The organism is Streptacidiphilus sp. PB12-B1b, from assembly GCF_014084125.1.
GTDB lineage: Bacteria > Actinomycetota > Actinomycetes > Streptomycetales > Streptomycetaceae > Streptacidiphilus.
The window spans coordinates 5,470,712-5,701,397 of sequence record NZ_CP048405.1 but is presented as its reverse complement, the minus strand read 5'-3'; the positions used below and the strand labels follow the sequence as shown (position 1 = coordinate 5,701,397).

General features: G+C 70.3%; 179 protein-coding genes, 1 tRNA gene and 10 pseudogenes (2 of these 190 cut by a window edge). 91 read left to right on the top strand and 99 right to left on the bottom strand.

Annotation, left to right across the window (positions count from 1 at the left end; translation table 11 throughout):
* Together GXW83_RS24660 and GXW83_RS24655 are read left to right on the top strand one after the other, a co-directional pair.
* A protein-coding gene (locus tag GXW83_RS24660; protein ID WP_034090783.1) for a lactate utilization protein B crosses the window boundary here: on the top strand, positions 1 to 1,115 show its 3' portion. The gene continues 325 nt to the left of window position 1, outside the view; 1,115 of the gene's 1,440 nt are visible here — the last part of the coding sequence; its start codon lies off the left edge, out of view; the stop codon is at positions 1,113 to 1,115.
* Positions 1,112 to 1,780, top strand: coding sequence for a lactate utilization protein C (locus tag GXW83_RS24655; protein WP_042439977.1), 669 nt, complete (start codon positions 1,112 to 1,114; stop codon positions 1,778 to 1,780). The genes GXW83_RS24660 and GXW83_RS24655 overlap by 4 nt, the downstream gene beginning before the upstream one ends.
* A 282-nt stretch (positions 1,781 to 2,062) precedes the next feature.
* Here the strand turns inward: GXW83_RS24655 and GXW83_RS24650 are convergent, their stop codons facing one another.
* From GXW83_RS24650 to GXW83_RS24640, 3 genes are all read right to left on the bottom strand, one after another.
* Positions 2,063 to 3,160: a three-Cys-motif partner protein TcmP gene (locus tag GXW83_RS24650; RefSeq protein ID WP_034090784.1), complete on the bottom strand. Its 1,098-nt coding sequence runs from the start codon at positions 3,158 to 3,160 to the stop codon at positions 2,063 to 2,065.
* An 85-nt stretch (positions 3,161 to 3,245) separates the two neighbouring features.
* The gene (locus GXW83_RS24645; protein ID WP_034090785.1) at positions 3,246 to 4,001 is read right to left on the bottom strand and encodes a DUF5131 family protein; all 756 of its coding nucleotides are present in this window, start codon (positions 3,999 to 4,001) and stop codon (positions 3,246 to 3,248) included.
* Positions 4,002 to 4,234: 233 nt separating this feature from the next.
* Positions 4,235 to 4,801: a site-specific integrase gene (locus tag GXW83_RS24640; protein ID WP_052069919.1), complete on the bottom strand. Its 567-nt coding sequence runs from the start codon at positions 4,799 to 4,801 to the stop codon at positions 4,235 to 4,237.
* 388 nt (positions 4,802 to 5,189) lie between these two features.
* Between GXW83_RS24640 and GXW83_RS24635 the strand changes: the two genes are divergently transcribed.
* Positions 5,190 to 5,265 (top strand) — tRNA-Pro (locus GXW83_RS24635).
* 545 nt (positions 5,266 to 5,810) lie between these two features.
* Here the strand turns inward: GXW83_RS24635 and GXW83_RS24630 are convergent.
* From GXW83_RS24630 to GXW83_RS24590, 10 genes and pseudogenes are all read right to left on the bottom strand, one after another.
* The gene (locus GXW83_RS24630) at positions 5,811 to 6,197 is read right to left on the bottom strand and encodes a hypothetical protein (protein WP_182445269.1); all 387 of its coding nucleotides are present in this window, start codon (positions 6,195 to 6,197) and stop codon (positions 5,811 to 5,813) included.
* 8 nt (positions 6,198 to 6,205) lie between these two features.
* Positions 6,206 to 7,669, bottom strand: coding sequence for a hypothetical protein (locus GXW83_RS24625; protein ID WP_182445267.1), 1,464 nt, complete (start codon positions 7,667 to 7,669; stop codon positions 6,206 to 6,208).
* A complete protein-coding gene (locus GXW83_RS24620) occupies positions 7,666 to 7,962 on the bottom strand; it encodes a WXG100 family type VII secretion target (RefSeq protein WP_182445265.1) in 297 nt (98 codons plus the stop codon). The genes GXW83_RS24625 and GXW83_RS24620 overlap by 4 nt, the downstream gene beginning before the upstream one ends.
* Before the next feature lie 144 nt (positions 7,963 to 8,106).
* Positions 8,107 to 8,820 (bottom strand): DUF6000 family protein, encoded by a 714-nt coding sequence (locus tag GXW83_RS24615; protein WP_182445263.1) that lies wholly within the window; start codon positions 8,818 to 8,820, stop codon positions 8,107 to 8,109.
* 49 nt (positions 8,821 to 8,869) lie between these two features.
* Positions 8,870 to 9,424: a tyrosine-type recombinase/integrase gene (locus tag GXW83_RS24610; protein ID WP_225447230.1), complete on the bottom strand. Its 555-nt coding sequence runs from the start codon at positions 9,422 to 9,424 to the stop codon at positions 8,870 to 8,872.
* 18 nt (positions 9,425 to 9,442) lie between these two features.
* Positions 9,443 to 9,886: pseudogene (locus tag GXW83_RS24605) on the bottom strand (integrase core domain-containing protein); the annotation flags it as partial.
* Positions 9,887 to 9,905: 19 nt separating this feature from the next.
* The gene (locus GXW83_RS24600) at positions 9,906 to 12,257 is read right to left on the bottom strand and encodes a site-specific integrase (protein WP_225446702.1); all 2,352 of its coding nucleotides are present in this window, start codon (positions 12,255 to 12,257) and stop codon (positions 9,906 to 9,908) included.
* Positions 12,254 to 13,024 carry a site-specific integrase gene (locus GXW83_RS24595; protein WP_225447229.1) on the bottom strand — a complete coding sequence of 257 codons (771 nt, stop codon included), beginning with the start codon at positions 13,022 to 13,024 and terminating at the stop codon, positions 12,254 to 12,256. Before GXW83_RS24595 ends, GXW83_RS24600 begins: the two co-directional genes overlap by 4 nt.
* The gene (locus GXW83_RS34445; protein WP_225447540.1) at positions 13,000 to 13,311 is read right to left on the bottom strand and encodes a site-specific integrase; all 312 of its coding nucleotides are present in this window, start codon (positions 13,309 to 13,311) and stop codon (positions 13,000 to 13,002) included. The genes GXW83_RS24595 and GXW83_RS34445 overlap by 25 nt, the downstream gene beginning before the upstream one ends.
* Before the next feature lie 72 nt (positions 13,312 to 13,383).
* Entirely contained in the window at positions 13,384 to 14,001 is a 618-nt protein-coding gene (locus GXW83_RS24590) for an IS3 family transposase (RefSeq protein WP_182445259.1), read from the bottom strand.
* A 69-nt stretch (positions 14,002 to 14,070) separates the two neighbouring features.
* Here GXW83_RS24590 and GXW83_RS24585 point away from each other — a divergent pair, with 69 nt between their 5' ends.
* Positions 14,071 to 14,646 carry an RHS repeat-associated core domain-containing protein gene (locus GXW83_RS24585; protein ID WP_182447534.1) on the top strand — a complete coding sequence of 192 codons (576 nt, stop codon included), beginning with the start codon at positions 14,071 to 14,073 and terminating at the stop codon, positions 14,644 to 14,646.
* Between the two features lie 279 nt (positions 14,647 to 14,925).
* Here the strand turns inward: GXW83_RS24585 and GXW83_RS34945 are convergent, their stop codons facing one another.
* Positions 14,926 to 16,368, bottom strand: coding sequence for a transposase (locus tag GXW83_RS34945; protein WP_255431365.1), 1,443 nt, complete (start codon positions 16,366 to 16,368; stop codon positions 14,926 to 14,928).
* A pseudogene (locus GXW83_RS34435) lies at positions 16,308 to 16,532 on the bottom strand (transposase); the annotation flags it as partial. The pseudogene GXW83_RS34435 and the gene GXW83_RS34945, both read right to left, overlap by 61 nt.
* 143 nt (positions 16,533 to 16,675) lie before the next feature.
* On the opposite strand from GXW83_RS34435, the gene GXW83_RS34430 reads away from it, so the two are divergent.
* Entirely contained in the window at positions 16,676 to 17,800 is a 1,125-nt protein-coding gene (locus tag GXW83_RS34430) for a MarR family transcriptional regulator (protein ID WP_225447228.1), read from the top strand.
* A 95-nt stretch (positions 17,801 to 17,895) separates the two neighbouring features.
* Positions 17,896 to 18,507 (top strand): hypothetical protein, encoded by a 612-nt coding sequence (locus GXW83_RS24570; RefSeq protein ID WP_182445257.1) that lies wholly within the window; start codon positions 17,896 to 17,898, stop codon positions 18,505 to 18,507.
* 299 nt (positions 18,508 to 18,806) lie between these two features.
* Here GXW83_RS24570 and GXW83_RS24565 read toward each other — a convergent pair whose 3' ends face one another.
* Positions 18,807 to 19,040: a hypothetical protein gene (locus tag GXW83_RS24565; RefSeq protein ID WP_182445255.1), complete on the bottom strand. Its 234-nt coding sequence runs from the start codon at positions 19,038 to 19,040 to the stop codon at positions 18,807 to 18,809.
* Between the two features lie 194 nt (positions 19,041 to 19,234).
* On the opposite strand from GXW83_RS24565, the gene GXW83_RS24560 reads away from it, so the two are divergent.
* Positions 19,235 to 20,518 (top strand): hypothetical protein, encoded by a 1,284-nt coding sequence (locus GXW83_RS24560; protein ID WP_182445254.1) that lies wholly within the window; start codon positions 19,235 to 19,237, stop codon positions 20,516 to 20,518.
* A 224-nt stretch (positions 20,519 to 20,742) separates the two neighbouring features.
* Positions 20,743 to 20,943 carry a hypothetical protein gene (locus tag GXW83_RS24555; RefSeq protein WP_182445252.1) on the top strand — a complete coding sequence of 67 codons (201 nt, stop codon included), beginning with the start codon at positions 20,743 to 20,745 and terminating at the stop codon, positions 20,941 to 20,943.
* A 139-nt stretch (positions 20,944 to 21,082) separates the two neighbouring features.
* Here GXW83_RS24555 and GXW83_RS24550 read toward each other — a convergent pair whose 3' ends face one another.
* A complete protein-coding gene (locus GXW83_RS24550; RefSeq protein WP_182445250.1) occupies positions 21,083 to 21,469 on the bottom strand; it encodes a hypothetical protein in 387 nt (128 codons plus the stop codon).
* On the bottom strand, positions 21,466 to 21,726 hold the full coding sequence (locus GXW83_RS24545) for a hypothetical protein (protein WP_182445248.1): 261 nt from the start codon (positions 21,724 to 21,726) through the stop codon (positions 21,466 to 21,468). The genes GXW83_RS24550 and GXW83_RS24545 overlap by 4 nt, the downstream gene beginning before the upstream one ends.
* A 651-nt stretch (positions 21,727 to 22,377) precedes the next feature.
* On the opposite strand from GXW83_RS24545, the gene GXW83_RS35435 reads away from it, so the two are divergent.
* Complete coding sequence (locus GXW83_RS35435; protein ID WP_182445247.1) at positions 22,378 to 22,722, top strand: transposase; 345 nt, start codon at positions 22,378 to 22,380, stop codon at positions 22,720 to 22,722.
* Positions 22,723 to 23,177: 455 nt separating this feature from the next.
* Here GXW83_RS35435 and GXW83_RS24535 read toward each other — a convergent pair whose 3' ends face one another.
* Positions 23,178 to 23,489, bottom strand: a complete 312-nt coding sequence (locus GXW83_RS24535; protein WP_182445245.1) for a hypothetical protein — start codon at positions 23,487 to 23,489, stop codon at positions 23,178 to 23,180.
* 689 nt (positions 23,490 to 24,178) lie between these two features.
* Between GXW83_RS24535 and GXW83_RS34940 the strand changes: the two genes are divergently transcribed.
* Positions 24,179 to 24,544: a hypothetical protein gene (locus GXW83_RS34940; RefSeq protein WP_255431326.1), complete on the top strand. Its 366-nt coding sequence runs from the start codon at positions 24,179 to 24,181 to the stop codon at positions 24,542 to 24,544.
* A gap of 100 nt (positions 24,545 to 24,644) precedes the next feature.
* Here GXW83_RS34940 and GXW83_RS35430 read toward each other — a convergent pair.
* A pseudogene (locus tag GXW83_RS35430) lies at positions 24,645 to 24,803 on the bottom strand (RNA polymerase sigma factor); the annotation flags it as partial.
* A gap of 37 nt (positions 24,804 to 24,840) precedes the next feature.
* Between GXW83_RS35430 and GXW83_RS34935 the strand changes: the two are divergent.
* Together GXW83_RS34935 and GXW83_RS24525 are read left to right on the top strand one after the other, a co-directional pair.
* Complete coding sequence (locus GXW83_RS34935) at positions 24,841 to 24,972, top strand: hypothetical protein (RefSeq protein ID WP_255431325.1); 132 nt, start codon at positions 24,841 to 24,843, stop codon at positions 24,970 to 24,972.
* Positions 24,969 to 25,151 carry a hypothetical protein gene (locus GXW83_RS24525; protein ID WP_182445241.1) on the top strand — a complete coding sequence of 61 codons (183 nt, stop codon included), beginning with the start codon at positions 24,969 to 24,971 and terminating at the stop codon, positions 25,149 to 25,151. Before GXW83_RS34935 ends, GXW83_RS24525 begins: the two co-directional genes overlap by 4 nt.
* A 472-nt stretch (positions 25,152 to 25,623) precedes the next feature.
* Here the strand turns inward: GXW83_RS24525 and GXW83_RS24520 are convergent, their stop codons facing one another.
* Positions 25,624 to 26,391 carry a hypothetical protein gene (locus GXW83_RS24520; RefSeq protein WP_182445239.1) on the bottom strand — a complete coding sequence of 256 codons (768 nt, stop codon included), beginning with the start codon at positions 26,389 to 26,391 and terminating at the stop codon, positions 25,624 to 25,626.
* Positions 26,392 to 27,072: 681 nt separating this feature from the next.
* On the opposite strand from GXW83_RS24520, the gene GXW83_RS24515 reads away from it, so the two are divergent.
* The 4 genes from GXW83_RS24515 to GXW83_RS24500 all read left to right on the top strand — a co-directional run bounded on the left by GXW83_RS24515 (position 27,073) and on the right by GXW83_RS24500 (position 33,199).
* Complete coding sequence (locus GXW83_RS24515) at positions 27,073 to 27,972, top strand: hypothetical protein (RefSeq protein WP_182445238.1); 900 nt, start codon at positions 27,073 to 27,075, stop codon at positions 27,970 to 27,972.
* A 141-nt stretch (positions 27,973 to 28,113) separates the two neighbouring features.
* Positions 28,114 to 30,633, top strand: coding sequence for a hypothetical protein (locus GXW83_RS24510; protein ID WP_182445236.1), 2,520 nt, complete (start codon positions 28,114 to 28,116; stop codon positions 30,631 to 30,633).
* Between the two features lie 185 nt (positions 30,634 to 30,818).
* The gene (locus GXW83_RS24505; RefSeq protein ID WP_182445234.1) at positions 30,819 to 32,624 is read left to right on the top strand and encodes a hypothetical protein; all 1,806 of its coding nucleotides are present in this window, start codon (positions 30,819 to 30,821) and stop codon (positions 32,622 to 32,624) included.
* Positions 32,625 to 32,743: 119 nt separating this feature from the next.
* Positions 32,744 to 33,199, top strand: a complete 456-nt coding sequence (locus tag GXW83_RS24500; protein ID WP_182445232.1) for a hypothetical protein — start codon at positions 32,744 to 32,746, stop codon at positions 33,197 to 33,199.
* Positions 33,200 to 33,535: 336 nt separating this feature from the next.
* Here the strand turns inward: GXW83_RS24500 and GXW83_RS34410 are convergent.
* A pseudogene (locus GXW83_RS34410) lies at positions 33,536 to 33,796 on the bottom strand (IS5/IS1182 family transposase); the annotation flags it as partial.
* Positions 33,797 to 34,256: 460 nt separating this feature from the next.
* On the opposite strand from GXW83_RS34410, the gene GXW83_RS24495 reads away from it, so the two are divergent.
* The gene (locus tag GXW83_RS24495) at positions 34,257 to 34,838 is read left to right on the top strand and encodes a sensor domain-containing protein (protein WP_182445230.1); all 582 of its coding nucleotides are present in this window, start codon (positions 34,257 to 34,259) and stop codon (positions 34,836 to 34,838) included.
* A gap of 171 nt (positions 34,839 to 35,009) precedes the next feature.
* Here GXW83_RS24495 and GXW83_RS24490 read toward each other — a convergent pair whose 3' ends face one another.
* Together GXW83_RS24490 and GXW83_RS24485 are read right to left on the bottom strand one after the other, a co-directional pair.
* Positions 35,010 to 35,444, bottom strand: coding sequence for a hypothetical protein (locus tag GXW83_RS24490; protein WP_182445228.1), 435 nt, complete (start codon positions 35,442 to 35,444; stop codon positions 35,010 to 35,012).
* A gap of 31 nt (positions 35,445 to 35,475) precedes the next feature.
* Positions 35,476 to 36,564: an integrase core domain-containing protein gene (locus GXW83_RS24485; RefSeq protein WP_182447533.1), complete on the bottom strand. Its 1,089-nt coding sequence runs from the start codon at positions 36,562 to 36,564 to the stop codon at positions 35,476 to 35,478.
* A 561-nt stretch (positions 36,565 to 37,125) separates the two neighbouring features.
* Between GXW83_RS24485 and GXW83_RS24480 the strand changes: the two genes are divergently transcribed.
* The 3 genes from GXW83_RS24480 (at position 37,126) to GXW83_RS24470 (ending at position 40,025) form a co-directional block, all read left to right on the top strand.
* A complete protein-coding gene (locus GXW83_RS24480; protein ID WP_225447227.1) occupies positions 37,126 to 38,412 on the top strand; it encodes a glycoside hydrolase family 28 protein in 1,287 nt (428 codons plus the stop codon).
* Positions 38,413 to 38,527: 115 nt separating this feature from the next.
* Entirely contained in the window at positions 38,528 to 39,220 is a 693-nt protein-coding gene (locus GXW83_RS24475) for a hypothetical protein (RefSeq protein ID WP_182445225.1), read from the top strand.
* Between the two features lie 136 nt (positions 39,221 to 39,356).
* Complete coding sequence (locus GXW83_RS24470; RefSeq protein ID WP_182445223.1) at positions 39,357 to 40,025, top strand: hypothetical protein; 669 nt, start codon at positions 39,357 to 39,359, stop codon at positions 40,023 to 40,025.
* On the opposite strand, the gene GXW83_RS24465 is transcribed toward GXW83_RS24470, so the two are convergent.
* Together GXW83_RS24465 and GXW83_RS24460 are read right to left on the bottom strand one after the other, a co-directional pair.
* Complete coding sequence (locus GXW83_RS24465) at positions 39,972 to 41,057, bottom strand: integrase core domain-containing protein (RefSeq protein ID WP_182447532.1); 1,086 nt, start codon at positions 41,055 to 41,057, stop codon at positions 39,972 to 39,974. The two genes, GXW83_RS24470 and GXW83_RS24465, sit on opposite strands and share 54 nt — an antisense overlap.
* 142 nt (positions 41,058 to 41,199) lie before the next feature.
* On the bottom strand, positions 41,200 to 41,586 hold the full coding sequence (locus tag GXW83_RS24460) for a MerR family transcriptional regulator (RefSeq protein WP_225447226.1): 387 nt from the start codon (positions 41,584 to 41,586) through the stop codon (positions 41,200 to 41,202).
* Positions 41,587 to 41,647: 61 nt separating this feature from the next.
* Between GXW83_RS24460 and GXW83_RS24455 the strand changes: the two genes are divergently transcribed.
* The gene (locus GXW83_RS24455) at positions 41,648 to 42,931 is read left to right on the top strand and encodes an MFS transporter (RefSeq protein ID WP_182445219.1); all 1,284 of its coding nucleotides are present in this window, start codon (positions 41,648 to 41,650) and stop codon (positions 42,929 to 42,931) included.
* Here GXW83_RS24455 and GXW83_RS24450 read toward each other — a convergent pair.
* Positions 42,860 to 43,291 carry a hypothetical protein gene (locus GXW83_RS24450; protein WP_370466762.1) on the bottom strand — a complete coding sequence of 144 codons (432 nt, stop codon included), beginning with the start codon at positions 43,289 to 43,291 and terminating at the stop codon, positions 42,860 to 42,862. The two genes, GXW83_RS24455 and GXW83_RS24450, sit on opposite strands and share 72 nt — an antisense overlap.
* A gap of 703 nt (positions 43,292 to 43,994) precedes the next feature.
* On the opposite strand from GXW83_RS24450, the gene GXW83_RS24445 reads away from it, so the two are divergent.
* The 10 genes and pseudogenes from GXW83_RS24445 to GXW83_RS24400 form a co-directional block, all read left to right on the top strand.
* Entirely contained in the window at positions 43,995 to 48,782 is a 4,788-nt protein-coding gene (locus GXW83_RS24445) for a DUF6603 domain-containing protein (protein WP_182445217.1), read from the top strand.
* 5 nt (positions 48,783 to 48,787) lie between these two features.
* Complete coding sequence (locus tag GXW83_RS24440) at positions 48,788 to 50,998, top strand: hypothetical protein (protein ID WP_182445215.1); 2,211 nt, start codon at positions 48,788 to 48,790, stop codon at positions 50,996 to 50,998.
* 9 nt (positions 50,999 to 51,007) lie between these two features.
* Positions 51,008 to 55,567, top strand: coding sequence for a discoidin domain-containing protein (locus GXW83_RS24435; protein WP_182445213.1), 4,560 nt, complete (start codon positions 51,008 to 51,010; stop codon positions 55,565 to 55,567).
* On the top strand, positions 55,564 to 56,067 hold the full coding sequence (locus GXW83_RS24430) for a hypothetical protein (protein ID WP_182445212.1): 504 nt from the start codon (positions 55,564 to 55,566) through the stop codon (positions 56,065 to 56,067). The genes GXW83_RS24435 and GXW83_RS24430 overlap by 4 nt, the downstream gene beginning before the upstream one ends.
* 54 nt (positions 56,068 to 56,121) lie before the next feature.
* A complete protein-coding gene (locus GXW83_RS24425; protein WP_182445210.1) occupies positions 56,122 to 57,408 on the top strand; it encodes a discoidin domain-containing protein in 1,287 nt (428 codons plus the stop codon).
* 69 nt (positions 57,409 to 57,477) lie between these two features.
* The gene (locus tag GXW83_RS24420; RefSeq protein ID WP_182445209.1) at positions 57,478 to 59,103 is read left to right on the top strand and encodes a hypothetical protein; all 1,626 of its coding nucleotides are present in this window, start codon (positions 57,478 to 57,480) and stop codon (positions 59,101 to 59,103) included.
* Positions 59,104 to 59,136: 33 nt separating this feature from the next.
* On the top strand, positions 59,137 to 60,423 hold the full coding sequence (locus tag GXW83_RS24415) for an IS256 family transposase (RefSeq protein ID WP_370466893.1): 1,287 nt from the start codon (positions 59,137 to 59,139) through the stop codon (positions 60,421 to 60,423).
* Positions 60,424 to 60,799: 376 nt separating this feature from the next.
* The gene (locus GXW83_RS24410; RefSeq protein ID WP_370466761.1) at positions 60,800 to 61,180 is read left to right on the top strand and encodes a type II toxin-antitoxin system RelE/ParE family toxin; all 381 of its coding nucleotides are present in this window, start codon (positions 60,800 to 60,802) and stop codon (positions 61,178 to 61,180) included.
* The gene (locus GXW83_RS24405; protein ID WP_182445207.1) at positions 61,177 to 61,506 is read left to right on the top strand and encodes a helix-turn-helix transcriptional regulator; all 330 of its coding nucleotides are present in this window, start codon (positions 61,177 to 61,179) and stop codon (positions 61,504 to 61,506) included. The genes GXW83_RS24410 and GXW83_RS24405 overlap by 4 nt, the downstream gene beginning before the upstream one ends.
* A 1,147-nt stretch (positions 61,507 to 62,653) precedes the next feature.
* Positions 62,654 to 63,148: pseudogene (locus tag GXW83_RS24400) on the top strand (tetracycline resistance MFS efflux pump); the annotation flags it as partial.
* Between the two features lie 112 nt (positions 63,149 to 63,260).
* Here the strand turns inward: GXW83_RS24400 and GXW83_RS24395 are convergent.
* The 9 genes from GXW83_RS24395 to dnaK all read right to left on the bottom strand — a co-directional run bounded on the left by GXW83_RS24395 (position 63,261) and on the right by dnaK (position 72,785).
* Positions 63,261 to 63,701 (bottom strand): DUF1931 family protein, encoded by a 441-nt coding sequence (locus tag GXW83_RS24395; RefSeq protein ID WP_225447225.1) that lies wholly within the window; start codon positions 63,699 to 63,701, stop codon positions 63,261 to 63,263.
* 45 nt (positions 63,702 to 63,746) lie between these two features.
* Entirely contained in the window at positions 63,747 to 65,429 is a 1,683-nt protein-coding gene (locus GXW83_RS24390; RefSeq protein WP_225447224.1) for an FAD-dependent oxidoreductase, read from the bottom strand.
* An 84-nt stretch (positions 65,430 to 65,513) separates the two neighbouring features.
* Entirely contained in the window at positions 65,514 to 65,777 is a 264-nt protein-coding gene (locus tag GXW83_RS24385) for a UBP-type zinc finger domain-containing protein (RefSeq protein WP_182445203.1), read from the bottom strand.
* Positions 65,777 to 66,307, bottom strand: a complete 531-nt coding sequence (gene trxA, locus GXW83_RS24380) for a thioredoxin (protein ID WP_182445201.1) — start codon at positions 66,305 to 66,307, stop codon at positions 65,777 to 65,779. The genes GXW83_RS24385 and trxA overlap by 1 nt, the downstream gene beginning before the upstream one ends.
* Entirely contained in the window at positions 66,307 to 68,931 is a 2,625-nt protein-coding gene (clpB, locus tag GXW83_RS24375; RefSeq protein WP_182445199.1) for an ATP-dependent chaperone ClpB, read from the bottom strand. Before clpB ends, trxA begins: the two co-directional genes overlap by 1 nt.
* On the bottom strand, positions 68,922 to 69,311 hold the full coding sequence (locus tag GXW83_RS24370; protein WP_182445197.1) for a chaperone modulator CbpM: 390 nt from the start codon (positions 69,309 to 69,311) through the stop codon (positions 68,922 to 68,924). Before GXW83_RS24370 ends, clpB begins: the two co-directional genes overlap by 10 nt.
* Positions 69,308 to 70,285, bottom strand: coding sequence for a DnaJ C-terminal domain-containing protein (locus tag GXW83_RS24365; protein ID WP_182445195.1), 978 nt, complete (start codon positions 70,283 to 70,285; stop codon positions 69,308 to 69,310). The genes GXW83_RS24370 and GXW83_RS24365 overlap by 4 nt, the downstream gene beginning before the upstream one ends.
* Positions 70,286 to 70,292: 7 nt before the next feature.
* Positions 70,293 to 70,865 carry a nucleotide exchange factor GrpE gene (locus GXW83_RS24360; protein ID WP_182445193.1) on the bottom strand — a complete coding sequence of 191 codons (573 nt, stop codon included), beginning with the start codon at positions 70,863 to 70,865 and terminating at the stop codon, positions 70,293 to 70,295.
* Positions 70,866 to 70,874: 9 nt separating this feature from the next.
* Positions 70,875 to 72,785, bottom strand: coding sequence for a molecular chaperone DnaK (dnaK, locus tag GXW83_RS24355; protein WP_182445191.1), 1,911 nt, complete (start codon positions 72,783 to 72,785; stop codon positions 70,875 to 70,877).
* A 338-nt stretch (positions 72,786 to 73,123) separates the two neighbouring features.
* On the opposite strand from dnaK, the gene GXW83_RS24350 reads away from it, so the two are divergent.
* Positions 73,124 to 74,899: a CdaR family transcriptional regulator gene (locus GXW83_RS24350; protein WP_225447538.1), complete on the top strand. Its 1,776-nt coding sequence runs from the start codon at positions 73,124 to 73,126 to the stop codon at positions 74,897 to 74,899.
* Positions 74,900 to 74,971: 72 nt separating this feature from the next.
* Here GXW83_RS24350 and GXW83_RS24345 read toward each other — a convergent pair whose 3' ends face one another.
* The 12 genes from GXW83_RS24345 to GXW83_RS24290 all read right to left on the bottom strand — a co-directional run bounded on the left by GXW83_RS24345 (position 74,972) and on the right by GXW83_RS24290 (position 89,890).
* Positions 74,972 to 76,612: an MFS transporter gene (locus GXW83_RS24345; RefSeq protein WP_225447223.1), complete on the bottom strand. Its 1,641-nt coding sequence runs from the start codon at positions 76,610 to 76,612 to the stop codon at positions 74,972 to 74,974.
* Between the two features lie 20 nt (positions 76,613 to 76,632).
* A complete protein-coding gene (locus GXW83_RS24340; RefSeq protein WP_182445186.1) occupies positions 76,633 to 77,088 on the bottom strand; it encodes an STAS domain-containing protein in 456 nt (151 codons plus the stop codon).
* Complete coding sequence (locus GXW83_RS24335; protein ID WP_225447222.1) at positions 77,085 to 77,351, bottom strand: WhiB family transcriptional regulator; 267 nt, start codon at positions 77,349 to 77,351, stop codon at positions 77,085 to 77,087. The genes GXW83_RS24340 and GXW83_RS24335 overlap by 4 nt, the downstream gene beginning before the upstream one ends.
* Positions 77,352 to 77,464: 113 nt before the next feature.
* Positions 77,465 to 78,019 carry a Dps family protein gene (locus tag GXW83_RS24330; RefSeq protein WP_182445185.1) on the bottom strand — a complete coding sequence of 185 codons (555 nt, stop codon included), beginning with the start codon at positions 78,017 to 78,019 and terminating at the stop codon, positions 77,465 to 77,467.
* Positions 78,020 to 78,107: 88 nt separating this feature from the next.
* Positions 78,108 to 78,833, bottom strand: a complete 726-nt coding sequence (locus GXW83_RS24325) for an alpha/beta fold hydrolase (RefSeq protein ID WP_225447221.1) — start codon at positions 78,831 to 78,833, stop codon at positions 78,108 to 78,110.
* Positions 78,834 to 78,884: 51 nt separating this feature from the next.
* Positions 78,885 to 79,856: an alpha/beta hydrolase gene (locus GXW83_RS24320; RefSeq protein ID WP_182445183.1), complete on the bottom strand. Its 972-nt coding sequence runs from the start codon at positions 79,854 to 79,856 to the stop codon at positions 78,885 to 78,887.
* A 199-nt stretch (positions 79,857 to 80,055) separates the two neighbouring features.
* The gene (locus GXW83_RS24315; RefSeq protein WP_182445182.1) at positions 80,056 to 80,898 is read right to left on the bottom strand and encodes an alpha/beta hydrolase; all 843 of its coding nucleotides are present in this window, start codon (positions 80,896 to 80,898) and stop codon (positions 80,056 to 80,058) included.
* Positions 80,899 to 80,948: 50 nt separating this feature from the next.
* Complete coding sequence (locus tag GXW83_RS24310; protein WP_182445181.1) at positions 80,949 to 81,671, bottom strand: alpha/beta fold hydrolase; 723 nt, start codon at positions 81,669 to 81,671, stop codon at positions 80,949 to 80,951.
* A 162-nt stretch (positions 81,672 to 81,833) separates the two neighbouring features.
* Positions 81,834 to 82,781, bottom strand: coding sequence for a helix-turn-helix domain-containing protein (locus GXW83_RS24305; protein WP_182445180.1), 948 nt, complete (start codon positions 82,779 to 82,781; stop codon positions 81,834 to 81,836).
* 291 nt (positions 82,782 to 83,072) lie between these two features.
* The gene (locus GXW83_RS34405) at positions 83,073 to 86,009 is read right to left on the bottom strand and encodes a LuxR family transcriptional regulator (protein ID WP_225447220.1); all 2,937 of its coding nucleotides are present in this window, start codon (positions 86,007 to 86,009) and stop codon (positions 83,073 to 83,075) included.
* A 262-nt stretch (positions 86,010 to 86,271) separates the two neighbouring features.
* Complete coding sequence (locus GXW83_RS24295) at positions 86,272 to 88,995, bottom strand: BREX system ATP-binding domain-containing protein (protein WP_182445179.1); 2,724 nt, start codon at positions 88,993 to 88,995, stop codon at positions 86,272 to 86,274.
* Between the two features lie 184 nt (positions 88,996 to 89,179).
* Positions 89,180 to 89,890, bottom strand: a complete 711-nt coding sequence (locus GXW83_RS24290) for a TetR/AcrR family transcriptional regulator (protein WP_182445178.1) — start codon at positions 89,888 to 89,890, stop codon at positions 89,180 to 89,182.
* 164 nt (positions 89,891 to 90,054) lie between these two features.
* On the opposite strand from GXW83_RS24290, the gene GXW83_RS24285 reads away from it, so the two are divergent.
* Entirely contained in the window at positions 90,055 to 91,050 is a 996-nt protein-coding gene (locus GXW83_RS24285) for a 4,5-dihydroxyphthalate decarboxylase (protein ID WP_182445177.1), read from the top strand.
* Positions 91,051 to 91,066: 16 nt separating this feature from the next.
* Here the strand turns inward: GXW83_RS24285 and GXW83_RS24280 are convergent, their stop codons facing one another.
* A complete protein-coding gene (locus GXW83_RS24280) occupies positions 91,067 to 92,080 on the bottom strand; it encodes a GlxA family transcriptional regulator (RefSeq protein ID WP_182445176.1) in 1,014 nt (337 codons plus the stop codon).
* 116 nt (positions 92,081 to 92,196) lie between these two features.
* Here GXW83_RS24280 and GXW83_RS24275 point away from each other — a divergent pair, with 116 nt between their 5' ends.
* Positions 92,197 to 92,496, top strand: a complete 300-nt coding sequence (locus GXW83_RS24275) for a putative quinol monooxygenase (protein ID WP_182445175.1) — start codon at positions 92,197 to 92,199, stop codon at positions 92,494 to 92,496.
* A gap of 332 nt (positions 92,497 to 92,828) precedes the next feature.
* On the top strand, positions 92,829 to 93,740 hold the full coding sequence (locus GXW83_RS24270) for a glyoxalase (protein ID WP_182445174.1): 912 nt from the start codon (positions 92,829 to 92,831) through the stop codon (positions 93,738 to 93,740).
* Positions 93,741 to 93,890: 150 nt separating this feature from the next.
* On the opposite strand, the gene GXW83_RS24265 is transcribed toward GXW83_RS24270, so the two are convergent.
* Positions 93,891 to 95,408, bottom strand: a complete 1,518-nt coding sequence (locus GXW83_RS24265; RefSeq protein ID WP_182445173.1) for a DUF11 domain-containing protein — start codon at positions 95,406 to 95,408, stop codon at positions 93,891 to 93,893.
* A 385-nt stretch (positions 95,409 to 95,793) separates the two neighbouring features.
* On the opposite strand from GXW83_RS24265, the gene GXW83_RS24260 reads away from it, so the two are divergent.
* The 5 genes from GXW83_RS24260 (at position 95,794) to GXW83_RS24240 (ending at position 100,609) form a co-directional block, all read left to right on the top strand.
* Positions 95,794 to 96,738 carry an ABC transporter ATP-binding protein gene (locus GXW83_RS24260; RefSeq protein WP_182445172.1) on the top strand — a complete coding sequence of 315 codons (945 nt, stop codon included), beginning with the start codon at positions 95,794 to 95,796 and terminating at the stop codon, positions 96,736 to 96,738.
* Positions 96,735 to 97,571: an ABC transporter permease gene (locus tag GXW83_RS24255; RefSeq protein ID WP_182445171.1), complete on the top strand. Its 837-nt coding sequence runs from the start codon at positions 96,735 to 96,737 to the stop codon at positions 97,569 to 97,571. Before GXW83_RS24260 ends, GXW83_RS24255 begins: the two co-directional genes overlap by 4 nt.
* A gap of 52 nt (positions 97,572 to 97,623) precedes the next feature.
* A complete protein-coding gene (locus GXW83_RS24250; RefSeq protein WP_225447219.1) occupies positions 97,624 to 98,970 on the top strand; it encodes a sensor histidine kinase in 1,347 nt (448 codons plus the stop codon).
* Complete coding sequence (locus GXW83_RS24245; protein ID WP_182445170.1) at positions 98,967 to 99,650, top strand: response regulator transcription factor; 684 nt, start codon at positions 98,967 to 98,969, stop codon at positions 99,648 to 99,650. The genes GXW83_RS24250 and GXW83_RS24245 overlap by 4 nt, the downstream gene beginning before the upstream one ends.
* Positions 99,651 to 99,784: 134 nt before the next feature.
* A complete protein-coding gene (locus tag GXW83_RS24240; protein ID WP_182445169.1) occupies positions 99,785 to 100,609 on the top strand; it encodes a hypothetical protein in 825 nt (274 codons plus the stop codon).
* 47 nt (positions 100,610 to 100,656) lie between these two features.
* Here GXW83_RS24240 and GXW83_RS24235 read toward each other — a convergent pair whose 3' ends face one another.
* From GXW83_RS24235 to GXW83_RS24225, 3 genes are all read right to left on the bottom strand, one after another.
* Complete coding sequence (locus tag GXW83_RS24235) at positions 100,657 to 102,693, bottom strand: hypothetical protein (RefSeq protein WP_182445168.1); 2,037 nt, start codon at positions 102,691 to 102,693, stop codon at positions 100,657 to 100,659.
* 216 nt (positions 102,694 to 102,909) lie between these two features.
* On the bottom strand, positions 102,910 to 104,091 hold the full coding sequence (gene chrA, locus GXW83_RS24230; protein WP_182445167.1) for a chromate efflux transporter: 1,182 nt from the start codon (positions 104,089 to 104,091) through the stop codon (positions 102,910 to 102,912).
* Between the two features lie 343 nt (positions 104,092 to 104,434).
* Positions 104,435 to 106,501, bottom strand: coding sequence for an alkaline phosphatase family protein (locus GXW83_RS24225; protein ID WP_182445166.1), 2,067 nt, complete (start codon positions 106,499 to 106,501; stop codon positions 104,435 to 104,437).
* Between the two features lie 410 nt (positions 106,502 to 106,911).
* Here GXW83_RS24225 and GXW83_RS24220 point away from each other — a divergent pair, with 410 nt between their 5' ends.
* Complete coding sequence (locus tag GXW83_RS24220; RefSeq protein ID WP_182445165.1) at positions 106,912 to 107,208, top strand: hypothetical protein; 297 nt, start codon at positions 106,912 to 106,914, stop codon at positions 107,206 to 107,208.
* A gap of 270 nt (positions 107,209 to 107,478) precedes the next feature.
* Here GXW83_RS24220 and GXW83_RS24215 read toward each other — a convergent pair whose 3' ends face one another.
* Positions 107,479 to 108,315: an alpha/beta fold hydrolase gene (locus tag GXW83_RS24215; RefSeq protein WP_182445164.1), complete on the bottom strand. Its 837-nt coding sequence runs from the start codon at positions 108,313 to 108,315 to the stop codon at positions 107,479 to 107,481.
* A 164-nt stretch (positions 108,316 to 108,479) separates the two neighbouring features.
* Here GXW83_RS24215 and GXW83_RS24210 point away from each other — a divergent pair, with 164 nt between their 5' ends.
* The gene (locus GXW83_RS24210; protein WP_182445163.1) at positions 108,480 to 109,100 is read left to right on the top strand and encodes a TetR/AcrR family transcriptional regulator; all 621 of its coding nucleotides are present in this window, start codon (positions 108,480 to 108,482) and stop codon (positions 109,098 to 109,100) included.
* Positions 109,101 to 109,826: 726 nt separating this feature from the next.
* Here GXW83_RS24210 and GXW83_RS24205 read toward each other — a convergent pair.
* The 7 genes from GXW83_RS24205 to GXW83_RS24175 all read right to left on the bottom strand — a co-directional run bounded on the left by GXW83_RS24205 (position 109,827) and on the right by GXW83_RS24175 (position 115,399).
* A complete protein-coding gene (locus GXW83_RS24205) occupies positions 109,827 to 109,970 on the bottom strand; it encodes a hypothetical protein (RefSeq protein WP_182445162.1) in 144 nt (47 codons plus the stop codon).
* Positions 109,971 to 110,412: 442 nt separating this feature from the next.
* Positions 110,413 to 110,814, bottom strand: a complete 402-nt coding sequence (locus GXW83_RS24200; protein WP_182445161.1) for a hypothetical protein — start codon at positions 110,812 to 110,814, stop codon at positions 110,413 to 110,415.
* A gap of 627 nt (positions 110,815 to 111,441) precedes the next feature.
* Complete coding sequence (locus tag GXW83_RS24195; protein WP_182445160.1) at positions 111,442 to 111,846, bottom strand: hypothetical protein; 405 nt, start codon at positions 111,844 to 111,846, stop codon at positions 111,442 to 111,444.
* 67 nt (positions 111,847 to 111,913) lie between these two features.
* Complete coding sequence (locus GXW83_RS24190) at positions 111,914 to 112,378, bottom strand: hypothetical protein (protein ID WP_182445159.1); 465 nt, start codon at positions 112,376 to 112,378, stop codon at positions 111,914 to 111,916.
* Between the two features lie 192 nt (positions 112,379 to 112,570).
* On the bottom strand, positions 112,571 to 112,873 hold the full coding sequence (locus tag GXW83_RS24185; RefSeq protein ID WP_182445158.1) for a hypothetical protein: 303 nt from the start codon (positions 112,871 to 112,873) through the stop codon (positions 112,571 to 112,573).
* Between the two features lie 204 nt (positions 112,874 to 113,077).
* On the bottom strand, positions 113,078 to 113,578 hold the full coding sequence (locus tag GXW83_RS24180) for a hypothetical protein (RefSeq protein ID WP_182445157.1): 501 nt from the start codon (positions 113,576 to 113,578) through the stop codon (positions 113,078 to 113,080).
* 534 nt (positions 113,579 to 114,112) lie between these two features.
* Positions 114,113 to 115,399 (bottom strand): IS256 family transposase, encoded by a 1,287-nt coding sequence (locus GXW83_RS24175; protein WP_370466893.1) that lies wholly within the window; start codon positions 115,397 to 115,399, stop codon positions 114,113 to 114,115.
* 237 nt (positions 115,400 to 115,636) lie between these two features.
* Between GXW83_RS24175 and GXW83_RS24170 the strand changes: the two genes are divergently transcribed.
* Positions 115,637 to 116,029 (top strand): hypothetical protein, encoded by a 393-nt coding sequence (locus tag GXW83_RS24170; protein WP_182445155.1) that lies wholly within the window; start codon positions 115,637 to 115,639, stop codon positions 116,027 to 116,029.
* Between the two features lie 310 nt (positions 116,030 to 116,339).
* Here the strand turns inward: GXW83_RS24170 and GXW83_RS24165 are convergent, their stop codons facing one another.
* Positions 116,340 to 116,606, bottom strand: coding sequence for a hypothetical protein (locus GXW83_RS24165; protein WP_182445154.1), 267 nt, complete (start codon positions 116,604 to 116,606; stop codon positions 116,340 to 116,342).
* Positions 116,607 to 116,789: 183 nt separating this feature from the next.
* Here GXW83_RS24165 and GXW83_RS24160 point away from each other — a divergent pair.
* Positions 116,790 to 117,807, top strand: a pseudogene (locus tag GXW83_RS24160) (IS5 family transposase).
* Positions 117,808 to 117,887: 80 nt separating this feature from the next.
* On the opposite strand, the pseudogene GXW83_RS24155 reads toward GXW83_RS24160, so the two are convergent.
* From GXW83_RS24155 to GXW83_RS24140, 5 genes and pseudogenes are all read right to left on the bottom strand, one after another.
* Positions 117,888 to 119,467: pseudogene (locus GXW83_RS24155) on the bottom strand (IS1182 family transposase).
* A 69-nt stretch (positions 119,468 to 119,536) separates the two neighbouring features.
* On the bottom strand, positions 119,537 to 120,619 hold the full coding sequence (locus tag GXW83_RS24150; protein WP_182447527.1) for an IS630 family transposase: 1,083 nt from the start codon (positions 120,617 to 120,619) through the stop codon (positions 119,537 to 119,539).
* Between the two features lie 52 nt (positions 120,620 to 120,671).
* Entirely contained in the window at positions 120,672 to 120,803 is a 132-nt protein-coding gene (locus GXW83_RS34930; protein WP_255431324.1) for a hypothetical protein, read from the bottom strand.
* 501 nt (positions 120,804 to 121,304) lie between these two features.
* Complete coding sequence (locus GXW83_RS24145) at positions 121,305 to 122,768, bottom strand: metallopeptidase TldD-related protein (protein ID WP_182445153.1); 1,464 nt, start codon at positions 122,766 to 122,768, stop codon at positions 121,305 to 121,307.
* The gene (locus GXW83_RS24140) at positions 122,705 to 124,216 is read right to left on the bottom strand and encodes a TldD/PmbA family protein (protein WP_182445152.1); all 1,512 of its coding nucleotides are present in this window, start codon (positions 124,214 to 124,216) and stop codon (positions 122,705 to 122,707) included. The genes GXW83_RS24145 and GXW83_RS24140 overlap by 64 nt, the downstream gene beginning before the upstream one ends.
* Positions 124,217 to 124,296: 80 nt before the next feature.
* Between GXW83_RS24140 and GXW83_RS24135 the strand changes: the two genes are divergently transcribed.
* From GXW83_RS24135 to GXW83_RS24090, 10 genes are all read left to right on the top strand, one after another.
* On the top strand, positions 124,297 to 125,769 hold the full coding sequence (locus GXW83_RS24135) for a hypothetical protein (RefSeq protein WP_182445151.1): 1,473 nt from the start codon (positions 124,297 to 124,299) through the stop codon (positions 125,767 to 125,769).
* 49 nt (positions 125,770 to 125,818) lie between these two features.
* On the top strand, positions 125,819 to 125,983 hold the full coding sequence (locus GXW83_RS24130; RefSeq protein ID WP_182445150.1) for a hypothetical protein: 165 nt from the start codon (positions 125,819 to 125,821) through the stop codon (positions 125,981 to 125,983).
* 111 nt (positions 125,984 to 126,094) lie between these two features.
* A complete protein-coding gene (locus tag GXW83_RS24125) occupies positions 126,095 to 126,571 on the top strand; it encodes a hypothetical protein (protein WP_182445149.1) in 477 nt (158 codons plus the stop codon).
* On the top strand, positions 126,568 to 127,605 hold the full coding sequence (locus tag GXW83_RS24120; RefSeq protein ID WP_182445148.1) for an aminotransferase class I/II-fold pyridoxal phosphate-dependent enzyme: 1,038 nt from the start codon (positions 126,568 to 126,570) through the stop codon (positions 127,603 to 127,605). Before GXW83_RS24125 ends, GXW83_RS24120 begins: the two co-directional genes overlap by 4 nt.
* A complete protein-coding gene (locus GXW83_RS24115) occupies positions 127,595 to 129,253 on the top strand; it encodes an FAD-dependent oxidoreductase (RefSeq protein WP_182445147.1) in 1,659 nt (552 codons plus the stop codon). The genes GXW83_RS24120 and GXW83_RS24115 overlap by 11 nt, the downstream gene beginning before the upstream one ends.
* Positions 129,250 to 132,987, top strand: coding sequence for an ABC transporter ATP-binding protein (locus GXW83_RS24110; RefSeq protein WP_182445146.1), 3,738 nt, complete (start codon positions 129,250 to 129,252; stop codon positions 132,985 to 132,987). The genes GXW83_RS24115 and GXW83_RS24110 overlap by 4 nt, the downstream gene beginning before the upstream one ends.
* A complete protein-coding gene (locus tag GXW83_RS24105; protein WP_182445145.1) occupies positions 132,926 to 133,882 on the top strand; it encodes a phytanoyl-CoA dioxygenase family protein in 957 nt (318 codons plus the stop codon). The genes GXW83_RS24110 and GXW83_RS24105 overlap by 62 nt, the downstream gene beginning before the upstream one ends.
* A gap of 69 nt (positions 133,883 to 133,951) precedes the next feature.
* On the top strand, positions 133,952 to 135,214 hold the full coding sequence (locus GXW83_RS24100; RefSeq protein ID WP_182445144.1) for a hypothetical protein: 1,263 nt from the start codon (positions 133,952 to 133,954) through the stop codon (positions 135,212 to 135,214).
* Positions 135,202 to 136,452, top strand: coding sequence for an ATP-grasp domain-containing protein (locus tag GXW83_RS24095; protein ID WP_182445143.1), 1,251 nt, complete (start codon positions 135,202 to 135,204; stop codon positions 136,450 to 136,452). Before GXW83_RS24100 ends, GXW83_RS24095 begins: the two co-directional genes overlap by 13 nt.
* Entirely contained in the window at positions 136,449 to 137,792 is a 1,344-nt protein-coding gene (locus GXW83_RS24090) for a hypothetical protein (RefSeq protein ID WP_182445142.1), read from the top strand. The genes GXW83_RS24095 and GXW83_RS24090 overlap by 4 nt, the downstream gene beginning before the upstream one ends.
* Before the next feature lie 175 nt (positions 137,793 to 137,967).
* On the opposite strand, the gene GXW83_RS24085 is transcribed toward GXW83_RS24090, so the two are convergent.
* Together GXW83_RS24085 and GXW83_RS24080 are read right to left on the bottom strand one after the other, a co-directional pair.
* Positions 137,968 to 140,049 (bottom strand): ATP-binding domain-containing protein, encoded by a 2,082-nt coding sequence (locus GXW83_RS24085; RefSeq protein WP_182445141.1) that lies wholly within the window; start codon positions 140,047 to 140,049, stop codon positions 137,968 to 137,970.
* Between the two features lie 459 nt (positions 140,050 to 140,508).
* Positions 140,509 to 140,880, bottom strand: coding sequence for a hypothetical protein (locus tag GXW83_RS24080; protein ID WP_182447750.1), 372 nt, complete (start codon positions 140,878 to 140,880; stop codon positions 140,509 to 140,511).
* Between GXW83_RS24080 and GXW83_RS24075 the strand changes: the two genes are divergently transcribed.
* The 3 genes and pseudogenes from GXW83_RS24075 to GXW83_RS34395 form a co-directional block, all read left to right on the top strand.
* Positions 140,808 to 141,419, top strand: coding sequence for an ice-binding family protein (locus tag GXW83_RS24075; protein ID WP_182445140.1), 612 nt, complete (start codon positions 140,808 to 140,810; stop codon positions 141,417 to 141,419). The two genes, GXW83_RS24080 and GXW83_RS24075, sit on opposite strands and share 73 nt — an antisense overlap.
* 502 nt (positions 141,420 to 141,921) lie before the next feature.
* Positions 141,922 to 142,722, top strand: coding sequence for an FkbM family methyltransferase (locus tag GXW83_RS24070; RefSeq protein WP_182445139.1), 801 nt, complete (start codon positions 141,922 to 141,924; stop codon positions 142,720 to 142,722).
* A gap of 37 nt (positions 142,723 to 142,759) precedes the next feature.
* Positions 142,760 to 142,987 (top strand): annotated as a pseudogene (locus GXW83_RS34395) (hypothetical protein); the annotation flags it as partial.
* Between the two features lie 728 nt (positions 142,988 to 143,715).
* Here the strand turns inward: GXW83_RS34395 and GXW83_RS34390 are convergent.
* The 10 genes from GXW83_RS34390 to GXW83_RS35425 form a co-directional block, all read right to left on the bottom strand.
* Entirely contained in the window at positions 143,716 to 145,344 is a 1,629-nt protein-coding gene (locus tag GXW83_RS34390) for a hypothetical protein (protein WP_225447218.1), read from the bottom strand.
* Between the two features lie 13 nt (positions 145,345 to 145,357).
* Positions 145,358 to 147,334 (bottom strand): TOMM precursor leader peptide-binding protein, encoded by a 1,977-nt coding sequence (locus GXW83_RS24060; protein WP_182445137.1) that lies wholly within the window; start codon positions 147,332 to 147,334, stop codon positions 145,358 to 145,360.
* Positions 147,331 to 149,139 carry a hypothetical protein gene (locus tag GXW83_RS24055; protein ID WP_182445136.1) on the bottom strand — a complete coding sequence of 603 codons (1,809 nt, stop codon included), beginning with the start codon at positions 149,137 to 149,139 and terminating at the stop codon, positions 147,331 to 147,333. Before GXW83_RS24055 ends, GXW83_RS24060 begins: the two co-directional genes overlap by 4 nt.
* On the bottom strand, positions 149,130 to 151,637 hold the full coding sequence (locus GXW83_RS24050; RefSeq protein ID WP_225447217.1) for a lantibiotic dehydratase family protein: 2,508 nt from the start codon (positions 151,635 to 151,637) through the stop codon (positions 149,130 to 149,132). The genes GXW83_RS24055 and GXW83_RS24050 overlap by 10 nt, the downstream gene beginning before the upstream one ends.
* Positions 151,638 to 151,858: 221 nt before the next feature.
* Positions 151,859 to 152,056, bottom strand: coding sequence for a hypothetical protein (locus GXW83_RS24045; RefSeq protein ID WP_182445134.1), 198 nt, complete (start codon positions 152,054 to 152,056; stop codon positions 151,859 to 151,861).
* A gap of 336 nt (positions 152,057 to 152,392) precedes the next feature.
* The gene (locus GXW83_RS24040; protein ID WP_182445133.1) at positions 152,393 to 153,433 is read right to left on the bottom strand and encodes an alpha/beta fold hydrolase; all 1,041 of its coding nucleotides are present in this window, start codon (positions 153,431 to 153,433) and stop codon (positions 152,393 to 152,395) included.
* Between the two features lie 101 nt (positions 153,434 to 153,534).
* On the bottom strand, positions 153,535 to 154,077 hold the full coding sequence (locus tag GXW83_RS24035) for a hypothetical protein (RefSeq protein ID WP_182445132.1): 543 nt from the start codon (positions 154,075 to 154,077) through the stop codon (positions 153,535 to 153,537).
* A 73-nt stretch (positions 154,078 to 154,150) separates the two neighbouring features.
* Complete coding sequence (locus GXW83_RS24030; protein WP_182445131.1) at positions 154,151 to 154,837, bottom strand: response regulator transcription factor; 687 nt, start codon at positions 154,835 to 154,837, stop codon at positions 154,151 to 154,153.
* Entirely contained in the window at positions 154,834 to 156,069 is a 1,236-nt protein-coding gene (locus GXW83_RS24025; RefSeq protein ID WP_182445130.1) for a sensor histidine kinase, read from the bottom strand. The genes GXW83_RS24030 and GXW83_RS24025 overlap by 4 nt, the downstream gene beginning before the upstream one ends.
* Positions 156,070 to 156,338: 269 nt before the next feature.
* Positions 156,339 to 156,650, bottom strand: a complete 312-nt coding sequence (locus GXW83_RS35425; protein ID WP_225447216.1) for a DUF6479 family protein — start codon at positions 156,648 to 156,650, stop codon at positions 156,339 to 156,341.
* A 232-nt stretch (positions 156,651 to 156,882) separates the two neighbouring features.
* On the opposite strand from GXW83_RS35425, the gene GXW83_RS24020 reads away from it, so the two are divergent.
* Complete coding sequence (locus GXW83_RS24020) at positions 156,883 to 157,041, top strand: hydrophobic protein (protein WP_182445129.1); 159 nt, start codon at positions 156,883 to 156,885, stop codon at positions 157,039 to 157,041.
* A gap of 96 nt (positions 157,042 to 157,137) precedes the next feature.
* Here the strand turns inward: GXW83_RS24020 and GXW83_RS24015 are convergent, their stop codons facing one another.
* Complete coding sequence (locus tag GXW83_RS24015; RefSeq protein ID WP_182445128.1) at positions 157,138 to 158,019, bottom strand: helix-turn-helix transcriptional regulator; 882 nt, start codon at positions 158,017 to 158,019, stop codon at positions 157,138 to 157,140.
* A gap of 450 nt (positions 158,020 to 158,469) precedes the next feature.
* Here GXW83_RS24015 and GXW83_RS24010 point away from each other — a divergent pair, with 450 nt between their 5' ends.
* Genes GXW83_RS24010 through GXW83_RS23955 form a run of 12 tightly spaced genes read left to right on the top strand, consistent with a single transcriptional unit; the run spans position 158,470 to position 170,624 of the window.
* Positions 158,470 to 158,748 carry an acyl carrier protein gene (locus GXW83_RS24010; protein ID WP_182445127.1) on the top strand — a complete coding sequence of 93 codons (279 nt, stop codon included), beginning with the start codon at positions 158,470 to 158,472 and terminating at the stop codon, positions 158,746 to 158,748.
* A gap of 55 nt (positions 158,749 to 158,803) precedes the next feature.
* Positions 158,804 to 160,201: an aminotransferase class III-fold pyridoxal phosphate-dependent enzyme gene (locus GXW83_RS24005; RefSeq protein WP_182445126.1), complete on the top strand. Its 1,398-nt coding sequence runs from the start codon at positions 158,804 to 158,806 to the stop codon at positions 160,199 to 160,201.
* Positions 160,198 to 160,743 carry a thioesterase family protein gene (locus tag GXW83_RS24000; protein ID WP_182445125.1) on the top strand — a complete coding sequence of 182 codons (546 nt, stop codon included), beginning with the start codon at positions 160,198 to 160,200 and terminating at the stop codon, positions 160,741 to 160,743. Before GXW83_RS24005 ends, GXW83_RS24000 begins: the two co-directional genes overlap by 4 nt.
* Before the next feature lie 22 nt (positions 160,744 to 160,765).
* Positions 160,766 to 161,203, top strand: coding sequence for a 3-hydroxyacyl-ACP dehydratase FabZ family protein (locus GXW83_RS23995; protein WP_225447215.1), 438 nt, complete (start codon positions 160,766 to 160,768; stop codon positions 161,201 to 161,203).
* Positions 161,197 to 162,978: a beta-ketoacyl synthase N-terminal-like domain-containing protein gene (locus GXW83_RS23990; RefSeq protein ID WP_370466760.1), complete on the top strand. Its 1,782-nt coding sequence runs from the start codon at positions 161,197 to 161,199 to the stop codon at positions 162,976 to 162,978. Before GXW83_RS23995 ends, GXW83_RS23990 begins: the two co-directional genes overlap by 7 nt.
* A 3-nt stretch (positions 162,979 to 162,981) precedes the next feature.
* On the top strand, positions 162,982 to 164,421 hold the full coding sequence (locus tag GXW83_RS23985) for a class I adenylate-forming enzyme family protein (protein WP_182445123.1): 1,440 nt from the start codon (positions 162,982 to 162,984) through the stop codon (positions 164,419 to 164,421).
* Positions 164,418 to 165,188 (top strand): thioesterase II family protein, encoded by a 771-nt coding sequence (locus tag GXW83_RS23980; RefSeq protein WP_182445122.1) that lies wholly within the window; start codon positions 164,418 to 164,420, stop codon positions 165,186 to 165,188. Before GXW83_RS23985 ends, GXW83_RS23980 begins: the two co-directional genes overlap by 4 nt.
* Positions 165,185 to 166,168: a DMT family transporter gene (locus tag GXW83_RS23975; protein ID WP_182445121.1), complete on the top strand. Its 984-nt coding sequence runs from the start codon at positions 165,185 to 165,187 to the stop codon at positions 166,166 to 166,168. The genes GXW83_RS23980 and GXW83_RS23975 overlap by 4 nt, the downstream gene beginning before the upstream one ends.
* On the top strand, positions 166,165 to 167,166 hold the full coding sequence (locus GXW83_RS23970; RefSeq protein ID WP_182445120.1) for an ornithine cyclodeaminase family protein: 1,002 nt from the start codon (positions 166,165 to 166,167) through the stop codon (positions 167,164 to 167,166). Before GXW83_RS23975 ends, GXW83_RS23970 begins: the two co-directional genes overlap by 4 nt.
* Entirely contained in the window at positions 167,163 to 168,338 is a 1,176-nt protein-coding gene (locus GXW83_RS23965) for an FAD-binding oxidoreductase (RefSeq protein ID WP_182445119.1), read from the top strand. Before GXW83_RS23970 ends, GXW83_RS23965 begins: the two co-directional genes overlap by 4 nt.
* On the top strand, positions 168,335 to 169,468 hold the full coding sequence (locus GXW83_RS23960; RefSeq protein ID WP_182445118.1) for a saccharopine dehydrogenase: 1,134 nt from the start codon (positions 168,335 to 168,337) through the stop codon (positions 169,466 to 169,468). The genes GXW83_RS23965 and GXW83_RS23960 overlap by 4 nt, the downstream gene beginning before the upstream one ends.
* Positions 169,461 to 170,624, top strand: coding sequence for a saccharopine dehydrogenase family protein (locus GXW83_RS23955; protein ID WP_182445117.1), 1,164 nt, complete (start codon positions 169,461 to 169,463; stop codon positions 170,622 to 170,624). The genes GXW83_RS23960 and GXW83_RS23955 overlap by 8 nt, the downstream gene beginning before the upstream one ends.
* A gap of 42 nt (positions 170,625 to 170,666) precedes the next feature.
* Here the strand turns inward: GXW83_RS23955 and GXW83_RS23950 are convergent, their stop codons facing one another.
* From GXW83_RS23950 to GXW83_RS35420, 4 genes are all read right to left on the bottom strand, one after another.
* Positions 170,667 to 171,143, bottom strand: coding sequence for a YbaK/EbsC family protein (locus tag GXW83_RS23950; RefSeq protein ID WP_182445116.1), 477 nt, complete (start codon positions 171,141 to 171,143; stop codon positions 170,667 to 170,669).
* A gap of 161 nt (positions 171,144 to 171,304) precedes the next feature.
* Positions 171,305 to 171,730: a hypothetical protein gene (locus GXW83_RS23945; RefSeq protein ID WP_182445115.1), complete on the bottom strand. Its 426-nt coding sequence runs from the start codon at positions 171,728 to 171,730 to the stop codon at positions 171,305 to 171,307.
* A gap of 41 nt (positions 171,731 to 171,771) precedes the next feature.
* A complete protein-coding gene (locus GXW83_RS23940) occupies positions 171,772 to 172,092 on the bottom strand; it encodes a TNT domain-containing protein (protein WP_182445114.1) in 321 nt (106 codons plus the stop codon).
* Between the two features lie 408 nt (positions 172,093 to 172,500).
* Positions 172,501 to 172,698, bottom strand: a complete 198-nt coding sequence (locus tag GXW83_RS35420) for a hypothetical protein (RefSeq protein ID WP_370466759.1) — start codon at positions 172,696 to 172,698, stop codon at positions 172,501 to 172,503.
* A 172-nt stretch (positions 172,699 to 172,870) separates the two neighbouring features.
* Between GXW83_RS35420 and GXW83_RS34380 the strand changes: the two are divergent.
* Positions 172,871 to 173,054 (top strand): annotated as a pseudogene (locus GXW83_RS34380) (cytidine deaminase); the annotation flags it as partial.
* 97 nt (positions 173,055 to 173,151) lie between these two features.
* On the opposite strand, the gene GXW83_RS23925 reads toward GXW83_RS34380, so the two are convergent.
* Genes GXW83_RS23925 through GXW83_RS23905 form a run of 5 tightly spaced genes read right to left on the bottom strand, consistent with a single transcriptional unit; the run spans position 173,152 to position 176,488 of the window.
* Entirely contained in the window at positions 173,152 to 174,045 is an 894-nt protein-coding gene (locus GXW83_RS23925) for a transglutaminase domain-containing protein (RefSeq protein ID WP_182445112.1), read from the bottom strand.
* The gene (locus GXW83_RS23920) at positions 174,042 to 174,767 is read right to left on the bottom strand and encodes an SDR family NAD(P)-dependent oxidoreductase (RefSeq protein ID WP_182445111.1); all 726 of its coding nucleotides are present in this window, start codon (positions 174,765 to 174,767) and stop codon (positions 174,042 to 174,044) included. The genes GXW83_RS23925 and GXW83_RS23920 overlap by 4 nt, the downstream gene beginning before the upstream one ends.
* Positions 174,760 to 175,434: a class I adenylate-forming enzyme family protein gene (locus GXW83_RS23915; protein ID WP_182445110.1), complete on the bottom strand. Its 675-nt coding sequence runs from the start codon at positions 175,432 to 175,434 to the stop codon at positions 174,760 to 174,762. The genes GXW83_RS23920 and GXW83_RS23915 overlap by 8 nt, the downstream gene beginning before the upstream one ends.
* On the bottom strand, positions 175,401 to 176,042 hold the full coding sequence (locus tag GXW83_RS23910; RefSeq protein WP_182445109.1) for a hypothetical protein: 642 nt from the start codon (positions 176,040 to 176,042) through the stop codon (positions 175,401 to 175,403). The genes GXW83_RS23915 and GXW83_RS23910 overlap by 34 nt, the downstream gene beginning before the upstream one ends.
* The gene (locus tag GXW83_RS23905; protein WP_182445108.1) at positions 176,039 to 176,488 is read right to left on the bottom strand and encodes a phosphopantetheine-binding protein; all 450 of its coding nucleotides are present in this window, start codon (positions 176,486 to 176,488) and stop codon (positions 176,039 to 176,041) included. The genes GXW83_RS23910 and GXW83_RS23905 overlap by 4 nt, the downstream gene beginning before the upstream one ends.
* A 106-nt stretch (positions 176,489 to 176,594) precedes the next feature.
* Here GXW83_RS23905 and GXW83_RS23900 point away from each other — a divergent pair, with 106 nt between their 5' ends.
* The gene (locus tag GXW83_RS23900) at positions 176,595 to 177,845 is read left to right on the top strand and encodes a class I SAM-dependent methyltransferase (RefSeq protein WP_182445107.1); all 1,251 of its coding nucleotides are present in this window, start codon (positions 176,595 to 176,597) and stop codon (positions 177,843 to 177,845) included.
* A gap of 19 nt (positions 177,846 to 177,864) precedes the next feature.
* On the opposite strand, the gene GXW83_RS23895 is transcribed toward GXW83_RS23900, so the two are convergent.
* Both GXW83_RS23895 and GXW83_RS23890 read right to left on the bottom strand, forming a co-directional pair.
* Complete coding sequence (locus GXW83_RS23895) at positions 177,865 to 179,028, bottom strand: acyl-CoA dehydrogenase family protein (RefSeq protein WP_182445106.1); 1,164 nt, start codon at positions 179,026 to 179,028, stop codon at positions 177,865 to 177,867.
* The gene (locus tag GXW83_RS23890) at positions 179,009 to 180,247 is read right to left on the bottom strand and encodes a type III PLP-dependent enzyme (protein WP_182445105.1); all 1,239 of its coding nucleotides are present in this window, start codon (positions 180,245 to 180,247) and stop codon (positions 179,009 to 179,011) included. The genes GXW83_RS23895 and GXW83_RS23890 overlap by 20 nt, the downstream gene beginning before the upstream one ends.
* Positions 180,248 to 180,425: 178 nt before the next feature.
* On the opposite strand from GXW83_RS23890, the gene GXW83_RS23885 reads away from it, so the two are divergent.
* On the top strand, positions 180,426 to 181,388 hold the full coding sequence (locus GXW83_RS23885) for an NAD-dependent epimerase/dehydratase family protein (RefSeq protein WP_225447213.1): 963 nt from the start codon (positions 180,426 to 180,428) through the stop codon (positions 181,386 to 181,388).
* A gap of 34 nt (positions 181,389 to 181,422) precedes the next feature.
* Here GXW83_RS23885 and GXW83_RS23880 read toward each other — a convergent pair whose 3' ends face one another.
* Entirely contained in the window at positions 181,423 to 182,646 is a 1,224-nt protein-coding gene (locus GXW83_RS23880; RefSeq protein ID WP_182445104.1) for a glycosyltransferase, read from the bottom strand.
* 166 nt (positions 182,647 to 182,812) lie between these two features.
* On the opposite strand from GXW83_RS23880, the gene GXW83_RS23875 reads away from it, so the two are divergent.
* Genes GXW83_RS23875 through GXW83_RS23820 form a run of 12 tightly spaced genes read left to right on the top strand, consistent with a single transcriptional unit; the run spans position 182,813 to position 193,804 of the window.
* The gene (locus GXW83_RS23875; protein ID WP_182445103.1) at positions 182,813 to 183,844 is read left to right on the top strand and encodes an isopenicillin N synthase family oxygenase; all 1,032 of its coding nucleotides are present in this window, start codon (positions 182,813 to 182,815) and stop codon (positions 183,842 to 183,844) included.
* Positions 183,841 to 184,545, top strand: coding sequence for a PIG-L deacetylase family protein (locus tag GXW83_RS23870; RefSeq protein WP_182445102.1), 705 nt, complete (start codon positions 183,841 to 183,843; stop codon positions 184,543 to 184,545). The genes GXW83_RS23875 and GXW83_RS23870 overlap by 4 nt, the downstream gene beginning before the upstream one ends.
* Positions 184,545 to 186,041 carry a hypothetical protein gene (locus tag GXW83_RS23865; protein WP_182445101.1) on the top strand — a complete coding sequence of 499 codons (1,497 nt, stop codon included), beginning with the start codon at positions 184,545 to 184,547 and terminating at the stop codon, positions 186,039 to 186,041. The genes GXW83_RS23870 and GXW83_RS23865 overlap by 1 nt, the downstream gene beginning before the upstream one ends.
* On the top strand, positions 186,031 to 186,279 hold the full coding sequence (locus GXW83_RS23860; RefSeq protein WP_182445100.1) for a phosphopantetheine-binding protein: 249 nt from the start codon (positions 186,031 to 186,033) through the stop codon (positions 186,277 to 186,279). The genes GXW83_RS23865 and GXW83_RS23860 overlap by 11 nt, the downstream gene beginning before the upstream one ends.
* 30 nt (positions 186,280 to 186,309) lie before the next feature.
* A complete protein-coding gene (locus GXW83_RS23855; protein WP_182445099.1) occupies positions 186,310 to 187,293 on the top strand; it encodes a phytanoyl-CoA dioxygenase family protein in 984 nt (327 codons plus the stop codon).
* Positions 187,290 to 188,405, top strand: coding sequence for a nucleotidyltransferase family protein (locus GXW83_RS23850; RefSeq protein WP_182445098.1), 1,116 nt, complete (start codon positions 187,290 to 187,292; stop codon positions 188,403 to 188,405). Before GXW83_RS23855 ends, GXW83_RS23850 begins: the two co-directional genes overlap by 4 nt.
* 60 nt (positions 188,406 to 188,465) lie before the next feature.
* Entirely contained in the window at positions 188,466 to 189,467 is a 1,002-nt protein-coding gene (gene pseB / locus GXW83_RS23845) for a UDP-N-acetylglucosamine 4,6-dehydratase (inverting) (protein ID WP_225447212.1), read from the top strand.
* A 29-nt stretch (positions 189,468 to 189,496) separates the two neighbouring features.
* A complete protein-coding gene (locus tag GXW83_RS23840) occupies positions 189,497 to 189,688 on the top strand; it encodes a hypothetical protein (protein WP_182445097.1) in 192 nt (63 codons plus the stop codon).
* Positions 189,685 to 190,455, top strand: coding sequence for a phytanoyl-CoA dioxygenase (locus GXW83_RS23835; protein ID WP_182445096.1), 771 nt, complete (start codon positions 189,685 to 189,687; stop codon positions 190,453 to 190,455). The genes GXW83_RS23840 and GXW83_RS23835 overlap by 4 nt, the downstream gene beginning before the upstream one ends.
* A complete protein-coding gene (locus GXW83_RS23830; RefSeq protein WP_182445095.1) occupies positions 190,452 to 191,324 on the top strand; it encodes a WbqC family protein in 873 nt (290 codons plus the stop codon). Before GXW83_RS23835 ends, GXW83_RS23830 begins: the two co-directional genes overlap by 4 nt.
* Positions 191,317 to 192,354 carry a glycosyltransferase family 2 protein gene (locus GXW83_RS23825; RefSeq protein WP_182445094.1) on the top strand — a complete coding sequence of 346 codons (1,038 nt, stop codon included), beginning with the start codon at positions 191,317 to 191,319 and terminating at the stop codon, positions 192,352 to 192,354. The genes GXW83_RS23830 and GXW83_RS23825 overlap by 8 nt, the downstream gene beginning before the upstream one ends.
* Positions 192,341 to 193,804 carry a class I adenylate-forming enzyme family protein gene (locus GXW83_RS23820; RefSeq protein WP_182445093.1) on the top strand — a complete coding sequence of 488 codons (1,464 nt, stop codon included), beginning with the start codon at positions 192,341 to 192,343 and terminating at the stop codon, positions 193,802 to 193,804. Before GXW83_RS23825 ends, GXW83_RS23820 begins: the two co-directional genes overlap by 14 nt.
* Before the next feature lie 85 nt (positions 193,805 to 193,889).
* Here the strand turns inward: GXW83_RS23820 and GXW83_RS23815 are convergent, their stop codons facing one another.
* Positions 193,890 to 195,668: an ABC transporter ATP-binding protein gene (locus GXW83_RS23815; protein WP_182445092.1), complete on the bottom strand. Its 1,779-nt coding sequence runs from the start codon at positions 195,666 to 195,668 to the stop codon at positions 193,890 to 193,892.
* The gene (locus tag GXW83_RS23810; RefSeq protein WP_182445091.1) at positions 195,665 to 197,521 is read right to left on the bottom strand and encodes an ABC transporter ATP-binding protein; all 1,857 of its coding nucleotides are present in this window, start codon (positions 197,519 to 197,521) and stop codon (positions 195,665 to 195,667) included. Before GXW83_RS23810 ends, GXW83_RS23815 begins: the two co-directional genes overlap by 4 nt.
* 235 nt (positions 197,522 to 197,756) lie before the next feature.
* Between GXW83_RS23810 and GXW83_RS23805 the strand changes: the two genes are divergently transcribed.
* Positions 197,757 to 198,476 (top strand): hypothetical protein, encoded by a 720-nt coding sequence (locus GXW83_RS23805; RefSeq protein WP_182445090.1) that lies wholly within the window; start codon positions 197,757 to 197,759, stop codon positions 198,474 to 198,476.
* An 18-nt stretch (positions 198,477 to 198,494) separates the two neighbouring features.
* On the opposite strand, the gene GXW83_RS23800 is transcribed toward GXW83_RS23805, so the two are convergent.
* Both GXW83_RS23800 and GXW83_RS23795 read right to left on the bottom strand, forming a co-directional pair.
* Positions 198,495 to 199,568, bottom strand: a complete 1,074-nt coding sequence (locus tag GXW83_RS23800) for a ParB N-terminal domain-containing protein (RefSeq protein ID WP_182445089.1) — start codon at positions 199,566 to 199,568, stop codon at positions 198,495 to 198,497.
* A gap of 199 nt (positions 199,569 to 199,767) precedes the next feature.
* Positions 199,768 to 202,137, bottom strand: coding sequence for a peptidase domain-containing ABC transporter (locus GXW83_RS23795; protein ID WP_182445088.1), 2,370 nt, complete (start codon positions 202,135 to 202,137; stop codon positions 199,768 to 199,770).
* 285 nt (positions 202,138 to 202,422) lie between these two features.
* Here GXW83_RS23795 and GXW83_RS34925 point away from each other — a divergent pair, with 285 nt between their 5' ends.
* The 3 genes and pseudogenes from GXW83_RS34925 to GXW83_RS23785 all read left to right on the top strand — a co-directional run.
* Complete coding sequence (locus GXW83_RS34925) at positions 202,423 to 202,551, top strand: hypothetical protein (protein ID WP_255431322.1); 129 nt, start codon at positions 202,423 to 202,425, stop codon at positions 202,549 to 202,551.
* A 146-nt stretch (positions 202,552 to 202,697) separates the two neighbouring features.
* A complete protein-coding gene (locus tag GXW83_RS23790) occupies positions 202,698 to 203,660 on the top strand; it encodes an NAD(P)/FAD-dependent oxidoreductase (protein WP_225447537.1) in 963 nt (320 codons plus the stop codon).
* Positions 203,657 to 204,682: pseudogene (locus tag GXW83_RS23785) on the top strand (condensation domain-containing protein); the annotation flags it as partial. The gene GXW83_RS23790 and the pseudogene GXW83_RS23785, both read left to right, overlap by 4 nt.
* Before the next feature lie 137 nt (positions 204,683 to 204,819).
* On the opposite strand, the gene GXW83_RS35415 reads toward GXW83_RS23785, so the two are convergent.
* From GXW83_RS35415 to GXW83_RS23770, 3 genes are all read right to left on the bottom strand, one after another.
* The gene (locus tag GXW83_RS35415; RefSeq protein ID WP_370466758.1) at positions 204,820 to 205,740 is read right to left on the bottom strand and encodes a 4'-phosphopantetheinyl transferase; all 921 of its coding nucleotides are present in this window, start codon (positions 205,738 to 205,740) and stop codon (positions 204,820 to 204,822) included.
* Positions 205,741 to 205,764: 24 nt separating this feature from the next.
* Positions 205,765 to 206,457, bottom strand: coding sequence for an SUMF1/EgtB/PvdO family nonheme iron enzyme (locus GXW83_RS23775; RefSeq protein ID WP_225447211.1), 693 nt, complete (start codon positions 206,455 to 206,457; stop codon positions 205,765 to 205,767).
* A gap of 350 nt (positions 206,458 to 206,807) precedes the next feature.
* The gene (locus GXW83_RS23770) at positions 206,808 to 208,037 is read right to left on the bottom strand and encodes a cytochrome P450 (RefSeq protein WP_182445085.1); all 1,230 of its coding nucleotides are present in this window, start codon (positions 208,035 to 208,037) and stop codon (positions 206,808 to 206,810) included.
* Positions 208,038 to 208,777: 740 nt separating this feature from the next.
* Here GXW83_RS23770 and GXW83_RS23765 point away from each other — a divergent pair.
* Both GXW83_RS23765 and GXW83_RS23760 read left to right on the top strand, forming a co-directional pair.
* Complete coding sequence (locus tag GXW83_RS23765) at positions 208,778 to 209,170, top strand: DUF4180 domain-containing protein (protein ID WP_182445084.1); 393 nt, start codon at positions 208,778 to 208,780, stop codon at positions 209,168 to 209,170.
* Between the two features lie 537 nt (positions 209,171 to 209,707).
* Positions 209,708 to 230,686, top strand: the 5' portion of a protein-coding gene (locus GXW83_RS23760; protein WP_182445083.1) for an SDR family NAD(P)-dependent oxidoreductase. 2,142 nt of this gene lie beyond the right edge of the window; only the first 20,979 of its 23,121 coding nucleotides appear in the window; the start codon lies at positions 209,708 to 209,710; the stop codon falls past the right edge of the window.

Here is a 230,686-nt window from a genome sequence, read left to right as displayed (position 1 = left end):
AGGTCGTCAAGGTCAAGTCGATGGCCACCCAGGAGATCGGCCTCAATGAGGCGTTGGCAGCTGAGGGCATCACCGCCTACGAGACCGACCTGGCCGAGTTGATCGTCCAACTCGGCGACGACCTGCCTTCCCACATCTTGGTACCGGCGATTCACAAGAACCGCAGTGAGATCCGCGACATCTTCATCGAGGCCATGGGCCGCTGGGGCCGCCCCGCCCCCGACGGCCTGTCCGACAATCCCGCCGATCTGGCCGAGGCAGCCCGCCTGCACCTGCGCGAGAAGTTCCTGCGCGCCAAGGTCGCCGTCTCCGGAGCCAACTTCATGGTCGCCGAGACCGGCACCCTGGTCGTCGTCGAATCCGAGGGCAACGGCCGCATGTGCCTCACCCTCCCGGAGACCCTCATCTCTGTCGTCGGCATCGAGAAGGTCATCCCCACCTGGCAGGACCTCGGAGTCTTCCTCCAACTCCTGCCCCGCTCCTCCACCGCCGAGCGGATGAACCCCTACACCTCCACCTGGACCGGTACGACTGGCGGCGACGGCCCCGCCGAGTTCCACCTGGTCCTGCTCGACAACGGCCGGACCGCAACCCTGGCCGACGAGGTCGGCCGCCAGGCACTGCGGTGCATCCGTTGTTCGGCGTGCCTGAACGTCTGTCCCGTCTACGAGCGCGCCGGCGGCCACGCCTACGGCTCGCCCTATCCAGGCCCCATCGGCGCGATCCTCACACCCCAGCTCCGCGGCATCCAAAGCGAGGTCGACGCCTCCCTGCCCTACGCCTCATCCCTCTGTGGAGCCTGCTACGAGGTCTGCCCGGTCGCCATCGACATCCCCGAAGTCCTGGTCCACCTACGTGAACAGGTCGCCGACCAGGGCGGTAAAGGCCACCGCCTGGAGGCGGCTGCTATCCGGGCGGCCGGGTGGATCCTGGGCCACCCCGCCGTCCTCGCCGCCGGCGAACGCGCCGCCTCCAAGACCCGCAAACTGCACCCCCAGAAGAGCCCCGGTCCCGGCATCGGCCCCTGGACCGAGACTCGCGACCTACCCGAGATGCCCGCAGAACCCTTCCGCGACTGGTGGAAGAAGAACCGCAGCCCCAAGGAGGGCCGATGAACTCCCGCGAAACGACCCTCGCGCGGGTCCGCGCAGCACTTCGCGACGTCCCGGCACGCGAGTCGGCCAACCCGCGCGACTACCGCAGCTGTCACGTCGCGGACGAACCGACCGTGCTGCTCGATCTACTCCACGAGAACCTCGTCGATTACCGAGCCCACGTCCACCGCACCACGCCCGCCGAGCTCCCGGCCACCCTCGCCCGACTGCTGGCCGCCAGAAACGCCCGCAGCGTGGTCGTCCCCGCCGGGCTGGACCGGAGCTGGCTCCGCGATGTGGACAGCGCGTTGGTTTCGGACAACGCCACGCTCACCGCGGAACACCTCGACGACATCGACGCCGTGGTCACCGGGTGTGCGCTTGCCATCGCCGAGACCGGCACCATTGTGCTCGACGCCGGCCCCAACCAGGGGCGCCGTGCTCTCACCCTCGTTCCCGATCACCACATCTGTGTCGTGGCGGCGGATCAGATCGTCGCCTCCGTGCCCCGGGCCCTGCCTCGCCTCGACCCGCTCCGGCCCCAGACCTGGATTTCCGGCCCCTCCGCGACCAGCGACATCGAACTGGACCGCGTGGAAGGCGTCCATGGCCCCCGCACCCTCGACGTGGTCGTGGTCATCGCGCCGGCTCTTGGGGAAAGCGGTCATCACGCGACCACGACGTGATGGCGCATGAGTGACACATCCGGTTAACCAGGCCGACTGATAGCGCTGTGAGCTGGGACTATTTGCGGAGACCGGCAGCCGAGGCGTACCTGCTTTGCCGTTGTTACTCGACGTTTATCGGGTGCCATGTGATGGCTCACAAGTTGGACCCCGTTCCCTCGGTCGGAACGGTGATGGGCTACGGGATTTCGGACGACACAGCGGCCCGGGGTGCCTGACTGCGTTCACGTGAGCCGTTCCGAGGTGGGCAGAGCCCCAGTCCTCGAACTGATCGGATGAGTGTCAGAAGAGAGCGTCGCTGCGGACGGGTGTGATCAGTGAGGCCTTTAGGATCCTTCCCGGGGAGGTGGTGATCCACTCGTCGGTGCGCATCCTGGTGAGGGAGGCGATGACCTGGCCGGGCCGGTAGACCGTCTCCAGCAGGGCGAAGCGCTGAAGTGAGGTCACGCTCATCGGGGCAGCTGCGGCCTGCAGGTGGTCGATGAGGATGCGCCGCAGGGGGGCGGTGTCGGGCTCGAATTCGAGATCTAGGAGCTGCTGGCCGGTGTCCTTGGGGTCGCGGTAGCGGACGCCGGTGGTGGGGTCGACCTTCCACATGGCGTCCTTCATCTTCTCCACGCCGCGCTCGTGGCGGGTGCCGAAGATGAGGTACAGCAGGTGACTCTTCTCGTCGACCATCTCGAAGGACAGGCTGTGGTCGAAGCCGGCGCGGCGCAAGGTCAGACGGTACTGGTCGCGCAGGAAGGCCGCTTTGTCGCTGCTGTGCTGGCTGAACACGCCCTGCCAGTCCGAGCCGCCGAAGAAGGTGTTGCCGGCCTCGCGGTGGATCCCGTCGGCGGTGGCGAAGCGGACGAGGAACTGGGGCTGGAAGGTGATCAACACCTCGCTGCTGCGATGGCGTGCGATCTGCCGCAGGAGAGCGAAGGGCACCTCGGGGCCGCCAAAGCCGTCGAGGAGCACGAACATCGGGTGCAGGTGGCTGCCCGTGTTCACCAGGTGCGCCAGCAGGTCAGGATGGCAGCCTCCCCGCTCGATACGGGTCTGCAGCCGCGCCAGCTCGGGGCCGCCGGTACTGCGCGCGCGGGCGATCTGCTGCTCCAGCATCGCCTTGCGCCGGGCGTCTTCCTCGACGAGCACCATCTTGACGGTCTTACCCGGCCGTTGGCGCAGAGCGGCAGCCAGGACGTTGTGGGCGATCACCGGTGAACCGGGCTCGCCGTGCTTGTAGATTCCCGGGCCGGCGAAGCCCTCGGCGTAGCTGACGGCTTCGTTTCTGGAGAGCAGGATCGGTGCCCATGCCTGGAGGTACCGGCGCAGCACGTCGTGCTTGGCGGCGGTGTGCGGGTCCCGGTCCCAGACAGGTTCTTTTGGTACCGCCATGTGTCCCCCCATGCGGTGTTGTGAACACGCCTGGAACGAGGATCACACAGCCGCTCGGGCGGCACCAGGGTGCGTGCACGGCCGACTAGGACACGGCCAGGCCTGCACGGGCGGGGAGTTGGTCCCACGTGCGGCCCTGAAGGTCGCGTCCGCCGGCCTTCGGCTTGTGGCCGCCCCACTGCTTGAAGAAGAACGGGATCCCGGCCTCCCCGCAGGAGTCGCGGATGTCGAGCACCCATTGCTGCTCCATGGGGCGATGGCCCGGGCCGGACTCACCACCGGCGATGACCCAGCCGATGCCGTCGAGGTCCAGGGCGGGAAGCGGGCCGAGCAAGGGTTCGAGGGAAAGGAAACGCACTGCTGCCGGCACAGTGCGCAGGTCCTCGATTCGGCTGAGCTGGGAGGCGTTCTCGACCGATACGCCCATCCATAGGTTCGACGGCCAGTCGAGTTGCCCGGCGACGCGTCGAAGGCGCACCGATCGTTTGGTCAGCAGCTGGTAGGTGTGCTGGGGGGTGTCCGCCATGACGTCGAACACCTGGCGGACGAACGGCAGCGGGACCCGGGCGTGGAAGAGGTCGCTCATGGAGTTCACGAACACCGTGCGCGGGGTGCGCCAGCGTCGTGGGATATCGAGAGCGTCTGGATGCACCGCCAGGCCGAAGCCGGGACCGGAGGTACGGGAGTCGCCGTCGTGCTGGTACTTGGCTGCTCCCATCGACTTCAGGCGCTTGGCCAGGGTGAGCGCGTAGCAGTTGTCGCACCCGGCTGAGACCTGGTCGCACCCGGTGGTGGGATTCCAGGTCGCTTCGGTCCACTCGATGGCGCTGCGATCGCTCATGACGGTCCCCCTAACGGGCCCGGGAGAACTCGCGAGCCCCTGTCTGCCGTGCCCAACGAGCGTTAGCCCGAACGGACACGCGATCAGGCCATCATGGCAATCGAACGAATGTTCCGCTAGGGCCGGGTCGGCCCTAGCGGACACTGCGCGGGTCTCCCCGCGGCCGCTGTAGGCAAAGAGACCCGCCGGCACCTGCTGTGGCTCGCGTCGGAGGTTGCTGATCCGCCGGTGCCTCAGGCGGCGAAGCGCAAGGCGGTGGCGGGGCGGTCGGGAATGTGCTGGGCGTCGGCGCGGTCCAGAGCGCTGGCGAGTGCGGCGCCGGTGTCGTGGGCGGCGTACTTGAGGAGGTGCCCGTAGAGGTTGAGGGTGGTGGCCAGGGTGGAGTGGCGCAGGGTCTTGGAGACCAGGGCGATGGGCATGCCCTCGCTGATCATGATAGTCGCGGCGGTGCGGCGCAGGTCGTGCATGCCGATCTCCTCGGTGCGGCGCCGCAGCTGGTCCAGGACCCACTGCGGGCGCAGCGGTGACCGGCCGTCGTGGCACAAGACCAGTCCCTCCAGTGGGGCGCCCGGGGGCATCAGGGCCTGCTGGATGTGGGCCTGGCGCAGCAGGGCGGCGTGGACGCGTGGCGACATCGCGACCCAGCTCATGCTGGCCCTCGTCTTGGGCGGGCCCAGGTGGTAGGTGCTGTTGTTGACCGCCGACAGGGAGTAGCGCACGTAGAAGCTGCGCTCCATGAGGTGGACGTCGCTCCAGTGCAGGCCCAGGACTTCGCCGCGGCGCAGGCCGGTGCCGATCACGTAGGGCGACCGGTGCCCGCTCGGCTCGCTGTTCCTACAGGTGGGGGAAGACCGCCCCGGAGCGCGGGCGATCTGGAGCTGATGTGCCAGTGTCAGGGGAACCCGGGGCCTTCATTGCGGAACAGGCGTCGATTCCAGACTCGACTGGACTGGAATTAAATAACCAATTCCGCTAACAATGGAAGTCTCTGCCATATTTAGCGCTGCATCTTTCGGGATGTCTTGGGGCGGTCCCCATTTCAATGTTCCGGCAATTTCCTGGGGACCAGCTGGGGACCAGGTGCGGGGCGAAGGCGCAGATCGGAGCCCTGGGGACCAGTTGGGGACCAGCTGAACGACCCCCTCGGGAACGCTATGGGCCGTTTTGCACGTCTGGAACGTTCCTGACGTGACTGATGTGCTGTAGTTCGTGCCCATACCTGACTGGGGGTCAGGGGGTCGCAGGTTCAAATCCTGTCGTCCCGACTGGACGCGTGTCCATAGTCGCAGCTTAGGGGCCGTATCTGATGGATCAGATACGGCCCCTGAGTCGTTTCCGGCCCGCAGAGGCCCGTTCAGCCTGGGAGCGGATTGGGAGCGAATCGCTCCCAATCCGCTCCCAGCGTCAATTTCGGTTGATTTCGCATCACCCGATCGGGTCGAGTCGCGGAGTTTTCCGCGGACGATCATGGTGTCGGGTCGTCTGAGCTGCCAGTGACCGGTGCGCAGATGGGTAATGCCTGGAGCGCGAAGGGGGTCGTCGGGTCAGGTGCTCTTGGCGCTGTTGCTGCTCGCCTGACTTGACGTCAAAAGGCGCAAGTGCTGTTCGCTGTCTCTTCGCCGCTTCTGCGGCTGGGAGTGGGCGGGCGCGCGTGGTGAGGCGTTCACCTGCGTTCGGCCGCTGTTGGGCTCCACTGACGGGTGGTTGGGCGCTTTGCCGGACTGTTCGTCGGTCTTGTTGCCGGGGTGTCCCCGTGACTGGCGGTGATGGTGGTGTCCGCGGTGGTGCGATGGTTGAATGCGCGGGCGGTCAGGCCTCCACGGCTTGGCCGGCGGTGATGCCGGCGGGGGTGCTGCGGAACCAGCAGGGTTCGAAGTGGTCCAGGGAGGTGAGGTTGTCCCAGTCGCGGTTGATGCGGTTGAGGATCTCGTCGGGGCCACCGGGCCAGTCGAGGAAGTCGCCGGAGTCGTCGGTGGAGTTGGACAGTTCTCCGGCGTGCATGAGGTCGTGTGACAGGAGGAAGGCGCACACGGCCAGGGCTTCGGTCTTGATGTCCTGGGGGCTGGGTGCTGTGTGGGCTTTCCACCAGGCGGCGGTCTCGCTTTCCACCAGCCGCTGGATGACGGTGAGGCCGACCCAGTCGTCGAGTCCTTGGTAGAGGACTTCTTCGACGACGGGGTGGTTGAGCGTGATCATTGTGTCTGTCATCCCTTGGGGAGGTGGATCTTCCAGGTTTTGCCGTTTGCGGAGGTGGCGTCGATGTCGATGGTCTCGCCGCCGGAGCTGGAGGTGATGCGGTATTGGATGCGGGTGCCGTCGGAGCGCAGGTAAGAGGCGAGTTTCTGTCCGGGGCCCGGTTGCGGGGCGTCGTCGGTGAGTTTGGACCAGATCGCGTCGAGGTCGTCCACCGAGCGTACGGTCCGCACGGGCATTTTACGTCCGGAGTTCTTACCCAGGACGGAGCCGTTGTCTTTGAGGATGTCGTCGGCGGTCAGGTCGTCGATGGCATCGGAGTCGATCATTCCGTCGGGGCCCAGGACCCCGGCGTCGGCGCCTCCAAAGCCGGCGGGCGTTCCACCCCCGCCCCCAGTGCCGCCGCCGCGGCCTGCGACGCTGGCGAGTTCGCGGCTCTCGGTCTGGGACATCTCACTGTCGAGGGTGGTGCTGACCTGGGTGGTCTCGGCGTCGACGGCCTCTATCTCGGGGACGCCGTCGGCCGCGGCGGACAGCATGGCCTCCAGCGCGGCGATTCCCTCGGCCGCCAGGTTGGACAGGGCCACATCCAGGATGGTCTCCACCGAGCCGAAGATCCCCGCAGCCTCCGCGGCGTCGAACCCGAGCGCTCCGGCGTCGGAGCCTCCGCCGGTGAACAGCGTGCCGATGGCACCCAGGGCCGTGGTCAGGCCCAGCGAGATGCCGGCCTCGGCCAGCTTGTGCTCGAACTCGCTGTGCGCATTGTCGATCGCACCAGCGAAGTCGTCACAGTATTTCGCCAGTTGGGTACACGCGAGGTAGGCGCTGGACAGCGGCGCTGCGCCTCCGGCGTCGCAGTAGCTCCAGATCTTGCCCCAGAAGGCGGCCATGGCATTCACCGAGGCGCTGGAGTTGTTGTCGGTCAGCGACTGGACGCCGGCGTCCATATCGCGGGCCGCGTTGTCCAGGCCGGTGGCTGCGGTGCGGAACGCACTGGCGGCGGCGCGCAGCCGGTCCTGGTGGCCGTCCGGCCAGTACTTGTCGATCGGCGGCGGCCAGTGGTTGCTGCCCCCGCCCACCGCGGTGAGCGGGACCGGATACATCACATCCGTGATCACGAAAGGCAGGGAATACAGACGCGGTCCCGCACTGCCCGCCGCGGCATTGGAATGGCCGTCAGCTTTGAGGTAGTTGTTCGCGGTCGTCGATAGACCCGTCGACGCCTGCCCGACCGCCCGCACACACGCCGACAGCGTAACGAAAAGAGCCTTCGCCGCCGGATCGTACTGCGCGGCGAACTGCTTCCCGTACTTGTCGTCCCCGGCCATCCCGGCCGCCGCCTGCAAAGCACTGCTCAACGTCCCCGCGATGCTGTCGATGGTGCTCTGGCCACCGGCGAAAGTCAGCGCGACGCTCTGGAGGTCCTCAGGGGACACATCGATCGGCTGCGCCCCGGCCACCGCAGGGCTGCTCATTTGACGCCCCACATGACCAGGTTGGCGCTCTCGGCGGCGGTGTAGTTGCCGTGGGCGGTGGTGGTCAGCTGGTGCAGGCGCGCCAGCGACTGGTGCAGGTCGCTTGAGGTGGCGCGCCACTCGCTGAAGCACTGGTGGAAGCGGTCGTGGGCGTCGCCACTCCACGATGCGGCTATCCGGGCCAGGGCTTCGTCGAGGTCGTCCAGGTGCGCTTGCAGTTGGCCGGCTGTCGATTCCAGTTGCTGTGTCAGCTCGCTGAGCGAGCCGAAGACCACCTTCAGCCGCTGTGTCATCCGCTCTGCCCCCCGTGTCCGGTATGCCAGGGAGCTACGCTATCCGACCCGACCATATGGTCAAACTATCGCCATAATGGACGTATGGCCGTCGCGGGGCCACGTGGGCAGGCGAGCAGTACCTGGCAATGCCGGGGCAGTTGGTCAGTTCGCGGTCGGCTTACCTCGTCGCCGACGGAGTCGGCGGCGCAGGCCGGGGTTGCCCCCGGCAGCGACCGTGACGTCGTCGCGCAGGGCCTGCCGGAGTTCGTCGAGCGGGGCGTTCAGGGAACCGCGCCAGCGTTGCCATGGTCCGTCGGGGGCGAGCAGATGCCGACTGTGGCTGGTGCCGAGTTCCTGGTCGAGGTAGAGCAGTGCTCCCATTGCCTGCGCCTGGCACTGGCTGGGATCGTCCGTGTCGGGGTCGGGCGGCAGGGACAGGGCGCGGTCCAGGTAGGCGCGCAGGATCTCGGCGTCCCGTTCGGTGCCCGGCCGGGCCAGGGCCGTGCAGTAGTCCCACCGGTAGCCGCACGGGGTCTCGCCCATGAGCCCGTGTTCGAGGCGGTCCCGCAGATCGGCGCGGCGACCGGCGGCGATGAGCCAGGTGACGGCCAGCCACTCACGCCAGCCGCCGTTGTCCAGGAGGAAGACGAGGTCCTCGGCAGGCGCACGCCGACCGGCCCGCTGGAGCCGCCACTGCAACCACCGCTGCCGCGGCCGCGACATGACGAACGCCCCGCCGAGCAGCCTGAAGTAGCGCCGCCCCGGCGTGACCCAGCGTCCGACCAGGCGAAGCCGCCGCATCCCGCTGGGGTCGCCCGGCGTCCCCCACAGAGCTGGCTTGACCGACCGATCCTCGCGGCGGGACCTGGCAGCCATCGCTCTCGCTTCCTGTCCGGTGGGTCGGGCTGGACCGGAATGGTAGCGGTCAGTGTCGTCGATGCGGCCGGATGGATTGTGCTGGGGGCGGGGCGGTGAAGTGTCCTGGGGCCGCTTTTGACAGCGGCCCCAGAACAGGTGATGGGTACTCAGGCGGGGAGCGGTCCGGAGTCGCCGTCGTGCTCGCCGTTGTCCTTGGGATCCGTCTGGGGAGGGAGCGTTGCCAGCGGGTTTGGAGGGCGTTGAGGAGGTTGTGTTCGACTTGGGGGGCGACGTGGCTGTAGATGTCGTTGATTTTGTGGTCCATGCGGTGGCCGAGGCGGCGGGCTTGGGCTACGTCGGGGATGCCGTCTTCGATGAGCCAGGTTTTGTGGCTGTGGCGGAGGCTGTGGAAGGTGAGTTTGGGGTTGATCTCGGTCCAGTGGGTGCCGTCGGGGCGGGTGGTGCCGTGGACGGCGGGGGCCCAGATGCGGCGTTGGAAGGTGGAGCGGCGCAGGTGTTTGTCGCGGACGGTGCGGAAGACGGTGTTGCTGCGGTGTCGGTGGAGTTCGTCGGCGAGGAGGGTGGTGAGGAAGGGGGTAGGGCGATGGTGTGGAGTCGACACGGTTTTCAACCCCTGCGGCTATGCGGCCATGGTCATTCGATCTTGCCAAGCGGTTCGTGCTGCCGTCGGTGTCTGGAAGCCGGTGGCGGAGTGGAGTCTTCGCTCGTTGTAGTCCTTGATCCAGTTTTGGATGTCGTGTCGGGCGGTGGCGCGGTCGGGCCAGCTGTCGCGGCCGATCTCGGATTTGAGGGTGGCGAAGAACGATTCCGCTGCCGCGCCGTCGAGGCATGAGCCGGTGCGGCTGGTGCTGGACCGGATGCCGAGGCGGCGGAGCGTGTTGCGGTAGGCGCGCGAGTGGTATTGGCTGCCCCTGTCGGTGTGCATGATGGCGTTGCCAGCGACGAGTCCGGTGCGGTGGGCCATGGTGATCGCGTCGACGGCGAGACCCGTGCGCATGTGCGGCGCGATCGCGTACCCGATCAGTTCCTTGGTGCTGAGGTCGAGGACGGTCGCGATTCTGTGGAATCTGTGACCTGTGGTTTCATCGTTGGGTGCCTTGTCGGACTTCGATGATGGGTAGCAGTCGGGAGGCGGTCGGTCGGTTCAGCTCGAGAGGGCTGGGGCCGGCGGGGGTAGGGGTCTCGGCGAGGCGGTCGAGGAGTGCGTCCAGAGCGGCCTGTCCGTCGTCGACGGCGGCGCGTTCGTCGTCGGTCAGCGGGATAGAGACGAGCATCCGCTGCAGGTTGGCCTTGGCTTCCAGGAGTTGGGCCTGGGTGGAGTCCTTGGGGGTGTAGAAGTCACAGCGTGCGCAGGCCATGCGGTGCTGGCACTGCTCGAAGAAGCTGTAGGTGCAGTAGCCGTGGCCGAGGTCGTAGTGCTGCCAGGGCACCCCGCCCGCGGCGGCGCCGGAGGCGACGGCGTCGCGGTCGACCAGGACCTCGATGGTCCGCAGGTTGCGGGAGAAGTACCCGGCTTCGGTGTAGGCCCTGGTCAGCGTGTTCGGGGTGATCTTCGCGTAGTGCTGGGTGCTGACCGGGCTGCGGTGGCCGAGCCATGCCTGCAGCTCGAAGAGGGTCATCGGCTCCTTGGCGTTGTAGAGCTGGCTGGCGATGGTGGATCGGGCCCGGTGGCTGGTGATGTTGCCGCGGACGTCGGCGGTGGGCACTCCGGCCTTCTCGCAGAGCGAGGGGATCAGGGTGCGGTTGATGTAGTTCTTCGCGACCGGGTGGGCTCGGATGGAGAAGAGCAGGTCGACGTGTTCGCTGGTCTTGGCATCGAGGCGCTTCGGCTGGGCGGGCCGCAGGGCCTGCCAGGCTTCGATGGCCTGGCCGACGATCGGGTCGACGGGCTTGGTGAAAGCGGTGTTGGTCTTGTTGACCGGGACGTCGAGCAGGCAGACGGCCTGGTCGGCCAGGACCTCGCGGGAGGCACCGTCGATGGGCTGTCCCTCGTGCTGCCAGCGGACGCAGCCGACCCGCAACCGGGAGATCTCATCGCTCCTCAGACCGGAGAACAGCCAGGTCAGTGCGAGCGAGCGGATCAATTCGAGGGGGTAGTAGCTGCCGGCGGAGGTGCCCGGCAGGTCCGGGGCCTGGAGGTTGAGCCCGGCCCACAACAGCTTGGCCCAGATCTCGTCGGCGATGACGCGGGGATCGGTGGCGATCAGCGCGGCGATGGTGCGGGGCACCGCCAGTGCCCGGGCGGTGTCGAACCGGCGGGGCATCCATTCCCATTCCTGCAGGTCACGCAGGAATGTGCGGGTGCCCATGAGGATGTGGGCCTTGGTGCGCGGGGCGATCGGATCGCCGAGGCGGTCGTGGAGGTGGTCACTGCGCTGGACGTAGTCGCCGACGGCCATCCTGTCGACCGCGGCGACCCAGTCCGCGCAGGTCGCCCGGGTCCAGTGGGCCGGATCGACGGCCTCGGGATGCTCGGCGGCCAGCCAGCGGCCGGCCTTGGCCATGTTCGTGCGGATGTTGTTGCGGACGTTCGCGGTCAGGACGGAGGTGTCGTACCAACGCTGCAGATAGCCCGACCACGGCTCGGGGACCCCGGCCAGGGTCGGGGCGTGGTTGAAGCCGGGGCGGACGGGGGCATGGCAGTGCCCCAGGTCGGCCAGGATCTTCTGCAGGGCAAAGAACCCGGACGCATACCGGGTGCCGGTGGCCGGGTGCGCCTGCAGGCGGGCGAACACCTCGGTGGTCAGGTCCTCCAGGCGAGGGCTGCGGTTGATCAGCAGGGCCTGGGCCAGGACCCCGGGCAGCCGGTAGCGGCCGTCGTCACGATTGTGGCTGCGGTATCCCCAGCGGTCCGCGACCACGGCGACCTCGCCCATCGCCGCCTCGATGGCTTCGGGGCCGAAGAGGAGCTGGGCCAGGTGGAGCCGGTTGAAGTGGCCCAGGTGCTGGAAATCGGTGAAGCCGCCGAGGAGATAGCCCAGGGAGATCAGGAACGGGCGGGTCGCAGTGTCTGTCGGGAGTTCCTGTGCTGTGCGGAACGCGGTGCTGCCGGTGGAGCACAACCGTGCCCAGTCCCAGGGTGTCCAGCCCCACCACGAGCGGTTCATTGCACGGCAGTTGGCCAAGACGACGGCCGCAGCCTGTGCCCCGGCCCGGCGAAGATTGACCTCATCGTCGTGGTGCAGGGCGTGAAGGGCCTGGTCGAGGGGGTCGACCAGGCGGGTCAGTGCTCTCCAGTGCACAGCGGTCCGTCGCGGGATGCCGCCGTGGGCCCGCTGACGACGCAGGGCCCGCAGGTCCAGCGCTGCCAGGGCGGCAGCCTCCTGGTCCAGCAGCCCCGGGCGCTGGTCGAAACGGTCCAGGGCGAACAACTGCGGCCGGCCGTCTGCGGCGACCGGGCCGGCGGCAAGCGGGCCGATCTTCGGCAGGGTCACCTCGCGTTCCTCTCCGTGCCGGTGAGCATCTCGATTCGCCAGGCGTGCAGATGCGACATCGAGGCGTTCAGCCGAGCCGACAGTTCACGGCCGGACAGATGGATGTAGCGCAGGGTCGACTCGGGGCTGCGGTGTCCGGCGAAGGTCGCGATCGCGTGCAGTTCCCAGCCCATCCGGGCCAGGTCCGTCAGGCACAGATGCCGGGTGGTGTGGGTGGAAAAGCGCGGCACCTCGGCGTCCAGCGCGATCCGGCGCACGACCTTCGACCAGGTCCACAAGGTCAGCGGCTGTGCCGCATTGCGGCGCGACTCCGAGAGGAACAGCGGTCCCCGGGCCCGCGACAGCGTGGCACGGTGGCGCAGGTACTCGCCCAGCAACACCCCGGTGGACGCCGAATAGGGCACCATCCGCTCCTGGCGGGTCTTGGTGGTCTCCGCCCGCACCCGCAGCATGCGGTGGGCCGGATCGATGTCGTCCGTCCGCAGCGAGCACAGCTCCTCCCGCCGAAGCGCCGCATCGTAGGCCACCGCCAGCATCAGCCGGTTGCGGATCGGCTCGGCCCGGAAGACGTCCAGGACCTGCAGCCACTCGGCCTCGGCCGGGATCCACGGCAGCTTGACCATGCGCGGCACCAGCCCCCGCGCGACCCCGGTGCCGCCTGCCCGCCCCGGTGTGTAGCGGCCACGGCCCACCGGATTCGACTCGCGCACCCCTTCCTCGACCAGGAAGTCGAAGAACAGCCTCACCGGCACCAGCCGCTGCTGCAAAGTGGCATTGGACAGACCCGCCCCGAGTCCAGGGCCAGGACATTCGATCCGCCGCGACTTGGCCTGGTCCTCAACTCCCGTACAAAAGCAGCGATATGGCTCCGATTGACTCTCTCCGGATCGTTCCCGTCCCGCTCGCACGCCAGCAGGAACTCGCCCAGACCACGGGCGTACGCATCGATCGTCCGGGGCGCCCGGCCCAGGTCCGACCAGATCTGCAGCCACTCGGCCGCCCGCGCATGCCGGTCCAAGACCGGCCACTTCTCCGACAACACCGTCACGAACATGCTCAACGCGACAGCAGGCCCGCCGTGCCGCCCCAGACGGCAGATCCATCCGTCAGCGTGATTCCACGTAACTTATAGGTACAGCCAGCCCTCGCCGGTCGGGAAGCAGGTGATGTCACCTGTGAGTTTGAGGCTGGGCATGGGCGCGGTGAACTGGCGCTGGATCAGGTCGGTGATGGTGGCTGCGGCCTGGTCGGGCTTGGTGAGGTTCCGCCGTTTGCGTCTGGTGATCCCGGACAGGCCGTTGTGGCGCATAAGTCGGGCGATGCGGCGTCGTCCGACTTCGACTCCTTCGCGCTTGAGTTCGCGGGTGACGCGTTCGGCACCGTAGGCCGGGTGGGCGGTATGGACTTCTCGGATCCGCTCCAGGAGTTCGGCTTCCTGGCGGGCTCGTTCCTCGCGGATGGCTTGGGCGCGGACCCAGGCGCGGTAGTTGCTGCGGTCGGTGATCAGTACGCGGCACAGTCGCCTCAGGCTGAACTGGCTGCGGTGGGCGTGAATGAACGCGAAGCGTTCACGGGCCGGCGCCAGGTGGATCAGCGGCCCCGCGGCCTCCCGCAGTAACTCGTTGTCAGCCCGAACATGCTCGAGTTCCCTCCTGAGCCAGCGGAGTTCAGCGAGTAACTGGGATTCTGTGACTGGGGGTTCTGGGCGACCTGATCGGCGAGACACGACCGGGAACCCTGCCACAGTGATCCTCTACCGGCTCGTGCTGTTGCTGAACCGTGTCCGGCAGCAGAGAGGCCGGGCCCGGGAGCGATCACCGCGCGAGGCCCCGACCAGCCCGGATACTGCAAGGGGGTCGAAAACCGCGTCGACTCCAGACCCGCCGGAACCCTCCGCGGCACCCCCACCGTCACCGTCCCCAATCCACTGGGCTACGACGGTGCCTACCTCAACACCAGCGGCCTCTACACCATGGGCGACCGCACCTACGACCCCACCATCGCCCGCTTCACCCAACCCGACCCCAAGGGCCAAGGCCCCGACCCCTACGCCTACGCCGGCGACAATCCCGTCAACAACACCGACCCCACCGGAACCTCGTTCCTCAATATCTCCATCAGCGGTTGCCTGGGCATCTGCGTCGACCTGGGGGTTGACATCGGAGCGGACGGGGTCAACGGAACTGCCGGTCTGGGAGTAGGACCTGACGCTGGGGTGGACGCCAGCGCTACCGAGAACAGCGGTGAGGCGGAGGACGGCGTGGACGGCGAACTTGAGTGCACCGCTGGCGGCGCCGTGGTTGGCGCAGGTACCGGGGGCGGTGTGGAAGCCGGAGCCACTACGGCGACGGAAGCAGGTTGCGAAGCCGGCGTGGTGGCAACTTACTGAACAGACAGAGAGGATCGGATATGTACCTGGCACTCGGTGGAGGCGGCGGCAACGGCGGCAACTCCAGCTCCTGGATACTTTGGATAGTGATCATCGTTGCCGTCGTCCTGCTGGGCGGCCTGGCTGCGTCGCGGTTCAGGAAATAGCAGTTGCGTGGCAGTCGTACCGGAACCACGGACTGACACGTTGTCTCCCTAATCTTGTGGCGCCCAACCAGCAGGCTGGTTGGGCGCCACAAAGGTGACGGGTGACTCTGTCGGTGATCTTGGGTGGTTGAGGTTATGTGCCGAGGGTGCGCCAGGACTTGGATCGGGGAATCGCCTGCTGGTCCAGGAAGGTCTGGAAGGCGGTGGGCGGTCTCGGTGAAGAGGTTTTCTCGGCCTCTGGCCTGCTGCTGAGCCGCTCGAGGTTCACGGCGATGGCTGTGAGTACGTGTTGCAGGTGGGCTTTCGGCTGTCCTCGGTAGCGGCAGCTGCGCATGCCGTGGCCGTGGGCGAACTCGTTGATGGTGCCCTCCACTCCGGAGCGGACCGCGTAGCGGGACTTCCACTCAGGTGTCTGCTGCTCGGCGCGGACGCGGACTTGCAGGTCACGGAGTTCCTGCGGGGGAAAGCCCACGTTGCGGGCGTCACTGGAGCTGGTGCACTGAGGCCGGTCTGGGCACGGCTGGCACTGGCTCCTGGTGAACCGCGCACGATCAGTGGTGCGGCGGTGGGTGAGGAGGTCGGGTAGGGGCCGTGCCAGCCCGCGCTGACCTGGCCCTGGGGGCAGGTCACTTGGCGGCGGTCGAAGTCGATGTGGAAGTCGTCGCGATCGAAGCCTTCGTTCTTGCGGTGCTGGCTGGTGGGGTTGCCCGGGAGTGGACCGGTGACGGTGACCTGGTGTTCGCGGGCGGCTCGTTCCAGGTGGACCAGGGAGGTGTAGCCGCCGTCGACCAGGTGCTCGGCGGGCAGCAGTCCGCGACGGGCCAGGCGGGTGTGGATGCCGGGCAGGGCCTGGCCGTCGTTGGTGGCGGCCGAGGTGGTGGCCACGTCCGTGATCACGTTGACGCTGTCGGCGGCACAGGTCTCGGTGAGGTGGGCAGCGTAGCCCTTCCAGCGGATGATGTGCCCGTGCCGGACGTAGCGCGCCGTGGTGTCGTAGGGAGAGACGACTGCCGAGGCGGAGGGCGGCAGGCCGCCGTCCTCGGCGGTGCGCCAGCGCAGCCGGCCCGTCGCATCGCGGTAGTAGTTCTGCACCACGATCTGCCGCAGGGCCTCGGCCTGCGGACCGGAACCGTAAGCGGCCCCGCTGCCGTGCAGGGCCTCCAGCAGCCGACAGGCATCGTCGCCGGCGGCCAGGATCCGGGTCTTGGGCCGGGTGGGGTTCTTGCCCAACCGGGCCGGGCGGCCGTAGCGGCGCCCCCAGTCCTCGTCGACCAGGTCGACCAGCAAGTCCCCGGCGGTGCGGGCGACTTCTTCGAGCGCGGCGCGGACCGCCTCGGTGACGAGCTCGAGTCGGGTCAGGTCGCGCACCGCGGCCAGGACGTGGGTGGAGTCGGTGCGCTGCGTGGTGCGCTCGCCCACGAGGCCGGCCTTCTTCAGTCGGGCGAGCGCCAGATCCAGGAGACGGTCGGCCCGGTCGTCCTGGGCCAGGCGCTCGCGGAAGTCGGCCAGCACGCTGTGGTGGAAGCCGGGATCGTCCAGCTCTATGGCCATCGCGTACTTGAAGTCGATGCGGCACCGGACTGCCTCTGCTGCCTGCCGGTCCGACAAGCCGAGCAGGAACTGCAGCACGCAGACCGTGGCAAGTTGGGCGGGCGAGAGCCCAGGACGCCCGTCACGCGGATACCAGCCCGCGAAGTCCTCATCGCACCACAGCCCGTCCAGCCGGTCTCTGACCCACATCGCCGTCGTGCCACCCGGATTGCTCGCCCGGGCGATCTGCGCGGTCAGAGACGGGACTTGTCCACCGGAGCGGGGGTGAAGCGACAACGGACACCTCGGCAGCTGAATCGGTCGACGAGACAGGCCGAGCATGCCCACCGATCATGCTCGCACACCAGGAAGCACCAAGATCACCGACAGAGTCAAGCACCTGGAGCGACGCCGACTTCGAGGCGATGGGATGGCACGACGTCACCATCCACGGACTCTGCGTGCAGCCAGGCTCCGCCGACAACTCACTACCGCGCTTGTTGCTGGACATCGACTACATCGTTCGTTGGGTCCATCCGGTCGCGCCGGAGACGCGCTTCAGCTTCTGGATCGCGCCGTCCACGGTCGTGTTCGAGGACGTCTGGGAGGTTGAGGGCGATCTCGACTTCAAGGGCACGGCCATGAGTCTCAAGATCGACAACCTGCGACGATCGACGCCAGAGGACAGTCGCGGAGGCCCGCAGTGGCACCTTGAGGGCCACTCGCTGGCGCTGACGCGCGGGGAGCTGGCGACGCTGCTGCGGCTGGTAGAGGCGTGCTTCGCGCCAGGGTGGCGGACGAAGGGGGAGGACTGGTCGACGGCGCCGGGGCTGCTGGGCACGGGTAGCGGTCCGACAGCGGCGTCGGACCGGCTGGCGTTGCTGCTGTTGGTGCTGGAGTGCGGCAGCCGGGGTCGGGTGCGGCTGTGCGGTGGCCGTGCGGATGAGCGGCACGGGCGGTCGGCGACGACGTTGGCGCGGCTGATGTCGTGCACGCCGTCGCGGGCTGCCCGGATCCTGGCCCGGCTGGAGGAGCAGGGGCTGGTGGACCGGCGCCGGGTGAAGACCGCGTCCGGGCTGCACCACCGTGCCCGGCTGCTGGTGCCGGCGGTGGCGGCCGCGCACGGGGCCTCGGTCCCCGCCGACGTGGAGGATCAGGCCCAGGAGCAGGCTGTGGAGGCAGCCGAAGCCGGAATTGCAGACCCCGCACCGGCGGCAGGGGTGGGAGAGCCGCCCGCTGATGATGTATCAGTGCAGGCCCCGGTCCTGGATGTGGCGGGTGGTGTGTGGAAGTTGCAGACCCCGCACCAGCGGCACACCTTCACACTGATCACTCTCCTGTGGCTGATGTGGTTGGTGATGCTTGCCCTGTGGATGGTTTTTCCGGCGAAGCCGTCGTCGGGGCGGGCCGTCTACGGCCGGAGCGCGCAGACGTGCGCGAGGACGCCGCCATCCAGGCCGGAGACCGCCCCCGGCTGACCGTGGTCGAGGGCGGCCCGCTGCGCGGGGAACAGCCAAAGACGGAGCGCCGCGGTGGAACTTCTAGGTGGAAAGCCGCTGGCCAGGAGCGCGACGTGGCGCAGGTCCCGGCGGACCTGGTCGTGGCCCTGTCGCCGGTGATCGGGCTGTGGTGGCGGGTGAAGCGCCGGGGGGAGCGGGCCGTGATCGTGGCCGCTGCCCGGGCGGAGCTGGCGGCCGTGGCCGAGCGGACCGACCCGACCTCGGCTCCCGGATTGCTGGCCGAGCGGCTGGCGTACCGGCTGGGCCGCCAGGGCTCGGTCGGCTCGGTCCGCGACCCCGTGGGCTGGCTGCTGCGGCGCGGCCTGCCCCAGGGCCGTCAGTGCGGTGACGTGCGCTGTGACGACGGCACCCTGCTCACCGACGGGTCCGCCTGCCCGCGCTGCGAGGACAACCGGACCTGCCGCCGCCGGGAGCGGCAGCAGGTCACCGAGGACGTCGCCCGGAGGCTGCCGCACGCCACCGCGGGCGAGCGGCGGGACGCGGTCGAGCAGCGCATGCGGCAGCTGGCGGGGATCGAGGCGGAGCTCCAGCAGATCCGTAGGGAGCGTGCGGCCGCGGCTCCGGCGTGGTGGACGTGCTCGCAGTGCGAGCGGTCCGCGCCCAGCACCCCGCCGCCGTCGGGGGTGTGCCGGGACTGCCGGGCCGAGGCCGGGGAGGTGCAGTGATGGCTGTGAAGCAGCGGGCCCCGGACGCGGGGGACCGCGGGCCGCAGGGTGCGGCGGTGCCCCGGGTGTCGGGGGCGGACCTGGCCAAGATGGCGTTGCAGGCCGCGGTCGATCCCTCCGATGCCCAACGAGCCGCCTTGTATCCCGGCGCCGGAATAAGCGGTCCTGGACGGCCCGCACGCCGTCCGCGCGACATCGTTGGGCGTCAGCGAAACCGGCCGTGCGCCGCGGCCCGGTGCCCGGTGGTTGCAGGGACTTGTGACAGTCCTGCTGCCACGACGGTCGGCTGCGGCCCGGTGTCAGGAGCCCGTCGGGGGGTCGGGTGGTGCTGTCCGTCCTGGTGGCTGGCTGTCGTGTGGGGTTGGTGGTGCGGCAGGGCCGGTTCCCTTCCAGACGCCGTAGAGGCTGGACAGGGCGACGGCGATGGTTGCCAGCGTGCCGGCCGAGATGCCCATGGCGGTGAGCAGGACGCCGGTGGCCAGGACCGCGAGGAAGGCAATCAGGTCCAGGCGGTGACGAGTGGTCGGCTTCATCGTGGTCCTTTGTGAGTGGCCTGATGCGGTCAGGACCACAGTGCACAAGTGAGCGGTTGTCCGTGCTGTCCGATCGTGTTCAGGCAGGGCAGAGCCGGGAATGTTGCGGACAGGAGTGGGCGGGGCAGGACGGGACGGGGGCGGTGGGAATGCCACGGGTAGATCATGGCCGGACGGGGCAGCGGCTGGGGCCGTTGGACGGGCCGAGCACGCAGGCCGACGAACTGGCCCAATGGCTGCGTCAGATCGTCCAAAGGCTGACCCAGCGCGAGCTTGCGCAGAAGTTCCCCGCCTACCAGCGCACGCAGTGGGGCGAGTTCCTCAAGGGACGCAAGCCGATCCCGAAGTGGCTTCTGCAGGACCTGGTCACCACCTTGATCACATCACCCCAGCAACGTCAGCTCCAGCTCGCGCGGGGACTGGAACTGTGGGAGGCGGCGCAGAAGGCGGCACTGGCCAAACAGGCGCCGACGGTCATGGCGCCGTCCGGTGAGTCGCTTTCGCAGCTCCACATCAGGCTCGACCGGGCGCGGCAGGCAGAGATGGCAGCGCAGTCGACGCTGCTGGGTACGACACAGATTGTCCACATGCTCCTGACCATGGTGGCCTCGCTGCGCGAGCGGTGCTCGTTGCTGCAGAGCGAGCGAGATGAGGCCCTGGCCCAGGTCCGGCCCGACGCAGCCGCACTGCAGCAGCACCTCGCCGAGTCCCGCCGGCGCCTGGCCGAGACCCAGGCCCAGCTGACCAGGGCCCGGCAGGAGCGAGAGCAGGCCGAGGAACTGCGGGCCCAGGCCCAGCAGATCGCCGAACACAGGCGCCGCGAGCTGGAGGAACTCCACCAGGAAACGGCCCCGCGCCCCACAGGGCAGGACCACGACGGCATCACCCCGCCCGCAGGGGACCCGTCAGCCGCGCTCGGACTGCCGGAACTGCTCGAATACGACCGCGTCCTCGCCGCCACCGAGGAGCGGCTGGAAGCCCATGGCGCACAGATGGCCGTACTGCGCCAGCAGATGAAAATCCCCGATCCCTGCAGGGGCGAGCAGGCGCGGGTCGTGGCGGGCGACGTTGTCCGCGCCGCCGCCGCGGACAGCGCGGACAGGCCTGCGGCTGCGTTCGGTGGACCCTCGGCTCTCGTAGAGCGTGATTCGCCGGCCAAGTTCCTCAGTGACCTGAAGGACCTGTGCAGCACCAGGGGCCGGGACTACATCACCGTGCTCGGACAGGACCTACGCGAAAGCGAGCTGCTGAAGAGCAACATGGACGGCGCTTTCCCTAGCACACTGCCAACCACTACGAGGCTTTCCCGGGAGACAGTGGCGCATCAACAGGCGGACAGGATGCCATCCGGGCAGCGACTGCTGCGGATACTGAACAGCCTGGGAGTCGAGGAAGCGGAGACCTTGGCGTGGGTTGCGCGGCATCGCGCGCTGCGGAACTGGTTCGCACGCCTGCGTGATGCGCGCAGTGAGACGTGACCATCGGGCTCAGCCACTGGGCAGCTTGCGCGACGCGGCGGGACCGTGCACCTGGGCACCCTCAAGACGCTGGAAGCAGCCGGCCTGGTCGTGATCGGTGAAGAGGAAGAAGGAGCCGGACAAGCGCGGCCGGCAGTGGCAGGCCCAGCTCACCAAGGACGGCCACCAGGCCCTCACCGATACCGTCGACCCGCAGGACGGCTGACCAGGTATCCGCACCCACTTTGGCCACCGATCCGGCGTTCGCCGAGACGCTGCTGCTGGTCATCGACTTCGAGGCCACCACCCCGGCCGGGCACCGCCCGCAGCCGGTCGAGGTCGCCGCCCTGGCCGTCCAGCACGTTCCCGGCCGGGGCCCGCAGCCCACCGGCTGGAGCTACCAGTCGCTGATTCGGCCGCCCGACTTCGCCCCGGTCACCCCATGATGACCCGCACCACCGGCATCCAGCCCGAAGACGTTGCCGATGGCCGCCTGGTCGACCAAGTCCTCGACGAGTTGGACGGCACCGTCCCGGACGGGCCGCCGCTCCTGGTTGCCCCCGTACGCCTGGTCGGGTCCTCGCTTCAGGCGGGTGGTTGCAAGGGGAAGGTTCTGATGGGCAGGTCCTGGTAGGTGGTCCCGTCGCCGGTGAGGAGCGGTAGGCCGTGTGGCCAGTCGACGTTGGGGGAGGCGGCGTGTGCGGCATGGGCGTGGGGCCATGGAAGGGTGGCGCGGCCGACGGCGCTGGCGGCTGCCAGGTCCAGATCCAGGAAGGTGAGTGCTTCGAGGGAGGCGAAGTAGTCGGCGGAGCCGGGGCGGTCGCGTTCGGACTGGGTCAGGCAGCTGGTGGGAACCAGGATGCGGCGGTCGGGCGAGTGGTGGGTGGTGTCGTAGATGTAGGACAGGAAGCGGTTGCCGGCGGCGAGGGCGGCCAGGGCTGTGTGGTCCAGGACGACGGTGCCTGGATTCAAGGCTTGTCGCCTTCCAGGCCCGCCCAGAAGGCTTCGGCAGCTCGACGGTCGGGGTCGGCGGGGTCGTCGTCGACGACTACGCCGTTGGTCGCCATGGCGGCGCGGCCGCGGGCCTGGCGCTCGGCGAGTTCGGCGGGCGTCATCGTCTGAGCGGCCATGCGGGCCACGACCTGTTTGATGGAGGTGTTGGAGGCATCCGCGATGGCCTTGAGCCGGTCGCGCACCTCGACATCGACCTGGATGCTGGTGAGGGTCATATCGTTACCCTACGCGCAGACTATAGAAATTCTCCAGATTCAGTTTCGTCTCATCTGGAATGGCAAGCCGCGAGGAGCGGGACTTGCTAGCCCACCTCAGACGCTGCAGGACCACCCCCGCAGGCGCGGGGAGCAGAGGCTGCCGGAGAAGCGGATCGCATACATCGCGGGACCATTCCCGCGGGCGCGGGGAGCAGAGGCCTGCGACGCCACAGTCCCCGTACTGGTCGGGACCATCCCCGCGGGCGCGGGGAGTAGGGAGGGACGGCATAGGGACGATTGCCGTTCACGGGACCATCCCCACAGGCGCGGAGAGCAGAGGCTGCCGGAGAAGCGGATCGCATAAATTGCGGGACCATCCCCGCGCCCGTGGGGATGGTCCCAGGGTGTCTTGTCCGTATCTGGCACGCTTTGCCTGCTCCCCGCGCCCGCGGGGATGGTCCCCTGCCCAACGTGGTCGGGAAAATGTCGAGATACTGCTCCCCGCGCCCGCGGGGATGGTCCTGGCGCGTTGAGACCGAAGAACAGGTTCATGAGCTGCTCCCTGCGCCCGCGGGGATGGTCCCCAGTTCAGCACCCGCGAGAGCCGGGCCTCGCGCTGCTCCCCGCGCCCGCGGGGATGGTCCCCGGTCACCCGCCAGCAAGCCGGTCATGCCGGTGGCGGAAGACCACAGCCACAGCGCGCCGCCGGGCAGGCGGTCGACCTGCAGTCGGATCAGCGTCCCCCTCGACTGGGCCCGCAAGTACCTGAGCCTGACGGTGAAGACGGTCAAACGCCCGCCCGGCCAGGTCGGCTTCAAGGTCCTGCCCAAGCGTTGGGTGGTCGAGCGCACCTTGAGCTGGCTGATCCGGGCCCGCCGCAACGTCCGCGACTACGAACGCCTGTCGGCCCACAGTGAGGCTAGCCTCAACTGGGCCTCGATCACACTGATGACCCGGCGTATCGCCCGCCAGCAGGCGCACACTGCATCATCCCTCGAACTGGCCGCGGCCTGACCCGAAGGCCTGGCAGGAAGTGGTATGCCCTGTCATTCCGAGAACGGCAGAGGGTGCTGGCCGCGCTCGATAATGGCGCCGGCAGTAGAACGACCGCGCGCTCCGTGACTCTGACTCCCGGCTGGAGACGAGGGAGTGCCCGGTCTGCGGGGTCACCTGGCTGGCGGGGTTGGAGCGTTGTGCCGATGCTCGCTTCTGCTCGGGAGGCTGCCGACAGGCCGATCACTGCCGCCGGTCAGCGCCCTATGACCGCTGGCCGACAACATCAACTGAGACAAGCTCACCGAAGTGCTGCGGGGAGGCAACGTCAACTGAGACTCCACCGAAGATCCGTCTCACCCGACCATGCATCACCGCTGGTCACAGCTTCGGCTACCGACAAATTCAAATGAGACGGGACAGTTACCTCTCCAGCACCCACTGGCGCGAGGTGCCCGGGCCAGCTGCTGGGTGGGTCAGCAGTCGACCCCGGCGCTGCGCCAGGCGGTCAGGACCTCGTTGAACGCTGCCCGGTTGTCGGCGGTGAGGTCTTGGCGCAGCAGGGCCCGGGTGACCAGCTCGTAGGTGCCGGGCAGGTCGAGGGTGAGCACCGCGAGGACTCTCTCCAGCGAGGCGATCACACCGCGCAGGTCGGTGCCGTGGACGACCTGGAGGTAGTCGGGCAGCAGGTTGGCCAGGTGTGCACCGTCGTCGCCGGGACTGCTGTCGACGGCTCCGGCCAGGGCCGCGTGGCAGGCCCAGACCGCGTCCAGGGCGTGATGGGGCACGGCTGCGGCCCGCAGGTTGTCGGGCGGTGGTCGTCGGTGGCCGGGTCGCTCACCGTTTCGGCGGCGATTTGCCAGGTCAGGGTGGGTACCAGGTAGCGGGTGTCATTAGGAGTGGACGCCGCAGCTGATCCGGCGGCTTCCATTACCTCGCCGATCAGGCGGGCGTCGGCGCTGAAGGCGTAGCTGGAGGGGAGCAGGACGGGGTGCTCGCCGCGGGCGGGGGAGTTGTTCATTGGGCGAGTCTGCCCGTGGCGGACTGTTGGCGACAGCGCTTCGAGGGTGGGCCTCTGCCGACGATGGTGAGATGGCAGAGGGGCTGTCCTCGTTGCCGGGGCTCGGCACCGGGGACGAGCGTGCTGGCGCATCCGCATGCGCTCTGCTCGTTGTGTCAGTGGGGTTCGCCGACCAGGTGGAGGAGTTCTTGTTCGATGAGGGTGGTGGGCTGGGGTACTTCGCCGTAGTCGGGGTCGTCTGTGAGGACGGGGAGGCGGTTGATGACGGCTTCGATGGCGGGGGGCAGGCGCAGGTCGAGTCCGAGGTTGGAGCGGGCCAGGATGTCGGTGCGGATGTCGGCCGGCAGCAGGGGGCGGGTGGCGGTCAGGGGGCGGCTGCGGAGGGGGCCTCGGGAGACGAGGTGCTGGGTACCAGCCGATCCAGTAGTCGGCGTCGTCGGGCTCGCCCTGGGCGAGGTGGTGCAGGTGCAGGCAGTAGGCGGCGGTGCGGCTGCCGGATCCGCCGGCGAAGCGCCACCAGAACTCGGCGGCGTCGGTGCGGCCGCTGGCGTAGAGCAGGGCGCCGAAGACTTCGGCGCCCTCGGGCTGGATGTGGCCGGCGTTGACCAGGGCGTGCAGTCCGGCGGATGCCTCGGGGGCGTCCATGATCAGGGCGACCAGGGTGCGCAGCTCCTGTTCGGCCTGTTCGTGGCGGGAGGGGGCGTTGACGGGGGCGGTGGTGATGCGGGCCTGGCGGGCGGTGGTGATGTGCTCGGCGTGGGCGCGGACGGGCCGCTGGACGCGGACGGCCTGCGCCGGGCCCTCGTTCGGGGTGTCGCCTGACTGCGGTGCGGGCGTGGGGAGGTGGCGGGAGGAGAGGTGCTTCACCGGGTGGTGCCCCTTTCGGGGAGGTAGCGCCCAGGGGCTTGGCCAGGCGCTCGCGGGCGTGGCGCAGGTTGGAGCGTACGGTCGCCGTCGGCCGTTCCAGGTACTGGGCGATGTCTTCGACGTCCAGGTCCAGGACGTAGTGGAGGATTGTGACGGTGCGCTGGCGGTCGGGCAGGGCCAGGATCGCGGAGTACAGGCCGATCTGCTCGGGCATCTCGGCCAGTGTCTGCTCGTGGCGGCGGAGCGCGTCGATGACGGTGGTGAACGTGGTCGCCTCGACCTGTGCTTCCGGCTGGTCGGCGATCCATTCGTGGCAAGGCATGCGCTACCTGGACCGCACCCTGAACCCCAGCCACCACGACCCGGAGAGCACCACCCCATGACCACCGAGGACATCCTCAAAGACGCCGCCCGCCACCTCGACCAGCACTGCCCGCCCCCCGACACCGACGACTTCCTCGACACCCTCGCTCGGATCACCAACCCCACCTCCGACATCCCACCACCCGACCGATCAGCAACCGGGACGCGCGTCGCTGCTCGCACCCAGTCGGAGCTCTGACGCTGCCCGGCTGCCGGCCGGGGCGAGAGGTAGGCGGCCGGGCGCCGCGCCGGGGGCCTCTTGATCGGTGCCTCCGCGAGCGTCCGCTGAACTCACTGCTGGTCAGCAGGTCCTGGGACGAGCCGGAGCCGGAATCCGTTCGCTGACAGTCCAGCCGGACCCAACCCGGGCCAAGCGCCAGCCTGCATGAAGCAGCAGACCCCCGGTCGAACACCTGGACGACATACTGCGCAACGGGGCTTTCTTCCGGCAGCGTTGGGGACGTTGGGCCATGCAGGGCTGGCTCCGGGAGATGGAACAGCTCCACCTCGTCCGCCACGACCGCACCACGGACACCTGGCTGAAGGCGTGGCCGCCGGGGCGGCGCAAGGGGAACCGTCGTGGTGAGCGCAGGGGCCGATGCCGGAGGTTCTCGGGCGGAACCCGGCCGAGAAACGTCCCGGCGGCGCCTGGGACGGCTCCCGGCCCTCTCTCAGGCAGCGACGCGCTTGAGGAGTGCGGGTAGATACGCCCTGAGCCGGCCGCGTTCCCGGGCATTGAGGCGGATCTTCTCCGAGGGCCCGTGAAGCATGGTGGTCAGCTGGTGCGCGAGAGGCCTGGGCAGGTCCTGTTCTATCCACGAACGCACGCCTTGGCAGGTGACCGAACGGATGGCGGTGGTTTCCGGAGTGTCCGACGGGTCCGCCAGGGAGGCCTGCAACACGGCGTCGCCCTGCAGACTGGTGACGATGCTCCGGCCGGTCATCACGGGAATGACCGACTCGCGTGCTCCCAAGGCCTCGGCCAAGGAAAGCAGCTCACTGCTGGTCAGCTGACGGCCCAAGAGGTGCGTGCGCGTCTCCGTGCACTTCAGGTACTGGTTGCGGGCGCGGCGCTGTCCACGTGTCAGTGGATCGTCCGTCCTTCCCGCCGCTGTGAAGCCGCCACGCATACGGGCCTTGAGGAGAGCCGGCCAGACCTGGTAACGAGGCCACTCGATGCGCCTGGTCGCCTGGAACACCTCCCACAGCACGTCGCTCTTCACCGCGTCACGGTCGGCTCCGGGGGGAACCAGGCGGGCCCAGCGTTCCGCCGTGCGCAGCGCCCACGGCCAGATCGACTCGAACAACTGGTCCGACAACAGGCTGGAAGGTTCGCCGGCGGCGGCGCGGGCGGCCATCGGCGCCAGCTGCTCCGCGATCCAACAGGGGTCGAATGGGTTGGCACTGCTGCCAGGACGGTATTTCGAGCTGACGTCCATGATGGTCCTCGCTCTGACGTGCGGTTGCTTAAGACGTCTTCGAAGCATTCGACGACTCGCTCATGCAGCCGTTTCGGCTCGGAGGAACGCCCTGTCGACTTTGCTCTTCCTGTTGCGTGCCCGGCAGCAGGTCGCCGGGCACGCAGAATTCGACGGGATTACGCCCATCCGCACAGGCGCGTTCGGGTGATCGCACCGTACATCTCCAGGAAATTGACCGAGCATGGACAGACGGTCCCTGTGATGCTGAAGTGGAGGGCGATTCCCTACGGTCTAGCATCCGCATCCGACTCTGACTAGTGCCCGTAGCGAGATTCTCGCGGCACGCCCGGTCCTGCCTACCCGGCGAAGCCAAACTGAACGAATCAACGATGCCAACCACCTGGATCGTTAGGTGGGGCCCCGCCCCGAAGGGGGCGCACGTGAAATCTCGTGCGCCCCCAGCTGGCTCGATGGCCGGTCACAACAGGGGCGCTCGCCCTCCGAGCCGGTCACGACGAGATCAGCGGAGTGACCCCCGGGGCATCCCGGCTGGGTGCCTGAAAATTCTGCTCAGAGCGCGCCGGTTCCACCGGAGCTGCCCACTGAAACAGGACACGGGCCTACCGGGTGATCCAGAACCGCTCTGACCATTCAGCTACCGGCCCGCTCTCCGAACCGCTACCGAAACGGAGGAACACCGTGACTCATCCTGGTCGTGGGGGGGACGCGAAGATCCCGGAGAAAAGGGTTACCGATACCGACCGACGGGAGATCGACGAATCCCTCGTCAACGGGCTGGACAAGATGAGCAGGAACCTGGCCCAGATGAACATCGCCTTGAATCAGCAGTCCGCGTTCATCACGCAGGCAATCCTCAAGACCGACACACACGACACCATGGAAAGGCTCGTCGAGCTGGCCGATGACTTCAAGGACGAGAGCTCGCAGAACCAGAAAAAGGAGACGGCGGCTCTCAAAGATCTGATCACCGTCGCGAAGAAGCTCACCAAGCACATCGAGGATGCTGACGCCGCCGACCGGGGAACGGAGTTCAGCAAGAAGGAACTCAAGTGCGCGATCGCCATGGGTCTGCTCACAGGCGTCATCGCGCTCTCCAACTTCGGGAGCTGGATCGTCGCGATCGTGCAGACGGTCAACGCCGCCCAAGCGGGCGATGCGCCTCCGGAGACGGGTGACCCGACGGTCGATCAGAAACTGGAGGAGCTGTACTCGTACATCAAGAGCACCAGCGACGACGAGTTCTGGTCCCAGCTCTCCATCTGGGTGGGCATGAAGCGGGACTGGACCCTCTACCTCACCGACCAGATGGCGATGATGAATTACGTCATCGACTGGTTCCCCAACCTCGGCGTCTGGACGTGGGCCAACGGTGCGGACAAGGTGGCCTTCGTCAACGAGCTGGTCGACGCCTACTGGAACGGGACCGCGGCTTCCATCTACGTCACGGTCAATTCGTTCCAGTACGCAGGAGACGACTCGCAGCCCGGCACGGTGGTGAAGCTGCCGCGTGCCGTGGCCGGTGACCTCGTGCGACTGGCTCTGGCCCAGATCATCGCCCAGGTCAACGACATCAAGTAGCGCGTGGTACGGCCGGGCACGGGCCTGCCTCGAGCCTGGCCACAGGAGCAGTCCCAGACGCGGGTCGCCGGCGCCCCTTCCGGGGGGCGCCGAGCCGCCCTTAACCGCTATCGCTGACGAGTGACCCGGAAGGCCGACACCATGAGCACACCGCCGGAACACGAAGGACTCTCGCCCGAGCCGGCGACCGACGAGGAGCGCGAGCGGGAGCAGGAGACGATCGAGGACAACGCCGTCCAAGTCGTGGAGGAGAACGAAAAAACCCTCGTCGCAGAAGCGACTCAGACCGTGCTCAGCGTCGCTGACCAGGTGAACGAGACAGCCATCGCCACCACGACGCCGGCGAACAACATCGCTCCCCCGGGTAGCGACGGGCCACCGCAGGTCGCCGTCGCGGACCAGACCCCGTCGTCGCAGCTGGAGGCGTTCCAGAAGTCGGCGGAAAACGCCGACGAACTGACGAAGCAGCAGCCGGAAAGGGCCAAGGAATGGGGCACGGCCCGCTGGATCGGCCTATGCATCGGTCTGACCGCCGTGGGGGGCGGGATCTACCTGCTGGTGGAGTACCTCAAGCGCCTCTCCGCGAAGCAGCCCGTGGACGACCTGCCCACCGTTCCGACGCAGACCACGGACACCCTCAAGGCCCTGGTCCAGGCGTGGCAGGACCTGCCGGACGCGAAGTACTGGACAACACTGGCCGACTACGTCGACAAGTACCCCGGTTCGCTCACGCCGATCGACCAGGCGCTGTTCATGCGGTGCACCGAGGAGATGTGCCCGGACGACGTCACCTTCATCTGGGACACCGAGCAGGACAAGGCCGACTACGTCACCGACCTGGTGAACCTGGTCAACCAGAACAACGGCAACACCTCGGTCATATACCGCAGTGTGATCACCAAGGCATACGAAGGCGACATCCTTCCCCGCATCGCCGCCGCGGACGTCCTCCTGCTGGCGCTGTGCTGGATCTTCCACATGAAGACCGGCACCGCCCCGCGCGCCGACCTGGCGGCACCGTCCGCGTCGCCTCGGCCCGTGGTCGCACTCGTCGCACTCGAACCGGGCCGCCATCCCGACGCCTACCTGCGGGCCTGGGCACGCGGCTTCCGGGAACTCCACGGTGTGCGGCCCCTGGAGTGGCCCGGCCTGCCGTTCGGCACCCGGACCGGCCCCCTCGGCCCTGCAATGGGACGGTCGGCCGCCATGTCGTCACCCGGTGCCGACCTGCCGCTGCTACCCGGCGAATCGGTCACCCGCACGGTGTCCGCAACCCTGCAGGAGCCCTTCGGGGCGATAGCAGTCGGCACGTCGGTCATCCTGCGGCAGACCAACATGGCCACCCTCGCCCTGCTGTATCCGCAGCTTAGGACCCTCGGCCAGGACGCTCCGGCCGCACCGGCCCCCCTGGCGCTGTCGACAGGCAGCGTCGACTGGAGCGACGGCCTCCATGCCGCACTGTCACTGGCCGGAAACCTGGCCTGGATCATGCCGCCCCCGTGGGGCGCCATCGGGTCAGCGGCGATCAGCCTGATCGACATGCTCCTGCCGAACAACGCAGAGGACCCCTTCCAGCAGGCCATGGACGGGCTGCGGACCTTCCTGACGCTCGAACAGGTCCAGGAATCAGCGGAGTACCTGCAGACGTACGCCACCTGGCTCCAGCAGCTCCAGGCGAAACTGCAACTGCTGACCCACCCCGGCGCGGCCTACATCACCGAGCAGCTCAACTACCTAGCGGAAGCCACCAGCCCGAACGGGCAGCTCTTCGTGCAGATCGCGAAGTTGGACTTCCTGCGCACCCAGACCGACAACGCGTTCCCGGTGAGCATGCTGGCCGAGTCCCTGGCGGTCCTGTCCCTGAAAATGATCGTCCAACTCCAGGCCACCTTGGCGGATATCGCCCAAGACGCCGGCGACGACGCCGGGTTCGCCCAGCAGGCGGACGCCTGGATGGGCACCTACGTCGACCTGCTCGTCCACACCCGAGGCGGTGCCGGCGCCCCCGGATGCATCGAACAGATCGCGGACTACATCGAAGGCCGGTGCACCCAGCGCCTGTCCGAGATCAAGACTCCCTTCCAGACCACCAGGATCATCCAGGGACAGAGCGTCGCCGGGTGGACCTTCACGGACGAGGACCCCGGCGTGGGAGACGACACCTACACGCACTTCGTGACGGGCAGCGACCCCACCACCGTCAACCAGAACTTCCATGACTACGTGATCCAGATCACCACGGCGCTCGACACCCTCTACCTTCCCGCACGCAAGACCCTCCGCGAATGGCAGAACGCCATCCTGGACTGGGAACACCACATGCCTCCCCAGGCGCCTCAGGCCCCTCCGCAGGTCCAGGACACCGGGTGGGGCGCAGCCGCCCCGACCGGCTCCCCCTGGACGGTCTACACCCAGGTGCGCTACGCCGCGATGAACGTCAACAGCGGCGGCCCCTCCGCACTCAGCGCCTGGTCCGACTACACGCTGCTGCAGGGCCGGGCCCACCCCACCCTCGCCCTGGCGCCGGACCCGACACACATGACCTCCGGCATCCGTGTCTACCGGCAGTTCGCAGACGACGACGGCGGCACCAGCCCCATGCGGCTGGTGGGCGTCTCCACCGGTACGGCCATGACGACCTACCAGGACACCAAGAACTGACGCCGGGCCCGACCGCCCCATCCGCTGCCCCAACCCCTGCGGCACCACCCGGGACCGGACACGACGGTACGGATCACGAAGGGCCGGTCCACGCCCTCGCTCGGCATGCCGACCCCGCGACCAGGGGCGCGGAAGGCCCCCGCCTCAACACAGCGCGCCCCATCGGACCAAGAAAGCCGAACGCCATGACCGACACCACGACGATACCCGGCGAGCTTCTGCCCCTGGTGCACGTCCGTTCAGTGAACCCCGGCTTCGACCAGACCGCCTACCTTGCCGGCACGGTCGCAGCCCTGCTCGCCACTGCCGGCGGGGAGGGCAGCATCGGTCTGCCGCCCCCGGTGCCTCCCGTAGCGGCCGTCGACGAGGACGATCCGGTCCTGGCGGCGGACCAACAGCTCCGACTCACCCTCCCGAAAGCAGAGCAGGACCGGATCACCGCCGCACGCGACCGTCTCGTGGCGACACTGCGCGTGCTCTACCGCCTGCCGGACGGGGACCTCCTCGTCGACGACACCTTGAGCGTCCTCGCTCAGCCGTTCGGCTCCTATCCGCCCGGCACAGTCGTCTACGAGCGCACGACCAGCATGGGCGTCACCGACTTCATCCTGTCCCACATCGTCCTGGACACCTCGTCGGGCATCTTCCGACTGGCCGACCTGCCCGCGCCGACCCCCCTCACCACACGGGCGCAGCTCGGCGACACCGCGGACACCGTACTGACGGCCGCTCTGTCCGTCGCTCAGAACCTCGCGTTCGCCCTCCCTCCGCCCTGGGGCCCCGTCGCCGCAGCCGCGATCAGCCTGCTGGACCTGCTCATCCCGACCAACCAGGACAACCCCTTCGATGCGGCAGTGCGGAGCATCACGACCTACCTGGAGGACCAGCTCTTCGCCAATGTAGCCAGCTACATCAACCAGTATGCGGGATCCCTGCAGTCCATGCAGGCCGAGCAGGGCATGCTCGGCGTCGACCCCGTGTTCATGACGGAGACCATCAGCCAGCTGCAGTTCGCAGCGTCCGTCAACAGTCCGCTCTATGTGGGTATCGCCCAGATGAACGGGATGATGGACAACAACGACGACGCACTGCGGATCCTCGTGCTCGCCGAGTCGATGTACACCGTCACCCTGAAGATGATCATCCAGCTCTATGCGAAACTCGCCGAGGTCGCTTCGAACGACAGCAACGACGGGGACTTCGCTACCTACACCGACGCCTGGTACGCAGCCTACGCAACCCTGCTCATCCACGTTCAAGGAGGCGGCGGCGTCACAGGGTGCGCCGAGCGCATCGCAGTCCTGGCGCAGACACGCACGACCGACAGACTCTCCCAGATCAGCACCGTGTTCCGAGCCTCCGTCAGCCACACCGTCTGGACGGGCCGGACCGCCAACGTGGAGACGAGCTGGGGCTGGACCTACACCGACGCCGCCGACGGCGGTGCCATCACCACCCACATGCACTGGGACACCACCGAGGGCAGCGCCTGCCACACCTACCAGGCGCAACACCAGTCCGATGCGCAGAACGACCACGACCAGCACGTCCTGGCCGTGACCACCGATCTGCAGAACCGCTACGGCGGAGCCGCGCAGACCGCGAAGCAGTGGGCCGACAGCCTCACCACCTGGAACCAGAACATGCCGCCCAGGAGACCCCAGGCCGCTCCCACACTCCCCGACTCCGCGTCCTGGCCCGACAAGGCCCCCGCGGACAGCGTGTGGAGTTCCCAGGCGCAGGTGGCCTACGCCGTCGGTTACGCCAACGGCAGCGGCCCCTCCCCCATCAGCGGCTGGTCGGAAACCGTCGACATCGACGGCAAGGCCCATCCCTCCCTCGCACTGCCGCCCGACCCCCTCCAAATGGCCACCGAGTGGTACGTCTTCCGCCGCTTCTTCAACGACGCAGGAACCCCCACGCCGGTGAAGCTCATCGCGATCGTCCCCGTCGCCGGCTCCGTAGGGACCTACCAGGACACACACAACTAGTAACAGGCGCACGGGCGCCGGCCGAAGGCCCCATCCGCCGGAGCAGCTCCACGCTCCAAAGAAAACCCACATCGCGCCGCCCCCTGTCCGGCTGCGCGGAATCAACGAAGGAGACGCACATGCTCACCTTTGAGCAACTGAAGGCACAGGCATTCAAGAAGGTCCTCGCGGGATACCCTGGAGCCGAGCTCCTGGAGGCCGACGGAACCTCACCCGTGTTCTCCCCCTCGACCATCACCCCGGCCCCCGAGCACATGCTCACCTGGAGGTTCGTCTTCCACGCCGCAGGCGGCGGAACCGTCTTCGCTCCGGCGACGGCCGGCACCCTCGGTGAACTCCAGTACGTCGACCAGCCCTGGCTGGAAGACCGGACTCTCGCCCCGGACTACGAACTCACACTCGCCGGGGCCACGAAGCTCCTGGAACAGCACGGCTGCATGGAGCCCTACCAGAACGTCACCCTGCGCTGGCCGCTCGGCCCCCAACTCGGCGAGCCGCTCTTCATCTTCGGTTTCCCGCCCCAGGCATACGTCGCGGTCGGCATCAACTCGCGCACCGTCAGTCCACTTGAGTAGACCGACCGCGGCCGGACCCCGGCCCCGGCCCCGGGCCGGGCTGGGCCGGGCCGACGGAGCCTGCGCGGGTCGGGTCGGCTGGTGGTTGGCACTGCCCAGGCACGTCGATGCCACTCTTCCCAGTGCGCGGTCGTTGGCCGGTGTCTCGTGGGCGTCGGCGGCTGCGGTCAGTGCGCCCGTGTCTCATGGATGTGCGCAGACCTCGCAGAGGATCCCGCTCTGCGCTGCTACACCCGCTGGGTCCAATCTCAGCTCGCCTACTGGCAAGGGCGATTCCGGGAGGCCGCCGAACTCGCTTTCGACATGGGCAGCAGTTCGCTGCCAGCACGGTGTTGCGCTGCTGTACGTCTCGCGGTCGAAGGCCGGTGGGCGGCCTCCGCGGCTTGCCGCGGCGCCTACGGTGACCCGCCTGGCCGGCGCGGGTAGGGATCACGGCACGGATGCCGCGTCGGCGCAGGTGGGCGCGGATCGCCGGAAGGAGTAGGCCTTATCGGCCAGCACCACGGACGGCCCGGTCCGGGGCCGTCCTCGGAGCCGGGGTACGCGCAGGGCGGCCATGACGGACTCGAAGGCTGGCGCGTCCCCGGCCGGCCCGGGGTCGGTACAGCCGGAGGGGGCGTCGCGTTGCCCGGGCTGGCGAGACCAAGGCAGGACGGATTCACCGGCGCAGCCGGGCGACGCGATCCTGGACGGGGAGATCGTCGCCCTGGACGAGCACGGCCGCCCCTCCTTCACCCGGCTGCAGGAACGGACGGCGAAAGGAGGCCGGAGCCGGCGGCGCTGCTACCATCCGGTCGGCATTCGATCTTCGGGATCAGGGGGACAGATGAAGGCAATCAGGAGTGCGGCCCGAGCTGCAGCGCTTTGTGTACTCATCAGCTCGGCGGCGGGTTGCTCCGACTCATCGGCCACGGCCCCGGCGGGCGCGCGCCCCGTCGGCGCGACGACGAAGGCGACCCAGAGCGCGGTACCGGTCGTGTCCCAGAGCGCCCAGAATTTCCCGAGCATCCCCATTGCGGGCGGTGGAGGCGCGGCGGCGGGTCCGGTGAGCCAGAGGGTGCTCCAATCGGTCCTGCTGACGGCCGGTTCGCTGATCCCGGGACTGCAGCGGGCCCCTGCCAGCGACCATCTGGGCGTGGACACCCTGAAGTACGCGGCCTCCACCGGTGGCCCTGCGTGCACCGTCTTCCTCAATGCCCTCAACGGCACCGCCGACGCCTACCACTCGCTGGCGGAGGCGGACCGGGGCTATCAGGTCGGCGGCTCCTCGGGCGGGATCCAACTGGAGACCATGCTGATCGGCTACGCGTCCGCGGCGCAGGCCCAGCGGGTCCTCACCGACCTGCGCAACCGCACGCCGCAATGTCCCAAGGTGGACTACACACTCAACGGCAACGCCCTCGCCTACACCGGTATATCCAATCTGCCGCTGCAAAAGGCCGGCGACGACTCGGTAGGCGTCCAGGCGTCCTCCGCCTGGAATGGCGGGGAGCCCTCGCCGGTCACCATGGACACCGTGCGGGAGGGCTCAGTCGTGATCAGTATCTGGGTCTCCAACGACCCCGCGCCGGCCCCGCTGCTGCAGCTGGCCTCGACGGCGGCCGTGGTCGACCTGCTCCAGGCCGAAGGGGCGAGCTGAGGTTCGGGCCGGCCCAGCACTTCGGGCTGATGCCCCAATCCCGGGCCGGGGCTGCCGTCCAGCTGCCCGCCGATCTCGTAGCCCGGGTACGGGCAGCGTGGACGATGGGTGAGGGGGGAGGCCGACCGCAAGGACGCGGGCGGCCGGCAGGAACGCAGTGGCAGGGGTGGTTCATGCCCGGTGCTGGTACTTCCGTACCCGGCTGCGGGCCGCGTCCGCGCTGACGCCGAGGGCTTCACCCATGGTCTGCCAGGACATGTCGGCTTCAAGGTTGAACGCGGCGTCCAAGCCCGCCTGTTCGGCCAGGCGCTCCAGTGCGGCTACGACCCGCAGGGCGGCGACGGGTGCGTCGGCGGCGAGGTTGGTGAGCGTGTCCTGCAGGCGCTGCAGCAACTCGTTCACGTCGTCGGGCATCGGGACGGTGCGGGCCTGGACCTGGCGGGTGTGCGCGGCCCAGTCCTCGGTCGGCCCGGGGGTGTCGGCGAAGCAGGGCTGCTCGCCCATCTCGGCCCAGTCCAGGGGGTGTACCGTCTCGCCGCGCCAGCCGCAGGAGCAGCCTGCGCGCAGACCCGTGGCCCGCGGGGTGCGCAGGGTGCCGTCGTACACCCTGTAGGGCTCCTTTATTCGTCGCTGCTGGTCAGGCGGCATAGCGGTACCCGTTGATCGCTCCTCCGAGTACGCGGGTGCGCAGCAGCAGCTGGCGGTTGCGGATGTCGATGGTGGGGGGTGTCTGCTGTGATGCGTCGGGTGGCAGTTGACCTCGGGATCGGTGCGGTCTGTGCCGGTTGTAGTGGTCGGCGAACTCGGCGAGGACCTTGGTGGCGTGGGATGCGTTCATGATGAGGATGTGGTCGAGGGCTTCGCGGCGGATGGTGCCGATCACGCGTTCGCAGTGGGCGTTCATCTTGGGTGCGCGTGGGGCGGTGAGCAGGATTTCTGTGTTCTCGGCGGTGAAGACGGCGTCGAAGGAGGTGGTGTACTTCGTGTCCCGGTCGCGGAGCAGGAACCTGATCCGTTCGCCGCGATCGGCCAGTGCCGTGGTGAACTCGCGGGCCTGCTGGACCGCCCACTGCCCGGATGGGTGCGCGGTGACGGGGGTGAGGTGGAGTCGGCGTGTGCCGTGTTCCAGGAAGGCCATGGCGTAGAGGCGTTGGCCCAGCGCGGTGTCGAGGTGGAAGAAGTCTGCTGCGACGATGACCTGGGCCTGGGCGGTCAGGAACTCTGTCCAGCTCGGTCCGTGACGTCTTGGTGCCGGGTTGATGCCGGCCGCGTGGAGGATGTTCCACACGGTGCCCGACGCCATCGGATGCCCCAGCCGCGCCATCTCCCCTTGGATGCGCCGGTGGCCCCAGCGTGGGTTCTCGTCGGCCAGGCACAGGACCAGCTTCTTCAGGGCCGCGGACGAGGGCGGACGGCCGACGCGGGTGCGGCGCGCGCTGTAGTCCCACTTGCGGGCGATCAGCTTGCGGTGCCAGGCCAGCAGCGTGCCCGGGGCGACGGGGAAGACGCGGGCCCAGTGGGGCCGGGGTATCAGCGAGGACAGGGCGGAGAACCAGAGCCGGTTCGCGGGTTCGTAGCGCACGGGCGACGCCAACTGTCGCCGCAGCACCGCGTTCTCGTGCCGCAGGCCCAGCACCTCGGCCTCCACCGACGCCTCCCGTTGGAGCAGCAGCTCCGACAGCGACAGCAGTCCCCGGACAGCGCGGTACACCAGCGACACGATCATCGACACAGCCTCGCAGAGTATCGAACCTCACGTACCCCACCTGCAGCGATGACTTCTTGAGCCCCTCAGGGTCGACCTGGCAGCCCTCGACTTCGCCGAGCATCTTGCGGCCCTGGGCGAGCTGCCCGGCAGCGGCAAGCCCGTCGGTGTCCGGCACCAGGTCCAGAGCGAGCCGGACCCGGACTGGCTGGCCCGATCGGAGGTTCCGCACGGCCTGGAGGAACTGGCCGATGCGGGCCTCGTCTACGACCTGGTCGTCACCTCTCGCCAACCGGACGTCGACGCGCAGACCCGCTGCCACGGTCCCTGGGCTGGTCCAGGAGATTCCCCGAACTTGGCAGCAACCTTTCGCCTGCCTACGCCGACTGTACGGACATGAGATCCCGAAAAAGATCCCGAACCAAGGTCACCGGCTTCACGGTGCTCGGCGCACTGGCCGCTCTGGGTGCGGGTACCGCGTTGTTCGCGAGCGCGAACGCCGCCGGTGGAGCGAGTACCCTGCCCGCCACTGCCACCGGTGATGCGCTCACGGTCAGTCAGCCCTCGATCCCCGAAAGCTGTGTGAGCCTGACGGCGAAGCTGTCGGCCAACGCTCGGACCTTCACGGCCAAGGCCGAGGAGACAAGCCCGGACACCGGCCGTCTGCAGGCGGCCCTGGACGCGTGTGCGGGCACCGGCAGGGCGGTGCTGCTGGTCGCGGGCAGACACGCGGACTTCCTCAGCGGTCCCCTGACCGTCCACGCTGACGAGACGCTCGTGATCGGGGAGGGCGTCACCCTCTACGCCTCACGTCGCGCCTCGGCCTACCAGAACCCGTCCACCTCCGTCAGCTGCGGTTCGCTCTCCGCGCATGAGGGCGGCTGCAAGGCGTTCATCACCGTCTCCGGCGCGCACGCGGGGGTCATGGGTGAGCGCGGCAGCGCCGGGCAGGGCTCCATCGACGGCCGCGGCGACCTGGCCATGCTCGGCACCCCGACCAGCTGGTGGAAGCTCGCGAGCCAGGCGCAGACCGCCGGCGACGACCAGAACGCCCCGCGCCTCATCGAAGCCGACAAGGCGGACGACTTCACGGCGTACGACGTCAACCTCCTCAACGCCGCCATGTTCCACCTCTACTACCAGTCCGGCACCGGTCTGACCGTGTGGGGCGTGGACATCAAAACCCCTGCCACCGCTCGCAACACCGACGGCATCGACATCGACTCGGCCACCGACGCGACCGTCTACGACTCCTACATCGAGGACGGCGACGACGGCATCGCGATCAAGACGAACGACTCCGCCACCGCCAACGTCACCGTCGCCGACTCGCACTTCTACGGCACCCACGGCATCTCCATCGGCAGCGAAACCACCTACGGCGTGTCCAACGTGCTGGTCGCGAACGACACCGTGGACGGACAGGACAGCTACGGCAACGTCTCCGGCTCGGACAACGGCCTGCGCATCAAGTCCGACTCGGCTGCCGGCGGCCCCGTACGCGACGTTGAGTACCTCGACGACTGCCTGCAGCACATGAAGGCACCGCTGGTCTTCGACACCCGCTACGCTTCTGCCTCGGGGTCGCACATCCCGGACTTCACGTCGATCACGCTCGAGGGCGTCGTGGCGCAGAACTCGCTCTCCGGCGCCAAGAGCGACCTGACCGGCTACAGCTCGAGCGACCCGCTCGGCCTCTACCTGTCCTACGTGAAACTGGACGCAGCCTCGTCGACCAGCGAGTACGCCGACGTCACGCAGTACGACTCGAACCTCTCCGCCTCGGGCAGCGGTGTGGGCATCAACAACCTGACCTCCGGTGCCGGCTCGTACCCGAGCTGCAGCTTCCCGAGCTATCCGACACTCTGACACCCCCAGCGACGGCGTCACCGAAAGCAAGGAATCACAGAGCGAGCAAGAAGAAGCTCACCGCCCCGACCACTGCGTCCGAGGACGCCTCGGCCTGGCAGGACTCCCGGCGGGCGTGGCCATGGCAACGATCGGCACCGCCGCCGCAGTCGCCGTAGGCGCAACCGCCACGATCGCCGTCACCTACCACCACGACAACCACCAGTCGGTGACAGCCACCGCGCCGAGCTCGTCCCCCGGCGGCTCCGCGGTACGGCCGTCCGGCACCGGCACCGGCACCGGCACGCCAAGCGCCTCGCCCACAGCCACCGGCGCCCAGAGCCCGCCGCCCGCAGCCGTCGGCGGCTCCACCCACCCCGCCACCTCGACCGGCGCCAGTGCCTCCCTCACACCGTCCGCGCAGGCGACGGATACCGCGTCCTCCGCCCTCGTCGGCGCCGCCGCCTCGATCGACGCCGGCAGCAATTCCGGCTGGGCGCAACTGGATCTGAACGTGGCCGTCAGGCAGCCGCTCACCGCGCTGGACGTCACAGTGAAGGTCTCGGACTGCACCGGTCTGGCCGGAACGGGTGCGTGGGATTCGGGCGCGACCGGCCAATTCACCGAGACCACGAGCAGGGGCTCGGACGGCTCGATCACCTACGAGTTCCAGCTCACCCCCGGGGATGAGGTCTCCCCGGGCACCGTGGTGTTCGCCGTTCAGTTCAACCACGCGAGCACCAGCTGGAACGCGGCGGACGACACATATTACGTCTCCGCCCGTACCGCGACGTCCAGCAGCGCGCACTCGGTCGACGGCGCCTACTGAACGACCGGGAAGCAACCGGCAACCTTTTCGCCGCCCCGACCGACAGTGAGAATGCGCAGCGCGACCACTCCCGTGTCCCTTCCTGTCGCGCTGCGCGGCCCCATGGGCCCCATTTCGGACGGAAGGCTCAGCTCCCATGCACCGCAGATCCCGGCGCCGCTTTGTCGTCGCCACCACCGGACCCGCCGTCCTGGCGTTGGCCGCAGGCGGATTCCTCCTCGCCCAAGGCGCGAAGGCGAGCAACACCATCGCGCTCGAAGTCAACGCCGGCAGCAGCCTCGGCACGGTTCCGAGTACCGCGAACGGCGTCAACACGGCGGTCTTCGACGGCCACCTGAACGACAGCGCGGCCGCCTCGGCGCTTCAGAGCGCCGGAGCAGACGCGCTCCGCTACCCGGGCGGATCTGTGTCGGACGTCTACAACTGGCAGACGAACACCGTGGTCCCCGGCCAGAGCTACGCGAATCCGAGCGACGACTTCGACGACTTCATGGGCATCGCGCACAAGGTCGGAGCGAGCCCGATCATCACCGTGAACTACGGCTCCGGCACCGCAGCGCAGGCCGCCGCATGGGTCACCTACGCGAACGTCACCAAGGGATACGGCGTCCGGTATTGGGAGCTCGGCAATGAGGTCTACGGCGACGGCACGTACGGCTCCAGTTGGGAGTACAACACCAAGTCCAAGGGTGCGACGGCCTACGCGGACAATATCGGGGACTTGTACCGCTCGAAAAGTCATCGCTGCAGGTCATGCCACGTATCGGTACTCGTTGATGGTGCCGCTGAGGCGGCGGGTGCGTAGGAGTCTGCGGCCGTTGAGGCCGTCGATGGTGGTGGGGTGTGCGGCGGTGTCGGGCGGGCGCTGTGCTCGGGCTTGGTGTGGCCGGTGCCGGTTGTAGTGGTCTTGGTATGCGGCGAGGACTCGGCGGGCGTGGGCTTGGTTGACGATCGGGATGTGGTCGAGGGCTTCGCGTCGGATGGTTCTGATGACCCGTTCGCAGTGGGCGTTCATGCGGGGTGCGCGTGGGGCGCTGAGGAGGATGTCCACGTCCTCGGCGTGGAAGACGGCGTCGAAGGACTCGGTGTACTTGGTGTCGCGGTCGCGTAGGACGAACCGTAGGGAGTCCATGCGGCTCCCGAGGTCTGCGGTGAGGTTGCGTGCCTGCTGGGTGGCCCAATCTCCGGTGGGGTGGGCGGTGATGCCGGTGATGTGCAGTCTGCGGGTGCCGTGTTCGAGGAACGCCATGGCGTACAGGCGGGTGCTGAGGACGGTGTCGATGTGGAAGAAGTCGGCGGCGATGGTGCCCTCGGCTTGGGCGGTGAGGAACTCTCGCCAGCTGGGTCCGGTGCGGCGCGGGGCGGGGTCGAGGCCGGCGGCGGTGAGGATCTCCCAGACCGTGGACGGTGCGATCGGATGCCCCAGGCGGGCGAGTTCGCCCTGGATGCGGCGGTGGCCCCATTGCGGGTTCTCGTTCGCCAGGCGCAGCACCAGGCGTTTGAGCGCGGCGGCCGTCGGTGGGCGACCGGTGGGACGGCGGCGGGTGGAGTAGTCCCACTTTTTCGCGATCAGTCTACGGTGCCGGGCCAGGAGGGTGCCGGGGGTGACGGGGAAGATGTTCGCCCAACGGTGGCGGGGGATGAGCGACGATAGGGCGGAGAACCAGAACCGGTCCGCGGGTTCGTAGCGGACCGGTGTCTTGAGTTGGCGGCGCAGCACGGTGTTCTCGTGTCGCAGCACGAGCAGTTCGGCGTCCTTGGCGGTGTCCCGGCGCAGTAGGACCGCCGGTATGGACAGCAGGGTGCGGGCGGCACGGTACAGCAGCGAAACGATCACCACGTCAGGATCCCAGTCACCACCGACGGCCACGGGCAGCGGTGTCCAGATGCAGCGATGACTTTTCGAGCGGCACAGGGTCTGTGACGTGGGTGAAGCGCAGGAAACGGGCGGTCTGCTCCTCGGTACTGGGAGGAGCCGATCAGGTATCCGTGACGGGGGCGCCGGCCAGGAGTTCGCAGTCGGCGAAGTTCATGCAGCCGCAGGCAAGGCAGGCCGCGACCGCTTCGCGCAGCTGCTGAGTCTGCTGGACGACGCGGTCGAGTTCGGGGAGCTTGCGCTCGGCCAGAGCCCGCCACTGGCGGGTGGCGCCCTGGCTGGTGTCACTGTCCAGCAGTCGGCGGATCTCAGCCAGGGTGAACCCCGCGCGCTGCGACATCCGGATCAGCGCGATCCGCCGCAGGGTGGCGGCAGGCCACAGTCTGCGTCCGCCTTCACGGCGCGCAGCGGGCAGGAGCCCCAGGCTCTCGTAGTAGCGCAGGGCCGAGGCCCGCATGCCCGACTGGCGCGCCAGCTCCCCGATGCCCACGTATCGCACCGCACCACCCGTCGTTTGACTTCAAGCGCGCTTGAACCGCTTGCCTGGCCACATGATCTCAACACGCCCGCCCCGTCGGCTGCCCCAAGGGTACCGACCGCTCTTCGCCCACCGCCCGTTCCGGCGCCTGCTACCCGCACTGGCGATATCCGACCTCGGCGACGGGATGAGCATGGTCGCGGTGGCATGGCTGGCGGTACAGATCTCCCCGCCCGGCGCGCACGGCCCGCTGATCGGAGCTGCAGTCGCCGCCTACATCCTGCCGGGCACCGTCGGCGCACTGCTGCTGGGCCGATGGCTGCGCCCCCTTCCCGCGCAGCGGCTGATCCGGGCGAACGCCTGGACGCGCGCTCTCTTCCTCGGCTGCGTCCCCCTCGCGTGGGCGCTCGGCGTACTCCACCCCGCCCTCTACCTCACGCTGCTCGCTGGCTCATCCCTCCTGTACGCCTGGGGCGGCAGCGCCAAGTACGCCCTGGCCGCCCAGGCCCTCCCCACCGAGCAGCACCTGGCGGCCAACGCGCTGCTCAGCACCAGCGCCTGGGTGTCCACGATCGTCGGCCCAGCGCTCGCCGGAGTCCTCGCGGCGGCAATCTCCCCGGCCTGGATCATCGGCCTGGACGCCCTGTCCTTCGCCGCGCTGGCCCTCCAGAACGTGCGCCTGGGCGAGCCGGATACTCCGGTGCCCGCCGGGCCGGCCCCCGACACCCGACCGGGCGAAGGCCTGCGCCTCCTACGCGCCCGGCCCGAACTGCTCGGCCTACTCGCGGTGACCTGGCTGTTCAACCTGTTCTACGGCCCCGTCGAAGTTGCCCTGCCCCTGTTCGTCGCCCAAGACCTCCACGCCGGCGCGGGGGCCCTCGGCCTGTACTGGGCCGCATTCGGCATCGGAGCGGTCACCGGCGCCCTGGCCGTCGGCACCCTGCGAAACCTGCCGCTATGGTCGGTCCTGCTGTGCATCATCGCCGGTCACGGCCTGGCCTTGCTGCCCTTCGCGCTCCACGCACCAGCAGTGTTCTCCCTCGGGGGTTTCGCCCTGGCCGGTGTGATCTACGGCCCCTACAGCGCTCTGACCTTCAATCTGTTCCAGGACCGCACCCCGGCAGCCCTCCTCACCACCGTCCTTGCCGTGCGCGCGTCCGTCCTACTGACAGCGTCACCCGTCGGCGCGGCACTGGGCGGACCCCTCACCACCGCCCTGGGCGCCCGCCAAGTGCTGACCGGCACAGGCATCGCCATGATCATCGTTGCCGCCTGCGCTGCAGCACTACGGATCCGCAGCACGAAACGGCACCAGATCCGCACCCACGCACTTCCAGTTAGCGACCCACGCTCCTAGGCGCAGGATGAGGGCGCGGATCGAGTGCACGGTGCGGGGCCGGCCTCCGCGCTTGGGCCTGGACCGCGCGGCGTGTCGGCGGGCGACCAGGTCGCGGTGCCAGCGCAGTACGGTATCGGGTCGCACCAGCAGCCGCATCCGGCGTAGTGCTTCCCGTGGAAGGCCCTGGAGCAGCGATGCGAGCAAGGCCCGGTCGATGGCGTGGAACCGGACCTGTTGTCCGTTCAGCTGCCTTTCCAGGACGGTGATCTGATGGCGCAGGGCCAGGATCTCGATGTCCTTCTCGCGGTCGCTCATCGGCAGCAGCCGCAGCAGCGCGAACGTGTTCGTCATGCCCTGGTACGCCAGTTTCAGCAGCACGACCGATCATCATGCCGCCCTTGCCGCCACCGTGCGACGGCGCCTACTTGAGCACCCCTGCACTCGACATCGAAGGGCCATCCCACCTGCATGGATGAGGTAATCGGCAAGGGCAGGGCCGAGCCGGGCGGGGGCGTGCAGCTGTTTTCGTGGGGGCGCATGGAGTGGCAGTGGGGCGCGCGAATTTTGTTGCACGCCTTTTGCCATGTGCGGTCTTCGCTACACGTCCTGAAGGGACCGGGATGGATCCGTGCACGTCCTTCGGATGCGGTGGAACGGCGGCCGTTCGCGTGCGTTCAGGGCCGAAGCAGTTCGGCGGGTGCGCGCCCGCCCGGCCCGGCCGGGGTGCCGGCGGGTGCCGACGCGTCGGCGTGGGCTCGGCACGACGAGCCGGGTGCGGGCACCGTAGCAGCCGCCACAGGTCAGCGCCCGGACCACGGGGGACTGACCGGTACGCACTCGGCCTGCGCTCTGCGCGTGGAGCGCACACGCGGGGCACACGCGCCGGGCGGGTTTGCCGTGCGCCGGGGTGCAGGTGTGCGTTCAACGCTTGCAGCGTGGCTGCCGGGCGTCAGGGTTGGGCCCGTGCTTGGCTGGGGACTGTGCTGTATGGCATATGCGGCCTGCAATCCCCAAAGTGTCCTGCGGCGGGGGAGACCAGGTGTCCCGGTGTTCCGCTGGAGTCCAGGAAGGACGACCTGCCATGCCCTTGTCCGTCGAACAGTTACTCGCCCGGTTTCCGGAGCAGGACGGTCAGTTCGTGCTGACCACCGAGGACTGGGATGTCTCCGAGCTTTGCACGGTCCTGGGCCTGCCGGCGGGTGAGCTCGTCCTGGCCGGATGCACGCCGGACAGCTCTCGGTTGACGATCAGCGGGACGGTGGAGACGCCGGCGGGCCCGGTCGCCCTGGAGCTGAGGTTCCGGGCCAGTGCCGACGGCCGGAGCGTGGCCGGGCTCGCCGCCCGGATCCCGATGGACGTGGGCGTCGTGGACCTGGGCGGGCGGCTGGGGGCGGACCTGTCGGGGCTGCCGCAGGCGTTCCTCGGGGAACTGACCGAGCTGGTAGTGCACTACGACTTCGGCACCGGCTCGGTGGTGCTGCTGGCGCAGACCGGCCGGCTCCGGCTGGTGCTGGCCCCCGCGTCCGCTGGCCGCGGCCTGGTCGCGCTGGCCGGCCTGACCGGCGCACACGGCCTGCTGTCGGACCTGCCCCACATCGGGGAGGTGCTGTCGGCGGCCGGTGACGCCGGGGTGCGCGGAGTCGAAGTGCTGTCGGTTGGCACCGCCGGGGTAGGCGAGGCGGAGGCCCGGGCGCTGAACGCGGCCGTGGCCGACGCGGCGCCGGAGGCCGGGCAGTGGTGGCCGCAGCTGCCTGACCGCGCGCTGACACCGGGTCTGTGGCTGGGCGTGGCCTGGGCCCTGCTGGAGCAGCAGGGGGTGTGGGTGACGCAGCCGGGCCCGCCCGACGAGTTCTCCTGGGCTCCGTCCTTCCCCGGCCTCACGCTGCCCCTGGCCTTCGGCGAACTGCACTGGCCGAAGCTGGGACTGTCATGGACCAGCACCGGTGGCGGCGGTGGCGGCGGTGGGGGCGACTGGGCGCTGCGGGTGTCCTTCGACCTGTCCCTGGACCTCGGCTGGCTGCGCCTGGACCTTCCCGGTGCGGGCTTCGACTTCTGTCTGCCGCACCTGGGGGAGTGGGGCTCGGTGCTGCGGCTGCCGAGCCTGTCCCTGGACATCGGCGGGCTCCCGATCACCTTCACAGTCCCCGATGTTCCGGTGGACCTGCCCGGGTTCCCGGGACTGCCCGGCCCGGGCGTGCTGACCGGCTGGTTCGACGGTGCCGGCGTGCGGCTGCCGGACCTGCTGGCCTGGCTGGACATCGGCCTGCCGAGCCTGCCGGACGTCTTCTACCCCACGCTTCCCAGGCTCGGGCTGCGGTTCGACCTGCGGCGCGGAGACCTCGAACTCACCGCGGTGTCCGACTGGCTGCGGATCGTGCTGGGGGCGCTGGCGTCCGGCCCGGACTGGGGCAGGATCGCGCTGCTCGGCATCAGCGGCCTGAAAGCCCTGCTGCCGGACCTGCCGTTCATCGGAGACCTGCTGCCCGACCTGCCGGACTTCGCCCTGGAGGGCATCAGCCTGGCGTTCCTGGACGGCGTCCGGATCCCCTGGCCCGCGGTCGAAGGCCTGAACTCCTGGATCGGGTCGTTGGACCCGGGATCCTGGTGGCCGACCTGGCTGAGCGGCTCCGGCGGCGGCAGCAGCGGCCAGGGCAGCAGCGACTGGGCCCTGCCGGGGTTCTCGCTGGACCTCGACTGGAAGTTCCCGCAGCTCGACCGGGGCTGGAGTATCCCGTGGCCGCCGACCGGGACGCCACCGGACCTGAGCTGGCTGGAAATCCCGCCGGTGGACCTGCGGCCGCTGGTACTCAGCGGATTCGCCCTGACCTGGCCCACCGCCGGCGAGACCGACTGGCCGGCGCCCTCCGCCGACTGGGTGCTGCGCCTGGAGTTCGACGCCTCACTCGACCTCGGCGGCGGCTTCCAGATCGGCCTGCCCCACCTGGGCTTCGACGTCGACCTCAGCGACTTCACCGTCCACCCGCGGCTGCCGAACCTGTCGTTTACCCTGGACTTCCCGCCGCTGCCCGCTCTGACGGTGGACTTCTCCGTCCCCAAGCCCAGCCTTCCGCCCGGCCAGTGGCCGTTCGCCCTGACCGCGTCCTGGAGCGACGAGGACGGCGTCTCCGCCGCGGACCTGGCCTCCTTCCTCGGACTGTCCGGCCTCGCCGAGGGAATCCCCGAGGTCCTGCTGGCCCGGCTGTACTCGGTCGACGTGCACCTGGACTTCACCGACTGGTTCCTGGTCGTCACCGGAACCACCGGCGTCGGCGCAGTGCAGTCCGCGGCGTGGCTGTTCGCCACCCATCCGGCCGACAACCCCAACCGGCGCAAGCTGATGGCGGTGCGGGGCGCCGTGGAGCTACGCGGGTCGGACCTGCCGGCCAGTAGCGAAACCGTGCAGCGCGAGTTCGACCTGGTCATGTCGGGCATCCACGCCTCCTACGCCGACCAGCACTGGAACCGCGACGAGATCCTGCGCCTCAACGCCTACCTGGGCACGCTGGATCCGCCCGGCTCGGTGCCGCTGCCCGCGTTCCTGCCGGTGGACCTGCCCAGGGGGATCCAGGTCTGGGGTGAGCTCAAGGCCGGTGAACTGCTCGAGGTGACCCTGGTCTACCCCGACCGCGACGACCTGCCCGGCGTACTGGGCGTGCCCGGGGTGCTGGGCGGCCCGCCCGGGGCCTCGTCCGAGACCTCGCTGCTGGGCCTCGCCCTGGGCGCGGTGCGCTTCGAACACGCCCGCCTCGGTCTCGGCTACGGCACGGTCTACCTGGCCGTCGACGCCTCGCTGGCGCTCGGGCCGTTGACGCTGCAACTGCTGGGCCTGGGCTTCGGCATCGACAAGGACTTCGACGCCCGCCCGATCCTGGAGGGCGCTGCCTTGGGATGGCAGCGCAAGGCCCCGCCACCGGCCATCACCATCGCCGGAGCCCTCAGCAACCTCGACCTGGGGCCCGCCTACGGCCTGTCCCTGGCCGGCCTGGGCCGTATCGAGATCGAGAAGCTCTGGGCCTTCCAGGTGGCCGGCAGCTGGGCGGCCAACCGCGCGGGCTGGACCTCGCTGTTCGCCTACGCCGAGCTGACCAGCCTCAAACAGGGCATGTTCCAGGGGCTGTTCAGCATCGGCCCGGTCCTGTTCACCGGCGTCGCGCTGGGCTTCGGCATCAACAGCACGGTACGGATCCCCACCGCCGCCGACATCGGCCGCTTTCCCCTGGTCAAACGCCTGGAGCTGAACCCCGGCGGGGGGAGCGGGAAGGAGCCGCTGACACCGGGCGAGGCACTGAACGAGCTGTCGGGACCAGGCGGCTGGGTCACCCCGGCCCAGGGACAGTACTGGGGGGCCGGCGGCGCCCAGTTCACCGTCTACCAGTTCATCAACGCCCGCGCCCTGGTCCTGATCGAGGCGGGCGGCGCGGGCTGGAAGGCCATGCTCGCCGGCTCGACCACGTTGGACCTGCCACCCACGGCCCTGGAACCGCTGGGCCGGGTCACCGTCGACTTCGTCTTCGCCTACGACTCCGCCCTGGGCCGGCTGTCCATGGACTCGGTCATCGCCAAGGGCTCCTACCTACTGGACAAGGCACTCGCGCTGACCGGCGGCGTCTCCCTGTACGTGTGGGGCAAGGCGCAGCCCGGCATCCCCAAGGGCTTCGCCCTGACCGCGGGCGGCTACCACCCGCAGTTCCGCGCCCCGGTCCACTACCCCAACCCGGCCCGGCTCGGGCTGCTGTGGGAACGCGGGCCGATCGTCATCAAGGGCCAGGTCTACGCTGCGCTCACCGACGGCGCGTTCATGATCGGCGCGGGGATGGCCGCGGTCTACGAGGCCAAGCACAGCGGGATCAGCGTGCGAGCCTGGTTCTCCTCGCACTTCGACGCCCTGGTGCAGTGGAAGCCCTTCTACGCCGACATCTCCTGGGGCATGAGCATCGGCGTCTCGGCCAGCGTCAAGGTCGCGTTCGTCCGCGTCAAGGTCTCGATCGAGGTCGGCGTGGACCTCCAGCTGTGGCTGCCGCCCATGGGCGGCCGGGCCCGGATCAAGGTCTGGTTCGTCTCCTTCACCCTCGGCTTCGGAGCCGACCGCAAGGGCGCCCCGCCCGTGCCCTGGGAGGACTTCCGCATCCAGCTGCCGCCCACCCGCACGGCACCGGACCGCATCGCCCTGCCCGACGCCACCACCGGCTCCTCCGACGCCCGCAACGCCGAGCCGGCCGGGGCACCGCACCTGGTGCCCATCGACGGCTGCGCCATCACCGTCAGCTCGGGACTGCCCGCCTCGAAGATCACCGTGAACGGCAAGGTGATCGCCGGCAGCGACCGGGCCGCCGTCAGCATCAGGCCGATGCGGCTGACCGGCGTCACCAGCGTGCAGCGGGTCAGCATCAGCTACCGGGGCCGGCCCTACGACTGGCAGGCCGCCGACTGGACCGTGACCGAGGTGTCCGAGGGCATGCCGCGCGCCCTGTGGGGCGCTCCACTGGCCCGCCCCGAACAGGCCCTGACCGATGCCGGCCTGGTCCCGGACTGCCTGACCGGCGTGCTGATCGAGATCCCCGAACCCGACCGGGGCGGCTTCGTCGGACCGGTCACCTCCGCCGCACTGGACGTGGAGGGCCTGCCCGACGGCAGCATGCCGCTCAGGGACGAGACCACCGCCGGCACCTCCCCGGTACCCGACGAGGACAGCGTCGAGGTGATCACCAGCACCCTCGCCGCGACCGCGAGCACCCGCACCTCGGTGCACCAGGCACTACGGGCACTGGGCTGCGCCCCGCACAGTGACGGTCCGCTGGACCGCTACGCCGTCCTGGCCGGCACCACCTTGACCGACCCCCCGATGCTCGCCACCACCGCCGCGAGGTGACCGCCGTGACCACCGCCCCCGACCTGGACGTCACCTTCTACGACCGCCTCCAGCCGCACGCGGTCGCCGGCGTCTACACCATCACCGTCGAGCAGGAACTGACCGTCGACGGCGTACCCGTCGACGACGGCGAACCCCTGCCCGTCGTCGTGGACCGCTACCAGATCCACGCCGCGCAGTTCACCCTCGACCCCTCGTCCGTCCAGGCCGTTTTCCCCTCCGCCGGCGCCGCCGGCCGCTACACCCAGGTCCTGCCGCACATCACCTTCAACCGGGCCGTCCTGCCGTGGGAGCGCAAACTGCTGGGCACCCGCCAGGAGGCGCTCCAGCCGTGGCTGGCGCTGCTGGTGTTCGCTGCCGGTGAGGTCGACGACGACCCGGCCGCCTTGGGGCAGTTCACCACCCGCACCGTCGGCGAACTGCGCTCCCCGGCGGAAACCGGCACCATCGGCCCGGTGCTGTACGACGGCGACGAGGACCTTGCGATCGACGACACCGGCGAATGCCGCACCATCGACGTGCCCGCCGCCGTCTTCACCGCCGTCGTACCCCGCGAGGACGAGATGTTCTACCTCGCCCACATGCGCGACGTGGGCACCGCGGCGCAGCGCCGGGACAACGGCGAGATCCTGACCGAGGGCCAGTTCGCGGTTCTGGCCGCGAACCGCTTCCCGCGCACCCCCGGCAGCTACGGGGTGCACCTGGTCTCGCTGGAGGGCTACCAGGGCCGCCTGGGCCCCGGCGGCCTGCCGGAGAACACCCGGCGGGTACGCCTGTGCAGCCTGTGGTCCTGGTCGTTCACCAACGACCCCGACGGCTCGCTGAACCCGGCCGCGCTGCTGCGGAACCTGGCCGCCCCCAGCCGCACCGACCCGGAAGACCTCGCGCTGCGGCTGAACCCGGCCCCCGCCGGACAGGCAGCCCCCCAGTCGGCGGGCTCCGAGGCGCAGTACGCCGCCCGGCAACTGCACCACGGCTACACCGCCGTGCCCTTCCGCACCTTGTCCGGAGAGGACACCTACGCCTGGTACCGCGGCCCGTTCACCCCGCTGACCGCGCCCGAAGTCCCCACCGGACCGCCCACCGGCCCGCACACCACCGCCGACCACGCCCTCATCTACGACCCCCAGCACGGCCTGTTCGACGTCTCCTACGCCGCCGCCTGGACCCTGGGCCGGACCCTGGCCCTGGCCGACCCCGACTACACCGGCGAGGCGACCGCCGCGCGCCGCGAACTGTCCAACCGCGCCGCCACCCTCGCCGCCCTGGCCGCCGACCCCATGCGCGCCCTGGCCGATCCCGAGGCGCTCCCGGCCACCAACGCGCTGCGCACCGTGGCCGGCCACGGGTTCCGCGGCCTGGTCCGGGCCCTCAAGGAAGACCTGCGGGCCGAGGACCCGCCGCCGCCGGCGATCCGCAGCGTCCGGCCCAGCACCCGCGACCTGCTCGGCGACGACCGCGCCCGCCGGCTGCTGGCCGTCCTCGCCGAGGAAAGCACGCCCACCATGTCGCAGTGGCTGGAGCGCCTCGGCCTGCTGCGCGGCGTGCCCTTCAACCACCTGGTGCCCGACCCGCGGATGCTGCCCGCCGAGAGCCTGCGGGCGTTCCGGGTCGACCCGGCCTGGATCCGGGCACTGGTCCAGGGCGCCACCGACGTGGGCGCCCACACCTCGGCCGACCGCGTGCTCGACCCGCTGCTCGTCGCCGGCGCCACCCGTACCCTGGCCGACCACCAGCCGGCCGCCGGAATGCTGATGAACTCGGAACTGGTGGCCGCCTGGCCCGACTTCGACATCCTGGCCACCCGGGCCGGACAGCCCGTCGGCGAACTGCGCCGCGACCACCTGGCCCCCACCGTGCTGCTGGTGCTCTGGGACGGCGTCCCGGACCGTCTCAGCATCCGCGAGCCGGGCCAGGGCATCCACTTCGGCATCAACGACCAGAACCGGATCAGCCTGCGCCACCTGACCGGCAGCCAGCTCGGCTACCCCAGCAACGAGGAGTTCCCCGCCCCGGGCACCCGGGACATCTTCGCCGGCCACCTGCGCCCCGGCCAGGGCGGCCGCGACCCCGACGTGCTGGACCTGCGCGGTCCGGCCGGCCTGGTCCCCGCCCTCGCCGGAGCCTTCGGCCTCCAGGACCTGACCCCCGCCCAGTTCGCCCTGGAACTGGTCAACGCCCCCCTGGAGCAGATCCTCCAGCCCGAGACCGTCTAGGAGCCGACCGTGAGCGACACCGAGCTGATCGTGCCCGTCGAGATCCACGCCCTGCTCGTCAACGAGACCGTCCGCAAGGACGACCCCTTCTACCGGGCCCAGCCCAGCTTCCGGCGCATGCTGGGCACGAACACCGCGAGGGCCGCGGCCGAACCCGAACCCTTCCAGGAGGCCAAGGCGGTCACCGCCGCCTTCGAGGGGGTCCACGTCCACTGGCAGCTGCCGGAGGCGCTGACCAACGGATTCCTCGACGAGGCCGAGGGGGAGACCAGGTTCCCGCTGGTGCCCAACCGCTGGCTGGTCGTGCGCTACGCCCAGGTGGACGGCGAGCACCGGCCACCGGTGGGCTGGATCGTGCAGAGCGACTGCACCGAGAGCGCCGGCGACGAGGCCCCCGGAACGGAGTTCCCGGCCGACAACAGCTTCCTGAACCCGCGTGCGGACACGCCCGAAGAGGACTGGATCGGCGGCCTCTACCCGCTCTCGCGCGGCCCGTGGCGCGAACCCGCCAACGCGCAGGAGCTGTTCCTGACGGCCGTCGGCGCCGGACTGCCGACCTTCGCCGCCTACGAGCCCTACCACGAGACCGTGTTCTCGATGCACGACAAGCTCACCGACCTCAAGCAGGGCGGCGTGTACCTAGACGCGACGCTCAGCTACCTGGTGGTGGGCTGGTACAGCGACCCGGCCAAGGACATCCTGCGCACCGCCGCCGGCATCCCCGGACTGCTGCCCGAAGGCAGCGACGGCTCGCCCGCCGACGTCATCGCCGCCCTCGGCTGGGCCCCGGCCTCGCCGATTCCCACCGCCACCTGCACCATCCCCGGACACGGCGACAGCACCCCGGGACACTGCGGCCCGGTCGAGGCGATCCTGGACGGCAGCGACGACACCTGGTTCGAGACCGCCGCCGCCCCCACCGCCGCCGACCACGTCACCGTCGACCTCGGTGCCCTGCACCGGGTCACCACCGTCACCGCGACGTTCGGCACAGGCCGCGGCGGCGAGCAGCGGCCACCGGCGAAGAAGCTACAGGCGTCCGCCGACGGCAGCACCTGGACCGACCTGGCCACCGCCGCGGCCGACGACGAACAGGTCACCTGGCCGATGCCGGACACTGCCGCGGAACCCGTCACCGCCCGCTACCTGCGCCTCCAGACGACAGCCGCCGCGCAGGCCCCCACGGTCATCCGCAACCTCGGCTACACCGCCACCGCCGTCGCCCCCGACGCCGAGCGCTGCCTGTTCAGCGGGACCGCACTGGGCCTGGTGTGGGAACACAAGGGCGACGCGCCCAGGGACGACCGGCCCACCCGGGACCCGCTCAAGGTCGCCCTCGGCCACAGCACCGGCGAAGCCGCCGCCGCCCTGGTCGGCCGGCAGACCCGCTCCGCGGACACCGCGCAGCTGTTCAGCGCCCTCTACCACGGCACCCTGGACACCTTCGACGGAGCCCAGGGTAGCCAGGACCTGGACGAGACCACCCGGCACAGCTGGTTCTCCGGCAGCGAGAGCGGCGCGGGCTGGCACATCCAGGCCCGCCCCGGCGCCGCCACCGGTGACACCCCCGCCCGCAGCGCCGAGGAGCTCACCCCGGCCTGGCTGGCGCAGCTGAACACCGACCAGGCCGCATACGACGCCGTCCTGCCGGTCCTGGCCGACCAGCGGTGGCGGCTGTGGGCCCTGTACTGGCTGAAGAACCTGCCCACGGCCCTGCGCCCGCCGACCCTGGACCCGGACTTCGACACGGACGCCGCCCGGGAACTCGACCCCGCCAACAGCACCGGCCTGGCCGCCACCGTGCGGGCGCAACGCGACCGCGCCGAAGCGCTGCGCGAGAAACTCCCGCAGACCAGGCCCGACCCCGACGACCCCGCCGAAGACTTTGACCCCCAGGACGCCATCGACGCCTTCGCCGCCGCCCACGGCCTGCCCGCGCACCTCCAGCTCACCCGCACCCCCGGCGACAGCTTCTACAAACCCGCCGACCCGGTCCTGCTCATCGAAGGAAGCGCCGGCACCCCCAGGCCGCTGACCCGCGACGAGGACAACCCGCTGCCCTGCCGCACCACCGCCACCCTGCTCAGCCAGGTCCGCATCGGCGACCAGTGGACCAGGCCGCCCGGGAACCCGCCGGACCCGGGCACCGCCGACCTGCCGGACCCCTGCGCCCGGCTGCTGGCCGAGTTCGCCCTGCTGGAACAGGCCGCCACCACCACGGACAGCACCGGGAACAGCGCCCTGTGGGCGATCACGTCGGCCCCGCTCACCCACGCGCGCGGGGCCCTGGCCGAGTACACGGCCCCCTGGCGCCAGCCGTGGCTGCCGATGCTCCTGCAATGGAAGCTCAACTACTTCCCCACCCCCTACCGCACGGGAGACGACGACTACCACTGGACCTTCCAGGCCCCGCCGGACGGGACAGCGGACGCCTACAGCTACACCTGGAACGGCACCGGCGCACCCGAGGCGGACACCGAGAGCGAGGGCGACCGGCTGAGCCGGATGTTCGTCGGCCGCGCCTTTCTCGCCCCCACCACCGCGTTCGTCGCCCGCGCGCAACTGGCCCGCTACCTGGCCACCTACCCAAGCGCGGACGTCGCCGCACTGGGCGAACTGCGCGAGGAGTTCGAGGGCCTGGACGTCCTGTCGCAGAGCCTGGACGGCTTCAACGACTGGCTGCTGCAACTGGACGGCGGCGCCCAGGTAGCCACCGAAGCCGCCGTCGCGAGCCTCGCCGGAGACCAGAACCACGTCCCCGACGGCGCCGCGGTCGCCAGGAACCAGCGCTTCGCACCCGTGCGGGCCGGCCAGTTCGCTTTCACCGACCTGCGCATCGTGGACCGCTTCGGCCGGGTCCTGGACATCGTCACCTCGGGCGACGGCGGCACCTCGCACGACCAGTACCCGGTCCTCGCCAGGTCGGTGACGCCCAACCGGGAGCTGTACGACAGGCCGGTCAACCCCGAGCGCTTCGTCCAGCTGCCGCCGCGGCTGCTCCAGGACACCCGCCTGGCCTTCACCCCGCAGAACGGCGCCACCGTCCGCACCTCGGCCACGCCGGTCACCGGCTGGCTGCTGGTCAACTACCTGGACCAGACCCTGGCCGTCTACGCACCCGACGGCCTGGCCCTGGGCGAGCTGCGGGTCACCACGACCACCGCGGGCCCGCGGACCACCTTCACCCCGCTGCCGCACTCCGCCTACACCGGCAACGAGGACCCCCGGTTCACCGAGGACCACCCCGACCTCGCCGAGTTCCTCCAGGACCTCCTGGCGCACGACGCGGACGCCTTCGAGGACCTGACGGCCACCATCGACAGGAGCCTGAGCAGCATCGTGGACCCGGTGCCCAGCGACGACCAGCTGCCGAGCCGGCTCATCGGCCGACCGGTCGCCCTGATCCGCGCCGACCTGGCACTGCAACTCCAGGGCCCGCCACTGGCCGACCCGTCCTGGATCAGGATCCTCGACCCGCTCGACCCGGACTACACAGACCCGGACTACACCGACTACACCTGGGCGATCCGGCTCGGCGACCCGCACGACCTGGACGACGGCCTGGTCGGCTACTTCGCGGCCGACCCCGACCGGCCCGTCGACTACCGCCGGCTGCACGCCGTGGACCCCGCAACGCCCACCACCTCCACCGGATACGTCCAGCCCATCGGCAACGGCGACGACCTCGCGCTGGCCGCCCGGCCCGCCACCCGGCCCACCGTCCGCCACCTCACCCTGCTGGCCCACCCGCACCTGCCCGTGCACGCCACCACCGGCATCCTGCCGGTCCAGCAGTTGCGGCTGGACGCGGACCTCGTCCACCACGCCCTCGCCAACATCCGCGCCTCGTTCCGGCTCAACCCCGTCCTCGCCACCACCCGCAGCAACCGCACGGCCACCAGCAGTATCCCCGGCCACGGCGGCAACACCCCGCAGGCCGGACCAGTCGACCGGATCCTGGACGGCAGGGACGACACCTGGTACCAGACCGCTGACGGCCTGCCCCCGAAGGTCAGGGCCGGGGACTGGGTCCAGGTGGACCTGGGGGCCGAGCGGGAGGTCAGCCACGTCCACGTGCAACTGGGCGAGATCCCCAAGGCACGCACCGCCCCCGCCAAGAAACTCCAGGCATCCGCCGACGCCACGGACTGGACCGACCTGGCCAGCGCCGGCGCAAACGACCAGGACCTCAGCTGGCACCCGGCCGGCCCCGGCCCGCGGCCGCTCAACGCCCGCTACCTGCGCCTGTACTTCACCGCCAACAGCGACACCACCACCGTGGTGCGGAACTTCCACGTCACCTGCACCCCCGACGACGCCTCCCTGGTGCTGCCGCCGCTCTCCGCCCGCTATGGCACCTGGTCCTGGGCACAACCCGTGGCCGGCGACACCGCACTGCTGGACTGGGACACCCGCCCGCTGGTCCCCGCGGACCAGCTCACCCACCCTGACGACGACATCCCCACCGCCCGGGCCGGCTACCTGCAACTCGAACCCGCGACCGCCGCCGCGCAGGACGAACCGCAGACTCCGGCCCGGACGCGCCACCGCCCAGGAGCGCACACGTGACCGAGCCCGCCGCCACCGCCAACCTCAGGTACACCCTGACCACCACCCCCGAAGGCCTGCTGCCGGCCACCGCCGACCACGCGCGGCAAGGACGCCTGGAAATCACCGCCGGCAACCCCGACAGCCGGTCCCCGGCCACCTGCCGCAGCATCACCCTCACCGTGCCCACCGACCCGTCCGGCGCCGCGCTGACCCACTACCCCGAACGCATCAACACCGGCTACAGCGGACCGGGCACCTGGTACATCGAAAGGAACTTCGCGGACCCCGGCAGCGCCGTCTTCACCTTCCGCCCCTCCAACCGCCGACACGAGGCCCGCTTCGACGGCAGCGCCGGCCTCGTCCTGATCCTCGACGCGATCCCGCTGACCACACGGTCCGGGGACGTCGAACTGAAGATCAGCGACGAGACCCGCAGCGAGTCCGGCGCGTACGGCTTCACCTCCGGCGAAGCCACCGTGACCGTGACCATCAGCCCGGCCCCCGCACAGCAGAACTGAACCCCGCGCCAACCCTCCCCGCCGCCCGCAGCGGCCACCCGCCCCGGAGGCCCCGTGCACCGCGCCACCGAATCCACCGCCCCGCTCCAGGTCACCAGCCAGACCACACCCCCGCTGCTGGTCGCTGACAAGCCCGGCAGCCTGTTCCTCACCTTCCGCAAACCCGCCGGCGCCCCCGAGGTGACCTGCACCGGGATCACCGTCAGCCTCCCCATCGGCGAACTGCCCGAGGACCTCGTCGCGGACGCCACCGACAGCGCCGACCAGATCGACGACTACCCCAAGGACAGCACCGGCGCCCAGTGGGACATCCGGCGCGATCCGCCGGCCGCCACGCCCACCGAGGCCTGGCCCAGCACGCCGGGTAACGGCGTCGAGAACATCTTCGACCCCGACGACTCGCGCTACTACCAGACCAGCGGCCGTATCCTCGCGGACACCTCACTGACCGTCGACTACGGTTCGACCCAGAACATCAGCACCATCGACATCGTCACCGGAACGGTCGACACCGGCTACCTCCGGATGCCCCCGTTCTACCTGCAAGCCTCCACCGACGGCGCCCGGTTCGTCGACGTCGGCCAGGGCTACTACGACAACACCTTCTCCCTGCACGTCGCCTTCGACAGCCCGCTCCGGGTCCGCTACCTGCGCATGCTCGTGCCACGGGACGCACCGGAGCCCACCACGGTGGTGCGGCAGTTCCTGATCAACAAGACCGCGACCCTGGACGCGCCGACCGCGGTCAAGTTCATGTGCACCCCGCCCGGCGGAGCAGCGGTGTTCGACGACGACCGCTGGTTCAAGCTCATCCTCGCCGACATCCCGGTCAACAGCGCGGCCGGCCTCGCCCAGCTCGCCGTCACCGCGAGCACCGCCACGGCCGAGGACCAGCCGCTCACCCTGGACCCCATCGCGAAGGACAGCACCGACTTCGTCTTCGCGACCTTCTCCTGCCAGACCCCCCGGGTCGAGAACGGCCACGCCACCACCCTGCACTGGAACGGCAGCCCGGGCACCAGGTACACCCTGTCCTGGGACGACGGAGGCGACGCCGACTCCGTCGACCTGCACAACGTCACCTGCTTCGACACCCACGAACTGCACCACACCACCACCTTCGTGCTGCACGCGCAGCCCCAGGTCAGCGGCCGAACCATCCACCACTACCTGTCCACCACCGTCACCGTCGAAGACCCGGACATCCAAGCCAGGAGCGTCACCGCGTCCAGCGAACTCGCCCTCGCCGACGACGAGGGCGACACCTTCCGCGCACGGTCCGAAGACAAGCAGACCTGGATCCGCGACGCCGAGTTCAAAGGCGCCGTGACCGTCACCTGAGCCCCTGGTCATCCGGCCTCCCCGCACCCCAGCAGGAAGACCCACACCCCCGGAACTGCGAGGCTCCCGATGTCCCTGACCCGAACCACCACCTCCGACGTACTGCTCCAGGTCGCCCCCACCACGCTGCCTTTGCCGCTGGCGGTCTCCACGGCCAGCAAGGCCAAGCTGGGCGACATCGACCTCTTCTTCACTAAACCGCCGGCGCAGCCCGAGGTGAAGTGCCGGTGGATCACCGTCACCGTCCCGGTGGGTACCGCCCACGACGACCTGACCAGCAACCCCGGCATCCAGACCGAGTACGAGACCAGCACCGGGAGCTGGGCCATCGACACCCTTGAGGCCGACGACCACACGACGTTCACCTGCACCAAGAGCGGGCGCGGCGACAAATGGTTCAGCTTCGAGGACGAGTCGTACTTCACGCTCACCCTCCAACGCATCTCGGTGAGCCGCACCCCGGGCGAGGTCGCGTTCACCGTAACCGCCCAGGTCACCACAGACGACGACCCGGACTTCGACAACGACGACGACTGGACCGAACAGGACATCGCCATGCCCAACGTCACCAAGTCCCTCGACGACTTCTTCTTCTTCTTCCGCAGCTTCTCCTGCGAGAAGCCCCAGGTCACCAACACCACCGGGGACGCGGGCACGGTGATCCTGCGCTGGGAGGGCAGCGAGAACGACACCGCGTACTACCTGTCCGGGGGACCGTTCGACGAAGAGCTGGTCACCGGCCAGAGCCACCCGGTCAGCGGCCTCACCGACACCACCACCTTCGTCCTCGACGCCCGCACCACCGGCCCCGACGGCGAACCCGTGCACCACTACCTGTCCACCACGGTCACCGTCAAAGACGCCGACATCAGGGCGAAAACCCTCACCGCCAGCAACAGCATCACCGTCCCCGCCACCTTCACCGCCGACAGCACGGACCACAGCGTCACCGCGTTCGGCCCCACCACCTTCGAAGGAGACGTCATGGCCAGGAACACCCTCACCGTCGGTGGCAAGCTGGACGCGAAGGCGGGGGTCGACGTGTCGGGCGGGAAACTGGACGCGAAGGCGGGTCTGGACGTCTCGGGCGGAAAGCTGGACGCGAAGGCGGGGCTCGACGTCTCCGGCGGGAAACTGGATGCCAAGGCGGGATTGGACGTGTCCGCCGGGAAGCTGGACGCGAAGGCGGGGCTCGACGTGTCGGGCGGAAAGCTGAACGCGAAGGCGGGCCTGGAGGTTTCCGGCGCGAAGCTGGATGCGAAGGCCGGCTTGGGGGTGTCCGGCGCGCTCGATGTCACCGGTGCGAACGTCAAGGCCCTCGGCACGATGACGACGATCCAGTCCAGCACGACGGCGGTGAGCACGTACAGCAAGACCGGGCAGCCCACCACCGACGGGTTTCTGCTGGTCCGCCTGGCAAGCAACACCTACGCGAACTTGAACCCGTCAACGGACGAGCGGCTCTACCGGTTCACCGTGGCGACGGTGACGGTGGGTTCCATGACGGCCAACGTCTCCTGCCCGGGGATCTCGATCAGGAACTTCTACGGAGCCTGGTCCACGCCCATCCCCGTCAAGGCGAACCAGACCTACAAGGTGGAGATCACGTCCGCCGGCCAGGAGTACGAGCCCCAGATCTCCATCTACTGGCTCCCGCTGGGCGTGGCTGCCGGGTCTGTACGGTCTTCGGTGTAACTCCCGATCATGGAAGTAGCACTGATGAGCGACGTGACTGCCAAGGTTGAGGCGGTTGAAGAGGTCCGTTCGGTCGAGTCGCCGGCGGACGTGCTGGACGAGCAGTTGATCAGCCAGCTGGTGGACCGGGCCCGCGCGGGCGGGCTCCAGCTGACCGGTGAGGGAGGGCTGCTGCAGCAGCTGACCAAGCGGGTGCTGGAGTCCGCGCTGGAGGGCGAGATCACCGATCACCTCGGCTACGAGAAGCACGATCCGGCCGGTTCGGGCAGCGGCAACAGCCGCAACGGTGTCCGCTCGAAGACCGTGCTGACAGATGTCGGTCCGGTGGAGATCACCGTTCCGCGGGACCGTGATGGCAGCTTCGAGCCGCAGATCGTCAAGAAGCGCCAGCGCCGGCTGACCGGCATCGATGAGATGGTACTGTCGCTGTCCGCGCGGGGTCTGACGCACGGTGACATATCCGCCCACCTGGCCGAGGTCTACGGCGCGAGTGTGTCCAAGCAGACCATCTCGACCATCACCGACAAGGTCATGGACGGCATGGCCGAGTGGCAGAACCGGCCCTTGGACCCGGTCTACCCGGTGATCTTCATTGACTGCATTCACGTGAAAGTCCGCGACGGCCAGGTGGCCAACCGGCCGATCTACGTGGCTCTGGCCGTGACCGTCGAGGGCACCCGCGACATCCTCGGCCTGTGGGCCGGCGACGGCGGCGAAGGTGCCAAGTACTGGCTCCAGGTGCTGACCGAGATCAAGAACCGCGGCGTCCAGGACGTCTGCATGGTCGTCTGCGACGGACTCAAGGGCCTGCCCGACGCGATCGGCACCGTCTGGCCCCAGGCAGTGACGCAGACCTGCGTCGTTCACCTTCTGCGGGCCTCGTTCCGCTACGCGGGACGCCAGGACTGGGACAAGATCTCCCGCTCGCTCAAGCCCGTCTACACCGCGCCGACCGCGCAGGCCGCCGAGGACCGGTTCCTGGAGTTCCAGGAGGAATGGGACGACAAGTACCCGGCGATCGTGCGGCTTTGGGAGAACGCCTGGGCCGAGTTCGTTCCGTTCCTCCAGTTCGACGTCGAGATCCGTCGGATCGTCTGCACGACCAACGCGATCGAAAGCGTCAACGCGCGCATCCGCAAGGCCGTCCGCGCCCGCGGGCACTTCCCCAACGAGGCCGCCGCGCTGAAGTGCGTCTACATGGCCGTCATGAGCCTGGACCCCACCGGGCAGGGCCGCAAACGCTGGACCATGCGATGGAAGCCCGCACTGCAGGCCTTCGACATCGCCTTCGACGGCCGACTCTCCATCGGCCGCCGCTAACTCACACCAACGAGTTACACCGTTGACTGGACAGGCCCTGGCTGCCTGACCGCACCCGCCCGGTGGCCCCCGCGCCCAGCCTCGCGGGGGCGCGGGCGCGAAGAGGGCCAGCGGTGCTGTAGGGCTCATATGTTCATCGCTGCAGGTATAGGGCGGCTTTGTTCCTGTCGGATGTGCCGTCCGTGCAGGTCATCGCGCGTGGGGGTCTCCTTGGGTCGGCCCGGGTGGGAGATGGAGCTGTCCTGTCGGTGACGTCGGTGCGGACGTTCGGACGTGAGGCGTGTGAGGGGGAGTGCGGCTGGTTGGGTGAATTTTGGTGGTGGCCTGGTCCTGATATGAGCTGTGGGTTATATTGGTAGGCGTGTCGTAGGAGATCGTGCTTCTGGAGCCGGTAGAGCTGTGGTTCCTGGGGCTGTGTGAGTCTGAACCGGAGACGGCGGTGCTGGTAGAGCGTGCTCTGGACCGCCTGTCCGAGGTGGGACCGGCGCTGGGTCGGCCGTTGGTCGACACGCTGGCCGGAAGCAGCTTGCCCAAGCTGAAGGAGCTGAGGCCCGGTTCGCGCGGTCGTAGTGAGTTGCGGCTGTTGTTCGTGTTCGACCCGGATCGGGAGGCGGTCTTCCTGGTGGCGGGCGACAAGGCCGGGCGTTGGTCGCGGTGGTATCCGGAGGCGATGGCGCTGGCGGAGCAGCGCTACACGGCCTATCGGGACGAGAAGAAGGCCGAACGGGATCAGCAGGTGAAGGAGGAGAGGCGATGAGTCCGGCACGGCGTTGGCAGGATGTGAAGGCGGAGGCGCACCGGCGTCATCCGGAACTGGCCGATCCGCAGCTGCGGGCACGGGCGGATGCCCAGCTTGATGCGCAGGTGGCCGGCTTCCACTTGGCGGAGCTGCGCAAGCTGGTGGGCAAGACCCAGGCTGAGGTCGCCGCACTCGTGGGAGTTTCGCAGTCGCGGATCTCCCAGATTGAGCACGGCGACATCGAAGCCATGGAATTGGAGACTTTGCGCGCCTATGCAGCCGCGCTCGGCGGCCACGTCGACGTCACGGTCAGCATCGGCCCGCATGCCGTCAAAGTCGCCTGAATGCCGGGCTCCAGCAGTATGGTGGGTTGCACTGGGACGGCCGTGCGCGTTGCGTTGGAGTCGACACGGTTTTCAACCCCTGCGGCTATGCGGCCATGGCCATTCGATCTTGCCAAGCGGTTCGTGCTGCCGTCGGTGTTTGGAAGCCGGTGGCGGAGTGGAGTCTTCGTTCGTTGTAGTCCTTGATCCAGCGCGAACGTGTTCGTCATGCCCAGGTACGCCAGTTTCAGCAGCACGACCGATCATCATGCCGCACTTGCCGCCACCGTGCGACGGCGCCTACTTGAGCACCCCTGCACTCGACATCGAAGGGCCATCCCACCTGCATGGATGAGGTAATCGGCAAGGGCCGGGCCACGCGACCCCGGCGCTCGTCGACGTGCTCAAGCGCTATCCGGTGGCACCGGCCGGCGGCAGACGCATCGGCGAACTGACTCGCCTGTTGGACGCTGCCCTCCGCCGCTGAGCGTCGTGCTGGAGTCCTGGGCGATCAGCCCGCAACCGCCGTAACCCGGCCGATCAGGCGCATCCCATCGCACCTGCGAAAACGTCGAATGTCGAGGTGTCATCCACCTGGCACAAGGGCAGACACAGCATCAACTCGGCCGACGTACTCTGGCTGGACGCGCAGCTCCAACGCTTCGGGGGCACGGCCCTCCCACGCCCCTGGCCGTCCCCGGACCAGCCGACGCTGCGAAACCGGCGGATGTCACAGGGATACTCACACCCACGCGCCGAGGAACTGATGGCCCTAACCCTTACGGTCGCCGTCACCGGGTACCTGGACCTGGTCCAGACGAACTTCCCCGCATTCGGATCCGCCCTGGGCCTGTACAGCATCCTCCCCGTAGAGATCCGCGGCACGATCACCCAGCCGCCGGACGGCGAGGACGGGCACCCCGGCCGCTTGAACTTCGCGTGGTACCCGATCCCGAACCAGCCACAAGGTACAACGCCCACAATCGAGTTGCGAACCGAGACCCATCCAGGCCAAGGGCCCACTGGCACAGGCCGACCGCCGGCCCGCCCGAGTCACCCACGGCCTACCACCTCCCCATGCTGGAGGACGGGATCCTGCCGCTCGGCGGCCACCGCCCGGCGACCAATCTCGCGTACGAATGGCTCGCCCGAGACCTCCATGCGCTGGGTCATCATGACCATGATCGCGGCGACCCCGCTGTCCGAGTGGCTCACAAAAAGGTTCGGCCACCGCATCGCCTGCCTGGTGGGCGCCGCCTGCCTGGGCGGCTCGCTGGCCGGTCTCGCCTGGGGCGTCCGCCACGGGTGCCTCGTCATCGCGGTCTGCATGGTGGTGATGACCATCGGTCTGCGCACCGTGATGACGATCTGCGCCATCGCGCTCGTCGGTGCGATGCCGGAGAACCGCACGTCGATGGGCACCGCACTCAACGACACCGCCCAGGAGGTCGGCACCAGCGTCGGCACCGCCGTGACCGGCACCATGATCGCCCTGCTGGTCACCACCCGGCTGCCCGCAGGCACCTGGAGCGACGCCCCGGTGCAGTCCTTCTTCCACGGCGAGCGGATCGCCTACGCCGTCCTGGCGGTCGTCGTCGGTGCGATCGCGGCAGCCGGCGCCCCCACCCTCACCGACTCCCACGCCACGGAGGAACACGCTTGAGGCGTCGGCCCAGCCGCGACCCGATGGACGCGGTCCACCGCCGAGGGCAGCATCGCCGCGCAGGCGCGGATCAGCTCGGCTGGATGCTCTCTTCCCAGCGTCGACCGGTGGATCAGATCAGCAGGTCGAAGAGTTCGAAAGCCTCGTCCCACTGGTCCGCGGAGGGGCGGCGGGTGTCGCCGGCGAGGGCGTGGACGGCGCGGGCGAGGGCGACGCTGAGGCCGCCGGCCAGGTCGGGCAGCCGCTGCCGGGTGTCCTCGGTGGCGTCCATGCCGAGGTCGGGGCGGGCGGCGAGCTGGTCGAGCAGGGGGCGCAGTTCGATGCTCTCCTCCAGCTTCTGGAAGGCGTGGATGCTCTCCTGCAGGCCTTTCGTGACCGGGAGGTCCTGTGGCTCGATGATGTCCCGGTCGTTGGCCTTGGCATGGGCCGTGCCGATGAGGAAGAGGTCGTAGAGCTTGGCGTCCACGAAGTCGTTGTAGCGCTTGAGGTCATTCTTGTTGACGTCGAGGCCGGCGGCTGCGCGGAAGAAGCGCTCGAACTTGGTAACTCCCATGACAGGCATCTCATTTCCCTTCTCGCGTTGGTGGATGGGCTGAGGTCACCGGATGGCGGGTGGTCCCACCTCCCCGAGGTGCTCGTGCACCAAGCGGACGGCCATAGCGCCCTCGCCGACTGCGGAGGCCACCCGCTTGACCGAGCCGCTGCGGACGTCGCCGACGGCGAAGACTCCCGGCAGACTGGTCTCCAGGGCGAGCGGGGTACGGGCCAGGGGTTTCCAGAGGTCCGCTGTTGCCCGGGCCACGTCCTGCCCGGTCGGAATGAAGCCGCGCCGGTCCAGGGTGACGGCGTCGGCGAGCCAGGAGGTGGCGGGGCGCGCGCCGATGAAGACGAACAGGGCACGGGCCGCCAGCACCCCCTGCTCGCGAGTGCGGTTGTCCTCGACGACGAGGGATTCGACCCGGTCCTCGCCGACGACCTCCCGGACCTCGGTGTGCAGCCGGACGTGGATCCGCGGGTGCCGCTCGATCCGGTCGATCAGATAGCGCGACATGCTGTGGCCCAGGTCTCCGCCGCGGACCAGCAGATGTACGGCAGGCGACTCGCGCGCCATGAACAGTGCTGCCTGGCCGGCGGAGTTGCCGCCGCCGACGACGGCGACCGTGTCAAGACGGCAGGTCCGTGCCTCCCAGAGGGTGGCGGCGTAGTGGATCCCCAGCCCTTCGAACCGCTCGACGCCGCGGACGGCGAGCCGCCGGTAGCGGGCGCCGGTGGCCACCACCACGTTGCCGGCGGTGACAGTGCTGCCGTCGGCGAACCGCACCACGTTGGTCCCGTCGCGCTGTTCGAGTCCGGCGGCCTCGGCGGGGACGGCGATACGGGCGCCGAACCGGGTGGCCTGCACGACGGCGCGTTCGGCGAGCTCCATGCCGGAGATCCCCGCGGGGAAACCGAGGTAGTTCTCGATCCGGGACGACGTACCGGCCTGGCCGCCGGTCGCCACCGCGTCCAGGACGACGGTGGAGAGCCCCTCGGAGGCTCCGTACACCGCTGCGGCCAGGCCCCCGGGCCCGGCGCCGACCACCAGCAGTTCGCAGACGGTCCGCGCGACGGTCTCGGTCCGCAGCCCGATCACCTGGGCGAGTTCGACGTCGGAGGGATTGCGCAGCACCCGGTAGTCGTGCCAGACGACGATCGGGGTGTCCTCCGGAGCGATGCCAAGACGCGTGAGCAGCGCCTCCGCCTCGGTGTCCTTCTCCAGGTCGGCCCAGCGGTGCGGGAGGCGGTTGCGGGCGGCGAACTCCAGCAGCCGGCGGGTGTCGGGGGAGAAGGCGGAGCCGATGATGCGGAAGCCCGTGCCCGCGCCGGCCAGCATCGTACGGCGCAGCAGGTAGGCCCGCACGATCACGTCGCCGAGCGCGGGTTCGCCGCTGAGCAGGTCGCGCAGGGCGGCCGAACCCACCGCCAGAACCTCGCCAGGTGTTCTCACCACCGCGCTGAGGAAGGCGGTCTGGCCCTCCAGTACGCCGAGTTCGCCGAGGAAGCTGTGCGGACCGTGCAACTGGACGACCTGCTCGTGGTCGCCGTGGCCTTCGACCACGGCCACCGTGCCGCTGAGGACGACGAAGAACTCCTCGCTGGGTTCGCCCGCCCGGAAGAGCTGTTCCCCTTCGCGGACCGGCCGTACCTGTCCGCAGGATCTCAGGATCGCGATCTGGTCGTCCGTCAGCGGCGGATAGGCGCCATGGACGTCGGCTGTCGGCGTGGGCGTGGGCGTCGGCACGATTCGCTCCCTTCGACGGAAAGCAGTGGCGGAGGCGGAAGGCAGTGGCGGAGGCGGAAGAAGCACCGGGCGGGCTCGCCGGGCTCAGACCATCGCCTCGTGCACGAAACACCACCGCCAGTCCTCGCCGGGTTCGAACGACCGAACGATGGGGTGCCCGTCGCTCGCCGAGTGAGCACGGGCGTGCCGCATCGGCGAGGAGTCGCAGCAGCCGACGTGGCCGCAGGTCAGGCACAGGCGCAGGTGCAGCCAGGGAGTCCCCATGCGCAGGCAGTCTTCGCAGCCCTGCGGTGTTCTGGGCACCACGGGCTGGACCATGGACAGGTGCGGGTCGGGAAGTCCGGTCATCACAGCCTCCCAGAGGTGGGATCGGCCGGTGCGTGGGACGCCGGCAGCGACTTGTCCAGCCAGTGGCGCAGCGCGTTCGCGGGTGCGGCACCGGTCTGGCGGGCGATGGGCCTGCCGTGGTCGAGAAGCAGCAGGGTGGGTACGGCTTGGACCTCGAACCGCCGTGCCAGGAGCGGGGACTTGTCGATGTCGACCTTCACCAGCTTGATCCGGCCAGCCAGGTCCTCGGCGACCCGTTCGAGCGCTGGGCTCACCTGGCGGCAGGGGCCGCACCAGGTGGCCCAGAGGTCGACCAGCACGGGCAGGCTCGCCTGCTCGGCGACCACCCCGAAGTCGGCGTCGCCCGCTTCGGTGATCCACGGCAGCGGGGCCCGACAGTTTCCGCAGCGCGGGCTGCCCTGCGCCGCGGCGGGTACGCGGTTGGTCCGGCCGCAGTTGGCGCAGGCGACCGTCCGCACCGAGGTCTCGGCGCCGTCGTTACCGCCGCCGCGGTCGGCACGGTCGGCACGGTTTTCCGGAGAAGTAGTCATCACGGCTCCTGCGACGTGTCCTGGAGAGTGACGGTCAGTTCGCCGCCCGTGGCGTCGACCAGGATGGTCACGCCTTCGCGTGCCTCGCCGCTGAGCAACGCGCGGCCGATCCTGGTCTCGACCTCGTGCGAGATGAAGCGGCGCAGCGGCCTGGCCCCGTAGACCGGGTCGTAGCCCTCGGCGGCGATCAGGTGCCGGGCCGGCTCGGTGAGGACGAGCGTGATGCGCTGCTCGGAGAGGCGGTTGCGCAACTCGTCGAGGAGCAGGTCGACGATGCGCTCGATCTGCGCGATGCCGAGGGGGTGGAAGAGAACGATGTCGTCCACGCGGTTGAGGAACTCGGGGCGGAAATGGCCGTTGAGCTCGGTCATCACCAGCGCTTGCGCCTCGGGCTTGATCTCGCCGGCCTGGGTGGCGTCCTGGAGCAGGTACTGCGACCCGAGGTTGGAGGTCATGATGATCACGGTGTTGCGGAAGTCGACGGTACGTCCCTGGGCGTCGGTGATCCTGCCGTCGTCCAGTACCTGGAGCAGCGTGTTGAAGACGTCGGCGTGCGCCTTCTCGATCTCGTCGAACAGGACGACGGAGTACGGTTTGCGGCGCACGGCCTCGGTGAGCTGGCCGCCCTCCTCGTAGCCCACGTATCCGGGGGGCGCTCCGACCAGGCGGCTGACGGTGTGGCGTTCCTGGTACTCGCTCATGTCGAGGCGGATCATGTTGCTCTCGCTGTCGAACAAGGCGGCGGCCAGCGTTTTGGCCAGCTCGGTCTTCCCGACGCCGGTCGGGCCGAGGAAGATGAACGAGCCGATCGGCCGGCGCGGGTCGCGTACCCCGGAACGGGCCCGGATCACCGCGTCGGCGACGAGCCGGACGGCCTCGTCCTGGCCCACGACCCGCTCGCGCAGGATCTCGTCCAACTTGAGCAGCTTCTGCCGCTCGCCCTCCTGGAGGCGGGTGACGGGGATGCCGGTCCACGCGGAGACGATCTCAGCGATCTCCTCGGCGGTCACCACCTCGCGCAGCAGCCGGCTCTCGCCCTGCTTGCCGGCGAGCCGCTCCTCCTCGGCGGCCAGCCGGCGCTCCAGCTCGCTGACGGTTCCGTAGCGCAGCTGAGCGGCCCGGTTGAGGTCGTAGGCGCGTTCGGCCTGCTCGGCCTCCTGCCGGGCGCGTTCCAGTTCCTGGCGCAGTTCCTGGACCTTGCGGATGGCCTGGCGCTCGGCCTCCCACTGGGCGTGCTTGGCGTCCACCTCGCCCCGCAGGTCGGCCAGTTCGCGCCGCAGGTGCTCCAGGCGGGCGCGGCTGGCCGGGTCGGTCTCCTGGTCCAGCGCGGCCTCCTCGATCTCCAACCGGGTGGCCCGGCGGGTGAGTTCGTCGAGTTCGGCGGGCATGGAGTCGATCTCGGTCCGCAACCGCGCACAGGCCTCGTCGACCAGGTCGATGGCCTTGTCCGGGAGGAAGCGGTCGCTGATGTAGCGGTGGCTGAGGGTGGCGGCGGCGACCAGCGCGTTGTCCTGGATCTTGACGCCGTGGAAGATCTCCAGCCGCTCGCGGATGCCGCGCAGGATGGAGATGGCGTCCTCGACGGTCGGCTCGTCAACCAGGACGGTCTGGAAGCGGCGCTCCAGGGCGGCGTCGGACTCGACGTGCTTGCGGTACTCGTCCAGCGTGGTGGCGCCGATCATGTGCAGCTCGCCGCGGGCCAGCATCGGCTTGAGCATGTTGCCCGCGTCCATCGCGCCCTCGGCGGCGCCGGCCCCGACGACGGTGTGCAGCTCGTCCACGAACAGCAGGATCCGGCCCTCGGCGCCCTTGACCTCCGACAGGACGGCCTTGAGGCGCTCCTCGAACTCGCCGCGGTACTTGGCCCCGGCCACCAGCGAGCCCATGTCGAGCGAGAACACCGTCTTGTCCCGCAGCCCTTCCGGCACGTCGCCGCGCACGATCCGCTGGGCCAGGCCCTCCACGATGGCGGTCTTGCCGACGCCCGGTTCGCCGATCAGCACCGGGTTGTTCTTGCTCTTGCGGCTGAGGATCTGGATCACCCGGCGGATCTCGGCGTCCCGGCCGATCACCGGGTCGAGCCGGCCGGTGCGGGCCTCGACGACGAGGTCACGCCCGTACTTCTCCAGGGCCTCGTACGCCTCCTCAGGGTTGGCGGAGGTGACCCGCTGATTCCCGCGCACCGTGGTGAGGGCAGCGAGGAAGGAGTCCTTACTGACGCCCTGTTCGCCGAGCCGCCGGCCGGCCGCGGTGGTCGAACCCTCGTCCACCAGTGCCAGTACCAGGTGCTCGGTGGAGACGTACTCGTCCTTGAGCCGCTTGGCCTCCTGCTCGGCGTTGTCGAGCAGCCGGGCCAGGCGCTGGGTCACCGTCACCTGGCCGGGGGCGGCGCCCGGACCGGTCGTGCGGGGGCGCTTGGCGACATCGGCCTCGACGGCGGCCCGCAGGGCGGCCGGGTCGGCGCCGGCGCCGGCCAGCAGACGGGTGGTCAGGCCGTCCTGCTGATCGAGCAGGGCCAGCAGCAGGTGCTCCCCGTCGACCTCGGTCTGGCCCATCCGTACCGCGAGACTCTGCGCTTCCCGCAGCGCCTCCTGGGACTTCTGGGTGAGGCGATTCATGTCCATGGTGTGGGCTCCTTGGCGGCTCGTTCGCTGCGCCGCAGTGCGTTTTCCAGGCGTTCGACGCGGCCGAGCAGGTCCAGGACGACGCCGATGGCCGCGTAGTTGAGGCCCAGTCCGGCCCGCAGCCGCTGCACCCGGGCGATGGCCGACGGCGCGCTCGGCCGGAACCACAGTCGACCCCGGGCGTCACGCTCGGCGTCCACCAGCCCGAGGGCGACGAAGCGGCTGACGAGTTCGGGCGGCAGCCCACTCCTGCTGGCCGCTCCGGCGAGGGGGAGCTGGTAGGGGCTGGGGCTGGTCCGGTAGACCCGCACCAGGGGGTAGACAGCCCTGGTGCGGGGCTGTCCGGCGCCTTCGGCGGGAGAACGGTGTTCGGCTCTCATGTCTGTCTCCTCGGGTCGAAGGAGGAGACGGCGGCCAGCTCCTCGAACAACTCGCGCTCGCGCGGGCTGGGCGAGGGCGGCACCATCACCTGGATCTCGGCGTAGAGGTGACCGGGGGAACCTGTGGGGTGGGGCATCCCTTCGCCGCGCAACCGCAGTCGGCGGCCGGTGGAGGTACCGGGCGGCACATGCACCTTGACCGTTCCGCCCGGACCGGAGACCGGCACCGTCGCCCCCAGTGCGGCCTCCCAGGCGGTGACCGGCAGATCGACGTGGATGTCGCGCCCGACGAGCCGATAGCGGGGATGGGGGGCGATGCGGACCACCAGATAGAGGTCCCCGGCGGCGCCCGGGCCGCGGCCCCGGCCGCCCTCCCCTGCGAGCCGAATGCGCTGCCCGTCGACGACGCCGGCCGGGACGGTGACGTCGTAGCTGCGCTCCCCGCCGGGTCCGCCGAGGGTGATCTTCCGCCGGCCGCCCCGGTACGCCTCCTCCACACTGAGCGTGAGTTCGGCTTCCTGGTCCGCGCCGGGGATCGGGCTGCCCCGCCCTGCGCCGCCCGCCCGGCCGCCGAACATGCCCCCGAAGAGGTCCTCGAAGTCGACGCCAGAGCCGTCGAAGCCGGTCTGCGTCCAGCTCCGGGTACCTGCCCGGTCGTCGCCACGGGCGCCTCCGAAGGGACTGCCGCGGTACGCGCCGGCTCCGCCGCCGAAACCCCGGCCGGCCGCGACACGCTCGTCGTAGTCCTCCGGAACCTGCCGGAAGTCGGGGCCGAAGCGGTCGTAGCGGGCCCGGGTGCCGGGATCCGACAGCACGCTGTACGCCTCATTGATCTGCTTGAAGCGCTCCTCTGCGGCCGGGTCGCGGTTGACGTCCGGGTGGTAGCGACGGGCCAGCGTACGGAACGCCTGCTGGATCTCGGCGGCGTCGGCGGTGCGGGGGACGCCCAGCACCTCGTAGAAGTCGTCTGCCATGGCGGCCTCACTCCGGCTTGCGGCTGACCGCTACCGCGGCCGGGCGCAGCTGGTGGCCGGGTTCGCCGTAGCCGGGCCGCAGCACCTGGACGACGGTGCCCGCAGTGGTGTCCGCTTCATCCACCACGGACACCACCTCGTGCTGCTCGGGGTCGAAGGGGACGCCGGTCTCCTCGTAGCGGGGGTAGCCGAGGCTTCGCAGCACCTCGACGGCCTGGTCGCGTACCGCCCGGACTCCGCTGACGATCGCGCCGGGGTCGTCGGCGCCCGCGTGGGCGAGGGCCAGTTCGAGGTTGTCGACGACCGGGAGGAACGCCGCGGCCACCTTGGCCCGCTCGGCCTCCCTTTCCCGGGGGAGCTCACGGCCGTAGCGCTTGCGGAGATTGTCGAGGTCAGCGAGGGCTCGCCGCCACCGGTCCTCCAACTCCTCCACCTCGGGGCTGCAGGCCGCCTGCTCCTGCTCCCCGGCTTCGGGGGGCCGCGGGGTCGTCTGCGGTGCGGGCGTGTGCTCGAGCGGCGTCTGCGGGGGCGGGGGCGGGGAGCGGTCCTCGGCAGCACGCGTCTGTTCCTGATCCGACATGTCGCCGCCTCAGCTCTTGTCGAAATCGGCGTCGATGACGTCGTCGTCGCCGCTCGGGGAGCCGCCCTCGGAACCCTGGCCGGGCGCCGGGCCGGGCCGGGCTCCGCCCGCGGCTCCGCCGGGGGCGGCGGCGTGGGCGGCCAGCGCCGCGTGGACCTGTTGGAGCTCGGAGGTCAGGCTCCGGGACCGTTCCGCGGACGCCTCCTCCTTGACGGCGGTACGCGCCTCGTCGATGAGCAGGTGGGCGCGGGCGCGCTCGTGCTCCGGTGCGGCGCCGCCGAGGTCGTCCAGTCGGCGCTCCACCTGGTACGCGGCGGCGTCGAGCTCGTTGCGGGCGTCGATGGCCTCGCGCAGGGCCAGGTCGCTGGTGCGGTTGCTCTCGGCCTCGTTGATCATCCGCTCGACCTCGGACGGGTCGAGGTTGGAGCCCTCACTGATGGTGATCGACTGCTCGGCACCGGTGTCCCGGTCCTTGGCGCTGACCTTGAGGATGCCGTTGGCGTCGATGTCGAAGGTGACCTCGATCTGGGTCTCCCCGCGCCGGGCCGGCCGCAGGTTCTCCAGCCGGAAGCGGCCCAGCACCCTGTTGTCGGCGGCCAGTTCGCGTTCGCCCTGGAGCACCACGATGTCCACAGCCGGCTGGTTGTCCTCAGCCGTGGAGAAGGTCTCGGACCGGCGGGCGGGGATGGTGGTGTTCCGGTCGATGATCTTGGTCATCACGCCGCCGGCCGTCTCGACACCCAGCGACAGCGGAGTGACATCCAGCAGCAGGACGTCCTTGACCTCGCCCTTGAGCACCCCGGCCTGGATGGCGGCGCCCAGCGCCACGACCTCGTCGGGGTTGACGCTCATGTTCGGGTCCTTGCCGCCGGTCATCCGGCGGACCAGGTTCTGCACAGCCGGGATACGGGTCGAGCCGCCCACGAGGATGACCTCGTCGATGTCGTTGTCAGTGACCTTGGCGTCGCTCATCGCCGTCCTGACCGGTTCGAGGCAGCGCTCCACCAGGTCCGAGGTGATCTGCTCGAAGGTGGAGCGGCGGACCGTCTCGGTGAGGTGCTTCGGCCCGGAGGCGTCCGCCGTGATGAACGGCAGGCTCACCTGGGTCTGGCTGACCGAACTCAGCTCGGTCTTCGCCTTCTCGGCCGCCTCGAACAGGCGCTGCAGAGCCTGCGGGTCCTTGCGCAGGTCGATGCCCTCGGCCTTCTGGAAGCCGTCCGCCAAGTGGTCCACCAGCCGGCGGTCGAAGTCGTCGCCGCCCAGGTGGGAGTCGCCTGCCGTGGCGCGGACCTCCACGACGCCGTCGCCGACGTCCAGCAGGCTGACGTCGAACGTGCCGCCGCCGAGGTCGAAGACCATGACCGTCTCATGGCCCTTCTTGTCCAACCCGTAGGCCAGCGCCGCGGCCGTCGGTTCGTTGATGATCCGCAGGACTTCAAGGCCGGCGATCCTCCCGGCGTCCTTGGTGGCCTGACGCTGCGCGTCGTTGAAGTACGCCGGTATGGTGATGACCGCCTCGGTCACCTTCTCGCCGAGCGACTTCCCGGCGTCGTCGGCGAGCTTGCGCAGGACCTGCGCGCTGATCTCCTCCGGCGCGTACTGCTTTCCTCTCACTTCGAAGCGGGCCACCCCGCCGGGCCCCTCGACCACGTCGAAGGAGACCGCCTTGGCCTCGTCGGAGATCTCGTCGTAGCGACGGCCGATGAACCGCTTCGCGGAGGTGATGGTGCCTTTGGGGTTGAGGATCGACTGCCGGCGCGCGAGCTGTCCGACCAGCCGCTGGCCGTCATCGGAGAAGGCGACCACCGACGGGGTCGTCCTGGCCCCCTCCGCATTCGGGACGACAGCGGGCTCACCGCCCTCCCAGACCGCGATGACCGAGTTGGTGGTGCCGAGATCGATGCCTACTGCCTTCGCCATGGGAATCTCCTCCGTCGCGACGCGGGACCGATCGGCGGGCTGCCAGGCTTACGGAGCCCGGGAACACCGCACCTACTCGCAGCCTGGCACGGTACGCGGCGCGCTTCCTCGCCCCGGCAGGACCAATCCGCGCCGGCGTTCCGGTCCGCGAGGACGGACGGGACACGGTTCGCAGGTGAGTCCCCCTGCCGAACGGCGTAGCGTGAAAGGCGGGAAGCCGCTGTCGACCCGCGAATGGACCTGCGATGCACGCTGTTCCCTTTCCGGCCGCCGGCCCCCTCCACCCCATCCCGCAGGCGGAGGCCGCGCAACACGCAGTGCTACGGCTGGTGACGGTCATGCTCGACGGCAAGGACGAGCGCGAGGTGCTGTGGGGGGCCCTGGCGGCGATCGCCGCCACCGGCCCTTTCACCGCCGAAGCGGCCTATGCCGTGCACGACGGTCTGGTGCGGCGCTGCCCACCGCGCCGGGTGGGCGCCTCCGCCGCCGCCCGACCGGGAAGTGCGGCGGCGCGGGAACCGGCGGCGGACTGCACCGGCCGAGCCCCGGCTGAAGCAGCCGCCGCCGGCGTGGCGGCCGCCGAACGGCTCGACCGGCGGATCGACGCCCTGGACGGCCGCAGCCGTCGCCTGCACGAGCCGGGTGGGTTGTGGGTCCGGGCCATCGCGCTGCGGTACCGGAACCACTGCCTCGGTTATCTCGTCGTCCGGTCCCTGACCACGCCCTCGGCCGAGGAGACCGCCCTTACCGATCTGCTCGCACAGCAGACCGGGATCGTCCTCGCGCACCTCGCCGGGCACCCGGGAGCGTCGGCCCGCGTCGGGTCCGGGAGCATGCCGGGGACAGGGGACCTGCCAGAGACGGGCAGCCTGCTGGGGACCGAGGGCGGCTCACCCACCGCAGGACTCGGCGCGACCGTTTCGGCCCTCACCTCTCGGCTCGCCATCCGCGAGGCGCTCTCCCGCGCCGCCGTCTCCGGCACGGGCGAGCAGGGAGTCCTGCAGGCACTGTACGACCACACGGGATTCGCGGCCCTCACCGAGGACCGCTTCGGCAACACGCGGGCCTGGGCCGGTCCCGGCCAGGACGACCCCCGGAGGGGACCCAGCAGTGGGCCGCCCCCGGGCGCGGACAACCGGCGCCGGGACGTCCTGATACAAGGCGCGCAACGCCGGCCCGGCACCGTCCGGGACCGGGAACGGCTGATCGTCCCCATCGAGATGGCCGGTGATCTGCTCGGCATCGTCGCGCTGGTGGACCCGGACCGGCGGGCGGCGGAAACGGACACCTCGGCGCTCGAACAGGCCGCGCTGGTGCTGGCTCCCCAGCTCGCGTACGAGCGCAGGCTGGCCGAGCTGGAGCCCCAACTGAGACGCGACCTGGTCAACCGGCTGATCTCAGGCGAGGCGACCGACGACGTCTTCACCCAGGCGGCAGCCCTGGGCCACGACCTGCACCGGCCGCACAAGGTCGCCGTACTGGAATGGCCCGGGACGGCCGAGAGGGCCGCGCTCGGGGACGCGGTGGTGCGGGCGGCCGAACGGCTGCACCGGGACGTACTGGTCGGCTCTCGTGGCGCGACCACGGTCGTCCTGGTGGCCGGTGAGGACCGGCGCGACCCGGGAGACGAGCTGTACCGGGCCGTCTCGGAGGAACTCGGCACCGGGGCCGGTGCGATCGGGGTCGGCGGCCACTGCGACGTCTTCACCGACCTGCCGCACTCCTACAACGAGGCGGTCCGCTCCCTCACCGTCCGCCGCCGGTCCCAGGACCCGTACGGCAGCACGGCCTTCGAGGAGCTGGGCCTGTGCCGCATGATGGGCACCGGCGACGGCGAACGGGAAGCCGACCGCTTCGTCCGCCAGTGGCTGGGCCGGCTACTGGACTACGACGCCCGCCACCACACCGAGCTGGTGATGACTCTCTCGCGCTATCTGGAGAGCGGCGGCAGCTACGACACGACCTCGGAGACGCTGCTCATCCACCGCAGCACCGTCCGCTACCGCCTCCGGCGCATCCGCGAGATCACCGGGCACGACCTCGGTGACGTCGAGGACCGCCTCAACCTGCACGTCGCCACCCGCATCCTCAACGTGCTCGACGCACCCCGCTGAGTCGCGTGTCATGGGCGCCCGCCCCGGAAGCGCGAGGCGGAGCGGGAGGACGTCCAGCTGCGGGTGGTGCTGTCAGGCTTGAGCTACCGGTGTCGCCCGTGGTCCATCGTCCCTGCCGGCGGGCGTTGCGGGCGCCGGCGGCAGCAGATGGCGGACGCCGGGGGGCTGCGCGGTGAGCGCGGTGGCGGCGCCGATGAAGTCGGTGTCGGTGGCGGTGGTACGGCTGTTGTGCTGGCGAAGGTGTTCGGCCCACGAGGGGACCTGGAAGACCTCGATGTAGTGGTCGGGTTGTGCGGCGTCGCGGAACATGGTCCAGCGTTCGGCGCCGGTGCGGCGGCGGGAGACTCCGACGGGGCGCATGGCGGCCAGAAACGCTTCGGCGTTCTCGGGGGTGACGGTGTAGGTCACCTCGACCAGGACGGGTCCGTCGTCGGGGTCGGGGTCCAGGTCGAGCGCGGGTTCGGGCCAGGTCGAGGTGATGGTGCGGTCCAGGCCTGCGGGGTGGGAGTGCATCGGCCACAGGGGCAGCGTCGCGGTACCGGTGGCCAACAGGGCCACCGAGGCCAGGAGCGCTGTGGTCAGGCCGGCGGCGCCCGCGGCAAGGCCCCAGAACAGGGCACCGATGCCCTGGCCACCCATGAAGACCACCAGGTAGAGGGCGAGTCCGCGGGCGCGTACCCAGGCGGGGAGCAGGAGTTGGAGGGCGGTGTTGAACGAGGAGAGGTTGACCAGCCAGGCCGCCCCGGTGGGCACCAGCACGACGGCGGCCAGGGCAGCGCTGTGGGTGAGGGCGCAGGCAGCGGTGCCTGCAGCGAACACCAGGGTGGCACCGGCCAGCAGGAAGGTGTCGGTGGCACGGGTGCGCAGCGGGCGGAGGAGCAGCGCGCCGGCGACCGCTCCGGCGCCCAGGGCGGCGAGCAGCAGGCCGTAGCCTCCGGCGCCGAGGTGCAGCGTGCGGCTGGCCGTGACCGGCAGGAGGGCCCACAGGGCCGAGGCGGGGACGACGAACAGCGCCGAGCGCAGCAGGATGCGTCGTACGCCTGGGGCGTTGCGGACGTAACGGGTTCCCGAGCGTAGGGCGGGGAGCAGGTGTTCGGTGGTGGTCCGGTCACCCGGGGGGCGGTGCCAGGCCAGGACGGCGAGGGTGATCACGGCGAAGCTGGCTGCGTTGACGCTGAAGACCGCGAAGGGTCCGCTGGCGGCGATGAGCAGTCCGGCCAGGGCCGGCCCCACCGCGCGGGCGATGTTGACGTTGAGGCTGTTGAGCGCTGCGGCGGCCGGGATCAACTCGCGGGGTACCAGTTCGGGCTGGATGGCCTGCCAGGCGGGGTTGACCACGGCTTGGCCGCAGCCCAGGAGGAAGGTGAGGGCGAGCAGGACGGCGGGGGTGGTCAGTCCGGCCCGGGTCAGGGCAGCCAGGGCCCCGGCGAGGGCCGTCATCAGCAGGGAGAGCACGATCAGGATCCGGCGGCGGTCCAGGACGTCGGCCAGGACGCCCGCCGGCAGGGAGACGAACAGCACCGGCAGCAGGCTTGCGGCCTGCACGGCCGAGGTCAGCGCGGTCGCGTCGGGCTGGTGCACCAGCATCCACTGCGCGCCGACGGTCTGCATCCAGGTGCCGATGTTCGAGGCCATCTGTGCGCACCACAGGATCCTGAAGACCGGGATCGCCATCGGTGCCCAGGCGGTGGCCGTACGGGGTTCGGTGCTCACTGTCTCTCCATGTGTCATGCCTAAGCGTCCCGGATGCGGCTGGTGCGCCGCAGCGGCTTGCCCGGGGGCCCCGGGATGAAGCTCAATGTGGGAGGGGAAACGCTGCCGACGGAGCGGGTTGCGCGATGCGGTCTGGCGAGAAGATCAAGATTGTCGGTCAGTGTGAGAAGCCGGGTCACCGGTCTGCTGATGGGGTCCAGGTGCAGGTCCGTCTGGCTGCGCCGGGCGTGGACCCGGGCGCGCAGGAGGACGTTGAGGCCCGCGCAGTCGATGAATGTCACCGCGCTCAGGTCGATGGTCAGGGTCTGTGGCCGATTGCGCAGGTGGGCTGCCAGTGCTGCCTCGAAGTGCGGTGCGGTGGCCAGGTCGAGCTCCCCGCGCGCGACCACGACCACACCGTTCCACGCATGTCGGGCGGTGCTCTCGAACGGCAGAAGGGCCGGAAGGCGCGTCAGAGGTACCTGGGCGGCGCTCACGGTGTGGCCCGGGCATGGCGTTGCCGTTCGGTCAGTCCGCCCCAGACGCCGAACGGCTGGTCGGTGCCCTGGGCGAAGGCAGCGCACTGGTCCAGTACCGGGCACGTGCCACAGACCCGCTGGGCGCGTTGCTCGCGGGAGCGGCGGGCACTTCCGCGTTCACCGGGGGGCGAGAAGAACACGGCGGAGGCCATGCCCCGGCAGGCGGCGCCGGCCTGCCATTGCCAGGAGTCCAGGAGGGGGACGAGGGAACTGCTGCGCATCATCTGCTCCATAGGGTCGGGGATGTCGGGGGGTGGGCCGGGGAGCCGAAGCGGTTCCCCGGCCCGGTCATGCGAGAGGTGTGCCCGGACAGGGCGACGCCGCTGGGTGGACGTCAGCTGCGGACGAGCGGGGTGTCCACGAGGTGCTCGGCCAGGAACCAGGCCTGGGCCTCTCCAGTGCGGATGACCTGGGAGACGAGCAGGTCGTTGGTGCCGTCGTCACCGAGCGCGGCGACACGGGCGGCCGCGTCGTGTGCGTCGACGAGGATCGTCTCGTGTGCCTCCAACAGCCGTGACAGCATGGCGGGGACGTCCTCGACTCCGTCCGGCGGACGCGGTATGGCGGTGATCTCGGCGGCGTGGCGGGGATCGCCCACGGCGACGCCGCCCAGGCTCTGGACCCGCTCGGCCAGGGTGTCGACCAGGGCGAGTTGCTGCTCCGCGTGGCTGTCCAGGAGCAGGTGGAGCTGGTAGAAGGTGGCGCCGCGCATCAGCCAGTGGTGCTTCTTGTAGAGCGCGTAGAGGAACTGGGTGTCCGCCAGGGCCTGGTTCAGGCGCTGGCAGGAGTACATCCGGGCGTCGTGGCCCAGGCCGAGCGGGAACTGGTGGAGAGTTCCGAACCCCCGTACCTGGTGTGCTTTTTGGTGCAGCAGCGGCTGATCGCTCATGGGGGCTCCTGGAAGGGGTGGCGCTCCTGGCGGCTGCCGCCGGTCCTGTCGTGGTGGCCGGACGGCAGCAGCGTGTGGGCGGTCGTGGTCAGTGGACCGTGGCGTGGACGGCCTCGCGGATCAGCTCGGCGACCTTCTTGGGGTGGGCGAGCATGACCAGGTGCGAGGAGTGGACCTCGATGGTGGTCATTCCGGCGCGCTGGTACCCGAAGCGCTCGACCTCGGGGTTGATGGCGCGGTCCGCGGTGGAGACCAGACCCCAGGAGGGCTTGGTCTTCCAGGCCGCGGCGGGAGCCGCGTCGGCGAACGCCTGGGCAGCCAGCGGGCGCTGGGAAACGGCCAGGACAGCGGCGAGTTCGGGCTCGACGTCGGCGGCGAATACTGCGGGGAACCTGGCGGCGTCCACGGACACGTCGGTGCCGGACCCGGTGGAGCCCTCGATCGGAAACGGGGTGTAGACCAGGGCCTGGGCCAGGTCCGAGTCGGCGAAGCGGCCTTGCAGTTCGCCCAGGCTCTCGCCCTGCTCGAGGGCATAGCCGGCCAGGTAGACCAAGGCTTTGACATTGTCCTCGACGCCGGCGACGGTGATCACCGCGCCGCCGTACGAGTGGCCGACCAGCACCACGGGGCCGGGGATCTGCCGGACGAACGAGGCGATGTAGGCCGCATCGCCGATCAGACTGCGGTTGGGCACGGCCGGGGCCACGACGTCGAAGCCGTCGGCGAGCAACTCGGGGATGACCCGGGCGTAGCTCGAGGCGTCAGCGAATGCCCCGTGCACGAGGACGACGGTCGGAGAGGTCGGCTGGGTCACGGAGACCCTCCTTCGCATGAGGACGGGGTTGCTGTGGGTCTGCCGGGCCGGTCAGGCCTGGTGCAGGGCGCTGTGAAGGGCGTCGGTGGCCAGGGTGATGGCCACCTGGGCGCCGTGGGTGGGGCGCAGGGCGTTGAGCATGACGAAGTCGTGGATGACGCCCTGAATGCGGACGGCGGTCACGGCCACGCCCGCGGCGCGGAGCTTGGCGGCGTAGGCCTCGCCCTCGTCGCGGAGCACGTCGGCCTCGCCGGTGATGACCAGGGCCGGGGGCAGGCCGGTCAGTTGCTCCGTGGTGGCGCGCAGCGGGGAGGCGGTGATCTGGGCGCGGTCGCTCTCGCTGGTGGTGTACTGGTCCCAGAACCACTGCATGCCGTCGCGGCGCAGGAAGTAGCCCTCGGCGAACTGGTGGTAGGAGCCGGTGTCGAAGCCGGCGTCGGTGACCGGGTAGAACAGGACCTGCTGGACCAGGGAGACGTCGCCGCGCTCCTTGGCCATCAGGGTCAGGGCGGCGCTCATGTTGCCGCCGACCGAGTCCCCGACCACGGCCAGGCGGGTGCCGTCCAGGGCCTTGGACGCGCCTTCGGCCACGATCCACCGGGCGACGGCGTAGTTCTGCTCGATGGCCACCGGGTAGCGGGCCTCGGGCGACAGGTCGTACTCGGGGAACACCACTGCGGCCCCGGATCCCACGGCCAGTTCCCGCACCAGCCGGTCGTGGGTGTGGGCGTTGCCGAACACCCAGCCGGCGCCGTGGATGTACAGGATCACCGGGAGCACCCCGGCGGCCCCTGCCGGGCGAACGATGCGGACCCGCACGCTGCCGGTGGGCCCGCCGGCGACCGTGGTCCACTCCTCGTCGATCGCGGGCAGTCGGACCTCGCCCGACTGGACCTCGTCCACGGCCTTGCGCCCGTCGGCCGGGGCCAGATCGAACAGGTACGGGGGGTTGGCGGTCGCCTCGGCGAAAGCGAGGGCCTCGGGCTCCAGAACGGGCTGAACCGGAACGGTGGCGTCGGACATCTGTGACTCCTTGTGTAGGGGGAACTCCTGGCCACCACGCTATGAGCCGCCGCCACCTCTGCTTTGTCATCCCGTGCACCGCAGCTGGTCTCTCCATGCGCGCCCTGTCGTCGGCCTGGACCACGGAACCGGCTGGTCCGGCGCATCCTGGCGTGAGCGCCCGCCCGTTCCGGCGGCGAGGAAGGGGCGGGCGTGCTGCTCAGTGGACGGAGCGGGCTGCGCCCAGGATGAGGTTGGTCACGGCGCCCGGGTCGGTCACCGAGGCGGCTTGCGGTGCTCGGACGCCGACAGTGCGGGCGCGTGCTCGCTGGGCCATCCACCGCTCGGCCGCCGGGGGGATGTTGCGGTCCTCGGTGGCCACCAGGTACCAGCTGGGAATGGTCTTCCACGCGGCGGCCCTGGTGGGTTCCTGTAGAGCGCTCAGAGTGATCGGCCGCTGCCCGATGGCCATGACCCGCGCGGTCTCGGTGGGGACGCCGGCCGCGAACTGCTGGTGGAACAGGTCCTGCCTGATGAGCAGCTCCTCGCCCGTTCCTCCGCCGGGCAGGGGGTAGGTCAGGGTCGAGGTGGCCTGGGCCAGGGTCGAGCCGGGGAACTTCCCGGTCAGTTCCAGTGCGCTCTCCCCGATGTCGGGAACGAAGGCAGCGATGTAGACGAGTGCCTTGACCTGCGGCAGCCCTGCTGCGGCCTGGGTGATGACAGAACCGCCGTAGGAGTGGCCGACCAGAACGACGGGTCCGGCAATGCTCTGCAGCAGGCTGCGGATGTACGTTGCGTCGCTCGCCAGGCCGCGCAGCGGGAGCGCGGCTGCCAGGACCCGGTGGCCCCGGGTCTGCAGGCGTTCAACGACGCCCTTCCAGCTCGATGCGTCGGCGAAGGCGCCGTGGATGAGCACCACGGTGGGTTCGGGCCGCGGCCGATGCGGAGCAGCGGCGGCTCCGCTCGGCTGCGGGGCGGCGACAGCCAGTCGGCTGGTCCCCAGCGTGGCCGCTCCGGCCAGGAGCGTCGTGGTGACGGTGCGGCGGGAGATGTCGGAACTCATGATGGTGCGTTCTCCTTCGGTTGAACGGTGTTGGACGTGGATGTGGTCTGTCAGCTGATTTCGTCCACTGCGTCGCGGATGAGGGCGGCGACCACTGCCGGCCGGGACAGCGCGACCGCGTGGGAGGCGCCGTCGGCCTCGACCGTGGCGGAGGCCGCACGGTCGGCCCCGAATCGCTCGACTTCAGGATTGATGACCTGGTCGGCGCCCGCGATCAGGGCCCAGGACGGCTTGCACCGCCATGCGGGTGCGGTGGCTTTCTCCGCCAGGGCCGCTTCGGCCACAGGGCGCTGGGCAACGGCGAGGACTGCGGTGACCTGCTGGGGCAGGTCGGCAGCGAACACCGCCCGGAAGGCGTCCGGACGTATGGAGAAGTCGGTGCCCGGTTCGGAGCCGTCAATCGGACGGGGCGCGGCAGACAGGTGCGCGGCCAGCAGCGAGTCCCGGAAGCGCCCCTGCAGTTCGGCGACGCTTTCCCCTTCATCGGGGATGAAGGCGGCGACATAGACCAGGGCGACCACGTTGTCCGCCATGCCGGCAACGCTGATGACCGCGCCGCCGTACGCGTGCCCGACCAGGATCACCGGACCCCGGATCCGTTCCGCGACCGACGCGATGTACGCCGAATCCGCCGCGAGTCCTCGCAACGGATTGGGTGGCGCGTACACCGGAATGTCGTGCTTCCGGAGTTCGGTGATGACACGGGCCCAGCTGCCGGCATCGGTGAAGCCGCCGTGCACCAGGACGACAGTGGGGCAGGAGCTGCCGTTCAAGGCCGTTCCCCGCCCCCGGGAAAGGGCGGGACGTGAGTTGTCGGGTCGGACATCTGCGATTCCTTGCGTCGTGGGAATTCTCCTCACCACCACGCTATGGGCGGAAGCCACCGGTTACTTGTCCCCGGGTGCACCGCGGGTGTTCCCGAACTGCGCTCCGCCCTATCCTTGGACCCGCCATTCACTGGGCGTGGTGCCGTAGGCCGCGCGAAAGGCCCGGCTGAAATGGCTGTGGCTTGCGAAACCCCAGCGGTGGGCGATGGCCGCCACCCCCCGCTCCCTGCCCATGGGACGCAGCAGTTCCCGGCGGCACCGCTCCAGTCGCTGCATCCGAATCCACGCGCTCACCGTCGTGTCATCGCACTGGAACAGCTTGTGCAAGTAGCGCACAGACATGAAGTGCGCCTCGGCGATCCTGGATGGTGACAGGTCGGGGTCGTCGAGGTTGCGCATGATGTAATCCTTCACGCGCTCGAGTGTGGCTGCGGCAACCTGTGGGCCCTCGGAAGCGAAGCGGCCGCGCCGCTCGTCGATGAGGAGCACCATCAGATCCAGCGCGGTAGCGGCGAGTCGACGGCCGACGGCGTCGTCGAAGCACTCGACTTCGCGCGCCATGCGCGCAAGGTAGGTGGCCACCAGCGCGGCGCTGCCCTGCTCGCTGGTGAAGGTGGTGGCGGTCAGCGCCTGCAGGTCCTCGTCCCGAACGTGGAGGTCTTCACGAGGGAAATGAAAGGAGGTGAAAGTGAACTCTCCTTCGAGTTTCTTCCGGAACAGCCGGGACGAATCACTGATGGAGAATTCACCCGGCTTGATCAGGGTTTCCCGCCCGTCCTGCTCCTTTATTGCGGTGCCCCGCTGCTGAAGGCTGACGATAAGGGACTCGCTGTCTGCCCGGGAGATATGGTGCTTGTTGCGCGTCACCACTTGTGGTCCGGCCTGGACGCGGGAGATCTGCAGGGAGCCGAGTCGACTGCTGACGATCGTTCCGGGCGAGGGCTCCCTCTCGAGCAGGTTCACCTCCATGGGCACAAAGGTGCCGGAAACCGCTTCGTGCCAGATCTCCGCCCGGTCGGTGGCGGACAGCGGCGCTGTGGAGAGGACAGTGGGCACAGGCGCCTCCCTGGACGTTGGATCTGCCTGCAATCCAGCCTGCCGTAAGCCCGTGGCTGACGCGTGAGTCAGTCGACTGATCTGCATACGTCAGTCGACTGGTCCGCATGCCAGCCCCCGTGGTCGCGGTGCGCTCAGGCGAGCATCCTTCACAGGAAGGTGGCCCCCCTGCCGCGCGGCGGTCCGGGCGGGTGGCTGTCCCGCACCGCGGACAGTGACGCGAAATCGTGCACTGTGCCCCAGTACCCGTGCAGCGCCTCTGCAGTCAGCAGGGATCCGGCGGCGTCCCGCTCATTCCTCGCTTGTCCCTTCCCATCGCGGGCGCCTCTCGATCACGTCCCGCAACTGACGGCGACTGCTGATCCCGAGCTTGGGATAGACGTTGTACAGGTGCGTGCCAATGGTACGGGGGGACAGGAACAGCAGTTCTCCGATCTCGCGATTCGAGAGACCGCTCGCGGCCAGCTCGACGATCTGCTGCTGCTGAGCGGTCAGCTGCGCGAGCGGGGCGGTGACCTCGACAACGGTGGCCGCGCCGCTCGCGCGCAGTTCAGCGCCGGCCTCGGCGGCGAGTCGGGTCGCGCCGAGCCGGGTCGCGGCCTCGATGACAGTCGCCAGTTGCTCGCGCGCTTCGAGAGGTCGCCGCTTCCTGCGCAGCCAGACCGCATAGCTCATCCGGGCCAGTGCGCGTTCCATCGGCCACTGCTCCGCTCCCGGATCGACTACAGCGAGGCGGAAATGCTGTTCCGTGTCGGCATCCTGGTCGACCAGGGCCGCCGCGTGGTGCATCAACAGCGTCATCCGGGTGGTCGGCCTGCGGCCCTCGGCCTGTCGTACCGCCGCCAGGACCTGTGCTGCCTCGCTCTGCCGACCGAGCCTCTGGGCGGCGGCGGCAAGGACGGCGATGGAACGGCTGGACAGGAAGTTGTGCACCGGGGTGCCGTCGTCCGCGAACAGGGATCTCAGGTGGCGGAAGCCGCTCTCGTGGTCCCCCAGGGCCAGGGCTGCGAGCCCCCGGGCCCGTAGCATCCGGGCGAGCGTGGCGCGGTTCTCGTCGAGGCTGACGAAGTGCCGACCCGGTCCGATGAGGCCGGCCCCCGGCTCGCCGTCCCCGCGCAGCGCGTGCAGGGTCACGCGGAGGGCGTCGAGATCCAGCTCGGCATACGTCAGCCTGTGGACCGCCGCGAGGGCCTGCGCCTCCTCGATCAGTTCCTGAGCCTCCGTCCATCGTCCGGTGGCCAGCAGCACGTCCACCTGCACGGCGAGCAGATGCGCGACCGGGCCCATCGCCCCCGCCGCCCGCAGCGGCACGAACACCTGCCGAAACAGGTCCACGCACACATCGGACTCGTCCGCGTAGTAGGCGATCGTGCCGACCGCGACCATCCGGTGCACGGTTGCCGAATCGTGCGGATCGGATGGTCGCGGCAGCGAGGCCAGGGTCTCCGACAAGCGGGTGGCGTGGGCCGCCGGGTCGCTGGTGGCCCGTACGACGCCCAGGACGGCGGTGGCGATGTCGTCGCGGGTGAGGTGGGGGTAGTGCGGTTCCGTGGTCCCGGGGCCGAGCTCCCCGGCCCGGTTGGTCCGGGTGACCCGGTCGAGCATCCCCGGCAGGACGCGCAGGTGCTGCTCGAGCCCGGACTGGTGGGCGATGCCGCCGGCGATCGTGACCATGGCGGTGGCGGTGGTCCTGTCGAGCGGGGGGTTGCGCTCCCACGCGTCGAACAGCAGGGAGAATGCCTCACGCTGGAACGAGAACAACGACAGCGCCCAACTGGTGGCACAGAGGGCGACGGCCAGCAGTTCCGGGTCGCGGTTCACGGCGGCGAAGCCGGCGTACAGCTCACGGACCCAGGCCGGGTCGCCGAAGTCGTTCGCGGCGGTCAGGGCCTTCGCGAGGCGGCGCGCCCGGTCACGGTCCAGGGGGCTGAAGCGCGCGGCCTGCTCCAAGGCCTTGGCAGTGGCGTAGAGCCCTCCTCGGCGCTGGGCCAGGAGGGCGGTGGCCTCCAGGGCCGCGGCAACCGACTCGTCCGGGCCGATCGCCGCACCGGCCAGGTGCCAGGCCTGACGAGAGGGTTGGTCTCCGAGCACAGCTGCCAGGTCCTGGTGTGCCTGCTGTCTGGCTTGCACGGGTTCGCGATGGAAGGCAGCGGTGCGGATCAGCGGATGCCGGAAGACCACGCGTCCGTCGGCGACGGTGATCAGGCCCGCCGCCTCCGCCGGTGCCCACACGGACAGTTCGCTCCCGGCCCCCAGAGCGGCCATGAGTGTCGTGAGTTCCTCGTGCGTCGACGCGGCGGCCGAATAGAGCAGTGCGCGCCGCGTCGCCGCAGGCAGTGCGCCCAGCTGGGCGGCGAACATCTGCTGAATGCGCGAGGTCTGCGGCGTGCCGTCGTTCCTCAGCGCGTGCGCGCCACCACTGCGCAGAGCCCGGCACAGTTCGATGATCGCCAGCGGATTGCCCTCCGCCTGCTGGAGCAGCTCCAGCCGGGCGCCTCCGGTGGGCGCACCCGGCTGCGCGTCCAGCAGCTGGGCCGCTGCCCTGGGTGCCAGCGGACCGAGCAGCAGCACCTCGAGCTCGGCGGAGACGCCCGGCGGCGGGACTTCACCGCGCCCCGCGAGCAGCACCGTCACGGACTCGCTGGTGAGGCGCCGGGTCACGAAGAAGAGGACATCCAGGGAGTCCCGATCGCAGCTCTGGATGTCGTCGACGGCCAGCAGGACCGGGCCTGCCTGCGCGGCCAGCCCGAGCAGCGTCAGGACGGCGACACGGAACACCATGGGCTCAGCCGGCCCCGTGGCCGGTACGACCCCGAAGGCTTTGCGGAGTGCATCACGCTGATGCTCCGGCAGCCCCGCGAGATCGCCCAGCAGTGGAAGCAGCAGCTGATGCAGCGCCGCGAACGACTGCCGCATCTCCGTCTCACAACCCTGGGCAGCCAAGACGCGCGTACCGGATCGGCTCGCCCGCTCCGTCGCGATGTTCAGCAGCTCGGTCCTGCCGCTACCGGCCTCGCCCAGCACAAGGAGGAACCGGGGCCGGTCGCGACCGGCCTCGACGCACTCCAGAATGCGTCCGACCTCCGCCTCCCGACCGATCAGCGGCGCGCCACCCGGCCCGGAGCCGGCTCGGGCAGACCCGCCGGGGCCCGCAGCAGGCGCGGCGACAGCGGCTCCCTGCATCATCGGACTCCCAACCTGTCGCGGCCGATAGGCCTGCTTCACCATGGCGTCCGGCCTGCTCCATGCCCACCACGTATCGGTAGCCTACCGGCTGTCCAGGACGAGCCCGCGCTCGATGCACAGGGCTCTCACCTGCGCTTCTTTTGACATTCCAGCGTTCGGAACGCCGACGGTGCTCCTGGTGCGCACCGTCGGCCCCGGAAGGCGGTGACGAACCGCTGGACGGAGGGCAGTTGGAGGGCAGCCTCGTGTCGGACCGGCTGTGCCCGGTCGGCGCAGGCGACGACGGCGGTCTCCGAGTCGGGTCTCAGCGGGTGGCGAGGGCATGGGCGAGCGCTGCCCGGGAGGTGATGCCGAGCTTGGGAAAGATCTTGTAGAGGTGCGACCCGACCGTGCGCGGCGACAGACTGAGCACCTCCCCGATCTCCCTGTTGCTCAGACCCGTCGCCGCGAGCCGGGCGATGCGCAGTTCCTGGCCGGTCAGCTCTGCGACCGAGATGCTCCGCACCGCTGCCGGCGTGTCGCCTGCGGCCCGGAGCTCCTCCTCGGTGCGCTTCACCCAGGGATCGGCCTGGAGCCTGCGGAAGGCGTGCTGTGCCACGCGCAGGAGTTCCCGGGCCTCGGCGCGGTGGCGGCGGCGCAGCCACGAGCCGTGTGCCAGTTGCAGGCGGGCGAGTTCGAAGACCCATCGCTCGCATCCCGGCACGGCGTACGCCGTGCGGTAGGCCGCGTCGGCCTCGTCGTCGTCCGCGGCCAGGGCGGCTGCCGCGGCCAGCAGGAAGGCCTGGCGTCCGGATATCTCCGCGGCCCGCTCCGCATGCCCGGCCGAGATGTGCGCCAGTGCCTCGTCGCGTCGGCCGGTGTGCACGGCGGCGTCCACGAGGTCGAAGGCAAGGGTGGGCAGCCAGGGCAGGCTCTTGGGCAGCCGTCCGGGCGGGGCTATCCCGGCGAAATGTGCGTATGCCTGCTCGTAGCGACCGTAGGCCAGCGCCACCAGGCCCTGCAGATGGGTCAACCGGTCCAGCACGAAACCCATCCGGGCGCGAGCAGCCGTCGGTCTGATGAGCCGTTCGATCTCCCGAAGCCCTGCCTCGTCGCCGCGGCCGGCCAGGAAGTGGGCGTAGTAGTGCCGGAAGATCAACGCGTTGCAGTGGTAGCCGAGCTCCTCCGCCGCCTCGGCCTCGCGCAGGCAGACGGGGGCCAGGTCCCAGCGGCCCCGCAGATAGTCCTGGTAGCACTTGGCCTTCGCCACGGAGCCCTGCGTCGCATAGACGTGCAGCCCGGTGAAGCGCCGCCACAGGTCACCGTCGGCACTGTCGACCGCCGAAGCGGTCCACAACAGGAGCCAGGCCGCCCCCGCCTCCTGCTCCGCGTTCATTGCGTCGACCACCTCCCGCAGTTCCTCGGCCACGCCCCGCGCCGGATCGGTCCAGGCCCGGAGGCAGAGTCGGCCCGCCTCGGAAACGCTTCCCCGGTGCCTTTCCAGGGCCTCCCACGCTCTGGGGTCGTCCGTGCAGGTCGCGGCGAGCAACAGTTTGAAGTAGACCTGCTCGGCCAGCCCGCCGAAGGACTCGGCGCCCGGGGCGGTGAGGGCGTCCAGGGCGGCGGGCAGCAGGGCGGAGGAGGACTCGAAGTCGATCAGGTGGCTCTGGTCGACGTACACCACCGCGTAGGCGAACAGCGGGGCAATGTCCGACGGCACCGAGCCGCGCTTCAACTCCTGCACCAGGGCGGCGGTGTGGCGCAGCTGCCCGCCACGGGCCGCCATCACTGCGGCCCAGGTGAGCCTGCGGGCCCGCTCGGCGGGGTCGGCGCTGAGTGCGGCCGCCCGGTTGAGCAGCAGCGCCCCTTCCGCGTCGCCGCCGCGCCGGGCGAGCCGGCTGCCCGCCGCCTGCAGGCGGGCCGCCAGAGCTTCGTCCGGGACCAGCGCCGCCGATGCCTCGTGGACCAGCCGCCGGGGGTCGTCGGGCGGGAGGAACGCGGCGAGGATGCGGTGGGCCTCGCGTTGCGCGGACTCCGACGCGTTGGAGATCACGGCCGTACGTACCAGCGGGTGCCGGAAGACCAGCCGCCCGACCGGATCGAGCCGGGCGAGTCCGCCGGCTTCGATCCGCTCCAGTGCTTCTCCCCCGTCTTTCCCCGCCATCGCGCACACCAGCGCTCCGCTTCCGCACTCCGTGCCCGTGGCAAGCGCCGCCAGCAGGAGAACGCGGTCGGCCGCAGGGGACAACGCCCCCAGACGCTCGGCGAACATGCGCTCCAAGCGCCTCCCCAGCGGCAGGCGGTCGGGCAGCGGAGCGACACCCCGCTGCTGCGCGACCCGCAGCTGCCGCGGCAGCTCCACCAGCGCCAGCGGGTTGCCCGCCGCCTCCTCGAGGAGCCGGCCTGCCGTGCCGGCGGCCAGCTCCGGGTAGCACTGCCGCAGCAGTGAGGCCGCGTCCGGGCCGGACAGCGCCCCTATCTCGAGCGGCTCCGTGGGCCACGCCTCGACTGCAGCGGCGTCCGGGCGGCTCGCCCCCAGGATCACCAGCGGCAGCTCCGCGCAGCGCCGCCGCAGGAAGGCGAACACGGTCGCGCTCGACGAGTCGATCCAGTGCAGGTCGTCGAGGACCAGCAGCAGCGGGCTGTGCTGCGCCGCCTCGGCGAGCAGCGCGAGCGCGGACGCCCCGACCGCGAAGCCCCCCGGCGGGGTCTCCGTCCGGCCGCCGAGCGCGCCCTCCAGCGCATCCCGATGATGGGAGGACAAGGCACGGGAGTGCTGCAGCAACGGCCAGGCGGCTTGGTGCAGGGCGCCGAAGGACAGCTCCCGCTCCGCCTCGACGCCGACCACCCGCAGCACACAGAAGCCGCGCTCGCGCGCCCGGTGAGCGACCCACTCCAGTAGCGCGCTCTTGCCGATGCCGGCCTCGCCACGCAGCAGAGCGGCCGAGCCGCCGCCCTCGCTGCCCGCGGCCCGCTCCAGGGCTGCCTCCAACAGCTCCGTCTCCCGCTGTCGCCCGACCAGAGCCTGGCATGGCGTGTCGCGCCGCATACGTGTTCCCTGTGTCGGCCGGCCTCCCGGAGGCGATCCTCTGTCGCTCCCCGGACGCTGGGACGCGGTGCTCGCGCGTCCAGCGGGTGCCCGTCGTCGGGGCATCTGAAGGCTAACCCGCCGCGGCGGCGGTCGCTGCCATGGCACCTGGTCGTCGGCCCGGGCGCGGTGCGGTCCGTCACGGCTACGGCTGCCGCGGACTCTCCGCGCTCGACCCCGGCGGTACGGTCCTGACCGAGGTCCGAGTCGTGGTGCGGGGCGAGGGATGGAGGACGCCTGCGTCAGTCAGGACTGCCCGCACGTCGCGGGTGAATCCGTCGGTGTCGTCGAGCCCGAACGCGACGCGTTGCAGGACGAAGCCGTGCAGGAGGGCCATCACGACCCGGGTGCCCCGGTCGGGGTCGAGATCGGCCGGGACCGTGCCGACGGCCTGGCCGTGGCGGAGCACGTCGGCCATGCGTCGGCGGACCTGCTCGAAGCCGTCGGCGGCGCGTTGGCGCAGCCCGTCGTGCCGCAGCAGTTCCCCCCAGGCCTGGACGGCGCAGCGCAGGAGTTCGTCGACGGGCACAGGCTGTCCGGCCGCGTCGGTGGTCACCTCGCCGGCGACGCGGGCGACCGAGGCGGCGACGAGGTCGGCGACGGTGGGGGCCTCGGTGCCCTCGACCAGTCGTTCTACTGGCGCGAAGATCAAGCGGAAGGCGTCGCCGGCGATTTCCAGGATGATGTCCTCCTTGCCGGCGAAGTAGCGGTAGGAGGCCCCGACGGAGACCCCTGCCTCCTGGGCGATGTCCGGCATCGAGGTCTGGTGGAAGCCGTCGCGCGAGAAGCAGCGGCGCGCGGCGGCCACGATCTCGGCACGCTTCGCCTCACGTCGAGCCTCGGTGATCCGTGGCATCGCTCCCCTCTCCCTACCGTGCCAAGGCCAACAAAATGAACGTCCATTCGCGTTGACCTGCCGTTCACTCCAGGCTAGCTTAATAGTGAACGATCATTCGCGGAAGTCGTGCGGTGTCACGTGTGCCCGCATCGCTTCCACCAAGGCACCGAAGGTGGGAAAGCATGCCCGACCTCGACCTGACCATCGGCACCTACCTGTACGAGCACACCGCGGCATTGATCGACGGGACCGTGGCCATCGAAGGGGTGGACGCGACCTTCGAGACTGCACCTCTGATATCCGACACCTTCCGGCGCATGGTGCAGGGCGACTTCGACGTCGCGGAGCTGGGGCTGACGTACTTCCTTCGCACGTTCGACCTGGACGACGCACCGTTCCTGGCGCTGCCGATCTTCCCCAACCGGAACTTCCGGCACTCGGCGCTCTTCGTCAACACCGCCGCCGGCATCGAGAAGCCGCAGGACCTGGCCGGCCGCACCATCGGAGAGTTCGCCCTCTTCGGCCACGACCCGGGCGTGTGGATGAAGGGCATCCTCGCCGAGGACTACGGCGTCAGCCCGGACCAGTGCCGCTGGGTCATCGGCGGTACCGACCACCCGATCCCCTCCTTCGACTGGATCCCCCAGCCCGTGCCCGCAGGCGTGGACATCCGCCACGCGGCCGACGGCCAGACCCTGGGGGCCATGCTCGAAGCCGGCGCAATCGATGCACTCCTGTCGGTTGACGTCCCCCGGGCGTTCCTCGACGGCTCCCGGAGGATCACGCGCCTGTTCCCCGACTACGAGCCGGTGGAGCGCGCGTACTACCGACGTACCGGCATCTTCCCGATGATGCACCTGGTCGCGATCCGCAAGGAACTCGCGCAGCGCCCCGGCCTGGTCCAGGCGATCTATCGGGCCTTCGCGCAGGCCAAGGACGTCACTGCGCAGAAGTACCGCGCGGGTGCCGCGAAGCAGCACATGGCCGTCATGACCCCCTGGTTCAGTGAACTCTTCGCCGAGAACCGCAACCTGCTCGGAGAGGACTGGTGGCCCTACGGCCTGGCGGCGAACCGCAAGGCGGTCGACACCTTCCTGCGCTACCACCACGAGCAGGGACTCTCGAAGCATCTCCTGACCAGCCAGGACATCTTCGTGCCAGGACTGCTGGACTCCTGACAGGTCGGGCTGCGCGTCAGCCTGCGACACCGGTGGTGCGTCCGGTGCTGCCGGCCCCGGAGGCGCTGTCCCCGCCGCGGCGGTGGTGTCCGGCGGTGGTACCGGTGCGTTCGCGCAGCAGAATGCGCAGGGTGTTGGCGTTCTCGTAGCCGACGCGTCGGGAGATGGCCTCGATCGAGTGGTTGGTACTGCGCAGCAGGTGGGTGGCCTGCTCGATGCGCAGGTCCTGAACGAAGCGGACCGGCGAGGTGCCCAGGACAGCCCGGGTGGTGCGCTGCAGGGTGCGTTCGCTGATGCCGAGGGCCCCGGCGGCGTCCTTGACACTGAGCGGCTCGTGCAGGTGCTCGCGCGCCCAGCGCTCGAACGCGGCGACGGTCGGATCGCTGGCCGCCAGGGTACCGGTCATGGTGTGGGCGGCCTGGGAGGGGCGTTCGTCGATCACCAGGTAATTGCCGACCAGATCGCTCAGGGCGGGGCTGCGGCGGCGCACGATGCTCAGCGCCAGGTCGACGTGGCCGAAGGCCGCTCCGGCGGTGGTGACACCCTCGCAGCTGGTGACCATCCGGCTCTGATCGAGTGCCACCTGCGGATAGCGGCTCCGGAACAGCGGGGAGAGCCACCAGGTGGTGGTGGCCCGCAGACCGTTCAGGATTCCCGCTTCGGCGAACAGGAACGTTCCCGCACAGGCGGAGGCGACCTGTGTGCCCTTGGCCCGGGCGTCGACGAGCAGTTCCCGCGCGGGGGCCGCAGCGGGCCCGGACACGTAGCCCACCAGCGCCTCGGGGCGCCGCTCGGCCACTGCAGGCACCAGCAGCAGATCGCACTGCGCGGCCCGGTCGACCGGAGCGGCTTCGACCGCGTGACCCGCGCCGGTGCGCACGGTGCTGCTGAAGCCGACCATGGTGACCTGCCAGGCGGGCGGCGGCTGGGGCACCTGCTCCCGCAGCTCGTTGGCCCACTGCAGGACGTCCAGGACCGAGGCCAGCCCCGAGTCGAAGACCCCGTCAAGAACGAGCACAGCTATCCGCATGGCGGGAACGGTATCGGATGTGCCGGGTGCGCCACTGCTCCGGGGCGCGGGCCTGGCCGTAGGTTCGTGGTTACCGGCAGGACGCCGGTAACCACGAACCGAGGATGGAGCGCGAAATGTCGAAGATCGGTCTGCTGGCCCGCATCGAGGCCAAGCCCGAGTTCGCCGACCAGGTGGAGGCCCTGCTGCGGGGAGCACTGGAGCTGGCCCGAGCGGAGGACCTCACCCTGACCTGGTTCGCCTTCAAGGAGAGCCCCACCGTGTTCGGGATCTTCGACACCTTCGAGGACGAGGAGGGTCGCACCGCACACCTCAACGGCAAGATCGCCGCAGCGCTGATGGAGATCGCCCCCACCATGCTCGCGGTCGCCCCCGACATCCGCACCGTCGACCTGCTGGCGGCCAAACTGCCCTGAGCGCGGCGGCGCCGCAGGGAGCGGGCCACGCAGGTGCGTGGCCCGCTCCCCGCACGTGCGCCTACGGGCTGACCGGCCACCAGGGCGACGGGCAGCGTGCCGCGGGGTCCTCGATGCCCGATGCCTTCCCAGAAGAAACGGCCGGCCCCGCCGGCACGGCCTGGTCCTCTCGGCCCGCTGCTGGGCACTCGGCGCACACGCCGTGTGCACTGAGGGGCGACCGCCCTCACCCCGCCGACCCTACGGTGCAAGCTCCAGTCCACCCTTTCTCCGGAAGGAGGGAGTGGTGCGGGTCCCGCGTTCTACCGCCGGGCAGCCGCGCCGCGCACCCTATGAAGCGCACGCTCCTCCTCAACCTGATCATCCCGGTTGCCGCCGTCGCCGTGCTCGCAGTCCCGACAGCGTCCTCGGCACAGACCCCGGCCGCCCGTGCGCGGCTGGCGGTCGGCACGCAGTACGACTCCACCCACGTCTACGTGACCCCGGGATCAGTCAACGCCTTCGTCACCAGCTGGGAGGCGACCTTCGGCGGCACCAACACCAAGCAGGTGGTCACCGACGTCACCCCGACACCCAGCAGCACCGTCTCGGAGCTGGTGCTCTCCCCGGTCGGCACCCTGTCGGTCTTCGACTACCAGACCCCCGCCCCCTACCCGTTCGGCGCCGAACGGACCGGCTGGCTGGTCACCGACCTCGACCAGGGCGTCCGCGCCGCCGAGGCCGACGGCGCGGACCTGGTGGTCTCCCCCTTCGACGACCCCATCGGCAAGGACGCGGTGATCCAGTTCCCCGGCGGCATCGACGCCCAGCTGTACGTCCACAACACCCCACCGTCCTACGCCCCGCTGGCCAGCGTCCCGCAGAACCGCATCTACCTCTCACCGGACGCGGTCCACGCCTTCCTGCACACCTACCTCCGGTTCACCGACGGCCGCACCACCTCCGACAACCGGCACGCCGACGGCGCGCAAATCGGCCTGCCCGGCACCCAGTACCGCCGGATCACCATCAGCTCACCCTTCGGCGACACGGTGGTCACCGTCACCGACGGCCACCTGCCCTACCCCTTCGGCCGCGAGACCACCGGCTACTCGGTCACCGACCTCGACGCCACCATCGCCAAGGCCCAGACCGCCGGAGCGAAGGTGCTCTGGGGCCCCTACACCTCCAAGACCCTGGACAGCGCCATCCTCCAGTTCCCCGGCGGCTACACCGCCGAGATCCACGCCACACCGTCCCACTGACACCGCACGGCGGTGCGCCGAGCCGGGAGACAGCCACAGCCCGGTGCACCGCATCGCCCTCCTGCACGTGCACTGGGGCCTCCGCCGGATCGGTCCCGCGGCTGAAGCGATGCGCGGGACCCATCCGGTCCGGGTGCCGCCTGTGCGGCGTCAGGGGTTGGCGACCTCGACGGCGTACAGGCCGCGGAGCTCACCGTTGCCGGCGGCGGACTGGGAGGGGTAGAGGAGCTGGACGTCGACGGGCAGCGGGGTGCCGGGGTCGATGGTGTGGGAGCCCCCGCCGGGGGAGCCGATGACGACGATTCCCTCCAGGCCGTCCTTGATGACCCGGTACCACTGGGTCTGCTGGGGGTTGATGCGGGTGCGCTCGGGGACGTCGAAGGAGATCTCCCAGGCCGTCACACGGTGCTCGTTGGCCGCCAGCGTGAGGTTGTAGCTGACGAGCCAGCCCTTGGCGTCCTCGGGCCAGGTCTGGTCCCACTGGCCGGCGATCTTCTGGCCGACGGTGATCAGGGGCAGTTCGGCGGTGGTGGTGACCTGTCCGGACTGCTGGGCGGCGGTGTTGGCCCGGGTGGCCGAGGTGATGCGGCTGGTGGTGGTGAGGGTGCCTTCGTAGTGGGGGTCGACGGTGCCCCTCAGAGTGATCACCGCCTTGCTGCCCCTGGGCAGGCTGACCGGCTGTTCGAGGCCGCCGTCGGTGGATCCGGCGCCGCACACCGCGCCGTTCTCCCCGCGGCAGGTCACCTCCGTATCGACCAGTTGGGCAGGCACCTCGCCGCGCACGACGGCGTCGGGGGCGTCGTTGGGCCCCTGGTTCTGGACGCCGATGGTGTACGAGATCCGGTGGCCGGCCTTGGCGGTCAGCGGGCCGGTCATCTCCAGCGGCATGAGGACGGGCAGGGCGACGTTCAGGTTGCGGATGCGGTGGGCGGCGGTGGCCCCGCCGGTTCCGGCCGCGAACCCGAGCTTGAACGTCGCCGGCATCTGCGTCTGGCCGGGGCCGGCGGCGAGGTCGAGGTCCTGGATCAGCACGGTGCCGTCGGGGTCCGAGGTGCTGGAGCACCGCACGGTCAGGCGCCCGCCGATGATGGTCACCTGCAGGTGCGCGCCCGCCTGCCATCCGGCCCGGAAGCCGCCGGGCACCTCCGCGCCGGCCAGCCAGGCGAAGCCGGTGAGCAAGTCGCCGGAGCCACGAACGCCAAGGGTGTCCTGGCGTCGACCGGGACCGCCGGGGCCACTGGAGGGCGCGGCGAAGTTCCCGAAGTTGTCGAAGCCGACGCCGACGTAGCCGGCGCTGACACCAGGGAGGTTGACCGAGCCGTCCTTGATGTAGGAGTAGCCCAGTGCGCCGCCGCGGGCCCCGGGCTCGGTCGTGCGGCTCCCGTCGATCAGGTAGAGGCTGAACCCGTCGCCGAGGCCCTGGCCGCTGCCGCCCTCGCAGGAGTAGTCGAAGTCGATGCTCACCCCCAGCGAGGAGGAGAACGGCTGGTCGAGGAAGGCCGTGCCCGCCTTCGACTGGGTGTCCGGCGTCAGCTCCAGGGCGCCCTCGCTCAGCCGCGCGGTACCCAGGAGCCGCCAGTGCGGATTCTCGGGGGCTGCGCCGGTGAACGATTCGGTGATCGGGAACTGCACCGGCTGCTGCGCGGTGTCGGGCATCTGACCGGTCATGAAGGGCTCCTCTGCGCTGGCCTGGTACGTTCTCGCGGCCCGCACACGCGAACCGCGGGGACCGTGTGACGGCCCCCGCGCTGACCATGCCCACCCGACAGGGATAGTACGCACAGAAACTATACCCCGAAGTGATGACCCGTCACCCCCGGCTCCCATGCGGGCAGGGGCCGAAGGCACGCCGCCGCAATCCCCTGCCGCCCGGCCCGGCGAACCGCCCTCCCTGCCCCCTGAGCGTTCCGCCCCGCTCCCGGGTAGTACCGGAGTACCACTCCGGCGACCAAGATCGGCCCTCGGTACTACGGCTCGCCGGGTGCGGCGCTTCTAGCGTGGGGACGACGCCGCCGGGACGCTCCGACGGCCGGGACCGAGGGACGACATCCGAATGATCGTGGCGCAGCAGCTGACCAAGCGGTACGGCGAGAAGACGGCGGTGGACCGGCTGGACTTCACGGTCAAGCCGGGTACGGTGACCGGGTTCCTGGGGCCGAACGGCGCGGGAAAGTCCACCACGATGCGGATGATCGTCGGCCTGGACGCGCCGAGCAGCGGATCGGTCACCGTCAACGGCCGCCGCTACGCGGCGCACACCGCTCCGTTGCAGGAGGTCGGCGCACTGCTGGAGGCCAAGTCGATCCACCCCGGGCGCTCGGCGTTCAACCACCTCAACTCACTCGCGCTGACCCACGGCATCCCTCGCCGCCGGGTGGAGGAGGTCATCGAGCTGACCGGCCTGCAGTCGGTGGCGCGCCGCCGGGCCGGAGCGTTCTCGCTCGGCATGGGCCAGCGGCTGGGTATCGCGGCCGCGCTGCTGGGTGACCCGGCCACGGTCATGCTGGACGAGCCGGTCAACGGGCTGGATCCGGAGGGCGTGCTGTGGATCCGCAACCTGCTGACCGGTCTGGCGGCCGAGGGCCGCACGGTCTTCGTGTCCTCGCACCTGATGAGCGAGATGGCGCTGACCGCCGACCACCTGATCGTCGTCGGCCGGGGACGGCTGCTGGCCGACACCACCGTCAAGGACCTGATCCGGCAGTCCGGCGGTGACACCGTCAAGGTCGCCAGCTCCGACCCGGCCCGGCTGCGTGAGCTGCTGGCCGGTCCCGGTGTGGAGATCACCGGCCGGTCCGGCTCCGAGGAACTGGAGGTCACCGGCCTGGCCGCGCGCACGATCGGACTGAAGGCGGCAGAGCACAGCATCGCCCTGTTCGAGCTCAGCACCAAGGGCGTCTCGCTCGAGCAGGCCTTCATGGAGCTCACCCGCGACGACGTGGAGTACCACGGCAGCACCACCGTCCCGACCGCCGAGCTCGCAGGGAGCGCAGCATGAGCACCACCACGGTTCCTGAGGCCCCGGCTCGCGCCGAGCGCCCGGCCTACAAGGTCACCACCACCCGGGTGGTACGGGCGGAGTGGGCCAAGTTCTGGTCGCTGCGGTCCAGTTGGATCACGCTCGGTGTGGCCCTGGTCTTCATCCTCGCATTCGGTCTGATCCGGGACTGGCGCTACACGGTGATGATGAACGCCGGCCATGTGCACGATCCGGAGGTGCTGGGCGCGAACGCGGTCGGCCTTTCGCTGTTCGGGTTGAACTTCGGGCAACTCGCCGTGGGCGTGCTCGGCGTCCTGGTCACCGCCGGCGAGTACTCGACCGGGATGATCCGCTCGACGCTGGCGGCCGTGCCGCGCCGGCTGCCGGTGCTCTGGTCCAAGGCGCTGATCTTCGGCGTGGTCGCGTTCCTGCTGGGCGTCGTCGCCGCGTTCACGGCCTTCGGCATCGGTACCGGCATCCTCTCCGGGACCAGGGCCGCGCTCGGCTTCGGTGACGCCGGGGTGGTGCGGGCGCTGATCATGGCGGGGGCGTATCTGGCGCTGATCGGCATCTGCGGCGTCGCCCTGGGCTCGCTGCTGCGCTCGGTCGCGGGTGGAATCGCCGTGCTGCTGGGCACCCTGCTGCTGGTCCCCGGGCTGATGGAACTGCTGCCGACGAGCTGGCAGAACAACGTCAGCCAGTTCCTGCCGGACCACGCGGGCGACTCGATGTACGCGCTGCACCAGGATGTGCACACGCTTTCCGCCACCGCCGGGTTGCTGGTGCTCGCGGGCTGGACCGCCTTGGCGCTGGCGGGCGCGGCTTACCGGCTCAAGCGCAGCGACGCCTGAGCGACGGGCACGGGGCCCGGGGTCCTGCACGGCGGGCTGAGACGATGGGCGTATGGACGACGACGGGCGGGTGACTGTGATGACGGGCTTGAGCGCCGAGGAGGCGATCTGGAGCCATCCCCTGGTGGCCCGTCTGCTCCGGTTGTGCCGACGCCTCCAGCGGAGCGACCGGCTGCGGCCCTGGCTGGCGGACGCCTTCCTGGTGGTCGCCGTGCTGCTGGTCTTCGGCCTGCCGGACCTGCTGCAGCACGGCGACCACCAGCCGAGCGGCGACCGGGTCAACGCGCTGCCGCTGGGCCTGGCCGTCTCCGTGCAACTCGGACTGGCGCTGCCACTGCTGTGGCGGCGGCGCTACCCGGTCCCGGTCTTCGCCGTGGTGGCCGCCGTCTTCACCGCGCAGTGGAGCGCGGACGTGTGGCTGCACACCGATGTCACCCTCTTCCTGGCCCTGTACAGCGTGGTTCGGAACGGCCCGCTTCGCCGACTCCCCTGGGTCGGCGCGGCCACCGCGGCGGCGCTGGTGCCCGCGGTCGTACAGGTGTCGGTGGTGGTCTCGCCGCTGGTCGCGCTGTTCTTCCTGTGCAGCGCGGCCACGGCCGCCGCCGCGCTGGGCCTGGCCGTGCGGATCGGCACGGCCTACCTGGGCGCGCTGCGCGAGCGCGCCGCCCGGCTGGAGGTCGAGCGCGACCAGCGCAGCCGCTTGGCCGCAGCTGCCGAGCGCACCCGGGTCGCCCGCGAGATGCACGACATCATCGGCCACAACCTGGCCGTGATCATCGGGCTCGCCGACGGAGGCAGCTATGCCGCCGCCGCCTCGCCGCAGCGCGGCCAGGAGGCGCTGCGATTGATCGCCGGGACGGGTCGGCAGGCCCTTGACGAGTTGCGCCGGATGCTGGGCGTGCTACGCGAGGAGCCGTCCCGGATCGGGGAGCTCTCACCCCAGGGCCCGGAACTGAGCCCGCAGCCCGGGGTCGCCGACCTGGACGCGCTGTGCGCGCGGGTCCGCGCCGCCGGACCGACGGTCACCTACCGGACCGTCGGCGACCTGGACGCGCTCGATCGGAGCCATCAGCTGACGGTGTACCGGATCGCACAGGAGGCGCTCACCAACTCCCTCAAGCACGCGGGTACCGACACCAGGGCGCAGTTGACCGTCGCCGTGGCGGGAACCGGGGAAGCCCCGCAGGTCAGGATCCGGGTTGAGGACAGCGGCCGCCCCGACGACACGACCGGCCGTGTCGGAACGGAGCCCCGGAACAACGAGGGGCAGGGCATCGCCGGGATGCGGGAGCGGGCCGCCCTGTACGACGGGTGGGTGACCGCCGCCGGTCGCCCGGGCGGTGGCTGGGTGGTGGAGGCCGTGCTCAACCCGGCGCAGATGGCCGTAGCGGCGTCATGACCACCGTGCTCATCGTGGACGACCAGCCGTTGCAGCGCTTCGGGTTCCGCATGCTGTTGGAGAGCGCCGCGGGTACGCAGGTGCTCGGCGAGGCATGGAACGGCGCCGAAGCTGTACGCCAGACCGCGGCCCTGCGTCCGGACGTGGTGCTGATGGACGTGCGGATGCCCGGGATGGACGGTATCGAGGCCACCCGCCGGATCGTCGCCTCCGGCGGCCGGTCCCGGGTCCTGGTGCTGACCACCTTTGACGTGGATGACTACGCGTACGCGGCGCTGCGTGCCGGGGCCAGCGGGTTCCTGCTCAAGGACGCTCTGCCGGAGGAACTGCTGGCGGGCATCCGGGCCGTGGCCGCAGGGGATGCCGTGATCGCTCCCGGCCTCACCCGCAGGCTCCTCGACGCCTACGCCGACCGCCTCCCCGGCGCGCCGCGGCCGTCGGATCCGCAGACCCACCCCCGACTGCGGGCGCTGACCGAGCGGGAGTACGAGATCCTGCACGCCATCGGTCAGGGCTGGAGCAACGCCGAGATCGCCGAGCGCCTGGTGCTCTCGGAGAGCACGGTCAAGACTCATGTCGGCCGGGTGCTGGCGAAGATCGGGGCCCGTGACCGCATCCAGGCCGTGATCCTCGCCTACGACCTCGGCCTGGTCCGCCCGCTCCCGCCGGACGGGCGCTGAGCGATGCCTCTGCGCTGCTGCCGGGGTCCGTCACGGCCGGGAGTCGTGTCCGGTTCCTCGAAATGACCATCCAGCCAACCCCGGACCGCCGACGGCTCCGGGTACGACGCACGAACGAGGCGAGAGGGAAGTCCATGCGAGGTACCGCGAAGGCGGCAGGATCCGGTCGGGAGCCGCTGGCGGCGAAGGTGCCCGAGATCACCGCACTGTTCTGGGTGGTCAAGATCCTGACCACCGGGATGGGCGAGGCAACCTCGGACTTCCTGGCGAACGGCAACCCCGCCGTGGCCGGGATCGTGGGCGTGGGCGGGTTCTGCCTCGCGCTGTGGCTCCAGTTCCACGTGCGCCGCTATCACGCGGCCGTGTACTGGCTGGCCGCGGTGTCGGTGGCGGTCTTCGGCACCATGGCCGCCGACGGTGTGCACATCGCCCTGGGCATCCCCTACACCGGGACGGTGACGCTGTACGCCGTGCTGCTGGCCGCCGTGCTGGTCACCTGGTACCGCAGCGAGGGGACTCTGTCGATCCACAGCATCACCACCCGCCGCCGCGAGGTCTACTACTGGTGCACAGTGCTGGCGACATTCGCGCTGGGCACCGCGTTGGGCGACTTCAGTGCCACCACGCTGAACCTGGGTTTCCGGGACGCCGGGATCGCGTTCACGGTGCTGATCGCGGTGCCGCTGATCGCCTGGTGGAAGTTCCGGATGAACGCGATCCTGGCGTTCTGGTTCGCCTACGTGGTCACCCGGCCGCTCGGTGCCTCCTTCGCCGACTACCTCGGCAAGCCGAAGAACATCGGCGGACTCGACTTCGGTGACGGAACCGTGGCTGCGGTGGCATCCGTGCTGATCGTGGCCCTGGTGGCCTACGCGGTCGTCACCCGCAACGACGTCCAGCGCCCGAGCGCCCCCGATGCGGAGCACCTCACGCAGCAGGACCCGGCAGCCGTGCGCTGACGCGTGGGCGGCACCCGGGCCGGTCAGGCCCGGGTGCCGCCACGGGGTCACCTGCTCCAGTGCGGGTGCAGCGTGACGCTGAGGATGGTGCGGTAGTCCGCGGCGGAGGCCGCCGGGACGGTGTACAGCGCGGCCGGGTCGGTGCCGATGGTGGAGCCGGTCACCGGCAGCGGCTTCGGGGTGCCGTATCCCGCGAAGAGCAGGGTCAGCGTGCCGTTGCCGTTGGGCACCACGGTCGGGTCGTAGACGCGGCCCGAGTAGTAGCCGCTGACGCCGAGCGCGCCGCCGTCGGCGGCCTGCTGGGCGAGCGCGGAGAAGGTGTAGTCGGTGCCGAGCAGCTTCTGCGGTGCGCTCCAGTCCACCCCGTCCCGGGAGGAGGAGTAGAAGATCTGGTTGAAGGCGTCGCTGTCGCCGTCGGCGGCGTAGGCGCCGGACAGGAACAGGCCGTAGCTGCCGTCGGGATTCCGGATGACGGTGCCGCGCGAGCCGACCCAGCGCAGCTCGGTGCTGCTGCCGCTGGTCGGGTCGTTCAGGCCGGAGACCTGGCCGAGGTCGGTGAAGTGCAGGCCGTCGTAGGTGTAGGCGGCGCGGACCACGGAGTAGTCCTCGTTGTTGCCGAACAGCGACTTGGGCTTGTTCTTGCCCTCGCCGGTCAGCGCCAGGGTGGAGTAGGGCACGGTCGCCGCGCCCGGGGCACCGACATCGCTGCCCTTGGCCACGGCGCCGGCGCCGCCGGTGCAGCCGGTGAGGCTGGTGGCGGTCTCACCGGTGCAGGTGGTCTGCACGATGCCGGCCACGGTGCCGAGGCTGACCGTGATCGAGCCGTTGCTGAGCGGCAGCGCCGCGGTGGAGGCCACCGGCACGGTCGCGGCGGGCAGGGTCACCGCGGCGGTGGTGGTGGTCGGGATGTAGTAGTCGACGATCTTCTCGGTGTAGAGCACCGCGACACTGCCCTGGGGGGCGCCCGGGTAGTGCGCCAGGGTGCTGATGATGCCGTCCGGGGCGATCAGGCCCGAGGTCTGGTCGGCGGTCGCCGGGATCACCGGGTCGGCGGTGACCGCGTCACCGGCGGCGATGGTCACCCCGGCGGCGTCGCGGGTGGTGCAGCCGGTGAAGGCAGTGGCGGTGGCGGTGGCGTCGTTGCAGTCCACCACGTGGCCGTCCACGGTGAAGTGGCCCGGCTGCTCGAAGTTGTCGGTCGAACCGACGTCGACGGTCACCCCGGCGCCGGTGGGACCGGCCGGGACGGACACGGCAGCGGTGGCGGTGGTGCTGCCGCCCTCGCCGACCGGCTCGCCGGCGGGCAGCCCGGCCAGCGGGTCACCGTTCTTCGGGGTGAGCTTGTGGACGATCAGGTTGACGCCGAGCGCGTCGCCGAGCGGGCGGCTCAGCGTGTAGAGCACCTGGGCCGGGCGGCCGCTGTGGGCCTGGCCGCTACCGCCGAAACCGGGCACGGTCATCACGAAGGCGTGGCCCTGGCCGTCGTCGTCGGTGTTGCCGTCGGCGCACAGGCCGGGGTTCTGCTCCAGCGCCTCGCCGGTGTACTTCCAGGTCTTGCCGTGGTCGGTGGAGGTCGCCGAGACGACCGCCTCGTCGGTGTCCTTCGGCCGGTAGTCGAAGTAGCCGGTGAGCACCTTCCCGTTGTCGCTGCTGGTCACGAACGGGAAGTAGTACGGCTGCATGGCCAGCGAGGTGTTCTTCGGCTGGCGCAGCACGGTGCCGGTGGCCGGCCCGGTGCCGTTGCTGACCGAGCAGTAGCCGGTGAGCGGGCTGGGCGTGCCGGTGGTGCCGCTCTGCGCGGGGACGGCGCCGGTGCCGGAGGGGTTGACCGCCGCGTTGGGGTAGGTGACCCCGTCCACGGTGATGGTGGATCCGCCGACCGAGGCGTCGCCCTGGGACAGGGTCCACGGGCCACCGCTGATCTTGTCGACCACCGGGGTGCCGACGGTGTAGCTCAGGGTGCTGCGGCCGTGTCCTCGGTGCTGCGGCAGGGACGCGCCGAGCGCCGTGGAGGTGGCGGCCGCGACGGAGGCCAGCGCGACCACGCCGACCGCCGTTGCCGTCGCGATACGACGACGAGACATGGGGAGCCCTTCGATGGGAGAGGCAGAGGGAGGGATCGGCCCGGATCCTGCCCCACCCCGCCCCCTTGCGGGAGAGCCTGTCGCGCTTGTTCACCGACCGTTCCGCTGCCGCTACCCCTTCGTCGCCGGGATGTTCCGCCAGCCCGAGACGGAGGCCCTCGCGCCGGCGGACGAGGTCGGCGTGCTGGAGGGCGGCAACCGGTCCGACTCCTCGGCTCAGGAGACGGGCCAGCCGATGAGGGCCGCGCCGACGCCGAGGGCTGCGGCTCCCAGCAGGGTGCCGACCACGCCCCGGCGCGCGGCGAGCAGCCATACCGCCGCCGCGGCCAGGACGCCGTCCTGCCAGGGGTGCTGCAGGGCGAGGGCGAGGGGGACCGCGGAGCCGGTGATGGCGCCGATCACGGCGGGGCCGGCTCCGGTGAGGAACGCCTGTACGCGGGCGTCGGCCCGTAGGCGGTCGAAGCGGGGTGCGCCGAGGATGACGAACAGGAAGGAGGGGGTGAAGGCGACGGCAGCGGCCAGGAGTCCGCCGGGGACTCCGGCGGCGGCGTAACCGACGACGGCGACGGTCTGGACGACGGGTCCGGGGGTGATCTGGCCGAGCGCGACGGCATTGAGGAATTGGCTGTCGGTCATCCAGTGGTAGGTGTGGACAGCGTTGGCCTGCATCAGCGGGATGATCACGAACCCGCCGCCGTAGGACAGTGCGCCGACCTTGAAGGCGACCCAGGCCACGGCGAGCAGTCCGCCTGCCGCGGGGGCTGCGGCGGCCAGCGGCAGCGGCCAGGCCGTCCGCCGCCCCTGGTGCGGCTGGGTGCGGCGGGTGCGGACGGCGACCTCGGCGGCACCGGCGGCGAGCAGCACCAGGACCATCCACGGGCCGATCAGCATGGCGGCGAGGGCGCCCGCGAGGGCGTAGGCCGCCCAGCGGGCCCGGGCGGCCCGCAGGGCCCCGGCCCGCTTCCAGCTCGCGGGGGCCAGCGAGGCGGCGGCCTGGACGGCGACGGCCGCGACGGCCGCCCCGGCTCCGGCAGCGGCACCCTTGACCCACAGCGGCGGGCTATCCGCGAGGAACAGGGCCGCCAGGGCGAGGATCATCGCCAGGCCGGGCACGATGAACGCGATCCCGCCGACCAGCGCCCCGGGAACGCCCCGCAGACGCCAGGCCGTGAAGATCGCCAGCTGCGTGGAGGCGGGGCCCGGCAGCAGATTCGTCGCCGCGATGCCGTCCTCGAAATCGCCCTCGGTGATCCAGCCGCGCTGCTCGACGCAGAGCTTGCGCAGCAGGGCGATGTGGGCCGGTGGGCCACCGAAGCCGGTGCAGCCGATCCGGCCCCACTCGCGCAGGACGGCCCCCAGAGCGACCGGGCGCCGTTCAGTCTGCTCCTTGCTGTCCACCGGACTCCTTCTCTGCCAACCGTGTCGCCTGCTGGCGGCGCGACCCTACCTGCCGCAGGTAGCAGCCGGGCGGACGGCACAGGCCGCGCCGGTCCCGGCGGACCGGGCCTCAGCTGCCGCAGGCGCATCCGGCTGCGCCTCGGCACGGGCCGGTGTCCGCTCGCGGCCGGTCGGTGGTCTCGCCCTCGCAGCCGCAGACCAGCACGCCGGTGGCCGGCCCGTCGCGGCCCTGACGGCGGCCGGTGCGGTCCGCCCGGTCGGCGGCCGCACCGGCTCCCCGCGGCCGGGGCGGGCAACCCGTCTCCGGGGCGGGCAACCCGTCTTGTTCCAGCCCGCGTGGGTTTCAGCCCGCGTGGGTGAAGAAGTCGTTGAGCGGGGCTGCGTACGCGTCGTTCAGGGTCATCGGCGGCAGGCCGAGCGCGCCCTCGACGGTACGGGTGAGGCTGTAACCGGTGTAGCGGTTCTGCGAGGTGAAGCCGCCGGTCTTCACCGGGGCGTTCGGCGAGCCGATGACCAGGGTGGGGATGTGCTGCTCGGGGGTCTGGTCGTTGGCCTTGTCGTCCTCGTCCCAGGTGATGATGATGACGTCCTTCTGGGTCTGCCAGGAGGGCGAGTTGAGGATGGTCGGCAGGGTCTGGCTGAGCCAGGTGTCCCCGGAGGTGATGCCGCAGCCCTCCATGTCGTAGCAGTCGTCGGCCGACAGCCAGGCGAAGTCGGGAGTGGTCGCGGTGCTGGAGAGGTCACCGGCCATGCTGGTCAGCGGCAGGATGTGGGCGTCGCAGCGGGCGGTGTTGCCGGCGATGTCGCTGAACCAGGTGAAGGGCGTGTCGTCGGCCTCGTACTCGCCGCTGCTGGAGGTGTAGCAGGGGCTGGGCATGGTCTGGTTGTAGAACTTCCAGGTCTTGCCGGCCGCCTCGATCTCGTCTGCGAGATTGTTCACGTTCAGCGCGGTACTGGTCGAGTCCTCGTCGTAGCCCCAGGTGCTGCCGCTGAAGAAGCCGACGTAGTTGGGGTCGCTCGGATGGGCGAGGGCGATCTCGTTGCCGGAGACGGCGTACTTCGTGGCCAGGCTGTTGAGGTAGGGGGCCTGGCTGGTGTTGCCGATGATCTGGGAGTTGTCCTCGTTCTCCATCATCACGAAGAAGACGTGGTCCAGCACCGGCACGGTCGACACCGGCGGCACCGGCGCGGGGGCGGCGGGCAGCGGGGTGGACAGGGTCAGCGCCAGGTCGTCGGCGTAGCCGTCGTCGTAGGGGCCGGTGGACACGGTGAACTGGACCACCACGCTGATGCTGCGGGTGCCGACGGGCACCGCCACGGTGCTGGACCGCTGCAGCATGCCGGTCGCCAGCCCGCGGTCGGTGGCCGAGACCGGGCCGATCGAGCCGGTGCCGAGCGAGGCCCCGGCGGCGTTCAGGAAGGTGGCGGTGACCTGCGCGCTGTCGCCCTGGGTCGCGTAGCCGCCGAGCCAGCCGGACAGGTTCGCGGTGACCGTGCCGGTGTCGATGGCGGAGGCGGCGGCGGAGACGTTCACCGACTGGGTGAGCGAGGAGTTGCCCTCGGCGCCACCGGAGAAGAAGTTGGCACCCCGGTTCGGCGAGCCGGGGGAGGAGGCGGTCGGGAAGCCGCCGCCGGCGGCGTACTTGACGGCGGTGACCATCCCGTACTCCTGCCAGCCCGGGATGGTGGTCTGGTCGTACCCCGTGCCCGAGCCCTCGCCCGCCTCCGCGCCGGGGTTGGCCAGCAGGTTGCCGCTGGTGCTGCTTTGGCTCAGGACCAGCGACAGGTCGTCGGCGTAGCCGTCGTTGTAGCCGTAGGAGTCGACGGCGCTGAGCACGATCTGCACACTGCGGGTGCCCACGGGCAGGTTGCCGGTGGCGGCGCGCTGGAGGAACTCGGTGGTCTCGCCGCGGTCGGAGGCGGTGACCGGGCCGATGGTGCTGCTGCCGAGCGCGGCTCCGGCGGAGTTCAGGAAGGTGGCGGTGACCTGGGCGGCGTCGCCCTGGGTGCTGTAGCCCCCGAGCCAGCCGGACAGGTTGTAGCCGATGGTCCCGGTGTCGATCCGGGCGGCCAGCGCGGAGACGTCCTCGGTCTGGGTGGCGGTGGCGGTGCCGCTGCCGTTGCCGCCGGCGAAGAAGTAGCTGCCCCGGGTCGGCGAGCCGGGGCTGCTCGCGGTCGGGAAGCCGCCCCCGGCGGTGTACGGGACGGCGGTGAGGCTGCCGGTGACGGTCCAGCCCGGGATCGGGACCTGGGTGTACCCGGTCGGGTCGCCGGTGGCCTGCTCCGCGCCGCCGTCGGTGACCAGATTGCTGCCCAGGACGGCCCCGGTGGCAACGGAGATCCCGGTGGCGGCGGCGGGGACGGCCCCCAGCGGGCCGAGGCCGGTGACCCCGAGGGCTGTGCACAGCAATGCGGCCGGTATCGCACGTCGGGCGGCCGAAGAACGCCATGATCGCATGGGCATGAGCCGATTACTTCCCTTCGATGACGGATGCACCCCGGACTGACTTGTCCGGACAGGTACAGCGGATCGCAAGGAAACCTAGGGGACACGACAAGGCTCATGGGGGGATACCGCTGGAACGTCGCATGAATTGTGCCCAAGCACCGGCACTCCGGTCGGCCTTCCAGCGAGCTCCTGCGAGCAGGTGCCGCAGGAGGTGCGGGGGCCGAAGGGCCTGCGTGCTGCGCCGGTGGGTGAGATCGGTCCGGGGCGCCCTGCCGATGCCCCTTGGACACCTCGACGGTATACACATGACGCCCCGTGAGACAGGTGACCCGCGAGCTGGACGGCCTGGACACCACGGAGGTGATCCGGTGATGGTCGGCCGCGAGCTGGCGCGGGCCACGATCGTACAGTCGATCGACATCCCGAGGTTCTGGAACGAGTACATCGCCGGGATCGCACCAGGCACTCGGAACCGGCTGCGGTGCGCTGTGGACCTGTTGGGGATCGCGCCCGTGGGGCTGTCCGGTATCAGCTCGCCGAGCCTGACCGCGCACCTGTGCGGGTGGACCGAGCCGGCGAGTGCCCAGGCCTGCGGCCTCATGGCAGGTTCGCCGCCCGGGTCAGCTGATCTTGCCGGGGTCGATCGGGTCGACACCGCGCCGGCGTAGAGCTCGGACTGGACGGTCAGGACGATTCGTCCGGCGGGACGGTCGGCGGTCGGCCGACAGGCGTGGACGGCGTGGGCGACGCGCCAGTCGGTCCCGGCCGCGATCAGGGCGCCGATGTGTTCGGCGACGCCGCTGCGCCGGGCTTCGGCCGCTGCCCACCGAAACCCTGCCCCCGCCCGGACGGAACAGCGCGTGGCGTTCTCGCCGGCCGCTGCTGCCCTGCAACGACATCCAGCCGACGGCCGTCCGGGGCGGGGTGTGCGTGCCGGATCAGCGGTCGAGGAACGTGGCGACGTCGGCAGCAAACTCCTCGTGGTGCTGGAACAGGAAGCCGTGCGCGGCGTCGGGGTAGATCTTGATGGTGGCGTCGGGCAGGAGTCCGGCGAGGAGGTGGGAGTAGCGGGGCAGGATCATCGGGTCGCTGTCGCCGTTGGCGACGAAGACGGGCTGAGTGATGGCCTGCAGGCGCTGCAGGAGGGCGTGATTGGGGATGCCCCAGCGGGTGACGGCGTCGTACTGGGCGAGTCGGGTGGCCCAGGTGGTGGGGGCGTCGTGGCCCTCGGTGCGGGTGCCGAAGACCCGGCCGGCGGCGGCGGCGTTGTGGGGGGCGGTGAAGAACACGCTGACGTAGTCCTCGGCGGAGGGGGTCTCGCGGCCGACGGCGTCGATGACCTCGGGCGCCCAGCCGTGCATGCCGGTGGCGCCCTGTGGGGCGGAGGAGGCGAGGACGATGCGCCGGGCCAGGTCGGGGCGGATCAGGGCGACCTCCTGGGCGACGAAGCTGCCCAGGGAGAAGCCGAGCAGGTCCACGCTGGTCAGGCCGAGGGCGGTGATGAAGGCGACGGCGTCTTCGGCCATGGCGGCGACGGTGTCGGGGGTGGTGCCGGTGGTGGCGCCCACGCCGCGGTTGTCGAAGGCGATGACCCGGCGTCCGGTGGCGAGGGCGTCGAGCAGGGCGGGGTCCCAGTTGTCGAGGTTGCCGCGGAAGTGCTGGAGGAGCACGAGCGTCGGCCGGTGGCCGGTGTCGTCGCCCAGGCTGCGGTAGGCGTACTCGACGCCGTCGGCGGCTTCGACGGTCTGGGTCGTGAGGGTGGCGTACGTGCTCATGGCGGGCTCCTGTAGACAGCGAGGGCGGAACGTGCGGTGCATGTGCATGGGTGTGTCGTCGACGGCGGGATCCCGTGCGTCGACGGGGCACCGTTTAGATTACGACCATAATCTATTAGAGTGGTGCCTGGCACACAAGCAACATCCGGGCGCGGGAGAAGAGCATGAGGCGATCCAAGGGAGACAAGGACGAGACCCGGCAGCGGATCCTCGACTCGGCCGGCCGGCTGTTCAAAGCCGACGGCATCGACGGCACCGGCATCGCCGGACTCATGGCGGACGCCGGACTGACCAACGGGGGCTTCTACAAGCACTTCAGCTCCAAGGACGACCTGGTCGCCCACACCGTCGCCGATCAGCTCGCGCTCCAGCAGCGCATCGTCGACGCCCTGCCTCCCGGCCGCGCCGGAGTCGAGGAGTTCGTCCGGTACTACCTGTCCGCCCAACACCGCGACGGCCAATCCGACGGATGCGTCTCCGCCGCGCTGCTCGACGAGATCGGCCGCTGCTCCGATGGCGTCAGGCAGTCATACACCCAGGGACTGACCCTCCTCATGGAGGAGATCGCCCGCCGACTGACCCCGGCCGACCCCGCCGCCTCCCGCACCGCCGTCACCACCGCCTTCGCCATGATGGCCGGCAGCATCCAGATCTCACGTGCCCTCGCCGACCGAGCCATGGCAGACGAACTTCTCGACAACGCCGCCACGACCGCCCTCGCACTCTTCGAGACCGCCGCGTCAGCCGTCCCGGCCCCGGCGGCCTCGGACACCCCCGCCCGCTGAAACGGCGGCCGGCGCCGGGGTCAACTTCACCGTGCAACACGTGCGGGCCGGCTGGCGCCTACGCTGATCGCGGTCTGATTCTCGGGGAGCCAGCGGGCGAGTGCAGTGACGAAGGTGGTCAGTGCCAGCTTGCGGTGCAGACCGGAACTCAGGGCCACGGTCCCGCTGTTCGTGCCACGCGCCGGCGGACGCTCCAGGAGACGGGTGAGCAGGGGGCCAGGTGGTTGACCTGGAAGCACAGTTCGTTGCCCTCGCTGGTGAGGGTGCGGCGCCCGGGTCCGGCGATCCGGCGTTGAGCACCAGCAGATCCAGCCGCTGGTGCCGGTCGGCCAGGGATCACGGCTTCGGGGCGGCCCGGGAGAGCAAGCCGGCGAACCGCAGCCCCCGGGTTCTGTCCAGTGCTGGCCCGAAACGGGCTCTGCCGGGCTGATGGAGCACGACGAGCCCCGTGCGACAACTACGGCACAAGCCTGCGAATGGCTGGAGCAGCGTGTCACCTTTCACGGCAACTGAGTCCTGCACGACAACGACGATTCCTCATCTGACCTGGCCAACAGCTTCCGGTTGGCGAGAGATGAGCTGTCGCACCACTATGACGTCGTCCTCTTCGAGAACCCGATACCGCAGCGCCTCGATATCACCGAATAGCTGCGCCGTGGCGCAGCCGCTCTGCAGCACTGCATTCCTTGGGCGATTGCCCGTGCGACAGGCAGGATGGTTCCGCCGTCAGCCAATCAATGCGGCAAAGAACTCGCGAAGCGGCGCCGGTGCGGTTCTCAGTCCGAGTTCGTAGCCGCCGAATCGGTAGACCTGATATCCCTTAAGCCGCAGGGCCCGGTCTTCGGCGACCGGTACGCGCAGCTGGGCCAAGAGCTGGTCGTCCTGGTCGAGGACCGCGGCCAGGTGTGCGGCCGGCCGTACCCCGAGCCCGCCGCGGGCGGGGGAGCCCAGGCGGGCCGGGGTGTGCTGAGGCGCTCGGCACAGCCGCTGGCCGATCGCCGTGTTACGAGCGTGCCCCGGCCGCCACCGCGCACCCTGCGGCCCGCACCACCGCCAGCAGCGGATGGCGCCGACCCCGCCTTGTCCGCGGATCCAACGGCTCGACCGCGTCCCCTGAACCGGCGACAGCACAGGACAGCACGCGGACAGGCGTGGCGGACTCACACAACACCGAAGCTCCGTTGCTGGCAGGCGGCTTGGGATGTCACCCGCCTCAACGGAGCTTCGGCCTATCCGCTCACACGCCAGACCTGACCAGGCCTCTCACAAGATCACGCCGACCTTGCAACAGCCCTGGGGGTGAAACGCCCAGTTAGATCGGCCCGTACTCAAGGAATAGCAGAATGCAGATGACAGCCATCAGCAGTCCGCCGAGCTTGTAGCCGAGCTTTTGAGCCTTTTCTTGATCGACGGGGACACCCGGAGTGATTTTACGGGCGAGGGAGGAGATCAGCAGGCCGCCTATGATTCCGGTGACCATCACATCGCAGTAGAGCACTATGATTCCGCTGACCGAGTTTCCCCTGAGCAGTCCGAGCCCGGCGGTCACTGCGAATCCTGCGAGGGAGGCCCCCAGCAGCCTCAGTCGGACCCCTGCCCTGTCAGCGGCGCTTATCGAGTAGAAGCTGAACGGGAAAGCTAGAGCCAGCGCCATGGCAATCGCTACCAGCCAGGAAATTCCGACGCCCTGGATAGGACTCGCGTACGTGTTCATCTGCCCCTCGGCGGTCCGGATGTAGAAAGAACTCCTAGGGCATAGCGCAAGGAGTTTTGGCTTACCGCGTTGGATACGCTGGGGTCCAGAGGCCCAGGCTGTCATCACACTGGGTGCCGAGGCACGCTGACGGCACCAGACGGGACGGCCGTCTGCGGTGATCGTTCTCTGGCGCTGCCGCCGGCCAAAGGACCCTTCGCTCGACGACGGCCCGGTCAAGGGCCTGGCGAGAACGGTGAGCGAGCCACATAGTACCTTGATGCCTGAGTGTGCAGGTGCCCTGGTCGGAGACCTCAGGGCACCTGAGCGTATGTCCGATGCGGACTACCAAGTCCACCTGAGACCTGAGACAGATGCGTGCTCGTTGAGGCCGAGTTGGCCACGTTATGACTGCGGGGGGGGTGACAAGCACTGGCTAGCAGCGTGGCGTGAGGAGTTTGTCATGCGGGGCGCCGAGGCATGCCGACCGGAAGCTGACGAAGCGTCGAGATTCCGCATAAAGATCAATTCCAGAATCTGGCACGCGGAGCCACATGAGACACGTTTCAGTCATCTCAGGATGGCAAATGTTCGGCGACGTATCTTTAGCCTCAATCCAGTGAGCGCAGTGGGCAACCCCAAAGGAAATCAAAACAGGATGTAGTCGAGGACTAGAAGCACGACGATCGACGCCATGATCTGCCACAGCATTCTGCGTGAAGTTGATGCAGAAATTTGACGCTTAAGATCTCCCCCGGCCCTCGCCTTATAGAACTCCCTCAGATCGGCCCCCACTCCGAGGGTGCCAAAGGCAAACGAAATCATGGCTATGCCGAAGAGTGTGATCGCATGCAGTGCCGTCTGATGCTTGACAATGCCCAGGGCGCCGGCAGTCACAAGCATGACGCCGCAGGACACGACGACCGTCAGCCGCTGCTTGGGTATCGCACACAAAGATGTCATGCGCGCGGCAAAAATCACGACGGCAGCTGCACAGAGGGGGATGATCCAGTCCGCATTCGCCGCCATGACCGCAGAAGCAGTGATGATCACGGGGAACTCCTTCTGGGATCCATCGCGGGCTTTGCCCAACCAATGGAGAGCCGTCCGACCAACGGTCTCAGTGGGTGTGCTCAACTCCATGGGCCTTCCACGCCTGCCTAATCTCCTCGAGCTTGGCCTTCAGCTCGGGATCGCTGCGGCGGGGACTGTCCTCGAGACCGGCCACCCTGTGCCTCCGCCCCGCTTTTGTTCGCAGCTCCAGGCTGCGTGTAGCACCGAAGAGGCCCGTTCCGGAATCTTTCAACACAATGGCACTGATTTCTTCCCAGGAATACAAGCGGGAAGGTAGGGGGCTCCATCGGATACGGATTCCCGCCGACTCCAGGACGGTTGAGCCCGATCCGGTGAGCCACGTGCCGATCAGAAGCGCGATCATCACTGCCCCTGCGGCCCAGGAGGCCACCGGGGGGAAATGGGTGATAATCGAGGCTTCGATTGCGGCGAAAATGACGACGATCAGGAGAAATAGCTTCAAAAAGTGCTGAGGTTGTTCTCGGTTCAAGGAATATCTGATATCGGACATGAAGCGATTCTAGCACTCAGGGGATCAACCCGATATGTGCTCCCTTGTGATCAGCGCAACAGGTATGCACCCCTCTGGTTCGTACATGCTTAACTCCGGCCCCACCCATTCACCTGTTCCCCGGCATGCCGGTGAGTGAGGGTGGAGCCGGCGCGCATGTCACCGTAAGCGGACGATCTCTTGTGATGCGGGCTAGAACCAGCGAGAAACCGCATCATTGAAGGCACTGCTGCTGAAGTAGGCGATACCTAGGCCGACGACCGCGCCCACTCCTGCGCCAACGGGACCTCCCACCATCGTGCCGATCAGTGCGCCATTGGCTGCGGCGCCCAGGCCGATCACCGTGTCGCCGACTCCCTCGGCTGTGCCGACGCCAGCGGAATCAGCAGCTGAGTGGCTGCCGTCCCTGGCGCCAAGATAGCCAGAGGTCGCCGAGCCGACACCGCCGAGGAGGGTCAGGCCGGTGCCGAACTTCCCGATCGCCTCGCCCGCCATGGAAATTTTTTATGACGAATACGTCATGCCGAGCGGATAACGCTCCCCATTCTGCGCAACATTCACCACTGCGGGTTCGAACCTTGCTGGCACAACAACACTGTCGCTGTACGCGCTAGCCGAAGTCTGTACCGTGCCCGCGCCCCAGGCAACACCATTGATGGCATTGCAGACACGCCATCCAGCCATAATCATCCTGAGAATTTAATGGATCGTGGCGAAGGCGGTCACCATGAGAATGATCCATGCAACGACGAAGCCCAGCCAGAAATCATATGCTTTTGGAATTACTCGCCCAGGGAGGCCGGCAGCCCGTTCTCTCTTTGATCTGCGGGTTGCATCGATGTGATTCGACAGCATCCGGGCCCTGAGAGTGCAAATGATGTACTCCACGACGGAGAAGGCCAGGACCGCTGCCATGCTCACAGGAAGAAGCAGCCACGGGCTGCAGAGGAAGCCCTCCCCAACGATGATTCTACAAACCACAAGGAAAATGAAGGAGAGACCCAGTGAGACGAAGGACAAGGTCAGCCAAAATATTGAAGCGAACATCTCAGATCGCAATAGCCCGTTGGCGTCGAGGCTACTCTTCTTTGGGGACCTGATCGGAAGATCCAGCTCGGCTCCCGTCAAACCAAAGATCCTCTTGGCCCACTTGGGAACGATAAACCCGAGCTCTGAGACGATCCAGTAGTCGAAGCTCAATTCCACTCCTATCGTTCGGTAATTTCCGGCGCAATCGCTAGCGGTTCCAGCGGAAGGAGGCTATGCCTCCGCAGGCGCCCGTACAGCTAGCCCTGCGGGGCGTATCCGGCGTTACCGAACATGGTGATCGTGTCCCCAATACTAGCCGCACCGAGGTTGATGCCCAATCCGACACTCTGAGCGTTGATGGCGTTACCCAGGCCAACCTGTGCAGCCGTCAATGTCCCAGCTGCCTTAAATGACCATGGGCGTTTGGCTGCATCCGACGCAGCATCTTCCAGGGCACCGCCAGCTGTCGTAACGTTTCGGTCGAGCATTGCGCCTACTCCCAGCTTGCCGAACCCCGCCGTTCCCAATCCCGCGAGTCCAGCGACGGCGCCGAAGGCGTCAAGCGCAGTCTTTCCGGCAGAAGCACCGCCGCTTATGTCCTCCGCCGTGTTCACGAGCGAATCACCTGTCGCCACGGCGTCAGCCCCCAGGGCAACTCCGGCTGTCAGGGCCTGTCCAGTCAACGGTGTAACTCGTTGGTGTGAGTTAGCGGCGGCCGATGGAGAGTCGGCCGTCGAAGGCGATGTCGAAGGCCTGCAGTGCGGGCTTCCATCGCATGGTCCAGCGTTTGCGGCCCTGCCCGGTGGGGTCCAGGCTCATGACGGCCATGTAGACGCACTTCAGCGCGGCGGCCTCGTTGGGGAAGTGCCCGCGGGCGCGGACGGCCTTGCGGATGCGCGCGTTGACGCTTTCGATCGCGTTGGTCGTGCAGACGATCCGACGGATCTCGACGTCGAACTGGAGGAACGGAACGAACTCGGCCCAGGCGTTCTCCCAAAGCCGCACGATCGCCGGGTACTTGTCGTCCCATTCCTCCTGGAACTCCAGGAACCGGTCCTCGGCGGCCTGCGCGGTCGGCGCGGTGTAGACGGGCTTGAGCGAGCGGGAGATCTTGTCCCAGTCCTGGCGTCCCGCGTAGCGGAACGAGGCCCGCAGAAGGTGAACGACGCAGGTCTGCGTCACTGCCTGGGGCCAGACGGTGCCGATCGCGTCGGGCAGGCCCTTGAGTCCGTCGCAGACGACCATGCAGACGTCCTGGACGCCGCGGTTCTTGATCTCGGTCAGCACCTGGAGCCAGTACTTGGCACCTTCGCCGCCGTCGCCGGCCCACAGGCCGAGGATGTCGCGGGTGCCCTCGACGGTCACGGCCAGAGCCACGTAGATCGGCCGGTTGGCCACCTGGCCGTCGCGGACTTTCACGTGAATGCAGTCAATGAAGATCACCGGGTAGACCGGGTCCAAGGGCCGGTTCTGCCACTCGGCCATGCCGTCCATGACCTTGTCGGTGATGGTCGAGATGGTCTGCTTGGACACACTCGCGCCGTAGACCTCGGCCAGGTGGGCGGATATGTCACCGTGCGTCAGACCCCGCGCGGACAGCGACAGTACCATCTCATCGATGCCGGTCAGCCGGCGCTGGCGCTTCTTGACGATCTGCGGCTCGAAGCTGCCATCACGGTCCCGCGGAACGGTGATCTCCACCGGACCGACATCTGTCAGCACGGTCTTCGAGCGGACACCGTTGCGGCTGTTGCCGCTGCCCGAACCGGCCGGATCGTGCTTCTCGTAGCCGAGGTGATCGGTGATCTCGCCCTCCAGCGCGGACTCCAGCACCCGCTTGGTCAGCTGCTGCAGCAGCCCTCCCTCACCGGTCAGCTGGAGCCCGCCCGCGCGGGCCCGGTCCACCAGCTGGCTGATCAACTGCTCGTCCAGCACGTCCGCCGGCGACTCGACCGAACGGACCTCTTCAACCGCCTCAACCTTGGCAGTCACGTCGCTCATCAGTGCTACTTCCATGATCGGGAGTTACACCGAAGACCGTACAGACCCTGCCGCGGCTGCCGCCGCCTACGCCGGCGACTGGAGCCAGGTCCAGCAGGTCGTCGCCCTGTCGAGCCTGAACGCTAACAACGTCCTGACCACCACCGACCTGGTCACCCTCGAACTCTCGGGCGGCACCGAATACCTGTGGGAGTTCCCCATGAACGGCCCCAACCCCGGTCCCCCACCTTGCTGGCCAGCGGTGCCGCCTGGTCCGGCGTCACCCTCATCAACCCGGGCCTGATCAACGGCAGCCACGCCCTGTGGACCCGCAGCACCAGCACCGGTGCGCTGACCCAGTACCTGGACATCGACGCGGACACCACCGGCACCCTCACCGGAAGCACCATCACCACGAGCGGCCTCACCAGCCCTCTCACCGGTAGCACCTATCCCCTGATCACCTCCGCCAACTTCACTGGTTCAGGCAGCACCAACGGCCCCGCACTGTGGACCGTCGACTCCACCGGCACCCTCCAACTCGTCCCCACCAGTCTCGACGCCAACGGAAAGGCCACCGTCCTGGACCCCGAGCCCATGACCGCCGCCGGCTGGGCAGACGGCCTGACCGACATCAGCTGAGCACCGTCGCACCGTCTGCTGTGGCTGCGCACCCCGCCAGGGCGCAGCCACACTCATGGTCCGGGGTTTTCCCACTCATCGCGTACCTGACAGGAGTCGGTGCAAGATCCAGATAGGCGGACAGTTCGGAACTGTCCGCCCACCCGGACGGACCACTGACCGCGCCCAGTAGCGACGGGGCACCACCGCTTCGGTGGCGCGGCCCGCCGTGCACCTGGCCGGCTCCACCTGCCAGGCGTCGTCGGCGTTCGCACCGCACCGGGGCTGGGACATGGCTGTGACCACGCGCGGACCGGGGCCCGACAGGCATTCAATCGGCCATCCGTACACGGCCGACAGGGCGGCCCAACGCTGCGACGACGCGCGACGGCAGGGGGTTCAAGCCATCGCACACTCGCTGCCGCACGACTTGAAGCCCCGCGGCCTGCGCGCGCAGGCGCATGCCGGTGTCCGCGGTCACCACGGCGACCTGCCCTCCGGTGATCTGCCAGAGCAGCATGCTCCGCGCGATCACCTCATCATCGGCGCCTGCCTCACGGTGGTGGCCATCTTCATCCATGAGGACCTCGACGCTCACGCCCGGGCGGCCGGTACCGGCGCTGCCGCACCGGGCTCCGGGCCGTCGAGCATCACATCCAGCGCACGCAGGGCCCTCCGGGCGCGCTGCGCCCTCTCCTCGGATCCTTCGTGCTGCTTGCGGTCTAGGAGCTGTTCGGGGTTCGGATCTCGTTGTCGTGATGGTTGCTGGTAGAACTCGGGTGTGGCGCGTTTTGATGTGACGGATGCCGAGTGGATGTGATCGAGCCTCTTCTGCCGGTGGCGGCTACGGGGCCGTTGCCTCGGCGGGTGCGGGACCAGTTCAACGGGGTGATCTGGCGTTTTCGTACCGGGTCGGGCTGGCGTGATGTCCCGGAGAGGTACGGGCCCTGGTCCACGGTCTACTCCCGCTTCAACAGCTGGGCCAGGGCCGGGGTGCTCCAGGGGTTGATGGACGCGTTGATCGCGGAGGCGGCCGGGCGGGGGGTGGTCGGCCTGGAACTGGTGAGCGTGGACTCCACGGTCGTGCGCGCGCACCAGGACTCAGCCGGGCTGGCCGTCGCCGGGGAGACCCTGGATGCCCTCGAACAGGCATTGACCGAGGAAAAGGGGGCTCCGCTTGCGGTCCAGCCACCGGTGTGGCGGGTGGTGCACCGCAGGCCGCAGCGGACGCGGCCGCCGCAGACCAGGCGGGTGCGGATCGTGCCGCGGCGCGGCGTCGCCGCAAAGCCCGTGCGAAGGCTGCCGGACTCGGCCGGTCCCGGGGCGGACTGAGCTGCAAGATCCATGCCGCGGTCGACTCCGCCGGGCTGCCGCTGGCCTTCGTCCTGACGCCCGGTCAGGCGGCGGACTGCCCGCAGTTCCGGACCGTGCTGGAGAAGATCAGGGTCCCGGGGCCGGTCGGCCGCCCGCGTACCCGCCCGGACGCGGTCGCCGCCGACAAGGCCTACTCCTCCAAGGCCAACCGGGCCTACCTGCGCAAACGTGGCATCAAGGCCGTCATCCCGGAGAAGAGGGACCAGGCCGCCAACCGCAAGAAGAAGGGCAGCAGGGGCGGCCGGCCCGTCAGCCACGACACCGAGCTCTACAAGGACAGGAACACCGTCGAACGCTGTTTCCAGAAGGTCAAGACCTGGCGCGGGGTGGCCACCCGCTACGACAAGAGCCCGGAGAGCTTCGAGGCCGGACTCCACCTCCGAGGCTCGATCATGTGGCTGAAGCACCTCACCTCAACCACATGATCCGAACCCCAACAGCTCCTAGAAGGCCGATGAAGATCTTGTCGAGGGGCTGTCCGGCTGCTGGCCGGGTGGCCCCTTTGCTATGCCGTGGGTGGGTTGAGTTGCCAGGTGGTGCTGGTGTGGGTGAGTCCGAGGTTGATCAGGCGGCGGAGGTTGAGGGTGGCGGCTCGGGTGTGGAGCCAGGTGTCGTTCCTGAGGGTGCCGCGGTAGTGCAGGCGGCGGTTGCCGTGGTGGACGATCCAGGCGACGGCGCGTTCGACCGGTGGTCGCCATCGGCGGTATTCGGCCTGCCAGGCGGGGTCGGTGGCGGCCTGGTGGCGGGCGGTGGCCTGGTGGTCGTGGTGCGGGCGGATGGTCAGGATGCGCCCGGCCTTGGCTGTGGTGCAGCGTTCGTGCAGTGGGCATCCGGTGCACAGGTTCCCGAAGGTGGCCTTGCGTTGCTGGTGCTGTCCGCGTGGTGGGGCGAGTTCGACGGTGTGGCCTTGGGGGCAGGTCACCGTGGCGGCGGTGGTGTCGATGGCGAAGTCGTCCAGGGTGAAGCCGCCGGGGACGGCGGGCCGCAGGGGTGGCGGCTTCACGAAGAGCCGGTGGCCGGCTTCTTCCAGGGCCTGGCGGGCCCGGCTGCTGGAGTAGGCGGTGTCGCCCAGCACGTCGACAGGGCCATCCTCCTCGCTGAGTAAGTCCAGGGCGACGGTGGCTTCGTGGTGCTCGACGCTGGCGCCGGGCCGCAGGGCGACGGCGGTGAACAGCCCGGTCTCGGGTTCGAAGGCGAGGTGGGCCTTGAATCCGTCCTGCTGGTGGCTGCGGGTCTTGTGGACGTGCCGGGCTTCGGGGTCGACGGTGGAGACGATGCGGTCGGGCGCGGTGCCCTGGGTGATGCGCCAGCGTCCGTCGGTGCCGTCGGAGTCCTCGGCGGGCTCGACGTCCTGGCCGGCGACCAGGGCCAGCAGCCCACCGCGCTGGCGGCCTTCTCGCCGAGTTCCTGCTCGGGCAGGTGGCCCAGGAGCCGCAGGGCGTCGGCGACCAGGGCGTCGACCAGGTCCGCTCGGGCCTGGGCGTCGTTCCAGGCGATGCGGGGCTTGCCCGGGTCGGTGTAGTGGTGGGCGGTGCACTGCACGGCCGCGAGCCGGTCGGCTGCGGGGACTTCGCGGATCACCGTGCGGATCGCGGCGATGATCTGGGTGACGGTGTCCTGGGTGGCCACCGCGTCGTCCAGCACGGTGGAATCCAGTGCCCTGCGCTGCTTGCCCTTCAGGACGCCGGTGGCGTGGACGACCTCGCGCACGGCCTCGAAGACGCGGTTCGGGCGGGCGGAGCGGGCCAGGCGGCGGCGGAAGTAGGCCAGTAGCGATGAGTCGAACGCGGTGTCGTGCAGGCCCAGTCCGCACGCGGCCTTCCACCGCAGGTCACAGCGCAGTTCCTGGACGGTCTCGAAGTCCGAGAGCCCGTGCAGGGCCTGGAGCGTGACCGCTGCTGCCAGGATCTGCGGCGGCATGCTGGGGCGTCCGTTCGCCGAGGGACACATGTCCGCGAACATCCCCGCTGGGAACAGCGTGCCACGGTGCCCGGCCAGGAAAGCGAACACGCTCCCCGCCGGAATCAGATCCCGGCACGCCTCCCACACATCCGGCCCAACGGCCTCCCCGCCCCACTCACCCATCACCACAAAAACGAGTCTGGCCCCACCACTCACCCGGCAGGGCCAGAACCCAACATCTTCATCGGCCTTCTAGTGTCCTGCGCCAGGAGATCGTTCAAGATATGTGGCGAGTCGTTCGAGGATCTCGTCGGCGGTCCTGGTCCAGGTGAAGGGCCGTGGGTTCCCGTTCCAGGTCTTGATCCAGTCCCGGATGTCCTTCTCCAGCGCGCGGACGGACGTGTGGACTCCGCGTCGGAGTTGCTTGTCCGTCAGCAGGCCGAACCACCGCTCGACCTGGTTGAGCCAGGACGAGCTGGTGGGGGTGAAGTGCAGGTGGAACCGCGGGTGGGCGGCAAGCCACTTCTGGATCGCGGGGGTCTTGTGGGTGGCGTAGTTGTCGCAGATGAGGTGCACGTCCAGGTCGGCCGGCACTTCCTTGTCCAGCTTGGTGAGGAACTTCTTGAACTCCGTGGCCCGGTGTCGGCGGTGGAGTGAGCCGATGACCTCGCCCGTGGCCACGTCCAGTGCGGCGAACAGTGTGGTGACGCCGTTGCGCAGGTAGTCGTGGGTGCGTCGCTCGGGCATCCCGGGCATCATCGGCAGGACCGGTGCCGAGCGGTCCAGCGCCTGGATCTGGCTCTTCTCGTCCACGCACAGGACCAGGGCCCGCTCCGGCGGGTCCAGGTAGAGCCCGACCACGTCGCGGACCTTGTCGATGAACTGCGGGTCCTTGCTGAGCTTAAAGGTCTCCACCAGGTGCGGCTTGAGGCCGAACGCCTTCCAGACCCGGCCGACCGTGGACTTCGACAGCCCGCTCTCGGCTGCCATGGACGCCCGCGACCAGTGCGTCGCATCCTTGGGAGCCCGCTCCAGCGTGGCGATGACCAGGTCCTCGACCTGGTCATCGCCGATCTTCCTGGGGGCGCCGGGCCGTTGCTCGTCGGCCAGGCCATCCAGACGGCTCTCCAGGAAACGCCGCCGCCACTTGCCGACCGTCTGCGGCCAGATGCCCAACTCGGCAGCGACCACCTGGTTCGACTTCCCCTCCGCACAGCCGAGAACGATCCGGCAGCGTTGCGCCAGCGCCTGCGAGGACTTGGCCCGCCGCGACCAGCGGACCAACGTCTCGCGCTCATCGTCCGTCAACGTCAGCTCGGCCATCGGCCGCCCCATTCGCGCCACAGACCAAGGCTACACATATACAGCGAACTTCAGGCGCAGGACACTAGAAGCCGTAGGTCGCCTCGATGCGCTCGAACTCGTCGTCGTTGAGGCCGGATTCGACGGTGCGGCAGTCGGCTTCCCGTAGGCGGTACGCTGCCTCGGCCCCGAGACGGGCTGCGTTGAAGTCGATCACGGCATGACAGTAGCGGTCCCTCTGTCCTGGTTCAGTTGGTATTGGTTGGGCCGCAGTGGGGGAGCGGGTGAGCTACGAGAAGGTGCGCTCTACCGCCCACCGCTTCGGCTGGACCTGGAAACCCCGCTGGTCGGGGTCCTTGCGGACGATCTCCAACTGCCGGCCGAGGGTTCCGGCGGCCCAGTCGACCAGGCGGCCTGCAAAGCCCTGATCGGGCCAGATTTCGGATCACCCCCGCGTAGGTCTGCCCCAGCGTGCGAAGGTCTCGAACTCGGCAGCCGGCGCGGCGGCGTGCTGACGGGCCCGTTCCCGCTCCTCCTCGGACGCCCGGTTGGCCTTGCAACGCCGGATGCCGGCTTCCAGGATCCTCTGCAGCTGCACTCTGTGCCACCGGATGCTCAGGTCAGAGGATCGATCATGTGGCTGAAGCTCCTCACCTCAACCACATGGGCTGAACCCCGGGCAGCTGCTGGTGAGGAGCCTTCAGAGCTCCCGCCGGACTCATCGTGCCCGGCTGGCTGTCGACATGTTGAAGTTGGAGGCGCGGACCGCGGGCATCGCCGTTCGGGCGGCTGAGCTCCGTTCTCTGGGCAATGCTGCAGTGGTCACGCCTGCCTCGGTGATCCGTGACAGGAGGTCGAGCGGGCTGTCGTTGAACCGGAAGTTGCCGACCTCACCGACCACCTCTCCCGAGTCGATCAGATACACGCCGTCCCGGGTCAGCCCGGTGAGCAGCAGTGTCTGCGGGTCCAGGTCCCGGACGTACCAGAGGCTGGTCAGCAGCAGCCCGTAGTCGGTGGCGCTGATCAGGTCGTTCATCGACGAGGTGGCACCTCGTCGGGACAGGATCAGGTTGTCGATACGGGGAGTCGGGTTCCTCCCGGTCGTGGACGCGCCGTGGCGGGACATCGGAAGCGCTGTCAGGACGCCGTCGCGGATCCAGTCCGTGCGGTCGAGGGGGTGTCCGTTGTCGAACACCGACACGTCCAGTCCGGACGTGTGGGCCGTGACGAACGGTGTGCACTGGAGCCCGGGCATGCTCGGGTCGCTGTAGAGGTCCAATGGCAGCGCGGACAGACGTTCGCCGATGCGTGTCCCGCCGTCGGCTCCCGGTCGTGAGAAGGCGTTGTTCCCTTCGATCGCCTCCGCCGAGCTGGCCCAGGAGTACAGATGCAGCATCAGGTCGGCGACCGCACTCGGCGGCAGTACCGTCTCGTACCGTCCCGGTGGCAGGTTGACGCGCCTCTTTCCCCAGGCCAGGCGTTGGGCGAGTTGTCCGGCCAACGCCTCCACGTCCACGTCGGTGAAGTCCGTGGTGCCGGCACCGCCCCAGGCGGAGCGTTCTCCGTCGCCCGTTTTGACGGTCAGTTCAAGCTTTCCGACTGGTCCGTCGTGCCGGGCGCGCAACCCGGAGGAGCTGCCGACGTAGGTCGTGGCCACGGTGTGCTCGGCGTAGCCGTAGAGCGTGCGGTCCGCTGCTGTGGCCTCGGCGAACGTCTCACGGAGGGCGGGCGCGAGTCCCGTGAACACACTGATGTCCGTCTCGACCGGGGGATCCGTGAACCCCGGCACTGCGGAGCGGCTCGCTACCAGCGGTAGGGCGTCCTCGACCGGCCGCTGATGCCTGGCGACGGCTTCGGCGTCCTCGACCAAGCGGGCCAGTTGGCCGGTGTCGGCGACTGCTCTGGTGACCGTGCCGGCGGCGATTCCGTCGGCCCGGTGGTCGAGCGCTATCACGGTGGCGGTACGGGCGCGGGTGTCGCCGTTGCTGATGAGGGAGTTCCCAGCCCAGCGAAGATTGACACTGGAGACCGCCTCGGCGATCACGATGCATGCAGAGGTCGTGGACCTCGCAAGCGCCCGCTCGACGACCTCGTGCGGCGGAAGCGGCTCCCGGTTGCTCACAGTGCCGCCTCCCGGCGCGTGTTGAGGACGTTGACGTTTTCGAACAGGGCTGCCGGGCATCCGTGCGAGGCGGGCGCTCCCTGCCCTGGCTGACCCTTGCCACAGTGGAACAGGCCGCCAAGCCGATAGGTCTGCGGGCCGCCGACAGCCGTCATGGAGTTCCAGAACTCCGTGGTGACGGCTTGGTAGGCGACGTCCCGGAGTTGGCCGACCAAGGTGCCGCGTTCGATCCGGAAGAAGCGTTGGCCGGTGAACTGGAAGTTGTGGCGCTGCATGTCGATCGACCAACTCCGGTCACCGACCACGTAGATGCCGTGGTCGACGGAGGCGATGAGCTCTTCGGTCGACGGCCCGCCTGGGGCGGGCTGCAGGGAGACGTTCGCCATCCGCTGGATGGGGGCGGAGGACGGCGAGTCGGCGTATGAGCATCCGTTGGACCGGGTGGTGCCGTGCCGGTCGGCTGTTGCCGCGGTCGTGCGGCGATCGCGCTGATAGCCGACGAACCGGCCCTGGGAGACGATGTCGAAGCTCTGTGCGGACACTCCCTCGTCGTCGAAGCCGATCGTGGACAGTCCGTGTTCTGTGGTCCGGTCGCCGGTGACGTTCATGGCGTCCGAGCCGTAGCGCAGGCTGCCGAGCGTGTCGACGGTGGCGAACGTCGTGCCGGCGTAGGCGGCCTCGTAGCCCAGTGCGCGGTCGAGTTCGGTGGCGTGGCCAACCGATTCGTGGATGGTCAGCCAGAGGTTCGACGGGTCGACCACCAGGTCGTAGCGGCCCGGTTCGACGGACGGTGCGCCGAGCTTGTCGGTGAGCAGGTCGGGAAGTGCGTCGAGTTCGGCATCGAAGTCCCAGCCGCTGCCGGTGAGGTACTCATAGCCGCGGCCGGTCGGGGGCGCCAGGGTGCGCATCGTGTCGGTGCGTCCGTGGGCGGAGCCGTACACCCGGGCGACCGGTGCGATGCGGACCCGCTCCTGGATCGTGGTGGTGCCCCCGGAGTCCGCATAGAACTTGTTCTCCTTCACCTGGTGGACCGAGGCGTCGGCGTGAGCGATCCGCCGGTCTGCGAGCAGGCGCCGGCTCCAGTCGGACAGGAGCTCCAGCTTGTCGGCGGTGGGGACATGGAAGGGATCACGCTCAAAGGCGGAAATCCAGGTGCGTGTGCCATGGCAGGGCTCTTCTGCCAGTTCGACCGGAATGGCATTGATTTGCGCGCAGAAGGTCGCAATTCGGACGGCACGCTCGGCGGCTGTCCGCGCCGCTTCCGGGGTCATTCCGACTTCGGAGGCGAATCCCCACATACCGCTCTTGACGACGCGTACGGCGAGGCCGGTCGCATCATTTTCATGCGAAGTCCTCAACTTGGCGTCGTGCAGCCTCAGTCGTTGGCTGCGGATCCGCTCGACGCGCACGTCAGCGTGGTCGGCGCCGAGTTCTCGGGCGCGAGAGAGGGCTGCGTCGGCTATCCGCTCGAGAGGTAAGGCTGTGAAGTATGGGTCGATTTCTACCATCCGCGAAAGCTACCACGACAACTCATTCGTGTGGTAATAATGACTGCCGGATCCTTCAGTCGGCCTCTCGGGGGAGAAGAATGTTAGCCGGAGCGGTTTGTGGTTGTCGAGACGAGGCCGAGGTTCTCGCGGAACTCGCCGAGTCCGCCTCCGATGAATCCGCCTTCCGGCGTCTGGCCTCTGCCGCTCGGGCCGTCGCGCAACGTCCGGACCTCGGTTCCGTCGGCACCGAGCGGGAGCTGGACGCCATCTCGGTCACTCTGCGCTCGGCTCTGCTGCGACGAGCACACCGCTTCGCGGACCCGCACTTCCGATCTCCCGGCTACGGGCCTGACCGTCTGCTCCCGTCCGGGGAGGGAGTCGGGTACATCTACGAACGCGGTGCCCTCGCCACTGGTCTGGAGGCGCGCATAGGCGCGTCGGCTCCGGTGCCCGTCGGCTGGAGCGCGGACCATGTCGCCTTCAGCAGCGGGATGGCCGCCATATCCGCGACCCTGCAGTGCTATCGCGCCATCACCCGCCCGACTGCCGTGGCGCCGTTACGGATCGGCGTATGGGCGGCCTACTACGAGACCGACATCCTGCTGGAGTTGAGCCGGGGTGAGGCGTTCGTCCCGAAGAAGACTCCCGATCTGTACCTGGCCGCGGCCGGCGGGGAGCACGAAGTCCTGTACATCGAACCGGTCCGTTACGACTGGGACCTGACGCCCATGGACCTCGCTTCCTTCGCCCGTGCGTGGCGCAGTCGGCCTGACGGCACGACCCGGGCGATCCTCCTCGACACCACGCTCTCCTCCTGCAGCTGGTCGACGGCCGACTTCCTCGAAGCCGTGGCGGACGACCGGCCGCTGGTTGTTGTGGAACTGCGGTCCGGTCTCAAGTTCGACCAGCAGGGGCTGGAACTCGCCAACGTCGGCCTCGCCTCGGTCTACAGCCGCCACGAGGAGCGGGCTTCGTTGCCGGCTGGACTGTTCGGCCAGTACTTGCGCGTGGCCCGGTCGGTCAGCGGATCAGGACTGTCGATGGATGCGCTCGCGGTACTCGACCACGCGTTTGTCTTTGATCCCCAGTGGACGCGGCGGCACTCGGACAAGGTCTTCGTCAACAACCGGAGGCTCGCGTCGGTGATCGCCGACGGAGGCGGAGGCGTCTTCGCCCGGGTCGGACACCCGAGTCTGGCAGCGAAGGGATCACTGCGCGACGCGCCGTTCGTCATGTGCCGGCTCGCGGAGGACAGCCCGACGAACCACGCCTTCCTGCTCGGTGTCGTCCGCGATCTGGTCGACCGCGAACGCCTGCCCATGGTCCGGGGTGCGAGCTTCGGATTCCGCGCGCACCGGTGGGAGGTGATTCTCCCGAAGGGGGAGCGCGGTGGGCTGTTCAAAGTCGCAATGGGAGCCCGGTCGGGCCCTTCCGCGGAAGCCTTGTTCGCCCTTTTTGGTCGCCTTGCTGCCTTTCGTGATTTCGCAGCGCTCCGTCGCGCGCATCCAGGTATCCGTGCGGGCAATATTGGTGTGGAAACTAGTTATTGCCATTCCGGAAAAACGGAGTAGCGTAAAAGTGCAGTCACGTTCATGTCATGCATCATTGAATGGAGGAACCATGACAGTCCAGACAGTTCAGACGGACCAGGTCGCCGAGACGGCCGACCTGGCGTCGGCCCCCGAGGCCAGGATGACCCTCGAGGAACTCAAGGCGTGGATCCTGGCCCAGGGCACGGAGGAATTCGAGCTGTTCGCCCGCAACTGCTGGAGCGCTGCGTCCTGACGCGTCGACACCAGCACTGACGGCACCGGTTGCGTCCCGCCTCGCGGCGAACGCAGCCGGTGCCCGCCCCCATGGCCGCAAGAAGGACCTGGACGAGAATCTCGAAGGAATATGGTCATCAAGATCGAGGACTATCTGCAACCCCAAGTCGTTGCGACCCTGCGGGCGAATCTGTCCGACCGCTCGGACGACGAGTTGGCTGTGCAGACGGAGGAATGTCTGAAGTTCCTCCTCATCATGTCCGGGCGCAGCCGCGGTTTCATTCCGCTCACCTCGGAGGTCGATGAAGTCTGGCACGAGCTGATCCTCCAGACGATGGAGTATGCCGAGCTCTGCGACTCGCTCCCCGGCAGGAAGTTCATCCACCACCAGAGCCTCGCCTTCACGGACTACGCCGCCGAGCGCAGCGAGGGAGAGATCGTCGACGAGTTCCTCAGCTGGATTCCCGCCTATGTGTCGCGCTTCGGCCCGTTCACTCCCGAGCGGGCCAAGTACTGGTCGTTCTGCGCGTACCTCACCGACAGTCTCGGCCTCGGCCTGCAGCAGTTGAACGAGATCGGCGCACGTGCAGCCGAGACCGCTGCATGAAGCAGGACGACCGCCGAGAGGTCGCCGGGATACCGTTCACGCGACCGCCCGCAGGCAAGGACCTGACCGAGGCCCCGTTCGATTTCCCTGAAGGGTTCAAGCAGGAGGTCCTCCACAGGGTGGCGCGAAGCGACTGGCACCGCTATCCCCCACGGGAGCAGACCGCGACCACCGCCGTGGTCGCCGAGGCGTTCTCGCTCTCGCCCGAGTGCGTGCTGCTGACACGGGGCTGCAAGGAGGCGCTCAGAATCGTCTTCCAGAGCGAGGCGCTGGCCGGGCACGGCATCCTGCTGCCAGAGCCCGGCTACTTCATCTACCCGCTGCTCGCCGACAGCCTCGGCCTGCCGCACCGTACCTACGCCGTCGAGGACGGCGCCGAAAGCGCGTCGCAGGCCGACGACCGCCCGTGGACCCGCCTGGTCTGTTCGCCGAACAACCCGACAGGCCATGTCGTCCCCCTGGATGCCCTGGCACGTATCTGTGCGCGGGACGGAGGCTGCGTCGTCGACCTGACCTACGACCCCTTCGCCCCCGTGCCGCTGCTGCCGCAGCTGGCCGGGTTGCTCGAAACGGGCCTGGTCGGTTGCCTGAGCCTGTCCAAGGCCTTCGGCCTGGCCGGTGCACGGCTGGGTGCGCTGGTCGCCGAGCCTGCCCGGATCCGGCAGCTCAGGACGCTGATGGACACCTATGCGCTGGACTACTTCCAACTGGCTGTGGTTCAGACCCTGTTCGCTGAGAACTGGACCTGGGCCCGTACAGCGCTGCTCGATGCCGTCCGCTGCTACCGCACCCGTGCCGCGGCCCTGGTGGCCGGGCTCCTGCCCCAGGTGCAGTTGTTGCCGCAGACGGCCAACTTCGTGAGTTTCATCGTCCCGGCCGCGTACGGTTTCGACGCCGCCGTCGATGTTGTCCGGGACTGCGCCCATGCGCGTTTCGAGGACGCCCGTCTGGTGCGCCTGACTGTCAACGAGCAGACGCTGCAAGCGCTGTCGCGCGCCTGCAGCGGTGGAGAAGGGGTGGAGCATGCCCGTTGAACGCCATGACGTCGTGATCGTCGGCGCAGGTCTGGCCGGCCTGTCCGCAGCGGCCTTCCTCGCCCACCGCGGACTCCGGCCGCTGGTGCTGGACCGCCACCCCTCGACATCGGTGCAGCCCAAGGCCAGGGTCCAGAACGTCCGGACGATGGAGGTCCTGCGGATCCTCGGCCTGGACGAGGGCGTGCGAAGGGCCACTGTCCCCGGTGCCCGGCGCCACGGCGGTGTCGCGGAGACGGTGCTGGGCGGCGTACTGGCTGAGCCGAAGCGCCGGATGCCCGACTGGTCCCGCTATTCCGCGGCATCCTGGGGGCTGCTCTCGCAGGAACGGCTCGAATGCATGATGAGCGCCTATGCGCTGAGCCGAGGAGTCGACGTCCGGTTCAACACCGGCTTTGTGGGGTTCGAGGAGGACGGTACCGGGTTGCTCGTCCACCTGAGTGACTCCCAGTCGGGCTATCCGAGTGCGGTGCACGCCGAGTGGCTGGTGGCCGCGGACGGACACCAGAGCGCGGTGCGGTCGGCGGTGGACGTCCCGGGCACCGGTCGGGGCAAGATCGCCGAAAACGTTCGCGTGGTCTTCTCGGCCGACCTCAGGGAGCTCATCGGCACCGACGAGATCCTGTTCTTCCTGAGGCATCCGACGCGAGGGGTGGGCACCGTCCACTCGACCGACCTGCCGAACCGCTACGTCGTCTCCATGGAGGTCCCCAGCGGTGTCGAGGCCCGTGACACCTGGTCGCACGACGAGGTGGTCGGGTTGGTCCGCGACGTGGTGGGACTGGACAGCCTCGACCCCGCGATCTGCGAGGTGACCTGCTGGGACATGGTCGACGACACGGCAGTGGACTTCCGGGCCGGGCGGGTCGTCATGATCGGCGACGCGGCGCACCTGATCCCGCCGATCGGCGGCTTCGGTGGGAACACCGCCCTGCAGGACGGCGCCGAACTCGCCTGGCGGCTCGCGGACGTCGTGACCGGCGTCGCCGGTCCCGGGGCCATCGACGACTTCTCCAGGGAGCGGCGCGCGTTCGCGCGGTTCATCTCCGATCAGGCCCATGCCCTGTACGTGCGGCGGCTGGCCCCGGGGCTCCGGGACGAGTCCGTCGCCGCGGAAGTGGCCTATCAGAACTGCGTTTTCGGATTCCGGTACCCGGCCGGCACCTTCGTCGACGAGGCTGGAGACGAATCAGCGGTGGCTGAGGCGGTGGAGTCCGTGGAGCCGGGTTCCCTGGACGGGCGTCCCGGCATGCGCGCACCGCACATGGTCTTCCGAGGCCCGGCCGGTCCCGTGGCCACACATGATCTGATCGATTATCAGTACACCCTGCTGGCAGCCGAATCCGGCGGCCCGTGGCGCGACGCCATGGGTGACGTCACCCGGGATCTGGGCCTGGGCGAGGCGAACGCCCTGCAGATCGGCGTCGATCTGCAGGACCCGGACGGCGCCTTCGCAACCACCTTCGGAGTCGGCGACCAGGGGGCGGTGCTCATCCGGCCCGATGGGTACATCGCCTATCGTGCCGTCGGCACCGACGCCGACCCGCACGCGCGTTTGAACGATGTCTTCATGCAGCTCCTGCACCGCGCGGAGCTGCACGTCAAGGAGAGTGAGCCGATGGCGGCAAGTGCCGGGGGTCGCGCATGAGGCGGACCGAGCGGGACAACTGGGTCAGCAGGCTGCTGTCGTACTGCTGGCGCTACCGGGGAAGCGTGCTGATCGGTCTGGCCGCCTCGTTACTGTCGGTCGCCCTGGCAATCACCGTCCCACTGCTCGAACGCAGCGCGGTCGACCGGATCTTCGCCCGAGGCGGAGCCCGTCCCGTCGGGGACGTACTGGTCGCCCTGGGGTGCGCGGCGGTACTGAACTTCGCCGCGACCTACCTGCGCCGATACCACGGCGGCAACATGTCCCTGGGCGTCCAGTTCGATCTGCGTACCGAGATGCAGCGCAAACTGCTTCGGACGGACGGCGCGAAGCAGGACGGGATCGCCACCGGTCAAGTGCTCAGCCGGGCCACCTCCGACCTGGCGATCATGCAACGCCTGCTGTCCTTCACTCCGCTCATCATGGGAAACCTGCTCCTGATCGCCGGCACGCTGGTGGCCACGGCGTTCCTTTCGCCGCGACTGTTCCTGGTGATGCTGGTCGTCGGTCCGGCCTACCTGCTGTACGGCGGAGCGGCCCAGCGCAAGCTGTACCCGGCCACCTGGCAGGCCCAGCAGGCGGCCGGGGAACTGGCCGGTGTCGTCGACGAGTTCGTGGCGGGCGTCCGGGTCGTCAAGGGGCTCGGGCAGGAGGAACGCGAGTCGGCGAAGTTCACCGCGGCCGCCCGTGCCCTGTTCGGCTTCAGGATGCGCACCGTGCGGATGACCAGCCGGTACAACCCCGCACTGGCCGTCCTGCCGAATCTGGGGCTGGCGGCCGTCCTCGGTCTCGGCGGCTATCTGGCGATGGACGGCTCGATAACGCTGGGCACCCTGCTCGCCTTCGTGACCTACCTCGCGCAGCTCGCAGCTCCGGTGGCCATGCTCTCCCAGGTGGTCGTCACGGCGCCACAAGCGCGAGCCGCACTCCAGCGGATCTTCGACGTCATCGACGCCCAACCCGAGGTGGTCGAGGCACCCGGGGCCGTGCCCCTGCCCTTGCGCAGCGCGGAATCCGCCGGAGACCCGGAGCTGGAGTTCGCCGATGTCCGGTTCGGCTATGCACCCGGGCGCCCGGTCCTGAACGGATTCTCCCTGCGGGTGGCAGCGGGGGAGACCCTGGCGTTGGTCGGCCGGGTCGGGTCCGGCAAGTCGACTGCCGCCCTCCTGCTGCCGCGGCTCTTCGAGGTGCACGGGGGCAGCGTCAGGGTGAGGGGAGTGGATGTCAGAGAGCTGACACTGTCGTCACTGCGCGCAGACATCGGCCTGGTGCCCGAGGAGAGCTTCCTGTTCTCCGAGTCGATCCGGGACAACATCGCCTTCGGCAAGCAGGGTGCCACGGACGACGAGGTGATCGACGCAGCAAGGTCGGCGGGCGCCGACGCCTTCATCAGGGGGCTGCCGGACGGCTACGAGACGGTGGTCGGTGAAGGCGGACTCACGTTGTCCGGAGGAGAACGCCAGCGCGTTGCGATCGCCCGTGCGCTGATCGGCAGGCCGCCGATTCTGGTCCTGGACGACGCGATGTCGGCCGTGGACGCCGGCACCGAAGCGCAGATCGCGGATTCCCTGCGCGGGCTGCTGGCGGACCGCACAGTGGTCCTGATCGCCCATCGGCGTTCGACGCTGGGACTGGCGGACCGGATCGCGGTGCTCGACAAGGGCAAGGTCGTCGATACCGGAACTCATGACGAACTGCTCGCCCGCAGCCCCCTGTACCGGCTGCTCCTGTCAGGCCCCGGCGACGACGTGGAGGGCATCGAGGCAGGTGAGGCGGAAATCGGGACCGACCTGGACGAGCAGTCCCCCTGGGAACGGCCGCAGACCGCACGTGGGAGCGGCGCAGGCGCGCCACGGCGGGGGCGACCGCCCACTGCGGACCTGTTGCGCAGGGTCGCCCAACTGGGTGCGCCGCGCGATGTTCCGGACACCGGCGACGACGCAGGTCGGCCGGGCTCCGACCAGGTCGTCGCGCCGTTGCGGATGCGCAGCCTGCTGAGGCCCTTCCGCATGCCCCTCGCCCTGCTGACCGTGCTGCTCGTCCTGGACACCCTGCTCGCCATCGCGTTCCCGCTGTTCGTCCGCTCGGGCATCAACCAGGGCATCGCCAGGCATCGGGGCGCGGTCCTGGTGCTGCTCATGTTCGCTGCCCTGGCCGCAGCGATCGCTGGATGGGCAGTGGACGTCGGCACCACACGGACAGCGGGGCGGGTCGCCGAGCGGCTCCTCTACCGCTTGCGGACAGCGATCTTCGGCCACGTCCAGCGGCTCGGGCTGGACTTCCACGAGCGGGAGGGCACGGGGCGGCTTCTGACCAGGATGACTGCCGATCTGGACGTCATCGCCTCCTTCGCGCAGTCCAGTCTGATCCCCATGGCCGTCAGCGGGCTGACCGTCGTCGCGGCCTTCACCGTACTGGTCGTGCTGGACCCGCTGCTGAGCACACCGCTGTTTGCGGCCCTCCCCTTGGCGGTCGGGGCCACCGTCTGGTTCCGCAGGCGGGCCCGGCACGTCTACACAGCCACGCGTACCAAGGCCGGCGAGGTCAACGCCAGCCTGCACCAGAGCGTGCGGGGGGCCAGGCTCTCGGAAGCCTTCGACCGCGGCGAGCACAGCCGCGAACAGTTCCGTGTGCTCAGCAACGACTATCGCCGCGCCCGGCTGGGTCTCCAGCGGAACATCGCCGTCTACTTTCCGTTCCTGCAGTTCCTTTTCGACATGTGCGCGGTGGCGGCGATCTGGCTCAGCGTGGGCGCGCTCCACCATGGGACGCTCTCCGGGGGCGTACTGCTCGCCTACCTGATCTACCTGGACATGCTCTTCTCACCGACGCAGCAGCTGTCGCAGGCTTTCGACAGCTACCAGCAGGCAGTGGTCGGGGTCCGCCGGATCAGCGAACTCCTCTGCGTGCCGGAGTCCGATTCGTCGTCCGGTGAACCTGCCCGCGAGCCGTTCCGAGCCGTCCGGCTCGACCTCTCCTTCACCTACCCCGGCCGCGACCGCGAAGTCCTGTCCGACATCAGGATGACGGTCGATCCCGGTCGGACCCTGGCGATCGTTGGCGCCTCCGGTGCGGGCAAGTCATCCCTGGTGAAGCTGATCGCGCGGTTCTATGAACCCACGGTCGGCAGCGTCCTCATCGACGGAGCCGATGCGCGCACCTTCGACGTGCACTCCTACCGGCGCAGGATCGTCACCGTGCCTCAGGAGCCTTTTCTGTTCACGGGCACTGTGCGGGACACGATCGCCTACTGCCGGCCGGAGGCCACCGACGAACAGGTGGAGGCGGCGGCAAGGGAGGTCGGGGCGCACCGAATGATCGCGCGACTGCCCGGCGGCTACCATCACCCGGTCGCCTCGCGCGGCGAGAACCTCTCCGCGGGGCAGCGGCAGTTGCTCGCACTGGCGCGCGCGCACATGGCCGAGCCCGACATCCTGCTGCTGGACGAGGCGACAGCGTCCCTCGACACGGCGAGCGAGGCAGCTGTGACCGCGGCCATGCGGTCGGTCATGCGTGACCGGACCACCGTCCTGGTCGTACACCGGTTGGAGGTGGCGGCCCGGGCCGACCGGATCGTCCTGCTGAACGACGGCCGCATCACCGAGACCGGTACCCACGATCAACTCATGGACGTGGACGGGGAGTACGCCCGGCTGTGGGCGGCTCAGACGGGTGCTGGTCAGCACGCGGCGGCGACGCCGGCACAGCGCGGAGAGGTCATGGACAATGCATGAAGTCGATCTCGCCGACGCCTCGGAGGGCGACCTCACCCGGGCGAAGGAGCGGCTGCGGGCGGACGGGCTGGTCGTCGCCCGCAAGGCCGTCCCCCGCCAGACGATTCTTGACTTCCGCCACCGGCTGTCGGCGCTCATGGCCTCGGGCGAGTACCCCGAGACCATCCCGGACTGGGCGACGATGCGGCGTCAGCTGTCCGGCCGTCAGGTCCTGGCCATGCGCAGGGCCGCCTACGACTGCCCGGAGTACGCTTCCGCCTTCCGGTCCGAGCCCCTTCTGGCGTTCATGGCGTTCGTCCTGGACACGGACAAGCCCTTTCTGCATCCACGGCGTTGGATCCGGCTGAACGGCGCCGCCGGGGCGACGGGATCGGGGGCGCAGCCCATGCACCAGGACTACTGGTTCGTCCAAGGTGATCCTGAGGTGTACACGGTCTGGGTCGCCCTGCACGACTGCACGGAAGGCGGAATAGCCCTGGTCGAGGGTTCGCACCGGGAAGGACTGCTGGACGTGGAGCGCGGGCCGGCGGCGAAGGGGCAGGTGGTGGCGTTCGAAACGGACCGTGTCGTCGAACCGCACGTCGTGATGGGTGATGTGGTGGTCTTCCACAGTCTGACCGTGCACGGCACGGCGCCGAACGGTTCGGCCATGACCCGGATCTCGATCGATGGACGGTTCCAGCACCCGCGCGCGCCCATAGCCCGCGAGCAGTTGCTTCCGGCCATGGCTCCTGAGGACCGGCTGCCGATCGCCGCGCGGAACAGCTTGATCACTGATGTGAACAGCTGGTCCGGCGACCCGGCGCTGGAATTCGACGGCGGGATGCCGGTGGTCGCATCCCGATTCGGAACCGATGTCACGGTCCTGGGTGCGCGCTCGACCGAGGGATTCTGAGGGGCCCACGTCTACCGACGCACCGATCAGGACACGCGTACGAGGAACGCAGAGGAAAGGGGGGCAGCGATGCACGTGGTCATCCTGGGTGCCGTGCCCGATGCTGTCGGGACGCTGCTGTGCAGCGGTCACGAGGTCAGCATGCTGTTCGACGAGCGCGAAGCCGTGCTTGCGCAGGAACTGACCCGCCGGGTGGACCGGTCGGCCCGGGTCGAATCGTACGCCGACGTCGATTCTCTGCTGGCCGCGCTGGGGCGGATCGGCGCGACGGCGCGAGGCGTCGATGCCGTGGTCGCCCTGACAGAGTTCGCGGTTCTTCCGGCAGCAGTCCTCGGGTCGGTTCTCGGTGCGCGGGCTCTGGATCCGGACGTGGCTCTGCGCTGTCGTGACAAGGCCTTGCAGAAGGCCGCCTGGCGCCGGGCCGGCATCCCCACCGCGAACTGGACCGTCGTCCCGGGGACGGAAGAGGTCGATGCGCGTCCGGCACTCGCGGTCCGGGAAGTTCGCAGGGCGGGATTGAAGGGCCCGTTCATCGTGAAGCCGCTGGCCTCCGCCGGAAGTCGGGGCGTGCGGGTCGCCGAGGACGACCGCGACCTCGCCGCAGTGGTGGGCGGGATCGTGCGGGACCGGCCCAGCGCCGGTCGGCTGCTGGTCGAGGAGCGCAACCAGGGCGATGAGTGGCACTTCGACGGGCTTGTTCGTGGTGGGCGGGTGGAGGGGGGTGCGTTGTTGGTCTCGCGTTATCTCACTCCGTTGATCGAGACGAGGAACGGGTGTCCTGCGGCGAGTGCCTCGTTTCATCCGGTTGTGGAGTCGGAGTTGTATGAGGAGGCCGTGGGTTTGACTACTGAGGCGCTGAGGGCGGTGGGTCTGAGTGACGGGGCCTTTCATTTCGAGGTGTTCGGTGGGCCGGGGCGTTTTGTGGCGGGTGAGTTGGCGGCGCGTCCGGGCGGGGGGTGGATTCGTAGGACGGTGAGGGCCGCCATCGGAGTGGACCTGTCGGTCGCGGGGGTGCTGACGGTGACCGGCGATCCCATCGAAATCGGCACGGTGAGCGACGACGTCTACGGCTGGATGTTCCTCCCGAGCACCGCAGGCAGGTTGAGTCGGATCCGGCAGCAGGACATCTCAAACATTGCCGGGGTGGCGGCTGTGGAGTTGTCCGTCCGGCCCGGGGAGGTGATGCCCGACATGCGCCTCAGCTCGGGCATCGGCCTGGGGAGCGTGTTGGTGCGGGCAGAGGATCATGAGGCTTGTGAAGGGGTGCTGCGCGAGGTCATCGGAGCGGTTCGTCGGATCAACGGGGAGCCGGTGGTCCGGTGCATGTCGTGATGCTGGGACTGCACGCGGAACCCGTGCAGGCTCTCACGTCCTCGGGTCATCAAATCACTGTGCTCTACGAGCCGTGGGAGAGGGAGCGCGCCGGCACGGTGCTGGAACAAGTCGCACGCTCACACCTGGTCGAGACCTACGCGGACCTCGACGCACTGCTGCTCGCCCTGGAAGAGGTGGGCGTTCGGCCCGGGGGAGTCGACGCAGTGGTCACCCTCAAGGAGTTCGCGGTGGTGCCGGCGGCTCTCCTCGGGGCGGTCCTCGGTGCCCGGGCTCTGGATCCGGACGTGGCTCTGCGCTGTCGTGACAAGGCTTTGCAGAAGGCCGCCTGGCGCCGGGCCGGCATTCCCACCGCGAACTGGGCCGTGGTCCCGGACGTTCAGGGACATCCCGAAGCCGCCGCCGAGGCCGTCCGCGCCCGGGGAATGGCACCGCCCTTCATCGTGAAGCCCCTCGCCTCCGCCGGAACCGTCGGAGTACGGGCCGTCAACGACGAAACCTCCCTGCCCGAAGCCGTCCGCGACATCCTGCGGGAACGCCCCACCACCCGACGGCTGCTGGTCGAGGAGCGCAACGAGGGCGATGAGTGGCACTTCGACGGGTTGATCCGTCACGGCAGTGTGGAGGCGGTCCTCGTGTCACGGTACCTCGCGCCGTTGATCGAGACCAAGAACGGCCACCCGACGGCGACCGCCTCCTTCCCGCCCGGTGCCGAACCCGAACTCTATGCCGAGGCACGGCACTTCGCCGCCGACGCGCTGCGCGCCCTGGGCCTGACCGACTGCGTCTTCCACCTTGAGGTCTTCGGAGGCCCGGGACGGTTCGTCGCCGGCGAGTTGGCGGCCCGTCCCGGCGGGGGATGGATCCAGACATTGGTCGGAAAGGTTCTCGGGATCGACATCTGGGCCGCCGCGGTCAGGGCTGCCACCGGCGAGGAGACAGAGATACCCGAGCCTGCGGACCGGGCCTTCGGATACACCCACCTACCGCCCATGGCGGGTTGCCTCAGCCGGCTCGTGCCCTCGGACATCGCCTCCATCCCGGGCGTGGTCGACGTTCTGCTGCGCATTCCGGCCGGTGCCGTCATGCCGGACATGGCTCACAGCTCACGGGTGAAGCTCGGAATGGCCCTGGTCGAGGCGGAGGACCACGAGACCTGCGAAGCGGTTCTGCGGGAAGTGATCGACACGGTCGTCCGGATCAACGGGGGACCACATCATGAGAAGGGACGGTCATGAGCGGACCGGAAGTCCTGCCCGCGATCGCAGGGGCCTTGCGTGAGTTCTGGCAGGATCGCCGTGCACTAGTGATGACACCCCGTCTCACCGGCATCACGTCCTCGTATGTCACCGCACTGGCCAGGTACGGTGCCGAGGTCTCGGCCGCCGTTTCCGGGGCCGAGCCGGCGCTCGGCTCACCGAGCGTGCCCCGGTTGTGGATCTGTGCGGACCACGGCGTTGCCGCCGAGAGGAAAGACGCTTTTGACAGGTGGCTGCATGATCCCGGCCCCGCATTCGCCTCCTGGCTGGACCGTGTGGATCCCCAGCGATCCCTGACGGTGTTTCCCAACTCCCAGGCGACTGTCTCCACGCTGTGCGGCCGCACCGTCCACGGCTGGCGGCGCCCCGAGTGGGCGCTCTGGGAGGACAAGGTTCGCGTCGAGGAACTCTGGCGGGAGATCGGCGCCCCTTCGCCGCGTCATGTCATAGGTGACGTTGACGACTCCTCGGTGCGGAGCGCACTGGCCGACCTGGACCGCGGCCTGGGCGTCGTGGTGGCGGGCGACTCGACAAGCGAGATCATGGGCGCCGGGCGAGGGCTGCGGTGGGTCCGGACCACCGCCGGGCTGGAGACCGTGCTGGACGATCTGCGCGAGACCGTCGACAGGGTACGCGTGGCGGAATTCCTGCCTGGAATTCCGTGGAGTGTGATCGGCATTGTGCTGCGTGACGGAGTGGCGGTCTTCGAGCCCTTCGAGATCGTCACCCTGTGTGACGTCACGAAAGGGCGGCTGGTGCTGTGCGGCTCCTCAAACCGCTGGCGACCCGACCCGGAGTCGGCCGAGCGCATTCGTGAGTTCGCTCGCCGCACGGGTGAGTACCTGGCGGTGAATGCCGGCTTTCGGGGTGTGTTCAGCGCGGATGGGATCCTCAACGAGAACGGCTTCTTCGCCACCGAGGTCAATCCGCGCATGTCAGGTGGACTGGGCCTGGAACGCGTCCGTCCCGAACTGTCCGAAGTGCTCATCCATCGCGCAGCAGTCGAACAGCTGCCCGGAATCTACGACATGGACCCGGAAGCGCTGGAAGCAGAGGTCCGCGGTGTGGTCAGGCAGTCGCCGTCGCACAAGTTCTCAGGCCCCCTTGACGGTCTGGTGCGCCGGATCACCGCAACGGCGGCCCGACACGGTGTCACCCATCAGCTGCCCGATCTGTCAGGCGAGTTCGTGCCGGTCGGCTCCCTGCTGCCCGATGGCGTCATCGCGCCCTTCGTGGCGGAGTTCGCCGCGAAGCTCGGCCTCGAATCCATGACGACGTGCGCCGACGCGGTCGCGGTGATCCAGAACGGCCTCATCTGACGAAACAGTGCCCCGCGGCGCCGGCCTGCAAGAACCCCGCACGGGTTCTCGCGGGCCGGGCGCAGGCGGGCGCCGCACGGATGTCGTCATGGTGCGCAGGCGCGGACTCCACCCGAGCGAGTGCGGCCGTGCGGCGTCCCCGGCCCCCATGCCGGCCCCCGCACCGGCTCGGCGCTCACTGGGCCACCACGGCCGCGTCGATGCTCACCTGAGCCAGCCCCTCGGCCAGCGCGAACGGGAGCTCCCGAGCATGCACGACGACCAGCTCCCGGGTGGCCCGGGTCAGGGCCACGTAGAGGTCACTGAGGCCCTGCGCCCGCTGGTCCACGATCCCCTGTGGCTCGACCAGGACAACCCGGTCGAATTCCAACCCCTTCGTGTCCGAGACCGGGGACACCCGGGTGGTCCGTGCGTGCTCGACGGGAAGCGCGTGCATCAGCCGTGTCCGCAGGTCGGTCACCATGGAACTGGGGGCGATGACCACGGTGGTGCCGTGGCCGTCCCCGGACGGCCGGGCGAGGAGCGCCTCCAGCACAGCCGCGGACAGGCCTTCAGCGGAGACCCTAGTCGCCCTCGGTGCGACAGCTCCCGCCCGCACCGAGACGGGGGCCACGGCCGCCGGATCGATGGCGGCCAAGACCTGGCGGGTACAGGCCATGATCTCTGCGGGTGTGCGGTAGTTGACGGTCAGCTGCTCCTGGTGCCATCGGCCGCGCGCGACGGCCTCGAAAGTCTCCGCCCAGTCGCCGATCCCGGAAGCAGAGTTTCGCTGGACGAGGTCACCCACCACCGTCATGGACAGGCTCGGGCAGTGTCGGGCCAACATCCGCCAAGCGAGCGGGGAGAACTCCTGCGCCTCATCCACCACTATGTGGCCGAAGGTGGCGGTCCAGGCGTGATACCGCTGGCTCTCCGCCTCGCTGATGCCGTACGGCCGGACTTCGCCCAGCAGACCGGACTCGCCGTTCAGCAGGGCGTTGGCCTCGTCGAGCAGCGGAACATCGGACTCCGTCCAACCTTCCTCCGCGGCACGGCGCAGCGCTGGGTCCAGCTCCTCGAGGAGCCCGTACACCAGCTCCTCGGGGGTCAATACCGGCCAGAACCGGCTTATGGCCGACTGCAGTTCGGGATCGGTCAGCAGGTCCTCGCGGATGCTGCGAAGGACGCCGCGCTCCAGCTCCGGTGGGATGAGCTCCCGGCCGAAGGCGTCGACCACCTGCTCCACCAGGCCTGGCAGAAGCGAGTCCACGAGGACAGCACGGGCGAGGTTGTGTGGCAGGCCGCTCGCACGGGCCTCCTCCCGGGAGAAGGCCAGCGCCTCCTGGGCCAGTGTCACCCGGCACTGGCCCGTGGTCCCTCGTCCGGTGTCCACGACCACCTCCTCGTCAGGAGTGCGCTGCCGGGCGCGGACCGTGCTCGCAAGCAGCTCGGCCATGTGGAGGCTCCCCTTGAGCCGCACCGAATCGTCCCCCTCCTGGCGGCTCGGCCGGATACCGGGCAGCAGATCGGCGAGTTCTCCCGCGCGCACGCCGTGTTCGCCGAGGGAGGGCAGCACCTGGTCGATGTACCGGACGAAATCCTGGTTGGGGCCGACGACCAGGACGTCGCGGGCTGCCAGCCGCTCGCGTTCCGCGTACAGGAGATAGGCCAGCCGATGCAGGGCCACCACCGTCTTCCCGGTGCCGGGGCCGCCCTGGATCACCAGTACCCCCCGTGTCCTGGTGCGGATGATCCTGTCCTGCTCCGCCTGGATCGTCGCCACCACCGGGGACATCCGCCCGGTCCGGGGCTCGCGGAGGGCGGCCAGCAGCGCGGCGTCCCCGGCGAGGACGGAGTCGCCGGGGTCCTCTGCTTCCGTGCCGAGAAGCGTGTCGTTGACGTGACCGACCCGACGGCCGTTCAGGCGCATGGTCCGCCGTACCCGAACACCCATCGGCCTTACCGCGGTGGCCTGGTAGAAGGCCTCGGCGACCGGCGCCCGCCAGTCGACCAGGATGCGCTCGTCCTGCTCGTCGGACAGCCCGACGCGCCCGACGTGCAGGAGGTCGCCCTCGCCGAAATCCAGGCTTCCGAAGCACAGGCCGTCCTGCTCCGCGGCTCGCAGGGCGGCCAGCCGGCGTACGAAGGACTCGGCCTCGAGCGATTGCCCTTCGGCGGAAGCCAGTTGACCGGCCAGCTGCGTCGATTCCACGTCGACCCGGCGAAACAGCCGATCGACGCGCTGCTGCTGCTCAGCCAGTGCGACCTCGTAGGACATCTCAACTCTCCTTTTCCCGGGGCGGATTCGGTTCAGAGAAGTCACCGAGCCAGAAGCCTACGCGTGGAAGGCCCACGCTCTCTGCGACCACCCGGCTGATACACAGAAGCATTCTGGTGTCTACGAAATGACGCAGGATCAGATACGGCTGAAGGCGCGAACCAGGTGTGTCACAGATTGTATACGAGGTGTAACGAAGCTCACCAGGAGTTCCGGACAGCCGCAGCCGGCACTGCTGCCTCACGTACGTGACGCCCCCCCCAGCCGCCCCAAGGCAGTTCCACGCTTTTGCCCGCCGGTGCCTTGGCGCTTGTTCTCGGACCGCATGGTGGTACTCGTGCAGGGCGGGTGCTGCACCTGGAGTGCGGACCCTTCGGCGAAGGTCGTGTCTCTGACCTGGTGGAGCGCCTCCAAGCCCCGTGACCACGGATCAGCTGCGCGAGCCGGGCAGGCGTGGGGTCAGTCGGCGTGATCGTCGTTCCCTGCTTCGATGGGGCAGTGCGCTTGACCCCTGACGCGCTCGAAGAGGAATCCGCTCGCCACGGCGACGCCCGTGCCGACGCACGTCAGACCGGCCCGGACCAGGGCCGCCTGCCACCCGGAGGGCCGCTCCACAGCCCCGAGTTCGAGGGCCACCAGGGTAAGAAAGAACGTGTAGAAGCAGTACCGGGCCGGTCCGACCAGTTGCATGGCGGTGGGAAACACGACGAGGACGAACGAAAGCGATCGGGCCCATGCCTCCTTGAGAGCATTAATCGGTGACACCCGAACCCGGGACTTGCTGCGGACCGAGGCCCCGGATCCGTACCGGGCGAACTCCCACAGCGCCATCCACAGCGCACCTCCGAGCACGAGGCGCCCAGCCCTGCACGTCTTCTGGCAGGGTCGGATGTTTGGCCACACTCGGAACCCACTCGACATTCATCGGCACCGTCCTGGCCCTGACGTCCAGCTCGGTGACCACCGGAGTGGCCATCAACGGCCGCGCCCTGGCCCAGAACGGGTCAGTCACCTTGGACGCCGACAACATCACCCCGTCCACCTGCACAAGCGGCGGCACCACCGGCGGCACCGCCGCCGGGACTACGGGTGGCGCGACCGGCGGTGCCACCGCAGGCACCACCGGCGGTACTGGTGGACAACACCATCACCACCACCATCACCCCGGCGGCCCGGGCGGACCTGGCCACCAGCACCCTGGCGGCCCAGGGCCCCGTCCCATCGGCGGGATTGGGGCCGGGACCGGTAGCAGCGTCTCCGGGTTGGACACCACCGAGGTCGCGGTCGGGTCTGCCCTGGCGAGCATCGCCGCCATCAGCGCAGGCGCCGTCCTCCTGCGTCGCCGGGCCACGACCCGCCGGCATTCCTGAGGCAAAGCGCGCTCGATGGCTCGTCCGGGCACGGTCACGGCCTTGGCGAGCCATCGGCAGCTGTTCGGGGATCTCGGGTACGGCGCACGCTGTAGTCCCACTTGCGGGCGGTCGGCTTACGGCGCCTGGTCAGCAGGGTGCTCGGGGTGACGGGGAAGGCACGGACCACCGCTGCCGGGGTAGCAGCGCGGACAGGGCGGAGAACCAGAACCGGTCCGCTGGTTCTGCGCCGCAAAGTGTTCTCCTGCCGCAGGACCGTACCTCAGGCTCCACCGACGCCTCCCGTCGGAGCAGCAGCTCCGGCAGCGACAGCAGTCTCCCGACGGCGCGGTACACCAGCGAAACGATCATTGTCACACCGTCGCAGGCCACGGCCGCGCGTACCCCACCTGCAGCGATGGCTTCCTGAGCCTCTCAGGACGTAATCCCAGATCAGAATCCGTGCAGAGGATGGAACGCCAGGGCTGGATTGTTGGCCCCAGCCCTGATATATCTCCTTGTCATGGCCATGGAAACGATTGAACTGCACAGTATCAATCGTTGGGAGGCGTCCTTCCTGCGCGAGGAGGTGGGTGGCTACTTCACCCATGGCGTCGAGTGCCCACCGGGCGGGACGGTACTCGACGTGGGCGCCAATATCGGAGTGTTCTCGGCAGCCGTCTATGAGCGGCTGGACGGGGATGTGCGGATCTACGCCTTCGAGCCGGTGCCCCCACTCCACGCGACGCTCGAACGCAATGCCCGCGAGTTCTTCAACGGACGTCTGACCGTGCTCCCTTACGGTCTGGCGTCCTGTGATGACGAGCTCGATTTCAGCTACGTTCCGGCCGCCACGATCTTCTCGTCCGCCTTGCGGGACCAGGGGAACATCGAGGCCGAGCGGCGGCGGGTAACCGCCGGCGTTGTCGAGATGGTCCGCCAGGGCGGCTTGGGACCGGTCCTGCGCCGCGTACCCGCTCCCGTCCTCGCTCTTCTGGTCGGCCGCAAGCTGCGGGTGATGCGGCGGCTTGAGATGCACCGGGTGAAGGTCAGGCCCCTGTCGTCAGTGCTCGACGAGCAGTGCATCGACCGAATCGACCTGCTCAAGGTCGATGTGGAAGGCGCAGAGCTTGATGTGCTCACCGGCATCGAGGAACGGCATTGGCCGCTGGTGCGCCAGGCCGTCGTCGAGGTGGAGCGCTGGCAGCAGAACCGCGACACAGTCCGCGAGGTCTTTCTCACGCACGGCTTCACGGTCAGCGCCGAGCAGGACCCGGTGCAGCAGGCCGGTGACATCGGCATGGTGTTCGCAGTCAGGCCCTGATCACGCGCAGCGGTCTGGAGCTGGTGTGGCGCAGTCCATGGCGAGGTTCCCGGCGGCCTGGGTGGTGACCCATTGCGCGGTGGGGTGGGCGGTGAAACGTGGCAGGTCAGCCCCGAGTTTGAGTTTCCACGCCGGACAGGCTGTACAGACCCGCCGCCTGACCAACTCCCTGATCTCCCGCACCCAGGCCCCGGGCCCCGCCGTCGACAACACCAGCTACACCTACGACGCCGCCGGGAACCTGACCTCGGACACCGACCAGCAGTCCGAGGCCGGAACCACCGTCACCGACCAGCAGTGCTCCTCCTACGACACCCTCGACCGCCTTGTCGCCGCGTGGACCGCGACCGACAACTGCGCCGCCGCACCGGCAGCCCGTACCAACTTGGCCACCACCGCCGGCAACTACTGGCAGGTCTGTACGGCCGGCGGTGTGACTCGGGTGGTGTGGGTTAGCGGCGGCCGATGGAGAGTCGGCCGTCGAAGGCGATGTCGAAGGCCCGGCGGCGGCCTTCCAGGCGCAGTACCAGAGTTCGGATCGGGTGCACGGTGCGGGGCGGCCTCCCCGCTTTGGCCTGGACTTGGCGGGGTGCCGGCGGGCGGCCGTGTCTCGGTGTCAGCGCGGGACGGTGCCTGGTCGCACCGGCAGTCGGGTCCGGCGCAGGGCCTTCCGGGGCAGGCTCTGGAGCAGCGACGCCATAAGGGCGCGGGCGTCGGCCTGGGATCGGAGCAGCTGTCCGTTCAGCTGTCTTTCCAGGACGGTGATCAAGGTGGCGCAGGGCCAGGATCTCGATGTCCTTCTCGCGGGCGCTCACCGGGAGCAGCCGCAGCGGTGCGAGCGCGTGCGTCCTGCCCGGGGCCCCGGTTCCAGCAGCACGACCGGTCATCATGCCGCGCTCGCCGCCGCCGCGCGGCGGCGCCTGGTCGAGCATCCGCACTTGACGTCGAAGGGCCACCCCACCTGCATGGACGAGGTGTTCGGCAAGGGCTGCGTCAGACCCTCATGTCGAGGACTGGCTCGCTGAACCGGGAGCGGCCGCAGATGAGGGTGAAGACCGGGAACGTCGAGCGGGGCAGCTCCAGCGTCCGCTGCAGCCAGAACTCGCCGAAGGAGCGGGCCGGGCGGGCGAACAGCCCGTGCGCTGCGGCGGCGGTGGTCAGCCCGTGGGTGGCCCAGCCGCACCACAGCTGGAGCAGCGACCAGCCGGCCGGCCCGAACTCCCCCAGGATCCCGTCGAGGTCGGCGGCGAAGACCCACACGGCGTTCGCGTGGCGCAGCCCGCAGTCGATGGCGGGCGTCAGCGGGTAGCCGAAGGCGTCCGCGAACCGCCGCATCAGATCGGGGTCCTGCTGCTCGCACTCCACGTGTCCGCGTGTCACCGCGTAGCGGCCGGTGGGGAGACCGGCGGTCCGCTGCAGCACGACGCGGGTCCGCACTCGGCGACCCACCTCGGGGAGCAGCGGGCCCGGCGCCGGCACCTCGAGCCAGGCGAGCGTGTCGCGCAGGAACGCCGCACCGAGCACGGCGGGTCGGGCGGAGAACCCCGGCAGGCCGGCCCGGGTCCGCCCAGCGGACCGGTTCCACAGGGTCTGAGCCCAGTCGGGCCGCGCGGGGCCGGCATCCGGGTCCGCCGACTCACGCCCCGCAGGGCGGTGCTCCGCCGGTTCACGCTGCGCCAGGTCCGGTACGCTGCGCACCGGTTCGCCCGTGCCGCACGAGAGCGCGGCCAGCGGGGCGGTCACCGCGTCCGCCTCCCGGAGCGACTCCTGGCCGGACTGGTCGCGCAGCAGCCCGCGTTCCCACGCGTGCCGCTCCACATCCCCGGACCCGTCCGTGCCCGGCAGTCGGCGGCTGGACGGCAGCGGGCCGGCGCCTTCGAGGGTGACCACCAGCGGCGGGGACCAGGCCCCGGGACCGCTGTTCTCCAGCAGCCGGGCGGCCGCACGGGTGAGCGCGGCGTCCGAGCGCAGCCGGACCGGGACGCCCAGCAGGTCGGCGGCGGTGTGCAGGGCACGCAGATTGATGCCCAGCTCCAGCAGGCTCAGCGTGCAGCGCAGGCGCCCGTAGGTGACCGGCAGGTCGGTGAAGCGCGCGGCCAGCACCACGGTGAGGTCGCCCGGGGCGGGGAGCAGCTCCGCGAGGTCGCCCTCGACGCCCCCGCTGTCCGAGTCGTCCACGTCGTCCGAGACGTCCGCGTCGTCCACCAGGTCGACCAGCGCGTGCCGGTAGACGTCCAGGTAGGCGCGGGATCCGTCGGGCGCCAGTACGAAGGCGTGCACGGGGAACTGGCTGCGTACCGAGGCGGTCACCCGGTGGTCGTTGAACTGGTGCGAGGGCTCGCGTCGTTGCAGGCCGAGGGCGCAGACCAGCAGGTGGCCCGCCAGGTCCCCGGGGCCCAGCGCGGCGAGGGCGTCGGCCGGCAGCGGCTGCGGGTACGGTGCGTCGGCCAGCAGCCGATGGGTGCCGGCCGGCAGCGGACGCCCACGGGTGCCGCGGGCCCGGGCCGGTGGCAGGGTCGAGGTGGTGGGTTCGGTGTCGCTCCCCAGGGGCAGCTCGGCCAGGCCGGTCCGCAACGGGCCCTGACGGTAGGCGAAGAGCCGGACGTCGGTGGTGGTCGTCATGGGCGGCGCCGTCTCAGGGGAAGGGGTGGGGATCGAAGGGGAAGTCTTCCTCGCGCGGCAGCGTGCCGGTGGCCTCCGCGATCGCGGAGGCCAGCCGGGGGAGCCCGGCGAGCCGCTGCTGTGCCTGTCCGAAGCACATCGGCAGGATGCCTGGAACCACCGCCTTGACGACGGACAGCCCGGCGGCGGTGTGCTCGGGCGTGGACTGGTCGACCACCACGATGCGTTCCAGGCCCGCCCGCCGGAACAGCGCCGCGACGAAGCGCAGTGCCCCGGTGACGTCCCCGCGGGCGGCGCTGGAGAACTCGTCCGGCCAGCCGGGAAAGGCCTGCGCCGGGCTGACCACCGGTCCGCCCAGCAACTCGCGCATCCGGGGCAGTAGTTCGGGGTAGGCGTAGCGCTTGTGGTGGTCGGACATCTGGGCGACGAGCCAGGGGTCGGCGGCGAGCGGCCGGGTCGCCTCGACGTCCCAGTCCGCTCCGGCGCTGACCATCTGGGACAGCTCCCACAGGCCCGCCCGGGCGGCGGCCACCGGGTCCGCACCGGAGCCGGCGGAGCTGAGGGTGGCCGGCACCCGGCCGTCCTCCCGCAGCGCCAGCACCCAGATCACCGGGATCGCCAGGTCGGCGGTGGCGACCAGCAGGTGTACCTGGTAGCCCCGGTCCTCGATCTGCCGGATCAGCAGCCGACACTCGCGGTCGGTGATCTCCTGCGGCGCGATCCGCGGCAGCGGCCGGCGGCGGTGCCAGGAAAGCAGGAAGGCGTCGCGCTCGGCCAGCTCCAGCAGCGAGTGCAGAGCGGCCTCCTCGTAGCTTCCGCCGAGCGCGCAGCCGCTGGAGGAGTCGTGGAAGTGGCGCGTGCGCCCCACGTGTTCCGGTGCGTCGGAGAGGGCCGGGTAGCTGTACTGGTAGAAGCCCACCTCGGCCGGGACGAGCAGCGGCGGGCCGCCGTCCAGCGGGTGGCCCCAGACCCAGTCCATCGGGGTGTCCTCGTCCACCGGCCGCAGGCTGCTCAGCGGCGCCTCCAGCTGCCGCGCGGTGTGGTGGCCCAGCCCGGCGAGCCCGATCGCCTGCTCGCCCAGCTCGCGGGCCGTGGCGCCGCGCACGAGTGGGGCGACGTGCGGATAGCCGCCGCTGCGCTCGTACGCCTCCAGGCAGCCCACGGGCTCGGCGTGCCGGAAGGTCGAGCCGCGGCCGTAGCCCGCGAACGTGGCTCCGAGCAGGCGGGTCTCGGTCATCGCCATGGCGACCAGCCGCAGCCGCTGAGTCCCGAGCACCGGCCCGAACCGGGCGTCGGTCAATGCCGCGCGCATCCGCTCGGGGTCCAGGCCGAACGGCGGCTCGCCGCGGTCGGGCAGCGCGGCGGACGTGGGCCGGGGGAGCAGCGGACGCGGTGGGGGCGGGTCCGAGGGCCTGGCGACCCGCGGGCCCGGATCGTCCGCGCACGCGGGGCAGCGGTGGCTGGGCGCCACCCGGTGCCGGCGCAGCAGGCCTTCGCGGGTGAGCGCGAGCAGGTCGCCCGGTGCGAGCAGGGGCCGGGCGTCCCGGAGCAGTTCGGCCAGGAGCTGCCCCAGGGCGGGCGCGAGGACCGGCGCGCCTGCGGCCCGCCGTCGCGGTGCCGGTGGCGCCGCCGGGGCGGTGGCCGGGTCGGCGGCGTTGCCCGGCGCGTCGCGGTCGGCGTCGCGGACCTGCGCGCAGCCGGCGCAGGCCGACCCGCCGTCGGGGGTCCAGAGCGGCCCGAGCAGGACCTCGGCCGGGGTCGCCCGCACCGACAGCAGCGGGCGGCCCTGCTCACGGGCCAGCGCCAGTGCCCGGCTCTCCCACGCGGCGTCGTAGCCCGCGCAGACCGCGATCAGCAGCGGGCCGAGTGTGTCCGTCAGCTCGTGCCAGGGGAGTGCCAGCAGGTCGGCCGGCGCGCCGGGCCCCGGCAGGATCCGTGCGTCGGTGACCGGTGCGCTGGTGGTCTGCGGGCTCGTGATCCGTGCGCTCATGCCGGCGCCACCCAGCCGCACGGCAGCGCCAGCTCGCCCGCGGTCGCGTCGCGGAGCAGCCGCCGCGCGCGCGGCTGCAGCCCCAGGCCCCGGGCACGCGCCAGCAGTTGGCGCAGGCAGTCGTCCACCTCGGCCTGCGGGGCGGTCTCCAGCGACCACGTTCCGACCGGGTCCGGCGGCAGGACGGGCGCCTGCGGTGCGGTCCGCACGGACGCCTGGAACTGGGCACGCGCGGTGGCGGCGAACAGGGCCGCGTAGGCGGCGGAGGCCTGGTCCGGGCCCCACTGCGTGGCCAGGACATCGCCGGTGACCTCGTCCACCACGCTGACCAGTTGCCAGTCCAGGCCGGTCACGGTGTGCCGGCGCAGCTCGGCGGGGACGTCGAAGAAGTCCCTCAGCAGGCCCCAGAGCGTCCGGGTGGGGATGCCCTCGACCTCCTCCCAGGCCAGCGGGGCACCGGCGGACCGGGCCAGGGCCTCCTGTCCGGCCTGCCGCAGCAGGCCGTCCACCAGGAGGTGGACCTCGGTGAGCCCGGCCGCGGGCACCGGCTTCGGGTTGCCCCCCTCCTGCGCCAGGTCCTCGGCCCACTCCTCGGCGGCGCGGCGGCGCAGCACGGCCAGCCCGGCCGCCAGTCCGGCGGAGGCGCGATTCTGGCCCCATCCCAGGACGTGCGGACCGACGACCCCGCCGACGAGGGCGCCGGACGGTCCGGGGCCGGGCACCACTTGGGCGGTGACCAGGCTGAGGGGTAGTTGCGGGAGGTCCAGGTCAGGGCCCCAGCGGGCCAGGCCGGTCCACCGGGCGGTGAGCGCGGCGTCGAACGCGGACTCCTCGGCCGGAGACGGGGCGATGGCTTCGGTGCCGGGCTCCGCGCCGGCCTCGGAGGCGGATTCGCGCCCGGGCTCGCCGATCCGCGCCGGCTCCAGCGGGCGCCAGACCGGTCCGGTCCCGGCCCGCGGCACCGGGACGGCTGTGGTTTGCACCGCGTGGCCGTGCACCACCCAGGCGGTGCGCGGACCGCGCGCGGTGCCGGCCACGTGGGCCAGCACGCCCTGGGCGGCCAGCGACCCGGCCAGCACCGCGCTGATCGGGCGCGGGGCCGCGGAGTCCACCCCGGTCAGCTGCCAGTCGGTGGCCCGGGCCCTCACGGTCAGGAACGCCCGCACCTCGGCCGGGTCGGTGCAGACCGGCCCGACCAGCGCGACGGCGGGCCCGGCGGCCACCGGCAGCACGGGGGTGCCCGGCGCCAGCAGCGCGACGGTGGCGAGCAGGTCGAGCGGGCGATCGCAGTCGTCGATCAGCACCACCACGGTCGCGTGGGCGGCGCTTTCCGGCAGCGCGGAGCGGTCGAGCCCGGCGATCTCCCCGGCGCCGTTGGCGGCCAGCCCGCGGCGCACCGCGTCGGCCCCGGGCCCGCCGCCGACGACCGCCACCCGGGCGGCGCGCACCGCGGCGAACGCCCGGTAGGGCTCAGCGCAGTTGGCCTCCAGGTAGCACAGCAGCGCGGCGTGCTCCTCGGCGCTGCGCCGGTCCGGCAGCGGGCCCGCCGCGTCCAGGTCGATCAGCACGTCCTGGGCCAGCAGCGCGCGCACGATGTGCTTCAGGACCGGCCGGGACCGCTCGTCCCCGGTCGCCGCCACCATCTCGTCCACGCTCGTGCCGTCGAGCAGGGCGCCGAACTGGTCGTCGACGACGGTGAACAGCGTGGGCGGACCGGACAGCACGAACGTGCGGTCCCCCCGGCTCCAGTGGATCCCTTGCGGCACCGGTGCGCAGTGCGCGTCCGGGCGGAGCTTCACTCGCATGACGTCCTCAGCTGGAATCGGGCCCCGGCGGGGCGGTCGAACTCGATGACCCACTCGACGGCGTGGCGCCCCCGGTGCACCCCCGGCAGTGCCTCCTCCAGGTAGCTGCCGGGGGTGCGGCGGTCCAGGTACCAGGGCAGCGCCCGGACCGCCAGCGCGCTGGCCAGGTCGGCGTACTGCGGCTTCTCCGGCCGCCACTGCGCCGGTCGGCCGCCGCCCGCCGGTATGCGGGCCGGGGCCGCCCGGTCGGAGCCGGTCTTGATCACGACCTCGTCCGGGACCGCGTGCACCGCCCGCCAGGCCGTGAGGTCGATCAGGTGCCGCGCCGCCTCGGTGAGGCCCGGCGCGGACGGGAAGTCGGCCCCGGGATACCAGCGGCGGCGCTGCAGAACTACCTGACCTACCGTCAATCGTGGTGACGCCAAAGTGCGGTGCGGTGCTTCGCTCGCAGGGGGCCGCTCCCAGCCGAAGGCGTCGACCGCCACCGTACTGGTGTCGACCAGCAGCGTGGCGATGCGCAGCGGGGCCGGGTGCAGCTCCTGCCAGCGCATGCCCAGCGTGACCGGACGCACCCGGGCGCCGTCGGCGTCCAGCAGCACCAGCTCGTCGCGGTCGGGGTCGTGGGCGAGCCGGATCCCGAGCCACCGGCCGGGGGTGACGGTCCGCTCCAGGAGCGGGACGCGGTGGTTGATGTTGAACCCGTGCAGGCCGCGGTCCTCGCACGGCTCGACGCCGTCCGCCGAGAAGACCGCCGTGGCGCGCCGGGCGATCGACTCGGCCGCCCGGCCGCCCAGCTCGCGGTCCGCGCCGAGGAAGCGCATGCCGAGCATGCCGTGGCCGGGGAAGCACCCGTTGAGCACAAGCCGACCCGCCACCGGCTGGACCGTCAGCCCGTAGGAGGCGGCCGGGCGCCGGAACCGCTCGGGCAGCGCGGCGGCCAACTCGGCCAGCAGACCGGGCTCCAGCGCCAGTTCCTCGGCCTGCGGCCGCTCGGCCCGGTGCCGGGCGATCCGCTCGCCGATCGTCCGCACGGCGGCGGCGCGCGCCTTCAGCAGCTGGGCCAGCGAACCGTCACGCGGACCGACGTTCCCGTCCGGCTCGGTGAGGCGGGCCTCGGCACCGCGCAGCGCCCCGACCAAAGCGGTGGCGTGGTCGACCAGCGGGACCGAGGCTCCAGCACCGAAGCGCTCGACGAACAGGGCGCACGCCAGCGCCCGCAGCCCGTGGTGGCGCTCGAAGAGCCCAGCGAACTCCGCGACCTCGGCCAAGTCGTCGAGCGCCGGCCGGTAGCCGTCGGCCGAGACCGCGAACGGGTCGAGCACGTAGTCCTCGTTGACCCGCAGCCGCCCCGGCCGGGTGCCGTGCCCGGTCAGCTGCTGCTGCACCGCGTCCAGGCGGTTCAGCAGGGCCACCCGCTCCGTCACGGTGGCGTGCGGGAGACGGTCGAGCGAGGAGGCCGCGTCGGCCAGGGCGGTGGCCGCGGCCGGGTCGTGCCCGCGCAGCAGTTCCAGGGCGGCCGGCAGGGGATCCGCCGCCTGCTCGTCCAGGACCGGCCCGGGCAGCAGGATCTGTGCCTCGCACGCGGCCAGGACCAGTTGTGCGGCCTGCTGCCCGGTGCAGCCCAGACGGTCCGTCAGTGCCCGGCCCAGCTCGGCGGGCGGGACCGGCCCCAGCGTGAGGAGGTCCAGCAGGGTGGCGAGGTGCGGGGTGAGCGGGGTGGAGAGCACCCGGATCTGCGCGCCCTCGCGTCGGCGGAACCGTACGGCGTCCTGGGTGGTGTGCAGCGAGGGGTTGCGCCGTACGGTGGCCGCCGGCGCCGCTTCGCCGCCCGCCGGCAGCAGGCCGTCGACGAGGGCGGCGAACAGGGCCCGGTCCACCGAGACGACCGGGTGCGTCCGGCGGCGCTGGAAGGTGACCCGGTCGAGCGCGGTGCCCTGCTCGTACCAGGAGGCGAAGCCGACGGCGGTGAACCGGGCCAGCGGCGAGGTGCGCACCATGGCCCGTGCCAGGTGCTGCAGGATGCCCCGCTCCGACTTCCGGTCCTGCTTGGAGGGGCGGCCGGCGCTGCGCGCGTAACGGCGCACGGCCGCGAGGACCCCGGGCGAGGTGAGCGCCAGGGATACCTGGAACGGCTCGGCCGCGACCGTCTGCGCGAGGGCGGCCCGCTCCTCGGCGAGGCAGCTCTCGTAGCCCGTGGTCAGCACGCTCCGCGCGAGGTCGCCGCGCTGCCGGGCGGCCAGCCAGGCGCTGGTCGCGGCAGGCCAACTGCGGCTCGCAGCCGATGGTTTGGGGGTGCGCTGGTTGTGGACCGCGCGCTTGAGCTCCAGGACGGTCCGCAGCTCGTGGCCGTCGGCGCCCGCGGCGAGGTCGAACAGCTCGGCGCGGGCGGCGTCGACCAGCGCGGCGCACTGCCGCTCCGCCTCGGTCAGCGCGGTGATCGCCCCGGTCAGGGCGGCGGTGCCCAGGCGGCGTCCGGGCAACGGGTTGACGCGCACCATGGCGGTGTCGGCGAGGCCGGCCGGTCCCAGGGGGTGACCGGTCGTCGGTTCTTGTGAGTGGGTGGCCTGACCTGGTCCGGATCGACTGATGGTGACTCCAGGTGGGACGCGTCTGCCCGCCTCCAGTGAGCTGGGGCGAGGAAACGCACGGGGCCGGCCCGGAGCTGCCGGGCTAGGGGGACGCCGGCCTCAGAGCCAGGGGCGTCGAGGGTGGGGCAGGGTCACTGGCTGATGTCGTTGGCGACGACGCAGGAGACGCAGGAGCAGCACATCGGTTCCACGGTCACCTCCATGCCCGGCTTGCCGAGCAGGTCCTCCAGGTTGTTGGGGAGGAGCGTGGTGCGGCCCTGCGGGGCGGAGGCGTCGACGTCCAGGACGGCCAGCTCGGTCAGGTCGAAGGCGGCGAAGTCAACGCTCATGGTTCATCGGTCCTTTCTAGGACTTGCTCGGGGAACGCGGGAACTCCGGGTCGTCCGGGCGCCGAAGCCGCCCGGACGTGGAGCATCTGCCATCTTCCGGCCACAACTCACCACGCGGCAAGGAGATCTGGCTGCAGGAACCTGCACGGCCCGGATTCGGAATGCGCGCGGGAAGTGGCAACTTGCTGCCGCGCGAGGGCTGCACGAGGGCCGCGCGAGGGCCGCGCGAGGGCCGCGCGAGGGCCACACGAGGGCTGCGGGAGCGCGGCGTCGTGCGGGTGCCGCGCACCGCCTGCTCCAGCAGCGTCTCCGGTCGTCGCCGTCCGAAGTGGTCTGCTATTCGATGCCTGACGCCTTGGTGAACTCAGTCACCAGGGAGACGAACCGGCCGGAGTCCTGGACGAGCATCGCGTGGCCGGCGTCGGGGAAGAGGACCAGCTTGGCGTGCTTGGCCCGCTGAGTGATGATGCTCGCGTTTCCGGGCGGGGTGATCTCGTCGAGGGAGCCATTGGTGATCAGCATCGGGATGGTGCTGTCGGGCAGCTTGTCCCAGGTGCCCTCGAAGGACCCGTACGCCTGTCCGGCCTGGTACTGACGCAGCAGCGTCTCGATGCCGACCTTCTCCGGCGGGATCAGACCGAGCTGCTCGATGTACGCGGTCCGCGCGGCGGTGGCGTCGGCGGGGAAGAGCAGGTCCAGCATCTGCGGCCCCGTGGTCCTGGGGCTGTTGAGCTCCTCGGCCACGGCGGGCGGGGTGTTGATGGCCTGGCTGCCGCCGAGGTCGCCGCCGGTGCTCACCAACGCGCTGATCGCACCCGGGTGCAGCGCGGCGACGGTCAGGCCGATCTCGCCGCCCATCGACCAGCCGAGCAGCGTGGGGTGCCGCAGACCCAGCGCCTTGATCAGACCGACGGTGTCGTCCGCCATGAGGGGGATGGTGTCGGGGACCGAGGTGTCGTCGGTCGTGTAGCCGACGCCGCGGTTGTCGAAGATCGTGACGTGGTAGTGCCGGCCGAGCCGGCTCAACAGGTTGACCGTCCAGTCGCTCATGGTGCCGGTGTCGCCCATGACCATGATGAGGTCGGGGCCGGAGCCGAACTGGCGGTAGCCGATCGTGATGCCGTCGACCGGGATCTGGCGCACCGGCCCGAGGAACGCGCCCGGCCCGCTCAGGGCGGAGTTCGGGACGATGGTCGCCGCCGCCGTGGTGGCGGTCACTGTCGTGGCCTGCGTGCTCGGCTTGCTGCGCGAAGCGCTGGTCGCGTGCCCGCCGCCGGACGAACAGGCGACCGCTCCGAGGGCCACCGTGGCGACGGCCGCGGCCACGGCCAGCCGATGCAGGGTGAGGGCACGCGGCGTGCGGTGCGGTGCGGACATGAGGGGCCTCCGTGCTGATCAGGTGCGGGTGGGGTGGTGAGCAGGATGGGCTGTGGGTTCGGTGCGCGGGTCGAGCGCCGTGCCGCAGGCTGTTTCGCGGCTCAGACGTAGGCGCCCGTGCGGTGGGCCGGCTTGTGCGCGTTGCGATCGACCCGTGCCTGCAGCAGCCGGCCGCGGATGATGATCGTGCCCAGGCGGACGACGACCTCGCCGACCGCCATCAGGAGCAGGGCGACGACCCAGGCCTGGCCGCCGGTGACGTCGTGTGCGGCGGAGAAGCTGGTCAGGTGCGCGGCGCCGGAGGGATGCGTGGACCACACCGCGAAGCCCAGGCGGAAGCCCATGCTGATGATCCAGAGTGCGGCCGCGCTGCGGGAGGCCTTGATCAGCACGTGCCCGCCCGCGTGCCGGACGCGGGTGAGCAGACCGCCGGCGAGGCCGAAGACGACCCCGGTGGCCGCGAAGATCACGGCCAGCAGCACGTCGTTGCCGGCGGTCGGGATGTCGGTCAGGTAGTTGTCGGCGGCCCAGGCGATCATGCCGAGCGGGAGCAGGATGGTGCGGGTGGTCAGCCGCTCCTCGCGCATCTGGCGAAGAACGATGAGCAGGAGCGCGATGTCGATGAACCAGTCGGTCGTTGTCATGTCTGAGAGCATCCGCCGATGCGCCCCGAACTCCTTCAACCCAGGGGTGCAACCCGGGTTGAAGTCCGCGCCGCTACTGCTCGGTGTTGTCGACCAGGCCGAAGCGCCAGGCCCAGGCGATCAGCGCGCCGCGATCGTCCAGCGCCAGCTTGGCCAGGACGTGGTTGAGGTGGGTCTTCACCGTCGCCTGGCTGACAACCAGCTCGCGCGCCACCTGCCGGTTGTTCAGCCCCTTCGCCAGGAGCCGGACGACGTCGACCTCCCGCCTGGTCAGCCCCTCGGCCTCGGGTGGAAGCATCGCCGACGAGGGCGCGGACGCGGCGGCGGGCGCCTTGGGCTCCGTCACGACGAGTTGCACCAGCCGCCGCTGCACGGCCGGGTCGAGGACGGTCCGACCGGCCGCCACATCCCGGACCGCGGCCAGCACCGCCTCGCCGGTTGCGTCCTTGGTCAGGTAGCCGAGGGCGCCGGCCCGCAGCGCAGGCATCACCGCGTCGTCGTCGGCGAACGTCGTCAGGACCAGCACCCGTGTCCCCATACCCGCTGCCACTACCTCGGCCGTCACCTGCGCGCCGTCGAGCCCGGGCATCCGCAGGTCCACGAGAGCCACGTCGGGCCGCTCGGCCAGGGCGAGCCGCACCGCCTCGTTCCCGTCACCGGCCTGCCCGACCACCTCGATGTCCTCCGCCGAGGTCAGCAGCAGCGCCACCCCGTCACGCACCACCGCCTGGTCGTCCGCGACCAGCACCCGAATGGTCACGCGCCCGCCTTCCCGTCCGCCGTGACGCCGCCGGCACTCGTGCCGGCTGCGTTAGTGCTGCCGGCGTCCTCCACGACCGGCACACGGAGCGCGATCCGCCAGCCCGGTCCCTCGGGCGCAGGTCCGACGGTCAACGAGCCGCCGACGGCCTCGATCCGCTCGGCCATGCCGCGCAGCCCCGTGCCGCTGCCCTGTACTCCCGACGGGCCGCGCCCGGCCGGCAGCCCACGGTCCCGCACGACAGCGCGCATCTCGGAGCCCTCCCACGCCAGGTCCACGTCGATGGCACTGCCGGTCGCGTACCGCGCCGCGTTCGTCATGGCCTCCTGCACCGCCCGGTACACCGCGTGCCCGGCCTCGGGTGTGAGCCGACCGGCCCGGCCGCTGATGCGCAACCGTGCCTCGCCCGGAAACCCCCTGGTCAGGCCGTCGATATCGGCCACGCCCCGGAGCGGTACGGAACGCAGCGCACTCACCGCAGCGCGGGCCTCCTGCACTCCATCGCGCGCCAGCCCGGCGGCGCGGTCCAGCGGCTCGGTCAGCGTCGCCGGAGCACCGTCACGCCGCGCGATCGCCCTGATCGCCTGCAGCTGCATGGACAGTCCGGCGAGGCTGTGCGCGAGCACGTCGTGCAACTCGTGGGCGATCCGCCGCCGCTCCTCGAGGGCCGCCGCCTCCTGCCGGGATGCCCGGGACGCCTCCACTTCGGCCAGCAGCGCGACCGCGCGGTCGCGCTCGGCCTGGAGCGCGGCGTGCTCGATCGAACGGTCGGCGAGCAGCCACACGCCGACGGCCGACAGCAGGCCGGCCACGCTGTCGAAGATCACCATGACCGCGACGCCGAAGCCGGCCGCCAGCAGCGCGATGCAGGCGTTGCGCACCGGCCCGGCCGGGACGCACATCGGCAGCACGGCGGCGCCGGCCAGCACGGGAACCTCGCCGAGCCCGTCGTGCACGAGTGCCATGACGGCGAAGCCGGTCCCGATGGTCAGCGCGACGCCGAACCAGGTCAGCGGCGTGGGCAGGGCCCGGCCACTGAGCACCATGCCCAACTCCGCGCAGAGCCCGAGCACGGCGACGACGACCTTCAGCGTCGCCCCGTCAGCCGCGATCACCGAGACCGCCATGCAGGCAATCAGCGCGCCCGCGCCGATCACGTCACCACGCTCGAAGATCCGGCGGCGGCCGGGATCGGCCGCAGACCGGATCACGTCGGGCCACATACGCACCATTCCCCCGCTCCGTACGCCATCGGTCGGCTCCCGCCGTCCGCGCACCGTGAGTCTCACACGTAACCACGGCTACGTTGGGCACGACCGAAGCGGCGCACTCACGGCCGACGGCGCACGGCGGCGAGCATATACGTGGCGTCGGCACCTGCCTTGCCGCGCTGGTGACCGGCCCGGCGCACTCCGGGACAGGTGGGGATCGGCGGCCGGGGCCGCCGCCTGCGGGTGCCCACTCTTCCGACGGTGCGGGCGTCCGAGAGTGCCTCGGAACGCTACTGGCCGCGCGGACCTGGGCTTTGTCGGGAGGCGGGCGAGTCCGGTCCCTGGGGGGCGTGGCCGGGGGTGTTGGGGTGTGTGGCCCAGGATCCGGATCCTGGGGTGTCGTTCGGGTCGGGCGGTTCCGTGGAGCTGCGATCGAGGTTTTTTACCGCCGTCGCCGAGGGTGGTTCCTGGTCTCGTTCCTTGCGGCGGGCCCCCCAGACGAAAGCCGCGATCAGGCACACCACGATGACGATCCCGACGACGATGGCGATCACGCCCACCGATCCCACCGAACCGGATGCTAGGTCTACAAAGTGGTTCATATAGTGCCACTACCCGCAATGGGGATGGAACAGCGTCTGACGCCCCTGCCTATTTGCCAACGCCGTCCAGCCCTGAGACGCGAGACGCCGGCGTGACCTGCACGCCCCGGGCCACGTCACGCGCTCACCGGGGCCCGGGAGGCCACTGCCTGCCGTCGTTCGCCCCTGGGGAGTCTCGGTCGGCGTGATTGCTCCGAATGCGGGCATGCGTGGGGCAAGGAGGATGATAACTATGGGTGCACTTCTTTTGGTTCTGCTGCTGGCCCTGATCCTGGGTGGCATCGGATTCGCGGTCCACATTTTGTGGTGGGTCGCCATCGTCGTGCTGGTGATCTGGGTCCTGGGCTTCGTGTTCCGTGGCTCCGGCGGCGGGCGCTGGTACCGCTGGTGACTCCAGTACCGTAACGCAGCGTGAATGCAGAGGGCCGACACCCGAAGTGTCGGCCCTCTTGGCATGGCCGAGCAGGGGTCGCCGCTGCCCCGGCGGCTACACCTGCGCGCGGGCGTCGAGGCTGAGGCGGCCGACCAGAGCGGCGAAGTCCTCGGCCGTGCCTGACGTCGCATCGGGGAGATAGAGGTGCAGCCGCGACTCCGACAACTCGGTGAGGTCGAAGGTGGTGTGCTCGAAGGCGAGGCTTCCCAGCTCGGGGTGGGTGAACACGGTACGGCCGGTGGGGGCCAGCGACATCTCGTGCCGCTCCCACATCAGCCGGAACAGCGGGCTGAGGGCGATCAGCTCACGCGCGGTCTCCTTGAAGAAGGGGTCATGCGGGTACCGCGCAGCCTGCGTACGGAAGAAGCCCATGGCCTCACGGGCCTCTGTCTCGGTGTCGGGGAACCGGTTGCGCCACGCGGCGTCGAGAAAGAACCGGGAGACCAGATTGCTGCCCGGCTCGTCCAGCCCGAACACCGCGCGCGCCGAATCGTTGAACGCCCAGACATCGCCGTGCCGGTTCACCAGCTGTGCCGGGCAGGGCATCCAGCCGTCGACGACACGGCGCAGCCGGGCCTTGAGCGCCTCCTCCGCCTCGTGGCGCGGGGTGGGGGTGTTCAGCCCCGCCAGCCGGTAGATGTGGGCTCGTTCCGGCTCGTTCAGCCGCAGCGCGCGGCTGACGCCCTCCAGTACCTCGGAGGACACCTGGATGTCCCGGCCCTGCTCCAGCCACGTGTACCAGGAGACCCCGATGCCGGCGAGGACCGCCACTTCCTCACGCCGCAGTCCTGGTGTCCGACGCCAACCGCCCGAGGCCAGCCCCACGTCCTCGGGCTTGAGCCGGGCGCGGCGGCTCCGCAGGAACCCCCGCAGCTCCTCGCGGCGCGTTCGTCCCAGTGCCCGCTCGGGTTCCTGCTGTGCCGGTGTGCTCGCCATGCAGGCTCCCCCGCCTCTGGTGCTCGCCCCGGTCCCGGGCACTGACCTCAGCACGCTAAGAGCCGGATTTGAACACGTCAATGCCACCTGTGGTGCGGAATGTTTTCTTCCGATCGAAGGGCCATGACCGGCGGTTCTTCGGCTGCCGGCGACCCGGCCGGATCTGACCAGGTGCTTCGCGGCAGTCACCGGCCGAGAGGTGGGCCGCTGCCGTGGAGGTGATCAGCCGGATAAGGCCGAAACTCTCGCCGAGTTCGGCCGGATTGGGGCGCGGCGCGGGCCCGGAGCTGATCGCGGCCGGATCCTGGTGCTCCGGACACCCCCACGATCGGACACTGCCCCCCCTCGCTCGGGGACAGCTAGCGTTCAACCGCGTCGGGACCGGTCGGCCACCACGCCGCGGTCAGCGGCTCCCCTGTTCCGGATCCTACTCACCCAAGGTGATGACTCATGGCCGACGTGCTCCAGACGATCAAGGGAATCCTGGAAGGCGATGTTCTCGTGGACGTCGCTCCCGGTCGGATGACCCTCGAGGACAGCCTCCGCGACGTGTACGGACTGGACTCGCTCGGCTTCGTCGAGCTTCGGGTCCGCTGCGAGGAGGTCTTCGGCATCACCATCACCGAGGACGAGTTCTCCCCGGAGCACTTCTCCACCCTCGGCGGGGTCGTGGAGCTTGTCGAGCGCCTGATCGAGGCGCACCGAGGCGCGGTGCCCGAAGGGGCGTGACCTGCGAAGTGCGCCACTTTCCACAGCAGCCTTCGACGAGAGGACGTCCATCCGCATGTCCGCACCCGCGGCTTCCCGACTGGCAGAGTCCGAACTGACACTCCTGCGGCGCAGCCAGGAGCTGCATTTCAACCACTACGAGCGCACCCCCCTGCCGTTCGCCTCGCTGGGCGCGCAGGGCATCGTGATCGACGCGCTCGCCCTCTCGCCCGAGGGCGACGGGCAGGGCGAGTCCCTGCGCCTGCTCGACGCGAGCGGCGGATACGCCAGTGCCTGCCTGGGGGCAGGCCACCCGGTCGTGGCGGAGTCCGTCCGGCGGGCCGTCCTCGACGCCGGCTATGTGACGGACGAGATCGCCTCGCTGGCCCGCGCCCGACTGCTGGACCGGCTCTTCGGGCCCCAGGGCCTCTTCACCGACCACTTCCCCTACGGCGAGTACCACGTCGCCGGGCGGAACTCCGGCTCGGAGGGCATGGAGCTGGCCGTCCGCCTGCTGCTGGAGTCGCGTTTCGACCCGCGTCGGCTGCGACCCCGCCCCGGACGTGAGCAGCGCGACACCATCCTGGCCTTCGAGGGCGCCTGGCACGGCTGGACCCAGGGCCTGCTCCCGTTCCTGAACCGTCGCCACTACCGGGTCGGCCTGCCCGGCCCCGAGGCCGACGGGCCCTACGGCGTGCGGGTGGTCCACATCCCCTTCGCCGCCCCGGAGGCCCTCGCCGAGTTCTTCGCAGAGAACGGCGGACGCCTGCTCGGTGTGGTCGTCGAGCCGATCCAGGGGGACGCCGGGATCCTGGTGCCCCCGCCCGGATACCTGCGCACGCTCGCGCGCCTCTGCACGGAGCACGAGGCCCTGCTGGTCGCGGACGAGGTGCTGACCTTCGCCAAGTCCGGCCGTTTCTTCGCCATGGCCGACGAGGACGGACCGGTGCCCACCGACGTCACCGTCATCGGCAAGAGCCTGGGCATGGGCGTGGTGTCCACCTCCATGGTGATCGCCCGGCGCGCTCTGCGGGCCCGGTCCTCCGGCACCGTGGCCACCTCCGACCTGCGCCCGGTGACCTGCCAGGTCGTCCAGGACGGGCTGGAGCACATCGTCGCGGCCGGACTGGTCGACCGGTCCGCCCGGTTCGGTGAGGAACTCGCCGTCCGGCTCCGCACCGAACTGGTCGAGGCCTTCCCGCGGACCTTCACCCGGACCAGGGGACGCGGTGTCATGCACGGTCTCGAGCTGTCCGACGCCGCGGCTGCCCGGCTCGACAAGCTGCGCACGGAGGTGATCCGCGCCGGCGTCTACACCGAGTTCATGGCGGGCGCGGGCAGGCGCTCACGGGGCCTGCGCTACGTGCATCCGACCATGCGCATCGCTCCACCGCTCATCACCACGGACGACGAGGCAGCCGACATCGTCGCAAGGATCGCCGAGGGCACGAAGCGCTTCGAGGCAGGCCTGTGACGGCGGCCGCGAGCGCGTCCCGGCCGGTGCGGCGGCGCATCGAGCACGTGGACACGGACGCCTCCGGAGTCGTGCACTTCTCCCGGCACCTGTCGCTGCTGGAGTCCGCGGTGCTGGAGCAGTTGGAGCAGGCCGGGGCCGGTCTCCAGCGGCTCGCGGAGCACGGAACCGGCCTGGCCGTCGCCTCCCTGGACGCGCGCTACCTGCGTCCCTGCGGCTACCGCGACCTGGTCTGGGCCCAGGTGCGGATCACCAGGGTCGGTGCCGCCGGCTTCCGCGCCGAGGCGACGCTCGTGCGCGAGGAGAGCGACGACTCCCACACCGAACTCTCCCGTGGCGGCTTCCTGTTCGCCGCGATCGACATGCAGCGCGGTGGCCCGAAGCCGCTGCCGCCCGCCATCCGAGACGTCCTGAAGGGGATCGCCGTCCATGCAGCTCCAGACCACGGAAGCACCGGAAGACCTGACCTCGCCGCAGCCGGAGTCCCAGCCGGAGTCCCAGTCGGAGTCGGCAGCGGCGACCGGGACGGCACCGGCGGCTGAACGGCCGATCGGATTCACCGAGTTGAAGAAGTGGCTGCGGCACCGCCACCCGATGATCTACATCGACCGGGTGACCGACCACGAGCCCGGAGTCTTCCTCAAGAGCCTGCTCTCCGTCTCCGGCAACCTCGACGCGATCGCGGGCCACTTTCCCGAGCGGGCCATCTTTCCCGGCAGCCATCTGATGCAGGCCTTCGCCCAGTCCGGCATCATCCTCTACCAGCTGAGCACCCGGCCGATCGAGGACGACGAGCTGACCCTGATCGGCTCGGTGACCTCGCGCTTCACCCTTCCGGTTGTGCCCGGCGACCAGGTTCTCTTCGACGTCAGAGCGAACCGGATCGTCGGAAATGCCTTCTTCTTCTCCGCGCGGGCGACCGTCGGCGACCGCAGGGTCGCGGCGTTCAAGGGAACCCTCACCCGGACCCGGGTCGAGGCACTCGGCCCGCAGCTGTGGTGACCGGCCGGTCCGGAGCGGTGGCCGTCACGGGCATGGCGTGGACGACCCCCCTCGGCGACGGTGTCGACGAGGTGTGGCGGCGGCTCTGCGCCGGGGAATCGGGGATCACCGAGGTGGCATCCCCGCACAAGGTGCGTACGCCGTTGGCCGGTGTCGTGACCCCGCCCGACTACGCCGCCGCGGATCCGGATGAGCGGCACACCGAACTGACCGTCCGCACGGTGCGTGCCGCGCTCGCCGATGCCGGGCTGGCGGAGCCCACCGCCGACCTGGGCGAGGAGCTGCTGCTGGTCCTCGGGACCAGTCTCGGAGGCCAGTTGGACTCCCCGGTCGAGCCCGAACGGCACTGGATCCGCCGGGTGGCCGACCGGGTGGGCGTCACCCGGACCCCGGTCTGCGTGACCACCGCCTGCTCGGCCGGCTCCGACAGCCTGCTGCTGGCCCAGGCGCTGATCCGCACCGGTCGGGCGAGCGTCTGCGTCGCCGGTGGCGCGGACGTCCTGAGCGAGGCCAAGCGACTCGGCCATACCGCGCTGGGCACGATGAGCCCGACCGGCCTGCGTGCCTTCGACGCAGGTCATGACGGGATGCTGCTCGGCGAGGGCGCGGGCTTCCTGGTACTGGAGTCCGCGGAACGGGCGGCGGCGCGCGGGGCCCGGGTGCATGCGCGACTGGTCGGCGCGGGGTCCGCGAACGACGCCGCCGGGCTGACCGCGCCCGATCCGTCCGGCGACAGCATCGTGGCGGCGGTCGGCCGGAGCCTGGCCGCAGCCGGTCTGAGGCCGGAGGACGTCAGCGTCGTCTGCGCGCACGCCACCGGAACGGCCGCCAACGACGCGGTGGAGGCGGCCAGCCTGCATCGGGTCTTCGCAGCCGGTTCGGCCGACCCGGTGGTGTTCGGCACCAAGGGCGCGCTCGGCCACAGTCTCGGCGCCACCGGCGCGATCGAGGGGATCGCCACCATCCTGGCCCTGCGCGACCGCAGGGTGCCGCCGATCGCGGGCCTGCGCTCACCGCAGCCGGGGTTCCGGCTACGGCTGGCCGACTCGTCTCGGCAGCAGGTGGATCCCGGCGCCGGCCTCAGCGTGACGCTGGGGTTCGGAGGCTTCAACACGTCTCTGCTCTTCGCGCTCGACGAGGCGGACGGACACGGATCCGCGCAGTCCGCCGCCGCGTTCGCGCCGCCGGCAGCGCCGCCGCCGGTCGTGCTGGGCCACGGCACGCGGACGGTGGCGGACCTGTCCACCTGCTCGGCCAACCGCCCGTCGTTCTACGCCGATCCGCTCGCCTGGCTGGTGAACGCGGCGGTGGAGGACGCGCTGGAGGACTGCCGCGACACACTGCTCGCGGACCGGGACCAGGTCGGCGTGCTGGTCCTCACCGGTGACCGCCCCCTGCCCACGGCCGGGCTGATCGCCGCCACCGTCGCCAGGGGACGGGTTTCGCCGCTCCGGTTCGCCGGCGGCAACCCCGGCATCCTCGCCGGACTCAGCTGCATCGAGAGGGGCTTCCGCGGCCCCTCCCTGGTGCTCTCCGCGGCCGAGGACGCCACGGTGGCGACCGCGCTCGCGCTCGCCGAGGCCTGGCTCCAGGACGGCCGGGCACGGTACGTGGTCTGTGCCCGGCACCGTGAAGAGGCCGAGGGGGAGGCCCAGACCGTCACCTGTGTGGTGCTGCGCCAGGCCGCCGGTGCCGACGAGGGCGTGAGTGCCGCTGACCCGCGGGCGTTGCTGCTCGCCCCCGCCGTGAACCGTCTTCCCGTCGACGAAGGATGATGCATGTCCCTCACGCACGGCGGCGGCCCGCCGCTGGACCCGCGACGCGTCGCCGACTTCCTGGCCCGTGCGGTGGACCTGGGCGCCGCACCCGTCGCCCGGACGATCGACGACACCCTCGCCGACCTCGCGGCCCTCGGCCTGCCGCCCGGCGCCTCGGTCGTGACGGCCCTGTCCAACTCGCTGACCGCGGTGCGGATCCACTTCGCCGCCCTGCTGCTCGGCCTGGTCCCGGTCCTGGTGTCACCAGCGGCTCCGACCGAACGGATCCGGCGGCTCGCGGCCGTTGTGGACGCCCGCGCGCTCATCGCCGCCCGTCCGGACCCACGACGCCACGGCGCCGGGGCGAGCCGCCCCGTCGACGGGGCCGAGGCGTTGCTGCTCGGCCCGGGCCCCGACGCCGACCGGGGAGCCGGCGCTGCTGCCGCACCACTGCCGTTCCGGGCCGGCGAGGTGCTGATGTCGACCTCCGGAACCTCGGGCGGATCCAGCGTCTGCCTGCACCGGGTGGACGCGCTGCTGCGCAACGCCCGCCGCCACGCCGGGGCCGTCGGACTGGGCGCCGAGGACATCGTGCTGGTCAACCTCCCGCTCTACTACTCGTACGCGATGGTCGCCCAGGTCATGGCGGCCTACGAGACCGGCGCGAGGATGGTGCTGACCGGTCCTCCGTTCACCGCGACCGGGTACGCCAAGGCGGTCGCGGACCAGGGGGTCACCCACTCCTCGATCACCCCGGAACTGGTCCGGCGCCTGCTCGCCGACGGTGCGCCGTTCCCGGCACCGGGTCCGCGGGTCCTCACCATCGGCGGCGACCGGATCGACGCCGCCCAGGTCGGCCGGCTGCTCGCGGCCAGACCCGGCGGCGAGCTCTACCTCACCTACGGACTGACCGAGGCCGGGCCGCGGGTGGCCACCCTCGCCGCCCATGCGGAGCCGGAGCACCGGCACAGCTCGGTCGGACTGCCGTTGCCCGGGGTACGGGTGGCGCTGCGGGACGAGGACCCCGGAGACGGCACCGGCGAACTGCTGGTGGAGTCGGACACGGTACTCACCCGCAAGCTCGGCTCCCCGGGCCCGGACCGTTCGCTGATCGGCCCGGGCCGGATCGCCACCGGGGACCTGTTCCGGATCGACGCGGACGGCTACCTGTTCTTCCGCGGCCGCGTCTCGGACTTCGCCGTGGTCCGCGGCGAGAAGATCTCACTCGCCGGACTACGCCAGGCGGTGCACGCCATCGAGGGGGTGGTCAGCTGCGTGCCGAAGCTGAGCGCACAGCCGGACGGCCAGCAGGTGCTGGACCTGGAAGTCGCCGTCGCGGACCTCGGGCGGGACACCGGTCAGCGGATCCGCCGCGCGCTCAACTCCGTGCTGCTCCCGGCCGAGCGCCCCCGCCACATCTTCGTATCCGTGGCCGACGCCGATCCGGAGTTCCGCAAATGACCGCTCCCGGCCGACCCGTCGTGCTGTTCTGCGTGCCCTACGCGGGCGGTTCGGCCGGCGTCTACCGCCGCTGGCAGGAGTCCTTCGGCCACGGCGTGGAGGTCGTCCCCGTCGGAGCCGCCCGTCGCACCGCGGGCGACCCGGGCGACCCGGCGCACGGGGTGGGCCGGGCAGCGGAGGAGCTGGTCCGCGCCGTCCGGGAGCGGGCAGCGGGCCGGCCCTACCTCCTGTTCGGGCACAGCATGGGCAGCCTGGTGGCCTACGAGGCCGCGCGGCGGACGCGGCAGCTCGGCCTGGCGGCGCCGCGCCTGGTCGTCGTCTCCGGACGCAATCCGCCGCACCTGCACGGCCATTGGGCCGCCGAGGTGCTCGACCTCCCGGACCGGCAGCTGCTGGCGCGACTGGACGCGGTCGGCGGCGTACCCGAGGGGCTCAGCCCGTCGCTGGCCTCCACGTTCTTCCTGCCGCTGCTCCGCGCCGACCTGCGCAGCGCTCTCTCGTACCGGCCCGAGGAGCCGCCCGCGCGTCTCGACGCACCGATGCTGGTGCTGGCCGGGCGGGATGATCCCCTGGTCAGGCCGGAGGCGCTGACCGGCTGGGCCCGCTACACGAGCGGCCCCTTCACCCTGCGGCAACACGAGGGAGGGCACTTCGCGCTCTTCGGGCGGGTACCGGAACTGGTCGTCACGCTGCGGCCGTGGACCGGACCGGCCGCCGCCGGGCGGGAAGCCGCCGCCCCGGTCCGGGCGGGCGGAGGCGGACGGTGAAGGGATTCCTGCTGATCGGGCTGTCCGCCGTCTGCTTCGGGCTGATGCCGGTCTTCGCGGTGCACGCGTACGGGGCCGGACTGAACGTACCGACCCTGCTCTTCCTGCGCTTCGCCATCGCGTCCGGACTCTTCCTCCCGTATGCCTGGTGGTACAGCGCCCGTCGGCAGCGGCTGCGGATCTCGCGGGCGGACCTGGTGCGCCTGGTACTGCTCGGCGGCGTCCTCTACGCGGCCCAGTCCACGCTCTACTTCTCGGCGGTGCGTCACATCTCACCCGCCCTGGCCGCCCTGCTGCTCTATCTCTATCCGGCCCTGGTGGCCGTCGGCGCGGCGCTGCTGGGACGGGACCGGCTGACGCCCATGGTGGCGGTCTCGGTGCTGGTGACACTCGGCGGGGTGACGCTGTCCCTGGGGCATCTGGGCGGCAGGCTCGGCATCACCGGGATCGCCGAGGCGCTGGGTGCGGCGGTCGTCTACACCGTCTACATCCTCTACGGCGACCGGCTCAGCGGCGGCGGCCTGCCGCCGGTCGTGGTGACCGGCTTCGTCTCCTTCTTCGCCGCCCTTTCCTTTCTGGTCGTCGGCGTGTCCGGCGGCAGCCTCTCCTTCGGGTTCCGTCCGCTCGGATGGGTGCCGGTGCTCTGCGTCGCGCTCGTCTCGACCGTCGTCGCCATCCTCTGCTTCTTCTCCGGCCTGGCGCTGATCGGGCCGACCAAGTCCTCGCTCGGCAGCATGCTGGAGCCCGTGGTGAGTATCGTCGCCTCCGCCCTGCTGCTGGGCGGGGAGCTCACCGGGTGGCAACTCGTGGGCGCGGCCATGGTGCTGACGGGCGCCGCCACCGGGGTGCTGTTCCGGCGCAGCGCCGCGACCCCGTCCGGGCGGCCGGCTGCCGCCTCTCCGATGCGGCCCGAGCCGTTCGATCCGGCCGACTCGTCGGGTCCGGCCGAGCCGTTGGAGACCCGGCGGAGGCAGCCATGAGATCCGTTCCCCGGTACCTGTCCGGGCGCCAGGTCGAACGACTGCTCGGCGTGGACGCCGCCATCGACTCCCAGCGGCGGGCGTTCCGAGCCCTGGACCAGGGTACGGGGGAGCTGCCGGGCAAGATCATGCACAGCAGCGGGCTCGACGACAGTGTCGTGTTCGCGTACCTCTCCCGACTCTCCGCAACGAGCGGGCTGGTGGCCAAGGTCGGCAGCGTCAACCCCGGCAACGCCGTGCTCGGCCTCCCCACCGTCTCGGCGGTGATCACCCTGTTCGCCCCGGAGACCGGCCGGCTCGTGGCGGTCATGGACGGGGACGCGGTCACCACCCTGCGTACGGCCGCCGCGAGCGCGGTGGCGATCGACCTGCTCGCCCGAGCCGACGCCGACGAGCTCGGCATCCTGGGCTCGGGTCGGCAGGCGCTCGCCCATACGCATGCCGTCGCGCGGGTGCGGGGCCTGCGGGGGATCAGGATCTGGAGCCCCACCCCGGCCCACCGCACGCGCGCGGCAAGGACTCTGACGGCCGAGCTCGGCGTGCCGGTCACCGCCGTCGGGACGCCCGAGGACGCCGTGTCCGGGATCCCGATCGTCGTGGCCTGCACCCTGAGTCCGACCCCGGTCGTGCGCGGGGCCTGGCTGGCCCCTGGCGCAACGGTGGTGAGCATCGGCTCGTTCGAGCCCTGCCGCAGCGAGGTCGACGCGCAGGTACTGGACCGCGCGGCAGCAGTGGTCGTCGACGACGTGGAGACCGCCTCGACGCACGCGGGCCCGGTGGTCGACGCCCTGCGTGCGGGACGCCTGACGGTCGCCGGGCTCACGCCGCTGGGCGGAGTGCTCACCGGCCGCTGCCCCGCCCGGCGCGGTCCCGAGGAGATCGTCTTCTACAACAGCGTGGGCCTGGGCATCCAGGACGCGGCCGCCGCCTGGACCGTGGTCGCCGCCGCCGAGGCGGAGGCCCCGGAAGCACCGGACGCAGAGGAGTTCCTACCATGAGCGGTGCCGTCCACCGGCTGTCCGCGCTCCCGCCCTCCGCCGCTGTCGTCGTCATCGGCGGTGGCGTGATGGGGACGAGCATCGCCTACCACCTGGCCCGCGCGGGCGTACGCGACGTTGTGCTGGTCGAACGCGGAGAGCTGGCCGAGGGCTCGACCTCGCGGGCCGCCGGCGGCGTCCGCGCCCAGTTCTCCGACGAGCTCAACATCCAGCTCGGCGCACGCAGCCTGGAAGCCTTCGCGCGCTTCGGCAGCGAACCGGGCCACGAGATCGGGCTGCACCGGGTCGGCTACCTCTTCCTGCTCTCCGAGCCGCAGGACGTGGCCGGTTTCGAGGCAGGGGTGGCGCTGCAGCAGTCCCTGGGGGTGCCCAGCCGGATGATCGATCCGGACGAGGCGCAGAGGCTCTCCCCCCTGATCGTCACGGAGGGGCTGCTCGCCGCCGCGTTCTCGCCGGACGACGGGCACTGCACACCGGAGGCGGTCGTGCAGGGCTACGCGGTCGGCGCGCGCCGCCACGGCGCGACGGTGGCCCGCCACTGCGAGGTCCTCGACATCGAGACACGGGGCGAGGAGATCAGCGCTGTGGTCACCAGCCGCGGCCGGATCGCCACAGACACCGTCGTCTGCGCGGCCGGCGCCTGGTCGCGTTCGGTGGGGGCGATGGTCGGCGTCGAGCTGCCGGTGGAGCCGCTGCGCCGTCAGATCGCGGTCACCGAGGCCATTCCGGGGCTGCCGTCCTCGCTGCCGATGACGATAGACTTCAGTTCCAGCTTCTACTTCCATGCCGAGGGCCCGGGACTGCTGGTGGGAATGTCGGACCCCGACGAGACGCCGGGGTTCTCCACCGAGCGGCACGAGCGGTGGCTCCCCGGGCTCTGCCAAGCCATGGAGCGGCGCGCCCCCGGCTTGCTGGACCGGCGCACGACAGGCGGCTGGGCCGGTCTGTACGAGGTCACGCCGGACCACAACGCCCTGATCGGGTCGGCTGTCGGCCTCTCCCGGTTCCTCTATGCCACCGGCTTCTCCGGCCACGGCTTCCTCCAGGGCCCGGCGGTGGGAGAGGTCGTCCGCGATCTTGTACTGGGGCGCGAGCCCTTCGTCGACGTAACCCCATTGCGCGCCGACCGCTTCGCCGCGCACGACCTACGACCGGAGGCGAACTGCGTATGAGCCCCGAACCGTTCCAGCTGTGGCTGCGCCACGAGAGCCGGGCCACCGAACGACGGACTCCACTGACGCCGCAGGACGCCGGGCTCCTGGTCCAGGCCGGTGTCGCGGTCACCGTCGAGGAGTCCCCGCAGCGGGTCTTCCGCGACGAGGACTACGCGCAGGCGGGGTGCGGGATCGAACCCGGCGGATCCTGGCCCGGGGCGCCGGAGCGCGCCGTGATCCTCGGACTCAAGGAACTCCCAGACGAACCAAGCGAGCTGAGGCACCGTCATATCTTTTTCGGGCACGCGTACAAGGGGCAGCCGGGAGCCGAGGCGCTGCTCGACAGGTTTCGCAAGGGCGGCGGCAGCCTGCTCGACCTGGAGTATCTGACCGACCTGAGCGGGCGCAGGCTGACCGCCTTCGGGTACTGGGCCGGATTCATCGGCGCGGTCGTGGCCCTGCTGCACCACCGCGACAGGCTGACGGTGCCACTGACGCCGGCAGGGGAGCAGGACTGGCGCCGCGCGATCCGGCCGGCCCCCGGCGACCGGCCGTTCGACGCCCTGGTCATCGGCGCACTCGGGCGGTGCGGCCGGGGCGCCTGCGACGCCCTGGAGGCAGCCGGCGTCACGCCGACCTGCTGGGACCTCGCGGAGACCCGGGCCCTGGACCGGCGGCTGCTGCTCGACCACGAGTTGCTGGTGAACTCGGTTCTCTCGACGCGCCCCGTCGAGCCGTTCCTGACCGACGCGGACCTCGACGCGGACCGCTACCCGGGCCGTCGGCTGCGTACGGTCAGCGACGTCGCCTGCGACGTGGGCTCGCCCTGCAATGTGCTGCCGATCTATCGGAGCACGACGGACTGGGAAGCACCGGTCAGACGCCTCCGGGACGGGGCACCCGCCCTCGACCTGATCGCCATCGACAACCTGCCCTCCCTCGTGCCGCTGGAGGCCAGCACCGCGTTCTCCGCCGCGCTGGTGCCCGAGCTGTCGGCCCTCGCCGGCGGCTCCGACGGTCCCGGCACTCCGTGGGGGCGGTGCCTCGCCCGCTTCGACGCGGAGGTGCGGGCCCCCACGGCCGTCGGCGGCCCCAGGGACGCGCAGGACACGACTGTGACGAACGAAGGGACAGATGATCATGTCTGACACGCAGTACGGGGCCCTGGCCGCGAGCGGGACCGTGCACTGGGTGGGAGCGGGACTCTCGACCGGAAGCGGCCTCACCGGGCTCTGCCGCGCGGCAGACCAGGTCCTGCTCTGGCACCGCACCGAGGAACGCGCCGCCGAGAGCCTGGCCCGCCTGGGACTCTCCACGGCGGCCACTCCCCGCGCGTACACCCGCGAGGCACTCGCCGACGACGTCAAGGAGGGCGACGTCGTCGTCTCCATGCTGCCCGCCACCGAGCACGCCGCGCTGCTCCGGGACTGCATCGACCGCCGCACGCACTTCGCCTGCTCCAGCTACGCCTCGGAGGAGTTGTCGGCACTGGCCCAGGAGGCCCGCCCGGCCGGCGTCGTCGTCCTCACCGAGGCCGGGCTGGACCCGGGGATCGATCACCTCTTCGCCCACAGCCTGCTGGCGCGGGCCACCGCGGCTGTCGACCCGCGGAAGGCCGCCGAGGTGGTGTTCACCTCGTACTGCGGCGGCGTGCCCGCGACGCCCGACGCCTTCACCTACCGGTTCAGCTGGGCGCCGACCGGCGTTCTGAACGCGCTGCGCGCCCCCGCCCGCTATGTCGAGGACGGCGTCGCCAGGACCGCTGTGCACCCCTGGGAGGCGGTCAAGCCCCAGCTCCTCGGCGACGAGACCTTCGAGGTCTACCCGAACCGGGACAGCGTCCCCTTCATCGCCCAGTACCAGCTGCCCGAGGCCTGGACGGCGCGCACCTTCGTCCGCGGCACGCTGCGCCTCTCGGGCTGGAGCCGCGCCTGGGAACCCGTCTTCGAGACCGTCCGCAGCGGGGACGACGAGCGCATCCGCGCCCTGGCTCTGGAGCTCGCGGCGAAGTATCCGATGGGTGCGGGCGAGCGCGACCGGGTCGTCCTGGCCGTCTCGCTGGACGTGGACGCCGGATCGGCGGGGCGCTGGTCCGGCCGCTACCTGCTGGATCAGCAGGGCGACCAGGAGGAGAGCGCGATGGCCCGCTGTGTGTCCAAGCCGCTCGCCCTGGGCGTGCGCGAACTGCTCGCGGGCCGCCTGCCCGCGGGCCTCAACCGGGCGGTCGGCAACGTCGATCAGGCCGAGGACTGGCTCCGACAGCTGCGCGACGAGGGCATCGGGTACACGCTCCGGACTGACTGAGCCTCAGCCTCCGACCTTCTACCCCTCTACCCCTCTACCCCTCTACTGCTCGCCGACGTCCACGGGCTCGCCGTCGGTGAGCCGGACCAGTTCCGCGAAACTGGTGGCGAAGACCGCGTGCCGGAGTCCTGCGCCGGCCCAGAGCTGCTGATGCCGCTTCAGCCGGACGTCCACCAGGGTGCGGATGCGCTGCGGATGCCCGACCGGAGCGATACCGCCCACCTGCTGGCCCGTGGCCAGCCCGACGAAGTCGTGGTCCGCAGGACGGATACGGCGCCTGGCCACGCCCAGCAGCGTGGCCAGGCGCCGGGTGTCGACCCGGTGGCCACCGCTCGTCAGCACCAGCAGCGCGCTGCCGTCGACCGCGAAGACGACGCTGTTCGCAACCGCGCCCACCTCGCACCCCAACTGTTCGGCTGCGGCATCGGCCGTCGGCGCGGGGTGCGGCAGCTCCACGATCGAACCGGCCGCCCCCTGCTCGGCCAGGGCGGCGGCCACCCGCGCAAGCGTGGGATCCACGGCGTTCTCCTCCTGCTCCCCGGCCCGGCCCCGTGCCCGGCTGCGTCGGGTGCAGGATACGACTCATCATGGTGTCCTTGCCGTATACCTCATCCAGGCTGGCCAGGCGGCATGTTGGTACTTGTGGAGGATGCCCTGGTCTTCGATCGGAGCCACGGTCACTACCGCTGAGCTGCAGCGATGACTTTACGAGCCCGACGGGTCGTCCGTGTGCGGCTCGGCACTTCCCGCCCAGTGATCGTCAGGCTGCGGTGGCGAAGCCCGCTCGAAGTCGTCCCACGCCTGGCGTCGGATCCCGTCGCTGTGGGCGAGGAGTCTGCTGATGCGCTCGGGGCGCCGGGAGCGGGCGGAGGCAAGCGCGTGATCGTGTCGTGCAGGTACTCGCAGGCCTCGGCCTCGGTGGTGAAACGTCCCATCAGGCTGTCCTGGGAGCGTTGGCGCAAGCCCACCAGCCAGCCGTCCCTCTCGTGGCGCAGGAAGTAGTAGGGGTCCAGTTGGATGGCGACCTCATGGACGCCGGGGATTTCGTAGAGCGCCTCGGGAACACCTGCTCGGCGAAGCCTGTCGACGAGCTGTTCCCTGTTCACGGATCGTCCCTCCCGCTGCCCTCCGGGTTCTTGACCACAGGTCAGTTCAACGTCTGCAAAAGCTTGGAGGCGACCAGATCCGGAATCCTGGTGCTCGTCATGTACTGGAGCCCCAGACCGGGCTGGCCGAACCAGGGCCTGATCGGGCCGGCCTCGACGGTAAACGGTGTGATGACGCGGTGGAGATGGTAGCTGACCGGGTACGCGGCGTCGTGTGCCTCGAGGTTGCTCGGCGGAATCGCGCGCTTGGCGTACGGCGTCCCTGCCGGTGCCAGGAAGTTGCCGCGTCCGCTTCCGAACAGGTCGACAAGTTGCCCGGAGCGCAGCGTCCTGGCCGCGCGCCCCGCAACCGTCTCCGCCATGGGTGCCCTCCCGATCCGCACATCTTAAGTGGACACACCGTGCAGCAATGGGATTCCGTCAGGCTCACGCGGCGCCGCGCGGGAGCAGCGGGAATCCCGTCGCATGACCCGTGTGCGGTCTCGTTCCGCAGGGCAGCGCCCCAGGATGGGTGCACCTGGATCCGTCGCCGTCGCAAGGTGACAGCCGAACACGCGGCCAAGCGTGGTCGGGGCTGTCCGGGACAGATCCGTTCTCCATCCGCTGTCCTGACGACACGAGGGCCCCAAGAGTCTTCGTCCGATCGTGGACAGGATCCTTGGGGCCTAAGCGGCTGCTTCCGCGCCCGCTCCAGTTCTCCTCGACAAGAAGGCGCAGTCATCCTGAACGGAGCACGCCGGGCCGAGCGGTTCGTTGCGGCGCGGGGACTCTCAGTCCTGGTCGGGGAGCCAGTTGCCGTGGAAGCCGGCGGGGACGCGGCGGATGCGCAGACCGGCCAGACGGTCGTCGATGCGCGGGAACTCGGCCTGGCGGTCGTCGACTTGCTCCTCACGGACCGTACCGGTGGTCAGGTCGATGGTCCACCGCCACGGACTGCCGTGGCCGTTGAGGTCCACACCGTCTGCCAACCGGTCGTAGCGGATGGCATACAGGACCAGAGTGTTCCCCTTCGTGGGCGTTGAGGGTGGGGAAGACGTAGCAGGGTTCGATGTCGAACCAGCGCACCGCGGGACGCCTGTCGGACCTCTACGGCAGGCACCGGATGTTCCTGACCGGTCTGGCGGTCTTCACCGGGGGCTCATTGCTCAGCGGCATGAACTGATCCAGGCTGCGGCGCAGGTCGCGGCCATACTCTGCCGGGGCGACAACCACGCCATGGCCGCTGCGGCCCCGCGACCAGGACGGCCGGATCGTCACGGCGGTGAACGCCTGCCACTTCACCGGCGGCCCCAGCGCGGAGTGGGTCCTCGTCGGCACGGCCGCCCCGGCGCTGCTGTCCATGCGCCGAGCCTCGGGCGGACGGTGCCCCCGGGGCCCTCCCGGTACGATCCGCCCGGGGACCGGTGTGCGCCGGACGGCCTTCAGGAAGCACCGTGGTGGACGCGCACTTGGACGGGAAGGAGCGAGCCGTTGTGCATGGCCAGGGGCCTGGGCCGATTGGCCAGCCGGGCCATGATGGCGCCCAGCGACGAGGTCCGGCCCCAACGCTCGGGGCTGAGCACGCCCCAGTCGGTGAGCGCGCCGACGAGGAGCGAGTCCAGCGGAACCCAGACCCCCGAGATCAAAAACTCCGGCCAGTAGTGAGCTGCGGAGAAGGGCGGGGTGAGGGACCTCCCGAAACAGAACCTGGTCGTCAGGCCGCGGGCACGTCCCTCGCTCACCAGGATCTTCCCGTAGGCGGCGCAGTCACCGATGCCGTAGCGGCGGACGAACTCCGTGTCCCAGCAGAGCGGGTCAGGAAGCTGCAGGTACTCGATCCCGCTGAAGTCGTCGATGAGCTCGACCAGGGTGTCGGGGAGGTCCGGCCAGGACCTGGCCAGCGGGAACCGGTGGCGGTACAGGACGGCGGGGCCCGCGGGCGCGAGGTCCACCTGGAGCCGGGGCTGGTCGGGCCGTAGCAGGCTGAACCGGCAGCCTCGGCACCGACGAGGGTCGGGGCAGCCGGCGAAGTACTCCACTTCGTAGGTGTGGACGTCTCCGTAGCTCCGCTCCAGTTCTCGGGCCCACCAGCCGAGCACCTTGCGCGGTCGTGATCCGAAGTCGAGGTGCAGTGCCACATTGATCAGATCGTTCCCGTCGAACGTCGGCGAGCCCGCGGCCGTGCGGTACGGCAGGCCTGCCCCGCGAAGCCGGTCCAGCAGGTCAGGGGCGATCTGGTAGTCGGTCCGGGCGGCCGCTTCGTCGATGCCGAAGGTGCGCACCCGGTCCGGGACTTTGGCCAGCTTGGCGACGACCGCCGCGATGCCGTCCGTCATGCCGTGGCCCCGGAGTCCACCCGGACAACCTGAGCGGTTACGGCCGCCGCTGCGTCGGACAGCAGGAAGACGACGGTGCGGGCCACGTCCTGCGCGGTCGGCCGGTGGTCGAGGGCGTTCCGTTTCATGATTCTTTCCCTGAGGTGATCCGGGATTCCCGCGGTCATGTCCGTGGCGATGAATCCGGGAGCGACACAGTTGACGGTGATGCCCCAGGCACCCGTCTCTGCGGCGAAGACGCGAGAGAAGCCCTCGACGGCGGACTTCGTCGCCGTGTAGGCGGCAAGCCCGCGGAAGGTCTTGTGGGCGCTGATCGAGGAGATGTTGACTATCTTTCCCTGACGCGCTCGCCGCATGGACTTTGCGGCCGCCTGGCACAGCACCATGGGTGTCAGGACGTTCAAGTCCCACATGCGGGACCATTCCTGTTGCGCCAACCCGACGTGCAGGCCGGCCGTGGCGACACCGGCGTTGTTGACCAGACCGTACAGGTCGCGGCAGGCGCGCAGGCGCAGGGCCAGACCGGTGCGCTCCAACTCCACTGAGAGGTCGGCCCGTTCGAACCGGAGCGTGCCGGAGGATCGCGCCATCAGGTCCACGAGCTCCGGCGTCGCCTGCCGGGCGACCGCCACCACGGTGTATCCCTCGGACATCAGGGCCTCGCATACGGCGAGCCCTATGCCGCGTGAGCCCCCGGTCACGAAGACGGTTCCGTTACTCATGTGCGTTGATCTTCCCTGACGGAGCGAGCCGGAGCTCATGGACGACGCGGACTCGGCGGGGAACTTCGTACGGCGCCAGCCGCTCGCGCGCGTACGCCTTGACGTCGGCGGCGAGGGCCGCCGGGTCGGTGTCGTCGGACGCGACCACATCCGCGCCCACGACCTGGCCCAGCACGGGGCTGCGCACGGCGTAGACCCGCGCCGCCAGAACCCGCGGATGCCGCTCAAGTGCCGTGCGGACCAGGTGCGGTGGCACCTTCTGGCCGCCGACGTTGATCACTGACTGGTCGCGCCCGATCAACTGCACCCGGCCCGCGCACAGCCGTACCAGGTCACCGGTGCGGTGGAACGGCTGCCCCTCCGCCGGGGAGACGAGCAGGCGACCGTCCTGGACCTCGAAGGCGCCGCCGCCCGGCAGCCGCCGGCCCATGAGCGCGGCCGGAAGCCCGGACCGCCCGTCGGTGACGGACAACAGGGATCCGATCTCCGTGGTGCCGAAGATCTGGACGATACGGTCGGGGGCCACCACTGTCCTGATCAGGTCCAGAAGCGGGTCGTCGACGGGTTCTCCGCCCGTGGAGACCGTGCCGACCGGACGCGGCCGCCGGCCGCCGCGAGCGGCGAGGATTCCGGTCATCCGCCAGAAGGACGGGGTCGCGGCGACCACGTCGAGCCTTTCCTGCTCTCCGGCGCCGCCCGACGTGACCAAGCCCTCGGGGTGAGGAACTCGATCCGGGACGCCCGTGCCAGTGCCTGAGCCGTCGCGGCGACACCGGCGTAGGTGAACGGTGCGTAACCGACGCCCCAGTGCTCGGCTCCCCGCAGGGCGGTCGGCAGACCGCCGCTCAGCAGCGCCGCCCAAGGCCAGTGCCTCGGCTTCGGTTCGCCCGTGGTGCCGGACGAGAAGACCCACAGGCCCGGCACGGTCGGCCGAGCGCTCTCGTGCCCCGCCGCACCGGGTGCGGGGACGAGGCGGGGCAGTCCACTGGACCGGTCGGTGACCACCGTACCCTGCGGGCCAAGGTGTTCCAGGGCCGCAGCGGGAACGGTCGGTCCGGCCAGAACCAGTTCGGTGTCGGCCCACTGGCCCATGAGCAGGGCGAGGACCAACTGCCTGCCGCTGTCCGCCGCGACGGCTGTGCGGCGGTGTCCCGCCGCGCGCAAGCCGGCGTGCAGCCGAGCAGCCTGTGCACGGATGTCGTCCCCGGCCACCGATCCGAGGGCGTCGCGGACCCATCCCGAACCGGCCCCTCCTGAGCCCGGTGTGCCGGTCATCCGTCGAGCCGGACCTGGTGCAGCGCCCGGGCCAGATCACCGAGGGTCGTCATCCGCTCGGTCATACGCAGATCGAGGAGGATGTTCAGCTCCTCCTCCAGTTCGACGATCACCTCGGCAATCAGCAGACTGTCCAGATCGAGATCGTCGATCCTGGTGTCCAGATTGTAGGAATCGTCGGAATCCGCTCGGTCGGCAAGCGCGCGCCGCACTGCGCGGCAGATTGAATCTTCGCTGATCACATCATTCTGAATGGCGATGCTCCGCTCGTGCCGGGTCAGCCCGCGGGGATTTCGTGGAATTCTGCAATCATCTAACCCACGCGTCGCGTGCGGGTCAAGAGAGGCCTTGTACGGGCCATTTGACGACAAGGCGGCGGCGCGGTGATCCTGCGTCCCGAGCCGGGAAAATCGTGTGCGCTCCGAAGGGAAGTCAATGAGGATCACATGGGGGCAATTCGCTCGATTCCACGACGGGATCGACCGCTCGGGAGTTCTCAGGGAGGCCTGGGACGCCTATGCTCATCCTCATGGCGCTCCGGCGGTGCGGAGGGTGCCCGAGCTGCTCGAACAGCACCTCGTCCGAAGCTGCTCCGGGAATTCTCCGGATTCGCGCGGATTCGGGAGCGGCCCCCGGCCCGCGGGCCTGGAGGCGTGGGTCGACGCGCTTTCCGCATGGGCGGCCGGCCATACCCTGGCGCATGCCGAGGCCGACCGGCGAACGGTCGGTGTGGGAAGCCTGGACATCGTGCTGCGGCCTACTCTCGCGGTGTCGATCGACGGCGTTGCATTCCGCCTGTTTCTCTACTGCGAGGACGATGCGCCGTCGGAGCGACAGACGGCCGCCCTGTTCCACGTGCTCGCTCGGAAGGATTCGGACGCGGACCCCGACAAGGCCCCCGTTCCCGCCCTGCTCGATGTACGACGTCGGAGGCTGATCACCCGTTCGGCTGACCGGGACGACGACACGGCGGCTTCGGTGGAGCGCTCGGCGCGGGAGGCATGCGCCCTGTGGTCGCGCTTCGACCGGCTCGCCTCTCGGCTGAACATCTACTCCTATCTCCCTGACGGGGTGGACACCCCCGGCTGGGACCTGAAGCAGACCTCCTGGGCGGGGGTGCGTGATGTCATCGATGTGGGCTGTGGGACGGGGAGGCATCTTCGCCGGCTCGTGCAGCCCGGTCTGCGGGTGGTCGGCGTCGATCCCTCGATCGGAGCGGTGAACCACGCGGCACTGGAAACCCCGGCGGCGTACTGCGTGGTGGGGGATCTGATGGGCCTGCCCTTCGCGGGCAACTCCTTCGACATGGCACTGGCGATGCAGATGCTGTACAACGTCCCCGATCTCGACCGGGGGCTGAGCGAGGTGCGGCGGGTCCTGCGGCCCGGAGGCCGGTTCCTCGCGGGGACCAGCGGACCACTCCACCTCCAGGAACTCGACCAGGTGTTCCACGAGTCGATCGGGCTCCTCCTGGGGCGCCCGCAGCACGGATCGAACGCCGTGGCCGGGGGAGGAGACGTCCCGGTGGTGCGCCGTTTCGACCTGGACAACGGCGCGGTCAGGCTGAGCCGGTTCTTCGACTCGGTGGAACGGCGCCATGTCCAGCGGGAGCTCCTCATCACCGAACCCGAGGCGGTCGTCCGCTACCTCCACTCCACCCGGGAGCGGCGCGAGTCGGCCCTGCCTGCCGGGGTCGCCTGGAGCGCGGTGATGTCCGAGGTGCGCCGGCACGTCACCGGGATCATCCGACGCGACGGCGCCTTCCATGTCTCTTTCCAGGAAGGGGTCTTCGTCTGCCGCTGAACGCCACGGCGGACGGGTGTCACAGCAGCCGTACCGACCGGTCCATGGGGACCAGCGCGCCGATGGCGATGAGCAGCCGATCGTTGGAGTTGTTGAGCGCGGCGGAGCGCAGGTCGCGGAACACCCTCTCCACGGGGACGGGCGAGTCCCCGGTGTACCCCCGGGAGAGGCCGGCCAGCTGCATCATCCGGTCGGCGGCGCGGAAGGTCAGCTCGGAAGCCGCCACCTTCAGCACGTTGAGGTGGATCTGTTCGGCCGGCCCGCCGAGCGACCTGCCGTCCGCGCGAGCCTGCCGCACCTCCGTGCACACCTGGAACAGGTAGCCGCTGACCAGCTCCAGGTCCACCCGGATCCGCGCGAGCCGCTCGCGCAGGAGGTCCGAGGCCAGGTCCACCGGCCAACTGCGGTCACGGACGGCCGCGACGAGCTCCCGCATCAGGCCCCGGGCGGCGCCGAGCCAGCAGGCGGACCAGCCGAGATGGGCCAGCGGGATCATGCTCTCCAGCGCGATGTCCCGGAACTCACCAGGGGCACCGATGACCTGACCCGGCGGTATGCCGCCCGACAACTTCAGCCCGGGGCTGTGCGTCCCGCGCATCCCCAGCGGATTCCAGGTGCCCACCACGTCGACGGCCACCTGGTCGCGGCTGGCGTAGACCAGCGACACCTCGTGCGGAGCGGCGTCCTCACCCGCACGCATCGTGATCAGGAAGCCGTCCGCGGCGGTGCCGCCGGTGACCACGGGGGCGTCCCGCTCGATGCGCAGCAGCATGTCGTCCGTGCGCAGCGGAGTCAGCGCGGTGAGCAGGTGACCGCCCTTCGCAGCCTCTGTGGTGACCGAGGCCAGGTACTCCTTGCCCGCCGCGATCCGCGGCAGGAGCTCTGCTCGCAGCTCCTCGCTGCCGTGGCGGGCGACCACGTCGGTCTGCTGGCAGTGCATCGCCCAGACCAGGGCGGTGGACAGGCAGCCGCCCGCCAGTTCGGCGGCGATGCGGACCAGGCAGTCGAGCCCGCAGCCGAGCCCGCCGTACACCCTCGGTACGAGCAGGCCGAGCAGGCCCGAGTCACGCAGCGCCTGCATCCCCTCCGCGGGGAAGCGGGCCTCGGCGTCGACCTGTCGCGCGTGGCGGCGGAGCACCGCGACCACCTCGGCGACGGTCTGCTCATGCGTGTGCGCGCTCATCAGCCCTCTCCACCTGCCGCAGTTCGAGTCGGCGCACATCCGCGATCTCTCCGTGGGCGTCGAGGACGACCTCGGTCGGCACCGGCCTGGAGAGGAAGCCGAGCAGACTGGCGGTCAGGCCGTAGGCCCCGACGTTCGGGATCGACAGCACCAGGCCCACGGAGAGGTCGGAGACGTCGACTGCCCTGCCGAGGACGTCCAGCGGGGTGCACAGCGGCCCGACCAGGGTCGCCCGGCCGGTCCCATCGGCGCCCGGAACCGGCTCGGGCCGCGCCGACGGCGTCGGCAGGCGGCCCAGGCCCCACATGCCGCCGAGGACGTTGACGCCCGCGTCGAGCACCGCGTAGGTGGTGCCATGACTGCGCTTGACGTCGAGGACCGTGGCCAGCAGGAATCCGCTGTCCGCCACCAGGTAGCGCCCGCTCTCGAAGCCGACCCGGGGCTCTCCGCTCCGCCATCCCGGCAGCCACGCGTCCAGGGACCGCTCAAGCCCGGCCCTGATCGCCGAGTAGTCGGTGCGTTCCCCGGGCTGGGCGAACGGGGCGGCGAAGCCGCCGCCGAGATCGACGAACTCCGGCCGGCTGTCCATGGACTCCATCGCCCGGGCCGCCGTGCGGGCGCTCAGGTCGAACTCGGCGAGCAGCGCATCGACTCCGCTCACGTTGGTCGCCGCGAATACGTGGGCGCCCACCGGCCGCGCCCGGGATCGACCCGTCAGCACGGCCGCCAGTTCGGCCGTCTGATCGACGTCGATCCCGAACTGCGAAGGCCTTCCGGTCATCCGCAGACCGCTCCCCGCGGTCGCCGTGCCGTTCAGCCGCACCATGTAGTCGACGTCGACCCCGGACGCCCGGGCCACGTCGGCCAGCCGGTCCCGGTCGGTGCGGGACTCGACCGAGAACAGCCGGATACCGGCCTTGACCGCGGCCAGCATCTCCTCGGAGGTCTTCCCCGGTCCGGTGTACAGGCACCGCTCCGGGGGCAGGCCCGCACGGATGGCACTCGCCAGCTCGCCCGTCGAACTCAGCTCCCCGGACAGCCCGAGTGCGGCCAGCTCGGCCACGATCGCCGGGTGCGGGTTGGCCTTGAGGGAGTAGTAGAGCCGGGTGTCCCGGGGCAGCGCGGCCCGCAGGTCGGCGACCGCCCGATGCACCCGGTCGAGCCGGTAGACGTACAGCGGGGTGCCGAACCGCTCGGCCAGATCTGTCAGTTCCCGCACCGCTGCCCCCTGAGCCCAACTCTGGCCCGGTCATGTGCGGGCGTGAATCCCAACGATCACCCGCCGCGCCCCAACTGTCCACAGCCGTCGAATCAACTGCCCGCGCACGGCCGCCGGATGAGCTGAGGGGATACCCTCGACCGAGACCTGGAAGCGTCGGAACCGGAGGCGGGGGCCTGTGCGTGTGCTGGTCACCGGCGGATACGGCTTCACCGGCACCGCCGCCGTCCGCCGCCTGAGCGAGGCAGGCCATACGGTCGTCACGCTGACCCACCGGGACCGGCGGGCGGAACTGCCCGACTCGCCGGCGTGCGAGACGCGCCGAGGAGACGTCCGGGACAGTACGGCCATGCTCAGCGCTGTCCGCGACATCGACGCCGTGGTGCATCTGGCGGGCAGTTCGCGGGTGCGCGAGAGCTTCGAACAGCCCGAGCTGTACTGGGACGTGAACTACCAGGGCACGCTGACGCTGCTCGCCGCCGCCCTCGCCGAATCGCGGCGCACGGCGCGCCCGCTGCGCTGGGTGCAGGCGTCCACGGCGGCGGTGTACGGCGTCACTGGGTCGGGGGCAGTCTCGGAGACCGCTCCCACCAAGCCGCTCAGCCCGTACGGCGAGAGCAAGCTCGCGGCGGATCGCGCGGTCGAGCAGGCCGTGACGGCGGGGCTCCAGGCGGTCGTGCTGCGCCCGTTCAACGTGTCGGGGGCGGTCGCCGGGGTCGGTGACCCGGACCGCACCCGGATCGTTCCCATGGCCCTCGCCGTCGCGGCCGGCGTGGTCCCGGAGCTACGCCTCAACGGTGACGGCAGCGCGGTCCGGGACTTCGTGCACGTCGACGATCTGGCGCGGGCGTATGTGCTCGCCCTGGACGCCTGCCTCCCGGGGGAGTGCCGGATCCTCAACGTCGGTGGGACGCAGGCGAGTGTCGGCGACATCGTCGCCACGGTCGAACGGGTCTCCGGCCGCCGGGTCGCCGTGGTCCGCGATCCACCCCGATCCGAAGTGCCGGTCTCGGTCGCCGACGCCGCCGCGCTGCGCCGCCTGGGGTGGCGGCCGGAGCGTTCCGACCTGGAACGGATCGTCACCGACGCGTGGTGTGCGGCGTGCGGTCGGGCGGGGCGGTCCGCGCCGCTTCCCGGCTGACCGGGGCCCGGCGGGCGCGGCCGTCGCCCCGGGGTCATCGCCCGGGGTGCGCCCCCGGGCTCGTCCGACCGGTCAGGCGCCGCTCCATCTCAGCCAGCGTTCCCGCCGGGTCCGGCGCGGCCGACCACGCCGCACGCGCCGCGGAGAGGCGGTTCCGCGTCTCCGCGTCCGTGAGCAGGGACGCCACGGCGCCGACGACGGCCTCCCGGGTGGCGTCGGCCGGCATGAGCATCCGGCCCAGGCCGTGCTGCTCCACCCAACAGGCGTTCCGGTACTGCTCCGCGCCCTGGGGGATCACCAGCGTGGGCACGGCGGCCTCGATCGCGGCGCGGGTGGTGTTGCTTCCCCCGTGATGGATCATCACCGATGTCCTCCGCAACTCCTCGTCCAGCGGCACGTACCCGACCACGTGGACGTTGCGGCCCAGGGACCGGCCCGGCGTCTGTGGGCCCGGCGCCTGTGCCGAGGGATTCGACCAGTCGAACCAGCCATGCGGGCCGAGGGTCATCGTCACCTCCATGCCGAGCCTGCCCAACTCGGCCGCCGAGTCGTCCAACGAGGAGATCGCGCCGTTGGCGACGGTACCGAAGGTGATGAGCACCCGCGGCTGCCTGGACTCCGTGGTCGCGCCGCCGACGTTCCGGGAAGGACCGCCGTGCCCGTGGTAGGCGCGGATCCCGATGGCCAGGGAATCCACCACGGCCCGGCCGGCCCCGGTCTGCAGTGCCGGCGGGCAGACGTCGATATACGGTTCGACGACGTCGGAAATGCCGACCCCGTGTCCGAAATGCTCTCGGTAGAGCGGTTCCGCACGGTCCCAGACGGTTTCCAGTGAATCGGCGTAAAAGGGGCCGATGCTCAGGAAATAATGCGGAACGCCGTGCAGTCGCGCCACCAGCGGTCCCGCGAATTCGAGGGCCTCGGTGACCAGGATGTCGGGGGAGAAATCCGCGACCACCCGTGAGAGCTGCTCCCAGCGCAGGCGGGGTGCGATCTGTCCGAACATTCGGGCCCCGGAACGCCAGTCACGGATGTCCGCCGAGATCTCGTGGCCGTAGGAACGCAGCACCTCAGTACGCATCCGAAGGCGTCCCGGGCCTGCGGGCAGCAACGGGAAGCCGGCCGCCTCGACGCCGGGGGACATCTCCTGGGCCGAGCTGAATGCGACCTCGTGACCGCTGCTCCGGGCCGCGAACGCGAGCGGGGCAATATTGTAGAAATGAGAGTACCCGGACACACAGGTGAAGAGGATCCGCATTCGCGCAGTATTGCCCGCGAGGGAGGCGGCAGGCAACCGCTGCCGGGTGCGCGCGGTTCCGGGTGTGCAACCCGGGAATTTTCCCTGGTCATACACGAACTGGTTGACGCCGAATCTCGCACGCTCCCCGTTCGTGGCATCTTGGTGCGTCGGAGGTGGGACTCATATGGGTATACCGGTTCTGGACCTGAGCGAAGCTGCTGTCCCGTCCGACGACGTGGTGCGGGCCTGGGAGTCCGCGCTACTGGAAGTCGGATGCTTCAGCCTGGTGAACCACGGGATTCCGGCTGCGGTCATCGAGGAGTGCGTCGCGGCCTCACGGGCCTTCAACGATCAGGAGCTGGAGCGCAAGCAGCGCTGCGCCATGGCGCTCTCCCTCGGCAACAAGGGGTTCATCCCGGCAGATCCAGGCCCGGCGGGCACGGGCACGCGCCGTGTCGTCCGTGACTACGCGTCCCTGGACATCGGCGCGGAGAGCGACGGCGGCCCGGTCGAGTCCATTCTCCTGGGGCCGAACCTGTGGCCCGAGCTTACCGGCTTCCGGGACGCCGTGGAGGCCTACTACCAGGCCGTCTCCGCGTGTGCGCGGGCGGTCTCGCAGATGCTCGCCAGGGTCTGCGGGCTGGAGCCCGACTATCTGGAGCGCCGATCCCGGCGCGGTATCTCGCTGCTGCGCCTACTGCACTACCCGGCGCCGGCGCAGGATCTGGAGGAGCCGCCGAACGGGCACACCGACTACGAGTGGTTCACCCTCATCTGGCACTCCGGGCCCGGGCTGGAGGTGTACGGCCGCGACGGCGGGGTGCATCTGGTCCCGGCCGCTCCCGACCAGATCACCGTGCTCGTGGGAGATCTGCTCGAACTGCTGACAGGCGGTCGCATCGAGTCGACCCTGCACTGGGTCAGACCGCGCGACCCCGACCGCCACTCGCTGACATACTTCTACGGGCCCGACTTCGACGAGGTGATCGCGCCGACCGCGCCCCGGAGGCAGCAGGCCCCGGACGGCGCCCCCGGCTACCCCGAGCTCCACGCGGGTCGGCATCTGACCGCGCTGCGGGTCCGTCATCTCCCGCACCTGCGGGCGGCCCTGCACGAGGGAACGCTCCAGCTGCCCTTCCCGCTGCCGGACGGTAATCCGTTCAAGGCGGCGAAGGTGAAGCGGCTCGCGGGGTCGGGGGAGGGGCGGTCGCAGTGACGATCGCGGTATTCGCCGCCCATCCCGACGACGAGACGCTCGGGTGCGGAGCGACCATCGCCAAGCTCGCGGCCACCGAGGACGTGCACATCGTGGTCCTGGGCGACGGCATCACGGCCAGGGAGGCGTCCCGGCACGACCGGGCGGCGGCCGACGCGCTCTACGCCGACGCCGAGGCGGCCACGACCCTGTTGGGCGCGGCGTCGGTGACCTTCGAGCGCCTTCCGGACCTGCGGTTCGACACGCTTCCGTTGCTGGAGATCGTCTGGCGGGTCGAGCGGGTGCTGCGGGAGATCCGGCCTGCCTCCGTGTTCACGCACCACCCCGGCGACCTCAACCGGGACCACCAGCTGACGTCCCGCGCCGTGCTCACCGCGACCCGCCCGGTCGACGGCTGCCCGGTGCGGGATCTCTACTGCTTCGAGGTGCCCTCCTCGACCGAATGGGGTTTCGCCGGGGTCGCCCCGGGGTTCACCCCCAACGTCTTCGTGGACGTCAGCGAGACGATCGAGACCAAGGTGCGGGCGATGGAGAGCTACCGGTCGGAGCGCCGGGCCTTCCCGCACCCCCGGTCCCCGGAGGCGCTGCGCGCCCTCGCCCGGTACCGGGGCAGCACCGCGGGCCTGGAGTCCGCCGAGGCGTTCCAGCTCATGCGATCGATCCGCGCGGAGGCGGTCGCACAGGAAGAGAGGGAGGCCTGATGGCTCTGGACCTCGAACGGCTCGCTGAACGCGCGGGCCTGGATTCCGGGGGACTGCTGCGTCGCTTCGAGGAGGACGAAGCAGCGCTGAGCGGCCAGGAGCGCGTCGTCTTCAAGGCGGCGATGGAGATAGCGGACAAGGCGGTGAACCGCAGTGCCACCGCGCCCACCCTGGTGGCCCGGCTGGTCGAGCTGGCCCGCTCGGTGGCGGGCGACCCCGCAGCGCGCCGGGTCCGCGGGGACGGGACGGTGCTCGGGACCGGCCTGCGCAGGACGCTGAGCGCGCGGACCCTGCACGTCCTGAGCGAGTTGGGGCTCTACGAGGACATCAACAGCGTCGCCCCGGTCTGGCCGCACGCCGGGATGCTGATCCTCAATCCCATGCTCGGCTGCAGCTTCGGCTGTGTCTACTGCTTCCGGGCCGACGAGCAGCGGGAGAGCGTCGACTGGTTCCTCAACGGGCGGCCGACCCAGGTGATCGAGGAGGAGGCGGTCATCGAGCGGCTGGAACGGCATCCGCTGTTCATCCCGGGACTGACGCAGATCGGACTGCACACGGCCACCACTGAACCGTTCCTGCCGCAGGTCCGGGAGAGCACGTTCCGGCTCCTCGATCTGCTGGAGGAACGCGGATGGGGCAACGATGTCATGATCATCACGAAGCACTTCGTGCGGGACAAGGACGTCGAGCGGCTCAGCGGCTACCGGTCGTTCCAGATCATGCTCTTCCTCACCCACAACGCGGCGCCCGCCGAGATGGAGACGATGGGGGCGGCGCCCGGGTTCCTGGCGCGGAAGCAGCGCACCGTCGAACTCCTGGCCGGCCATCCGCGGTTGCTGGCCGCCCACTACTACCGGCCCATCGTCCCGGGTTGGAATGACGGTGACGAGCAGATCGCGGAGGCCCTCTCGTTCGGCGAACCGCTCGGACTGACGGTGATCGGCGGGCTGAAGGGCGTGCCCCACCTGCCGGAGAGCAGCCTGCGGCGCGGCCTGAGCCTGCCGGTGGTGGCGAAGGGTGCGGGCGAGGAGAAGCACTTCCCGGACGAACTCGTCGGCCGGATCCTGACGGTCCATCGACGGTTGGGGCTGACGAGCACCATCGTCGGAGACCAGTCCTGCGGGCTGACCGTCATGCTGTCGCGGGACCGGGGCACGGCCGTGCCGAACGTCGAAGCTGTCAAGATGTACGACTCCGTACCGGGGCGGCGGCCCAAATGCATGGCCCTGTGCCCGGCGGACCAACTCGCGGCCTGCGGCCACCCCCCGGTCCCGGAGCCGGACACCGTGCGCTCCGTGCTCGCCCGTACGGGCATCCCGGCGAGCTTCCGGATCTCCGCGGACGGTGTCCGCCTCAGGTCCGCCCGGCCGCTCTCGGTGCACGAGACCGAGTCGGTCGCGGCCCACCTTCGGTTCGCCGTCTTCGCGCAGCACGACAGCGGCCATAACCCGAACTCTCCCAGCGGACTCGAAGAGGACATGTGCGATGACCATTGACGAAGACATCCTGGGCGTCCTGCGCATCCATGCCGCTGACGTCCCCCCGGCCGGATCCCTGGGTGCGGACGACAAACTGGTGGACCTCGGAATCGACTCCCTGCGCCTGGTCGAGCTCATCATCGACCTGGAGCAGCGGTTCGGAATCATGATCCCCGACGGCGAGATGCTGGCAGAGAACTTCAGCACCGTCGGCAGCGTCTCGCTGCTCGTCTCCCGTATCCAGTCCGGGGCGTGACCGGTGGAAAGGCTGCGGAGGGCGGACGGTGTGGACGGCATAGTCCGGGTGGACCCCGGCGAGGGGGCGCGCGGTGCGGTACCCCCGGACGCCGGGGCGGTTGCCGCCGCTGTCGCGGCGATGCGGGACGACGGGGCGGTGATCCTGGAGGGCGTGGTCGACCGGGCCCTTCTCGAACGCCTCCGGTCCCGGATGCTCGACGACCTCGACATCCTGCTGCGCCGGCCGGACCGAGCGGAGAACTTCGCCCCGGGACACCTGCAGCAGGATCCGCCGGCGGAGACCGGGTACCTGTGGCCGGACGTGCTGGCTCACCCGTTCGTGCTGGAGGTGTGCAGGCGGACGCTCCAACAGCCCGTACGGCTGAGCTCCTACTCGAACAACAGCAACCTCCCCGGATCGGAGCCGCAGCCGGTGCACGTCGACGAGGGCCAGCGCTGGCCCGGCCTGCCCCGGGCCCACCCCGCGGCCCGGCTCATCGTCAACATCCCGTTGCGCAACACCGACACGGCGGGCGGTGCCATCGAGTTGTGGCCCGGTACCCACCTGGACCCGCGGATGTGCCAGCACGCGGGGAGCCCGAGCGGCGGCGTCGACCAGGCACTGCGGTACCTCCGGGCCGCCAAGCGGGCCGGGGCCGGGAGCACGGTCAACCGCAGGGTGGGGCTGACCGTGCCCGAGGCGATGACGGGGGAGCGCCGCACGGAGCGGCCACCGGTCAGGGCGGTCACCGAGGCGGGGAGCGTCATCATCCGCGACTCCCGACTCTGGCACCGGGGCATGCCCAACGCCTCGGACTGCTGCCGCTTCATGCTGGCGCTGACCTACGACCCGCTCTGGCGCTTCCCCGGAGACGCCGTCGAACTGCCGGCGGCCGCGGCGCCGCTGTTCGAGAGCGCGGGGCTGGAGGTCTGGGCGGACTTCGTCGACGGCCCGATCGACCACCTCGGCCGGCACTCCCTGGCGGCGAGCAGCCCCCTCAGACGGCTGAGGTCGACCGGGAGCCCGACATGAGCGCGCGGCCGGAGAAGCAGCGTGAGAAGGAATTCATCCTCCGGGCCTCGACGCCGTTCGGCGGGGACCTCGCCGCAGACACCGACCTCGACGGGTTCGACTGGGGGTTCGTGCTCGACACGGTCTTCCGGCACCGGGTCGCCGCGCTGGTGGGGCGGTCCCTCGCGGGCGTCCGTGGGATCGAGTACGAGAGCCGCCGGGAGTACGTGCTCGATGCCCTGCTCGGCGCCCACACCCTGAACGAGCGGCGCAACCGGCTGCTGGTCGCCGAGGCGGTGCGACTTGTCGGCCTCCTCCTCGGGCAGGGTGTCCAGGTCGCGGTCCGCAAGGGCGCGTACCTCGCCCCGGCGGTCTACCGGGATCCCGGGCTGCGGCCGATGAACGACATCGACCTCTTCGTGGACCGTGCCGCGGCGCAGGAGGTGGCCGCACTGCTGAAGGCGGAGGGGTACCTCCCGGGCCGGATCGACACCCAGAACCGGATCATTCCGCTGACCAGGCGTCAGTCTGTCTTCTGGAACGTCCATGTGAACAACCTCCCCGCGCATCACCGCCCCTCCGGCGATCCCTGCCTGCCCTCGATCGCCGTCGACGTCTGCTGGGACCTCTTCCTCCCCGCCAGCGGCGTCCGACTCCCCGCGCGGCGACTCCTGGACCAGGCGTCGCCCTTCGAGTCGGACGGCGGGACGCTGCCGGTCTTCCGTCCTGAGCACTTCCTCCTCGACGTGGCCGCGCACCTGCACAAGGAGTCCACGACGCTGCGTTACATCGAAAAGGGGAAGCACCAGCGGTTGCTGCAGTACGTGGACATCGTGGCCGTCGTGCGGGCCAATCCCGACCTGGACTGGGCGCTGCTCACCGCGGTGGCGGCCGAGGCCGGCGCGCTGCGCAACGTGTACTTCGCGCTCGCCAACGCCGAGCGGCTGTTCCCCTCGACGGTCCCGGGCGAGGTGCTCGACCGGATCGCGGCCGACGGCGCGATCGGCCGGGACTTCCTGCACGAGTACGGCGGCATCGATCTGGCGACACCGCTGAGGTGGGCCGCGTCCGACATCGCCGAGCGCCTCTTCTCCGACGAGCGCCCTGGCGCCACGTCCCAGTCCCCGGTCTAGGACCCGCGGGCCGACGACCGGCCCCAGCCGATATGAGTCCTCTCAGGGAAGCGAGCATCCGTGATCAGTCCCACGTACGACCTCCATGGCAAGTCCGTTCTGGTGACGGGCGGTACCGGCTCCTTCGGCGAAGTCTTCGTGCGGCGTGTCCTGGCGGAGTTCTGCCCGCGACGCCTCACCGTGCTCTCCCGCGACGAGTTCAAGCAGTTCCAGATGGCCGAACGGGTGAACGGCCCGACGGTCCGCTACGTGGTCGGCGACGTGCGGGACCCGAGCCGGCTGCAACGGGTCTTCGCCGACGTCGACGTGGTGATCCACACGGCGGCCATGAAGCAGGTGCCGACCGCCGAGTTCAATCCCATCGAATGCATCAGGACCAATGTCCTCGGCGCTGAGAACGTCATCAACGCCGCCATCGACGCCGGAGTCGAGCGGGTGGTCGCCCTGTCCACGGACAAGGCGACGAACCCGATCAACCTCTACGGCGCCACGAAGCTCTGCTCGGACAAGCTCTTCATCGCCGCCAACGGCCTCTCCGGCCAGACCGGGACGCGGTTCTCCGTGGTGCGCTACGGGAATGTTGTCGGATCCCGGGGAAGCGTCATCCCGTTCTTCAAGGAGCGCAGACGGTCGGGAAAGCTCCCGATCACCGACACCCGGATGACGCGCTTCTGGATCACCATCGAGAACGGAGTCGAGTTCGTCCTCAGGGTCCTTTCCATGATGAACTGCGGCGAGGTCTTCATCCCGAAGCAGCCCAGCATGCGGATGGTGGACCTGGCGTCGGCCGTCGGTCCCGGGTGTGAGCAGCAGGTCATCGGCGTCCGGCCGGGCGAGAAGATCCACGAGGTGCTCATCCCCGCCGACGAGTCCGCGCAGACCCTGGAATTCGAGGACTTCTTCGCCATCCAGTCGGCCTTTCAGGAGTCCTGGGGGCTCAAGCCGTCGGACGTCTATGCGGACCAGGTCGGCCGACCGGTCCCGACGGGGTTCGAATACCGCAGCGACACCAATACGGACTGGATCCAGGTGGACGAACTCCGCCGACTGACACGCGACTGACCGGGCACCGGCCCGCAGGGGAGGATTCCATGCAGTACCAGGACGCAGAACTCACCGAAGGGGACCTCCAGGCCTTCGACGAGCGGGGCTATCTCGTCAGGCAGATCCTCGACCCCCACGAGACCGAGGCGCTGAAGCAGGAGATCGACGAACTCACCGCGGAGTCAGGGCGGGCCAAGAATCTGGGGAAGGCTTCTCCCCGCAGGCGAGGGAGCGGTTGAGCCGCCTGGTGCGGTCGCCGCTGCTGCACCAACTGCCCTCCGAGCGGCGGCGGGCGCACGAGCTGCCGAACCTGGGCAGGCTCGTCTGGCATCCGCGGATCACCGGTGTGCTCGACCAGCTCATGGCGGCCTGGCGTCCGCGGGCCGAGTGGACGCTCTCCGGCGGCGTGCCGCCGGTACTCGACCTCCCCGACGAACCGGACCGCTCCCGCTACGTGTTCCACCACCTCAACGCGGCCCGCCACGACGCCGGCACCCCGGGGCTCCCCTGGCACCACGACTACGACCAGTACCCGCAGACGAACCGGTCGCACCTGATGGTGCACGTGCTGATCTACCTGAACGGGCTCAACGGCACGGTCGGCGACCTGTTGCTGGCACCGGGGACGCAGCGGTCGGTGGCGAGCAAGCGGGCGCTATGGCACCTGGGTTGGCAGCGACTGCCGGACGCGGTGGTGATCGACCGCCTCCCGCCGGGCGGGGCCGTGCTGATGAACTCGGCCATGTTCCACGCCCGCATCCCCAGGCCGGGAGGGGAGGCCGAGCCCCGGTACTTCCTGGATGGCTCCTACTGCCAGGGAGGGATCCGATGGCCCGGCGGCTACGGGGGCTCCCACCGGCTGCTGCGGGAGCGGCACCTGGCCGAGGGCGGCGACCGGCCCTGGCTCTTCGACGAGACGCTGTTCTTCGATCCGACGGCGGCCCACGGCATCGCCGAGAACGCCCGAGGCAGCCTGCTGGCCGACGCGGGCCACACGATCGGATGAGCGGCCGACCTGCCTTCCACGCCCCGGTGCCGCGCATCGTCACCTGCCACCAGCCCACCTACCTGCCCTGGGCGGGGCTGTTCCACAAGCTGGCACTGGCCGACGTCATCGTGTTGATGGACACGGTGGACTACTCCCGCCGAGGCTGGCAGAACCGGAACCGCATCAAGGGCCCGAACGGTTCCTTCTGGCTCACCGTCCCGCTCTCCTCGCGCGGTTCCGCGTCCCGCCGACTGTGCGACATCGCCATAGCGCCCGGCGTGTGCGCCACGAGGACCGACTGGCAGCGCGCGCACTGGACGAGCCTGAGCCAGGCCTACTCGCAGGCGGACCACTGGCGGAGCTATGCGCCGATCTTCGAGGACGCCCTCCTGGGGCACAGCTGGACCAGCCTCGTGGAGTTGAACGCCCACCTGCTGCGACGGCTGGCCGCAGCCCTGCGGATCGAGGTGGACTTCGTGCGGGCCAGCGAACTGGGCTGGGAGGGCCGGAAGTCCCGGATCGTGCTCGACCACTGCAGGCGCACGTCCGCGACGGTGTACGTGTCCGGTGTCAACGGGCATGACTACCTACGCGAGCAGGAGTTCCTGGACCGCGGGATCTCGGTCTTCTACCAGCGCTACCGGGGGCCCGTGTACCAGCAGCGGCACGGCGGGTTCATCCCCGACCTCTCCGTGGTGGACCTGCTGTTCAACGTCGGCGCCGAAAGCACCGCGGCGCTGCTGGCCGGCAACGCCACCAGGAAGGCGCTCCTGGAAGCCCTCGCCGCGAGCGGGGCCCCGGCCGTCCTGGAGACGGTCCCCGGGGCACCCGCCACGGCGGACGGAGTCACCGTGCGCGTGCCCTCGGTCAGGAGCGCGTATGTCTGAGCGGCCCGAGCTGTCGGTGGTCCTTCCGTGCCGGCTCTCCGGAGCAGTCGGTACCGAGATGAGGTGGGCGCTGCTGCGGTTGTGCCTGGTGGCCCTGGACGCCCAGACGGCGGCGGCGTCCGCCTTCGAGGTCGTTGTCGTCGACGACTCCAGCGACGTCCGGCTCGCTGACCTGGTGGACGAGTTCGCCCGCAGGCGGCTGCGGATCCGGCCGCGCGTCCTGCGCGGTGACGGGCCCTCCCGCGGCCAGTCCGCCGCCTACAACGTCGGAGTCGAGGCCGCCCGCGGCCGATACGTCCTGCTCACCACCGACGACTCACTGCTGGCACCGGACGCGGTCGAGGCCCATCTCGGCGGCCACGCCCGCCGGGCGTCGGCCGCCTATCTGTGCGGGACGGAGCGGCAGTACGCCTACGGCATCCTCTTCCGCGACATCATCACCGGTGCCCTGCACCCGCGCGGCGACCTCGCCGTGCGGGCCTTCGGCAGCCTGCTCGGCTTCGCTGACATCCGGGCGACCGCTGAGCAGTTGGGCCTCACTGATTGGACGATCACCCCCGACGACGTCCGGTACCGATACGCCGAGTTGTCCCGGACCGCGGCGCTGACGCCCGGCTTCCAGGACATGTACAACGAGTTGCGGAGCGATCGCGCGGACCTGCGCTGGCTGTGCGTCCGCATGGGCAACCACTCGGTCGCCCGGTCCACGCTGCTGGACATCGGCGGGGTCGAGGAGACGGTGCCGAGCGGCAACTCGGATCAGGACCTCGGCCTGAAGCTGCTCGAAGCGGGCGTCGGCATCCACTTCGAACCGGCGGCGGCCAGCGTCCTGCTGGAGCATCGGCGCAATCTCCGGTCCTTCGCGGATACCAGCGGACTGGCCCTATTGGCCGAGCGCTGGCCCCGGCCCGAGGTCACGCGTCTGCATGAGTACTTCGGGCAGGGCTACCACCGCTTGATAGCCGACTACCGACGCGCCCTCGCCGGCGGCGCGGGATCCGGACAGGTGAGCCCCCATGGCACTGCATGACCTGCTCGACGCCGCGAACCCGGCAGCGACCCTCTCGGACGACCACCGCAGCTGCACGGTAAGGGAGTTCGGCGTGGAGACCCAGGCCTGGGCCGGTCTGCTGACGGACCGGGGCGCGGTCCGCGGTGACCGGGTGGCCTTCCTGCTGCCCAACTGCGTCACACTGGCCGCCGCGCTGCTCGGCGCGCTGCGGGCCGGCCTGGTTCCGGTGCCGCTGCACCCCGGCACCCCACTCGGCCAACTGGACGACATCATGCGTGACTGCCGTCCCGCGCTGCTGGTCGTCGACGCTTCGAGGCCGGACGGAGCACCGGCCGGGGATCCGCCGGTACGGTTCCTGCCGGCGGATCCGGCCTTCGCTCTCGGGCCCCCGGCGGCCACGGCCGAGCCCGCGCCTGCCGTCGAGCCGGACGACATCGCGCTCATCATGTACACCTCGGGTTCAACGGCCGCGCCACGCGGTGTGGTGTGCCCGCACCGGCAGGCGGAGTTCGCGGTCCGGGCGATCGCCGACCGGCTCGGCTACCGTCCGGGCGACGTCGTCTTCAGCTGCCTGCCGATGAGTTTCGACTACGGGCTGTACCAGCTGTTCCTGGCGCTGCACGGGGGCAGTGACCTGGTCCTCGCGCCCAGCGGAGTCGGTCCTTTGCTGCTGGCGCGGGCCCACCGGGCCGGAGCCACGGTCGTCCCGGTCGTCCCGGGCCTGGCGCGGAGGCTCTGCCTGCTCGCGGGTCGGCCGAACGCCCGGCGTCCGCCCGTGCGGCTGTTCACCAACACCGGCGACGCGCTCACACCGGAGGACTGCGTGAGCCTGCGCCGGGGCTTCCCCGGAGCGGGCGTCGTCCGCATGTTCGGACTGACTGAGTGCAAGCGGGTCTCGATCAGTGAGCCGGACGAGGACCTGGACGCGCCGGACGCGGTCGGGCTCCCGCTGCCCGGTACCGCCCTGGAGGTTCGGGACGAGGACGGCAGGCCGTGCCGACCCGGCGAGACCGGGGAACTGGTCGTCCACGGGCCGCATGTGATGGTGGGGTACTGGGGCAGGCCGGAGGAGACGCGCCGGCGGTTCCGGACCACGCCGGAGGGGACCGCCCTGTACAGCGGCGACTTCGGCTGGATCGACGAGGCCGGGCGGTTCTGCTTCTCCCACCGTGCCGACGACACCTACAAGGTGGGCTCCGTACGCGTCGGTGCGGCGGAGATCGAGAGCGCGGCCATGCGGATCGACGGGACGACCGCGGTCTGCGTGGTTCGCCGGTCCGGGCACCCGGACCCGGTCGTCTTCGTGGTCAGTGACCGCCCGCGCGCGGACATCCTGCGCGCCCTGGCCCGCGAACTCGGCGCGCACAAGTCGCCGGGGCAGGTCGTGGTGGTGGATGAGCTGCCTGAGAACCGCAATGGGAAGGTCGACCGGGCGCGGCTGCGGGAGCTGGCCGCCGAGGTGGGCTGATCCGGCCTCGAACGACGGCGCCTCGCACGGGAGGCCGTCCACCGTGCCCCGGTGGGCGGCCTCCCGTCGGATCGCTCTCGCCGGCTCAGCGGTAGGCGCGGGCCTGGAGCCGGTACAGCTCCGAGTACAGGCCCCCGCCGTCCGCCATGAGCAGGTCGTGAGTGCCCTGCTCGACCACCCGGCCCTCGGCCAGGACGATGATGAGATCGGCCATGCGGACGGTGGAGAAGCGGTGGGAGACCAGCAGGGTGATCCGTCCGTCGGCCCGGCCCCGGCGGGACTCGACCTCCAACTGCTCGAACAGGGCGTGCTCGGCCTGCGGGTCGAGTGAGGCGGCCGGCTCGTCCCAGACCGCCAGCAGCGGTGAGGGCCGGAGCATCCCCCTGGCCACCGCCAGCCGCTGCCACTGACCGCCGGACAGGTCCACGCCGCCCTCCCAGGAGGTACCGAGCGAGGTGTCGGGCCCCTGCGGGAGGGCCTGGACGAAGTCGGCACCGGCCTTGTCCAGGGCGGCGCTCACAGCGTCCCGGTCGTCCATCCGGGTGAGGTCGCCGACACCCACGTTCTCGCGGACGGACACTTCGAGGCGGGCGTGGTCCTGGAACCCGGCGGTGAGCCGACGGCGGTAGCCGTCGACGTCGAGGGCGGACAGGTCGGCGCCGTCGACCAGGATGCGGCCGCTGGTCACCGGGTACATCGCAGTGAGCAGTTTGACCAGAGTGGTCTTGCCCGCGCCGTTCTCGCCGACCAGGGCGACGACGGCGCCGGCCGGCAGCAACAGGCTGACCTCGGCGAGGGCGGGTCGCTCGGCGCCCGCGTAGGTGAAGCTGACCCGGTCGAGCTGGATACCGCGTTCCAGCCGCGCGGGCGGCGCGATGTGCTCGGCCCTCCCGACCGGCGAGGCCTGGCCCTGGAGCCAGCGGTAGTGGTCGGCCACGGTACGCACCCGCAGCGCCGAGCCGGTCAGGTCGGCGAGCCGCCCGCAGGCGCTGACCACGGCCGCCGCCAGGCCGAGGGTCAGGGCCACCTGACCGGGAGTGGCGTGTCCGTCGGCCGCCTGGCGCAGCAACAGCAGCAGGGCGCCCACATAGGCGGCGGCGAAGAGCAGCCAGCTGCCGGCCGTGGCCACGGTGGAGCGCAGCAGGGCCGCCTCGGTGGCGCGGTGCACCGCCCCGGTCGCCCGGCGGTGCCGCCGGGTCAGCTCGTCCCGCAGCCCGTACAGGAGCAGCTCCTTGCCGGAGGCGGAGGTCGTCGCCAGGGTGAACAGGTGCTGGGCCGTGCGGCGGTCGGCGGCGGTGCGCAGCTCGGCGGCGCTCTTGAGGGCCTCCGCCCGGCGGCTGAGCCAGGTGGCCGGCAGGGCGATCACCGGCACCAGCGCCAGAACCGGTTGCAGGCGCCCCAGCAGCACCGCGGTGAGGACGAGTTGGGCCGTCACCACGGGGGCCACGAGGCCGAGGGCCATGCCGTTGGCCAAGTCCTCGGAGCCGCGTTTGAGCAGTTCCAGCCGGTCCCGGAACTCGGCCCGCTCGAAGTGCTCCAGCCCGGGCGCCCCCGCCGACAGGTCCAGCAGGCGGCGCTGGACCACCATGTGCGAGCGCTCCCGCATCCGGATGGTGGCCCAGCGGTAGCCGACCGGGGAGAGACCCGTCAGCAGCAGCGCCAGTCCGGACACCACCGCACCGGTGGCGATCTGGCCCGCATGGTGGGCGGAGGCGCCGTCGACCAGCGGTTGCAGGCCGAGCGCGAAGAGCAGCGGAGACACGAACGCGGTCGCGCTGACGACGATGTAGAGCGCGCAGACGAGCGGGCCGATCTCACGGCCGATGTCGAGGAGCAGTCGCCAGGTGCTGAGCCAGGACTTCACGGCTGGGGGACCTCCTGCTGCTCGGGGGCGGTGTCGTCGGACTCCCGGAAACGCGCGGCCTGCACGCGGAACATGTCCGCGTAGGCGCCGCCGAGGGCTGTCAGTTCGTCGTGGGTGCCCTGCTCGACGACCCTGCCGCCGTCCAGGACAGCGATGGACGACGCCTGTCGGACCGTGGAGAAGCGATGCGAGATGACGATGGTGGTCAGCCCCTCGGTCAGTTCCAGGAACTGCTCGTGGAGCCGGGCCTCGGCGCGCGCGTCCAGGTGGGCGGCGGGCTCGTCCAGGACGAGCACGCCCGCGCCGCGATCGACGGCGTACAGGGCGCGGGCGAGGGCGACCTTGTGCCACTGGCCCCCGGACAGGTCGGCTCCGTCGGGGAACTCCGCGGACAGGACGGTGTTCCAGGCAGCCGGGAGCGAGTCGATGACGTCGGCCACACCGGCAGTGGCGGCGGCCGCCCGGATGCCGTCCTCGTCGGCGGCGGAGCCGACGTGGCCGAAGGCGACGTTGTCGCGTGCCGTGAGCGCGAACCGGGTGGCGTCCTGAAAGACCGCGGCGACGCGCTGACGCCAGGCGACCGGATCGAGCACGGCCAGGTCGGCGCCGTCGACGGTGATGCGGCCGGACGTCGGCTCGTACAGCCGGCACAACAGCTTCACCAGGGTGGTCTTGCCCGCGCCGTTGACGCCGACCACGGCCAGCGACCGTCCGGCCGGGACCACCAGATCCAGGTCCTGGAGCGCCGCGCCCGAAGAGCCGGGGTAGCGGAAGGACACCCCCTGGAAGCGGATCTCCTTGCCGGGCAGGCCGTCCGCCGGCAGGCCGGCGCCGGTCGTCGTCGAGGAACCGGCTTCGCGGACTACGGCCACGGCCTCGCCGTAGCGGACCAGGGTGGCCAGAGCCAGTTCGGTCTGCAGGCCCGTCCAAGAGGCCTGCTGGACACCGGCGACCCCGACCGCCAGGGCTTGGGCGAGGACGGCGGCCGATCCGGCACTGAGTCGTCCGGCCGCGGCGTCGGCGGCGACCCAGCCCAGCCCGGCGAGCACGACGCAGGCCAGCGCCGCGGTGGCGGACAGCGGCCGGATCGGCAGCGGCGTCAGCACCTGATCCATCGACCGCCGCCAGGTGTCGGTGAACCGGTCGTGCAGGAAGCCGGAGAGCCCGAACACCCGGACCTCCTTGGCGGCGGGCGGTGTCGCCCCCAACTCGTAGAAGTAGTCCAGGCGCCGGGCTGCCTCGCTGCTGCCGTAGTGGTGCGCCGCCTCCACCCGGGAGGCGGCCTTCTCCTCGTGCGCGGCCCAGAGGCCGACCATCAGGAACGCCGCCCCCAGCAGCAGATGGAAGCGGGCCAGCAGCAGGCATGAGCCGAGCAGCATGACCTGTCCGGTCGCCAGCCCGCTGATGGTCGCGGCGAGCCGCCCGGGCCGTCCCCAGGAGCCGCGAAAGGTCTCCCTGCCGACGTTGACCAGGTCGAGCGTCTTCGGCTGCTCCAGATGCGCGATGCTCTGTGGCGCCATCACCGCGTCCATCAGATCCCGTTGCAGTGCGGCGTCGATCCGATCGCCGAGGGCGGTGGCCGTCGCCGTCCTCAGTGATCCCGCGATCCACAGCAGCAGCAGGCAGAGGCCGGCCACGACCGCCCACCACAGGGCGGCCCGCCCGGCGGACGAGCCGAGGCCGTGCGCGGTCAGCGCCGGCACATGACCGATCACTCCGCCGACGGCGGCCGCCACGACCAGCGGGGCCCCGGCGGAGACCAGGGCACAAACCGCGCACAGCGCGCACAGCGCGGGACCGGCCCGCAGGGCCACCCGGAGGAACTGCCGGTACCCGCCCGGGGGATCTCGCACCTCGGGGGGCTCACCCGGCCGGGCTCCTGGTGGTCGGCGGTCTTCGGGTCCATGGTCTGGCCTCTCCAGCTCTCGGCGCGTCTCCACTGGCCGCGTGTTCGCGGTGCGGAACAACAACCGACCTTTGGTGATGGGGACTTGGGCACCGGACATCCTGTGGGACCCGGGAGTGAGGCGCAAGCAGGACGTTTCGGCAGCCCGGCGGCGCGTGCGGCGCTATTGAACACCGGACCCCATGGGCGAGAGTGAGGCGTGCTTCTCCGCCGGCCTCCGGCCGATGACCGGTCCGAATCCGAAAGGCATCCGCGTGCTGATTGCAATCGACGGGATCTACTCCGTGGGCAAGTCGACTCTGATCGACGGGATTCTGCCGAGGCTCGGGGCGCTCACCGGGCGTCCGGTCTCCATGACCGACTGGAACTCGTCCGACCTCGTCGGCGCGCACATCCCGGAGTGGAAGCGCGACGGCCGACTGGGTCCGCACTCGCTGCTTTTCGCGGAGGCCGCGGACCTGGCCCATCGCTGCGAGACCTCACTGGGGGCAGATCTGGACCGCGGCGGAGTCGTGCTCGCCGACCGCCACGTAGCGTCGGGAATCGCCCGCTCGGTCATCCGCGGAGTCGAACCGGCGCTGGCGTCAAGGGTGTTCGACTTCGCTCCGAGGGAGGCGCTCACCATCCTGGTCGAGTGCCCGCCGGCAGTCACGCTGGAGCGGAGGAAGCGCCTGGGCAAGGTGCTGGGCGGGTACCACAGCGGCCGCGACTATCGACGGACGTCCGATGTCGAGGCGGACTTCCTCCGCTACCAGGGGGAGATGCAGTTGCTCTACCGCTCCTGGGCGGCGGCCCGGGGGCGGGTCCTGACGGTCGACACGGACCGGCGGAGCGCCGAAGAGTGCGTGCAGGCGGCCCTCGACGCGATCGCCGAACTGTCCGCGCGCGAGTCCGTGCTCTGACCTCGGCCCCCGGTCCGCTCAGCCGCCCCGGCGTTCCAGGGCGACCGCGATGGCCTCCCAGTGCGCGGCGCAGGCCCGGGCCATGTTGGCGAGTCTGGTCGCCTGGTGCGCCGGCACCTGCGCGACCAGGTTGATCTCCTCCCGGCGCACCGTGCGGGTCTCCAGCCAGCGGATGAGCGCACGTCCCTCATCGCTGTACCGAAGGGCGGGATCCTTGCGGAGCGAGTCCAGGACGATGGCGAAGTCGACCAGCTCTGACGAGGGGCCGGGCTCCGCCGGTCGGGGCTCGGCCTCCGCCGCGGCCGCCCGGCTCCCCGGAATCGGGCTCTCCCCCTTGCTCAGCCTCTCCCGCACGTCCCGCGCGGTTCCGACCGAGATGCCGGACTCCCTGGCTATCTCCCGCAGTGAGGCGTCCGGGTTCTGGGCCAGTACCTCGCGGGCCCTCAGTCGGCCCTCGACGACGCTCAGCGGGCGGACCCGCCCGTCCCTCCCGATCCTGACCGTGGGCTGGGTCTCGGCTGCTCCGTCGTCCCGGCGGAGCATGCCCACCGTCTTGGAGGACAGCCCGGTCTTGGTTGCGATCGCCTGGTTCGACCACTCCGGATAGCTGCGGAGGATCCTCTTGGCGGACTCCTTCCGCTCCGCGAGAGTCAGCGGCAGGCCGTGCCGGACGTTCGCCTCGACGGCCAGGACGAACGACTCCTTCTCGGAGCCGTCGAAGTAGACCACGTCGATGGTCTCGCGGTTCCTGAGCCGGGCCGCGTGCAGACGGTGCATACCGTCGATTACCCGCATGGTCGGGCCGTGCACGATGATCGGGGGCAGGTCGTCCTCGACGTCGAGCAGGGTGGAGAGGTGCCTCTCGTCGAGCCCCCCGAGCCTCGGCGACTCGGCGTCCAGCAGTCGGTCGAGCGGTACGCGCGTGACGCGCCCGCGAGTCGGTTCGAAGGACGGCGCCGGAACGTTCGACCAGGGCGTGGATAAATTTCTGGGGTCACGTTCGGCCGGCTCGGTTCTGGTATCGGAGAAAAACCCGTTGTCCCAGCTGTCGTGGAGTTCGTAGACGGACCTGGGCGCGTCTTTTTCAGGCATGACTGAATCGACATCCAAAATGACTTACCCCCCGTGCTGTGTTCAGTACCGGCATTCAGCTAATACCTGTCCATGTCAACTGTCAACCCATTAAAGGATCGGTGCGCCGCCAATGCAGGGCCCGAGCGGAATGCCTGGAATCTACGTTTCGTGATCGATGGTTGCCCGGAGTGGGACGGCCGTCGCCGGAGCCGAAAGGTCAGCCGACCAGGTCGGCCGGGCCCGGGGCCACCAGCGTCCGGTAGGGGCCGGCCGCCCTGGACAGCTCTTGCGGCGCGCCGCACTGGACCATCCGGCCGCTGTCCAGGACGACCACCTGATCGGCGCTTCGAACGGCGGTCAGCCGGTGGGCGACCACTATCAGCGTCATCCCCAGACCGCTGATGAGCTCGAAGATCCGGGCTTCGAGAACCGGGTCCAGCGCACTGGTCGCTTCGTCCATGATGAGGATCTTCGGTCGCCTGACCAGGGCCCGGGCCAGGATGATCCGCTGGCGCTGGCCGCCGGAGACCCCGCCGCCGCCGGAGCCGAGCAGCGTGGCGTACCCCATCGGCATACGGGTCACATCATCGTGGATGCAGGCCAACCGGCCGGCCTCGATCACCTCGGCCTCGGAGACGTCCGGACCGCCGAAAGCGATGTTCTCCTGGATGGAGCCGGAGAAGAGCCGGGAATCCTGGTTGATGAACGAGATGGACTGGCGGTAGCCGGAGGTGTCCACGTCCTCCAGGTCGTGCCCGTCGACGCGGACGCTCCCGGCGGTCGGGGAGTGCAGCCCGGCGAGGAGCAGCGCGCAGGACGACTTGCCCGATCCGGAGCCGCCGAGCAGGGCCGTGAAGGTGCCTTGCGGAACGCTGAAGGACACCTCGGACAGCACCCGGGTCCCTCCGGCGCCGTAGGCGAAGGACACGTCGTCCACCTCCAGTGCGCCGTGCACGCTGATGGCGCGGTCCCCGGCCCTCTTCTCCGGGGTCGCCTCGATGATGTCGCCGAGCCTCGCCAACTCGGCTCGCAGACCTGAGACTTCGAGCCCGATCTGGACCAGGTTGGCGACCGGTACCAGCAGGCCCATGGCCAGGACGCTGAAGCCGAGCACCTCACCGAGCGAGAGCGCGCCCGAGGCGACCCGGAGCGAGCCGACCAGCAGTACCACCAGCGGTGCCGCGAGCTGCAGGGCCGAACTGAGGGTCGAGGAGACCGTCAGCAGCCGACGGCTGCGCAGCCGGGTGTTCAGTTCGTCGGCGAGGCTGTGGCTCCAGCGCCGGCCGGCCGGGCCCTCGACCCCCGCCGCCTTGAGCGTGGTCATGCCCTCCAGGATCTCGGCGAGTTCGGCCCCCGCCCTGGTCCGGGCCTCGACGGCGTCGGCGCTGGCGTACTGGTGCTTGCGCCAGGAGACCAGCAGCAGGCCCACCTGGAGCAGGGCCAGCACGATCACCAGCAGGGCCAGGGTCGGATCCGCGAGCAGCAGCAGCGCCATGTAGAAAAGGATCAGGATCCCGTCGAAGACGCTGGAGAGGGCGGAGACCGAGATCACCTGCCGGATCGCCGTACTGGTCCGGACGCGTTGCACCAGCTCGCCCGGGCTGCGACTGGCGAAGTACTCGTGCGGCAGCGAGAAGAGGCGGTTGAGGATTCCCAGGGTCACGCTCTCGTCCACGGTCGCCTGGATGGCCAGGACCGAGAGCGAACGGATGAACTGCAGCGCGAAGAACGCCGCTGCCAGCGCGGTCACCGCGAGGCACAGCGCGGGTGCCCCGGCTGTCCGCCGCCCGGCGGCGACGTGGTCCACCACGTACTGCGTGGACAGGGGCATGGCCAGGTTGAACCCGAGGAGCAGCAGCGAACAGAGGACGAAGGGCGTCCAGCGGCGACCGGACGGAAAGAAGCGCCGGAGATACCGCCACGGGCTGACGGCGCCCTGCTGGGACACCACGGGCCGGGGGCTGCGGTCGGCCGGTGCGCGCAGGCCGGGGGTGATCTGCAGGGCGACCCCGGTGAAGGCCTCCCCAGCTGCTTCCAGAGCCACTCGGCGGCGCCCGAGCCTCGGATCGACGATGTGCACCCAGCGACCCTTCACCTGCTCCAGCACGACGAAGTGGGTGAAGTCCCAGAAGAGCACGGTGGCGGGCGGCAGATCCCGCAATCCGTCGAGGGTGGACCGGATTCCGCGCGCGTTGAAGCCGTAGGTGCGTGCGGCTTCCAGGAGTTGACGGGCCGATACGCCGTCGCGCCCCGTCTGCGTGGCCCGGCGCAGGTCCTTGATCGGCACGTCGAGGCCGTGGAAGGCCAGCACCATGGCCAGGGAGGCAGCGCCGCAGTCGCTGGTCTGGGCCTGCAGGCGGACCGGTACCCGCTGCCGGGAGCGCCGCTGCCACCGTCGTGCCGTCGCCCCGGTCCGCCCGCTGCCTGAGCGGTGCGACAGCCGGATCAGGCGGCCGGACCCGACGGCCGGCCCGTACTCGCGGGACGCGCCGCGGGCGGAGAGAGCCTTCCGGCGGAACCTGCCGGGCCCTCCCGACCGGCGGTCCGCGGGACCGTACTCCCCGCGGGGGGCCTCGTCATCGCTCATCGCGTCGTCCTGTCGTATGTCGTCCCGTTCGTGGAGCGGGTCTTCCCAGGCATCGTCGAACCCCCCTTTGCTGATGGAGACATTGAGGACGTATGTGCCGGTTCTCTTCGCCGGGCCGTTGTCCCAGAATTATCGGGGCACCGACAGCCAAGCTCACGGAAATCCACCAGTCAAGCGTCGCGGATGGTGGCGCACTCCGGTCCCAGGTGTTCAAAAGAGGGCCGTTGACCGGTTGACCGACGATAGTTAGAGTAGTAATTCAATTGACGAGGGGAGGGAAATATTATGACTGGAGAATTCGAGTACGAATTTGACTCGACGGACATCAGCGCGCTGTCCGACGACGAGCTCGACGACCTCTTCGGAGGCTCGGCGGCGCCGTCCGGTGTCCTGTGCCTGACGTCCTGCCTGTGATGGACCCGGGCGCCGGGTGACACGGCGGTTTCCCGGCCGTTCACCCGGCGCCCGGATATCGGGGGCGCACGCCCGGGCCGGCCCGGGCGTGCGCCCCTGCGAGCTGTGGAGCGGGACGGAGTCGTTCAGTGGGGAGTTTCGGCGTGATGCTGGATGCGGTGGTGGTGGGAGCGGGCCCGGCCGGACTGAGCGCGGCCTTGAGCCTGGGGCGGATGAGGCGGCGCTGCCTGCTGGCGGACCCGCCGGTCGAGGCCGGTCGGACCCCGGCGGGGAGGCGTATGCACGGCTACCCGACCCGGGACGGGGTGCTGGTCGAGGACTTCCGATCGCTGGCCCTCGGGGAGCTCTCGGGATATCCCGGCATCGAGGTGCGCGGGAGCGGGGTGGGCGCCGTCGCCCCGCTGGACGACGGGTTCCAAGTGACGCTGGCCGACAGGTCGACGGTGCGATCCCGCCGGCTCCTGCTCGCCACCGGCCTGCTCGACCGCCTGCCCCCGCTCGTCGGGGTGGAGGCGGTCTGGGGGCGAGGGGTGTTCAGCTGCCCCTACTGTCATGCCTGGGAGTTGAGGGGCCTGCCCCTGGCCGTGCTGGGCGGCGCTGTCGGATCCGTTCGCCTGGCCGTCCATCTGCGCCGGTTCAGCGATGACGTCGTCCTGCTCACGGAGGGAAGCACGGACGCGTCGGAAGAGGCCGAGGACCTGCTCTCCCGATTCCGGATCCGGGTCGATCCGGCGGAGGTGACCCGGGTCGCGCCGGCGCCGGGCGGAGGCGTCGAGGTGCGGCTGCGCGGTGCCTGCCCGCTGCTCCTCGGTGGGCTGTTCGTGCCGCAGTGGTCGGTCCAGGGATCGGCGCTGCCCGAGGCCCTGGGCTGCGCGATCTCGGCGCAGGGCAGGGTCCGGGTGAACCAGTTCGGCCACACCAGCGTCGCGGGTGTCTATGCCGCGGGCGACATGGCGAAGATGGCAGGCGCCGAGCATGTGGCCCGGAGCGTGGCCGGCGCGGTCGCGGCCGGTGCCCAGGCCGGGTTCGGCATCGACCAGGACCTGCTGTTGACCGAGGCTGCCCCGGCGGCGCCCGCCACCGCGGTACGTGCCGAGGGGGCGCGGTGACGGCGACCCGGGCCGGGCGGGTGGATCCGGTCCGCCTGGGGTTCGCCCAGCAGGCCCATCTGCTCGGTTTGGCCGCTCGGGCCGGTTCGCGGACCCCGGTGTACTTCTCCTACGAGATCCGGGGGGACCTGGACCCGACGGTGTTCGTGCGGGCGGTACGGCAGTTGGTGGTCCGGCACGACGCGCTGCGCCTGGAGTTGGCGCCCGTGGACGGCGGCGCGCACGGCCAGCGGGACCGGGGTGTTCCCGAGGGCCCGCTGGTGCGGCTCCAGGCGGTGCGATCCAACTCGCCCGACCAGTTCCACCGGTTTGTCACCAGGACGCTGGCGAACGACGCACTCGGCGAGTGGCGGCTCGATCACGACCGCCCCTTTCGGTTCCGGTTGATTCGCTTCTCCGGCACCCGCCACGCCTTCCTGGCCAGCTTCTCGCACCTGGCTGTGGACGGGCGCTCGTGCGCGATCCTCATGCGGGACCTGTGGAGTGCCTACGCGGAGCTTCTCGCCGCCCGACCGTCATCCGCCGTCCCCGGCCCCACCGCCTCCACGCCTTTCCTGGACGCGGTCGAGGGCCAGTGGCAACGGTTCGGCAGCCGGGCAGTGGCGGGCAACGCCGACTACTGGCGCAGACGGATCGCCTCCATGCCGAACGGGTGCGACTTCGTGACCGCGTCCGCCGCGGGACCACCCGCGGAGGGGACCGCCGGCGCCGCGCTCCGGCAGATCCAGTTGTCCGGCGACGACCTCAGCAGGTTCAGGGACGACTGTGACTCTCGTGGACGCACCACTTTCCAGGCGGTCCTGGCGATCTTTGCCGAGGTGGTGTTCGGGCTGACCCGGCAGAACCGTATCGCCGTCCACGTCCCTGTGGACACCCGGCTGCGCTCCGAGCAGGACATCGTTGGCATGTTTGCCATCAACCTGCCGGTGGTCCTCGACCGACCGTCGGCCGAGGGCGGCTCCCTGCTGCACAGCTCCGCGGCCGAACTGCTCAACGCCGTCTCACGACGCCATGTGGACGGGCGGGCGCTGGTGGCGTCGCAGCAGGAACTCTCCCGAGGGCCCGGCACAGGGTTCGTCAGATCCCTGGCACTGAGTTACGCGAGCTACTTCGAGGAGGGGGTGGAGGGAACCCTCCCGCTCGTTCTGCTGCCCGGCGCCTACCAGTTGGACCTGGCGCCCTCGACCCCGGGCATCGACGTCCGAGTGGACGAGCAGGCGAGCGCGATCGTGCTGTCGGTGGTTGCGAATTCCGGAGTGTTCGGCCAGGGAGACCTCGACGGCATCATGGACTCCGTCGAGCGCGCCCTGCGGTGCGGGTGGGTCAGAAGAACCCCGGGGTCTCCGTCAGCGAGGTGATCGACGGGACGTCCGAGGCCGCCGGCCCTCGGCAGAGCGCCCGCCTCGCCCTGTCCCGTGGTCCGCCGCAGGGCGATCGCGGCAAGCAGTATGCCCCGGCGGGAGAGCCAGCGGCCGTCGAACCCCTCGATGCGTTCCCCGTCGGCGGTGGGGCCCGGGACGAGCAGTCGCGCGGAGAAGGTTCCGGAGCCGGGGTCGATGCGGATGACCGCCTCGGTGAAGTCGAGTTCGCACTTGGCGAGCGGGAACCAGACCTTGAACACCGCCTCTTTGGCGCTGAACAGCAGCCGGTCCCAGCAGACCTCGGGAGAGGACTGCGTCAACGCGTGCACTCGCGCTCGCTCCTGGGGAAGCGAGATGAACTCCAGCAGATCCTCTGCCAGAGGGAGGTTGGGTTCGGCGTCGATGCCGATCCCCACGAACGCGGAGGAGCGGCCGACGGCGGCGGCCCGGAACCCGGGACAGTGGGTCAGGCTGCCGACGATGCCGCCGGGCCACAGCGGTTCGCCGCGCACGCCCGACAGCACAGGCGCCGGCGGTACGCCCAGTTCGCTCATGGCGCGGCGCGCACACATGCGGACGCTCGCGTATTCCTGTCGACGCTTCGGCCGGGCACTCGCGATGGCGGCGGCCTCCTGCGGGTACAGGGCGGTCAGCGCCGCGTCGTAATCAGCGAACGTGCTGCCCGTGCCGACGGGCGAGGGCAATATCTCATCGATCACAACAACACCGCACGTTCGCGCCGCTCACAGCGATCGGGCGAGTCTGAACCCGAGGTCGTCGATGGCCAGGGTCGGGTGGCTCTTGCGGCGGCACGACGCCCGGCACCCCCGGGGCTTGTCGAAGAAACCGCCGCCGCGGAAGACGCGGTACGGGCCGTAGACCCGGGGGTCGTAGACGTCCCAGCACCACTCCCAGACATTGCCGATCATGTCGTGCAGTCCCCACGCGTTCGGCTCCCGCGTCGCGATGTCGTGCACCTCGCCCCCGGAGTTCCCGCGGTACCACGCGATGTTGTCCAGCTCTCCGTAGCGGACGTCCGAGCTCCCGGCCCGGCAGGCGAACTCCCATTCCGCCTCGGACGGAAGGCGGTAGCCATCGACTGTCCAGTCGCAGACCACGTCCTCCGCGTCGCGGTTGTCGCCCATCGAGTAGCAGGGGTCGAGCCCCTCAGCCTGCGATAACAGATTGCAGAACCGGACGGCGTCCTTCCATGAGACCTCGGTCATCGGCGTCCGCGGCCCCGCGGAGCTCTCCGGCGCCTTGCCCAGCACAGCGGCGTACAGCTCGCGGGTGACCGGACACGGGGCCAGTCGGAAGGCGGCCACCTCGACCGTCCAGTCCGTCATCGTGCCCTCGTCCCGCAGCGCGATCTCTCCGGCGGGCAGGTCGATCATGTGATCGGCGGCCACCCGGCGCAGTGTTGATTCATGGCTCATCGTAGCCCTGCTCCCACACATTCGGTTCGTGTCCGTAACGTGCGAATACCGCCGGGGCACCCGCGGACGTCAGCACGGACTCCCGTCCTGTCCAGCCGGACGACGGGTGCGGCCGAGCCAGCGCTTTCCGCGGATCTTTTCAGGCCGGGCTATTGCGCTGCAACTCGACGCGGATATATCGAAAGCTTTTCCGGACCCGTGGGTCGGAGCGGGACCGCGACGTTGTTGCCGCCGCGCTCACCCTCCCGTACGGCGGCCGCCCCCGACCGGAGGCGTCAACGCCAGGACCCGGCTGACCGCATGCCGAATGGCGGGTCGGGAGCGACCTCCGACGGTCTCACCGATGTGGTTCAGCCCTGTTCGGGGCCGAGCCACACCGGCAGCGACCGCAGTCCACGCAGCGCCGTTCCCGGCTGCCAACGGAGTTCGTCCGGGTCGGCTGCCAGCCGGATGTGCGGGAACCGCTCGATGAGCCGGTCGAAGGCTATCTGTGCTTCCAGCCGGGCCAGCTGTGCTCCGACGCAGTAGTGGATGCCGTGTCCGAAGGACAGGTTGGCGCCCGCCGGACGATGGATGTCCAGGTTGCCGGCATTGGGGAACTGGGACTCGTCCCGGTTGGCCGACGTGAGGGCGACCACCACCAGTTCGCCCTCCGGTATGAGGACTCCGTCCACCTCGATCGGCTCGGTCGTGAACCGCAGCGACGACGTGTTGACCGGGCTCTCGTAGCGGAGGAACTCCTCGACCGCCCCGGGCAGCAGGGAACGGTCCGCGCGCAGCGCGGCGAACTGGTCGGGGTGGCGGAGGAGTGCGAACGCACCGTTTCCGATGAGGTTGACCGTCGTCTCGTTTCCCGCGACCAGCAGCAGGAACGCCATCGACACGAGTTCCTGGGTGTTCAGCTTGCCGTCGTCGCTGGACCGCACCAGACCGGTGAGCAGGTCGTCCGCCGGTTCGGCCCGCTTGCTCTCGACCAGCTCGTGCAGGTACCCGAGCAGCGCCATCGTGGCCTGCGCCATGCTCTCCGGATCCCCGCCGGAGAGTTGGGTGGGGACCCAACCCTGGAAGCGCGCCTGGTCGTCGGCCGGAACGCCCAGCAGCTCACAGATCACCGCCATGGGGAGCGGGTAGGCGAAGGCGCGCATCAGGTCTACCTGATCCTGGCCCTCCATCGCATCGAGGAGGTCAGTGGTGATCTGCTCGATCCGGGGACCCAGTTTCTCCACCGCCCGCTGCGTGAACACCTTGTTGACCTGCTTGCGCAACCGGGTGTGGTCCGGCGGGTCGGCGTTCATCATGTGCGCTGCCAGTTCGCTGGCGAACACCATGCCGGTCTCCCCGTCGGTGTTCCGCTGGATGACCTTCTGGCCGGCTTCGATGTTCTTGGACAGGCGATTGTCGGTCAGCACGGACTTCGCATCGTCGTAGCGTGTGACGAGCCAGACTCTGGTTCCGCCCGGTGCGATGACCTCGCGGACCGGTGCCTCGGATCGCAGGACGTCATATAACGCATGCGGGTTGTGTTCGAACTCCTTTTCGTCGATCTGGAGTGGAGCTGCGCCGTCGTGGCCGCTGGGCATGTGTCCTCCCGTGGGTCAACCGGATCTCAGCAGTGACGCGGTGCGCAATATATGAACGAGTTGCACGGGGCACCGGTGCGCGTAGTCGATCACAATCGGCTGTGGCCCGCAAGGCATCCCTGGCGCGTGGAACCGGCCTGGGGCTTTCGTGCGAGACGCCGGCCGAGAAAGCAGGGAATGCCTCTGAGCTGCATCGACAGAGTTTGCCAAGGGACTTGCGGGTGGGAGCGGGAGAGGCGGCTTTCAGACACAAAGAAGGCTGGCGACCGTCATCCGTCCACGGCCATCGTCAGCCATGGGGCAACGGTGGTCGAGCGGCCCGACGGGCTGTCCGAGTGGCATCGTGGCTCGATCAAGTTCCTTGTGTGTCCGAATCGTTGATGGTGCCCAGGATGGGGAGTGTTCGCCGACGGCGAGATTGCGGAGGGTTGCCACGGCCCGTGGTGCGGTCCCCGCGTAGACACCGCCCCGGGTCCGACGGTCGCTCACCAACCGCTCCCGCACATCCTCCACCTGCGGAAGATCGGCCTGCAGGGCTTCCAGCCGTTGCCGGGCAACCCCCTCTTCCCGGGCAGTGCAATGAGCACAAAACCCTTGCCAACCGTGTTATGTGTCCCAACCGGTCACAACCCGACCAGCCGCACGGTCCTGGGGTCCGCGACCGCTCTGAAGCGCCATTGACCCAAGAACGGACGTATGCTTACCTGTGGTCATGATGGATCTTCTGGGGAGAGTGTAAGTTGACGGATTTACTTCAGGACCGCCACGGAGTACAGGTTTTGATGTGTGATCCGGCGGGTCCCATCGTCGCCACGGAGCAGGATGCGCTTGACCTGATCGGCGCGGCACTCCTCGACGCCGAGATCGTGGCCGTACCGGCGAGTCGTCTGGACGAGAAGTTCTTCCTGCTCTGCACCCGTTTCGCCGGGGACGTCATGCAGAAGTTCGTCAACTACCGACTGCGACTGGCCGTGATCGGCGACATCTCCCGCCATCTGGAGGCCAGTGCGGCGCTGCGTGCCCTGGTCCATGAATCCAATTCGGCCAGTCATATCTGGTTCCTGCCCGACGTCGAAGCCCTCGACGCGCGCCTGGAGGCCGCAGGCGCCAAGGCGCGGGGACTGCACGCCTGACCTTTGCGCGACCTTGGGGCACAGCGGGTCGCCAGCGGGTCCCGGAGTGGGCACGGGCCGTTCGGCCCCCCGGCGCGGCGCAATCGAAACTGCGTCGGCCTGTACATCTGATCCCGGTCTCTGCTGAACGGCCGCTCGGGACGCACACCGAGCGGCAGGCGTTCACCCGGTAGCCGGGGCGGGACGCCGCGTTGGCTCCGTGTCCTGCGACATCACAGAGTTCGGTTTCGCCATGCCTGCAGATTGCCTATGGCGATGACCCCGGGCCGCAGAGGCCATGCCGTCTCCGGCGCACCTCCTGGTCTCCCGGTCCGCAACCGGGACGCCCGGAATGCGACCGGTGAAAGCGCGCGCCTCCAGAGAAATCGGCCGCCGTTGCCGCGCGGAGTTCACGAGTTCTGGTCGCGGTCCAGGGCGGCATTCACCGTTGGAAACAGTCCAGGAGAAGGTCCTGCCGGTTCGGCGTGCCCAGGTTCGGCAGTGGGCGGCCATGGCGCTGCGCCAAAACTTCGCGAACGATGAGGGGAGTCTCCACCGATGCCGCAGCACGTCCCCATTGCCGTCATTGGAATCGCGTGCCGTTTTCCCGGGGCGGACGACCACCGCCAGTTCTGGGATGTCATCAGCAAGGACCGGTCGCAGGTCGGCGAAGTGCCCCAGGCCCGTTGGGACATGGAGCGAGGCGAGGCGTCGGATGTCTCCGGCGGAGGTACGGGGCAGCCGCGAACCATCAGATGGGCTGGCCTGATCGACGATGTGGACGCCTTCGACGCGCAGTTCTTCCACCTCTCCCCGCTGGAGGCGGAAAGCGTCGACCCGCAGCAGCGGATCATGTTGGAACTCGCCTGGTCCTGCATCGAGGACGCGGCCGTCGCGCCCGGTGCGCTGTCCGGACGGGACGTCGGAGTGTTCTTCGGCTCGTTCAACCTGGACTACAAGGAGCTTCAGGAGAGACAGCTGCGCGAAGTCGCGGCGCACCACTCCACGGGAACGGCGGGGGCGGTCATCGCCAACCGGGTCTCCCACTTCTTCGACTTCCATGGGCCCAGTGTGGTCGTCGACACGGCGTCGTCCGCCTCCCTGCACGCTGTCCACCTCGCGGTCCAGTCCCTTCAACACGGCGAATGCAGCATCGCGCTCGCCGGCGGGATCAACCTCGTACTGACCCCTGCCCGGCATACTTCGTTCGCCAAGACCGGCATGCTGTCGCCCACCGGCTCGTGCCATCCCTTCGACGAGAGAGCCGACGGCTACGTGCGGGGGGAGGGCGGAGGCATCGTCCTGCTCAAGCCCCTCGCGGATGCCGTGCGCGACGGTGACAGCGTCTACGGCGTCCTCAGGGGCAGCGCCGTGAACCACAGTGGCAGGACACGCACTCTCACCTTCCCCAGCGATGAGGCGCAGGCGCAGGTCATCGCGGACGCCATCGGCCGGGCCGGCGTCGCCCCGGACTCCATCGGGTACGTGGAGGCGCACGGCACGGGGACGCCGACCGGCGATCCGGTCGAATTCGAAGGGCTGGTCGAGGGTTTCCGCAGAGCGCGCGGCGAGACGGCGGACCTGCGGCAGCACAATTTCTGCGGGTTGGGCTCGGTCAAGCCCAACATCGGCCACCTCGAAGCCGCCGCCGGGATCGCCGGCCTGATCAAGGTACTGCTTGCGATGGAGCACAAGCAGCTACCCGGTCTGCGGGACTTCCAGCGGCTGAACCCGCGAATCGACCTGGACGGCACGCCCTTCTACATCGTGGACCGGCTGCGTGAGTGGAAGCCGCTGCGGTCGGAGACCGGCGAGCCGCTGCCGCGTCGCGCGAGTGTCAGCTCGTTCGGCATCGGCGGCACCAACGCGCACGTCGTGCTCGAAGAGGCGCCGGCCACCCCGTCGGCCACTCCGCCGGCCGCTCCACAGGAGCGCCACGCCTACCTCGTCTGTCTGTCTGCCCGAACCGGCACGGCGCTCCGGCGGCGGATCCACGACGTGCGGGGATGGCTCGACGGCGACGGTTCCCAGGCCGACCTGACCGACCTCAGTGCCACGCTGCTCCTCGGGCGCGAGCACCTCGACCGCCGGACCGCGCTGGTGGTGCGCGACCGGGACGACCTCCGGGCGAAGCTGACCCTGCTGCTGGAAACCGGGCGGGCCGACGACTGCTTCCACGACCCTGCGGGCGGTGAGCGGACCGGGGCACCGCGGCTCGCTGCCGGGGTTGCGTGCGACATCGTCGCCGATCTCTCCGCCGCCGAGTACCGGGAGCGGCTGACGGCCCTGGCGGAGTCCTTCGCGGGGGGAGGCAGCCACCGATGGGCGGACCTGTTCACATCGGTCTCGGGACGTCGGCTTCGACTGCCGACCTATGCGTTTGACCGGCACCGCTTCTGGATCACACCGGACGCCGTCAGGACGTCGACGTCCGCGCCGAGCGAAGAGTCGACGCCCGCAATCGAGCAGGAAGAACTCGTGTCGGACATGACCACGCAAACACGTCGCAGAGGGCGGGCGGGCGCCGACGTCCAGGAGAGTGTCGAGGCGGACCTCAGGAGTCTCGTCAGCGGTGTGCTGAAGCTCGCGGCCGACGAGATCCAGTTACGGGACCGGCTGACCGACCTCGGGTGCGACTCGGTCGGCAACACGCTGCTCGCCCTCCGGCTGAGCGAGCACTACGGCATCGACACCGCGCCGTCGCTCTTCTACACGTACTTCACCCTGGAGATGCTCAGGGACCATCTGCTCGAGGAGCGGTACGCCGACGCCGTGGTGGCGAAGTACGCGGCTGCCGACGAGGACACCGCCGGCGGGACGGTCCGCGCCGAGGCGGAGGCGTCCGCCGTCGTGGGGGAGGAACCCGTCACCGGGCCCCGGCCCGCGGCGCCTTCCGAAGCCGGTGCCGGTGCCGGTGCCGACCGTGACCACCGCATAGCCGTCATCGGTATGAGCGGCCGCTTTCCGCAGGCCCGCACGGTCGAGGAGTTCTGGCAGTTGCTCGCCGAGGGCCGGGAGGCGGTCACGCCGATACCCGCGCACCGGCTGGGCAACTGGGCCGGCGTCGACGGCGCGTCGGAGGTCAGGGGTGGATGGCTGCCCGGCGAAGCCGAGTTCGACCCGCTCTTCTTCGAGATATCCCCCAGGGAAGCCGAGCACATGGACCCCCGGCAGCGGCTGCTGCTGCAGGAGGCATGGCGGGCCCTGGAGGATGCCGGGTACGGGGCGAAGCAGCTCGGCGACAACACCATGGGCATGTTCGTCGGCGCCGAACAGAGCGACTACCCGGATCTTGCCGGGAACGAGCAGACGCTGACCTCCGGGCACGACGGAATCCTGGCCGCTCGTCTCAGCTACTTCCTGAACTTCTCCGGGCCGGTGCTGACCGTCAATACGGCCTGCTCGGCCGGACTGGCAGCCGTGCATCAGGCGTGCCTGAGTCTTCGCAGCGGTGAGTGCGACACCGCGGTCGCGGCGGGTGTCAGTCTGCTGGCCGGGCCCCGGTTCTACGAGCACGCCACCCAGGCCGGGATGCTGTCGCCCGACGGGGTCTGCTACGCCTTCGACAAGCGTGCCAACGGCATGGTGATGGGCGAGGCGATCGCCGCCGTCGTGCTGAAGCCGCTGGCTAAGGCTCTCGCGGACGGTGACCGGGTGCACGCCGTCATCACGGCGAGTGGCCTCAACCACGACGGCCGGACCAACGGCATCACCGCGCCCAGCCAGCCCGCACAGGTCGCCCTGCTCGACTCCGTGTACCGGCGGTTCGGCGTCGAACCGGCCGACATCCAGCACGTGGTCGCCCACGGCACGGGTACCCGGCTGGGCGACCCCATCGAGGTGAACGCGCTGACCGAGGCGTTCAGCCGGTACACCGACAGGACCCAGTACTGCTCGCTGACCTCGGTCAAGACCAACATCGGGCACACCCTGGCCGCCTCGGGCGTGGTCAGCCTGATCGCCCTGGTGCAGGCCCTGCGCCATCGGACGGTGCCCGCGAGCCTGCACTCCGAGCAGGAGAGCGAGTACATCGACTGGACGCGCAGCCCGTTCCACGTCAACAAGGAGGCCCGGTCCTGGTCGGCCGAACCGGGGCGCGAGCGGCTGGGCGCCGTCAGCTCCTTCGGCATCAGCGGGACCAATGTGCACGTCGTGCTGGAGAGCCACGGCGACGGATCGGCCACGCATCCGGTTGTCTCCCGGCCCTCCTACCTGCTCGCGCTGTCGGCGAAGACCGACGCGGCGCTACGGGCGCGGGTGACGGACCTGCTCGCCTTCTTCCGAGCCGGTGATGCCGATGACGCGGGGCTCGCGCGGATCAGCAGCACGCTGCTCGCCGGGCGGCACCACTTCGCGCACCGCTGCGCGCTGGTCGCGGCCACCCCCGAGGAGGCCGAGCTGAGGCTGCAGCAGGTTCTCGACGGCAAGAAGGACCCCCAGGTGTTCCGTGGGGTGTCCGGGCGGGACTTCCGCGCCCAGAACGCGCTCACCGAGTACGGGAACGAGCTGATCGCCCGCGCCCGCGCGGCGGACGCGGCAGACGCGGGGGACGAGAACGTCCGGTACCGGGACGCGGTCCGAGCCCTGGCCGAACTCTACTGCCAGGGCTACGAGCTGGCCTGGGAGCACTTGTTCGACGACCGGCCGCTGCCGTGCGTGTCGCTGCCCGGTTACCCCTTCGCGCGCGAGACCTACTGGGCCGACACGGCGACGTCCGGCCGCGCGGCGCTGCCGCCCGCCCTGCCCGCGTCCGCCGTACTGCACCCGCTGCTGGACAGCAACGACTCCACCCTCCACGCGCAGCGTTTCAGCAAGCGCCTGTCGGCGAGCGAGTTCTTCCTGCGCGACCACGTCGTGGCCGGGAAGATCATGTTGCCCGGCGTCGCCCACATGGAGATGGCATACACCGCCTCCCGTCTGTCCACCGGCTCCGACAGCGTCACCCTGCGCAATGTCATCTGGGGCCATCCGATCGTCATGGACGGTGCGTCCAGGACCGTGCACATCGAGCTGACCCCGCTCGAACAGGATGTGCTGGAGTTCGTCATCCATGACGAGAGCGAAGGGAAACGCACCGTCTTCTCCCAGGGCCGGGCCGGCTACACCGCCGACCAGGCCACGCGGGTGCGGGGCGGGATCGACATTCCCGCGATCAAGGCGCGCTGCACCGGCCGCCGCGAAAACGCCGAGATCTTCGTGAGCCTCCGGGAGCTGAGCTTCGGGTACGGCGAGACCTTCCAAGCCATGGAGACGCTGTACTGCGGCGAGACCGAGGCGCTGGCCCGGATCGTCCTGGGCGACGGCCTGGACGAGGAGTACGGCCGCTTCACCCTGCACCCCTCGCTGTTCGACGCCGCGCTCAACACGCTGCGCGGCATCGGGGAGCAGGACGGCGTGCTGCGCATTCCGTTCAGCCTCGAAGAGCTGGTGGTGTTCGCGCCGATTCCGCGGCGGTCCTATTGCCATGCCACCATCCACCGGATCGCCCGTGACGGCGCCATGAGTGTCAACCTGGCGATCTGCGACGACAGCGGTACCGAGTGCGTTCGGCTCACCGGCCTTGTGTTCAAGGAGTTCGCGGCCGACAAGACCGAGAAGTTGCACTACTACGTGCCGCGTTGGACCGAGGCAGAGGCCGAGGCGGAGCCCCTCGGGGCCGGGCGGACCCTGCTCGTCCTCGATGACGAGGACACCCGCCGAACCCTGCTCGGAACGGTGTACCCGGGCCGCGTCGTGCGGGTGCGCCACGGGAGCGCCTTCCAGGAATCGGGACCGGATCTGTTCAGCGTGGACCGCCGCAGCGCCGACGACTTCGACCGGCTCCTGCGGACCCTGGAGGAAAGGCACCTGCTGCCGCAGGCGATCGTCAACTTCTGGCCGCTGAACGGGAACCCGTCCGACCTCACGATCGAGCTGGAGAGTCTGCTGCATCTGTTCCGGGCCGTGCAACGGACCGGCACCGAGCAGGAGATCCAGCACCTGTCCGTGCTGCCGGACCAGCCGGGGCCGCAGCGGGCGGCGGCGGAGGCGCTCTCAGGCTTCGGCCGTGCCATGACGGCGGTCAACCACCGCTTCCGGGTGAAGAGCCTCCAGGTCGCCGGTGCACGGGACACGGACACCGCTGTCGACGGCGCGCTGCGTGAACTCGGCATGGCGGAAGGCGTCGTACCGCGGGGCTGGCACGAGATCCGGCACGCCGACGGCATCCGCTCGGAGCGGGTGCTGCGGCCGTGGACCGCCGGTACCCGCCGCGCCGCCTCGGAGCTGCCTCTGAAGGAGGGCGGCGTCTACCTGATCAGCGGTGGTGCCGGAGCGCTGGGACTGCACCTCGGCAGCTACCTCGCCCAGCACTGCCGGGCGAGACTCGTCCTGCTCGGCCGCAGGGAGTTGGATGCCTCGCTGCGGGAGAAGACCGCCGCGCTGGAGGCCGCCGGCGCCGAGGTCCTCTACCTCGCCTGTGATGTGGCCGACCGCGACGGCATGGTCGTTGCCCTCGCTGCGGCGCGGGAGCGGTTCGGCGCGCTGGACGGCGTCTTCCACGGCGCGGGTGTCATCGGCGACACGGGCGTCATGGAGGTGGACTGGGCCGGTTTTGGGGCGGTGCTGGCGCCGAAGATGCACGGGACCGTCCATCTGGACGAACTGACCGCCGCGGACCCGCTCGATTTCTTCTTCATGTTCTCGTCCATCGCCGCCTACGTCGGCGACTTCGGACAGGGAAGCTACGCCGCTGCCAACCGCTTTCTCGACGGCTATGTCCGGCATCGGGAGGAGCTGCGGGCGCAGGGACTGCGGCACGGCCGGAGCATATCGGTCAACTGGCCGTACTGGGACGAGGGCGGCATGCTTGGCGAGCTCGCCGGGGAGGGCCCCTCGACGACCCTCTACCGCGACCACTCGGGCATGCGGCCACTGCGGACCGAGGAGGGCATCGGGGCGCTGCTGCAGATCCTGATGTCCGACGAGACCCAGGTCGTCGTCACGAAGGGCGAGCGTCAGAAGATCGAGAAGGTGCTGCGCGTCGCGGCGCCGGTGGCCGCGAACGAGCCCGTGGCCGTGGCAAGTCCGGGGGAACCGGTGCCCGTGCAGGGCTCGGGTGAACTGTTCACCCGGACGGTCGAGTACCTGAGGGACCGGCTGTCGCAGGTCTTCCGGATTCCGAAGCTGCGGCTCGACGCCTCCGCGGAGTTGGGCGAGTACGGCATCGAGTCGATCCAGATCATGGAGCTGATGCGGCTTCTGACGAAGGACTTCGACTCCATCCCGGGGACGCTGTTCTTCGAGTACCGAACGATCAACGAGTTGGCGGAGTACTTCACCGAGCACCAGGCAGGGCGCCTGACCCAGCTGGTGGGGCTGGAGCAGTCCGCTGTGGTGGCTCCGGCGGCGGTGGCCGAGCGTGCGCCCGCTGCCGCCGTGCCCGCCCGGCCGGTCGCGCCGCAGAACCGGTTCGCGGAGTTCCGGCACGGGGCTCCGGGCCCCGGCGAGGTGCCGCCGGCCAAGGAGGCCGGTGACCGGCCCGGGGGCCGCCCGCGCGACGTGGCCGTCATCGGCATCAGCGGCCGCTACCCGCAGGCGCGGAACCTCGACGAGTTCTGGAAGGTGCTGGAGCGCGGCCAGGACTGCATCGAGGAGATCCCGCCGCACCGGTGGGACAAGGACGCGTTCTACGCGGCCGAGAAGACACCGGGCAAGAGCAGCAGCAAGTGGGGCGGCTTCATCGACGGCGCCGAGAACTTCGACGCGCTGTTCTTCAACATGTCGGCGAACCAGGCCGCCCTGACCGATCCCCAGAGCCGGCTGTTCCTCCAGGCTGCCTGGGAGGCGATGGAGGACGCGGGGTACACCCGGCAGTCCCTGAGCCCCGACAAGGCCCGCAAGGTCGGTGTCTACCTGGGCATGATGTGGAACGAGTACCAGCTGTACAGCGGACAGGACGTGGTCCTGTCCGACCGCGCCGCCGCCGCCAACGCCGTCTCCTACTTCTTCAACCTGCACGGGCAGAGCCTGACCGTCGACACCGCGTGCTCCTCGTCGCTCTACGCGATCGCCATGGCGGTCGAGAGCATCCGGAACGGCTCCTCGTCGCTGGCGTTCGCCGGCGGCGCGAACCTGTCGCTGCACCCCAACAAGTACGTCTCGCTCAGCCAGATGAACTTCTTCGCCGAGGACGGGCGCTGCCACTCGTTCGGTGAGGGCGGCACCGGCTACGTGCCGGGCGAGGGCGTCGGCTGCGTCCTGCTCAAGCCGTTCGACCAGGCGGTCGAGGACGGGGACCACATCCACGGTGTGATCCGCGGCGTGGCAACGCTGCACGGCGGCAGGACGAACGGCATGACCGTGCCCAACCCCCTGGCGCAGGCGGACATGGTCGCCGCCGCGCTGGAGGACGCCAGGCTCTCGGCCGAGGACATCAGCTACGTGGAGGGCCACGGCACGGGCACCGCCCTCGGCGACCCGATCGAGATCAGCGGTCTGACCCGGGCGTTCCGCAAGCACACCGACAAGAAGCAGTACTGCCCGATCGGTTCGGTGAAATCGAACATCGGTCACCTGGAGGGCGCGGCCGGTGTCGTCGCCGTCACCAAGGTCCTGCTGCAGATGCGGCACGGGATGCTCGTGCCCTCGCTCCATTCCGAGCGGCTGAACTCCTACATCGACTTTCCGAACTCGCCCTTCTACGTACAGCACCGGCTGGAGCCGTGGGAGCGGCCCACGCGGACGGTCGACGGCGTGCTTCGGACCCTGCCCCGGATCGCCGGCGTCTCGTCGTTCGGCGCACACGGAGCCATCGCGCACGTGATCATCGAGGAGTACCCGCCCGGGCAGGAGCGGCCGGTGCGCGCGGACCGGGCTCCGCGTCCGGAGCTGCTGGTGCTGTCGGCGAAGGACGACGAGCGGCTGCGGGAGAAAGCCCGGGCGCTGCTGACGTGGCTGGCCGGTGCCGGCCGCGACACCGATCCGGCGGACCTCGCCTACACCCTCCAGGTCGGCCGCGAGGCCATGGAGGAACGCCTGGCCCTGGTCGTCGACGGGCAGGACGCGCTGCGCGAGCAGCTGCACGCGTTCCTCGACGGGGAGCAGGAGACGGCGAACGTCTTCCGTGGCGGCGTGCGGCAGCACAAGGACGCCGTTGCGCTCCTCGAAGCCGACGAGGAGATGCGGGAACTGGTCCAGCAGTGGCTCGCACAGGCCCGGTACGACAAGCTGGCCGAGGTCTGGGTGAAGGGCCTGGTCCTGGACTGGGCATCCCTGGCCCGCGGCGCCGAGCCGCGTCGTATCCCCCTGCCCACGTACCCGTTCGTCGAGGAGCGCCACTGGCTCGACGCGCCCCCCGCGCTCGCGCTCCAGCCGCCGCGCACGGCGGCTCCGGCCGAACCGGCGGCGGCCGGCACCGCAGCGCCCGCGTCCCGGCCCGCCGCTGGGGAACCGGCCCGGCCGCTCGCCTTCGTGGAGGACTGGGAGCCCGCGGCGCTGGATGCGGGCGCGACGCGTGCGCTGCGCGGCATCGTCTTCCTCTGTACCGGAGCGGCGCGTCAGGCGGAGGTCGCACAGGCCGCCCGGGCACTCGACCCCGGCCTGCGCGCGGTCTTCATCGGCCACGGGGATGCCTTCCGGAAGCTGGACCCCCACTGCTACCAGGTCCGCCGCGGTGCGGCCCAGGACTACCTGGACGCCTTCCGGGACGTCGCGGCGGGACCGGTCCCCATCGACGCGGTCGTGAGTCTGGAGGCGCTCGAACCAGGTGCTGCGACCGGTGACTTCAGCGACGTCGTGCTGACGGTCCAGGCGGTCGCCGGCGCCGGGCTCGACGCACGGCGCTTCATGGTGGCCGGGCAGTACCGGGACGGCCTCGGACGGGCGCTGCTTGAGGCGCATCTCGGCTTCGAGCGCTCGCTGGGGATGGTGATGCCGAAGCTGTCCGTGGTGGCCGTGCTCCAGGACGCCGCAGATCCGCTGCGGCCGGCGGACGCCGCCGCCTGGTTGGCCAGGCTGCTCGCCGAGTTGCGTCAGGAGCAGGCAGTCAGCGCGCTGTACCACTCGGGCGGCCGCTTCGTGAGCCGCGTCCGGGAGACCACGCTCGCCGACGACCGCGTCGGCGCCCTCCGGCACGGCGGCACCTACCTGATCACAGGCGGCTGTGGTGGGCTGGGGCTGATCGTGGCCCGGCACCTCACGGAGCACTTCGCCGCGAATCTCGTCCTGACCGGCCGCTCCCCGCTGGACGGGGCACGTCAGGAGGCGCTGCGCGGCCTCGACGCCGGAGACCGGATTCTGTACGTCCAGGCGGACAGCTGCGACGCGGACGCGATGGAGCGGGCCGTGGCGCAGGCGCACGAGCGCTTCGGGGCACTGCACGGCGTCGTTCACGCGGCCGGTGTCCAGGGGCAGGGCAGCATCCTGGAGAAGGATCTGCGTTCCTTCGAGGACGTCCTGGGTCCCAAGGTCCGGGGAACGACGGCACTGGACGAGGCGCTGGTGGGCGAAGAGCTGGACTTCGTCTGCTACTTCTCCTCCACCGCAGCCGTCATCGGCGACTTCGGCGGCTGCGACTACTCGGTCGGCAACCGCTTCCAGATGTCCTACGCACGGCACCGTGACGCCCAGGTGCGAGCAGGCCGGCTGTCCGGTCGGACCGTGGTCGTCAACTGGCCGCTGTGGCGCGAGGGCGGCATGGGCTTCGACCACGACACCACCACGACGCTGCTGAAGTCGAGCGGCCAGGACTTCCTGGAGACACCGGACGGCATCGCCCTGTTCGAGCGGCTGCTGTCCCAGGAGGCCACTCAGCACATCATCCTGGTCGGCAGGCCGGGCCGAGTGGCGCGCTTCCTGGGGCTGATGCCGCCCGCCGCCATCCCGGAGCGGCCGGCGGCGGCTGCGGCATCGGCCCCCGATGTCGAAGGACGTCTGGCACACGACCTGCGGCAGATCGTCAGCGGCGCGGTCAACCTCTCCCCGGACCGGCTCTACGAGGACGACAACCTCACCGACTACGGCTTCGACTCGGTGAGCCTGGCCGGACTGGCCACCGGGCTGGGCAGGCACTTCGGCGTCGAGGTCACGCCCGCGCTCTTCTACAGCCGCTCCACGCTGCGAAAACTGCGGGAGTACCTGGCCACGGAGCACAAGGACCTCCTGGCCGCGTTCTACGGCGATCGCGGCGTCGGCGACGTCGTCACCGAGCCCGCCGCGGTGGAGCCCGCCCCGGACGCGAGCGCGGACCGCGGCGCCCGGGAGCCGGGTACGGAGGAAGACGACGCCATCGCGGTCATCGGCATGAGCGGTCGGTTCCCCGGCGCCGACAACCCCTCCGAGCTGTGGTCCGTCCTCGCGGAGGGCCGCGACGTCGTCAGCCCTGTGGCCCGCGAGCGCCTCGACCTGTGGGGCGAGCCGCACGACAGCCCCTTCGCGGCGTTCCGCGTCGGCCAGGTGTCCGGCCCGGACGAGTTCGACCCGCTGTTCTTCGAGATATCCCCGAACGAGGCGCGGAGCCTGGACCCGCGCCAGCGGCTGCTGCTCCAGGAATCGTGGCACGCCCTCGAGGACGCCGGCTGGACGCCTGCGGCAACCCGCAGGATCGGCATGTTCGTGGGGGTCGAGCAGGGCGACTACGACGCCCCGGACCCTGAGGCGGGCAGCGTCACCGCCAACCACGACGGCATCCTCGCCGCACGCCTGTCGTACCTGCTCGACCTGAGCGGCCCGGTGATGGCGATCAACACGGCGTGCTCGTCGGGGCTGGTGGCCGTTCACCAGGCGTGTGCGAGCATCCGCAACGGCGAGTCCGACGCCGCCCTGGCCGCGGGAGTCAGCCTGATCACGACCTCGCAGCTGCTGAACCGTACCCGGCAGGCGGGCATGCTGTCCGAGGACGGCGTCACCTACGCCTTCGACAAGCGCGCCAACGGGATGGTGCTCAGCGAGGCCGTCGCCGTCGTGGTGCTGAAGCGGCTGTCGGCGGCCGTGGCCGACGGCGACCGGATCCACGGCGTCATCCGCGCCAGCGGCATCAACTACGACGGCAGGTCCAACGGCATCACCGCCCCGAACGGCGACGCCCAGGTCGCGTTGGTCCGCGACACCTACCGGCGGCACGGCATCGACCCGGCCGACATCGAGTACGTGGTCGCCCACGGCACCGGCACGCGGCTCGGCGACCCGGTCGAGGTCAATGCGCTCAACGAGGTCTTCCGGAGCTTCACCGACAAGCGGCAGTACTGCGCCCTGACGTCCGTGAAACCGAACGTCGGGCACACACTCGCGGCCTCCGGGCTGGTCAGCCTCATCGGGGTCCTGCAGGCCATGCGCCACGAGACGATCCCGGGATCCCTGCACTGCGTGCAGGAGAACGAGTACATCGACTGGAAGAACAGCCCGTTCTTCGTCAACAAGGCGAACCGGGCGTGGCCCGAGGCCGCCGGGCGCAGAAGGATCGCCGCCATCAGCTCCTTCGGCATGAGCGGCACCAACGCGCACATGGTCGTGGAGAGTTTTCCGGCACGCGGAGAGGACGAGGTCGTGGAGATGCCCGCCCACCTGCTGGCCCTGTCGGCCAAGTCGGGGGAGTCGCTGCGGCAGCGCGTCGCCGATCTGATCGACTTCCTGGAGGACCCCCGGCGCCCGCACAACCTGCGTGACGTCAGCGCGACGCTCCTGGACGGGAGGCCCCACTTCCGGCACCGTTGCGCCGTTGTGGCCCGGGACGGCGCCGAGGCGGTGCGCCTGCTGCGCCGACAGGCCGCGGACGGTCAGGACCCCGACGTCTTCACCGGGGAGGTGCCCAAGGACTTCGCGCCGGGCGCCGAGGGCCGGCAGGCCGGCGACCGACTGCTGGCGGAGGCGGCCGGACCGCACCACGACGGCGCCGATCTCCGGGACGCGTTACGCGCCGTGGCGAGGGCCTACTGCCAGGGGTACGACCTGGCGTGGCGGCGGCTGTTCGGCGGCCGGCGCACCGTGCCGGTCGCACTGCCCGGCTACCCCTTCGCCAGGAAGCAGCTGTGGCGGCAGCGCACGGCGCTGCCGGTGCCGGTACCGGACGGGATGTTCGCGGCCGCACCCGGCCGGGCCGACGCCACCGGACGCCGGTTCGACACGAGGCTCACCGGATCGGAGTCCTTCCTGCGCGACCATGTCGTGGCCGGGGAGCAGATCCTGCCGGGCGTCGCCCACCTGGAGCTGGCCCGCGCCGCCCACGCCGCCCTCCCCGCGCAGCGGAACGCACCGACGGCCGGTGTCACGTTCCGCGACGTCGTGTGGTTGCGGCCGGTGAGGGTCGGGGACACCCCGCTCGACATCCACGTCGAACTGGAGCCGGACGGCGTCGCGGGAACCCGCTACCGCGTCCTGGTGCCCGGCGCCGACGGCCCCGTCCTGTCCAGCCAGGGGCGGATCGAGCCCGGTGGCGGAGCGGCGCGGCCGCGGCTCGATCTCGCGGAACTGCGGACCGAGTGCGGCCGCTACGAGATAGCCGCGACGGAGGTGTACCTCGCCTACCGGCGGCAGGGCATCGAGTACGGGCCCTCCTTCCGGGGACTGAGGCGACTCCTGGTGGGAGACGCCCAGGTCCTCGCCGAACTCGCGCAGCCCGAGGCGCCCGAGTACGGCCCGGGGACTCCGGTGCTGCCCCCGGGTCTGCTGGACGCCGCACTGCAGGCCTCCTTCGGCCTGAGGCGCGGCGGTGACGGGCTCCATCTTCCTTACGCCGTCGAAGCGGTGGAGATTCTCGGCCGCTGCGAGCCGATCATGTGGGCGTGGCTCCGGTGCACCACGGGGAGCGGCGACAAGTTCGATGTCGACCTGTGCGATGCGCGGGGCGAGGTCCGTGTGCGGTTCAGGGCCTTCAGTACCCGGCCGTTGCGCGCCGAGGCTGAGATGCCGTCGGCGCCGGAGCAGCCCGCCGACGACGGGCGCCTGGTGCTGCTGGAGCCGCGCTGGGAGCCGGCCCGGCCCGGACTGCCGGTGGACGGCGACCGGCCGCGCGGGCGGACGCTGCTGGTCGGCGCGGACCCGGAGGAACTTGCCTCGGTCCTCACCGGGCGCGGGGACGACGTGAACGTCCTGTTGCTGCGGGCCGACGACACCGTCGACGGTCTGCGGGAGCGGCTCGCGCGCGGTGGCCACTACGACAGCGTCGTCTGGATCGCGGGCGGCGGTACGACGGCACCGGAGAGCGAGGAGCTGATCACCCGCCAGGAGGTGGGGGTGTACGCCGGCTTCCGACTGGCCAAGGCGCTGCTCGCACTCGGCTACGACAAGCGGGACCTGGAGTGGACCACCCTCACGATCCGCAGCCAAGGTGTCGTCGACGCCGACCGGATCGACCCGACCCACGCCGGCGTGCACGGCCTGCTGGGGTCGTTGGCGAAGGAGAACCCGCGGTGGCGGGTGCGCTCGGCGGATGTGGCGGAACTGCGGGACGACGTGCTGAGGGAGGCGCTGCACCTGCCGGTGGAGCCGTCCGGCGACACCTGGGCCCACCGCGGTGGGCGCTGGTTCCGGCAGACCCTGGCACCGGTGCCGTTCGAGACGCTTCCCGCTGACGCGGTGCCGTACCGGCGGGGCCGGGTGTACGTGGTCATCGGCGGCGCCGGGGGCCTCGGCGCGGTCTGGAGCGAGCACGTCGTACGCACCTACGGGGCGCAGGTGGTCTGGATCGGCCGCCGCGCCGAGGACGAGGCGGTCCGGGCCAGGATCGACGAGCTGTCCCGACTGGGACCGGCGCCCTGGTACCTGCAGGCCGATGCCACGGACAGGGAGGAGCTGACTGCCGCCGTCGCGCGGATCAGGGCACGCTTCCCTGAGATCAACGGCGTCGTCCACTCGGCGCTCGTGCTGCTCGACCAGAGCGTGGCCAGGATGCCGGAGGACCGCTTCCGGGCCGCCGTCCGCGCGAAGGTGGACGTCAGCGTCCGCATGGCGCAGGTCTTCGCGGACGAGCCGCTGGACTTCGTGCTGTTCTTCTCCTCGATCAACTCGTTCCAGCGATCCGCGGGACAGAGCAACTACGTGAGCGGCTGCGTCTTCAAGGACGCGTTCGCCCGGCTGTGGCAGCAGAGCCGTCCCACCACCGTGAAGGTGATGAACTGGGGCTACTGGGGCAGCGTCGGAGTCGTCGCCTCGTCCGCGTACCAACGGCGGATGGAGCAGAGCGGCATCGGCTCCATCGAACCCGCTGAGGGCATGGCGGCGCTGGACCTCCTGCTCTCCGGGCCCCACCACCAGCTCGCGCTGGAGAAGACCACCGTCCCGCGGCGGGTCGGCGGCGACACCGGCCCTGCCGATTCCGGCGATCCGGACGACCAGCGGCTGCGGCGGGTGCTCGCGGACTCCGGCAGCGCCCGGGGCTTCGACGACGTCCTGCTCTGCGAACTGCTGCTGCTGCAGTTGCAGTCGCTGGGGATGAACCGCGCCGGCGGGTCCGTCGCCGAGCTGAGAGCCGCCCTGAAACCGGGCGGCGGCTACGACCGCTGGCTCACCGAGAGCCTGCGCATCCTGGCCGAGCACGGCTACCTGGAGCACGACTCCGAGCGCTACACCCCGACCGGCAGGGCGCCGGTCGACGGCGCCGATGTGTGGCGGCGCTGGGAGGCGGTGTGCCGGGAGAGCGAAGGCGCCAACCCCTACCTCAACCTGCTGGAGCCGGTGGTCCGCGAGCTGCCCGAGGTCCTTGCCGGCCGACGGCCGGCGACCGACGTGATCTTCCCCAGGTCGTCGATGAGCCTGGTACGAGGTGTGTACCGGGACTGCGACAGCGCCACGGCGCTGAACGAGCTCACGGCCGAGCTGGTGGCTGCCCGCGTCGAAGCCCTGCTCGACCGCAACCCCGCCCACCGGGTCCGGATCTTCGAGATCGGTTCCGGCACCGGCGGCACGAGCGAGAAGGTGCTGCGCCGGTTGGCGCCGTACCGCGACAGCGTGGCGGAGTACTGCTACACCGACGTCTCCCAGTACTTCCTGCGCAACGGGCGCCAGGAGTTCGGCGCCGACCATCCGTATCTGCGGTTCGAACTGTTCGACGTGGAGCGAGGCCCCGCAGAGCAGGGGCTGAACGAGGGCGGGTACGACATCGTCCTCGCCACCAACGTCCTGCACGCGACCCACGACATCCGGGCGGCAGCGCGGCACGCACGGGCGCTGCTGGCCGCGGACGGCGCACTCGTCCTGAACGAGCTGGCGGCGCGGACCCCGTTCCTGCACCTGACCTTCGGGCTTCTCGACGGCTGGTGGCGTTACCGGGACGCCGAACTGCGAATACCGGGCTGCCCGGGGCTGGCCCCCGGCACCTGGCAGCAGGTGCTGGAGGAGGAGGGCTTCACCGCCGTGTCCTTCCCCGCCGCCGCCGTGCACGACGCCGGTCACCAGATCGTGGTGGCCGGGACCAGCGAGCGGGCCGGAGCGCGCGAACCCGCACCGCAGAGTGCGGGCGACGCGCAGGAGCGGGTGCGGTCGGTGATCGTCGCACGGCTCCAGGCGTCGCTGGGTCTGGAGCGCGGAGAGTTGTCCGAGGAGGACTCCTTCGCCGACTACGGCGTGGATTCCATCCTCGGTGTCGAGCTCACCCAGCAATTGAGCGCCGACCTGGGCATCTCGCTCGCCGTCACGGACCTGTTCGACCACAGCTCGGTGCGCACGCTGGCGCGCTACGTGGCGGAGCAGCACCTCGACGCGTTGCCGCCGGTCCCGGCCGTGGCCGCGGTTCCTGCGGCCGCCGCGGTGACTGTGCAGGCCGCCCCGGTGACGGTGCCCGCCGCCGCGACCGTGCCCGCCGTCACCGGCACGCCGCGGCCGGCCGTGTCCGCAGCCGTCCCCGACCCGACCGGCGAGCCGATCGCCGTCATCGGCATGAGCGGGAGGTTCGGTACGGCCAAGGACACCGACCAGCTGTGGCAGCACCTCGTCGACGGCCGCAGCCTGGTCGGCGAGATCACCCGCTGGGACCTGTCGGCCTTCGTGGCGCCGGGCGCGCCCCACCCCCGGTATGCCTCGCTGATGGACGACATCGACCGGTTCGATCCGATGTTCTTCCAGATATCCGGCCTCGAAGCCAGTTACATGGACCCCCAGCAGCGGATCGTGCTGGAGGAGGCGTGGAAGGCACTGGAGGACGCCGGTTACGCGGGCGACGCCATCCGTGGCCGGTCCTGCGGCGTCTACATCGGCACCCAGGTCAGCGACTACCTGCCCGGCTCCAGCGCGGATGCCCCCGCGCAGGCCATGTGGGGCAACGCCGAGGCGATCATCCCGGCCCGCGTCTCCTACCTCCTCGATCTGCAGGGTCCCGCCATCGCCGTCGAGACGGCCTGCTCCGGCTCTCTCGTCGCCCTCCACCTCGCCTGCCAGGCCCTGCGTGCGTACGAGATCGAGACGGCCCTGGTCGGGGGGGTGTCCGTGCAGTGCTCACCCGACTACTACCTCAATGCCCACAAGGCCGGGATGCTCTCGGAGACCGGTCAGTGCCACACCTTCGCTGAGGGCGCGGACGGCTTCGTCCCCGGCGAAGGCGCCGGTGTCGTCATGCTCAAACGGCTGCGGGACGCCCTCGCCGACGGCGACCACATCCACGGTGTGGTCCGCGGTTCGGGCATCAACCAGGACGGGACCTCCAACGGCATCACGGCGCCGAGCGCCAAGTCACAGGAGCGGCTGGAGCGCCAGGTGTACGACAGCTTCGGCATCGACCCCGCCGGCATCCAGTTGGTCGAGGCGCACGGTACCGGTACCCAGCTCGGCGACCCCATCGAGTTCCAGGCGCTGACCCGCGCGTTCCGGCACTACACCGACAAGTGGGAATACTGCGCCATCGGCTCGGTCAAGACCAACATCGGGCATGCGGCGCCGGCCTCGGGGATGGCCGGGCTCATCAAGATCCTGCTCGCCCTGCGCCACCGCGAGCTGCCGCGCAGCCTCCACTTCGACCAGGGCAACGCCCACATCGAGTTCGCGGGCAGCCCGTTCTACGTGAACACGGTGCACCGCCCCTGGACGGCCGAGCCGGGTCGGCCGCGGCGCGCGGCGCTCAGCTCCTTCGGCTTCAGCGGCACCAACGCCCACGTGGTGGTCGAGGAGGCTCCTGACCTGCCGCGCCGCGACAGCGCGGGCGTCCAGGACCACCTCGTGGTGCTGTCCGCCCTGTCCGCGGAGCAAGTGCGGACTCAGGCGGAACAGCTGCTGCAGCACCTGAGCCGGTCCCCGGACACCGAGCTGGGAGACATCAGCTCGACCCTGGTGCTGGGCCGGCGGCACTGCCCCGTCCGGCTGGCGTGTGTGGCCCGTGACACGGCCCACCTGGTGACGCTGCTGGGCCGGTGGCTCACGGACGGACGGGTGGGGGAGGTGCGCATCGCCGACCTCACGGAGAACGCGGTGAGCCCGGAGCCCGCTCTGGAGCAGTTCGGCGACAACTGCCTGCGGGAGTGCGCCGAGGGCGCGACCGGGACCGCCCGTCGGGACCACCTGGACGCCGTCTGCGCCCTGTACCTGCAGGGATACCAGCTCCGCTACGAGCGGCTGTTCGAGAGCGGCGGGTATCGTCGGGTCCCCCTGCCGACGTATCCGTTCCAACGCCAGCGCCATTGGCTGCCCTCAGGGGACGCGTCCGGCCACGCCGCGCCCGCCTGGCCCACCGACCGCACGCCCGCGCCGGGCCCGCAGGCCGGCGCCGGGGCCGACCATCTGGCGCTGGCGCCGCTGTGGGTCGAAGCACAGGCCCTGGAGCCGGGCCCCGGGGCGGACGTCCCGAGCGGCGTCATCGTCGTGGGGGGTAGTGCCGCGGAGCGCGCCGCCCTGGCAGCCGAATGCCCGGACGCGTACTTCTTCGCCGACAGCGGCCCGGTGAGCACCGAATCGCTCACCGAGCAGCTGCGGCGCGCGGGCAACGTCCGCCACCTCGTGTGGATCTCCCCAGCGGACGCGGGAACCGGGCCGGACGCGCTGCTGCGGCGCGCCCACGTCGGAGTGACCGCGTTCTTCCGGCTGGTCAAGGCGCTGCTTGAGCTGGGCCGCGGCAGCGAGGAGCTGACCTGGACCGTGGTGACTCGCCAGACCCAGCCCGTGCTCCAGGGCGAGTCAGTGCTTCCCGCCGATGCGGGCGTGCCGGGCCTGGCCGAGGTCATGGCGAAGGAACTGCCCAACTGGAGCGTGGCCTGTTTCGACCTGGGCGGGTCCGACCAGTTCCCTGCCCGCACCCTGCTCGCGGCCCCGGCCGGAAGCGTGCGGGCGCTGCGCAACGGCCAGTGGTTCCGTCGCGGCCTGTACCGGGTGGAGCTGCCGGCACCGGTCCGCTCCCCGTACAAGGAGGGCGGGGTCTACGTCGTCCTGGGCGGGGCCGGCGGCATCGGCCGGCTCTGGAGCGAGGACCTGATCCGGCGCTACGGGGCCCAGGTGGTCTGGATCGGTCGCCGGGAGAAGGACACCGGCATCCAGGCGGAGATCGACCGACTGGCCGCGCTCGGGCCGGCACCGTGGTACGTCCGGGCCGACGCCGCCGACATGGACTCGCTGCGGGTTGCGTACGCCCGGATCCAGGAGCGGTTCGGCACCGTCAACGGCGTGGTGCAGTCCGCCTTCGGCCTGGTGGACCAGAGCCTGCCCAACACGACCGAGCAGCAGTTCAGTCAGGGCCTGAGTGCGAAGGTCGACGCCAGCGTGTGCATGGCGGAGGTCTTCGACGCCGACGGACTCGACTTCATGCTCTTCTTCTCCTCGATCGCATCGGTCAACCCGAGCATGGGCTACTGCAGTTACGTGGCGGGCAACGCCTTCGAGGACGCCCTGGCCCGCCAGCTCTCCGGAGCACGCCGGTACGCCGTGAAGGTGGTCAACTGGGGCTACTGGGGCGCCGTCGGCAGCGGACTCGACGTGCCGGAGCACGTCCGTGAGCGCATCTACCGGCGCGAGGGTCTCGGCGACATCGACCCCGTGCTGGCGATGGACGCGGTCGAGCGGCTGCTGGCTGCCCCGCTCGGGCAGGTGGCTTACCTCAACACCAGCGAACCCGAGCGGTTCGAGGGCTACACCGACCGCGAGGCGATCCGGGTGCTGGACCCGGCGGAGCAGCGGAGCGAGCCGCTCGCCCCACTGCTGCCCGCACGGGGGGAGCAGGTGCGGACCGTGGAGGCACAGGCCAAGTCCAAGCTGCGGACGCTGGACGGGTTGCTCCTGCGGCTGCTGTGGTGCGCGCTGCGCGAGCGCGGTTGGATCGGTACGGGCTCCGTGGACGCGGACTCCCTCCGGCAGTCCGGCGGGATTCTCGGCAGGTACGACCGCTGGGCGTCGGAGACCCTGAAGCTGTTCGCGCGGCAGGGCTGGCTCCGAGCGGGCGCGTCCGCGGGCCGCTACCACGCCGCTGCGGCCGACCCGGTGGACCCGGGCGCCACCGCTGCCGAGTGGGAACGCAGCAGGCGCGAGTGGCTCGCGGACCCGGAACTGCGTGCGTCCGTCGACCTGGTCGACAAGACCCTGCGCGCACTGCCGGACGTTCTCACCGGCACGGTCCCCGCCGTCGACGTGATCTTCCCCGGCTCCTCGCTGGACCTCGTCGAGGGAATCTACAAGCGGAACATGATCGCTGACTACTTCAACGACGTGGTCGGCGACTGTGTCGCCGCACTGGTCGAGAGCAGGCTGGCGCAGGATCCCGAAGCCCGGATCCGGATCCTGGAGATCGGCGCCGGTACGGGCGGCACCACCGCCACGGTCATGGGCCGGCTTCAGCCGTACCAGCGGCACATCGGCGAATACTGCTACACCGATCTCTCCAAGGCGTTCCTGATTCACGGTCAGCGGGAGTTCGGCGCGCGGAATCCGTTCCTGCGCTGCGAGATCTTCGACGCGGGTCGGAGCGTGGTCGAGCAGGGATTCGACGAGGGTGGGTACGACCTGGTCATCGCAACCAACGTGCTGCACGCCACCAAGGAGATCCGCACGTCACTGCGGAACAGCAAAGCGCTGTTGCGGTCCGGCGGTGGGTTGGTCGTCAACGAGATCGACGGCTACACCGTCTTCGGCATGCTGACGTTCGCGCTGTTGGACGGCTGGTGGCTGTACGACGGCGATCTGCGCGAAACCGGGGGGCCCGGCCTGCGGCCCGAGACCTGGCAGTCGGTGCTGGAGTGGGAGGGCTTCGAAGGCGTCGAATTCCCCGCGCGGGACGCGCACCGGCTCGGCCAGCAGGTGGTGGTCGGCTTCAGTGACGGGGTGATCCGCCAGAGTCGCGGCGGACAGCCGTGGTCCGCGGCCGATCCGGTCCCCGGGCCGCAGGCCGCATCGCGGCCGCTACCGCCGGCCGCCGCCGCCCGGGTGGACGGGGCAGTGCTCGGCGACGCCGTGCGCGGCTATCTGAAGGAGCTGGTCGCGCGGACCCTGTTGATCCCGGCCGAATCCATCGACGCCCGCGAGCAGCTGTCCGCCTACGGCATCGACTCCATCCTCATCCTGCAACTGCTGACCAGCCTCAAGAAGGACCTGGGGGAGACCAGCAGCACCCTGTTCTTCGAGTACCGCACGATCGAGGCGCTGACCGAGTACTTCGTC

Excerpts from the sequence above, each read along its gene's own strand:
- trxA (WP_182445201.1), bottom strand. The coding sequence starts at position 66,307 with ATGACTACTTCTCCGGAAAACCGTGCCGACCGTGCCGACCGCGGCGGC.
- GXW83_RS23985 (WP_182445123.1), top strand. The coding sequence starts at position 162,982 with ATGTCCCTCACGCACGGCGGCGGCCCGCCGCTGGACCCGCGACGCGTC.
- GXW83_RS24080 (WP_182447750.1), bottom strand. The coding sequence starts at position 140,880 with ATGGCGCTGTGGGAGTTCGCCCGGTACGGATCCGGGGCCTCGGTCCGC.
- GXW83_RS34935 (WP_255431325.1), top strand. The coding sequence starts at position 24,841 with ATGACGGTGGTGAACGTGGTCGCCTCGACCTGTGCTTCCGGCTGGTCG.
- GXW83_RS24060 (WP_182445137.1), bottom strand. The coding sequence starts at position 147,334 with ATGAGCGCACGGATCACGAGCCCGCAGACCACCAGCGCACCGGTCACC.
- GXW83_RS23910 (WP_182445109.1), bottom strand. The coding sequence starts at position 176,042 with ATGACCGGCACACCGGGCTCAGGAGGGGCCGGTTCGGGATGGGTCCGC.
- GXW83_RS23775 (WP_225447211.1), bottom strand. The coding sequence starts at position 206,457 with ATGAGCCATGAATCAACACTGCGCCGGGTGGCCGCCGATCACATGATC.
- GXW83_RS24370 (WP_182445197.1), bottom strand. The coding sequence starts at position 69,311 with ATGAGAGCCGAACACCGTTCTCCCGCCGAAGGCGCCGGACAGCCCCGC.
- GXW83_RS24625 (WP_182445267.1), bottom strand. The coding sequence starts at position 7,669 with ATGAGCAGCCCTGCGGTGGCCGGGGCGCAGCCGATCGATGTGTCCCCT.
- GXW83_RS24220 (WP_182445165.1), top strand. The coding sequence starts at position 106,912 with ATGGTCGGCCGCGAGCTGGCGCGGGCCACGATCGTACAGTCGATCGAC.
- GXW83_RS24655 (WP_042439977.1), top strand. The coding sequence starts at position 1,112 with ATGAACTCCCGCGAAACGACCCTCGCGCGGGTCCGCGCAGCACTTCGC.
- GXW83_RS24050 (WP_225447217.1), bottom strand. The coding sequence starts at position 151,637 with ATGGTGCGCGTCAACCCGTTGCCCGGACGCCGCCTGGGCACCGCCGCC.
- GXW83_RS24260 (WP_182445172.1), top strand. The coding sequence starts at position 95,794 with ATGATCGTGGCGCAGCAGCTGACCAAGCGGTACGGCGAGAAGACGGCG.
- GXW83_RS24115 (WP_182445147.1), top strand. The coding sequence starts at position 127,595 with ATGCCCGTTGAACGCCATGACGTCGTGATCGTCGGCGCAGGTCTGGCC.
- GXW83_RS23850 (WP_182445098.1), top strand. The coding sequence starts at position 187,290 with ATGAGCGCGCGGCCGGAGAAGCAGCGTGAGAAGGAATTCATCCTCCGG.
- GXW83_RS23860 (WP_182445100.1), top strand. The coding sequence starts at position 186,031 with ATGACCATTGACGAAGACATCCTGGGCGTCCTGCGCATCCATGCCGCT.
- GXW83_RS24005 (WP_182445126.1), top strand. The coding sequence starts at position 158,804 with ATGTCCGCACCCGCGGCTTCCCGACTGGCAGAGTCCGAACTGACACTC.
- GXW83_RS24630 (WP_182445269.1), bottom strand. The coding sequence starts at position 6,197 with ATGATCACGCTCAACCACCCCGTCGTCGAAGAAGTCCTCTACCAAGGA.
- GXW83_RS23880 (WP_182445104.1), bottom strand. The coding sequence starts at position 182,646 with ATGCGGATCCTCTTCACCTGTGTGTCCGGGTACTCTCATTTCTACAAT.
- GXW83_RS24040 (WP_182445133.1), bottom strand. The coding sequence starts at position 153,433 with ATGTCCGCACCGCACCGCACGCCGCGTGCCCTCACCCTGCATCGGCTG.
- GXW83_RS24035 (WP_182445132.1), bottom strand. The coding sequence starts at position 154,077 with ATGACAACGACCGACTGGTTCATCGACATCGCGCTCCTGCTCATCGTT.
- GXW83_RS24445 (WP_182445217.1), top strand. The coding sequence starts at position 43,995 with ATGCCCTTGTCCGTCGAACAGTTACTCGCCCGGTTTCCGGAGCAGGAC.
- GXW83_RS23865 (WP_182445101.1), top strand. The coding sequence starts at position 184,545 with ATGGCTCTGGACCTCGAACGGCTCGCTGAACGCGCGGGCCTGGATTCC.
- GXW83_RS24360 (WP_182445193.1), bottom strand. The coding sequence starts at position 70,865 with ATGTCGGATCAGGAACAGACGCGTGCTGCCGAGGACCGCTCCCCGCCC.
- GXW83_RS24645 (WP_034090785.1), bottom strand. The coding sequence starts at position 4,001 with ATGAGCGATCGCAGCGCCATCGAGTGGACCGAAGCGACCTGGAATCCC.
- GXW83_RS24120 (WP_182445148.1), top strand. The coding sequence starts at position 126,568 with ATGAAGCAGGACGACCGCCGAGAGGTCGCCGGGATACCGTTCACGCGA.
- GXW83_RS24455 (WP_182445219.1), top strand. The coding sequence starts at position 41,648 with ATGATCTCAACACGCCCGCCCCGTCGGCTGCCCCAAGGGTACCGACCG.
- GXW83_RS24085 (WP_182445141.1), bottom strand. The coding sequence starts at position 140,049 with ATGTCCTACGAGGTCGCACTGGCTGAGCAGCAGCAGCGCGTCGATCGG.
- GXW83_RS23970 (WP_182445120.1), top strand. The coding sequence starts at position 166,165 with ATGAGATCCGTTCCCCGGTACCTGTCCGGGCGCCAGGTCGAACGACTG.
- GXW83_RS23960 (WP_182445118.1), top strand. The coding sequence starts at position 168,335 with ATGAGCCCCGAACCGTTCCAGCTGTGGCTGCGCCACGAGAGCCGGGCC.
- GXW83_RS24270 (WP_182445174.1), top strand. The coding sequence starts at position 92,829 with ATGAAGCGCACGCTCCTCCTCAACCTGATCATCCCGGTTGCCGCCGTC.
- GXW83_RS24335 (WP_225447222.1), bottom strand. The coding sequence starts at position 77,351 with ATGCGCAGCAGTTCCCTCGTCCCCCTCCTGGACTCCTGGCAATGGCAG.
- GXW83_RS24025 (WP_182445130.1), bottom strand. The coding sequence starts at position 156,069 with ATGGTGCGTATGTGGCCCGACGTGATCCGGTCTGCGGCCGATCCCGGC.
- GXW83_RS24250 (WP_225447219.1), top strand. The coding sequence starts at position 97,624 with ATGGACGACGACGGGCGGGTGACTGTGATGACGGGCTTGAGCGCCGAG.
- GXW83_RS24385 (WP_182445203.1), bottom strand. The coding sequence starts at position 65,777 with ATGACCGGACTTCCCGACCCGCACCTGTCCATGGTCCAGCCCGTGGTG.
- GXW83_RS24275 (WP_182445175.1), top strand. The coding sequence starts at position 92,197 with ATGTCGAAGATCGGTCTGCTGGCCCGCATCGAGGCCAAGCCCGAGTTC.
- GXW83_RS24245 (WP_182445170.1), top strand. The coding sequence starts at position 98,967 with ATGACCACCGTGCTCATCGTGGACGACCAGCCGTTGCAGCGCTTCGGG.
- GXW83_RS24015 (WP_182445128.1), bottom strand. The coding sequence starts at position 158,019 with ATGGCGAGCACACCGGCACAGCAGGAACCCGAGCGGGCACTGGGACGA.
- GXW83_RS24545 (WP_182445248.1), bottom strand. The coding sequence starts at position 21,726 with ATGACCCTCACCAGCATCCAGGTCGATGTCGAGGTGCGCGACCGGCTC.
- GXW83_RS24330 (WP_182445185.1), bottom strand. The coding sequence starts at position 78,019 with ATGAGCGATCAGCCGCTGCTGCACCAAAAAGCACACCAGGTACGGGGG.
- GXW83_RS24185 (WP_182445158.1), bottom strand. The coding sequence starts at position 112,873 with ATGGCGGGCGAGGCGATCGGGAAGTTCGGCACCGGCCTGACCCTCCTC.
- GXW83_RS24470 (WP_182445223.1), top strand. The coding sequence starts at position 39,357 with ATGCACCGCAGATCCCGGCGCCGCTTTGTCGTCGCCACCACCGGACCC.
- GXW83_RS24145 (WP_182445153.1), bottom strand. The coding sequence starts at position 122,768 with ATGCCCGGCAGCCCTGTTCGAAAACGTCAACGTCCTCAACACGCGCCG.
- GXW83_RS24150 (WP_182447527.1), bottom strand. The coding sequence starts at position 120,619 with ATGGGGCGGCCGATGGCCGAGCTGACGTTGACGGACGATGAGCGCGAG.
- GXW83_RS24405 (WP_182445207.1), top strand. The coding sequence starts at position 61,177 with ATGAGTCCGGCACGGCGTTGGCAGGATGTGAAGGCGGAGGCGCACCGG.
- GXW83_RS24280 (WP_182445176.1), bottom strand. The coding sequence starts at position 92,080 with ATGCGGATAGCTGTGCTCGTTCTTGACGGGGTCTTCGACTCGGGGCTG.
- GXW83_RS24320 (WP_182445183.1), bottom strand. The coding sequence starts at position 79,856 with ATGTCCGACGCCACCGTTCCGGTTCAGCCCGTTCTGGAGCCCGAGGCC.
- GXW83_RS24070 (WP_182445139.1), top strand. The coding sequence starts at position 141,922 with ATGGCCATGGAAACGATTGAACTGCACAGTATCAATCGTTGGGAGGCG.
- GXW83_RS23795 (WP_182445088.1), bottom strand. The coding sequence starts at position 202,137 with ATGAGCGATGACGAGGCCCCCCGCGGGGAGTACGGTCCCGCGGACCGC.
- GXW83_RS35425 (WP_225447216.1), bottom strand. The coding sequence starts at position 156,650 with ATGAACCACTTTGTAGACCTAGCATCCGGTTCGGTGGGATCGGTGGGC.
- GXW83_RS24315 (WP_182445182.1), bottom strand. The coding sequence starts at position 80,898 with ATGAGTTCCGACATCTCCCGCCGCACCGTCACCACGACGCTCCTGGCC.
- GXW83_RS24240 (WP_182445169.1), top strand. The coding sequence starts at position 99,785 with ATGCGAGGTACCGCGAAGGCGGCAGGATCCGGTCGGGAGCCGCTGGCG.
- GXW83_RS24295 (WP_182445179.1), bottom strand. The coding sequence starts at position 88,995 with ATGCGGCGCGACACGCCATGCCAGGCTCTGGTCGGGCGACAGCGGGAG.
- GXW83_RS35435 (WP_182445247.1), top strand. The coding sequence starts at position 22,378 with ATGCCGGTGGCGGAAGACCACAGCCACAGCGCGCCGCCGGGCAGGCGG.
- GXW83_RS24650 (WP_034090784.1), bottom strand. The coding sequence starts at position 3,160 with ATGGCGGTACCAAAAGAACCTGTCTGGGACCGGGACCCGCACACCGCC.
- GXW83_RS24420 (WP_182445209.1), top strand. The coding sequence starts at position 57,478 with ATGTCCCTGACCCGAACCACCACCTCCGACGTACTGCTCCAGGTCGCC.
- GXW83_RS24285 (WP_182445177.1), top strand. The coding sequence starts at position 90,055 with ATGCCCGACCTCGACCTGACCATCGGCACCTACCTGTACGAGCACACC.
- GXW83_RS34445 (WP_225447540.1), bottom strand. The coding sequence starts at position 13,311 with ATGTTCGTGACGGTGTTGTCGGAGAAGTGGCCGGTCTTGGACCGGCAT.
- GXW83_RS23980 (WP_182445122.1), top strand. The coding sequence starts at position 164,418 with ATGACCGCTCCCGGCCGACCCGTCGTGCTGTTCTGCGTGCCCTACGCG.
- GXW83_RS24525 (WP_182445241.1), top strand. The coding sequence starts at position 24,969 with ATGACCACCGAGGACATCCTCAAAGACGCCGCCCGCCACCTCGACCAG.
- GXW83_RS24365 (WP_182445195.1), bottom strand. The coding sequence starts at position 70,285 with ATGGCAGACGACTTCTACGAGGTGCTGGGCGTCCCCCGCACCGCCGAC.
- GXW83_RS24210 (WP_182445163.1), top strand. The coding sequence starts at position 108,480 with ATGAGGCGATCCAAGGGAGACAAGGACGAGACCCGGCAGCGGATCCTC.
- dnaK (WP_182445191.1), bottom strand. The coding sequence starts at position 72,785 with ATGGCGAAGGCAGTAGGCATCGATCTCGGCACCACCAACTCGGTCATC.
- GXW83_RS24395 (WP_225447225.1), bottom strand. The coding sequence starts at position 63,701 with ATGGGAGTTACCAAGTTCGAGCGCTTCTTCCGCGCAGCCGCCGGCCTC.
- GXW83_RS24290 (WP_182445178.1), bottom strand. The coding sequence starts at position 89,890 with ATGCCACGGATCACCGAGGCTCGACGTGAGGCGAAGCGTGCCGAGATC.
- GXW83_RS24140 (WP_182445152.1), bottom strand. The coding sequence starts at position 124,216 with ATGGTAGAAATCGACCCATACTTCACAGCCTTACCTCTCGAGCGGATA.
- GXW83_RS23965 (WP_182445119.1), top strand. The coding sequence starts at position 167,163 with ATGAGCGGTGCCGTCCACCGGCTGTCCGCGCTCCCGCCCTCCGCCGCT.
- GXW83_RS24350 (WP_225447538.1), top strand. The coding sequence starts at position 73,124 with ATGCTCGACGGCAAGGACGAGCGCGAGGTGCTGTGGGGGGCCCTGGCG.
- GXW83_RS34430 (WP_225447228.1), top strand. The coding sequence starts at position 16,676 with ATGCTCGCACACCAGGAAGCACCAAGATCACCGACAGAGTCAAGCACC.
- GXW83_RS23920 (WP_182445111.1), bottom strand. The coding sequence starts at position 174,767 with ATGAGTAACGGAACCGTCTTCGTGACCGGGGGCTCACGCGGCATAGGG.
- GXW83_RS24265 (WP_182445173.1), bottom strand. The coding sequence starts at position 95,408 with ATGACCGGTCAGATGCCCGACACCGCGCAGCAGCCGGTGCAGTTCCCG.
- GXW83_RS24215 (WP_182445164.1), bottom strand. The coding sequence starts at position 108,315 with ATGAGCACGTACGCCACCCTCACGACCCAGACCGTCGAAGCCGCCGAC.
- GXW83_RS24125 (WP_182445149.1), top strand. The coding sequence starts at position 126,095 with ATGGTCATCAAGATCGAGGACTATCTGCAACCCCAAGTCGTTGCGACC.
- GXW83_RS24565 (WP_182445255.1), bottom strand. The coding sequence starts at position 19,040 with ATGAAGCCGACCACTCGTCACCGCCTGGACCTGATTGCCTTCCTCGCG.
- GXW83_RS23840 (WP_182445097.1), top strand. The coding sequence starts at position 189,497 with ATGCAGTACCAGGACGCAGAACTCACCGAAGGGGACCTCCAGGCCTTC.
- GXW83_RS24190 (WP_182445159.1), bottom strand. The coding sequence starts at position 112,378 with ATGTCCGATATCAGATATTCCTTGAACCGAGAACAACCTCAGCACTTT.
- GXW83_RS24130 (WP_182445150.1), top strand. The coding sequence starts at position 125,819 with ATGACAGTCCAGACAGTTCAGACGGACCAGGTCGCCGAGACGGCCGAC.
- GXW83_RS24235 (WP_182445168.1), bottom strand. The coding sequence starts at position 102,693 with ATGTCTCGTCGTCGTATCGCGACGGCAACGGCGGTCGGCGTGGTCGCG.
- GXW83_RS24090 (WP_182445142.1), top strand. The coding sequence starts at position 136,449 with ATGAGCGGACCGGAAGTCCTGCCCGCGATCGCAGGGGCCTTGCGTGAG.
- GXW83_RS23800 (WP_182445089.1), bottom strand. The coding sequence starts at position 199,568 with ATGCCTGAAAAAGACGCGCCCAGGTCCGTCTACGAACTCCACGACAGC.
- GXW83_RS23805 (WP_182445090.1), top strand. The coding sequence starts at position 197,757 with ATGGGCGAGAGTGAGGCGTGCTTCTCCGCCGGCCTCCGGCCGATGACC.
- GXW83_RS24010 (WP_182445127.1), top strand. The coding sequence starts at position 158,470 with ATGGCCGACGTGCTCCAGACGATCAAGGGAATCCTGGAAGGCGATGTT.
- GXW83_RS23925 (WP_182445112.1), bottom strand. The coding sequence starts at position 174,045 with ATGACGGACGGCATCGCGGCGGTCGTCGCCAAGCTGGCCAAAGTCCCG.
- GXW83_RS23825 (WP_182445094.1), top strand. The coding sequence starts at position 191,317 with ATGTCTGAGCGGCCCGAGCTGTCGGTGGTCCTTCCGTGCCGGCTCTCC.
- GXW83_RS23895 (WP_182445106.1), bottom strand. The coding sequence starts at position 179,028 with ATGAGCGCGCACACGCATGAGCAGACCGTCGCCGAGGTGGTCGCGGTG.
- GXW83_RS24615 (WP_182445263.1), bottom strand. The coding sequence starts at position 8,820 with ATGGCTGCCAGGTCCCGCCGCGAGGATCGGTCGGTCAAGCCAGCTCTG.
- GXW83_RS24620 (WP_182445265.1), bottom strand. The coding sequence starts at position 7,962 with ATGACACAGCGGCTGAAGGTGGTCTTCGGCTCGCTCAGCGAGCTGACA.
- GXW83_RS34390 (WP_225447218.1), bottom strand. The coding sequence starts at position 145,344 with ATGACGACCACCACCGACGTCCGGCTCTTCGCCTACCGTCAGGGCCCG.
- GXW83_RS24100 (WP_182445144.1), top strand. The coding sequence starts at position 133,952 with ATGCACGTGGTCATCCTGGGTGCCGTGCCCGATGCTGTCGGGACGCTG.
- GXW83_RS24510 (WP_182445236.1), top strand. The coding sequence starts at position 28,114 with ATGAGCACACCGCCGGAACACGAAGGACTCTCGCCCGAGCCGGCGACC.
- GXW83_RS34405 (WP_225447220.1), bottom strand. The coding sequence starts at position 86,009 with ATGGTGAAGCAGGCCTATCGGCCGCGACAGGTTGGGAGTCCGATGATG.
- clpB (WP_182445199.1), bottom strand. The coding sequence starts at position 68,931 with ATGGACATGAATCGCCTCACCCAGAAGTCCCAGGAGGCGCTGCGGGAA.
- GXW83_RS23875 (WP_182445103.1), top strand. The coding sequence starts at position 182,813 with ATGGGTATACCGGTTCTGGACCTGAGCGAAGCTGCTGTCCCGTCCGAC.
- GXW83_RS34925 (WP_255431322.1), top strand. The coding sequence starts at position 202,423 with ATGACTGGAGAATTCGAGTACGAATTTGACTCGACGGACATCAGCGCG.
- GXW83_RS23830 (WP_182445095.1), top strand. The coding sequence starts at position 190,452 with ATGAGCGGCCGACCTGCCTTCCACGCCCCGGTGCCGCGCATCGTCACC.
- GXW83_RS24110 (WP_182445146.1), top strand. The coding sequence starts at position 129,250 with ATGAGGCGGACCGAGCGGGACAACTGGGTCAGCAGGCTGCTGTCGTAC.
- GXW83_RS24485 (WP_182447533.1), bottom strand. The coding sequence starts at position 36,564 with ATGATCGTGTCGCTGGTGTACCGCGCTGTCCGGGGACTGCTGTCGCTG.
- GXW83_RS24055 (WP_182445136.1), bottom strand. The coding sequence starts at position 149,139 with ATGCGAGTGAAGCTCCGCCCGGACGCGCACTGCGCACCGGTGCCGCAA.
- GXW83_RS24505 (WP_182445234.1), top strand. The coding sequence starts at position 30,819 with ATGACCGACACCACGACGATACCCGGCGAGCTTCTGCCCCTGGTGCAC.
- GXW83_RS23790 (WP_225447537.1), top strand. The coding sequence starts at position 202,698 with ATGCTGGATGCGGTGGTGGTGGGAGCGGGCCCGGCCGGACTGAGCGCG.
- GXW83_RS23820 (WP_182445093.1), top strand. The coding sequence starts at position 192,341 with ATGGCACTGCATGACCTGCTCGACGCCGCGAACCCGGCAGCGACCCTC.
- GXW83_RS24020 (WP_182445129.1), top strand. The coding sequence starts at position 156,883 with ATGGGTGCACTTCTTTTGGTTCTGCTGCTGGCCCTGATCCTGGGTGGC.
- GXW83_RS24200 (WP_182445161.1), bottom strand. The coding sequence starts at position 110,814 with ATGAACACGTACGCGAGTCCTATCCAGGGCGTCGGAATTTCCTGGCTG.
- GXW83_RS24500 (WP_182445232.1), top strand. The coding sequence starts at position 32,744 with ATGCTCACCTTTGAGCAACTGAAGGCACAGGCATTCAAGAAGGTCCTC.
- GXW83_RS23955 (WP_182445117.1), top strand. The coding sequence starts at position 169,461 with ATGTCTGACACGCAGTACGGGGCCCTGGCCGCGAGCGGGACCGTGCAC.
- GXW83_RS23770 (WP_182445085.1), bottom strand. The coding sequence starts at position 208,037 with ATGCCCAGCGGCCACGACGGCGCAGCTCCACTCCAGATCGACGAAAAG.
- GXW83_RS24255 (WP_182445171.1), top strand. The coding sequence starts at position 96,735 with ATGAGCACCACCACGGTTCCTGAGGCCCCGGCTCGCGCCGAGCGCCCG.
- GXW83_RS24135 (WP_182445151.1), top strand. The coding sequence starts at position 124,297 with ATGTTAGCCGGAGCGGTTTGTGGTTGTCGAGACGAGGCCGAGGTTCTC.
- GXW83_RS23940 (WP_182445114.1), bottom strand. The coding sequence starts at position 172,092 with ATGGCGGAGACGGTTGCGGGGCGCGCGGCCAGGACGCTGCGCTCCGGG.
- GXW83_RS24045 (WP_182445134.1), bottom strand. The coding sequence starts at position 152,056 with ATGAGCGTTGACTTCGCCGCCTTCGACCTGACCGAGCTGGCCGTCCTG.
- GXW83_RS24520 (WP_182445239.1), bottom strand. The coding sequence starts at position 26,391 with ATGGACGTCAGCTCGAAATACCGTCCTGGCAGCAGTGCCAACCCATTC.